Source organism: Arthrobacter russicus (assembly GCF_031454135.1).
Taxonomy (GTDB): domain Bacteria; phylum Actinomycetota; class Actinomycetes; order Actinomycetales; family Micrococcaceae; genus Renibacterium; species Renibacterium russicum.
On record NZ_JAVDQF010000001.1, the window covers coordinates 2,221,233 to 2,450,885 of the forward strand.

A 229,653-nucleotide genomic window follows, 5' to 3' on the forward strand; every position below is an offset into this window, starting at 1 on the left:
CTACCGATGAATCCGATTTTCGTCATACTGGCTGAGCAACGCGTTCGGGCGCAGTATTCCCGGCAGGCGGGCTCCGCGGGTGACGTCCCTGTGATCAGGCCGGGTTGAAGCCGGCAAATGCCAGGGCTTGCTTCACCAATTCGCCGCGACCGCCGTCGAATTCGGCCTGCACCATGGGGCTGAGCACCTCGTAGGGGCTCATCCAGGTGAGTTCCAAAGCATCTTGGCGCGGCGAGCATTCGCCGGTCACCGGGATCACGTAGGCCAGGGAGACCGCGTGCTGCCGTTCGTCGGTGAAGCCGGTCTGCGACGGTGCCGGGAAGTATTCGGCGACGGTGAACGGCACCGGGCTGAGCGGGAGTTGCGGCAGGGCCAGTGGGCCGAGGTCCTTTTCGATGTGCCGCATCAACGCGGCCCGGATGGTTTCCCGGTAGAGCACCCGGCCGGAAACCAAGGAGCGGATCATGCTGGCGTCGTCGTCGGCCTGGAGCAACAGGCCGACCTCGTTGACATAGCCCAAGGGATCCAGCCGGACCGGCACTGCCTCGACGTAGATCATCGGCAGTCGGCCGCGGGCCTCGTACAAGTCCTCTTCGGAGAGCCAGCCTGGATTGGGGTCGGGAGTGCGAACGCTCATGCTTCAGTTCTACCCGATCCGCGCGGGATCGGTGGCATCGCATCGCAGAAGCCCGCGATCTGGATCACTGGAATCCAGGACGGCGCTTCCAGGTGCTCCACAACGGCCGGTACCCTTGCCGGGCCCAGAACGGTGTCGCGTACGGATTGTTGCTGGCCTGGTGAAGCAGGGTGAGCGGCACTCCGGCGGCATCGAGGATCTGATGTGCCCGCGCGGCCAGGGCAGCGCCGGCCCCGCGGCTCCGCAGCCCAGGCTCGACGAACAGATAACCGAAATAGCCGGCACGGTCGCCGGCCGAGCTCATCCGGTGCACCCAGCCGGCCTGCTCGGGCGGATCCACTTGGGCGAAACCCTGCAACGATCCTCCGGCTGCCAAAACCAGTGTCCAGTCCGGATTCCGGTCGAACTTGCCGCGGAACGATCCGAGCAGGGTTTCCGCTGCCCCGGCCCGCTCGGTGGCGGACCCGAAGTGCTGGTCGAAGCCCTGCAGGCGGCCCAGCATGGCGCCGATCGCGTCAAGGTCCTCGGGTCGCGCGGTCCGGACGACGGCCGGACCCGGCCCGACGACGGCCGGGCCGCCGGCGGCGATGGTCCCGGCGGGCCGGGCCGCCAGGGTGGTCACCGGGGCGAAGCCGCGGGCCAGCAGCGGATTGACGAAGCGCAGATCGCGGCTCGGCACGATCAGGTTGCGCGCGGAATCATGATCTCCGGCGACCAGCGTTCCGGCTGCGCCGGCAATCCACTGATCGAGCAACCCGCCCAGCACGGGAACCGGATCCCGGCCGTCGAGCCGCACCTCCAGGGTCGATTGACGCAAGGGCTCCCACAGCGCGGATTCGTCGTGCGGGCCGTCCGCGGTGAATTCGACGCGGCCGACGGCGTTGCCGTCCGGGCCGTGCACCCGGAGCAGGTCCGGGCCGGAGAGCGGTTCGGCAGCCCAACTCGGCAGCCAATGGTCGATTGCGGTCATCCTCGGGGTTCCTCAGCGGTAGTGCTCCGGTGGTCGAGATATCCGTAGCCGTCGCCCTGGTTCTCTTCGTTGATCCAGATGGTCGGGCCGGTGGGGTTGTGCGGGACGTCGGCGAAATCCGGATTCGGTACGTGCAGCGTGCGTCCGTAGTTTTCGTCGATGATGTGCGCGCCGATGCCCGCGGCGAGGAACTTGTCCAGCAACTCTTCCAAATCGCCGTCGTAGCCGAAGCCCAGGCCGCCGTGTGCTGGTTCATCGGCGAAGTGCGCCAGGATCCGGCCGCCGTTCTTGGCGCTGAAGCCGCTGATCCGGCCGTCGACCGAGCTGGATTCCCACCGGGCGCCGATATTGCGCAAGTCCTGGCTGGCTCCGGCCACGTCCGGCGTCAGCCAGATCATGTTCACGGACAGCCTCGGGTCCGCGGCGAGATCCGTCTCCAGACGTTCGGCGCGGTCGACCACGAACTCCAGGCCGTCGCATCCGGTGACCCGGACCGCCCGGCCGTGGTCCAGATCCACGGTCTCGGCTTTGCTGCCGGCCTGCATGGTCTGTTCGGCGAACACGTCCAGATCGCGCGCTTCGAAGCCCAGGCAGGTGGTGCCATCGTGCGGGGTGCCCGGGCCCGCGAGGTGCAGCGCGATCCGCCCGGAACCGGCGTCGAACTCGTACCAATCCTCGTCCGGATAGCCGGAGGCCAAGCCCAGGAGGTCGAAGATCGGCAGGAAGGCCTCCACTCGGGAGGTGAAATGGATGGGACGGGCCCGCAGCATCAAGAAACTCCTTCGGCTGACTCGAGGTAACGGCGGAGGGCTTTCTCCACCAGAGCGGACAAGCTGATTCCCTCGTCGATGCCGCGGCGCTTGACCTCGCGGACCAACTCCGGCGGCAAATAGACATTGAACTGGGTCTTGGCATCGGGCATGTCTAGAATGCTAGCAAGTTAGCTTTCTGGAATTCAGCGGACCACTCGTTGCCAGGAATTCTGCTCAATCATGACCCGTTGCGGGGTAATCTGGCGGAATGCCTGTGGATCTGCCCGAACTCTTGCTCAAAGATGCAGTCGAATGGCGTGCCTGGCTGGCCGAGCACCACGCGGACCGCCCCGGGGTCTGGCTGGCGTTGCACAAAAAGGGCGGTTCGGCCACCGAGCTGGACTATGCCACGGCTTTGGAACACGCCTTGTGCTTCGGTTGGATCGACGGCCAGGTCAAACGGCGCGATGCGGAGAGCTTCTTCCAACGCTGGACGCCGCGCACCAAGAAGAGCATCTGGTCGATCAAGAACACCGAGCACATCGCGGATTTGGAAGCCCGGGGGCTGATGCAACCGGCCGGGCGGCTCGCGGTCCAGGCCGCGAAGGACGACGGGCGCTGGGCACAGGCCTACCAGCGGCAGTCCGATGCCGAACTGCCGCAGGATCTGCTGGCTGCGGTGGCCTTGGTGCCCGAAGCCCAGCAAATGCTCGACGTGCTCAATACGCAGAACCGTTTCGCACTGTATTTCCGGCTCAGCCAGCTCAAAACCGACCTCGGTCGGAAGCGCAGAATCGAGGCCTTCGTGCAGATGCTGGCCCGGCACGAAGCGCCCTACCCGCAAAAGCAGAAGCCGGAAGCATAGCAACTGCTCAGCGGCATCGGGCAAAATAGGCGGATGCCTTCCAATGCCAGCCGCCGGACCTTGCTGATCTGGGCGACCCTACTCTTCATCGTCGGCCTCTGCGGTTTCTTCCTGCTCTGGAACATGGTCGATCGCGGCACTGGCCTGGTTGCCGTTGACCAACCCTTGCTCTCCTGGTTGCTCGGCGAGCGGATTCCGCTGCTGACCGGTGTGCTCGGCGTGATCACCACGCTTGCCAACCCTTTGTGGTTCACCGTGATCGTGATCGGGCTCGCGCTGAGTTGGGGACTGCTGAAAAAGGAAGTCTGGCGGCCGATGCTTTTGGCGCTTTCGATGGGGCTGGTGGCCTTGACCAGCACCTTCGTGAAACTGGCGATCGGCCGGCCGCGGCCGCCGGCCCGGGACATGCTGTTCGGCATCAGCACTTCGTTTTCGTTCCCTTCGGGGCATGCGCTCGCCGCCGGGGTTTTTTTCATCGGCTTGGCCTACTTGCTGATCAGCCGGCGCTCCGGTGCCCGGGTCTGGGTGTTGTGGTGCTCAGTGGCCGTGCTGGGCGCCTTCTCGGTGTCCTACAGCCGGCTCTACCTGGGCCATCATTGGTTGACCGATGTGCTGGCCGGACTGTCCTTGTCGTTGTCGATCGTGGCCCTGCTGCTGGCCGCCGATGCGTTCAAGCCGAGGCGAGCTGGTGTGCCGTCTCCAGGATCATCCACGCCTGAAGCTGCGTCGACAGCCCGACTGCAGCCCCCGGGGGATACGCCTGCTCCGCGCTGAGGCCGAGCTCTTTGCTGAACACGCCGTCTGCCGACCGGGTGGCCCAGACCGCCTCGGCGGTTCCGAAGACCATCCGGCGGGCTGCTTCCCGGGTTTCGTCGGGCAGCTGCGCATTCCGGGCCGCAACGCCCAAATACCGGATCAGGATCCCGGTGAACAGTCCACTGTCGCCTTCGCCGTGCAGCAGGACCGCGCCGCCGTGCTCGCCGCGGCTCAGCTCGCGCTCGACGCCGTCGATCAGCTGGACGGCGCGGGCGAGGTTGAGTGCGCTCGGCAGCGCGCAGAATGCGCCGAGCACCGGGCCCTGGTTGTAGGTCCAGACGGTTTCCTCGCGCTCGGGCCCGGTGGGCCGCAAGTGGATTCCGTCGATGTACAACTGCTTTTCGGCATCCCAGAGGTTGCCGTCCAACCAATCCAGAATGTGTTGCGCCTGCTCGGCTTCCCCGTCGCGGGCGAAGTACAGTGCCGCGGGGCCGTTGACCGGGGTGTTTTTGAAATCGCGTTTTTTGGACCAGAACAGGCCGCCGCCCAAGTCGTCGGTGAAGGCTTTGCGCAGTTGCCGGCCCAGTACCCGGCGCGCCGACCGGGCACCGGGAAAGGCCCGGCCCAAGGCTTGTTCGGAGAGGGTCTGCCCCCGGCCGACAGCCAGTGCGAGCCAGGCCATGTCGTCGTAGAAGCTGTTCACCAGGATCAGGAAATTGCGCAACCGGATGCCGCGGAGCAGCGCGCGGGCCAGGCCCAGATCCACCGGTTCGCGGTGCTGGTTCCGGCGCCAGGCGGCGTCGACCAGGCAGTCCAGGTAGTGCGCCTGCCACCAATAGTGCCACTCGGTCTTCTTCGCCGGGGCGGTGGAGATCTTGGCCAGCCAGGTGCCGGGAAGGCCGAACGGCCGGCGGCCGAACCGGGTGTTGACCGCGGTCTCAGCCACCGTCGCCCGTTGTGCCCATGCATCAGCCGTGGTTTCCGCGCTCATACGGACACTCTAAGCCCCGGCAGGGTCGATTTCAGTTAGGATGCATTAACGGAACTCGACGAGGAGAAGAACGTGGAACTGAAGAACGCCACTGCATTGATCACCGGCGGCGCGTCCGGGCTGGGTGCCGCTACCGCTCGCCGTCTGCACGCCCGTGGCGCGGCGGTCGTGATCGTCGACCTGCCCGGTTCGAACGGCGCGGATTTCGCCGCGGAACTCGATGCCGCCCGCCCCGGGAGCGCCGTTTTCGCAGCTGCCGACGTCACCGATGAAACCCAAGTCCAAGCCGCCGTCGATGCGGCCGTGGCGATCGCTCCGTTGCGTGTCGTGGTCAACTGCGCCGGGATCGGCACACCTGGAAAAGTCCTGGGCAAAGAAGGCGTATTGCCGCTGGCGGCGTTCAACCGGGTGATCCAGGTGAACCTGGTCGGCACCTTCAATGTGCTGCGCTTGGCCGCCGCTGCGATGGCGGAGAGCGAGCCGGTGCTGGGCGAGTTCGATACCGCCGAACGCGGCGTGATCGTCAACACTGCCTCGGTGGCAGCCTTCGACGGGCAGATCGGGCAGCCGGCGTATTCGGCCTCGAAGGGTGCGGTTGCCGCGATGACCCTGCCGCTGGCCCGGGAATTCGCCCGTTCGCTGATCCGGGTGATGACTATCGCCCCCGGGATTTTCGGCACTCCGATGGTGGCCGGGCTGCCGCAGGCCGCGCAGGATTCGCTCGCGCAGCAGATTCCGCACCCCTCGCGTTTGGGCCAGCCGGACGAGTACGCGGCACTCGTGGAGCACATCGTGGCCAATGCGATGCTCAACGGCGAGACCATCCGGCTCGACGGTGCGATCCGGATGCAGCCCAAATGATCCCAGGCCATGCCGAGCCCGTGCTCGGCTTGCCCGAGGTGGACTTCTACCAGTTCGAATCCGGACTGACCGGCTTCGAGAAGCAGAAGCTGGTGCAACTGCGGAACTTCCTCGCCGAACATGTCACCCCGTATTGCGTCCAATGGTGGAACGACGCCGAATTCCCGGCGCATATCCTGCCGGAACTGGCCAAGCTGGGGCTTTCCACCGCGATCCAGCAGGGCTACAGCCCGCTGTTCGCCGGATTGGTCATCGCCGAGATCACCAAGGTGGACACTTCGTTGGCCACGTTCTTCCTGGTGCACCACGACTTGTTCGTGGAGTCGCTGTATTTGTTCGGCAATGACGAGCAGCGTTCGCGTTATCTGGCCGATGCCCTGGCGCTGCGCAGCACTGGAGCCTTTGCGCTCACCGAGCCGGAGCACGGCTCCGACGTGGCCGGCGGGATGACGACGACAGCCCGCCGGGACGGCGAGGAGTGGGTGCTCAACGGCACCAAGCGTTGGATCGGCAATGGGACATTTTGCGATCACATGCTGATCTGGGCTCGGGACACCGAAGACGGTGCCATGCGCGGGTTCATCCTGAATGCGGAATTGCCGGGGGTCAGCCGGCAGAAAATCGAACACAAAACCGCGCTGCGCACGGTACAGAACGCGGATATCCGGCTCGACGGCGTCCGGGTTTCCGAAGCGGACCGGTTCCAGGGCATCGATTCGTTCAAAGACACCAATGTGCTGTTGCAAGGCTCCCGGGTGATGGTGTCCTGGCAGGCCGTCGGCCAGCAACTCGGCGCCTTCGAGATCGCCCGGCAGTATGCGGTGGAACGGATGCAGTTCGGCCGCCCGATCGCATCCTTCCAACTGGTCCAGGCGCAGCTGGTGAAGATGCTCGGCAACGCCATGGCCTCATTGGCCATGATGGCGCAGCTGACCTCCTTGCCGCAGATGGGCATGGACCAGGTGGCGTTGGCGAAGGCCTTCACCACCGAGCGGATGCGCGAAACCGTTGCCGCCGGACGCTCGATCCTGGGCGGCAACGGAATCGTCACCGACTACCGGATGGCCAAGTGCTTCGCGGACGCCGAGGCGATTTACACCTATGAAGGTTCGCACGAAATCAATACGCTCATTGTGGGGCGGTCGATCACCGGGGTCTCGGCGATCGTTTGAGCGATCCCCGTAGCTGGAATCGCGGCCGCCATTGCACTGCGCAGTTGAGATTCTTGGGCAGCCCAGATTCTTGGGCGGCTCAGAGCAGCTTTTCGCCCGCCGCGATCCGGACCGGAAGGGTGTTTTCCGGAACCGGTTGCGGGCAGGTTCCGAACGCACTGAAGCCGCTGGGCCAGTTGAGCGAAAAGTTGAAGTCGAGCAGCACTTCGCTGTCGGCGTCGGGGGCCTCGGTGCTCAAGAACCGCCAACCGGCGGTTTCGGCGCCGTTGCTGGCGTCCCGGAAATTCAGCAGCAGGCCGCTGCCGTTCTTTTGCGCCAGCAAGGTCTGCCGTTGCCCGTCGAGTTCGAAGACCACCTCGCCGATGAACGACGCCCTGCCGGGCACCCGAGGATTCGCGGTGGCGATGTCGCGTTCTTGGGCCTCCGGGAACCGGTGGAATTGGCCGGTCAGCGCGAATTCCGAGCCGTAATCGAAAACCGGGACTCCGTTGAATCCCTGCAGGGCCGGAGCCTGGGCATCCCGGGTGCGGATCGCATAGGCCCCGCCGCGCATCGCCAGTTCCAGCAATACGGTTCCGGAACGGAGCCAGTTGAGTGATTCGTCTTCGGCCAGCCGGGCTTCGATGGTTCCGTCCACGGCCTGGTTCTGATTGGCACTGCCGCCCCGGACCAGAAGCAGCCCGTCGGCGGCTGCCGCGCTCACCCGGGCCACGCCGTCGGCCGCGCTCCACCGGCCGGGAAGCCCGTCGAGCGGCCCCGGTTCGCCGGGCAGCCATTGCAACGAGGTGAGGCTGAGCCAGCCGTGCGGCGTAGGCAAGCTACGGTTGCGTTCGGCACGGAAATCTTCCCAGGACTGAGCGGTCATGTTCAGCGCAACCGCGATGCGCCGGGAGCTATTCCTATATATTATTGACGCTTATATAAGCTCCAAGTAAATTTAAGTGATGCAAGATGCTTTCGATGTTTTGGCCGATCCGCAGCGACGGCGGATCGTCGATCTGCTCCGGGCCTCGCCGCGAACCGCGGGCGAGCTCGGGGCCAAACTGGAGTTGAGCCAGCCGGGCACCTCGCGCCACCTCCGGATCCTGCGTGAAGCGGGGTTCGTCGAATCGAGGCCCCGGGCGCAACAGCGGATCTATTCGCTCAAACCCGAGCGGTTCGACGAGCTGGCCGACTGGCTCTCCGGCATCCGGGCGCTATGGAGCGGGCAGCTGGATGCGTTGGGCGAATTCCTGGAGGCAACAGCCGGGCCGGCGGCCACCGACACCAAGGCGAAGCGGCGATGATGGACGAGAAATTGGGCACTTTGGAAATCGCCGACGACGGAACCGCGGTGCTGCGCTACCTGCGGCACTATCCGCATCCGGTGGCTGCCGTGTGGCGGGCGCTGACTGATCCGGAGCAGACCAAGCTCTGGTGGGCGCAAGCCAGGGGCGAGCTGGTCCCCGGCGGGCGATGGGACCTGCGCTGGCTCAATACCCCGCCGGGCGAAGCGCCGATGGATTGGTGGACCGGCTCGGTGGTCGAGCTGCAGCCGGAGCAATTGTTCGTGGTGCAGAACAGCGCGCACGGGCTATTGCGCTGGGAATTGCGACCGGTGCCAGGCGCCGGGCGCGACGGCGGCGAAGGCACCGAATTGCGGTTCAGTTGCAGCTTGGCGGTTCCGGAGCTGGCGAGGGTCGATCTGTCCAGCAATCTGGCTGGCTGGCACGTCCACCTGGACCACCTGGCCTCGGTGCTCGACGGCGGCAGCATCGATTGGGCGAATTGGTACCGGCTGCATTTGCCGGCTTGGGCCGCGCTCAAGCCGCGGTACGACGATGCGGGCGCTGTCTAGGTCCTCCAGGAGCGGATGGAGATCAGCATCTTTGCCGGATTGCACAGCGGATTCGGTCTTCGAGATCGACGCCATGCCCCTTGAGTGCTTGCCGAAGGATTCGGCCCTGAGTTCGGCCGGTCGAATCCAGTACGGCGTGGACCAAGGGTTGGCACCAAACTCCAGATTTGGCGCATGATGCGTCCAGTTTTCGAGTGCCTAGCTTGTGGTCAAGTACCAGGAGGCAGTTATTCCTACCAATAATGAAAGCGAAAGAGCGGCGATCGCGACGGAGGCGATGAGTAATCCACGTGCGGATCCTGGATTCGATTTTCGGATCAGAAGTGCGGCGGCTATACCGAGTGCGCCGGTAGCGAGAGAAGCGATCGGGGCGATGAGTCCCGCGACGGAGGCGATTATGGTTCCGACGAGGAGCCAGAGAGCATTTTTCGCTTGAACTGGTTTCAATAGATCGTTTGTAGAGGTCGCCATTTTCTCATCCCCTTAGATATTGTTTAGCCATGTTCTCACAATACCGGGACCATTGACAGTCATTCCCATTTCTTTGTTCAAGGAGATCGAAGATCCCTTGTAGATCAAGCTTCCGTAAAACTTCGTGATGCAGTTGCCAAGACCATTCGCGATCCACTTCGAGCTTTGCCAGGATCTGACGCTGCGATTCAAAAGACAGATCATCGAACTTTCCAACGACTTGTTGCTGGATATCCGAGTTGAGCCCGAACGGCGTCATTTGCTGGTTGAACTCGGCTACGAGGTCGACCGTTGGTGCGGTGGCCGATGCCGGGTTGACTCCTGCGCCAAGAAGGAGCCCAAAGGCGGTGATAAGAATTGGGATGTTTGTCAGGAATTTCACGGATTCACTTCTCAAATCTAGTAGAAGACCATCAGAAAAAGATTCGAAGAATCTCGATAGCGACTTGTGAGTCACAATTATTCAATATTAAATTCAGGATTTTCAATCGAGGGAGCGTTTTTCTTGGCCCGGCTTAAAGCGATTGAGAATCAATAAGCTTTACATAAATGATGATCTTGGATAGGTTACTCAACTACATCGATCTGTTGCCGGGATAGGCAGTTTCTGGCTTTGAATACTTTGAATGTCGATGATCGGCCTTTGGGTTTCGGCCCGCCGGTCCTCGAGAACGACGTCGTTCCTTGACCGTTGCCCGGCGGTCGTCGCCACCGGCTAGGCTGTTCGGGTGCCTTCTTTCCGCGCGGTCTTGAAGATCACCGGGCTCCGCCCGGGGAACAAACCCGAAGCCGTGATGGCCACTGCGCTTGCGGCAATGGGTTCCATTCACCTGGTCGAGGCGAATTCACTCGATGTGGTAGCCGGCGTTCCGGTGATCACGTTGCGCTTCCTGGTGGAGGCGAGCAGCACCGATGACGAAAACCAACGCGCTGCGGCGGCTGCGGCGGCCATGCAGTCCGCGGTCGACGAGGTGGCGGTGACCGGTCGGCTGACCACGCTGCGCCGGGAGCGCGGGAAGTGGTTGTTCGTTTCCTGAGCTTCCGGTTCCCGGAACACCACGCCTGGGGCGTCCGGCGCCGAAATCAGTGCGATTCGGCCAGGCTGAGCCGGCTGGTATAGGCCACCTCGCGGCCGCTCAGCGGATCGGTGAATTCGAGTTGCCGGGCCAGCAATTGGAGCGGTTTCGCATAGTCGTCCGGAGCTTCCTCCTGCAACACCGGGTAGAACGGATCGTTCACGATGCCCAGGCCCAGGGCGGCCATGTGCACCCGCAGCTGATGGGTTTTCCCGCTGTGCGGCTCCAGCCGGTACAGCCCGCGCTCCCCGGCCGGAGCGGACCAGGAACGCTGCAGCACCACCCGGGTCTCGGCATTCGGGGCCCCGGGGATTTCCTGGCTCAACAGGTAGCTGCGGGATTTGAACATCCGGCTGCGCATGGTCAGCGGCAGGGACAGGTCGGGGCGTACCGGGGCCACAGCCTGATAACTTTTGCGCACTTCGCGGCGCTCGAAGAGCAGCTGGTACCTGCCCCGGGTTTTGGGGTTCACGGCGAAGAGCAGTACGCCGGCGGTCATCCGGTCCAGCCGGTGGATCGGGACCAAATCCGGCAACTCCAAGAGGATCCGCAGCCGGACCAGAGCCGATTCGGCCACGTACCTGCCGCCCGGTGTGGTGGGCAGGAAATGCGGTTTGTCGACGACCAGCAGATCGTCGTCCTGGTGCAGCACCGACAATTCCACCGGAAGCCGGGTTTCCACCGGCAGTTCCCGGTAGTACCAGAGGAAGGTGTGCTCGCCCAACGGCGTCCGGGGAGTGATCGGGACGCCGCCGAGGCCTTGCACCTCGCCGCGCTCGAACCGTTCGATGATCCCTTGCGGGTCTACGTGGTCGAAGCGGTCCAGTACGTAGTCCATGGCGGTGGCCCACGGACCCGCATCGGGCAGCCGCAATCTGGTGGCGTTCACGCCATTGCGCACCGGTAGCGGGGATTCCATCACCAAGCGAGTTTACCGGCTCGGTCCCTGCGGCTCGGTCCCTGCGGCCCGGTCACCAATCCCGGGGCTGGCAGCGCGGGCAGCTGAAGATGGTCCTGCCGTCGAGCTGCTCCTGCCGGATCCGGGTGCCGCAACGCCGGCAGGGCAGGTGCTCCCGGCGGTAAACCCAACTGGCGGCATCGGCGCGGGCTGCGCTGCCGGTGGTGCTGCGTTGGCTGCGTGCTTTATTGGCTTCCAGCAGTCTTTTGGCCAGGCCCAGAATGCGCGGCAGGTCAACCGAGGCGGTGGGGCGTTCCGGGTGTGCACCGACCAGGAAGCAGAGTTCGTTCCGGTAGATATTGCCGATTCCGGCGAGGTTCCGTTGATCCAGCAGGGCGGCCCCAATGGGCCGTTGCGGATCGGCCTCGAGCCGGCGCTGCGCTTCCGCGGCATCCCAATCCGGGCCGAGCAGGTCGGGGCCGAGGAAATCCAGATCCAGCTCACCGGCCGGGAGCACCTCGAGCAATCCCAGGGAAAAGCCGACCGCGACGGCGTCGGCGACCTCCAGCACGGCCCTTGCGGTGTGTGCCGGTCGGCGCCAGGGCTCGCCGGGCCGGTAGAGCTGCCAGCTGCCTTCCATTTTCAAATGCGAATGGATCACCGTGGTCCGCCCCTCCGCGGACGCGGTTTCGATGAGCAGATGCTTCCCCCGCGGATACGCCCGGGAGACGGTGAAGCCGCGGAGATCAACAGTTGCGAAGGCCGGTACCCGGAAATCGCTGCGCAGGATTTCCTTGCCGCGCAGCGCCGCATCCAGGGCCCGCGTCTGCCGCCAGACGGTGTCGCCCTCAGGCACGGATCCGGATTCCGCGCGGGCTGGTTGCGGCACCGCCAGCCAGCAAGGCCTTGGCCAACGACGTGTCCAGAATGTCCGTGCCGTTCACCTTCTCCATCGCCAGCCGGTCGGCCGCGCCGCGTTTGACCAGTGCCACCAAGGCCGCCGCGGCGGACTCCAGGACGGGCAGCTCTTCGCTGAAACAGAGCACGGTCTTCCCGCCCCGTTCCACATAGAGCACCAGGCTGCCGTCCACCAAGACCACCAGGGCACCGGCTTTGCGGCCCGGCCGGTGCCCGGAGGCGGCAGCCTCCAGCCCGGGCCAGGCCAAAGCCGCGCCATACGGCTGCGCCGGATCGGTGGCGGCCAGCGCAACCGCTGAATACGGCGGTTTGTCTTCGGTGAAATCGGTACTGAAACTGCGCAGCCGGTCCACCGTGGCCGGGACCGCGAATTGGGCGGCGCCGAGTTTTTCGATGAAGTAGCCGCGCCGGCAACGGCCCTGCTCTTCGAGCCGGGAGAGCACCTTGTACATCAAGGCGAAGCCGCCGGGCTCGCCTTCGAGCGCTACCGGCCCCCGGGTCAGCACGCCGTAGCGGTCCAACAGCAGCTCGGCGGTGGCGTGCGCCCGGATGGTCGGATCAAGTTCCGGTCCGGTGGAGCCCAATGCGCTCCACCGCCCGCCGACCATCGGCTGGAGCGCCGGCTGCGCAGGTTTGGCCAGGCCGGCGTACCGGCCCCCCAGTCGGGCCGGGCGAAGCCTGGCCGGTCGGGCCTTTTGCTGGTGCGCGGTGTGCCCGCCGTCGAGCATTGCCCGGACCGGGGCGAAAGTGTCGTTGCCCAGGCGGCCTGCCCACACCAACTCCCAGATGGCAGCGGTCAGCGCCTGGTCCGAGGGCAGTTCGGCGCTTTCCAGGCCGATCCGTAATTGCTGGAAGAAATACGCGCCGCCTGGAGCGAGAAATGCCAATAAGTCCGCGGCCAGCCCGGCCGGTTCGTAGTCGGCGGCGGGCCGGAGGGTGAGCGGCAGCGATTCGGCCGCATGCAGCGCAATCCAGCCGTCGTTGCCGGGCAGCGAACCCATTCCGGACCAGAGCACTTCACCGGCCGCCATGAGCTCGTCGAGCATGCCCGGCGCATAGTCCCGGACTCGGGAAGCCAACACCAAGGGTTCGATCGCGGATGCCGGGATCGGCACTCCGGCGAGCTGGTCGATCACGGTGAGTACGCCGTCGTGGCCGCGGAGTCCGGAACCGACGTGTTGCCAGGACGGCAGGAATCGGCCGAACGCCGCGCGGTCCACGGGTTCCACCTCGGCGCGGAGCGCGGCCAGCGAGCGTTGCCGGATTCGACGCAGGACTTGTGCGTCGCACCATTCCAGCCCACCGGCTTCGCCGGGCGAAGCAACCGGCCGGAATTCGCCTTGCACCACCTTGCCGTCACTGGCCAAGCGTTCCAACGCGGCGCTGAGCACGGCGACGCCCAAACCCAGCGCGGCGGCGGCTTCGCTCGCCAGGAACGGGCCGTGGCTGCGGGCATAGCGGGAGACCAGATCGCCCAGCGGGTCCGCTACCGGTTCGATGAAGGCCAACGGGATGCCCATCGGCAGTGGCACGCCGAGCGCATCCCGGAGCCGGGCAGCATCTTCGACCGCGGCGAACACCGGTTCGCCGGCGACTTTGCTGCGGAATGCGCGGTTGGACCGGACCAAGTCCGCCAGCCAGCCAGTGGCATCAGCTAAGCCCGGATCGACAGTGCCGGGCCCGGACTCCGGCCGCTGATCAACCGCCAACCGTTGCGCGACCTGCTCCGCGGACAGCGGGCCGAGTTGCCGCAGCAGATCGGCCACGCCTTCCAGCCCCCGGGCTTTGCGCCCGACGGCGGTGCGTTGCAGTTCCGCGGACACCTCGTCGATGACGGTTTGGTCCAAGAGCTCGCGCAGTTCCGCCCGGCCGAGCAATTCATTGAGCAGGGCGGGATCCAGCGACAGCGCAGCTGCCCGGCGTTCCGCGAGCGGCGAATCGCCTTCGTACAAGAAGCTGGCCACGTAGCCGAACAGCAGCGAGCGGGCGAACGGAGAGGGTTGTTGCGTGGTGGTCTCGGTCAATCGGAGCTCGCGCCGTTCCAAGGCGCTGGCGATCCCCTTCAACGCGGGCAGATCGTAGACGTCCTGCAGGCACTCCCGCACGGTCTCCAAGATGATCGGGAAGCTCGGGTATTTCTTGGCCACGTCGAGCAGTTGCGCCGAGCGTTGCCGTTGCTGCCACAGCGGGGAGCGCTTGGCCGGGTTCTGCCGGGGCAGCAGGAGGGCACGGGCGGCGCACTCCCGGAACCGGGAAGCAAACAGCGCCGATCCGCCGACTTGGTCGGTCACGATGGATTCCAGCTCGTCGGGCTCGAAAATGAACAGATCGGCCCCGGGCGGCTCGTCATCCATCATCGGCACCCGCAGCACGATGCCGTCGTCGGCGGCCATCGCGGAACCGTCCAATCCGTAACGTTCCTGCAGGCGCGCGCCGACTGCCAGGGCCCACGGTGCATGCACCGGCATCCCGAACGGGCTGTGCAGCACCACCCGCCAGTCGCCGAGTTCGTCTTGGAACCGTTCCACTAGGAGCGTCCGGTCATCGGGCACGCTGCCGGTGGCTTCGGCCTGTTCGGCGAGATAGCCGAGCAAGTTGTTCGCGGCGTAGTCGTCCAAGCCGGTTTTGCGGCACCGCGCCAAAGCCTCGGCTTTCGGGGCGGCACTGACTTGCCGCATGAAGGCGCCGATCGCCCGGCCCAATTCGACCGGCCGGCCGAGCGAGTCGCCTTTCCAGAACGGCAGCCGGCCCGGTTGCCCGAAGGCCGGCGAAACCAGCACCCGGTCATGCGTGATGTCCTCGATCCGCCAGCTGGTGGCACCCAGGGCGAAAACGTCGCCCACCCGGGATTCGTAGACCATCTCTTCGTCCAGTTCGCCGACCCGGCGGGAGTTCTTTCCTTCTTCCGCGCCGACCAAGTACACCCCGAACAGCCCGCGGTCCGGAATCGTGCCGCCCGAGGTCACCGCGAGCCGTTGCGCTCCGGGGCGGCCGGTGATGGTTCCGGCGTTGCGGTCCCAAATGATCCGCGGGCGCAGTTCGGCGAAATCGTCCGAAGGGTAGCGGCCCGCCAGCAGGTCCAAGGTGGCGTCGAAAGCGGATCTCGGCAGTGCGCTGAACGGGGCGCTGCGCCGTACGGTGTCGAACCATTCCTCGACGTCGAGGCTGCCCAAAGCGGTGGCCGCAACGGTCTGCTGCGCCAGGATGTCCAGGGGGTTCGCCGGAATGTACAACGGTTCGATCTGGCCGGCGAGCATCCGTTCCACGGTGACCGTGGCGTGCACCAGGTCCGCGCGGTGCTTCGGGAACAGCACGCCCTGCGAGACTTCGCCGACCTGGTGCCCGGCCCGGCCCACCCGTTGCAGTCCGCTGGCCACGCTGGGCGGAGACTCGACTTGGATCACCAGATCCACCAGGCCCATGTCGATGCCCAGCTCCAGACTGGAAGTGGCCACCACGCAACGCAGCCGCCCGGACTTGAGGTCGTCTTCGATCAGCGCGCGTTGTTCTTTGGACACCGAGCCGTGGTGGGCCTTGGCCAGCACCGGATCGGCCCCGGCGCTGAGCCCGGCTTGGCCGATCAGCTGGGCCGGGGGTTGCCCCGCGGGCAGCTGGGCCGCGGATTCCGCCTCGGCTTCGGGTTCCGGAAGTTGCCGGGCCAAGTAGATCTCGTTCAACCGGCCGGTCAGCCGTTCTGCGAGGCGCCGGGAATTGGCGAACACGATGGTGGACCGGTTTGCGGTGACCAAGTCCACGATCTTTTCCTCCACGTGAGGCCAGATCGAAGCGTTCGGTTGCAGGCCGGAGCCGGGCCCCAGATCGTGCGCCGCTGCTGCTGACGCGAGGTCGGACATGTCCTCCACTGGCACGGTGACTTGCAGGTCCCAGGTCTTGCTGGCCGGCGGAGCCACGATCCGGCAGGGCGCCGAGCCAGTCAGGAACCGGGCCACGGTTTCCAGCGGCTCCACCGTGGCGGACAAGCCGACCCGCTGGGCCGGGCTGCCGGTGCCGTCCGGCCCGGTGAGCAGGGCGTCCAGGCGCTCGAGGGAGACAGCCAGATGTGCGCCCCGTTTGGTGCCTGCCACCGCATGCACTTCGTCGATGATCACGGTGCGTACCGACTGCAAGCTCTTGCGCGCCTGCGAGGTCAGCATCAGGAACAACGATTCCGGAGTGGTGATCAGGATTTCCGGCGGGTGGCTGAGCAGTTTCCGCCGCTCATTGGCCGGAGTGTCGCCGCTGCGCACACCCACGCTGACCTCGGGGACCGGCAGGCCGAGCTGCTCGGCTTGCTGCCGGAGCCCGATCAACGGCGCCCTGAGGTTGCGCTCCACATCCACCCCGAGCGCCTTGAGCGGCGAGATGTAGAGCACTTTGGTGCCCGGCCCCCCGGGGTTTTCCGGGTCCCGGATCAAGGAATCCAGTGACCAGAGGAACGCGGCCAGCGTTTTGCCGGAGCCGGTGGGTGCCACCACCAAAGCGTGCGAGCCGGCCGCAATCGCTTCCCAAGCGCCGGTCTGCGCCGGGGTAGGCCCGGCGAAAGCGCCCTGGAACCAAGCACGGGTGGGTGCGCTGAACAGGTCGAGGGCGGTAGTGCTCATGGATACCATCATGGACTACACGATGCCAGCTCCGTTCTCACCCCTGGAAGTTGAGCAGAAACGCCGCTGCCCAACTTCCAGGGGTGGAAGTTGGGCAGCGGCGGTGGAATCTACTTGCGCAGGTTCGCCAGGGTGTTGAAGAGCTCTCCGGTGATCCGGGTGGCGCCGTTGCCCTTGGCGTCGTTGCCGCCGGTGCCCCAGATGTGGATGCCGTTGGCCACGTTGCTGTCGCTCGTGGTCACCGCGGAACCGCTCTGCCCGCCAGCGGTATCGGTCTGGTAGAAGAAGTTGCGGTCCGTGACCGAGCCGATCTTGTCGCTGTGCTGCCACATCGTGCCGCGCGGCTTGTCGCCCGGGTAGCCGATGACCTTGGCGGTCTGCCCGCGCAAGTCGGCTGCACCGGCCGGAGCGAGGCCGTACCAACCCACGGTGTCGCCCACCGGCTTGTCCAGCTGGATGACGCCCCAGTCGCCGCCGGCGGCATTGACGCCGCGGCCATCGACCCAGACTTCGGTGGCTTTGAACGTGCCGTACGGATCGGTGGAGCCGTTGCGGGCCGGGGTGAAGGTGATGTCCGTGGATGCGCCGCCGTTGAGGCAATGCCCTGCGGTCACCACGGTGCTGGCGGAAATCAGCCAACCGGTGCAGATGTAGCTGGTGCTGTCTTCTTTGAAAACGATCTGACCGGTGCGGCGGAACGGGCTTTCCGTAGTCTTCTTGACCTGGGTGCGGCCGTCGGTGCCGATCACCGACTCGGAGACTGGCTGGCTGCCGTCGGAGTACGACGTCGAGTTGTAGCCGGTGTCGCTGGTGATGCCCGAGCGGGTGATCGGGTTCGCGGTATCCGGGACGCCATTGACCACGGAATAGCCCACCGGGCTGATCGGAAGATTTTCGGTGGGGGCCGCGTTGGCGGCGCCACCGGCGAGCAGGGCTCCCGCGAAAAGAATGGATGCGGTGCCGAGCGAGGACAGGGAACGCGTCATGGTTTTCATAAGTAGAGCTTGGTGTTCACCCAAGTTATGTTCAAGGGATTGTCATGAATTGGCAGGGTATTCCCAGGATATTAACCGTGAATTATCTGGATGAAGCCTTGCTATTTGCTGATGTTGAGCAATGTGTAGCTGCTGAGTACGCCTTTGTGGTCGGTGGGCCAGGCCGCATCGCTGAGCAGGAAGGTTTCGTTGCTGCTCTCATCGACTCGCTGGTTGCGGACGATCGAGCCGCGGGGGCCGACCAACTGGGTGTCTTGCCAGCCCAGTCTGGGATCGGCGAAGTGGAACAGGTAATCGATCCGGTCGCGTTCATCGGCCTCCGGGGCCCAGGTCAGTGAGCTGACTGCAGCGTTCGGATTGCTCGCCGGCCAGGTGAAGCCGGGATTGCGTACCGGATCCGGGTATTTCCTGCGGAAGTCGTCGGTGAAGCCGGCATCCTTGAGCGCCTGGGTCGACTGCCAGGGCATTACGACGCCGTTGTGGTCGAAGCGGTTCGCGGTCGCCTCGGTCCAGTCGAGCGTGGACGGTTCGTTGAAATCGCCGCCCAGGAGCACCACCCGGCCCAGCAAGCGTTCGCTGCGGGCGTCCGCGATGAAACGATTCACCGCGTCGGGCCGTCCGGAAGCGATATTGACCCGCTTCAAGGCGGCCGGATCAGTGATCGGGCCGCTGGGAATCTTTTTCCAGCCGTACTCGGAGAACTCTCCGGACGGCACGCCGGCGCCGTAGCCGCGGGGCAGATACGTCGCATACCACTGATACTGCAGATGCGCGGCGTAGGCTGCGATCTGGACCGTGCCGACGGTGAGCACCGCCTTCGTCATGAACGGCAGGGTGGCGGTTTCCGCAATCGGATAAGCCGAGATCACCGCGGTGCTGCCGCTCATTCGGAAGTCGAAAGTCGCCCCGGAGGCATTGAGCTTCTGCACGATGTCGGAAGTTGTGGATTTCGCTTCCGGCAGGAACACGATGGTGGCGCCGGTTTGCTTGATGATCTCGACGATCATGTCGACGCCGCCGGGGACCGCGGTTCCGCCGAACCAGGCATTCAAAACCAGGGTTTTCACGGTGCTGCCGGTGCCGATCAGCGCATTCGCCGGGTTGGTAGCTGCCCAGGACATCGTTCCGACGGCTGCTGCTCCGGTCAATCCGCGGAGTACATTCCTCCGTGATAGCTGTGCCATGGTCCCCATTCCATCGTGGCCCGGAACTCCAGTGTCTTCGGGTGATAGCCAACAGATTAGCCGAAAAAGATGAAATCTGCGCCAACCGAATATTAAACAATCATCTTTAGTCTTCGGGTCAGGCTCGGTGACAATTCCGGGGCTTGCCTCATGTCCCGCCTTTTGCATCGGTGTGCCGCCGTCGTCCTGTCGTACCTCGGCGGTAGCCTGGCGCTATCGGCAATTGCCGCGGAGCCGTGACGACAGCCGGCCGCGGCAGGGGGTTGCCGATGTGCCATCACTCGTGGGGAACTTGTGCCGAATGGAGGGGCCGTGCAGTCACGGCAGGTAGGGAACAATTGGCTGCCCTTGACCGGCTTGGCCTTGCTGTTCCTCAGTGGTGCTGCAGCAGATCTGAGCACCGGATCGGACGGCGGATCGGTCGCCCTGCACTACGTCTTCGGGTCGATGCTGCTCGCCGCAGTGACTTGGATCTGGTTCTTGCGCCGGAAGCCGGCGCTGTTGGCCAGTTTCAAGGCATATCTGTACCTGGCCTGCGCGGTCGAGTTCGGGATCTTCCTGGCCGGAGCCATCGAACCGCTGCGCGGCTGGGGGCCATGGCTGGTGCTGGGCCTGGGATTGCTCGGCTACGGAGTCCTCGAACGTGCCAGGATTTTGGTCAGCGCCGGGGTGGTGACCGTGATCTGCGCAATCCTGGCCGTGCTGATCCAAGCCCCGGTGCTGCCGGGATTGCTGCAAGGCGTGTGCGCCATCGCCTGCGCGGCGGCTGCATTGCGGCTGCACGCCATGGCGTATGGCCGTCGGAAACCGCGTCGTGCCATCGATGTGGCGAAATTGTTCGACTGAGCGCCCCGGGCGGCACTCGGGAAGCCGTGGCTCAAGCCGCGGAGAATGCGCCGATCTGCAGGAGCACGACGGAGTCCTCGGTGCACGCCGTGAGCGGTTGCGGAATGTAGAGCGCATCAGTGGCTCCGGGCGGGTACACCCGCAGGCCGTCCGCGGCAGTCTGGCTGCAGGCGCTCTGGTAGTTCCCGGCCTGGGTGTAGCGCAAAGCCGCTTGGGCGGAGGCCCCCGGGGCCAGCGTCACTTGGCCGGCGGAAGGTTGTGCCGGATTGCGTTCCGCGGCGGCGCCGAGCTGCGTGCCGTTGCCCTTCCCGACCAGGGACACCCCGGGATATCCGTCCATGAAACAGGGCTGGTTCGAGGTGTTCTTGACCAGGAGCCTCATTTCCAGGTGCCCGGCGGCGCCGCCTCCGGCACTGTCCGTGGAGCCGCTGAGCATGCCCGCAGTGCACTGCACCGCAACCGCCCCGGTGCTGCCCGGAGTCTGCCCGGTGCCGGTCTGGCTGGTCTGCGGGCTGCCTGAAGGACTTCCTGAAGCGCTGGATGCCGGAGAGCCGGACGGACTGGCCTCGGACGCCGGCTGGCTGCACGCGGCCAGTGCCAGGACCGCGGTCACGGACAGGGCGCTGATGCTGGTCAGGACCCGGATGCGGGGCGAAATCATGAATGCCATAACAACACACTCTCGCCAGTCATTGCTGCAGTCAACCACCTTCCCGGGCGAGTGGCCGATTGGCGCCGGATTGTGATCCGACGCCAATCGGCGAACGGGTTGCCGCCTAGTCGGTGGAACCGCTTCGGCCGCGGCCGAAGGTGCGGAACAAGGCGAATGCCCCCAAGACCAGCCCGGCCAGGCCTGCTGCCAAGCCGATCCACCCCGGCGCCTGCGACGGTTGGCTTTGTGCTCCCGATTCCGAGCTTGCCGCATGACCGCCGTGATCTCCGGCTGCCGCGGCACTGAGCGTGATCGCGGGAGCCGGATCTTTCACCGCGTCATGGTCCTGGCCCGGCTGCACCTTCTGCGCCCAGTCCACTTCGCCGGTTTCGCAGCTCTGCAGCACGGGGAAGTCCAACTGGTCGCCTGCTGCGTCGGGCAGTTTTAGGGAAAGCACCAGGGCGTCTCGTTGCGCCGGGTCAAGCGGAGTTTTCGCGGTGTAGACCACTTGGCTGGTCCGTTCGGTGACTTGGCTGCCGTTCGCCAAGGTCTTGGGCTGGGCCAGCTTCGCGGTGACTTTGCTGGCGGTCCAGTTGGGATTCACGGTCGGAGTGGCATCATCGATGCCCTCCGGCAGCGAAATCGTGATTTTGGTGGTGGCTGAGCCGCTGCAGCCATGCGGAATACTGAAGCTGAGCAAGGTGTAGGAATTCGCCGCGGTGCTCGAGGCGTCGACAGTCACGTGGGCGGCCGCGGAAGCCAACCCCACACTCATCAGTGCGGCGGTGGCAACTGCAGTCAGTACCGTGCGGCGGACGGTTTTCTGGTGCGCGGAAGCGCTGGATTTGCTAGTCATGAGGATGCTTTCTGGAGGTTGCGCAGCTGCGCGGAGTGGGGGACCGTTGCAGAAGCCGCGATCAAGGGGACGCTGTTGCCGGGGCCGGTGGCGGCCCGCGCCAACGGTTTGCGCTCAGAATCCATCGCACCGCGGCGGCTTCGGCAACCTGCCGGATGCTCGCGGGCCTGGTCGCTGCCGGCAGCGGCACCGGACGGGCCGGTTGCAGCAGGGGCCGCAACCAATCGGAGAGGGTCCAGAGCGCAGCTTCACCCCGGGCCAGCAGCACGGCGGTCACCGCAGTGGCCAGAACGTGCATCATGAGCATCGCCGTGCTGCTGGCATGTTCCGGCGTCGCGGCCGACGCGCTGAAATCCAGGTCAGGCAGATTCATGGCCGTTCCATGCGGATGGCCCGCCGGTATGGTGCCGCCGATCGGATCGCCGGACATGGCGAACCACTCGAATCCCTGGTGCAAGGCCACCTGGCTTCCGGCCAGCAGGACTGCCATTGCCGGAACTGAAAGTCGCCATCGGGAAACCAACATGCAACCGAGCCAGGTCAACGCGGTCATGCCGAGCAACAGCGGCGCGGCCGGAAAGCCGCCGCCGGCGGCAGCGTGCGCGGTACCGGCCAAGCTCACTGTGGTCAGTGTGATGAGTAGGCTTCGTAAAAGCCGGAAGGGGACCATGTTCGCCATGTCCATCCTTCCGGCTCTGACCGCTGAACTGGTTTTCCAGTCGATATGGGTCGACAGTGATTCGTAGCCGATCGCCTTCTGGATTTTAGCCGATTCAGCCGGCTTTCGCGGTCGTACCGACGGCGAAGGAAGCGGCAGCCCGGCCTCCCGCGATGGTCGCCACGGCAACCGTGAGCAAGGCTCCGAGGATGAGGGCGCTGGCTTCACCCGGCAGCAACAGCCCGGCTTGGCCGCCAATGGTCGCGGCCGCGATCGGGACGCCGAGTTGGGCGGCGGACAAGGCGCCCAAGCTCAAGGGCATGCCCAGCGGACGGATCGCGAGATGCGTGAGCACCGCACCGAGTCCGAGGGCAAGTCCGAGCAGAACCATCATCGGGTTCGCCGCCAATTCCCGCAGGTTCAACGAGGCGCCCAACCAGACGAAGAAAAGCGGCCCGAAGAATCCTTCCGTGATGCCGAAAAGCTGGCGTGCGACGTGCCGCGGCTGGCCCACCGCGGAGACTGCGAGTCCGAAGGCGAATCCGGCGAGCATGATCGAGACCTGGCTGAAGCTGGCCAGCGCGGCCAGGGCGAAGAGGATCGCGAGCTGTCCGCGCAGCTCGAGGGCGAACTTCCGATGTTCCGACAAGGCGCGGAGGCGTTTCCGGCTGCCGTTCCGGTCAGTCGTGCGCATCAGGAAGAAGAGCAGCACCGCGCAGGCCGCCACGGCAAGGGCGCCCAGCACGGCCCGGACGGCATTCGGTGGGTCGATGGCCAGGGGCAGTGCGACGATCGCGGCGGTATCGGCAATCGCCACCTGAGCGGTCATGGCCAAGACCTTGGGCCCGCCCAGCCGCAATGAATCGACGATGGGCAAAACCAGCGCGGCAGAAGAGGACGCCAGAAGCACCGCGTAGAGCGGGGCATGCATGGTGCCGAAAAGCACCGCGATGCCGACGCCAAGCGCGGCCGAAAGCACGGCGACCACGACGACCCGGAGCAGGCCCTTGCCCAGTGCCGCCCGGATGCTGGCATCCCGGACCGGAACATGGGTTCCGGCGATGAACATGATCAAGGCGAAGCCGATGCTGGCCATGAAGCTAAAGGTCTGATCCGCTGAATCCACCAGGGAGAATCCGGTGCGGCCGATCAGCAGACCGGCCAGCAGCTCGCCCAGGACCACCGGAATCCGCCAGCGCGGCGGCGTTGCCAGGAGCGGTCCGAGCAAGCCCAGAACCATGATCAGGGCCAGTAGTGCGAAACTCATCGGACCCCGATTCTCGTGACGTTCCCAGACTGGGACCGGAATTTGACTGGAAGATGGAGTAGCTGGAATTTCTGCCGGCTACTCCAGTAAACTCTCGCTCGGGTCGATGGAGTCTACCGCCGACTCGGTCATTGTTTGCATATTTGGGGGATGCATGTCTTTTTCGAACAGTTTAACGCTGCCCGGTCGACGACGATTGATTCGGTTGGTCGCCATGATTGCCGCAGTTTTTCTCGCTGTGGCAGGGGCCGTGAGCCTGGCCTTGCCGGCGCGGGCCGCAGAGATTCCCGGCGCGGTGAAGACGGTGACGGTGACGCCGGACAATCCAGGGAGGTACGACGAAATCACCGTGGATGCGACCTGGGCGGTGCCCGACACGGCGCAACCGGGCGATACCTTCAGCCTGACGCTGCCGGCTGAGCTGGATTCATTGGTCAGCGGGTTCGAGATCCGGAACAGCGCGGGCGAGTTGGTCGCCAACGCCGTCGTGCAGAACGGTGTAGTGACGTTCACTTTGACGGATTTCGTCAGTACGCACAAAAACGTCTCCGGAACCGCGAAACTCACCACCAAGCTCAACCGCGAGCTGGAACCCGGCAAGCCCTATGCGTTGACCTTCGGGAACGAGGCCGAGGTGACGATCACACCGGGAGAAGGCAGGCCGGTCGACCGCACCTCCTCGCAGAAGTACGGGTTCTGGATCGATGCGAACGGCGATCCGTCGAGTACCCCGACGGATCGGATTCGCTGGACCGTCGAGTCGCCCAAGGGGGCCTTCGACCGGATCTCATTCGAGGACACTGTCGGGACCGGGATGGAGCTCGAGTGCGGCAGCGTGGGGATGAACCTTTCCGAAACCTTCCGGGCCAATGACGAAGTCCAGACCTGGGGCCCGGCGCTGGCCCGGGACGTCGAGTTCACCGCTTCCTGCGCCGGTCAGACCTTGACTGCGAGCCGGCCGGTCGAATCTTCGGCCGACGCTCCGGCGGTGCCGGAGGGCCAAGTGCTGCGGTTGGTTTACGACACCAAGGTCATCGATGCCTCGGCGTCGAGCTACAAGAACACCGCATTGGTCACGGTTGACGGGACCACGAAGAGCGTGGTGACCGATTTCCGGCGCAGTACTGCCAGCGGAGACGGGCAGGGCGACGAAGACAGCCACACCACGCCGCCCGTGGTCCCGCCGACCACTGAGCCGCCGGTGACCACCGCGGCACCACTGACCACGAGTGTCCCGGTGGAGCCGAGCACGTCGGCTGCTACGACCCAGGAGGAACTGGCGAATACCGGGGCCAATGGCTTGCTGGTCCCGGCAGTGGCGGGCGGCTTGGCCGTGCTGGCCGGTGCCGGGATGCTGCTCATGCGGCGCCGTTCGCACTGACGGCCGGAACCTCGCCGAACCGGGGTGCGCGGCTAGTGGAAATCGACGAGCTTGACCGGAATATCGGTGTTCTCGTCAGTCCAGTAGCTCGCGCACACCCGGTGGTAGCCGTCGGCGATCTGGGCGGGGACGCCTCGGACCAGGTCGCCGCGGACCACGAGCACGGGCGAGAGCGCCTTGCCGTGCCGGATTTTGGCCAGGTCCGAAGCCACATGCGGATTGTCTTCGGGCAATAGGGGCAGACCGCTGGCCCGCAAGAGGTCCTTGGCTTTCTGCTGGCTGATCGAGGCCGCCCGCAGACCTGCGATCAGCCCGGCTGCCAGGTCCTGGTCAGCCAGCAGATTGAGGTAGTTGGCGGCGGCCGGATAATCCTGTGCCTCGGGCTCGGCCAGCCATTTGACCTGGTTCACGATCCTGCTCCCGATCGGCGCAACGACTCGGCAATGAAACCAGTCGCCGTCAGTTCGTGGACCGCTTGGTCGAGGAAGTGCACGGAGTCCGGGTGCCGGTCCCTGGTGGTGGCCACGGCTTGCCGGATTTCCATGAACCGTTCGTCGATCAGCCGGAACCCGGGGTTGTCGCGGACGAAGGCGCCGGCCGGTTGCCGAATTCCGGCACCGGCTGCCAAGCCCAGCTCGCGCAAGACGTCAACCCCTTCGGCCCCGGGGACCACTTCGGCGTGCTGCAGTGTGCGGCCCAGGAAGAGGTCGTAGGCCGAACCCTGCTTCACGCCGATGCGCACTCCGGGCTGATCGACGTCGGCCACGGACTGCAGCGGCGAGTCCTGTGGCACCACGAACACGCCTTCAATCAGCAGGTACGGTGCGCTGAATGCCAGTTGTGCCGCACGCGCCGGTTCGATCGCCACAAAGCCGATGTCGGCCTGGCCGGAAGCCAAGGCATCGACCGATTTGCGGGCTGCGTCGAAACAGAGCAGATCCAGTTCGAGGCCCAAGCGGCGGGCGAGTTCGCGGGCGATATCCACTGTGACGCCGCCGGGCGAACCGGCAGTGCCTTGCGCCAAGACCGGATTGCCCAGGTTGATCGAAGCGCGCAATCGGCCGGTCGGAGCCAAGTCCCTGCTGACCTCGACCGCTGCGCCGTCGCTTGTCATGGTGTCCTTGTTCGCAGTGCCCATACCGGCCATTATAGGGATTCGGGCCGGACTGAGATCCGGGATCTGCCGGGCTCAGTTTTCGACCCGGATGCCCAAGTTCCTGGCGAGCGAGGTGGCGAGGAACAGCACCTGCTGCTCGGAGAGGGTGCTGCCGGCCAAGGCTTCCACGCTGATCAGTTCCGCGATCTCCGCCGCGCGCAAATCGAAATCCTGGAACACCGCGTGGGTGATGTCCAGTTTCCCGATCCGGGTGTCCGGAAAGGCGACCCGGGTGGCTTTCGCGTTGCCCAAGTCGAGTTCGTCGATGCTGCAGTTGTCGAACACCACGTCCAAGAGGTTGGCGCCGCGCAAATTGATGTAGCCGAGTTTGCAGTTCGCGAAACGCACCGAGCTGAAGCCGGTCTCGTACAGTTCCACCGAGCCCAGCCGGGAATCCGCCAACAGCACGTTGCTCCAGCGTCCCCGGGGTGCGCTGAATACTGGAGCGTTGATCCGGGAAAGCACGCTCTCCTTGAAGGTGGCGGATTTCAGCTTCGCCTCGTGCAGGGTGACTCCGTCCAACTTCGATTCGAGGAACTGAATGCCGGTCAAATCCCGGTCGGTCAGATCCAGCCGGTCCAGCAGCTTCGCTTCCAGAAAGCCGTGCGCCTGGGGTTCCAGCTCCGTGGCGGTTTCGAGCTCGGGCAGCTCGACCTCGTCGATTCTGGGGGCTTTGGTTTTCTGTTCAGCGCTCCGTTGTCCAGCCACGAACTCGGTTCCCCTCCACTGGTCGATTGATCCGGTCCCATCATAGGAGCGATCCGCCGACGGCGATATCTGCTACCGCCCTCGAGCGGCCAGATCTGCACCTCAAAATCGTCGTTTCAGGTGCAGATCTGGCCACTCGATGACGGGTTGGCGGCCATGGTGCGCACTTGCCGAGTTTGCACAAAAATATACCGGGTAATTATTGTCCAGAATATTATTCTGGCCGGAATTCCCTTTATCCGCCATATGCATTCTGCTATCCTGGCGGTATTAGAAGATCCTTCAATACCGGAATTTAGGGAGCTAATAACATGGGGATTATTGCACCGAACAAGCGCAAGTTCCGTCCCTTGGCCGCCGCTGCGCTCGCCGGGATCATCGGCTTGACCGGGGTGAGTCTGGCTCCGGCCGCCGTCGCCAATGGATACCCGGTGCAGGTGATCAAAATCGGCCCGGTGTCCAAGGATTACTGGGACGTCCTCACCTATAAAAACACCCCGTTCGCCACTTCCCAGGATTGCGTTGTTTATGCCGAATCCAAACTGCGGCCCAAAACCTGGGCGCAGTGCGTATACGCGGAATACCAAGGGCAGAGCGGCTGGTACGTGGCCTTCTCCGGCACCAACCAGTAATCTCCTCACGAGTGGCCAGATCTGCCCCCAAATGCTTCGACTGGGGTGCAGATCTGGCCACTCGATGCTGGTTAACGCCAGAACTCGCTGAGCTGCTCGGCGAGGAGGCTGCCTTGGTGGTGGCCGGCTCGGGCCGCGGCGGGGCGCAGGGACAGATCCATCGCATTGGCTCCGAACAGATGCTCGGAGCTGCCGTCCGGGAAGACCGTCGCCACCTCGCTGCCGCCCGCCCGCAACTCGGCCACTTGGGCCTCGAGCTGTAGGCCCCGGTCCAGAGGATGCAGGGTTCTGCCGCCGAAAGGCGCGAGCACCAGCACCCGGGCGAACCCGGTAGCCAAATCGGCATTTTCATTGCGCCGGTAGCCGCCGTCCAGATACTGCTCGCTGCCGATCCGGTAGGGCAGCGCGCTGGAGCAGCTGGCCGCGACGGCGTCTGCCAGCTCGACCCCGCTATGCCTGTCGAAGACCGCCGGCTCGCCGTTCCCGGCGTTGATCGCGGTAATCAATATCCGGCGTTCCGGCCAGTTCTGGTTGGGCAGCCGCGAAGCCACCGTGTTGCGCCACTGGGCTTGCCAAGAACCATCCGAGGCCGTGGCCAGTTCCAGTGCTGCGGCACCGATCCTGCGGCGCATGTCTGCGGCGTCCTGGGCGACGGCGATGATCTTGCCGATCCGTGCCAAGTGCCCGGAGGCGGATCGGTTCGGCGCCGATGGGTTCCGCGCGGGTCCCTGGTCCGGCGTGGGCGTTGCCAGGGTGGCAGCGAGCAGTTCGTCCAGCGGGGTACCGGCGATCTGGATTGCCGCCGTCGAACCGGCTGAGGTGCCGATGGTCAGATCGGCACCGGTGACGTCCAGCCCGGCGTCGAAGAGTCCGGCGAGGACGCCGATCAGCCAGGCATTGCCGCCGGACCCGCCACCGCCGAGGACCAGTGCCCGCCCGGTCGCGGATTTCGGTGTGGCGGGCAGGGGAGTATGCAGAGGTGAAGAGGATGTTGGATTCATGGGAGTCGCCTTTCGCGAGTTGCCGGTTCGGCGCTCCCAGTGGCGACTGCTTGGTTAGCCCAGCCGCGAGATCGTGGACTGCAGGGGAGCGCCCACTGTGGGTACTGCGTTCATGGGTCTCACCTCCTGCCGATGCGTCACGATCGCGGCAACGCTAGCACGGCGGCGTCGAAGGGGGGCAATGGGCGAAGGAGCCGGAAGGTCAGCCTTCGGGTGTCTGCCGCAGCTGTGCTGCTGCCCGATTGTTGAGGTAAACCATGGAGTTTTCGCCGTGTAACACGGCTGCAATAAGGGCCAGGTCCAGGTTGACCTCGTGCGCAATGTCGACTGGCTGGATGCCGTCGACTGCGAGGTTCCGTAGCAGCCCGTCCAATCCCTGGGAGGTGGCGTAGGCGGCGAGCAATTGTTCTTGGAGCTTCTTGCCGACGGTATTGCAGTGATGCGCGACTGCCCGGTCAACGGGTATTGGTTGCCGGCTCGTGGCATCGGTAGCAGATTCGAAGACCGGTGGTTCAGCCATTTGCGTTTCCTTTTCGCCGGGCCGGGCATGGGTGCATCGGCAGAGGGGAAAGGCCGGCTCGGGTCCGTGTGCGCGCATCGAACTGAGCCCCAATCCTGGTACTTGATCCGCTGAATACCTTGGCTATGAATATACCGATTCAAAGCTTAAGGCGCGGTTGTGAGGCTACCTCTAAGGACCCCGTAGCGGCTCGGGGCTGGCGCTATTCATCCGTTCATCGGTCCAGTAGCTTTCGAGATCGCTGGGATTAGGTATTGAACTCGGTGGCGGAGCGACCGGAGATGCCGGGCTGTCTTCGGATGGCGACGACGTCGCGCGTTGCACCAGCGCCCCACCCGCCAGTATTACTGCCAGGACACCCAAGCCCGCAGTCAGGAGCCAGATTTTGCTGCGTGACATTGCGTGATTTGTTGGCATAGTGGCTTCTATTTCTAGTCGGCGCGACGCTTTGGTATCACAATACGGAGACGATATGTACCTTGCAAGGGGTCAGTTGCCGTTTCCATAGATGAACCGAAATCCGCTTGATCAAGCCTTGGCTCGCTACTGGAAACGGTGCCAGCTCAGAGCAGGGGTGGCATGCCTGGGTAGGTGTCGAGGCTGGCGCTTTGCAGATCTTCTGTGGTCGGATCACGGCGAGGGCCGCGTGGCATGTCGCTAGGAATCCGAATGTTGGTTGACCCCACCCCTGTGGCAACTTCAGACGTTCAACGAGCGCAGCAGCGTTTCGAGATTCCGCTCGCCCTCGAGGGTTTGGGCGCCACGGGCGAGCGCTGCGTTCATCAATGGAAGCGCACACGGTCCAGCTATCAGCGCCGACCATTCAGTCTCTTCACGTGCGTAGCCGGTGCTCAGATCCTTAGGCGAGAGCACCGACTTCGCGGCTTCGGCCACGCCGTCGGGCAGCTGGGCAATCACGCTTGCGACCCGGTCGACAAACCCATCAAGCTCCGCGGCCGGTACGGAGCGGTTGATCCAGCCGTAGGCGGCTGCGGTGTCGGCGTCGAAAAGATCTCCGGTCAGGATCACCTCGAGTGCCCGATTGCGCCCAACGCGCTCCAATAGATACTGCATCCCGCCGCCACTGGGGACGATGCCCATGAGCGACTCAATCTGGCCGATGCCCGCAGTCTCCCGGGCAGCAAAGGCCATATCCGCCGCGGCCACGAACTCCGCTCCGCCGCCGCGGGCCTTCCCGGCAAGCTTGACGATCGAGACGAGGCGATGGGTCCGGAGCAGCTCGCCGAGAGCTTGGAAGGCATTGAGCCCTTTGGGTGCCGCCTTGTCCGTCAGCTCGCGCAACACGTCCGCTTCGTCGAGGATGTGCATGTCCACGTGGGCGAGGAAGAACTCCGGGTTCTCCGAGGAGAAGACGACGACCCGCACCCGGCTGTCGTCGTCCAGGATTTTCATGAGATCGGCGAGTTCGCGCATCATTACGGCGCTGATGACGTTCACCGGGGGATTGTCGAAGACGACTTCGGCGACTCGATCCGCCACCGTCACCCCGAACGTCGAGTACTGATCCAAGTTCACTGATGCTCCATCCGGATGCGCAAGGCAAGTAGGTATTCTTTGTATACCAACCCTCGTTCACGTTGCGGGGCCCGTCAATAACGCACTCTGGAGGTACTAAGGCACATGAGTGAAACCGGCTCGTACGAGGCGCACGCACGATCTCCGATCGTCTTCGCGGCCAACTGCCCAAGTCGGCCCATCCTCGACCAGATCGCGGACAAGTGGTCCATGATGGTCATGGCGGTTCTGGAGAAGCCGACCCGCTTCAATGAGATCAAGCGGCGCCTCGACGGGGTCACCCAGCGCGTCCTCACGCAGACCCTGCGTCGCCTGGAGCGAAACGGCATGATCGAGCGCCGGGTCCTGCCTACTTCGCCAGTCGGCGTCGAGTACTCACTGACTTCGTTGGGAAAGTCCCTGCAGGCCCCCTTCGGTCAGCTCTATGACTGGACGGTAGATCATTCAGCCGAGATTCGCGCCGCCCAGGCCAACTATGACGACGGCGCGAATGCGGCCAGTCTCGAAGGCGGAAGCGGCAAAGCAAAAACCCCCACCGCGCATACACGCAACAGGGGTTTCGCCGTCTAACATCGTGGCGGTGACGGTGGGATTTGAACCCACGTTAGGCTCTCACCTAAACAACATTTCGAGTGTTGCACCTTCGGCCGCTCGGACACGTCACCAACCCGAATACTCTACGGCACGTCACCCCATCCACCCAAAACAGTGGAACAATACCGCCATGAGCACCCTAAACTCCGCGCTTGGTCCTGGGCCAAACAAGGCCTCGACGGTTCGCTGGCCGGTGCTCTGGCTGCCGAGGTCTTGGGCAAAACCGGCTGGGCCCGGTCGATCGGCGGGGCCAACCCGTATCTTGGCCTGTTTGCCCGGGCCGGACTCCGGCGGGAACAGGTCGACGCGGACCTCAAGGAACTCCGGATCCACGAACTGCCGGTAGTGCGCGGCTGTACCTATGTTCTCGGCGCCGAAGACTTCGCCTGGGGCCTCCAGCTCGGCCGGCCCGCCGCCGAGGCGACGGTCAAGATCCTGGACAAGCTCGGCGTCGAACGTTCCGAACTGGACGCGCTCATCGCGGCCACGCTGCAGGTCTTGCAGGCGCAAAGTGCGCTCGACCCGAGGCAGCTCAAGGAACAGCTGGGCGACGCCGTCCGGAACCTCGGCGAAGCGGGCAAGCGCAAAGGCGCCTCGACCACGCTGCCGACCGCCCTGGGCCTGTTGCAATCCGATGGCCGCATCCGCCGGGTGCCGCCCAGCGGCCGGCTGGACGAGCAACGTTACGCCTACACGGCCTGGGGTTTGGACTTCAGCGGGCTCAGCGACGAGCAGGCACGCCGCAATATGCTGGGCAAATTCCTCGCCTGGACCGGTGGTGCCACGCTGAAGCAGAGCCAGTGGTTCACCTCGTTCACGGTGGCACAGACCAAGGCCGCGCTCCTGGAGCTGGGCGCCGTCGAGCAGGACGGCTTCTGGCAGCTGCCCCAAGACCGCGATGCCTTCGAAGACTTCCGCGCGCCCGACGACGAACAAATCCAATTGCTGGCCGGCACCGACGGCCTGACCTTGCTCAAGCGGAACGCCCCCGAGTTGTTGGCGGACGAGGATTCCGACCGCTCAGTGCTCGGCGAAAAGCCGCTGGGGCTCTCTGCGGACCTGTCGGACCACCCGATCTTCGACCGCGGGCAGATTATCGGGATGTGGCAATTCGATCCGGGCAGGGAAGAGTTGGTGGCCTGGACGTTCCGCAAGCCCACCGCCGCGGTCAAAAAGGGGATCGCCGAGGTTGAAGCCTATATTCGCGAGGATCTGGGCGACTTCCGCTCCTTCAGCCTGGATTCGCCAAAGTCCCGGCAGAAGCGCATCGATGCCCTGCGCGCGGCAAGTTCACGCTAGGCACCGGTTTCACGCTAAGCGTCAGCACGCGCCGGGAACACCCACAACCGCATCAGGGTAAAAGTGCATAACGCCACTGCGCCGACCGCGAAGAACTGCACCACGATCTGCGGCATGCCCCAGAGCTGGACGAACAGCCAGAGGATGCCGAAGTTGAAGCAATAGGCGAAAGCGGCGACCGCAAGGAATTTCAGCCCGGACTTCCGCCAGCTGCCGCGGTGTGCGAAGGTGAATCCGCGATTGCCGAAGTAGCTGATCACCATGCTCAGCAGGAAGCTCGCGGTGAGTGCGGCGAATGCCGAGGCTCCGAGCAGCGACAGGCCCACGAACAGCAGGTAGCCGAGCAGATTGCTGGAAAGCCCGACGACGGCGAACCGCCAGGATGAGCGGAAGAGCTGCCGCACTGCGGGGCCGCCCGGCGTGCTCAATCGGCACGCTGACCGGCGAAGAAGTCGCGCAGCAATTGCGCGCACTCGGCCTCGCGGACGCCGGGAAGAACCTCGACCCAGTGGTTGAGCCGCGGCTCGCGGAGAACATCGAAAACCGAACCCGAAGCCCCGGCCTTCTCATCCCAGGCGCCGAAGACCACCCGGGGCAGCCGGGCGAGCACCGTGGCGCCGGCACACATGGCACAAGGCTCCAGAGTGACCACCAGGGTGCAGCCGGTCAGCCGCCAAGAACCCAACGTAGCTGCAGCCTCCCGGATTGCCAGCAGCTCGGCATGCGCGGTGGGGTCGCCGTCGGCTTCGCGCCGGTTCCGTCCGCGGCCGATCACCGCACCCGAGGGATCCAGCACGACGGCACCGATCGGCACGTCTGCGGTGCTCAAGGCAGCGCTGGCCTCCGCCAAGGCAAGGCCCATCCAGGAATCGAGATCACCGCGCACTGCTTGCCGGGCGGCAACCGTGGAATCGGGGGGAGTGGGATCAGAGGGCACACTCAATCGTATCCACTTGCCAATGGTAGTTTTTAGCTATGCGCGTTCTGGTAGTAGACCACCCCCTTGTTGCCCACAAACTCACCGTCCTGAGGGAAAAAGATACCCCTTCGCCGGTCTTCCGGCTGTTGACCGAAGAGCTCGTGACACTGCTCGCTTATGAGGCAACCCGGGAGGTGCGCGTCGAGCCGGTGCAGATCGAAACCCCGGTCACCAGTACCGTAGGCACCGGCTTGGTCAAGCCCACGCCACTCGTGGTGCCGATTCTGCGCGCCGGCTTGGGCATGCTCGAGGGCATGACTCGATTGCTGCCGACGGCGGAAGTCGGCTTCCTGGGCATGGCGCGGAACGAAGAAACTCTGGAAGCGATCACCTACGCCGAGCGGCTGCCGGACGACCTGACTGGACGCCAGGTGTACGTATTGGATCCGATGTTGGCCACCGGGGCGACGTTGCGCGAAGCGATCAAGTTCCTCTTCGACCGCGGTGCGATGGACATCACCTGCATTTGCCTGCTTGCCGCACCGGAAGGCATCGAGGCACTCCGCGAGCAGCACGAAGATTCGAACGTGACCGTGGTGCTGGCTTCGATCGACGAAGGGCTCAACGACAAGGCTTATATCGTCCCGGGCCTGGGTGACGCCGGCGACCGGCTTTACGGCGTCGTCGGCTGAATGCGCGCTGGCACCGCGGCCGACGTCGGGCGTGCCCGCAAACCTGAGCGGGGATCGGCGAAGCCGGGCCTTGGCAAACCTGGTTGGGCCTCGCATGTCCGCCCTTGGTAGGCCCGTCCAAATCACAAGTTCAGTGGGCTCAGACGTCCCTGCCCACTGAACGTCGCGATTGGACGGGCAGCGGGGCTGTTTTGCCGCTGTGTGTTGCAGAAAGTCCGAGCCGGCTGCGCGGTTCGGGGATATGCTCTGAATATGGACCAATTCCAGCCCCCCAGTGTGCCACCCGGACCCGCGAATCAGCCGCAGCACGGCGAACCGGAGCAGCCGAATCAAGCAGCCCCGAGCCAGCCGCAGCAAAGTCAGCCACCGTACGGTGCTCCACAGCCGCCTTATGGCCAGCAGCCCGCTGGTCAACCGGCCATTGGCCAACCGCAGCCGCCGGCCTATGGCCAGCCGGTGAACCAGGCGCAACCACCGTACCCGGGCCCGCAAGGCGAACCGCAACAGCAACCGCCTTATGCTGCGCCGCAACCGCAAGCTCCGTACGGCGCCCCACAAAGCCAAGCGCCCTACGGCCAGCCGCAGTTCCCGGCGTACCCGGGGAACTACGCGGCGCCGCAGCTGGCCGAGGTGGAGCGGCCGCAGAGCATCAAGATCGCGGTGCTGTTGATGTATGTCGGTGCCGCTTTGGCCCTGATCGGCGGAATCTTCGGCCTGTTCACCGTGGAGCTGGGAATTCAGCTGGGCCTGAACAGCACGGACGTGCAGCTGAGTGCCCGCGAGTACGAGGCTGCGGCGACGATCGCGCGGGTTGTCGCCTATGTCGGCGTGATCTTCGGCATCGTGGTGGGCACCGGCTTGTGGATCTGGATGGCCATGGCGAACAACGCCGGACGGAAATGGGCTCGGATCCTGGCCACGGTTTTCGCGGCAATCGGCATCATCGGCGGGTTGGTCTCGTTGATTTCGAATTCTGCCAACCACACCCTGGTCCTGGCAAACATGATTTTCGGGATTCTGACCCTGATCGTTTCGGTGGCTGCACTGGTGTACCTGTGGCTCAAGCCGTCAACGGAGTACTACAACTTCAAGAGCCAGAAGATCACCTATTAAATCAACAGCGGTTGGCGCCGTGTGGCGCCAACCGCTGTTGATTTAAGCATCGGCTGCTCAGTACCAGCCGACCGCCTGCGATTTGCCCCAGGCTCCGCAGGGGCTGCCGTAACGCTGCTTGATGTAGCCCAGGCCCCAGGTGATCTGGGTTTTGTAATTGGTCCGGTAATCGGCGCCAGTAGTTGCCATCTTTTCGGCCGGCAGCGACTGGGCGATGCCATAAGCCAAGGACGACGGGTTCTCCGCAGTGGTCCGCCAACCCGATTCGCGGGTCCACAGTGACACCAAGCAGGACATCTGGCTTTGATCCCAGCCGAAGCTGCCCAGCTGCGAGGCGGCGAAAGCCTGGGCCGCTTTGGGGTCGTTGACCGCCTGGATTTCCGAGGACGCGGCATCGGTGGTGCTGCCCGCCTTCTTTTCCGCCGGGATCGACTTGGAGGCCACTCGGGCGAAGTCGAGGTTTGCTGCGGCGTTCGCGGTGATCGCGGTGGCAGCGGCGTTCTCTGAAACCACTTGCGGTTCGGGGGTGTTGGCTTGGCCGGTGGTCGCGATGCCGGCGACCATGACGCCGGCCACGGCTACCGCGGCGACGCGCTGGGCGGGAGCTTTCGGCGTGGCGTCCCAGAGCTGGCCCAAGGTGCCTTTTTGCGGCGTGGCACGACGGCGTCCCCTGCTGGAACCGGAAGAATTCCGCGGCGCCGGTCCGGAGTTGCTTTCACCGGGCAAAGCGGCGTGCCGCGCGAGCGTGCGGCGTGACGAAGTGGTCACGTAGTGGTGCCTCTCTCTTTGCCTGCGAGGTGAGCTGTCGGATTCGGATGGAGAGCATCCGGCCTTGAATTTCAAGGCTTCACCCCAAGGCCGCCCAGGATCGGCAGCCGAAATTGGTTTCCCCGTCTCTGCCGGTATTGCTGGATCCATCCGGTAGCGGCAGAGCTCGGCGAACTCCCGGAGGCCGTGCCTGCTGTTGCCGGCACTCAATACACGATACGTGAGGTTGCCGGAGAAGTCACATTTCGGTAACAGGCGGAAGACTCCCATATTTACTTAGCAAAGCTAATGACCTATGCTAAGTAAATATGGAAGCCAGGAAGAAAAGCGCCTCGCTCGCGGTGGAACTGCGGATGGCGATCATGCGCACGTCACGCAGGCTCCGGGTGGAAGCCACGACGGAATCGATCACCGCGGGCCAGTTCACCGTGCTCGCCCTGCTGGGCCACGGTCCGTTGACTTTGCGCGAACTGGCGGATGCCGAACACGTCCAGGCGCCGTCGATGACCCGCACGGTCAACGGACTCGAAGCGGCCGGGCTGGTCAACCGTTTGCCGCACCCCAGCGACGGACGGCAAGTGCTCGCGGAGCTGACCGCGGCCGGCCGCGAAGTGCTGACCGACACCCGGCAACGCCGGAACGAGTGGCTGGAAAAGCGGTTGGCCAAACTGAGCAATGAGGAGCGCAAGACGTTACGGGAAGCAGCGGAGATATTGCAGAAAATGGCCGCCAAATGACCGGAGTTGCCGGATGACCCGCATGTTCAGCGCGATGAAGGTCTTCAACTACCGGTTATGGGTCACCGGCGCCCTGGTGTCCAATATCGGCACGTGGATGCAGCGGGTCGCCCAGGACTGGCTCGTGCTCACGGTGCTGACCGACCATTCGGGAACCGCGGTCGGCATCACCACCGGTCTGCAGTTCCTGCCAATCCTGATCCTCGGACCCTGGGCCGGCTTGCTGGGCGATCGTTACTCGAAGCGGAAAATCCTCCTGATCACCCAAACCGCGATGGGTTCCTGCGCTTTGATTTTGGGTCTCCTGGTGGTCACCAATACCGTGCAGCTGTGGCACGTCTACTTGCTCGCACTGCTGCTCGGCGTCGGCAGCGCGATCGACGCCCCGTCGCGCCAGGCCTTCGTCTCCGAAGTGGTCGAGGCCCCGGACGTGCCCAATGCCGTCGCGCTCAATGCGACTTCGTTCAATCTGGCCCGTTTGGCCGGCCCCGGTCTGGCCGGCCTGCTGATCGCCTGGTTGGGCACCGGCCCGGCCTTCCTGATCAATGCGGCGAGCTTCGGCGCGGTGATCATCTCGCTGGCCAAGATGCGCCCGGCAGAACTGCACCCCTCGGCCAAAGCACCACGCGGCAAAGGGCAGATCCGCGAAGGCCTGCGTTACATCAAACAGCGCCCGGACCTGCTGATGATCATGATTCTGGTCAGCCTGGTGGCTACGCTGACCATGAACTTCCAGATCACCAATGCCTTGATGGCCACCGCCGTCTTCAACCAGGGGCCAGGCGAATACGGCCTGCTCGGTACCGTGATGGCGGTGGGCACGCTGGCCGCGACGTTGATCGCCGCGCGGCGCAAAAGCGTCCGCATGGCGTACATCGTCGCAGCTGCTCTGGCCACCGGCAGCTTCACCATCGTGGCTGCTTTCGCACCGAGTTTCTGGCTCTTCGCGCTCGCCTTGATTCCGATCGGCCTCGCTGCGATGACCTTTCTGAACCTCTGCAACACCACGGTGCAGCTGACCACCGATCCGGCATTCCGCGGCCGGGTTTTGGCGGTGTACATGGCGGTGATGCAGGGCGGCACGCCGATCGGAGCGCCGCTGGTCGGCTGGGTGGGCACCGCGCTCGGCCCCCGGTTTTCGCTCATCGTCGGCGGCGTCGCCGCCCTGCTGGCCGGCATCGCGGCCTTGCTGATCCTGCGGCACCGGAACCACACCTCGTTGCGGGCGCAGTTCGCCGCCGTGCTGCCCAGCCTGAAGTTGGGCCGGGCAGCCAAAGGGTGAGGTTCGCGGATCGGATCCGGGCAAACTCAACGCTTGCGCGGCAGGTCCACCATGAACTCGGTCTTTCCGGGCACCGACCGCAGTGAAATCCGCCCCCCGTGCGCCTGGACGATGGCCTGCACGATCGACAGGCCCAGTCCGGTGGTGCCGTCATGGCCGGAACGGGCGGCATCGACCCGGGAGAACCGGTCGAAGATCGCCGCCTGGAATTCCTCCGGGATGCCTGGACCGTTGTCCGCCACGGTGAGCCGGAGCAGATCCCCTTCCACCAGCTTCAAGCTCGTGGTCACGGTGGTTCCGGCGTCCGTGTGTTTGGCCGCATTGGAAAGCAGATTGAGCAGCACTTGGCGGATCGCGCCGGCGTCGGCCTTGATGATGAACGGATCGCTGGGCAGGTCGAGCCGCCAATTGTGGTCCGTGATCGCGACCTTCATGTCGTTCACGGTCTCGACCACCAACTGGGTCATCTCGGTGTCTTTCAACTCCAGCGGCTTGCCTTCGTCGAGCCGGGCCAGGGTGAGCAGATCCTCCACCATGGCACCCATGCGTTTGGACTGGGATTCCACTCGGGACAATGACTTCTCACCGGACGGGCTCAGATCCTCGGTCATCTTGAGCATCTCGGTGTAGCCGCGGATCGCGGTCAGCGGGGTCCGGAGTTCATGGCTGGCATCGGCGACGAACTGGCGCACCTTGGTTTCGCTGCGCTGGCGCGATTGCAGCGCGAAAGCGACGTTGTCCAGCATCCGGTTGAGCGCCAGGCCCACGGTGCCGATTTCGGTGAAGTTGTTGGCGGCCGACGGCGGCACCCGCTCGGCGAGTTTGACCTCGCCTTCGTCGAGCGGGAGCTGGGAGACCCTGGTCGCCACGGCGGCGAGTTTGTCCAGCGGCGCCATGGCGCGGCGGATGATCACCGCGCCGACCAGCCCCATGGCGATCAGACCGGAGGCGGAAACCAGCACGATGGTCAGCAGCAGTGCCGCTTGGGTTTCGTGCAGATCCCCGGTTGGCAGGCCGGTGATCACCAGGTTGCCGTCCGGCATGGTCCGCGCGATCACCCGGAATTCGCCGAAGTCGAATTTGCGGTCGACCGCGTCCTTCGACGGGGTGATCGTGAGCAGGGCGTTCTGGTCCCGGGTGGACAGCGTAAACGAGCCGGTCTGCTCCGGCTGGTTCGTGAGGTATTGCAGGTTGCCGCGCAGCGCCCCGTCCTGGACCACGGCGAACATCGTACCCGGCCGGATCCCGGGGATCTTGTCGATGGAAGTGCCGAATTTGTAGGTGGCGGTGACCCGTGCCGAAGCATCGGTGAGCGAGGCGTTCAACTGCGCATTCAAAGTGATGCTGATGGTCAGGTAGCAGACCAGCCCGACGATGAAGCAGATCGCGGTCAGCAAGGACAACGTGGCCAGAACCATTTTGGTCCGCAGGTTCCAGTGCGACGGCCTGGCCCAGTCCGGAAGCTCGCGCCGCCACTTGGCGGCCCAGCCGGCAGAGTCGCCGCCCTTCGCCGGGCTGCCGGGGCCTCCGGAAGCACTGCCCGCCAGGTGGTCGGAATCGGCCGGTGTGGAGTTTTGCGGTTCCGGAACCGGCCCGCCGGGTGAAATCTGCTCGGGGGCCGGTTCCGGGCCGACAGCTTTGGGGTCCTGCTCAGAACTCACTGATCAGCCGGTTTGAGGATGTAACCTGCACCGCGGACCGTGTGGATCATCGGCGGGTGATTCGCTTCGATCTTCTTGCGGAGGTAGGAGATGTACAACTCGACGATGTTGACTTGTCCGCCGAAGTCGTAATTCCAGACCCGGTCCAGGATCTGGGTTTTGCTGATGACGCGCTTGGGGTTCTCCATCAGGTAGCGCAACAGTTCGAACTCGGTCGCGGTGAGCGTGACGTCGTCATTGCCCCGGGTGACCTGCCGGGTGTCGTGGTTGAGCACCAGATCGCCCACCCGTACTTCAGCGGAGTCTTCGGCGGTGACGCCGGCGCGCTGCACGATGCGGTGCAGCCGGAGCAAGACTTCCTCCATGCTGAACGGTTTGGTGACGTAGTCGTCGCCGCCCGCGGTGAGTCCGGCCACCCGGTCCTGCACCGCGTCTTTCGCGGTCAGGAAAAGCGCCGGGATATTCGGCGCGAAGACCCGGATTTTGCCGAGCAGTTCGACGCCGTCGAACCCGGGAAGCATGATGTCGAGCACCAAAACATCGGGCCGGTATTCCCGGGCGATCTTCAGTGCCTCATTGCCGTCGTGGGCGACTTGCACGTCCCAGCCGGCCATTTGCAGGCCCATTGACATCAATTCGGCCAAGCTGGGCTCGTCGTCGACCACCAGAGCGCGGATCGGTGAACCATCCGGGTGGTTGAGCCGGGGCAGATTTTCGGTGAATGATCGAGTGGTAGCCATAATTCAACTTTCTGACAGTTTCACATGATTGGTCTTGGAGATGACTGGAGATCTACTGTGCAAGCTGTGAAACAAGTTTAGGCTCGAGCAGACTGGATCCCCTGCCAGCCGGTGCTATGAGCACTCCAACGATTTCATGGCCGGTTGAGTGCCCGAGCCGGCCGCAATCGGATTGACCGGCGCTGACGCCCCGGGAAAGCCCCGGTGCTCAAAGAGTGATACGTTGACTGCCCGATCGGGCTTGACGGTTGGTGCCGGAAACGGCGACTTGGCAACCAACAACGTCTGGAGCCAAACTTAATTCACGAAATAAGCCAGCGTGGCTCGCTAACGCATGTGGCTATAGCCAAATGACACGAACAATCGAATAAAGTTCAGAACACCGATCGGCTGTGACTTGCCTCACAAATCGCTGAAATGTCTCAGAATGTGGACGAAATGGGTCATTGTTACTTGCAAGTTCGGATTATTACGTTGCACACTTCATATGTGAAGATCCACTCAAGCGCATCTGCAGCCGCAGCGACTCTGTCTGACGTACCCGTCGATGGAACCATGTGCTGTTGTCGAATGCATGCCTAGCCTCACCATCTGAAGAGTTCCAGGCACACGGCCAATCCGGCCAGCCCAATGACGGGCACCCTTCGCGGTAAACCAAGCGAAGTCAGGCATTCGAGCCGATCACTGAACATCGGCATTTCACAACGAGGTCAGATCATGTCAATTGCACCCGGATACGTGCACATCTCCGTTCGCAACGCCAATAAAGTTTCCCGCACCGGAATTTCGCCCTTCGGACAGAGCGGCCCCGCCGGTCACGGCTATCAGCCGGCCGGGACCCTGCGCTCGGTGCCGCAGACGCAGCCGATGACTGCGCCGACGCCGCTCGTGGCGGGTGCGGATCAGGCTGTTCGCGGGGTTGGCCAAGACAATGTCGCGCACGGTTTCGTGCTCTACCTTGGCATCGACGAGGAAGCGGCCGCGGCCAACGGGACTTCGTTGGCGAAGCTCGCCCAAGACATCCGTGCCTACGCCCAGTCGCTGGTGCCGCAAGCGCAGAGCTACGCGGCGGTGGCGATCGCCCCGGCCGACGCGCCCGGTTCTGCCTTGGACGTGGTGCGGTCCACGTTCGGTGATCCGACCGTCGCCCCCCGGCAGCGCAGCGAGCCGCGCCCGCTGCCGACCCAGGAATCCCGCCCGGCAGGTGTGCTGATCGATCTGGCCCGGCGTGAAGTCCATTTGGACGGCGACACCTTGAATCTGACCTTCAAAGAATTCGAACTGCTCAACTACCTGGTGGAAAACGGCACCCGGACGGTTGGCCGCGACGAATTGCTCGACGGGTTGTGGCGCAATGCCGAAGAGGTGCCGAACGAACGGACCATCGACGTGCACATCCGTAGGCTCCGTTCCAAGCTGGGGCGATTGGCGAATACCGTCCGCACGGTTCGCGGCGAGGGCTACCGCTTCTACGAGCACCCCGAAGTGATTGTCTGGGCCGCGCCGGAGTACTCGATCTAGCCATAGACTGGCTGGATGGTTTCCGGCGCTCATCAGCTCAAACGGTTGGTCTTGATGCGCCATGCCAAAGCGGATTATCCGCGGGGCGTGGCCGATCATGAAAGGCCGTTGGCCGCCCGCGGCCACCGCGAGGCGCCCTTGGCCGGCCGCTGGTTGCTGCAGCACGGGGTGGTCCCGGATTTCATCCTCTGTTCTTCGGCATTGCGCACCCGGCAGACCTGCACCTGGGTCTGCCAGGAACTCGGCGACTTGGCTCCCACGCCGAAGCTCGAAGACGATTTGTACGACGGCGGTGCGGCACGGATGCTCGCGATGATCAACCACGTCCCGGAAACCGTGACTTCGCTGCTGCTGATTTCGCATTTCCCGACGGTGCAGGATGTGGCATTGCGCCTGGCCTCCCGGGATTCGGACCAGGATGCCTACCTGGACTTGGCGGAGCGGTTCCCGACGGCGGCCTTCGCGGTCCTGGAGCATTCGTCGACCTGGGCGGAGCTGGACGGCCAAGACGCCAGGTTGGCCGACTTCGTCGTTCCGCGCTAGCCCCTCCCAGGCCCGTCCAATTGCGTGTTTCAGTGGGCAGGGACGTCCTAGCCCACCGAAGCTTCGGATTGGACGGGCCTGGGGGCGGGGCTGCGGCGTGTGCCTAGATCTGCTCGGCGGCGTGGTGCAGCAGTTCCACCACGTGCCGGATCGCCGGGCTGGCGGCCATGGTCTTGCGGTAGACGATTTGCACTTGGCGCTGGTTGCACATGTCCGAGATTGAAATCGGGATCACGTTCTCCGGCAGTGGCGGCCGGCCGAGCTGCGGCACCAGGGCTATCGCCACGCCGAGCGAGACGTATTCAAGATGGGTGGAGAAATCCGGGTCGTAGGCCCGGACGTTGGGCACCCGCCCCAGGTCTGCGAAAACCTGCATCAATGCTTCGCTGCAGATGGCGCCGGCAGGTGTGCTGATCCAGGCTTCCTCGAGCAGATCGCGCCGGAAGACCTCGGCGGCGCCGGCCAGCCGATGCCCCGAGTTGACCAGGACGTCGGCGTCGTCCAGGCAGAGATTTTCGACTTCCAGGTGGTCCGGAATGGCCAGCGGCACGGATTGCCAGTCGTGCACGACGGCAAGATCAGCCTGCCCGGTGGCAACCCGGTCCACGGCTTCGCGGGGATCTTCGCCGATGATCGAGAGCCGTACGCCGCTGCCGTCCAATTTTTTCAGGATCGGCGCCACCAGGCCGCGGCTGGCGGTGGAAAACGTGGCGACCCGTAAAGTGCCCTCCGGCTTCTCCGGATCGGCCAAGAGCGTGGATTCGAGGAGTTCGACGTCGTCGAGGATCTGCCGGCCGCGTTCGGCCAAGGTCTTGCCGCGTTCGGTCAGCAGCACTCCGCGACCGTAACGTTCCAGGAGTGCGACGCCGGACTGCTTTTCCAACTTTTTGATCTGCTGCGAAATCGCAGAAGGGCTGTAACCCATGGATTCGGCCGCTTTGACCACCGAGCCGCTTTGTTCGACGGCCACCAGGGCGCGGACTGCCATGACATCAATCATGAAGCAATGGTACATCGTCAAGCGCCGAAAGATTTTCTTTTACTTAAACGACTTTGCTGCCACAGTGGAATCATGAAGCCGAAGCATGCCCTCCTCGCCGTACTTGTCGCCCTGATCTGGGGCGTCAATTTCCTGGCGATCAATGCCACCTTGCAGTCCATCCCGCCGATGCTTTCCGTGGCCTTGCGCTTCCTCCTGGTGATTTTCCCGTTGATCTTCTTCGTCAAACCGCCCAAAGTGGGTTGGCGGGTGGTCGTGGCCTTGGGGGTGGCGGTCAACGCCGGGCAATTCGGCCTGATGTATTTGGCCATGCATTTGGGCCTGCCCACGGGATTGGCGCCCTTGGTGCTGCAAGCCCAAGTACTGCTGACCGTGCTCATCGCGATGCTCTTCGTGAAGGAGCGGCCCAATCTGGGCCAATCGATCGGCATCGGTCTGGGCATCGTCGGCCTGGTGGTGGTCGGCGTCGGCAGGGCCCAGGTGGCCCCGATCCTGCCGTTCATCCTGGGCCTGGCTGCGGCGTTGTCCTGGTCGATCGGCAATGTCATCTCTCGGCAGGTGCTGAGAGATTCCAAGGTCGGGGCCTCGGGGTTGAGCTTGGTGGTCTGGACTGCGGCGGTGGTGCCGGTGCCGATGTTCGCGCTCTCGTTCTTCCTCGAAGGTCCCGAACGGATCGGCTTCGCCTTGAGCCACATCGCACTGCCGGCGGTGCTCGGGGCGCTCTACACCGCATTCATTTCCACGATTGTCGGTTATGGCATCTGGAACTACCTGCTCGGCAAGTACTCGTCCGCGGTGGTCGGACCGTTCACCCTGCTCATTCCGGTGATCGGCATCGCTTCGGCCTGGCTGGTGCTCAATGAAGCACCGACCGTTCCGGAACTCGTCGGCGGCGGCCTGCTGCTCGCCGGAGTGGCGACGGCGGTGATCCGCTTCGGCCGCAAGCCCCGGGCGATCCCACCGACTGCAGCGGAGCCGGTTTCGGCCGAACCGGCAGTGCCCGTCGGCAGCCGTTAGCAGCCGGCCGGTGCGGTTGGCGTGCACGGGGCGCCGGACTTCAGGCCGAAGGCGCTTTGAGGTAACCGTGCATCACGGTCATCAGGGCGCGAACCCCATCCTCCCGGTGACGGTTCGGGTGGAAGACCTGGCGGTCCAAACCGATCACCAGGGCGGCGGCCAGGGTCATGCCGACGATGATTTCCGGGTCGACGTCGTCGCGCACCTCGTGTTCCGCGGTGACCCGAGCCAAGGTCAGGCCGGCCAGGCTGAACAGCCGTTCGCGCAACAAACTGAGCGTGTCCCGCCATTCGCTGGGCGTGCGCCACATCTCGGAGACCAGCAACTGGGTGAATGACGGGTACTCCGAGAAGAAGTCCAGGGTTTTGCCCAGTACCGATTCCAGCGCCTGCAGCGAGGGCAACGACTCGTCGGGAGCCAGCCGTTCCTCGAGCAACTGCACGCCGTATTCGAGCAGCTGGGCGATCAACTCCGACTTGGAGCCGAAGTTGTAGTACACGGTTCCTTTGGACACCCCGGCTGCGGCCGCGATTTCGTCGACGGTGACTTCGGCGGGGCCGCGCTCGCCGATCAGCTGCATCGAAGCCTCGAACAGCTTTTGCCGGGTGATCATGGTCCGTTCCGGGCGCTTCATGGTGTTGGCCTCCCCGCTCATACCGCGATCTCCGGCTGCAGGGTCTTCAGGGTCCAGAACTTGTGTTTCCGTGCCGCCAGGTAGGAGAGCAGCAAGCCGAACAGGGTGTAGCCCACCAGGCCCAGGATGATCGGCGCGATCCGGCTCAGATCCGCACCGTAGATCAGGATCCGCATGCCGTCGACGACGTGCCCCATGGGCAGGATCTGATGCAGCGCGTGCAGCGGTTCCGGCGTGGTCTGCCAGGGGAATGTGCCTCCTGAAGCGACCAGTTGCAGCACCAGCAGGATCAGCACCACGAACTTGCCGGAGGAGCCGAGCAGCGCCACGATGCCCTGGATCAGGGCGGTGAATGCCATCGATGCCAGCAGCAACAGCACCAGGGTCCAGCCCGGGTAGCTGGGTTCCAGGCCCAGGCCGAAGTGGACGACCGAATAGAGCACGACCGCTTGCACCACCGAGACGGTCAGGAACGGCAACCAGCCGCCGATCGCGATCTTCCAGGCCGGCGCGTTCGAGGCCAGCGCCCGCTGGGTCAATGGCCGCATGGTCTGCATCAAGATGAAGGCGCCCACCCACAGTGCCAGGACCAGGAAGAACGGGGCCAGGCCGGCGCCGTAGTTGGCCGCCTTGGTCTGCGCGAGCGAATCGATCGCGATCGGATCGCCGATCACCTTCGAGGCATTGGCTTTTGCGGCCTCGTCCGGATTCGGAATCTGGTTGACCCCAGCGGACAGCTGGGTGGACAGGGTGTTCGCGCCGTCGGCCAGGGCATTCGCGCCGTCGGCGAGTTTCGCGGAGCCGTCGTCGAGCTTGGCGGCGCCATCGTCCAGGGACCTGGCCCCTGCAGCGAGCTTGTTGGCGCCGGCCACCGCTTGCTGCTGCGAACTGGCCAGGGTGCCGGCTCCCGCACCCAGCCGGGCTGCGCCGTCGTTCGCCTGGCCGATCGCGCCGGACAGCGCCGGAGTTGCCGCGGCCAGGGTGGCCGCGCCGTTGGCTACCGCTTGCGAGCCGTCCGCAAGCCGCTGCACGTCCGCGGCATCGGTGGTGATTTTGGTTTTGGCGTCCTTGATCGCGGTGTTCAGCGCGGAGCTCTGCAGGGCGTCGGTGATCTGCTGGCGTTGGTCGGCGTTGATGACGCCATTCTTTTCCAGGATGCCGAGTTGGTCCTGGATTGCTTGTGCCGCGCCCTGGTCCAGCTGCGCGAGACTGCCGACGGCGGCCTGCACTTTGCTGTTGAGCTGGGCATTGCCGGCGGCTACTTGGGCCGCGCCGTCGGAGAGTTGTTGCGTGGCGGCGGGCAGCCCGGAGGTTTTGTTTTTGAGTTCGGCCAGTCCGCTGGTGAGCTGGTTGGCGCCGCCGCTGAGTTGCTCGGCTCCGGCCGCGAGCTTGCCCTGCCCCTCGGCGAGCTGACCGGCTCCGTTGGCGAGCTCGGTGCTCCCGGCATGCAGTTGGACGACGCCGTCGCGCAGCTGCGCAATGCCGTCGCGCAGGGAGTTGGCGCCGCCGGAGAGCTGTTGCGCGCCGTCGGCCGCTTTGCTGATCTGCGCATGAATCGTGCCATAGCCGGTGAGCAGCTGGTTGGCAGTGGTTTCGCCGACCTGTTTGGCCACCGAGGCGTGCACCTGGGTGGTCACTTTGTCCACGATGGTGGAGAGCAGGTAGTTGTTGGCGTCGTTCGTGGTGACCTTGAGGATGGCCTGCTTGGCCGAATCGAAGTTCGACGGCGAGGCCAGGTTCGCGGAGAAGTCCTGCGGGATTTTCAGCGCGAAGGAATAGCTGCCGTCGGCCACGCCGGCATCGGCATTCTGATCCGAATCGACGACCACCCAATTGAACTTCTTGCCGTCGACCAAGTTCTGCGCGACCTGCTCGCCGACCTTGAGCTCCTTGCCGTCCGAGGTGGTGGTGCCGCGGTCGTCGACCACGATCGCCGCGGTGACCTGGTTCAGGTTTCCGTAGGGATCCCAGTTCGCATACAGGTAGACCGCGCCGTAGAGCAGCGGGACCAGGGTCATCGCCAGGATGGTGAGTTTCGGCAGCCGCCCGCCGGTCATCCTTTTGAGCTCGGAGAGGGCCAAGCGGAAAACGGTCATGAGTTGTCCTGCGATTCTTCGACTTCTAAGGCTCGGGTTTCTGGCTCCGCGGCGGCGTCCGGCCCGGTTGCCGGCTCCGCAGCGGGCAGCGTCGGATTGGCCAAGCGGACGACTGCTCCGGTCCACTGTTCCGGGACTGCGGTGACCGTTGCCACGATGCACAACGGCCGGCCCGGATCTTGGGCGAGCGCTTCCAGCTGCGGCAACCAGTCGGCGGGGTCGGAACAGTGCCGGTCCGGCGAATCGACCAGCAGCAGATCGACTTCCGGATTGGCCAGGGCCAAAGCGCAGAGCAGTCCGAGCCGGCGCGCCGCCGGGACTTCATCCACCCAGACGTCGGCGATGTCTTCAAAGGCGTTCACCTTGATCCAGTCGGCACCGCGCCGGATCCCGCGGTAGCGTCGCGGCAGCAGGGCCAGGTCTTCGGTGACCAGGTCTTTGACGCTCAGATGCTGCTCCGGCTCATTGACGCCGGGGGAGTCGATCAACGCGCTGCGCCTGCGCAAATGGCCCAGATTGGAGCTCCGGTCCCAGCTGATCTTGCCATCGCTGGGTTTCATCCGGGCGCTGAGTGTCAGGGCGAGTGCGGTGCGCTGCGGCTGCAATTCCCCGGCGACGAGGAGCAAGGAGCCGCTCGACGCCTGCAGCGAGGTCGGCGGCACGAGGTCGTAATGCCGGCCTTTGACTCTGAGTTGCTGCGCTATCAGCACGGTGGGGGCCTTCCAGTGGAACAATGTCTTGCTCAACTCTAACTGAACTGACCAGTCAGTTCAAATAGAAATATGCAGACATCCGCGACGGACTCGGGCGCCGCTTCGGCGGTTCAGGCCGGCAATCCGGCAGCCGAGTCCGCCCGGGATGCCCGTGCCAACCGCCACCGGCGCATCGTACTATGGCAATATGCCCGTGATCAGACCAGCAAAGCATGCCGATTTCGCCGAGTTGACGGCGATCTGGCGGGCTGCCGTGGAGCGCACCCACGATTTCGTCAGCGCTGAGCAGATCGATGCCTGGGAGCCGAAGGTCCGCAACGAATACCTGCCGGGCTTGCAGGTCTGGGCAGTTGAATCGGACGGCGGCGCCCTGATCGGCTTCGCCGGCCTGGACGGAACGAAAATGGAAATGCTGTTCGTCAGCCCGCAAGCCCACGGACAGGGGATCGGCCGTTCCCTGGTCGAGTTCCTGGCGGAACGGCTTGGCCCGCTGGCGGTCGACGTCAACGAGCAGAACCCTGGCGCATGCACCTTTTACCGCAGGGTGGGCTTCCGGCAGACCGGCCGTTCGGAGACTGATCCGGACGGCAATCCGTTCCCGATCCTGCATTTGGCGCAGGAGGGATTTTCCGCCTAGAGGCCCAGCTTCTCCAGCAGCCGCAACCAGACTTCGCTGATCGTCGGATAGGCCGGCACAGCATGCCAAAGCCGATGCAGCGGCACCTCGCCGACGATCGCGACGGTCGCCGAATGGAGCAATTCGGCGACGTCCGGGCCGACGAACGTCGCCCCCACGAGGACCTGCTGGTCGCGGTCGATCAGCAGCTGCGCCCAGCCCCGGTAACCGTCCGCGTAAAGGCTGGACCCGGCTACCGCAATCGGCAACGAGACTTCATCGACCACGACGCCGTCGGCTTCGGCCTGAACCGCGCTCCGGCCGACGGTGGCCACCTCGGGATCGGTGAAGATCACGCTGGGCACGGCGTATTGGTCGGCGGTCTGGGCGAACTTGCTCCACGGTTCGGCGGCTCCGCCGAAGCCGCCCTTGGCTGCCGCGGCAATCGCATCGCCGGTGATCCGGGCTTCATACTTTCCCTGATGGGTCAGCAGGACTTTGCCCGCAGCGTCGCCGACCGCGTACAGCCAATCGGTACCGGCAACCCGGCCGCTCTGGTCGGTGATCAGCTTGCCCCGGTCCGAGAACAGGCCGTCCGCGCCGAGCTCGGCCAGTCCCACATCCCCGGTCGCCGGGGTCCGGCCGGTGGCGACCAGCAGCTGGTCCGCCACGACGGTCTCGCCGTCGAGCTCGAGGTGGAATCCGGCGGAGTCCCGGCGGATGCGTTGCGGGCTGGTGTGCTCCCGCAGTTGGACGCCGTCCGCGCGCAGTGCATCGCGGACCAATTCGCGGGCCGGAGCGGGAAGGTTCGAAAGCAACTCGCCGCGCACCAACTGGCTGACTCGGGCGCCCAACCGGCTGTAGATCTGGGCCAACTCGGTGCCGGCGACGCCGCCGCCGAGTACCGCGAGGCTTTTCGGGATCGACGCAGCGCTGGTGGCCTCCCGGGTGCCCCAGAAGTCCAGGCCGGCCAAACCGTCGATGGGCGGCAGATTCGGCACCGAGCCGGTGGCCAGCACGACCGCGTGCCGGGCTTGGGCCAGATGGGTGCCGGAATCCGGTGCGGAGATTTCGACGCTGAGCCGTCCGGTCAGCCAGGCTCTTCCGCGCATCAAGGCAATGCCCGCGGCGCTGACCCAGTCGGCTTGGCCCTGGTCTTCCCAGTTCGCGGCGAAGGAATTCCGCCGCTGCAGCACTGCGGCAACATCCAGCTCGCCGCTGATCGCCTCGCGGGAGCCCGCGAGGTCACGGGCGGCCCGCAACGCCGTCGCCGGGCGGATCAACGCCTTCGACGGCATGCAGGCCCAGTAGGAGCATTCGCCGCCCACCAACTCGGACTCGATCAGCAATGCGGACAATCCGCCTTTGACCATCCGGTCGGCCACATTTTCACCGACCGGACCGGCGCCGATCACGATCACGTCGAAGGTTTCTGCGGAACGAACTTCAGTCATGCATCGAGCCTAGTCCACGGCCGAATCGGCATTCCGGGAGAACGGACGGAAAGGAAAAGTTCCGACAAAGCTTGCTTAAGGCATCTTGATCACTCATGATCTTAATCACACATAATGAATCATTTTGTATCATATTCTGTTGAGTACTGTTCGGCGTTGTGTGGTTTGCCGCCGCGAGAGGGGATTCAATGAAGATCCACAAAGCACGCTCGGTGTTGGCCGGCATAGCGGCGGCGTGCCTGGGCGTGGCGCTGTTGCCAGCGCAAGCCCAAGCTGCCGACAGCTACACGATCACCAGTGGGCCGACCAAGTCCTATGCTTATCCGACCGACACCCCGGCCAATCCGTTCATCGACAAGGACGGGACGTTCTACTTCCAGCAGTCGGCGGCGCTCTACGGGGCCGACCTCAGCTCGAACCCGCGCCAATGGGAGTTCTACACCGGGACCAATTTCGACAATGCGAAGAAATCGCCGATCAGCAACGCGGTCAATCCGGCGAACGTGCAGGACAAGAACAACGACACCACCTGGCGCTGCAACAACAGCCCGACCGGACTCACCTCGACCTATGCCCCGAACAATGCAAGTTACTCGCAGCGCAACTACTGCGACCTCTCCAGCGTCTGGGTGGATCCGGATTCCGGCGATTGGTACGGCCTGGTGCACAACGAATTCACGCCTTCGCCCTTCGGCGACGGCTTGCATTACGACGCCATCGATTACGCGGTTTCTTCGGATCAGGGCAAGACCTGGACGATCAAGGACAAAGTGATCACGTCGCCGTACAGCACCACTCGGGGCGACACCGCGGCATTCCCGAACCAGACCTACTACTACGGCGATGGCGACCAGCGCCTGCTGGTGGATACCGCCTCGGGCTATTTCTACGTCTACTACGGCTCGCGCGTGGTGAACAAGACCGGAGGCTGGGGCGGCTTCATGGAGCATGTGGCCCGGGCGCCGATTTCGCAGAAGATGGCACCGGGCTCCTGGCAGAAGTACTTCGAGGGCCAGTGGCAGACCCCCGGTCTGGGTGGAAAAGAAAGCAACATCGTCTCGGTGTCCAGCAGTTATCCGGACGGCTACGTGCCGACCGCGCAGGACTACGATCCGGCCAACACCGGGACCATCAACCAGCAGGTGGCCGCGGGCAAACTCTTGAAGAGCACGGATCTGTTCGTGATGAACGTTTCCTACAATGCCTACTTGGGCATGTACATCGGCACGCCGGAGACCGACGGCATCAAGCCGTTGCGCTTCTACGGCACCAAAGACCTGGCCACCCAGCAATGGGTTGATCTGGGCAGCACGCCCAACTATTCGACGTCGTCCTGGTACCGCTGGATGGTCGATTCGGCCACTGGTACCACCGGGAACATCCTCGGCAAGACCTTCCGTTCGTACTGCTCGATCAGCTGTTCCAAGAACGCCAACGGAAATCAGGCCGGTGGCGAATACCTCGATGTGACGATCGGCTCGAACGCACCGGCGGCCCCGGTGGTGGATCCGGCCAAGGCGTACCTGATCAGCTCGGCTTCCGGGAAGCTGCTCAGCCAAAGCGGCACGGGTTCGACGGCGGTCGTCCCGACAGCCAGCGGGGCGGCGTCGGAGGCATGGAAGTTCAAAGGCAATGGCGACGGCTCCTATACGATCACGAACGCCGGCTCCGGCCTGGCGCTCGGCGTACCGGCGACGCCGGCCAATCGGGCCTGGGGCAGCACTCCGGTGGTCAGCACCGTCACCGCAGGGAACGTCGGCCAGCAGTGGTTCGTCCAAGCCGGAACCGGGCAGAGCAACAGCTACCGGATCATCAACCGCTACAGCGGCTTGGTGATCAGCCTCGGCGAGGTCAAAGCGCAGACCAGCCCCTACCGGAACTGGACCAAGACCGCAGGCATTACGCCGGATACCAGCACCCCGCAGAGCCAGACGATCAGTCTCCAGGAAACCAGTGTCGCGAACTCTGGTTCCAGCTTGACCGGAGTCGCCTCGGGCCGCTGCCTCGATGTCGCCGGGCAGAGCGCGAAAAACGGGGCGGCGGCGAACATCGGTGACTGCATCGGAGCGGCCAGCCAGTTGTGGAATCCCTCCAGCGCCGGCGAGTTAACGGATTTCAACGGCGGAAAGTGCCTGGATCTCTTCGACAACAAGACGGCACCGGGTTCCCCGGTGGGCATCTGGAGTTGCAACGGCGGTGCGAACCAGAAATGGACGCTCAAGAGCGACGGCACAATCGTCTCGGTCTCCTCCGGGCTCTGCTTGGACGTGATGGACAACGCGACCGTAGTCGGTTCCGCGGTGAAAGTCTGGACCTGTTCCGGCGCCGCCAACCAGCAATGGCGCTAATCCGCGGAGGAGAGGTACCGCCGCCGAGCCGGATTGCGCGCTATTGCGGCGTGTTCACGCAGAGCGTGATCTGTTCAGTTATGCCGGAATAGCGGGTAGGGTCAGAGACCACGGCCCGAACGGCCGGAGGGCCCATCAGGGCCACGTTCTAATGCGAGAGGAAAGACACCATGGGTATTTTCGACAAGGCAGAGAACAAGGCACAAGACCTCGCTGGCCAGGCCAAGGAAAAAATCGGCGAGGCCACGGACAACAAGGATTTGCAGGCCGAGGGCGTCGCCGATCAGGGCGAGGCCGGGCTGAAGGACGTCGGCGAGAAGATCAAGGACGTCGCTTCGGACGTCGGAGACAAAATCAAGGACGTCTTCAAAAAAGACTGAGCCTGCTCGAAAACAATGGCCCCCGCCGGAAGGCGGGGGCCATTGTTTTGCCGGTCAGCTCCACTGGCCCTGACCGGCCATTGCAATCAGACGGCCAGTGCGGTCTGACGGCCGGTCCAATCAGACCGACCAGCGCGGTCAGGCGGAATGCAACTCCAAGTCACGGCCCGGGATCGCGGCCAGCAACTTCTCGGTGTATTCGGTCTGCGGATTGTCGAACACGGAGTTCGTGGTTCCGGTTTCCACCAGCTTGCCGCTTTCCATCACGCAGACGTTGTCCGCGATCTGGCGCACCACCGCGAGGTCGTGCGTGATGAACAAGTAGGTCAGGCCGAGTTCCGATTGCAGATTCGCCAACAGGTTCAGCACCTGCGCCTGGACCAACACGTCCAGTGCGGACACCGCTTCGTCGCAGATCACCACTTCCGGGTCCAGGGCCAAGGCCCGGGCGATGGCTACGCGTTGCCGCTGCCCTCCGGAGAGTTCGTTCGGGAACCGGCGCATCATCGAAGCCGGCAGCGAGACTGCGTCGAGCAGCTCACGGACCTTCTTTTCCCGGCTCTTCTTGTCACCGATCCGGTGCACCCGGAGTGGCTCCTCGATGGTCCGGTAGATGTTGAACATCGGGTCGAGCGAACCGTAGGGATCTTGGAAGATCGGTTGCACGCGTCGCCGGAATTTGAACCAGTCCGAGCCCTTGAGCCCGGCCGAGTCGACATTGTCGAACAGGATCGAGCCGCTGGTCGGCTTCTCCAGGCCCAGGATCATCTTGGCCACCGTGGACTTGCCGGAACCGGATTCGCCCACGACCGCCGTCGTGGTGCCTTTGGCAATCGAGAAGCTGACCTGGTCCACCGCGGTGAAATCGACCGACCGGCCCAGCCCGCCGGAGCGGAGCTTGTACACCTTGGTGAGGTCGCGGACCTGCAACAAATCCGGCGCTTGGGGATCGACGTCGGCCGCCAGGACCTCTTTCGCTTCGATCCCGGCTTCGTGCGCCACCTGGATCCGTCGCGAAGCCAGAGACGGCGCCGATTCCACCAACCGTTTGGTGTACGGGTGCTGCGGATTCCGCAACAGCTCGAGGGCCGGCCCGGATTCCACGACTTGGCCGCGGTACATCACGACGACCTTCTCCGCACGCTCTGCGGCCAGGCCCAGGTCGTGCGTGATCAGGAGCACCGCGGTGTTGAGTTCCTGGGTCATCTTCTCCAGATGGTCCAGGATCTGCCGCTGCACCGTGACGTCGAGGGCCGACGTCGGCTCATCCGCGATCAGCAGCCGGGGCTGGCAGGACAGCCCGATCGCGATCAGCGCGCGCTGCCGCATGCCGCCGGAGAACTCGTGCGGATACTGCTTGGCGCGCCGTGCGGCGTCCGGCAGGCCGGCTTGGGTGAGCACCCGGGTGACGTCCGCGTCGGTGGCCGGAAGCCCATTGGCTTTCAAGGTCTCCTTGACCTGGAAACCGATCTTCCACACCGGGTTGAGGTTGGACATCGGATCCTGCGGGACCATGCCGATCGAGTTGCCACGGAGCTGGGTGATCCGCTTCTCGTTCGCCTCGGTGATGTCCTCGCCATCAAAAATGATCTTTCCGCCGGTGACCGAGCCGTTGTTGGCCAGCAGTCCGATCGCCGCCAAAGCGGTGGTGGACTTGCCGGAACCCGATTCGCCGACGATCGCCACGGTCTGGCCCGGCATCACGGTGAGGCTGGCATTCCGGACGCCTTTGGACTTGCCGGTGGCGGTGTTGAAGGTGATCTCCAAGTCCCGGATCTCCAGCAAGGGCTTGTCCTCGGCTCCGGGCTCGGTGATCTGTACGTCATCGAGCCGGGGATTGCTGATGTTCTCTGAGCTTTCTGGGTTGCTGCTCATCGTTTCCTCGCCTTCGGGTCCAGTGCATCGCGGACCGCGTCGCCGAGCATGATGAAGCTCAGCACGGTGATCGAGAGCGCGACGGCCGGGTAGATCAGGATTTCCGGATTGGTCCGGATCGATGCTTGGGCCGTGGAGATGTCATTGCCCCAGGACATGACCGAGGTCGGCAGCCCGATGCCCAGGAAGGACAGCGTCGCCTCGGCCACGATGAACGTGCCCAGGGAGACCGTGGCGATCACGATCACCGGGGCGATCGCATTCGGCACCACGTGCCGGATCAAGGCGCCGAACGGCGAAACCCCGAGCGAGCGGGCCGCTACCACGAAGTCCGCATTCCGGATTTCCAGGGTTGCCGCCCGGGTGATCCGGGCTATCGACGGCCAGCCGAAGACCGCCAGGATCATGGCCACGGTCCAGACCGTCCGGTTATCCCGGAACAGCGGCGACTGCATCACCACGAGCGCGCCGAGCACCAGCGGCAAGGCGAAGACGATGTCGACCAGACGGGCGATCACCGAGTCCAGGAACCCGCCGTAGTAGCCGGCCAGGGCACCGAGCGTGCCGCCGATCAAGACCACGCCCAAGGTGGCCAGGATGCCGACCGAGACCGAGGCTTGGGCTCCGTAGATCATCCGCGAGTAGATATCGCAGCCCTGGAAGTTGTAGCCCAGGGGATGCCCGTCACCCGGGCCGACGAGCGAATTGCTCAGTGAGCAGGAAGCCGGATCCACCTGGGAAAACCATTGCGGGAAGAGCGAGACTGCCAAAACCAGCAGGATCAGGAGTGCCGAGACGATGAAGAGCGGACGCCGGCGCAGATTCCGCCAGGCATCGGCCCAGAGGCTGGCCGGAGCAGCGTCGGAAACCGCGGAGTCGGTGGCGACGAGCGGGGTTTCCTCCACGTCGGCCACGAAGTGTTCAATGCGGCGATTACTTTTCATAACGAATCCTCGGGTCAAGCCAAGCGTAGAGCAGATCGACTAGCAAGTTCGCCAGCACGAAGACCAGCACCAGGGCACTGACGATGGCCACGATCGTGGGCCCCTCGCCGCGCAAGATCGAATCGAAAAGTTTCTTGCCGACGCCTGGGATGTTGAAAATCGCTTCGGTGACAATCGCACCGCCCATCAGGTTGCCCAAGTCGGCGCCCAGGAAGGTGACCACCGGGATCATCGAATTGCGCAGGATGTGCACGTTGATCACCCGGCGCCGGCTCAGACCCTTGGCCGTGGCGGTGCGGACGTAGTCGGCATTGGCGTTCTCCGCGACCGTGGTCCGGGTGAGCCGGACGATGTAGGCGAAGGAGATCAAGCCGAGCACGATGGCCGGCAAGAGCAGCGAGAAGAAGGTCGGGTTGGGTCCGACGGTCGGCGGCACCCAGGCCAGTCGGAGTCCGAAGACCAGCTGCAGCACGAAGCCGGTGACAAAGGTCGGGATCGCGATGACCACCAGGGAAGTCAGGAGCACCGTCGCGTCGAAGAGCTTACCCTTGCGCAGGCCGGCGACCAAGCCGAAGACAATTCCGAAAACCGCTTCGAAGACCAGCGCCATAACCGCCAGCATCGCGGTGACCGGGAAGACCCGGGCCAGGATCTCGGAGATTGCCTGGCCGGTGAAATCGGTGCCGAGATTGAAGGAGACCAGGTTCTTCAGGAACAGGAAGTACTGGACGAAGAACGGCTGGTCCAGATTGTATTGGGCGCGCAAAGCATTGATGACGGCCTCACTGGGCTGCCGTTCGCCGAAGAGCGCGCGAATCGGATCGCCCGGTACTGCGAAGACCATCGCATAGACCAGGAGCGTCGCCCCGATGAAGACCGGGATGACTTGCAGGATGCGCCGGAGCAGGAAGCGGAGCATTACTGTTCCCTCCCGGCGGCGCAGCGGATGATATGAGTTTTCACGTGTTCGTTTCTGTTGGTCGTTTCCACGACCAAAGGGGTCCGGCGGTAGCCGGACCCCTTTGGAGGCGGATCAGAATCTCAAGAGTCCTAGAGATCTATTTTTTGACGATGTCGTAGTAACGGACCACGCCGCGCCAGTCAAGATCGACGTTGCTGACCTTGGTGCTCCAGGCGACCTGGGTTGCGGTGTTCCACAGCGGAACGTTCGGCATGTCCTTGAACAGTACGGTCTGCGCCTCGTTGTACTTCTTCGCGGCGTCATCCTGGTTGGCGGCGTTGAGGCCGTCGGCGAGCAGCTTGTCGAACTCCGGGTTGGAGTACTTCTCGTAGTTCGAGCTGCCGTTGGTGCCCAGGACCGGAGCCAGGAAGTTGTACATCGACGGGTAGTCGGCCTGCCAGCCGGCACGGACCAGGCCGGTCAGCGTGCGGTTCAGGCGGTCGTCCAGCATCGTGGCGAACTTCGGGTACGGCTTGCCTTCGGCTTTGATGCCAAGGTTGTTGACCAGCTGGTTGGAGACTGCGTCGACCCATTCCTTGTTCCCGCCGTCGGTGTTGTAACCGATGGTCAGTGCCTTGGAGTTGTCCCAAGCCTGGATCTTGTCGGCCTGGGCCCAGAGGTCCTTGGCCTTGGCGGCATCGAACTTGAGCACATCGGAACCTTCGACGTTCTCGCTGTAACCCGGCAGGCCGGAAGGCGTGAAGCCCTTGGCCGGGGTGCGGGTGCCGTTGAAGATCACCTTGATGATTTCGTCCCGGTTGATCGCCATCGAGATGGCTTCGCGGCGCAGCTGGCCGGCCTGGCCCTGGAACTCCGGCAGGTAGCCCGGGATGTTCAGGGTCGCGTTGGCCGCGGAGGCCTTGTTCAGCGCGCGGTCCGGCAGATCGGTCTGGTAGGTGCGCAGTGCGTTCGAGGGGATCACGTCGAGCACGTCGAGGGTATCGCCCTGGACGTTGGTGTACGCCGGGCCGGGATCGGTGAAGAAGGTGAAGTTGATGCCGCCGTTCTTGGCCTTGCGGGGTCCGTCGTAATCCGGGTTCTTGACCAGGTTGACGCCCTTGTCATGCTGCCAGGCATCTGCCGAAGCCAGCTTGTACGGGCCATTGCCGACCGGGCTGTTGCCGTAGGTCTTCGGATCCGCGATCGCCTTCGAAGGCATCGGGTAGTACGCCGAGTAACCCAAGCGCAGCGGCCACTCGGGGTCCGGGGAGGAGAGCTTGACGGTCAAGGTGCTGTCATCGGTCGCGGTCAGGCCGGACATGGTCTGCGCCTTCGGTGCGGGCTTGGCGTCCTTGCCAGTCCCTTCGGTGGCGCTGACGTCGTCGAAGCCTTCGATCGAGGAGAAGAAGTCCGCGTTGCTCATCGCGTTGGTGCTCAGCGAAGCGAAGTTCCAGGTGTCCACGAAGGTCTTGGCGGTGATTGCTTCACCATCGGTAAACTTGGTGCCGCTCTTGATCTTGATCGTGTAGGTCTGCTTGTCCGTGGTGTCGATGCTCTGCGCCAGTTCGTTGACCGGCTTGCCGTCTTTGTCGTAGCTGCGCAGGCCCTGAAACAGCATGTCCACGATGCGTCCGCCGAAGACTTCGTTGGTGTTGGCCGGGATCAGCGACTTCTGCGGCTCGTTGCCGTAGGCCGAGATGATCGCGTTGGCATCGCCGCTGGCATCGGAATTGGTGCTACCGCCACCGCTGCCGCCGCAAGCGGTCAAAGCGAGTGCTGCAACCGCAGCGATGCCAATTGCTTTGGATAGATGCGTAAACCGCATTCTGCCTCCTAAATTTTGGATACGAGGTTGGTCATCGGCACCCCCTCCAATGACCGCTCCTGGGCGCAGATGTGACCTGTGCTACAAGAACATATGGACCAAACTATAGCGCCAAGCGGCCGAGCAGGGTAATTAATGCGTCGATCGTTAGCGAAAAGTTAGCGAAGTCTGTGTTTTGGCTGTTGCGAAACTGGGTGAGCGTCCGGAGCCCACGTTCGCGGCCGAAAGCTGGGCCGGTGCGCTGTGGCCCAATTTCCAAAGGCGGAAGTGGAGCTGCTGTGCTTGTCACAGTGCCGGGCGACTTCACGCATAAGATGATGCATCAGTGCACCAACGGGACCCCTAGCTGAGATGGCGCGATGATGGAGCAAGAAAAGCCTCGACTGAAGCAGGCCGCAGTCGTGATCAACCCTAGTAAGAGTTCGGCGGAGTCATTTACCGCGGAGTTCAACGCTTTATGCGAATCGGAAGGCTGGGCGCCGCCGCTTTGGCTGGAGACCACGGTCGATGATCCAGGCGTGGGGCAGGCCCGTGACGCGCTTGCCTCAGGGGTTGACCTGGTGGTCGCCGCCGGTGGAGACGGCACTGCCCGTGCGGTGGCCGAGGTGCTCTCCGGAAGCGAAACCCCGTTGGGAATCGCCCCGCTTGGTACCGGTAACCTGCTGGCGCGCAACTTGGCGATCGACGTGAACAGTCCGACCTCCGCGGCTGGCTGGTTGCTCAACGGCGAGCTCAAAAAGATCGATATCGTCAAGGTGCGGTTGGACCACGCGGCAGATGAGAAGACCTTCCTGGTCATGGCCGGGGTCGGATACGACGCGATCATCATGTCGGATACCGACGACGAGCTCAAAGACCGGGTCGGCTGGCTCGCCTACGTTGAAGCCGGAATCCGTCATTTGCCCGGCCGACCGGTCAAGGCAACGCTGACCATTGACGGGAAAGTCGTCATGAAGCGCCGGGTCAGAAGCATCATGATCGGCAACTGCGGGAAAATCATGGGCGGGATAGAAATCTTCCCGGGTGCGAAGATCGACGACGGGGTTTTCGACGTGGTGGTCTTGGCCCCGACCGGCAGATTCGGTTGGTTGAATGTCCTCGGTGCAATATTCAGCCGGCGGAACGCCAATCAATCAGTGGGCCAGTTCACCGGAAAATCGGCGGAAATCCAGTTGGAGCGGGCGCAGGAATGCCAGCTCGACGGGGACGCTTGCGGTGAAACCCGGCAGCTAGAAGTGCGGATTGAACCACTGGCCTTGAACGTGAAAATTCCTGGCTGAAGTCCGGCCCCGCTTTCCCGGGTGGAAAGTGGGCTGCAGCATCGCAGCTCACTTTCCACCCTTGGAAGTGGAGCTGCGGCGAGAAGTATCGAAACGCAAGAAGCCCCTCACCGTGAAGTGAGAGGCTTCAAATCGTGCGGGCGAAGGGATTCGAACCCCCAACCTTCTGATCCGTAGTCAGATGCTCTATCCGTTGAGCTACGCCCGCAACTTACTGGCCAAAAGGCCGAAGACAACTGTAGCGCGAAAAGGCACCAGTCTTCAAATCCTCGGGTTCGGGCGGAACCGCGGCCAAGGAGGTGTTGCGGCTCAGCCGCCCGCGGTCACCACCTGCGCGCTGGTCCCGCCGCGGCGCTCCGTTTCCCCGACCGCGGTGATTTCGGCTGCAGCCCCGGCGCCCGGAGGGCTGAATTCCAGGGCTGCGACCACTCCGATGGTCGGCGGGGTCACGCTTGCCGGGTTCTGGTCGGGGGTCGGGGCCACCACGAATTTGTAGCCGGCGGCTTTGGCCTGGTCTGCTTCCGGCAGTTTCTCGAACGCCGGTTCGATCAAAGTGGTGGCGCCGTTGCGCTGGGATGCGCGTGGTGCGGCGACCGCATCTTGCAGCGACATGCCGAGGTCGATCCGGTTCATCAAGACCTGCAGCACCGTGGTGATGATGGTCGAGCCGCCGGGGGAGCCCAACGCGAGGTAGGGCTTCCCGGCTTGGAGCACGATCGTCGGGGACATCGAGGAGCGGGGCCGTTTGCCCGGTGCCGGCAGATTCGGATCGTCGGCACCCGGTGCCGAGGCGGCGAAATCGAAGTCCGTGAGTTCGTTGTTGAGCAGGAATCCGCGTCCTGGAACCAGAATTCCGCTGCCGCCGTAGAAGTTGATGGTGTTCGTGTAGGACGCGACATTCCCCTCGGCATCTGAGACCACGAAATGATTGGTCTGTTGGCCTTCGGCGGTTTCGACGCCGCTGGCCACCGGAACGGAACAATCCGTAGCGGTCAACGACCCGGCCGGCTGCGGTGCGGGCAGCGCTTTCGCCGGGTCGATCAAACAGGCCCGGGACTTCGCGAAGCCTTCGGAGAGCAGCACGTCGTCGGGAACTTTGACCGAAGCCCGGTCGCCCACGTAGGCGTTGCGGTCGGCGAAGGCCAGTTTGCTGGCTTCCAGGAAGCGCATCGTGGCGACCGCCTTGCTTTCGTCCTTGAGCGGGAACTGCTCCAGGATCTTCAGTGCCTCGCCCACGGTCACCCCGCCGGATGACGAGGAACCCATGCCATAGACGTCCAAGCCCCGGTAGCTGCTGCGAATCGGATCCGCGTCCAGTGCCTGGTACGAGGCGAGATCAGCCATGGTCATGTTCCCGATGGAAGCGGATTTGCCCTCGGCCACCGGTGGTTTGGTCACCGCATCGACCACTGCCTGGCCGATTTCGCCTTTGTAGAAGGCGTCGGTGCCCTGATCTGCAATGGTCTGGTAGGTCCGCGCGAGGTCGGGGTTCTTCAGCAGCTGCCCGGCGGCCAGGGGCTTGCCTCCGGGCAGGTAGGTGTCCGCGGTGTTTCGGAAGGTGCCGAAGGTTTTCTGCGAGTCCGCGATCTGGTTCTGCAATGCGGTGGTCACCGGGAAACCCTGGTCCGCTACCGCGATCGCCGGCTTCAGCGCGGAGCCGAGATCCTGCTTGCCCCAGCGCTCGATGGCCCGCTGCCACAAGGCGAGTTGGCCGGGAACGCCGACCGCGATGCCGCCGACGTTAGCCTGTTCCGTGCTGAGCGGTTTTCCGCTGCCGGGGTCCAGGAAAAGCGATGAAGTATCCGCTGCGCGGGCGGTTTCGCGTCCGTCGATGGTGCTGACTTGCCCGGTTTTGGCATCGTAGTAGACCAGGTACCCGCCACCGCCCAGCCCGGCCACGAACGGATCGGTGACGCCCAGCATCGCCGCTACCGCGACCGCGGCGTCGGCGGCATTTCCGCCGGATTTCAGTACGTCGATGCCGGCGCGGGTGGATTGCTGGGTATCTGAAACCACCGCGCCGCCGGTGCCCTGGGCGAAGGCCGAAAGCAGCTGCGCGGTCTCGATCGGCGCGGTCGCCGACGGGGCCGGGGCGGAACAGGCGACCAGGCCGGCGGCCAATGCGGCAGTCAGCACCGATGCTGAGGCGAGGGTCAGGGGTGAGCGTTTCATGGTCCTCCTCGACGAGTGTCCCGCAAGTAAAGCAGAGTGTGCCGACAGTTTGCCGAATGGGTCATCGCAAATTCTGAAAATGACCTTTGATCTAGACCGGTCTATGTGACCTTAATCACACAAGCTTGATCGAAAAGTGTCTCAATTCCTTGGAAACTCAAGGATCCGGCGCACTTTGGAAACGCCGAATCTGCAATCGCGGTGGGGGATCTGATCAATTTCCACGCCGCTGCGCCCTACTCTGAATGGCATTACCTGACCCAATGAAGGGAAGATCATGGGCCTCTCTGCAGAAACAGTTCTGGATACCGCACCCACGACCAATCGGCGTTTGCTCGATTGGGTGGCGGAGGTCGCCGAGCTCACCGAGCCCGATTCGATCTATTGGGTCGACGGCTCCGAGGCCGAAAACACCCGGTTGACCGAGGAACTGGTTGCCGCAGGGACGCTCACCAAGCTGAACCCGGAGCTCTTCCCGAATTCCTTCGCGGCGTTCTCCGACCCGAAGGACGTGGCCCGGGTCGAGGAGCAGACCTTCATCTGCTCGGTCAAGGAACATGACGCCGGCTTCACCAACAACTGGATGGAGCCCGCAGAAATGCGGACCAAGCTGAACAGCCTGTTCAAAGGTTCGATGCGCGGTCGCACGATGTACGTGATCCCGTTCGTCATGGGCCACTTGGACGCCAAGCGCCCCAAATTCGGCGTCGAAATCACGGATTCGGCCTATGTGGTCGCCTCGATGCGGATCATGGCGCGGATCGGCACCGAGGTGCTGCGCAAGATCGAAGAGCTGGATGCCTTCTTCGTGCCGGCAGTCCACTCGCTCGGTGCCCCGTTGGAACCCGGGCAGGCGGACGTGCCGTGGCCCTGCAACGATGAGAAATGGATTGTGCATTTCCCGGAAAGCCGGGAAATCTGGTCCTATGGCTCCGGCTACGGTGGCAACGCTTTGCTGGGCAAGAAATGCTACGCCCTGCGCATCGCCTCGGTAATGGCGCACGACGAGGGCTGGTTGGCCGAGCACATGCTCATTCTCAAGCTCACTTCGCCGGAACAGAAAACCTACTATTTGGCGGCGGCCTTCCCCTCCGCTTGCGGCAAGACCAACCTTGCGCTGCTCGATCCGACGATCAAGGGCTGGAAAGTCGAGACACTCGGTGACGACATCACCTGGATGAATTTCGACGACGAAGGCGCACTCCGCGCGGTCAACCCGGAAGCTGGCTTGTTCGGCGTCGCGCCGGGCACCGGTTGGGACACCAACCCGAACGCGATGCGCGCGATCGCCAAGGGCAACTCGATCTTCACCAACGTCGCTTTGACCGACGACGGCGGAGTCTGGTGGGAGGGCATGACCACCGAAACGCCGGCGCACTTGACCGACTGGCGGGGAAACTCCTGGACGCCGGACTCCAGCGAGCCCGCGGCGCACCCGAATTCGCGGTTCTGCACTCCGATCGATCAGATCGACATGCTGGCGCCGGAATACAACGAACCGGACGGCGTGCCGCTCTCCGCAATCTTGTTCGGCGGCCGTCGCAAGACCACGATCCCCTTGGTGACCCAGTCGCGGGATTGGACCAACGGCATCTTCATGGGCTCCACGCTCTCCTCGGAGACCACCGCCGCCGCGGCCGGTGCCGTAGGCGTGGTCCGGCGCGATCCGATGGCGATGCTGCCGTTCATCGGCTACGACGCCGGTGATTACCTCAAGCACTGGGTGGAACTGTCCAAGCAGGGCGATCCGGAGAAGCTGCCGAAAATCTTTTTGGTGAACTGGTTCCGTCGCACGGCCGACGGCGGCTTCGCCTGGCCCGGCTTCGGCGACAACTCGCGCGTGGTCAAGTGGGCGATCGAGCGGATCGAGGGCAAGGCCGACGCGGTGGAGACCCCGATCGGTTTCGTGCCGACGAAAGAATCGCTGGACCTGGAAGGGCTGGAGATCTCGGACGAGCAGCTTTCTGACGCGTTGCGTGTGGACGCGCTGGAGTGGGCCGCCGAGTCGGAGAGCATCGAGGAATGGTACCGGCGTTTCGGCGGCTCGCTGCCGGAAGAATTGCTCGGCGAACTCGAGGGTCTGAAGCAGCGCTTGGGTTAAGTGCACTCGGTTTCAGATAGCCGCCCGCCTTTCGGTGAGCCCTTTGCGCGTCAAAACGCTAACCGAAAGCCGGGCGGCTATCTGGTTTCGGCTGGAGAGTTACGCCGAGGCGAGCCAGAGGTCTGGTCCGAACACTTCGTAGTGGATGTGCTCCGGCTCGATGCCGAGATCGATGGCCTCCTGCCGAATCGCCCGCATGAAGCCCAGCGGACCGCAGAGGTGCAGGACGGCACGCGGCGGCAAGGCGACGTCCTTGAGCGACATCCGGCCGTGGTGGGCGCCCTCGGCGGGCTCTTCGAACCAAAGCTGCAGCTGACCATCGGGCAGCGCCGCGACATCCTGGCGCATCTGGTCCGCCAGGGCCCAGTGCTCCGCGCGCCGCTCCGTGTGCAGAGCCAGGACTTTCCGCGGGCTCTGCTGATCGGAAAGCGAGCGGAGCGTGGCGGCCATCGGAGTGCAGCCGATGCCCGCCGAGGCCAGGACCACGGGGCGGTCCGAATCGCCCAGGGCCACGTCCCCGGCCGGCGCGGAGAGTTCGATGACGTCCCCGACGTGGACGTCGTCGTGCAGGGCTCGGGAGACTTCCCCGTCGTATTTCACGGTGAAAGTCCGTTGCCGGCTGGATTCGGCGTCGGCGGAGAGCGAGTACTGGCGAGTCTGGTGAATGCCGTCGGCCATCCGGACTTTCACGCTGATGTATTGCCCGGGCCGGCCCGGTCGGGCGGCGGTGGCGTCGACCGGGTCGACGACGAAGCTCATCGCGTGCGTTCCGGCCGGGGTCTTGCGCACCACCCGCCAGGGCGACCAGACCGCGGCATTCCCATTGGCGGCATACAGCTGGGCTTCCCGGCCGGAGAGTTCTTCCGCCATGAGCCAGTACACCTCGGTCCAGGCTGCGGCGATCTCCGGGGTGAGCACATCGGCCAACTCAATCGCGATGGCGCCGAACAGGTAGTCGTACACCAGCTGGTACTGCTCCGGAGTGATGCCCAAGGAGACGTGCTTGTGCGCGATCCGCTCGACGAGTTGCTGCCCGCTGCGCTTCACAGGATCCATGGGCGCAGGATCCTTGAGCAGGTGCACGGCGTAGCCGGCGATCGCCCCGGCCAGCGCCTGGCGCTGCTCACCCGAACGCTGGTTGGCCCGGTTGAAGAGCCCGTCCAGGAGTTCGGGGTGTTCGCCGAGCATGGTGTCGTAGAAACGCGCGGTAATCGCGTCGAGCCGCGCGCCGACCAGGGGCAGCGTGGCTTGGATGATCGGACGTGAGGCCGGAGTCAGCATGGGGTTCTTTCCGTCGTGGTAGAAGACTAGCTTTAAATAAGCATTCAAAATACTTATTTAAAACTAGTCTTCTACCAGTCGTAGAATTAATCAAATCCGGCTATCGGATGCCGGGCAGACCCAGCAGCACCGGGCGCATCTGCGCCGGATGCGGCAGCTCGGCGATGACCACCTGGTCCAAGCTCCGATAAAACGCCTCTTTGGCCCGGTCGAGTGCCGATTGCAGGGTGCATTGGTGGTTCAACGGGCAATCGCCCTGGGCGCTCCGGCAGGCAGCGGGGAACTCGTCCTTGTCCAAGGAACGCAGCAGCCCGCCGACGCTGGCGGTCAAGCCGGAAGCGCTGATCCGGACCCCGCCGCCGCGGCCGCGGCTGGAATCCAACAAGCCGAGTTCGGCCAGTTTGAGCACGGCTTTGCTCACATGGTTGTAGGGCACGCCGACTGCTTCGGCGATACTCCGGGACGTCAGTTGGCGATCCGGGGTTGCGGCCAGAAGCATCAGGATCCGAAGGCTAGCGTCTTCGAAAACGCTGATCCGCATGGGCGGGCGAGCCTAGACGCGGACCAGCGTGAGCACCGCGTCGCGCAGTTCCTCCAGGGTCGGGCGGTCCTTGGCCTCGCCGTTGAAACGCAGGTAAGGCTCGGTGTTCGACGGCCGCAGGTTGAACCACCAGTCACCGGAATCCGCGGAGAAGGTCACGCCGTCCAATTCATCGACCGTGACGCCCTCGCGTTCGTACACTTCGCGGACTCTGCCGACCGCCGCCGATTTGTCGTCGATCTTGGAGTTGATCTCGCCGGAGGAAACGTAGGGTTCGTATTCGGCGCCGAGCTCGGAGAGCGGCAACGGCTGCTCGCCCAAAGCGGCCAGCACGTGCATCGCGGCGAGCATCCCGGTGTCCGCGTTGTAGAAATCGCGGAAATAGTAGTGCGCCGAGTGCTCGCCGCCGAATACCGCGCCTTCAGCTGCCATGACTGCTTTGATGAAGGAATGCCCCACCCGGGTGCGCACCGGCCGGCCGCCGTCGGCCAACACCAGCTCCGGCACCGCACGCGAGGTGATCAGGTTGTGGATGATCGTCGGAGTTTCTTCGCCGGCTGCACGGGCCCGGGCGATTTCCCGGCGGGCGACCAAGGCGGTGACCGCCGAGGGGGAGACCGGATCGCCCTTTTCGTCGATCACGAAGCAACGGTCCGCGTCGCCGTCGAAAGCCAGGCCGATATCTGCCCCGTGCGCGACGACGGCGGCCTGCAAATCGACCAGATTGGCCGGTTCCAGCGGATTGGCTTCGTGGTTCGGGAACGTGCCGTCCAATTCGAAGTACATCGGGATGATTTCCAGCGGCAATGCGGGCAGCAATTGGTTGCCCAGCACCGCGGGCGTGGTGAGCCCGGCCATCCCGTTGCCGGCGTCCACGACCACTTTGAGCGGACGGGAGCCGCTGAGGTCGACGAGCGAACGCAGGTAACGGGCGTAATCCTTGAGCACGTCGCGGACGCCCATCTGGCCCGGGTTTTCCACCGCGGGTATGCCGGACGCCAGGTATTGCGCGGTGAGATCCCGGATTTCGTTGAGCCCGGATTCCGAAGACAGCGGCACGGCGCCGGCCCGGGTCATTTTGATCCCGTTGTATTCGGCCGGGTTGTGGCTCGCGGTGAACATCGCCCCGGCCGCGTCGAAGTGCCCCGAGGCGAAGTAGAGTTCGTCGGTGGAAATCAGGTCGAGCAACTTGACGTCCGCACCGCGGAGATTCGCCCCGTGCGCGAAGGCCTTGCAGAATTCCGGTGACGACGGCCGCATGTCCCCGCCGACCAGGACGGTTTTCCCGGCGAGGTCCAAGGTGTCCACGAAGGCCGCTCCGATCGCCTCGACCATGGGCGCAGTGATGCTTTCGCCGACGATGCCGCGCACGTCGTAGGCCTTGAAAGACGCGGTCAGATCCAGGGTGTTCTCATTGCTCGTCACGGTACGAGCTTACCGGGTGGAGTTGTTGCTTTCATTCTTGTCGGCGTCGGCTGGAATACTTCAGAGCATGAATCCGCAGACCCGAACCGATGCCCGCGAACTCCTGGCGGCGCTGGTCGGCCGGCCGGATGCCGAATTCCACGACGGCCAGTTCGAAGCGATCGAGGCCCTGGTCGACGGCGGTCGGCGGGCCTTGGTGGTGCAGCGAACCGGCTGGGGGAAGTCCGCGGTCTATTTCGTGGCATCCCTTTTGCTGCGCCGCCGCGGCTCCGGGCCCACGCTGATCGTCTCGCCGCTCCTGGCCCTGATGCGGGACCAGGTCGCAGCGGCTGCCCGGGCCGGCGTGCGGGCGGTGGCGATCAACTCCGCGAACGCCACCGAATGGGATGCGGTGCGTGAAGCCTTGGCTGCGGATGAAGTCGATGTGCTGTTGGTGTCGCCGGAAAGGCTGAACAATCCGCGGTTCCGGGACGAACAGCTGCCGGATCTGATTCGCCGGACCGGTTTGCTGGTGATCGACGAGGCGCACTGCATTTCGGACTGGGGGCACGACTTCCGGCCGGACTACCGGCGGATTGCGGAACTGATCGGTCAATTGCCGAGCACGGTTCCGGTCCTGGCCACGACCGCGACGGCGAATTCCCGGGTGGTTGCGGACATCGAAGAGCAGTTGGCCGGAGGTCCGCGCGCAGACGGTGGCGTGCGCAGCGACGGCGGAGTGCTGACGATCCGCGGCCCCTTGGCGCGCAAGTCCTTGCGACTGGGCGTGCTCCGGATGCAGAACTCGCGGGACCGGCTGGGCTGGTTGTTGAGCCATTTGGCCGAGCTGCCGGGCAGCGGGATCATCTATACGCTGACCGTTTCGGCGGCCGAGGACACCGCCCGGTTGCTCGCCGAACGGGGCCACCAGGTTTTGGCCTACACCGGCCGCACGGACACCGCGGAGCGCGAATCGGCAGAGCAGCAGCTCAAGGACAACCAGATCAAGGCACTGGTGGCCACGAGTGCCTTGGGGATGGGCTTCGACAAACCCGATTTGGGTTTCGTGGTCCACCTGGGCGCGCCCGCTTCGCCGGTGGCCTACTACCAGCAGATCGGCCGCGCCGGCCGCAGCACCGAGAATGCCGACGTGGTGCTCTTGCCCGGCTCGGAAGACCAGGACATCTGGAAGTACTTCGCGACCGCGTCGATGCCGTCACAAGCCAACGCGGATGCGGTGCTGCAGGCCCTGGCCGAGGCGCCCGGGGCGATGTCCGTCGCCGCGCTCGAAGTACGGGTCGACGTGCGTCGGACTCCGTTGGAATTGCTGCTCAAGGTGTTGGCCGTGGACGGAGCCGTGGAGCGGGTTGCCGGCGGCTGGCGCTCGACTGGCCAGCCCTGGGTCTATGACGCCGAGCGTTACCGCAGGATCGCGCAGGCCCGTTTGGACGAACAAGACTCAATGCTGGTTTACGAGCAGACCGCGGGCTGCCGGATGGAATATTTGGCCGCGGCTTTGGACGATCCCACCGCTGCGCCATGCGGGCGCTGCGACAACTGCGCCGGGCGATGGTTTTCCGATGGGGTCGAACGCGAACAGCTCGACGCCGCCGCGCAGACCTTGCGCCGGGCCGGAGTGGTGGTCGAGCCGAGGGCGCAGTGGCCGTCTGGAATGGACCGGTTGGGAGTGCCGGTGAAGGGCAAGATCCCGGCCGAGCAGTCCTGCGCCGAGGGCCGGGCGTTGGCCCGGCTGACCGATTTGGGCTGGGGCGGTGCGCTGCGCGAGATCTTCGCGGAAGGTGCCGCTGATGCGCCGATTTCCGCGGAGCTGCTGCAGGCCTGCGTCGGGGTGCTGAAGGACTGGGCCGGGGAAGGGTGGTCCGGGCAGGATCTTTCCGCAGCCGGCGGCTCAGGCGGCAACCGGCCGGTTGCCGTGGTGTCGATTCCGGCCCGGGCCCGGCCGCTGCTGACCCGGTCCTTTGCGCAAGGTATCGCCGATATCGGCCGGTTGCCCTATTTGGGCGAGCTGAGCTTGGCACACGGCGGGCCGCGCGGCTCCCGGGGTGGCAACAGCGCCTATCGCCTCGCCGGAGTCTGGGACCGGCTGGTGGTCGGTCCCGAGCTGGCCGCATCCTTGGCCGAGCAGGGGGTCGTGGGCGGTACGGTATTGCTCGTCGACGATCTGGTGGACAGCCGCTGGACCATGACCCTGGCGGCCCGGGCGCTCCGCCAGGCCGGCGTCGGCGCCGTGCTCCCGTTGCTGTTGGCGCAGGCCGGCTGACGATTCCGACCCTTTGGAATTCAACCGGTGGATGCGCACTTGAGCACCCGTGCTTCGCGACGCGCCTCGGCTTGGAATGTCGGTTTGTCCGCGATCAGATAGACATCGACCGCAGAGATGGGTCCGCTGCGGAGCAGCACCAACGATTCGGGAAAGAAGCCTTGCAACGTGGCCGCAGTTTTCAGCGCATTCCCGGATATTGCGATGACCACCTGCGGAGCTTTGCCGCCACCGGTCTTCGTGAGCTGCTGCTGATCGATGCCGCTGGGCGCGGCCTTATCTCCGACCTTGAACACGGTCATCCCGGCGTTTTTCAACTGCTGCGAGGTGCTTGCGGCCAATCCGCTGACCGACGTCGAATTGTAAACCGTCAACTTGACCTCGGCCGGCGCCACCGGATCTTGGGCATCTGTGGGGCAACTCAGGGCCGTCGCTTTTGCTGCGGGAAGCATTTTTCCGAGTCCCAGCCCGAGGCCTGCCGACAGCAACGCGCCGATCAGGGCTGCCCCTGAGAGGAACAGGAGGAATTGCCGGGCTGCAACGGCGCCGTCATGTTTTTCCTCCAGCTCCGCAGTGCTTTCCGTCGGGCTCATCGCCGTACCGCCGGCCCGGTCTGAGCCATTCCCGGCTGGTCCGGGGCGGACCCATCGCGAATCGAGCCGAGCAGTTTCCGAGCCTGCTCGATGGCATCCCGGGCACGCTCGCCGGCTCCCTGGACCGCGCCGACCAAGACCGTCGGCCGGCCGTCCACGGTAGCCTTTGCGGCGAACAGGAACACCCCGCGGGCCTGATTGCTGGTTCCGGTCTTCAGCCCGATCACGCCGTTGCTGCCGAGCAACGAGTTGGTGTTCTGCACCGGTCCGTAGCCTTCGATGTCGAAACTGGTCCGGGCCACCAGATCCGCGATCACCGGAGAGTCCATGGCGGCGGATGCCAGCAGGGCCAAGTCGTGCGCGGTGCTGGTGGTCGAAGGATCGAAGCCGCTGGCGTCGAGGCCGACCGTGGTCGATCCAAGGTTCAACTCGGTGACTCTTTGCTGCGCCACAGCGCGGTATTTCGCCAGACTGCCGAAGGCCCAGACGGCCAGCGTGTCCGCGATGTTGTTGGCCGAAGGCAGGAGCATTGCCGCCAAAGCCTCGCGCAGCGTCAATCGCATGCCCGAGTAGACCGGAAGGACTGAACCGTCGATTTGCCGGTACGCCTCGTACCGTTTCACATCGGAGGAATCCAGGTCGATCGACGGACCGGGTTCCCCCGAGCCGATCGGATGCTCCGCCAGCAGGGTCAGCGCGGTGATGATTTTGGCGGCGCTGGCGATCGGTGCCGGCCTTTGGCCGCTCTGGTTGAGCAGCGGAGCGTCGCCGCCCTGTTGCATGATGCTTGCGGCGGCAGTCGGCCAGTCGAGCATGCGACCCCACGATTGGCCCGAAGCTGCCGGGCCTGCGCCGACCGCCGCAGCATTCGGGCCATCGCCGCTCGCGGCCGGGCCCGGAGCGCAGGCCGCGAGTGCGGCGATGAGTACGCCGGCCAGCAGGCTCTGGAGTGGAATCCGGATTTTCATGCTTCCACGCTATGGAGCGGATTTCCGAGTTGTGCTTCAGCCGGGTAACCGTTGTGAAACAGCTGGTGCCGGCTACTCTTCGGCGTCTCCGGCAAAAGGCAGTTCCACCGTGAAGACGGTCCGTCCCGGGCTGCTCTGCACCTGGACTGAACCGCCCAGGAGCGCGGTGTTCTCCGCGACCAGGGCCAGGCCCAGGCCGGTACCGCCGCGGCTGCGCGACTGATCGGATTTGAAGAACCGGTCGAAGAGCAAGGGAAGGTCATCGGCGGCGATGCCGGTGCCGTGGTCGATGACCTCGAGCCGCAACCGGCTTTCCGTGGCGTCGAGCACGACGTCGACCGGGGCGCCGCCATGGCTCAGCGCGTTGCCGATCAGGTTCGCCGCGATCACGTCGAAGCGCCGGGCATCCAGGCGGACCCGCAGTTCTTCGGCCGCCGAGATGGAAACCTGCGGCCAACCGCGTTCGGCGATCAACAGGCCGAGCCGTTCGACGGCGTCGAACCCAACCGGCTGCAAGGCGATCTGACCGGCGTCGAAGCGCGAAATCTCCAGCAGGTCCTCGGTGAGTTTCGCGAGCCGCCGGGCCGCCGAGGCGGTGACCCGGCCGGCTTGGGCCAGCTGCTCCGGGGCCGTTGCGGGATTGTCCAAGGTGTCCGCAGCGGCGACCATGGCGGCGGTCGGCGTGCGCAGTTCGTGCGATACGTCGGCGACGAAGCGGCGGGCCCGTTTTTCGGATTCGGTGAGCTCGGCGACGGTCCGGTGCAGCTGGCCGGAGGTGTGGTTGAAGCTGTCGATCAAGCCGCCGAGTTCGCGGACTCCGCTGGCCCTGAGCCGGACCGGGGTCGGCGACCGGCCGAACCGGTCCACGGCGCGGCGCAGCGCGGTGATCGGCCGGAGCACCTGCCGGCAGAGCAGCACGCCGACGAAGGCCGCTGCGACGCCGACCGAAAGCGTCAGCAGCGCGGTCTGCGTGGTGAGCCCGTTGATCTGTTGTTCTTGTTTGTTCAACGGGTAGCTCGCGTAGACCAGCACCGGATAGCTCGCCACGGTGCCGGCCCCGGTGTAGAACTGAATTTCTTTGGCCTGGGCGACGCTGAACGCGGCGGAACCGCCGTCCCGGGTCCGAAGGTACAGTGGTTGGTTGCCCGGAACCGACGCCGCACGGATGCTCTCCGGAACCGCGTCGGGGCTGAGATTGCCGACGAATTGGCTGGTTCCCGGGATTTCCGCGCCCATCGGCCCGCGGAGTTGGTTTCGAATCCCGTCCAAGATGAATTGGGCCCGGTTCGGCGTGTCGTTCAGGTAGGGGTCGCCGATTTCGTTCGGCAACTCGGCGAACATCCGGTTGAAATCACCAATCAGGCGGTTTTGTTCCGCCTCGAGGATGTTGTCGCGCGCGGACCAGGTGGTGACCGCGCCGGTGGCTCCGGCCGAGATCGCTGCGATCAGCGCGAAGCCCAGCGCCAGGCGGAAGCCCAGGCTGCTGAGCAATCTGCGCAGAAAAGTCATTTTTTCGTGTCGAAGCGGTATCCGAAACCGCGGACCGTGACGATGATTTCCGGGCGGGAAGGTTGGTCTTCGATCTTGCTGCGCAGGCGTTGCACCGAGGCGTCGACCATCCGGGATTCCAAAAGGTATTCCGTGCCCCAGACGCTGCGCAGCAATTGTTCCCGGCTCTGCACCTGGCCCGGGTGTTTGGAGAGCTCGAGCAACAGCCGGATTTCGGTCGGCGAGAGCTGCAGCGGTTCGCCGTTCTTGCTCACTTGCAGGGCGTCCCGATCGATCCGCAAGCTGCCGAATTTCTCGATCGCCGGCTGTTCCGGAACGGGTTCCACGGTTCCGCGCCGCAGCACTGCCCGGATCCGGGCGTCCAGGATCGCCGGTTCCACGGGCTTGACCACATAGTCGTCGGCTCCGGCCTCCAGGCCAAGCACCACATCCGTGTCATCGCCGCGCGCGGTCATCATGATGATCGGGACGGTGCTGTATTGCCGGATCATCCGGCAGATCTGCACGCCGTCCAAGTCCGGCAGCATCAAGTCGAGGATCAGCAGGTCCGGCGGGTTGTCGCTGCGTGCGGCAGCCTCGCCTTCGGCGCCCAGGAAGCAGCCGTCCACGCTGTGCCCGCGCTGGCTCAAGGCCAGCCGGAAGGCCGCATTGATGTCAGGATCGTCTTCCACGATCAGGATCTTGGCCACGGTGATGTCTCCTTGCCGGCGCGTCGGAGGGCAGCGAACCCCTTGGCATAAACGGTAACCCAAGGTGCGTCGTCGACTTATCGCGATTGCCGGAGATATCCGCCAAAAACCAGGCGAACCCGGCAACAGCCGGCGCAGACTGTGACCGGTTTAAAGCATTCGCAGCCGTGCGGACCGCAGCCATCGCCCGGAAACCGGCGGTTACTCCGCTGCGCCCGGCTCCCGCTTCGCCGATCTGATCTGTTCGACCTTTGCGGTCCGGGAACGGATCAATTCGCCGCGCGGACCACCTCCGGAACCGTAGTCAGGCGGACCGAAGAAGCCCAATGCGGTGTACTGCAATCGCCAGAAGAACCGGTAGCCGAAGCTCAGTCCGTCCTTCTGCTTGAGTAGTTCTTTGACGGTCTCGTCCATTGCGGTGGCCTTTCCCCCGGGGCGCGAACCTCCATTGTCCCAGGCGGCTCCGGGAAACGCCTACCGAAGCTGGGTCAGGAACCCGCCGGCCGTAAGCGCAGCCCCTGCATGCCGCCGTCGACGGCGAGTGAGGTTCCGCTGGTTGAGCCGGAGCGCGGGCTGGCCAGGTAAGCGACGGCTCCAGCGACCTCTTCCGCGGTGACCAGCCTGCCGGAGGGTTGCCGGGCGTTCAACGCGGCCCGCTCGGCCTCCGGGTCGTCGGCTTTGCTGAGCAGGTTCCCGATCCACGGCGTGTCCGCGGTGCCCGGATTGACGCAGTTGACTCGGATGCCTTCACGCAGATGGTCCGCGGCCATGGCCAGGGTCAGCGACAGCACGGCGCCCTTGGACGCGCTGTAGAGCGCCCGCTGCGGCAATCCAGCGGTGGCTGCGATGGAGCAGGTGTTCACGATCGCGGCCGACGGCGACTTCCGCAGCCAGGGCAGCGCGGCGCGGCTGAGCCGGACCATGCCGAGCACGTTGATGTCCCAGACCCGGTGCCATTCGTCGTCGGGGTTGTCTTCGACCGTGCCCTGGGCGCCGATGCCGGCATTGTTGGCCAGAATATCCAGCCGGCCGAAGCGTTCGGTGACTGCGGCGACCGCGGCCCGGACCGAAGCATCGTCGGAGACGTCGCAGCGCACGCCGAACTGGCCTTCCGGCAGGTCGGCGGCGCGCAAATCCAGCACTACGACCTGCGCACCCAGGGATTGCAGGCGGGCGGCAATCGCGGCGCCAATTCCGGAAGCGCCGCCGCTGACAGCGGCTACCAATCCCTGCATTTCGCCGGGTGCATTTCCAGCGCTGGCCGGATCGATGGTTACGGTACTCATTTCTGCTCCTTGCCTAGGCTTCCGACGACGTCCGTGGCGATCCGGCCCGGTAGAACTCCTGCCGCATCCGGCCGAGACCTTCGATTTCCATTTCCACCACATCGCCGGTTTGCAGGTACGGGAAACGCCCGGAGAGGGCCACGCCTTCCGGCGTGCCGGTCAAGACCACATCGCCGGGTTCCAGCGACATGTACTGGCTCGCGTGGTGCACCAGGGTGGGCACGTCGAAAATCATGTCCGCAGTGTTGGAATCCTGCCTCGGCTCGCCGTTGACCCAACTGCGCAGGCGCAGATTGCCGACGTCGAGCTCATCCGCCGGGACGAACCATGGGCCCAGCGGGGTCGAGGCCGGCAGGGATTTCCCTTTGGTCCACTGACCGGCTTCGCCGGGGATCTGGTACTCCCGTTCGGAAAGGTCATTGGCCACCAAGTACCCGGCGACGGCGGCCATCGCCTCGTCGGTCGAGGCGGCATAGCTGAGCGGCGAACCGATCACCACGCCCAGTTCCACCTCCCAGTCGTACTTCTGCGCCAGAGGCGGGATCGGTGCGGCATCGAAAGGACCGGCCGCAGTATTCGCCGGCTTGAGGAAAAGCACGGGGATCTGCGGCGGCCGGGCTCCGGATTCGGCAGCGTGCGCCACGTAGTTCATGCCGACGCAGACGATGCTGCCCGGCCGGGGGATCGGACTGCCGAGCCGGACCGCAGCGGGGTCCGAAGCCGATTGCGGCAGGGTTCCGTCGGCCAGGGCGGCCCGGATCCGGGCCAGGGCCGCAGGCGTGAAGGCTGGTTCGCCGTCGGCCAGAACCGTGCTCGCCGCCCAGAGCCGTTCGGCGCCGGAGCGGTCCGGGGCCAGCACCGCCCAAGACTCGTCGCCGGGGGGACCAATCCGCAGAAGTTTCATCGCTGCTTTCTTGACGTTTCGTAAGGTCGGAAGTTTTCCGTGCTTTTGAGCACGATACTACCCGTCTACCCATGATTGACAAGCTATACATCGGATGTTTAGTGTGAGTGGAATCACAACCACCCCGGGAGCCCAGTTTTGAGCCGAATCATTGCCCTCGACATATCCGACGTCCGATTTCCCACGTCCAGAGATCTGGACGGTTCCGATGCCATGAACGCCGACCCCGACTATTCGGCGGCCTATCTGCGGATCCGCACCGATGCCGCGGACGGGCTCGAGGGGCACGGCTTCGTGTTCACGATCGGCCGGGGCAACGAAGTCGAAGCGGCGGCCATCGCCGCGCTTTCACCGATGCTGCTGGAGCGCGAAGTCGAGCCGATGCTCGATGACATGGGCGCCGTCTGGCGCGAATTCGTGCATGATTCGCAGCTGCGTTGGCTGGGCCCGGAAAAGGGCGTGATGCACATGGCGATTGGTGCGGTGGTCAATGCCTTGTGGGACTTGAAGGCCAAGCGTGCCGGCCTGCCGTTGTGGCAGTTGCTGTCCAGGATGAGCCCCGAAGAACTCGTGGGGCTGGTCGATTTCCGCTATCTCAGCGATGCGCTCACCCCGGAAGAAGCGCTGCAGATCCTGCGGGCCGCCGAACCCGGGCGGGCGGAACGGGAGCAGCGGTTGGTCGCCGAGGGCTATCCGGGCTACACCACGACGCCGGGTTGGCTGGGCTACTCCGATGAGAAACTGGTCCGGCTGGCCCGCGAGGCAGTTGCCGACGGCTATGCGCAGATCAAGCTCAAGGTCGGCGCCGATGTCGACGACGACGTCCGCCGGCTCCGGCTCGCCCGGGAAACGGTCGGACCGGACATCCGGATCGCGGTGGACGCGAACCAGCGCTGGGACGTCGCCGAAGCGATCGAATGGGTGAAACGGCTGGCCCCCTTCGACATCGCCTGGGTCGAGGAGCCGACCAGCCCCGACGACATCTTGGGCCATGCCGCGATTGCGCGGGGGATCGCGCCGATCCCGGTGGCCACCGGAGAACACGTGCAGAACCGCATCGTGTTCAAGCAGATGCTGCAGGCGCAGTCGCTGCAGATCTTGCAAATCGATGCGACCCGGGTGGCCGGGGTCAACGAAAACATCGCGATTCTGCTGCTTGCCGCCAAGTTCCAGGTCCCGGTCTGCCCGCACGCCGGAGGCGTCGGCCTCTGCGAAGCGGTGCAGCACCTGTCGATGTTCGATTTCGTCGCGGTGTCCGGCAGCAAAACTGATCGGATGATCGAGGCGGTGACCCACCTGCACGAGCATTTCGTGACCCCGATCGAGCTCCGGGCCGGCAACTACTGGCCGCCGCAGGCACCCGGTGCCGGAACCGAGATGAAGCGCGACTCGCTCGAACAGTTCAGCTATCCGGATGGTCCAGTGTGGCGTGAGGCCGTGTTCCAGAACGTCTGGTCATGACTGAGAAGCTGCTGCGGATCAGCGGGGTCAGCAAGAGCTTCCCGGGCGTCCGGGCGTTGTCCAAGATGCATTTGGACCTCAACGGCGGCGAGGTATTGGCCCTGGTCGGCGAAAACGGCGCGGGCAAGTCGACCCTGATGAAGCTGCTCTCCGGAATCTACACTCCGGACGAAGGCGGCTTCGAGATCTCCGGCCGTGCCGAGCTGATTTCGGATACCAAACGGGCGAAGGAACTGGGCATCGGGATCATCCACCAGGAATTCAATCTGATGCCGGATCTGACCGTGGCACAGAACATCTTCATCGGAACCGAGCCCCGGCGGGCCGGCTTGTTCCTGAGCGAACGGGCCTTGAACCGACAGGCCCAGGAGCTGTTCGACCGGATCAAGATCGACCTGGATCCGCGCCAACCGGTGCGCGAGCTCACGGTTGCCAAGCAGCAGATGGTGGAAATCGCCAAGGCGCTGGCCGGGGAATCCAAAATCCTGATCATGGACGAGCCCACGGCGGCGCTCAACGATGCCGAGGTGGCAGTCCTGCACGGACTGATCCGCGACTTCGTGCAGCCGGGAACCGGAGTGATCTACATTTCGCACCGGATGGAGGAGCTCAAAGCGATTTCCGACCGGATCACGGTGATCCGGGACGGCGAATACATCGACACCCTGAACACCGCGCAGACCTCCGTGCCCGAGGTGATCGCCCTGATGGTCGGGCGGCAGATCGCGGTCGAGCAGCGGCCGCAGACGACGCCGGTCGCTGCGGAGACGGTGCTGAAAGTCTCCGGGCTGTGCACCCGGGCCCGGGGCAGCGCCGGCCAAGGCTCGAAGAACTTTCTGCAGGATGTGGACTTCGAACTGCACCGGGGCGAAATCCTGGGTTTCGCGGGCCTGATGGGGGCCGGGCGCACGGAGGTGGCCCGGGCCATCGTGGGCGCGGACAAAATGGCTGCCGGGACCATCGAGCTGCACGGCCGTCCGGTGAGCATCGCGAATCCGGCCGCCGCCGCCGCTCTGGGCATTGGGTACCTTTCCGAAGACCGCAAGCATTTGGGCCTGATGCTCGAGCGTGATGTCAAAGACAACATCGTGCTCAGCTCGCTCAAGAAATTCAGCCGTGCCGGCTTCCTGGGCAATGGGGGCATGAAGCAGGCGAGCGAGTCGTATGTGCAGAAGCTGCGGATCAAAACGCCGTCCATCGACCAGGCGGTGAAGAACCTCTCCGGCGGCAACCAGCAGAAGGTCGTGATCGCCAAATGGCTGGTCCGGGATTGCGAGATCCTGATCTTCGACGAACCCACCCGGGGCATCGACGTGGGCGCCAAAGAGGAGATCTATGCGCTGCTCAACCAACTCGCCGCGGACGGCAAGTCGATCATCATGATTTCGTCCGAACTGCCGGAGGTTTTGCGGCTGAGCCATCGGATCGCAGTCATGGCCGAGGGGCGGATCGCGGGATTTTTGGACAATGAACAGGCGAACCAGGAAAACATCATGGAGTTGGCCACACGGACACTCGAGCCGCAGGGTTCGGCGAAGGGAACACGATGACGCTTTTGCAACAGAACCGCGCGGCCGATGCGGTGCGCGAGGTCAAGCGCAGTGCCCGGGCGGCCAAGTTGCGGGCCAGCCTCCAGCAGCTTCTGGCGTTCGCCAGCCTGTTGGCCTTGGTGATCTTTTTCGCCGTGGCCAGCGACAAGTTCTACCAGTCGGCGAACTTGTCCAACATCCTGCTCTCCACCGTGGTGACCGGAATCCTGGCTTTGGGCACCACCTTCGTGATCATCACCGGCGGCATCGACTTGTCCATCGGCACCGGGATGACCTTGTGCGCCGTGATGACCGCGGTCTTCATGACGAACCTGGGCCTGCCGATGATCCTGGGCGTTCTGGGCGGGATCCTCTTCGGCGCCCTGATCGGCTGCGTGAACGGGTTGTTCGTCGCGCTGCTGAAGATCCCGCCGTTCATCGCCACGTTGGCGATGATGATGGTGGCCGCCGGCCTGGCTTTGGTGATTTCCGGGACCAAACCGATTTACACCAGCGGAGTCGAGGGGTTCCAAACGATCTTCGCGTTGGGCAAATCGATTCCGGGGCTGATCATCCCGAATGCGGTGTTCATCCTGTTCGCAGCCGCGATCGTGGCCGGCCTGCTGCTGGGCAAGACGGTCCTGGGCCGTTACACCTACTCGATCGGCAGCAACGAGGAAGCAACCCGGCTCTCCGGAGTGAACGTCACCAAATGGAAGATCATCATCTATACCGTGGCCGGTTGCTTCACCGGCCTGGCCGGGGTGGTTGCCGCCGCCCGGTTGAACTCGGCACAGCCCGCCGGAGGCATGGGCTTGGAACTGCAGGCGATTGCCGCCGTCGTGATCGGGGGCACGTCACTGCAAGGCGGCAAGGGCTCGATCCTGGGCACCGTGATCGGCGCGCTGATCATGTCGGTGCTCACCAACGGCTTGAGCATCATGTCGATTCCGCAGGAATGGCAGAACGTCGCGGTGGGGGTCGTGATTCTGCTTGCCGTCTACTTGGACATCCTGCGCCGGAAACAAACCGGCAGGGCCACTTGAGGCTGCTGCCCGCACTCGCACCGAATCCGCACCTTATGAGAACGCGTCATCTGAGAACAAGGGAGTTTTAACGATGGAAAGACGACAATTCATGGCCTTCGGTTTGGCCGCCGTCGCCGCAGTGTCCCTGGCCGCCTGCGATACCGCGCAGCCCAGTGGCGGCGCATCGTCCGGGGGCAAGGCCTATATCGCGATCGTCTCGAAGGGCTTCCAGCACCAATTCTGGCAGTCGGTCAAGCAGGGGGCGGAAAAGGCCGCCGCCGAGTTCGACGTGGACATCTCGTTCGAGGGTCCGGACAAAGAGACCAACGTCCAGCAACAGATGGACCAACTGGGCAATGCGATGGCGAAGAACCCGCAGGCGTTGGCACTGGCGGCGTTGGACAGCAAGGCCGCCGAGGGCGTGCTGCAGGATGCCAAAAACCGCAAGATTCCGGTGATCGCCTTCGACTCGGGCGTGGATTCGAGCATCCCGGTGGCCACCGCGTCCACGGACAACAAGGCAGCGGCCGCGGAGGCAGCCACGAACCTGGCCCGGCTGATCGGCAACTCGGGCAAGATCGCGATCATCGGGCACTCGCAGACCGCGACCTCGGGCACCGACCGGCGGGATGGATTCGTCGACTGGCTCAAGGCCAACGCGCCGGGGATCAGCATTGCGGACATCCAGTACGCCGACGGCGACCAGCTCAAATCCACGGATGCCGCGAAGAACATCCTGTCCGCGAATCCGGACCTCAAAGGGATGTACGGGACGAATGAAGGCGCCGCGATCGGGGTGGTCAACGCGGTGCAGGAACTCAGCCTTTCCGGAAAAATCACCGTGGTGGGCTTCGACTCCGGCAAAGCGCAGATCGACGCGATCAGGTCCGGATTGATGGCCGGCGCGGTGACCCAGAACCCGGTGGGCATCGGTTATGAGACGGTCAAGGCCGCGGTGGCGGCGATCAAGGGCGAAACCGTGCAAAAGGTGATCGACACCGGATTCTACTGGTACGACAAAACGAACATCGACGACCCCAAGATCGCCGCGAACCTTTACCAGTAGGCTCGGGAAAGCAGCCCGGACACCAGCAGAAGGAAGATCATGATCGAGCACGCCCCTTGGTTCACCGAAGCACGGTTCGGCATGTTCGTGCACTGGGGGCTGTACGCGCTGCCGGCCCGGCATGAATGGGTGATGACCCGGGAACAGACGTCAACCGAGGAGTACCAAAAGTACCAGCGCCACTTCGACCCGGACCTTTACGACCCGCGTGAATGGGCGCAGGCCGCCAAGCGGGCCGGAATGAAATACGTGGTGCTGACCACCAAGCACCACGAAGGGTTCTGCCTCTGGGACTCGGCCCTGACCGACTACCAGGCGGCCAAGACGCCGGCCGGCCGGGACCTGCTGGCCGAATACGTCGACGCGGTTCGGGCCGCCGGACTGAAGGTCGGTTTCTACCATTCGCTGATCGACTGGCATCACCTGGACTTCCCGATCGACGGGCATCACCCGTTGCGCAACCACCTGGATGCCGCTGCGCTCAACGCCTCCCGGGAAATCAGCCGCTACCGGGACTATTTGCACGGCCAAGTCCGGGAATTGCTGAGCAACTACGGTCGGATCGACTATCTGTTCTTCGACTTCTCCTACGGTTTGGCCTCCTACCCCGAGGGGCACCCGGACCATGTCTGGGGCGGCAAGGGCAGCGACGCTTGGGGATCGACGGAGCTCCTGGCTCTGGTCCGCGAGCTCCAGCCGGAGATCGTGGTCAATGACCGGCTGGAAATCCCGGGAGACTTCGTGACCCCGGAACAGTACCAGCCGGCTGGCCCGATGGTCGACGACGAGGGCCGGCCTCTGGTCTGGGAAGCCTGCCAGACGCTCAATGGGAGCTGGGGCTACGACCGGGACAACGACGACTACAAGAGCGTGCCGATGCTGATCCGGATGCTCGTCGACGGAGTGGCCAAAGGCGGGAACATGCTGCTCAATGTCGGTCCGACCGGGCGAGGCAATCTGGATCCTCGGGCGATCGGCTCGTTGCAGGGCATCGGGGACTGGATGGCTTTGCACGCCCGCTCGATCTACGGAGCGGGCCCGTCGGAATTCCGCCCGCCGGCAGACGCCCGGTACACCCAGCGCGGGGACCGGCTGTACCTGCACTTGTTCGCCTGGCCCTTCGAACATGTGCACCTTCCGGGGCTGGACGGCAAAGTCGACTATGCGCAACTGCTCCACGACGCCTCCGAGGTCGCGATGCACGGCGTGGTCGAAGGAATCGGTGCGCAGAACACCATGCCGGGTTCGCAACCGGCCGGCACCCTGACCCTTCGGTTGCCGGTGAAGCAGCCGGGCGTGGCGGTTCCGGTGATTGAGATTTTCCTCAAGGAGGGCCAGTGAGGCCGGGCGGAACCGTGGACCTCGCGGCTGCCCGCTGGGGCACCTTGGGTTTCGGCGCGGCCGGAATCGGGAATCTCTACCGGGCGATGGACGACGCCGTCGCCGCGGCGACGGTGGAGGCCGCCTGGCAGGGCGGAGTGCGGTATTTCGACACCGCGCCGCACTACGGACTCGGGCTTTCGGAACTGAGGCTGGGCGCAGCCTTGGCCGGGAAGCCGCGCGAGGCGTTCCTGCTGTCGAGCAAAGTGGGGCGGCTCCTGGTGCCCCATCCCGCACCGACCCCGGATGATCTGGCGGATGGGTTCGATGTCCCCGGAGATCTGGCCCGGCAGTGGGACCCGACCGAGTCCGGGGTGCGGCGAAGCATCGAGGGGTCATTGCAGCGATTGGGTGTGGACCGGATCGACATCGCCTACCTGCACGACCCGGACGAATACGACCTCGAAGCCGGGATCACCGAAGCTTTGCCGGCATTGGCCAGGCTCCGCGACGAGGGCGTGGTGCGGGCGATCGGGGTGGGCACCAACTCGGCCGAGGCCGCTGCCGAATGCGTCCGCCGCGGGGATCTGGACCTGGTCATGCTGGCCGGCCGCTACACCCTGTTGGAGCAGCCAGCGCTCACCGAGCTATTGCCGCTCTGCCTGGAGCGCGGCGTCGGAGTGGTCAACGTCGGAGTGTACAACTCGGGCCTGCTGGCCCGGAACACGGTACCCGATGATGCGCATTACAACTACGCCCAGGCACCGCCGGAAGTGGTCGCAAGGGCCCGGCAGATCGCCGCGGTCTGCAACGAGTTCGACGTCGCCCTGCCGGCGGCCGCGCTCGCCTTCAGCCTGCGGCACCCGGCGGTGCAGGCCGTCGTCGTCGGCGCTTCGAGTCCGGAGCAGATGCAGCAGAACCTGGACCGGGCCGCGGACGCGATCCCGGAGGAACTGTGGTCGGCTTTGGCCGAACGCGGGCTGATTCCCGGGTAGCGCCGAGTCCGTCGGTTCGGCCCGGGTTCAGGCTTGCGGTTCTTCGATGGCCTTGCGCAGCCAGGTCTCGACGCCGCTGATGTGCGCGGTGACCAGTGCTTTGGCGAGTTCGGCGTCGCCGCGCTCCAGAGCGTCGGCGATGGAGGCGTGTTCGCTGAGCGTGCGGGCGGCCGCACCTTCCTGGGTCAAGCCGCGCCAGATCCTGGCCCGGATGGTGCTGCTGGACATGCTCTCCAACAAGCTCATCAGATAGTTGTTGCCGCTGGCCCGGTTGACCAGCTGGTGGAATTTCAGATCGTGCTCCACCAGGTCTTCGACCGAGGTTTCGCCGGCCGTCACCGAGGCGATATTCGCCCGGAGCTCGGCAATGCCCTCCGCGGTCATGTTCCCGGCGGCCAGACCGGCGGCGGCCGGCTCGAGCATCCTGCGCACCGCGAAGATCTCCAAGACGGTGCTGTCCCGGTGCAGGTCGACCACGAAGGAAATCGCCTCGTTGAGCAGTTGCGGTTCCAAGCTGGTGACGTAAGTCCCGTCGCCTCTCCGCACGTCCAGAACCCGGACGATCTCCAGTGCCTTGACTGCTTCCCGGAGTGAGCTGCGGGAAAGGCCCAGTTTTTCGCTCAGCTCCTTCTCCGGCGGCAGGCGGTCCCCGGCGGAGAGCTCGCCGGCCAGGATCATGTCTTTGATTTTGTTCATCGCTTCATCGGTCAGGGCCATGTGCAAATTCTATTCATCAGATCAATCCACAGCTGACGCTGCGGGGCGCGTCTGCAAAATCTCCCCTGCGGTGGGGCAGAATGGCAAGGTCAGCGGTTTGGAAGAACGGAATCGGCATGAGCAGCGGCGAACAAGCAGCAGAGTCCCGCGACGGACGTCCCGAGGGTGGATCCGGGCCGGAGCCCGCGAAGCCGGGCAAAGGCAGATCGTGGCGCTGGTTGAAAGAGATCGCGATCGTCGTGGTGATCGCTGTGGCGCTTTCCTTCGTGGTCAAGACCTTCCTGTTCCGGCCGTTTTTCATCCCGTCCCCGTCCATGGAGCAAACCCTGCTGGTCGGGGATCGGATCTTTGCCAACCAGATCGGCCCGAACTTCACCGGTTATCAGCGCGGCGACATTGTGGTGTTCAAGGACACCCAAGGCTGGCTGCCGCAAGAAACGGAGCCGGCGCCGAACATCGTCGAAAGCGCGTTGGTGTTCATCGGCCTGGCGCCTGACCCGTCCAACGACTACTTGATCAAGCGGATCATCGGGGTGCCCGGTGACCGGGTGAGCTGCTGCGATGCGCAGGGCCGGATTTCGATCAATGGAAAAGCCGTGGACGAGAGCTATGCGGTGCCGACACCGCCCGAGGCTTTGGTGCCGTTCGACGTGCAGGTACCGGCCGACGAGTACTGGGTGATGGGCGACAACCGCCCGGATTCCGCGGATTCCCGATTCCACCCGGATGCGCCTTTGAAGGGATTCATCGCGCGCAAAGACATCGTGGGCACCGCTTCGGTGATCGCTTGGCCGCTCAATCGGATCCGGGTGCTGGGAACCGACAAAGCCGACTACTGAGTTCGGTCCCGGAACCGGCCGGTTCTTCGGCGAGTCCGTGCCCCGAGTCCGCCCACCGTGCTCGGCCAGAACCAGGCCGGCGAATGGAATCTCTCCACGATCTCGAAAGTGGGCTGGTACGAATACATCGCCCAGTACACCTTCGGTTCCGACGGCAGCATCAAACCGTTGCTCGGGGCTACCGGGGACCTCTCGCCGGTAGATTACACCGATGCGAAGCACGGTTCGGCGATCGGCAAAGGCGAGTCCGACCATGCTGCAAGCCATTCGCACAATGTGGTCTGGAGCGTGCATTGGGGCCTCGGCAACGGGACGCAGAAAGTGGAACAGTACGACGCTGCGCCCACCGGGCAGAACGGATCCAAATCTCCGATTGTGGAGGGTAAGTTCACGCCGATCGATACCGCGGCGACGGCGAAGAAGGCGGATCGGCGCTGGTGGGGCGTCATCGCACCGGATTCGCTCAACGACGACGGCCGGCCGATTTCCTATGAGATCAAACTGGCGGCGAGCGACTCCTTCACTTTTGTGCAGGACCAGCACGAACATGGCGGAGACACCGGCTACGACGTCGCTTTCACCAACTCGAAGGACTGCCAAGTCTTCGCCACCGGCAATCGCGGCAGCTGCGGTGACGGGGTCCTCGATTACGTGGCTCACGCGAAAGGCGAGGCTTTGAGCGATGTAGTCTCCTGGGTCGCCGTCGGATTCCACCATGTGCCGCGCGACGAAGACCAGTCGCCGATGGAACTGCATTGGCAGGGTTTCTACCTGGGGCCGCGCGGACTGCTGGCCCAGCGGCCCGATATCCCGGAGGAGCGAAAAGACCTCAACGGGAAGCCCACCCATTGGGAGGGCGAAGACGTCGGCTCCCTGGTGGAACCCGGAGGCCAGTAAGCCGAGAGGAGCAACGCGCCGTCGGCCTCGGCTGAGCCCAGGTCCGATGACGATGCTGCCACTCGGGTGCAGTTGAGCAGGGTGTTCGGGTTCGATACCCCGCTCAACTGCACCCGAGTGGCGACCAGTTGCGTTTATTGCAGGAACCCGCGCAGCAGGGCTTCGGTGCCGGCCAGGTGTTCCGCCATCGCGGCTTTGGCGCGAGCGGCGTCGCCGCCTAGGATCGCGGCAAGAATCACCCGGTGCTGTTCGTTCGAGTGGTTGAGGTTGGCCGGCAGGAACGGGATCCGTTCCAACAGTTTGTTGGTCTGTGCCCTGGACTCGGCGACGGCGGCCGCCAGGCTGGGGCTGCCGGAGAGTTCCGCGATGATCAGATGAAACCGTGAATCCAGCAGGCGGTACTCATCGGCGCCGGCTTGCAGCAACTTTTCATGCGCGGTCTGCAGGCTCTGCCGCTCCCGGGCGCTCAAATCCGCCCGGGCGGTCAGTTCGGCGGCTCCGGGTTCGACGACGGAGCGGAAGCGGACCGCGTCCAGGAGCTCCGCGTTGCTGGTGGGCTGTTCGCTGGCCGCTTTCGGTGGATTCCCGGTGACTACTGCGCCCCCGTAGCGTCCGCGCCGGATGACCAGGTGGCCGGATTCCTGCAGGGCAGAAAGTGCATCGCGCAGGGTCGATCGGGAGACGCCCAGGCGTTCGGCCAGGTCGCGTTCCGAAGGCAGCCGGGAGCCCGGTGGAAAGACGCCCAGGCGGATTGCGTGCAGCAGTGATGCCAGGGTTTCCTCGAAGGCATTCCCGGTTCGCGCCGGGCGCAGCAAGCTGATCCCGACGAGTTCGCCATTGGTATCAAAATGGCCCATGTCTTCCTGGTCCGCGCTCATCAGCCCAGTTTAGGCCAGTTCTCCCGAGCAGCCGCGGAATCTGGTTTTCCGGCGCGATTGGCTGCCCGAAAGGTCAAGGAAGGCCGAGTCTTTCCGGAATCGGATGGCCGGCATCCCTTGACGCTGCGGGAAAAATCAAACACACTAACGTATGGACTGATAACAGACCATTGGCTGATGCGGTTGGGGGAAACCGACGGGCCAGGCTCGCAAAATTCCGAAAAGCACGCGGCGTCGCCCGTGCCGAGGTGAGATGAGGGGCTCGATGGCCAAGCAGCACATCGCTTACAACCGGCTGGGCGAGGACTATCTGCAGCAACGGCAGCTCAAAAAGGGCGCGGCAGGCTGGCTGCTCCTGGTGGGCTTGGGGGTCGCCTATGTCATTTCCGGTGACTTCTCCGGCTGGAACTACGGCCTGGCCCAGGGCGGCTGGGGTGGCTTGCTGATCGCCTTCGTGCTGATGGGCATCATGTACACCTGCATGGTGCTGGGCCTGGCCGAAATGGCTTCGGCGATCCCGACCACGGGAGCCGGCTATGGCTTCGCGCGGCGCGCGCTCGGCCCGCTCGGCGGCTTTGCCACCGGGATGGCGGTGCTGATCGAATACGCGGTGGCGCCGGCGGCGATCGCCACCTTCATTGGGGGTTATATCGAGGCGCTCGGTCTGTTCGGCATCACCAATTCCTGGCCGGTGTATCTGGTGGCTTATCTGGTGTTCATCGGGATCCACCTGCGTGGCGTGGGCGAGGCGCTCAAGCTCATTTTCGGCATCACCGTCGTGGCGGTGATCGCGTTGCTGGCCACCGTCGTCGGGCTGTTCCCGTACTTCTCCTTCGACAAGCTCTTCGACCTCGTTCCGGACAGCGCCGTAGGCACTGCGAGCGCTTTTTTGCCGATGGGGATTTCCGGCGCCGTGGCGGCCCTGGTGTACGGAATCTGGTTCTTCCTGGCGGTCGAAGGCGTGCCGCTCGCCGCCGAAGAGTCGGCGAATCCCAAGCGGGATCTGCCCCGCGGCATCATCGGAGCCATGCTGTTGCTCCTGGTGTTCGGTGCGTTGATGCTGTTCCTGGTGCCCGGAGCCGCCGGATCCGCGGCGATCAGCACCTCGGACAATCCATTGCCGGAGGCGTTGCGGATCGCCGCGGGCGGAAACAGCTGGCTGGCCGACTTCGTCAACTACGCCGGCCTGGCGGGCCTGGTGGCCAGCTTTTTCTCCATCGTCTACGCCTACTCGCGGCAGTTGTTCGCTTTGTCGCGCGCCGGCTATCTGCCGCGATGGCTCTCGCTGACCGGGAAACGACGGACGCCCTGGGTCGCGTTGCTGGTGCCCGGGACCATCGGCTTCATTCTGGCCGCAACGACCCAGAACGGCGCCTTGTTGATCAATATCGCCGTATTCGGGGCCACGGTTTCCTATGTGCTGTTGAATCTGAGCCACATCGTGCTGCGACGCAGGGAGCCGGACCTGGAACGCGGTTACCGCACTCCGGGCGGGGTGCTGACCACCGGCGTCGCCTTGGTCCTGGCCTTCGTGGCGATGATCGCGACGTTCTTCGTCGACATCCTGGCCGCTTCGATCACCGCCGCGGTGTTCCTGGTGGCCATCGGCTACTTCTGGTTCTACTCCCGGCACCGCTTGGTGTCCAACGCGCCGGAGGAGGAATTCGCAGCAATCGAGCAGGCGGAATCGGAACTGAACTGAACCGGCGACGAAGCCGAATCCACGACCACAAGCCAGAACAGGGGAACCATGCCTAAAAATCCACGCATGCTCAGCATCGACCGGCTCCGCGAGCTGATCGCCGAAGGCAGCATCGACACCGTGGTGCTCGCCTTCACCGATATGCAGGGCCGGCTGCAGGGGAAATACATTCACGGCGAGTTCTTCGTCCAGGACGTGCTCAGCCATGGCGCCGAAGGATGTAATTACCTGCTCGCGGTGGACACCGAGATGAACACGGTGGACGGTTATGCGATGACTAGCTGGGAATCCGGCTACGGGGACATGGTTTTCGACCTCGACCTGGAGACCATCCGACGGCTCCCGCATGTGCCCGGCACCGCGATGATCCAATGCGACCTGAAACTGGTGGACGGCTCGCCGCTCCAGGTTTCGCCGCGGACCATTTTGAAACAGCAGGCGGATCGGGCCGCGCGGCTCGGCTGGCAGGCCCTGTCCGGAACCGAGCTGGAATTCGTGGTCTACAACAACAGCTACGAAGAAGCCTGGACCGCCCGCTACCTCGATTTGGTGCCGGCCAATCAATACAACGTCGACTATTCGATTCTCGGCTCGGCGCGGGTGGAGCCATTGTTGCGGGAGATCCGCAATGCCACCTACGCCGCAGGGCTCACCCCGGAGTCCGCCAAGGGCGAATGCAACCTGGGGCAACACGAGATCGCGTTCAAGTACGACGACGTGCTCAGCACCGCGGACAACCATTCGGTCTACAAGACCATAGCCAAGGAGATCGCGGCGCAGCAGCACAAAGCGATCACCTTCATGGCCAAGCCGAATGAGCGGGAGGGCAATTCCTGCCACATCCACCTTTCGCTGCGCGGGGCCGACGGCGAACTCGTGTTCTGGGATGAACAGACCGGTCAACGCACGGCGCTCTACGACCATTTCATCGCCGGGATCTTGACCACGATGCGCGAATTCACCCTGTTCTACGCGCCCAACATCAACTCCTACAAGCGGTTCCAAAAGGGTTCGTTCGCGCCCACTGCGGTGGCCTGGGGGATTGACAACCGGACCTGCTCGATCCGGCTGGTCGGCCAAGGGCAATCGGCCCGGTTGGAGAACCGGCTGCCGGGCGGGGACGCGAATCCCTACCTGGCGATTGCCGCGATGCTGGCCGGCGGGCTGTACGGCATCGAACACGAACTGGAATTGGAGCCGATGATGTTGGGCAATGCTTACGCCTCCGGGGCGCCGACGGTGCCGGGCACGTTGCAGGAAGCCCGGGACCTGTTCGCCGCTTCGGCGATCGCCCGCGAGGTGTTCGGCGACGACGTGGTGGCGCATTACACCAACTACGCGGACGTCGAACTGGCCGCGTTCAATGCCGCGATCACGGATTGGGAGTTGCGTCGTGGCTTCGAACGGCATTAGTTTCCAGCCGGACCAGCGATCCGGCTACCGGCCACGGATCGGGCTGACCACCTATTTGCAGCGTGGTGCTTGGGGCGTGTGGGACGAAGTCGCTGCGATCCTGCCGGCCGCCTACACCTCCTCGGTGCTTGCCGCCGGTGGCACGTCACTGCTGTTGCCGCCGGTTTTCGGCGACGATGGGCCGGATACCTCGGTCTTGGACGTGCTCGACGGTTTGATCGTCTCCGGCGGGGTGGATGTGGATCCGGCGCATTACGGGGCGCCACCGCATCCGAAGACGTCGTCGCAGACCGAACGCGACGTCTTCGACCTGGCGCTCACCGATGCGGCCTTGGCGGCCGGGCTGCCGCTATTGGCCATTTGCCGTGGCGCGCAGATCCTCAACGTCGCCCGCGGTGGAACCCTGCACCAGCACCTTCCGGACCTGCTGCCAGACGCCGATTACCAACCGGCGCCGGGGGTTTTCGGCAGCGTTGCTTTCGAGACCGAACCCGGCACGGTCAGCCGGCAGTTGCTCGGCGAGCGGGCCACGGCTCCGGTGTACCACCATCAGGCGATCGACGTCGTCGGGCGCGGTCTGAAGGTGACCGCCCGGGCGGCCGATGGAACCGTCGAGGCGATCGAAGCCGATGGCCGGGGTTGGAACCTCGGCGTGCAATTCCACCCGGAACAGAATTCCGCGGATTCCCGACTTTTCCTGGGGCTGGTCGACGAAGCGCGGAAATACGCGCAGGCCCGCCCCGGGGCCCGATACCAAGAAGAGGTGAGCGATTGAATACCACCGCGGTGCTGAACCCGGCGACTGAAGAAACCATCGCCCAGGTTTCCCTGGCTTCGCTGGAAGAGACCGATGCCGTGATCGAACGGGCCGCCCGGGCTTACCAAAGCTGGCGGCTGGTCAGTCCTGCGGACCGGGCGCGTCTGCTGCGCCGCTTCGCCGAGTGCGTCGACGCGCATTTGGAAGAGCTTGCCCAGTTGGAGGTCGACAACGCCGGGCACACGCTGGGCAACGCCCGTTGGGAAGCCGGCAACGTGCGCGATGTTTTGCACTATTACGCGGGCGCACCGGAACGCCATCTCGGCCAGCAGATCCCGGTGGCCGGCGGCGTCGCGCTGACCTTCCACGAACCGCTCGGTGTGGTCGGCATCATCGTGCCGTGGAATTTCCCGATGCCGATTGCCGGTTGGGGCTTCGCGCCTGCGCTCGCGGCCGGCAACACGGTAGTGCTCAAACCCGCGGAGCTGACCCCGTTGACCGCGATCCGGCTCGGTGAATTGGCGTTGCAAGCCGGGATCCCGGAAGGGGTGCTCACCGTGCTTCCGGGCAAAGGCTCGGTGGTCGGCGAACGCTTCGTCAGCCACCCGCTGGTGCGCAAGATCGTGTTCACCGGCTCCACTGCGGTGGGGAAACGGATCATGGCCGGTTGTGCCGACCAGGTCAAACGGCTCACCTTGGAGTTGGGTGGCAAAAGCGCCAATATCGTCTTCGCCGACGCGGATCTCGAGGCGGCTGCTGCGGCAGCGCCCGGCGGTGCATTCGACAATGCCGGCCAGGACTGTTGCGCGCGCTCGCGGATCCTGGTGGAAAGGTCGGTTTTCGACCGGTTCTTGGAATTGCTGGAACCAGCGGTTGCGGCGTTTTCGGTGGGGGATCCGCGGGCCGACGGCACCGCGATGGGGCCGTTGATCTCGGCCGCGCAGCGCGACGCGGTGGCCGGGTTCATTGCGCAGGACTCCTCGGTGGCGTTCCGGGGGAACGCTCCGGAAGGCAAGGGTTTCTGGTTCCCGCCGACCGTGCTGGCGCATCCGAGCCTGCCGAGTGCGGCGTCGTCGGACGGGCGGGCCTTCCGCGAGGAGATCTTCGGCCCGGTGCTCTCCGTGGTGGCGTTTTCCGATGAAGCCGAGGCGGTCCGGATCGCGAACGACGGCGAATACGGGCTGTCCGGATCGATCTTCACCCGCGACGTCGGCCGTGCGCTACGGGTGGCCCGCGGTGTGGAAACCGGGAATCTGAGCGTGAATTCGCATTCTTCGGTGCGCTATTCGACGCCGTTCGGCGGCTTCAAGCAGTCCGGTCTGGGCCGCGAGCTCGGCCCGGATGCGCTCAACGCTTTCAGCGAAGTCAAAACCGTCTTTCTGTCCCAGGATGCATAGGAGAAATCAGTGAACGTTGTTTCAAATCGGCTGGAAGGCCGTTCCGCCGTCATCACCGGTGGAGCCAGTGGAATCGGGCTGGCGACAGCACGACGCTTGGCCGCCGAAGGCGCCAAGGTGCTGATCGCGGACATTTGCAGTCCTGAAATCGGCGAGGCCGCAGCGGCCGAGGTGGGCGGCATCTTCGTGCGGACCGATGTGACCAGCGAAGAAGACGTGAAGGCGATGTTCGCGGCTTGTGTGGCGGCGTACGGGTCGCTGGACATCTCTTTCCACAATGCCGGGATTTCGCCGCCCGAAGACGCCTCGATTCTGGACACCGGCCTGGAGGCTTGGAAGCGGGTGCAGGAGGTGAACCTGACCAGTGTTTACCTGTGCTGCAAGTACGCGCTGCCGTACATGCTGGAGCAGGGCAAGGGCTCGATCATCAATACCGCTTCCTTCGTCGCGGTGATGGGCGCGGCCACATCGCAGATCTCCTATTCCGCTTCCAAGGGCGGAGTGCTGTCGATGTCGCGCGAACTCGGGGTGGAGTTCGCCCGGTCCGGAGTCCGGGTCAATGCGCTGTGCCCGGGGCCGGTGAACACGCCGCTGCTCAAGGAGCTCTTCGCCAAGGATCCGGAGAAGGCGCAGCGTCGGCTGGTGCACGTGCCGCTGGGCCGCTTCGCGGAGCCTGAGGAAATGGCGGCCGCGGTGGCGTTCCTTGCTTCGGACGATTCGTCGTTCATCACCGCGAGCGAATTCCTGGTCGACGGCGGGATTTCCGGGGCGTATGTGACGCCGGTGTGAGCTTGTGTCCCCGTACCTGTTTCCGTGGGCGGTTGGCAGGTCCAAACGGTGTAAACAGGTTCACATGTGAACCTGTTTAGCGATTTTGCACCTGCCAACGGGTATATCCGGCATGATGCTGGGCGTTTCTGGCGGAGTCTAGGGGATGGCTTTCGAACCCCTCAGCAGACCCGGCTGCCAGTCATTGCCAAAGGGCGCATTTCGATGCATTCTAAGCAATGACCAGCGGCCAAAGCACCTTGACGTCGCTAGGTTTTCATCACAATGCGTGTTCCGTCACTGATGCGTGTTGCGTACTCCGTCAATTCCGGGTCAGAGATGCTTCCGCCGAGTCGCCTCCAGTGTCCGCGAAGCACAGGTTTGATCACTGAAACAGGTTGACCGGCGTACTCACGACTCAAGGAGTCAAACATGCGTTGGTATTTCGTTGCGGTGTCGTTTATTGCGCCTTGCGCCAGCTTCATTAGATCTCGTTCGAAGTTGGGGTTCAGCTTGACCTTGACGCCTGCCACGTCACACCTCCTGACGGATCGTTGTGGCTGGACTCCGTTTAGCCGTCGATTCCTTGACGAAACGTCCAGTCCCCGCGGAACGAAAGACAGGTGTCCCGTTGCTCGTTCCGCTTCCAACTCGTTCAGTCGTTGTTGTTTTAGGACTACGGGCTGCTGTTGCCTTTGACACGAACTGGCCTGTACGGGCACTCCTACTTACAGAGCGAGGCATGCCGCACTCCTTTCTTGACTCGATAGCGAGTCGTTGTGGAGCACTCAGCCAGTTGGCTTAGACTGAAGGCCTACCTCCTACAGTAGACACTTCAGACCCCAGCAACCGGCCCCCGGCTTGTGCTGGGGTTTGGTGCTTCTGTGATCTATTTTACTTCCGGGGTATGACAACGATGTAATTCGGTTCACGGCGCGGCGCGTGACGTGCCCGAAGCACCATGGATAACCACACGCTGACACTCAAATGTGCGTGATTTGAAAAACATCTAGCGGCTCGTGAAGTATGTGTCGGCTCGAACACGATATTCGGGCCATCGCGCTCCGCCACCAAATAATTTTCGGCATGCCGAACAGTGCCAGCAATTATTTCAGCGTCGCCTATCCTGCCTTCCCACTTACTGAGCCGCCCCGGTACCATCCTGCTTCCACGTAAGCACCTGGGCGAACATGGGCAAGAGGGAAGTCAAATGCCAGATTCCGCAGCGCACGAACCGCCGCAGCAACTCGATGAAGACTCTGAGCAGCCTTCGTGGCAAATGCAGCCGTGCCCGAGCTGGTGCGTTCAACGGCATCAAGAAGACGATTTTCCCGAAGAGCGCAGGCACCAAAGCCCCAGCATTACAGTGCCTGCGCTCTGGCTAAGCCAGGAGGTTTCGGATAGTGCTGGAGATAAATTGGTAGCCGGAGATCTCAACCTGCTGTCCTCGCCGCACATCGATGGCCTTGAAATTATGGTGACTGTCGCAGACGACGACTACGGCCTTTGCCTCGAAGTCACTGTTGAGAGTATGCGTCGGCTGCACCACAGCCTCGGAAGGCTACTGGGCGCTCTTAGCTAAAATCTTTCAAGCCCCTTTAATCTTTCGTCTGTCATTGCCGAGATTTTGCTTGCCAACGTTCGCATGCCTATAGGTTCAGGTCTGGTCCACGGGTTAGGCTGATGTACTATCGACCGATCAGCAGCAACGACGCTACTACATTGGGGGAACCATGAGACTGAAAGTCCTGCAAATATTGCCACGGAAAAGCTTTCAACTTCTCAGTATTGGAATTGCTTCAACAGTACTCATACTCACGTCGACGGCTGGCCCGGTTACTGCAGTCTCAACACCGGCAATTCAAGACGGAATATTCGTCGTTACCTCCGGTGGGGAGCCCCTCGAGAACGGGATAGCGCGTCAAGCCGCAAAAGACCCTGCCTACAAGGAAGCCGCGCTCAAGCTGCTCGATGGTTGGAAATCTGGAACCGCCGCCAGTCGAGATGTCCCGTTGAACACTGTTCCTAGCGAGTCTGTCATTGACAATGCGCTGAGCATGATCGCCTCGCCCGAGACCGTGCCACAAACCTCCCAAAGCCCTTCCACGACAAGAACCGCCAGCACGCCTGGAAATACGGCAACCTATCCGGTACGAGGCGGCCCACTCGGCGACTTCTCCTATTGGGGAGGTAATCCGATGCTTCAGATCGACGGGCAGTTTTGTGGGTCCAGCGGATGTCGAGTTACCGACCGATATGTGGTACGAGCCACGGTTTCCCCAGGAGTACAGTCCTCACGAATCGAACTTCAATCAACTTACTTTCCCAATTCTGGAAATTTTTCCGCGCAGGCCGTGAGTTCGATTGCAATTACACGCGGACGCGACGTGGGGTATGGTCGATCCGTAACCGGCGGCGGCGGACCCAGCGGCCATTACCTAAATAGTTGGGAGAGACTGTCCGGAAAACGCCTCACGGTTGCCTTGGAACTGAACTTGCAAACTCCAAGGGGGCCATATTTTGACGCGGCAAAAACTGCTGACTGCATTGGCCGGACTGGCAGCGATACACGCTGCTTCTACCAGTAATAGCAATGAGTAAGCTGATCGTATGACTACTCACCGTGACCGGCTGCCCATTCCCTACCCGCTCGAGGTACCGGACAGTGTCGTAGCTGACCGGGCCGGATTCGCTCTTGCTATCCGGGGCATGGGTCTGAGCGACGATGGGTTGAGTTTCTCCGTCCACATCTTGACCACGCTGCTTGGTCATCCGCGAAAGGGCCAGGCGATGCTCGACACCGCTTGGCCCTTTTGCGGGGCGCATCGAGAATCTGATCCGGATGGTCTATCGGTGCGTTGCCAGTGGCGATACCCCAATACATCGGAGTGGGACAGCGACGCCATTCTCCTGAAGTCGGCTGAGACCCCCGTTCTTGGTGGCTTCTGGAATTGGAACAGCCCTGAGCTAGCCGAAGGCCACTACAACCTGCGCTACCCGCTGAATGCGGCAACGGCAGAAGAAATCAATATTTCTCTTTCCTGGACCGCGCTCGGATTCGACCCTGAAACCGTACGAATAGACCGAGAAGCTATCGACTCTGCGCTACAACAGAAGCCTCGCTAAAGTCGGTTGAGGGGACTCATCACCATCGGTTTCCCATCGACTGATCGCCCAAGGCATTTGAGGCCGAATAGAGCAGTTCACTCAGGGTGCCCAGCAAGCCGTCAGGTGTCTTGAGGGGCTTGGTGAGCCATCTGCGTGCCGCTGTCGAGACACTGCGCCCGACTGACCAGCAATTGGCATCGAAACTGGACGGCTAAGCCGAGTCACTACGCTAGTGGGAGAAGCCTGAGCATCCAGATGACCTCGACACTTCTCCGGGTCCGGGATTTGGCTATGAAGACGCTGTTGCTTCGATGTTTCGTGATCGTTAGGCTCTGGCCGTCCTAAGTTGGCAGTTGTTGCAGGAAAATCTTGACTTGGTCGCTTAGGACTCCCGCCAGGACCCCTACTCCCACGCTGAGAAGCAGCTCGTTGACCTTGTTGAACACCCGGCGCGCCCGGCTCGGGTCAGGTGTGCCCTCTAGGGCTTTCTCTGCTTCGTCTAGGGAGGACATGAGCGCTTCATTGGCATCCGGGGAAAGTTGAAGCCCTGGGAGCGCCTCTGCGATGGCCTGGGCCAGTTTCCTGCCGTCGTCCACCCATGTTTGGTGGATGGTCTGACTCTGCGAGAAGTGGTTACTGGCGTTTGCGACGTTGGCGTTGCCGTGAATCACGGTGTTGAAGGTGTTCAATGCGGCAGCTTCTTCATCGTTGACTGACCTGTTTTGCTCAACGATGGCCTCACCCCGGGGTGTCATCTGAGGTCTAATCGGTGCCGGGTGACCCCAAGCGCTTTGTCCAGAAATGTACCCGTTTTCCTTGAGCCAGGCGCCAGCCAACTGGATTTCTTGGAGAGAATATTCGTGGCCCAAGATCGAAGGTGCTGAAGCTAGGTAGGCTTCTGGGCCAACAGGGGTGCCAAGGTCTATCCCTGAATACATCCACCGTAGATAGGCATCTCTCAGCAGTCTTTTTCGTGCGACGACTGATGTGCGAGTGGATTCCGCCAAGTCGGCTCTGTCGAAACCTGGCTGCAGAACAATCACCTCGTCAAGATCGCCCAGCGTGTCAAAAAATTCCACTTCACCGCGGACCTTCATGTCGTCGAGGTCGGAGGAAAGCGCAGTGGTCGCGAGCCCTGATTTCTTCATTTCCTCCATGACTAGATCCATGGAGGCCTGCGTGCTAACTGATTTGCGAGCGAGCTCTCCAATAATGTGAATGAGTCGCAATTGGCGCTCTTCAGTGGCGCTCAGCGACAGAATATCAATAGTCATAGTTCGAGCGTAGCGAAGGGTGCCGACATTTTGTCGTGATGCAGAAATTTGATGTCATTTTGAGGATGTCAAAACACTTCACCGCGTCACGCGATGAATCCTGTCGGTGGGGTCAGATAGTCTCAGCGCATCCGAATTCAAGACGACATCGACGAATACATTGGGGTAATCGTGAACAATCTAACTTCTGGAATAAGCCCGCTAATCAGCATCGCTTTTTGGGCACTTGGCGTGGCAGTACTCATTTTTGTGACACTACTGGTGGGCAGCCGTCTCAACCGCAAACGGTTGTTATGCCGGGCCCAAGAGCAGGTGCCCACGGAGACCATCGCAGACCTTCAGGCCGCGCTTTTGGACGAGATCAAGGATGCAAGCGCGAATCGACGAACGCCGGTCGACGTCACACCGTTCTGGAGCAAAAGCAAAATCTCGTATCCGGTTCGGAGTGCGGTTATTCAACCCCTTATCGACGCGAGGATCATTCAGGCTATCACTCCGCCGGCAGAGAACTGGTTTACCGATTTTGCCTCAACCATATGGCGAGACTTCTTCTGCTTGCCACCAACCGTGCTTGTACTTAGCGACCGGGATTGGGAACTCATGGTCGCCAGCAGGATGAGCGGCAAAGGCATCGTTATCGAAAGGCTGACCGTGAAGTATCGGACCCAAGACACGGAAAATAACATCGCCTCTGGCGGGGGCAACGTCTCTGGTGTGGCGCAGGCTGGACGCGATGCAAAAGTCAAAGTTGGGGACGTCAAGCAGAACAATTCTGTCAATGATGAGGCCTTCGTACGGACGGTCGTACAGGCACTCCGCTTTGATGCTGATCTGACCAGTGAAGGCAGCCTGGCTGCCCGGCTTCGTACCAATGCGGATCTTCTGGAGCAAGAACTAGAAGAGCCAGAGTCGGAGGAAGCACGGCAAAGCATCCTGGACCGAATTAGCGGACTAATGACCAGGTACGGCGACGCAATGGCAACCACCATCCGGGTTCTCGGCGGAATGACGCAGAACTAGGACGGTAGCTCGCTGTTCCATTCAGCCGTTGTCGTTGTCATCACGGCAACCTCCCCGCTGGATTCTTCAACTCAGCGAATCAGGCCCGAAACACCGTTAAAGCCACACTCCCTCAACCGGCCAAAAACAAACCGGCTCGGACTCTCGTCCAGACCCGGTCCCAAAATGCTGGCGGAGGTCAGGGGATGGCTTTCGAACCCCGAGTGGGAAGTCGACAGGTTGCTGAAGCTGGAATCGAAGTAGGACTCCCGCTCCCGCAGTCCTGCGCCGCATATCCTGCTTCCACGAGCCTCCAAGCCTGTGCGGGAGAAGGGGAAACGGATATTAGCGAACCCAGAAAGCAAATTGTCACAACTGGGTGAGGCCTCGCCCCAACCTTCCTGGCAAGCCTTATCAGCCAATGTTGCCAGCTATATGGCAGCTTGTTTTTGTCTGCGATAACTGAGATAGCTCAGAATTGCGACGCCCAGTGGCACCAGTGTCACCACGGAGGCGATGATCTGCCCGATTGTTCCCCACAGGCCGCTTGGATCGTTGCCGTCGAGCAACCATTGGCCAATGAGCACGATGACGAACAGCATTACGCCGAGCGCGACGAGCATCCAGGCGAACATCTTTGAAGGAAATTCGGGGGAGCGTGAGGGGATCTGCGCAAGCTCAGCGTCGGAGAGCTGTCGTGCATGGTTTCCGTTTTTGGGCTTTTCCTGCAGTAGCTTGGCGGTCTTGTCGAGCCAACGGATGACGTCCTGGGCGTTGTCTTCGGGGATGGGTTTGGAACCGATGGTTCTTTTGGCATTCAGGTGTGGGGCTAGCTGGTTTAGCCAGTCCAAGCGTCTTTGCTTGGCGCTCCAGGACCCTTCGGGGGCCTGCGGGTATCGTGTGGTCAAGTGAGCTTCGCAGACGTCCAATAGTTCAGGCCGAATACGACCGTATTTGAGAGGTCTATCGTTTCTGAGGTTGGCTCGGAGAGTGAGCCCAACTATCCGTCCTGAGATGAGCATCTTCCAAGTCGTGGGGGCGCGCTTTGTCCACCTTTTGGCATATGTTGCACTGGTCGCCGGGATCGAAGCAGAGCTCAGGAAGAAGGTTCCGATCACCAAGTACGTTGCCAGAAGAATGTGCATACCTCCGTAGGCTTGTAGGAGGCCGGCCACGCCGATGGTCATTCCGATGGTGCTGAGGGTCGCCAGAGTGATGCTGATGGTGTACAGACGGTTGTGCGCCTCGAATGCAGTGGTCAACAGTGGCATTTCAAAGGTTTCGAGTTTTTTCCAATGCCGGTGTGGGTGGAAGTTCCTGCCAGGCATTTTGATTTGCTTCAGGGTTGGCCACTTTTTGCGGCGGCTTAGGAACTTTTCGTACTGGGTGTTGCTCTCGTTCCCGGTTGAGCTGATGCTGCTGAGTATTCCGATGCTGAGAACCCAGAGGAAAATGAGGATGATGCTCATGAAAAGAATGGTGACGAAGTTTTCCCCCATGTGGTGACGATACCAAATTGGCTGTTTTGCCTGGTTTTCAGATCGATTGGGTCTGTAGTGGGGTTGTTTGACACACCCATCAAATCACTCAGCGGACCCTGGTAATAGCCGATGGGCATGCCAAACAAGACGAGCCCTGATTCTCAGGAGTTCGGTCGACTCCGCACTCCTTGACCAGACTTCACCTCGGAGTGGTTTCGAAAAAGAACTGAGCCTTCTGACCATGAACAGAAGCCAGAGGGTCAGCGGAGACGAGGGATGGCTTTCGAACCCCGAGTGGGAGGTCGAGCGGTTGTCGGCCCTGGAATCGAGGAAAGGCTCCTGCTTCGGTAAGTCAGCTTCGCCTGTCCTGCCTTCCCGGGCCGTGAAGCGCTCCGATAGCATCGTGCTTCCACGCAGCATCAAGGCAAGTGTTGGTGAGAGGGAAGATTCGAGATGTCAGAGGCTCCAGAGCACGAATCGTCGCAGCGATCGCGGATGGATTCGCACTGGCCTTCGTGGCAGACAGGGCCTTGTCCGAGTTGGTGCGTACAACAGCATCAAGAAGAGGATTTCCCCGATGACCGTAAACATCAAAGCCAGATCGTTGCCGTGCCTGCTGTTTGGTTGGATCAGAGCACCCTTGATGAACCCGCCGATGAGCTAGTCGCTGGCCATCTTCACCTGGTGGTCTGGCAGCGGATCGGTACTGCTGAGACCATGGTGAGCCTGGCCGATGAGGGCTACAACGGTTGTTTTGAAGTGAGCTTTGAAAGCGCGAATCGGTTGCACCATAAGCTCGGAGAGCTATTGGATCACATCGCGGGAGCATGAGGATTTAGCTCGGTGTAGATGGGGCTCGCAACGTTAGGGCTTCGACCGGGTCGCAGTAAAACCATCCTGTATGGCTATTCGGAATGTCATTGACATCGACATGGAGCGAGTGAAGAGTATGAAGATGGAAACGATCTTTGGCTATTTGGCCCCGGTGGCAGCGATTTTGCCGATTGTTGTGACGCTGTTCTTGCTTTATGCCATCGTTCGCTTGGCTGTCAAACATGCACTTCAAGCACACTTCGGCAAGGGGACAACAATGCCCCTGGTCGACACGCGTCCTGTCGAAAAATAGTCCAGCTTTAAAGCGGCGGCAGATCTCTCGAGGAAGCTGTTGGCAGGTGGAAACGGTATAAACAGGTTCACATGTGCACCTGTTTAGCGCACTTGGACCTGCCAAAGCGTCGCGGTGATGGACGTGGGCAATGAAAAAGCCCCGGAATCACGAGGATCCCGGGGCGCTTCCGGCGGAGACGGGGGGATTTGAACCCCCGGTGGAGTTTTGCCCCACACTTCATTAGCAGTGAAGCCCATTCGGCCGCTCTGGCACGTCTCCAAAGTGCTGGCCCCAGTAGAAGCCTGGAGCCAGCCTCACAAGGTTACCGAACTTGTGACCCAACACGCAAAGTGAACCTGGTGGAGTCTCCGGTTCAGCGGATCATCCGCAGCTCCACCAGGTTTCCCCAGTCCGTGACTACCTCCCGGGCGCCGTCCAGAGCGAAGCCAGCGTGTTCGTGGAAAGCGATCGCGTTGGCGTTCGCAGCCACCCACGACGCGGGCCGGTCGCCCAGCGCAGCGCCTTGCCCAGCCCCTGCTTCTGATGCGACTGCAAGACATACAAGCCCCAGAGCGCGTGCTTCCGGACCGCATCCGCGGCTATCGGCCACCCAGTGCCGGGCCATCGACACTGCGGATCTCGACGGTCACAACGCCGCACTCATAATTGCCCACCGTTCAAGGCCCGCCACATGAATTCCAAGGGCGCGGTCTGCAACCGGGCAGCCTGCTTGTTGTCGGCAGCACCGGAGTGGCCGCCCTCTAACGATTCGTAGTACCACAGCGGCGAAATCCCCATCTTTTCCATCCGGGCAGCCATCTTCCGAGCCTGCACCGGGCCCACCCGGTCATCCGAGGTCGCGGTCCAAATGAAGGTCGGCGGGTAGTCGACCCCCTCGCGGAGCAAGTGGTACGGCGAAAACGTCTTCAAGTACTCCCATTGCTCCGGCACCTCGGGGTCGCCGTATTCGGCGATCCAGGAGAAGCCGGCATTGAGCTTCGTGTACCGCTTCATGTCCAGCAGCGGCACACCGCAGGAGACCGCGCCGAACAACTCCGGATACTGGGTGAGCATATTGCCCACCAGCAAGCCCCCGTTGCTCCGCCCGTCGCAACCGAGCTTCGAGCGCTGGGTCACGCCGCGGGCCATCAGATCGCGGGCCACTGCAGCGAAGTCTTCGTAGGACTTGTGCCGATTCTCCTGCAACGCGGCCCGATGCCACGACGGCCCGTACTCGCCGCCGCCCCGGATGTTCGCCAGCACGTAGACGCCGCCGCGCTCCAGCCAGCCGCGGCCGATGACTCCGCTGTAGGCCGGAGTGCGGGAGACCTCGAATCCGCCGTAACCGGAAAGGTAGACGGAGTTTCCGCCGTCAAGGTGAAGGGATTTCGGCCCCACTTGGAAATACGGGACTTTGGTCCCGTCCGCGGAAACCGCGAAGTGCTGCTCCACGGTGTACTCGGATTCGTTGAAGAACGACGGCGTGGATTTGATCTCGAGGGCCGCGGCGGCCCCCGGCGCCACGGAACCGCGCAACAAGGTGCTGGGTGTGAGGAATCCGGTCACCACGAGCCAGACGTCGTCGCCGATCGCGCCTTCGGGGCCGTCGTCGTCGGCATCGTCGTCCACCGCGGACACGGTGGCCAGGTGCAGCGGCGGGCACGCGTCGAGTTCTTGGCCGATGAAGTTGCGTTCCGGATCGGTGACCATGATTTTGGTCGAAACGTCATGCAGCAGCTCGAGCACCAGATAGTTCTTCGTCCAGGTCCACGATTGCAGAGCGGTCGCGGCATCCGGTTCGAAGACCGTGCTGAAGTCCCGTGATCCGGCCAGGAAGGCTTCCAGATCGATCGCATGCAATGAGCCTGCAGCCATTGCCGCGCCGCCGATTTCGGTGTCCGACTGCGGCCGCAGCAGCATCCACTGCCGATGCAGATCCACGGACACATCGGTGGGCACGTCCAGGGCGAGCCATTCGCCGTCCCGGCGCAGGTAGCTCTGCGAGGCGAAGAAGTCGATCACGTCCACGGCGACGTCCCGTTCGAATCCCGGGGTGCTGTCGTGCTGGACGACCGCCATCATATGTTCGGCCGGGATCTCGAAATCCAGCTCGGCCCCGGCCAGGCTCTGGCCCCGCCGCAGGACCCGCGAAGTCCGCGGGTAAGAGGACGAGGTCAGGGAACCCGGGCCGAAGTCGGTGGCCACGAACAAGGTGTCCGCGTCCTGCCACGTGGCCTGGCCTTTCGCCACCGGGATCACGAAGCCGCCGGCGGCGGGGTCGACGAAAGCCTTGTCGACGACGTCGAACTCGCGGTGCACGTGGGCGTCGCCGCCATCGGGGGAGAGCAGCACCAGACAGCGACGGTGCGCTGCACCGTCCGCCGGACGCAGGAATGTGGCGCCGTGCCAGACCCATTGCGCACCTTCGGCGGCACCGAGCGCATCCACATCGAGCACGGTTTCCCAATCCGGCTCGGCGGTTTGGTACGAAGCCCAACTGGTCCGGCGCCAGAGCCCGCGCGGGTGCTGCTCATCGGTCCAATAGTTGTAATAGTGCTCGCCGCGCTTCAGCACGGCCGGAATGCGGTCCTTGGCATCCAGCACTTCCAGGATGCGGTTTTCCAAGGCGCGGTACTCGGCGTTGACTAGTGCGCCATCGGTGCGGGCATTTCGCTCGCGCACCCAGTCCAATTGTTCGCTGCCGTAGCTGTCTTCCAACCAGAGGTTGTCATCGGTCTGCTCGTCGGCCGACTGTGCTGTCGGCGCTGTGATCTGGCTCTCGTCTGGGGTCATGGTTCCATCCTAGTAAGCTCATTCCATGCCCGAGTCAGCCCTATTGCGTATTGCCGTCATCGGCGCTGGGCCCCGGGGCACCTCGGTAGTGGAGCGGCTCGTGGCACAGCTCCGGCAGCATCCCCGCCCGGTCCGGATCGATCTCGTCGATCCGTTCGAACCCGGTGCCGGCCGCGTCTGGCGGACCGACCAATCTGAGCTCTACCTGATGAACACGCCGTCGTTCTTCCCCACTGTGGTGCCCGACCATGGCGTCGTCGCGGCATCGCCGACCGGGCTCAGCTTCGACGCCTGGCGGCAACGGTTCCGGCCGGAACTGGGCCGCGCCGATTATCCGTCCCGGGCGGGTTACGGCCAGTACCTGCGCTGGACCTTCGATGAGTTGCGCCGCCAGCTGCCGGATGGCGTGGAATTGCGCTGGCATCCGAGCGAGGCGCTCGCGGTGCGTCGGCAACCGGGGGGCCAGGCTCATTCGGTTCATTTGGAATCCGGCGAGCGGCTCGAAGCCGATGCCGTGGTGCTCGCCCTGGGGCACGTGCCCGCGGAGCTGGGCAGCGAGCAATCCGTCTTCGCCGAGGCCGCGGCGCAATGGCGGCTCGAATACTTCCCGCCGGCAATCCCGGCCGACGTCGACTGGGCGGCGGTCGCCGCCGTTGAGCCGGTATTGGTGCGTGGCATGGGATTGAACTTCTTCGACCTGCTCAGCCAGTGGACTGAAGGCCGCGGTGGCCGGTTCGACCGGGTGGACGGCACCTTGGTCTACCGACCCAGTGGCCGGGAGCCGAAGATCTTGGCAGCCTCCCGGCGGGGTGGGCCATACCGGGCGAAAGCGACGCTGGAATCGTATTATCCGGAGCGTATTTCATTGGAATTTCTGCACGCGGCCTTGGATCAGCCGCGGGTAGGCCTGCCGGGTTTCGAACATGACATCTGGCCGGCGCTGAAGAGGGACGTTGTGCGGGCCTATTATTCGACCCGGTCGGCCGCAGATGCGGATCGGTTGACTGCGATTCTGCAATCGGATGACTGGGAGGCCAGGCTCCAGGCTTTCGAATTGCAGCTGCCGGAGCCGGATCGGCTGGACATCGCGGCTTTGGCGAAGCCGTTCCAGGGCCGTCATTTCGCCGATCGTGCAGACTTCGGCCGCGCCGTGCTCGAGTACTTGGACGCCGATGTGGCCGGCTCCGCCGCCGGCGAATCCGACCCGGTGAAAATGGCGATCGGTGCCTTGAACGAAGGCCGCGCGCTGATCAAGGACTTCGTGGCCGACGGCGGAATCACCGAAGAGTCCTGGCTGCGCGAACTGCGCGGCTGGTTCGAATCGCTGGTGGAAGGGCTGGCTTCCGGGCCGCCCGCCTTGCGGATCGAGCAACTGGCCGCCGCGGCTCGCGCCGGGGTGGTCCAGTTCATCGGACCGGATCCGGTGTTTGCGGTTGACCAGGACGGCTTCAGCGCGAGTTCGCCCTGGGTGGCCGGCGAACCGGTCCGCGCCCGGCAACTGGTCGAGGCGATGGCCCCGGCCAACCGGGTGCTGCAGAATGCCTCCGCGCTGCTCAACCAGCTCCTGGACGAAGGCCTGGTCCGGCCGAAAGTCATGCTCGCGGCCACGGACGTTCCGGAGGCGACCAGCGGGCTGGACGTCAGCGCTCCGCCATACCGAGCGGTGGACGCCGACGGCGCGGTTCAGCAAAGCATTTACGTGATCGGTTTGCAGTTGTCCTCGGTACAGTGGGGCAGTGCGATCGCCGCCGAGGCCGGCTCGAAGTACCGCAGCGGTTACCGGACTTTGCTCGACGCCGATGCCATCGCCCAGGACATTCTCAATCAGGACATCCGCACCCGCTGACGGCCCAAAAACCTACCTAGTCGCCCCCGAACGCACACTTGGTGCGGGTGTTTGACGAAAAACACCCGCACCAAGTGTGCGTTCGCGCGGGGAGAAGCGGGGCTAGATCAGCGGATCCACCAGAACAGGCCCTTGAGGATGCTGACGACCACCGGAACAACCACCTTGACGATTCCGACGACGGTCTTGATCACCCAATCGACGATGTTGCCCGGAGGCTCGCTCGTGGTGGGCACCGAAATCGGCAACCGGCTATTGGTCCCGGTATCCGTGGTCAGGGTGAATTTGCCGCCCTTCAGCGCGGCCGGTACTTTGAAGCTGATCTCGGCTTCGCCGGCCGTGACTTTGGCCGTGCCGAGATCACTGGCAGCGCCGCTTTCCGGCTCGTAACGGACCTTGACCGAGCTGCTCGCCGGCGTACCCAGCGAGGTCAGATCGGCCTTGCTGAGCTTCACCGTGACTTGCTGGCCCGCGGTCACCGAGGCCGGAGCCCCGGTGATCAGCACGCCGCGGCGGTTGAAGTCCGGGCTGAGCGGGGAGTTCTTCGTGATGTAGTCGAACCAGCCGTCGCGATCGATCAAACCGGAATCCTTGGTGCCCTTGCCTTCTTTGAAGACGCTGAAATTGTCTCCGCCGGTGGCCAGGAAGCTGAAGGTGCCGATCCGGTAATCCTTCGCTGGATCGATCAATCCGCCGTTGACCACGATCGAGGTGATCCGATCGCCCTTGGCCCGGGTGGGGTCATAGGTGAACGAAACGTTCTTCGAGACGCCGAGCGCGAGGAAGGTCCGGGAGGAACCGTCAGGCTGCCATTGCTGCTCCAGCAACGTCTTGAATTGCGCCCCGGTCAGGGTAGTAGTCCATAGATTGTTCACGAAGGGCAGCACCGCATTGGCGTTGGCCACGTTGACCACGCCGTCGTCGGCATTGGCATTCTTGAACAGCAGGTCGGCGCGCAGGCCGCCTGGATTCACAATGCCGATTTCGGCACCGCCCAGGTTCGCCGGAGCCAAGGTGGCCTTCAGCGAATCGGCGACCAAATTGCCCAACGTGGATTCGTTGGACCGGTCGTCGCGGACCTTGGCGCCGGTCTTCGGATCGGTGGTGTACGCCGTGGTGATGTCCGCTTTGATGCTGCCCAGCGGTTTGCTGCCTTCGGCTTTGGCGTAGGCCAGCGCCTTGTCGGTGATGTCTTTCACCTTCGCGACCGCCGGGTACTTGGCCACCAGGTCGGCGTCGGCCGCGGTGCTGCGCGGGTTGTTCTTGACCGTGTAGCTGGTCACCGACTTGTCGTTCGGGTTGACCATCAACTGCACTTGGCCGACGTTCTCGCCGTAGTTGCCGGTCTGCAGCACCGGACGGGTCTTCCCCGGCTTGCCGGGAATCGGCGCGTCCCAGGCGTATTCCTTGTGCGTGTGGCCGGTGAAGATCACGTTGACCGCTGCCGAGGTCTTGGTCACGATGTCGGCGAAGGCGCCGCCGGCGGCGATTTCCTGCTCGATCGTCGCGCCGTCTTTCGCACCGGATCCGGCACCTTCGTGGAAGTCCGCCACGATGAAGTCCGCGGCCTTGTCCGCCTGGAGCTTCGCGGCTACCCGGTTCACGGCCTCGACCGGGTCGCCGAAGTCCAAGTCCTTGACCCCTTCGGGGCTGACCAGAGTTCCGGTCTCCTGGGTGACGGCACCGATCACCGCGACCTTTTCACCATTCACGGTGAGCAGTTTGTACTCCGGCAGCGCCGGGGTCGTGGTGCCCTTTTTGTAGACGTTCGCACCCAAGTAGGACCATGCCGCGTTGGGGGTGCCGTCTTTTTGCTGGATCCGGTTCACCAGGTCGTTGTAGCCCTTGTCGAACTCATGGTTGCCGACGGCCGATGCCTGCAAGCCGAGCGCATTGAGCACATCGATGGTGGGCTGGTCGCCCTGCACCGAAGAGGCGTACAGCGAAGCGGAAACGTTGTCTCCGGCGGAGAGGAATGCCGTGGCCCCGGCCGGCGAAGCGGCTTTGAGCTGCTCCACGGTTCCGGCGAACTTGACCGTGTTCTGGTCGATCCGGCCATGGAAGTCATTGATGTTCAGGAAGTTCAGTTCCTTGTCCGGCGCCGGTGCGCCGGGGACATTGAGCCCGACGACGACCGGGTCGTGATCGCTGGCCCGGTACGGATCAGCGTTGTAGTAGTTGGTGACGTTGTAGTTCCACCGCGAGTAGTCCAAAGCCACGGACTCCACGGAGTTGATGTTCCAAACATCGGCTCCGGTGACCTGGGCCTTCATCGACGGCGAGGCGAAGACATGGTCCAGGGATCCGATCCGGCCACCGAAGAGGTAGGTCTGCTTGCCGCTGCCGGACTCCAAATCGATGTAGCCGGCATCGGTGAGCTTGTTGAGCGGGTCTTCCTTGCTGTACGAGTTGAAGTCACCGATCAGCAGTACTTTGTCGGTGTTCTTGTCGGTCTTCAGCTGGTCCGCGAAGCCCAGCAGGGCTTGGGCCTGCTTGACCCGGGCCAGGTTCGAGTTGCCCTGTCCCTTATCGGTGTCGTCCGGCGTCGCTGCGGAGCCTTTCGACTTGAAGTGGTTGACGATGGCCAGGAACTGGCTGGAATCGGCCGCGCCCTTGGCTTTGAAGGATTGCGCCAACGGCTGCCGCGCGATGCCGGTGAAGGCTGCATCGTCGAGGATCACCGAATCGCCGACCGGCTCTGCCGCGGCCTGCTTGAAGATGAACGCGGTGCGGATTACGTCTTCTTTGCTGGCGTCCGGCCGGGCCTGCGGGGAACGGACATAGTCCCAGACGGCCGAGCCCGCTGAAGCATTGAGCGCTTCGACCAGAGTGCGCAGGGCCTTGTCCCGGTCATTTGCGGTATCGGCGAACTTCGCTGAATTCTCGATCTCTTCGAGCGAGACGATGTCCGCTCCGGTGCCGGTGATCCCGGCGACGATCTTGTCCTGCTGACGCTGCAGATTCGCTTGATCCCAAGCGCCGCGCTGATTGCAGCCCTTCTGCACCGTGATCGGATTGCCGTCGCGGTCCGTGTAGGCGACGCACTTGGGATCCTGGTCCCCGGTGTGGATGAAGTAGTTCTCCACATTGAAGGAGGAGATCTTCAGATTTCCACCGACCTGGTTCGGAGCGGTGGTCCGGGTGTTCGCGAACCCGGCCGGCTGCACCGTGGCGGCGTTGTCCGGGGTGAGCTGGCTCAGCGGCTGGAACTTGTAGGAGCCGTTGCGCTGGTCCATGATCACGTTGGTCTTGAAGCTGACCGCGGAGCCGACCCGGACCGGATCAGTCTTGGTCAGGTAGGGCAGCGGCAAGCCTTGATTGGCCTTGCTCAGGAAGTTGGTGCTCGCGCCGTCGTCGAGCCCGATCGACTTCGCGGCGTTGTCCGCTGCCAGCTGGGTGTTCTCGGCGGATCCGTAGGGGTACACCGAGTTCGGTTGGGTCAGCGGCGCGGTTCCGGCAGCCAAGCCGACTTCGCCGTAGCTGTTGAGCGAGTAGTTGTCGGCAACCGTGAAGTCGCCGGTCGGCGCCAGCAGCATGCCTTCGAGCGATTCGCGCTGCGCGTCGCTTCCGGGGAGCCCGACGGCGGCCGCCTTGACCGCCGGGGCGGCATCGGTGAGTTTCGCCAGTTTGCCCGCCGGGACCGTGATTTCGGTCAGCGAGGGTCCGGTGGCCGGGAACTCGCTGACGGTTCCGGTGACCTCGACGTAATCGCCGATCCGGACTTGGCCGACGGTGTCCGGGGAATAGACGAAGACCGCGTCCGAGGCCTTGTGCGTGCTGAAGTCGATGTCGCCGCCGGTGCCCGGAGTCTGGATGAAGTAACCGTTGAAGCCGCCGGTCGGGTAGGCGGCGGTGACCAATCCGCGGGTCGTGACGTTTTTGCCGACCAGCGGGCTGCTGTCCGATTCGCCCTGGATCTCCTTGATCGTGGAAATCGTCGGGTTGCCCGGGCCCGGATCGACCGGACCGGTCCCGCCGGAGCCCTGCGGAGTGGGCGCGGCGAGGCTGAAGTCTTTGGAGTTGTCGTCCGAATCCGCGAATCCGGTGCGGTTGAGCGACTTGGAAACGCTCGGCGCGCTCGCCGCTGCGGTTTCGAAGGTATTGGAGCTGCCGTAGCCGAGCAGATCGGCGACGTCGGGGTTGCCGGTGACCGAGCCGGTGGCCAGCGGGTTCAGCGCGCTGGACTTCTTGGCCAGGATCAAGGTCCCGGCGCTGCCGCTGAAACTGAAGTTGGAGGCGTCCGCATCCGCCGCGGGCAGCTCGGCCCCGTTGGCGGCGTTCGAGTTGCCTTTGACCAGGTAATAGCCGCGGGCCGCGATGGAGCCCTTGAGCGGGGCCACCCCGGTCGGTGCTGCGGAACCGGTGGCGCTGCGGTACTGCAGCGACCAGCCGTCCAAGGACACTGCGGCGTCGGAAGCGTTGTACAGCTCCACGAACTTGTTCTTGTAGCTGGCTCCGGAGCTCCCACCGTTGAGGTAGGCCTCATTGATCACTACCGGGGACGCGGAAATCGCGCTTTCTGCCGGAGTGGGGTTTTCGTTGGCGGCCAGAGCTGGCGAGGCAGCTATCGGTGCGGCGATGAGACCCGCAGCCAAGAGCGTGCCCAGCGCGGCGCGCATGGACTTCACTGTCATTTTTCCCCGATTCTTCATACTCTTCGTTGAGCCACAACCCGGCGCAGGAGGCCGCAGTGGCGAGCGTCATCGGTCCCTGAACCGAAACAGGGGGTGCGAGTGAACGATGACGGGACTCTGCGTGCCAGCCAACCAGAAAGTGGTTAACTCCAGGTTGCGCAATGGAGATAAGTTACCAAACATAGGCTGCGACAGTCGCGCACCTGGGAGGCATCCGGTCGCAATTGCCGTGGTCCGAACCGGGAAAGCTATTTGTTCGAAGCTTTGAGCGTGCCGGTGGTCTTGGTTTTTTCCTGCCCGACCAGGCAGACGATTTCCCGGTCGCCGCCGCTCCAGCTTTCCGAAGTGGGCGTGAACGGGACGCTGCTCAGGCTCGAGTCGTTGTAGGCGATGCCCACGAATTCCAGGAATTTCGGATCGCAGAATTCATCCACTTTGTCGCCGATCGCGGACCTGCCGGGAAAATCGCCGTCGGGCAGTTTCGTCGATGCATAGGCTTCGAGGTCATGGGGCTGGTCGCAGGGGATCGCCACGATTTCGCTGAAGGTGGTGCCTTCGGGTTCATTCACGCAATCGCCGACCTTGATCGTGAATGCGTCGGCGGTGGACGAAGCGGTAACCGTGCCGGAAGGGTCGCGCTGGGCGTCGTTGCCGCCGATCAGGCCGCATCCGCTGAGCAGGAGTCCGAGCAGCAACGCGCCGGCTGCGGGTACTGAAGTCCGGAAGGTGGCGGGCGTCGATCGGTATGACATCGTGAACTCCTCAGCATGGTCTGGCAGTCCGGGCAGCGCCCGAGAGGTACGGCGAGAGCCCGCCCCAAATCAGGACACTACAGCAGAAACACAGCAAATATACAGGCTTTTTGCTGATTCCGACCGGAATTGCGATCATGAGTCGCAATTTCAGCCCGAGCTGCGGATGGGTTATCGCCTTTAGGCGACTTAGTTGCCCAAAATAACGGAATTCTACTTTTAACGGACAACTTTCAGCAAACTTATGTCGTTTTTCGACAGTTCTAATGCTAAACATTGGTCATGGATATTTCCGACTGTCCTGGAATAGACCAGGGCGGACGGGTCCAATGCACCTTTTCTGCTCATCGCCTGGGGTCTCGGCCGACGGTTTTCCATCGATAGCCGAGCTCCTTCCTGACCCAGCAAGGAAGCATCATGACATCAATTTCACGGCGGGCAATTCTGCTCGCTTTGCCCGTAGCGACGATCGCCGCAGCGATTGGCCCCAATGCAGTAGCCAACGCCGCCGCCCCGGCAAAGCTGACCTTCACGATCAGCAACAATTCCGGATTGGACCAGCAGCTCTTTTTGTATGTCCTCGGAACCGACCTGACTACCGGCAGGCTCGGCTACGTCAATCAGTCCGGCAACTTCACGCCCTGGCCGCGTGGCGCCAATCCGCCCACTCCGGCACCGGATGTTTCGATGGCCGGTGCCGGCAAGGGCGGCTCGTCTTCGCTCCAGGTCCCCAAGGGCTTTTCCGGGCGGATCTACCTGGCTTTCGGCAGCAAGCTCGACTTCCGACTGACTCCGGACGGGTTGGTCCAACCAGCCGAATCCAACCCCAGCGACCCGAACTACAACATCCTGTTCGACTTCAGTGAGTTCACCTACAACGATGCCGGAATCTGGCTGAATTCCTCGCAAGTGGACATGTTCGCGGTGCCGCATACGGTATCGGTCACCGGGCAGAACGGAGTGACCAAAAAGGCCGGCGCGCTGGTGCCGCAAGGGCGGAAGAACATCATTTCGCAGATCCGGGCGCTGCCGGATTGGCAGCGTTCGGTGATCCAGCGCAGCGACGGCACCGTGGTCCGGATCCTTTCCGCCGGAAAAGCCACCGGCGTCGGTTTGCTGGACAGCAAATACCTCGACGCGGAAATCGCCCGGGCCTGGAGCACTTATGCCAACAAACCGCTCACCGTGGTGCCGTTCGGCGATCGCCCTGCGGTCAAGTTCATCGGCCGGACGCAAGGCGACACCATGGTTTTCACGGACACCTCGGGCAATCGGGTCGCCAGCTTCAACAAGCCCAGCAGTGCGAATGTCTGGAACTGCGACGGCAATCTGCAGGCCCCCAACGACCAAGTGGTCGGCCCGATCGCGCGCACCCTCGGGGCGGCGCTGAACCGGTCCACGCTGGCGGATTACGACCAGCAGCCCACACTGAATCCTTCGACCTTCTACACCAAAGACCGCACCAATCACTACGCCCGGGTGGTGCACGCGAACATGGCGGACAAAAAGGCCTACGCCTTCCCGTTCGATGACGTCGGAGCCCAGGAATCGCTGGTCCAGGACGGCAACCCGCAGTCCGCAGGCATCGAGATCACCTCGTTCAACTGAGTTGGACACCACTGAAACACCACTGAAACATCACTGAAAGGAGCTTGACTATGGCAAAGTACCGAACAATGACAGCGTTGACGTTGGCGATGCTGCTGACCGCGGCCGGAATGGGCATGGCGGAGGCGGCGCCGTCCGGACCGCTTGCGCTGGAAGGCAACGCAAGCACGACGTCGGCAATTCCCACTTCGGATCCGATTCCGGCCGCACAATCGAAGGCGATGCAGCGCGACCTCGGGCTCAGTGCCGATGGGGTGCAATCGCAACTCGCTGCGGATGCCGACGCCGGACGGGTCGAGAGTAAACTCAGCGTTTCGCTCGGCAAGGCTTACGCAGGCACCTGGTTGTCGAAGGGTTCGATGACGCCTTCCGTGGGCACCACGGATCCGGCGCAGTCCGCGCTGATTTCCGCCAGCGGCGCGAATCCGGTGCTGGTCAGCCGGAGTCTCGATGAGTTGGACCAGGTGAAGGCGACGCTCGATGCCAAGACTGCGGAAGCTGCGAGCTCAGTACGTTCTTGGTATGTGGATCCGACCAGCAATACTGTGGTGGTGGAGTCCCAGGACGCGGCAGCAGCGGATGCCTTGATCCAAAAGTCCGGCGCCGACGTTTCGGCGGTTAGGACTCTTTCGGTCAACGCCGGCTACGAACCCAAAGACGTCACCCGCGGTGGCGATGAGTTCCGCCGGAATGTCTCGGGCGGGTACATCCTGTGTTCCATTGGTTTCGCGGTCGATGGTGGATTCGTCACCGCCGGCCACTGCGGCGCCAACGGCCAGAATGTCCAGGGCTTCAACGGCGGGGAGATGGGCACCTACCGTGGTTCCAGTTTCCCGGGCAACGATTACGCCTGGGTCCAGACCAACGGCAATTGGGACGTCCAGGCCAACGTGAACAACTACAACGGCGGGGCGGTTGCCGTCAACGGTTCGGATGAGGCTGCAGTGGGCGCCTCGATCTGCCGTTCCGGACGCACCACTGGCTGGCGCTGCGGCAACATCCGCGCCAAGAACGTCACGGTCAACTATTCCGAGGGTGCGGTGTACGGAATGACCACGACGAGCGCTTGCGTCGAAGGCGGGGACTCCGGTGGATCCTTCATCTCCGGCAACCAGGCACAGGGCGTCACCTCGGGCGGTTCCGGCAACTGCTCCAGCGGGGGAGATTCGATCTTCCAGCCGCTGCAGCCGATCCTGCAGAAATACGGGCTGCGGCTCAAGCTGCAGGGCGGCGGAGGCGGTGGCCGGTCGATCATCGGCCTGGCCAACAAATGCATCGACGTGCCGAACTCGGACTTCGCCGACGGCAAGCGGCTGCAGCTTTGGGATTGCAACGGCAGCGGCGCGCAGAAATGGGACTTCGCCGGCGACGGCACGGTTCGCGCTGGTGGCAAGTGCATGGACGTTGCGTGGGCCAATACGGCGAACGGCACCGCGATCCAGTTGGCGAATTGCAGTGGGAACAAGGCGCAGCAGTTCACGCTGAGCGGGGCCGGGGATTTGGTCTCGATTCTGGCGAACAAGTGCGTGGACGTGACCGGCAACAACAGCGCCAGCGGAACGCCTCTGCAGTTGTGGGAGTGTTCCGGAAACCCGAACCAGAAGTGGCGGCTGGGTTGAGCCGCTGAAGGACTATGACGCGGTGTTGGCCCGGGCGATCGCCCGGGCCAACACCGCGTTTCTGGAGTTTTCCGCGGCCGCTCAGCGCTTCAAGACGAGCTCGACGACCTGGTAGGCCGGGTGCTCCGGCATCAGGTTGTGCATCGTGATCCGCGGCCCGTCACCGGTTCCCGGATCGATGCGGATCTGCCAGCCCCAATCCGGCCCGGGCGGTGCCGGGTAGCTGGCTTCGAGGACCAGCTGGCCGTCTGCGAGGCCGCCGCGGAACTCCATCCAGCTCTCGGACGAGTGCCAGGAATCCGCCCAAACCGCCTTCGCTGCTGCAGGTTCCGGGGCGTCGCTGATCAGCAGTAGGCCGTCTTGGGCCTGGCCCTCGGTGGACCAGGTGTAGTCGATCGCAATGAAGTTCCGGGCGGCGATCTGCACTTCGGCGCTCGCCTCGGAGCGTTCGTAGTCGTCGGTGGGGCGCAGCCGCATGCCGTTGCTGCCCTGCCAGCTGCCCAGGGCCGGGGTCAGGTAGTCGATGATCGTCATGCTGAGAGTCTAAGTCCGGGATGACCGCCCAGTCCCGGAGCGGCTGTTTTCAGACCGCGACGACCGGCAGATCATGCGTGGCGCAGTGGATGCCGCCGCCACCGGAGGCGATGGTGTCGATGTCCAGCGCGATCACCTTGCGTCCCGGGAAGTGGTCCTGCAGGATTCCCTGCGCTCGCTGGTCGGCCTTCTTATCGCCGAATTGCGGCAGGAGGACGGCTCCGTTGGCTACGTAGAAGTTCACATAGGAGGCCAGGAAGTCGTCGTCCTGGCCGCGGATCTTACTGAAATCGGGTTGCGGCAGGTCGATGATCTCGAAGGCCCGGCCGTTCGCGTCCCGGGAGTCCTGGAGCAGGGATCGGGCTTGCTCCGAGGACCTCGACCAGTCGTCGACCGGGGCGCCCTCACCGGGGACATCGAGCAGCACTTTGCCCGGCGCGGTGAAGCGGGCCAGCGAGTCGACGTGCGCGTCGGTGATGTCCTGGCCGTAGACGCCGTCGAACCAGATGACCTTGCTGACGCCGAGCAGGTCCTTGAGCCCGGCGTCCAGTTGTTCCAGGGACATGCCGGGGTTCCGGTTGTCATTGAGCATGGAGCTTTTGGTGACCAGCAGGGTGCCCTGTCCGTCGGTTTCCAGCGAGCCGGCTTCGGCTACGATCGGCGTTTGGATCCGTGGCATGCCGAGTGCTGCCAGCAGCGCCTTGGCGACGCCGCCGTCGTTTCCGTGCTGTTGCTTGTTGCCCCAGCCGTTGAAGTTGAAATCGACGCCGCGCAGGCCGCCGGCGCCATTGACGAACACCGGAACCGTGTCCCGGGACCACAGGTCGTCCACGCCGAGGGTCAGCACGGTCACGCCGGAACCGCATTGGTAGCGGGCTTCGGCCTCTTCGCCGGGGCTGGCCAGCATCACGACTTCTTCGAACTGTGTGATCGCCCGGGCGACTTTGGCGATGTCATCCCTGACGTAGGCCAGGTCTTTGCCCCAGATCTGCCGATTGGGCCAGGACATGAACGTCTTCTGGTGGGTTTCCCATTCTGCGTTGAAAATCCGGTCCGGGTTCAATTTCACGGGCTTGTCCGTCTCGTTGGTGGAGCCGGCCGGGCCGGCTTGGCCGGTGGCGGGAGTGCTGCCGGTCGGGGCGCAGCCGAGCAGGCCGAGGCCGAGCAGTGGCGCCGCGGCGGTCAACATGCGTCGGCGGGAGATCATGGCCGGTCCTCGATGTCTGTGTCGTCTGGCGGGATAAAACTTTGGTTGTCATCCAATTTTGGATGACAACCAAAGTTTATGCAAATCCGTGGCTTACCCGGTGCCCGGTGCCAGCAGTGCCGAGCAAAGCGTTGTGGCCAGTCGGCGCAGTTCGGCCGGGCTGAAACCCGGTGTGCCGACGGTCAGCTGGGTGGAGAGCCCGTCGAGCGAGGTGGAAATCAACATCGCGGCATCGGCGACCGGCGATCGCCGGAAGGCGCCGTCCGCCATGCCCGCTTCCAGGACCTGGCTGAGCAGCTCGCGCCAGCGGCCGTCGAGCTCATGATGGATCGCGGCGATCTCCGGGTGGTCCAGGGATTCGGCCCAGATCTCCAGCCACAGGGCCCAGTCCGGGTCGTGCACTTCGCGTGCGACTGAAAGCTCGATCAGGCGTTCCAGGCGTTGCCATGAATCCGTCATTCCGGCAATCGAGGTGGCCGCCTCGTCGATCAGTTCCGCTTCGGTGGCACGGATCGCCAGCATCAGGAGTTCGGACTTGACCGGAAAGTAGTAGCTGATGTGGCCGGCGGTCATTCCGGCGCGTTCTGCGATGTCGGTGACCCGGACCGCGGAAAAGCCCATCTCGGCGATGGCTGCCGAAGTCGCCTGGATGATGAGTGCTTCGCGTTCGGCGCGGTTTTGGTCCCTGGTTCCCATTGCAGAGAGTCTATCGAGTCAGCGCGGGCGCTTCCGGAGCAAAGGGCGAGCTGCGGAGCGGGCGTGAAGCGGGCGTGAAAATGCCCCGGGATCGCCAGGATTCCGGGGCATTCCCTCGTGCACGCGGAAGGTATGGGATTTGAACCCATGAGACGGGGTTACCGCCCACTGGTTTTCAAGACCAGCTCCATCGGCCGCTCGGACAACCTTCCAGGTTCCCTAGTGTTTCACGTACCGGGGGCAACTATCAAAGCGTTTGGCCGGTGCCGGGCCGCGGCTGTATCCCACCCAGCCGGCGAACTCCTTGGGACCGAATGGTTTATCCCAACGAGTTGGTTGACCCGATGGGACAAACTCGCCCCGACAAAACGCGGATCAAGGCTGCGTTGGGAATTTTTGCCCGATCGGGCGTGGTTCACTGCTAAAGACGGAGCCCGTTGTGCGGCTGCGCCCGGGATGTCTGAATCCGCAAACGGCAGAATGAGGAACCATGAAAGCCATCACGATCACCGAGCCCGGCGGCCCCGAAGCGTTGGAGCTGTCCGAGGTGCCGGAACCGGTGCCCGCGGAAGGCGAAGTCCTCGTCGACGTCGCTGCTGCTGGGCTCAACCGGGCCGATGTGATGCAGCGTCGTGGCTTCTATCCGCCGCCGCCCGGCGCGTCGGAGTATCTCGGCCTGGAGGTCTCGGGGCGGATCGCCGAGGCGGGGCACGGTTTTCGCAAGGGCCAAGAAGTGGTGGCGCTGCTGGCCGGTGGGGGCTATGCCGAGCGCGTGGCGGTGCCTGCCGGGCAAGTGATCCCGGTGCCCGAGGGAGTTGACCTGGTTTCGGCCGCCGGCTTGCCCGAAGTGGCGGCCACGGTCTATTCGAATGTCTTCATGATCGCCGGCCTCAAAGCGGGTGAGACATTGTTGGTGCATGGCGGGGCCGGTGGCATCGGGGCGATGGCGATCCAGCTGGCCAAGGCCTTGGGCGCACGGGTCATCGCCACGGCGGGCAGCGCCGCGAAGTGCGAAAAGATCCTCGAGCTCGGCGCCGATGAAGCGGTCAACTACCGGGAACAGGATTTTGTCGGCGCAGCCCAACGGTTCGGCGGCGCAGACGTGATCCTCGACGTCATGGGCGGATCCTATCTGGCGCGGAACCTCGAAGCGCTGGCTCTGGGCGGGCGTCTGGTCGTGATCGGTTTGCAGGGCGGCAGCTCCGCGGAATTGGATCTGGCGGCGCTGATGGGCAAGCGTGCCTCGGTGATCGGGACCACGCTGCGTTCCCGGCCGGTCGACGAGAAGGCCGCGGTAATGGAGCAGGTGCGCCGGGTGGTTTGGCCGCTGATTGCACAAGGCACGATCAAGCCGAGCATCGGTGCGACGTTCCCGCTCGACCAGGCCCGCCAGGCGCATGACTATTTCGACTCCGGGGAGCACCAGGGCAAGGTCCTGCTGACTATCTGAGCCGCGGTGCTTGCCATTGCAGCGCGGGATGGCTAGATTGGCCATACGCAGTATGCAATCGAAGGAGACCAGATGTCGATCCGACACTCGCTGCTCGCACTGCTCCAAGAACGGCCCCGTTACGGCTACGAATTGCGGCTCGAGTTCGAGGAGCGCACGGGTGCCACCTGGCCGTTGAACATCGGTCAGGTCTACACCACCCTGGACCGTCTGGAACGGGATTCGCTGATCGTCAAGGACGGCGACGACGGCGAAGGCCACGTGATCTACAGCATCAGCGACACCGGCCGCGCCGAGGTCCAGGACTGGTTCAGCCAACCTGTGGAGCGCAGCAATCCACCGCGCAATGAACTCGCGATCAAGTTGGCCCTAGCGGTGACTCTTCCCGGGGTCGACGTAGCCGGGATCATCCAAGGGCAACGGACGGCGTCCATGCGGGCGCTCCAGGATTACACCAAAGCGCGCCGGGATTCGGCCGCGGATGCCGCCGAGACGGATGTCGCCTGGCTGCTGGTCCTGGACTCGTTGATCTTTTCCACTGAAGCCGAGGTCCGCTGGTTGGACCATTGCGAATCCCGAGTCGTGCGCAGCGCGTCGGCCCGGAAATCGGCTCCGGAACGGCGGAAAGCCGCCATGCCGGAGGAGCTGCAACGAGAGGCGATCCGTTGAGCAACCAAGTCCTGCAGTTGACCGGAGTCAGCAAGACCTTCGGCAGCGGAGCAACCGCGATCGCCGCCCTGCGGAACCTCAGTCTGACCGTGCACGCCACCGAATTCGTCGCGGTGATGGGCCCTTCCGGCTCCGGAAAATCGTCGCTGCTCACCGTGGCCGGAGGCCTGGACCAACCCACATCCGGTGAGGTTTTCGTGGAGAACACTCCGTTGAACGGATTGGGCCTGAACGAATTGGCCCGGCTGCGCCGGCGCGCCGTGGGCTATGTCTTCCAGGACTTCAACCTGGTGCCCACCTTGACCGGATTGGAAAACGTGGCTTTGCCCCGGGAACTCGATGGCGTGGCCTCGGCCAAGGCGCAGGATGAGGCGATGGACGCCCTGCGCCAGGTCGGCATCCCGGAAGTCGCGCACCGCTTCATGGATGAGATGTCCGGTGGCCAGCAGCAACGGGTTGCCATTGCTCGGGCGATTGTGGGCGAGCGCCGGCTGATCCTCGCCGATGAACCGACTGGAGCCTTGGATTCGGCCACCGGGGACGGCATCCTCGAAGTCTTGCGTGCCCGGGCCGATTCCGGAGCCGCGGTGGTTCTGGTGACCCATGAAGCCAGGCATGCGGCCTGGGCGGACCGAGTAGTCTTTCTGCGTGATGGCAGGGTCGTGGACGAATCGGTGTCGCAGAACGACCCGTCGATGCTGCTCGCCGCTGCCTTTCACGGTGACTGAGCCGAGCTGCGCGGAGGGTGGCCGCGGTGCCTGCTGATTCCGCGCCGCTCGAGTTGTCGCCGTTGCCCGGTGGGCGTTGGCGGCGCTATCGGCTGGCACTGAAAATGGCTTGGCGGGACATCCGCAAACACCGCGGGCGATCGATCCTGATCATGCTGCTGATCATGCTGCCGGTATTCGGACTGAGCGCCGCCGCGACCTTCGGCGAATCAGCCGTGCCCACCCAAGCCGAGGCGGTCTCGATGCTGCTCGGTAAGGCGCAGGCCAAATTCACGAAAACCTCGATGAAGCCCCCGTACCAGCAACAGAGCCCGTTGGACGACCGAGAGTTCAGCATGCCGAGTTCCATCCGAAATAATGCCAACCCGGTAGACGTACGCGGCGCGATCCCCTCCGGTTACCGCGCGGTCAGCTGGCGCGAAAGGTTCCTGGATGTCGCCGGACTCGCGCCGGACAAGCAAACCAGGGTGATCGAGTCCGAGGTGCTCGACCCGGTGTTCGAGGGGAAATACACGCTCGGCTCAGGACGACCGCCCGAAGCGCCGGCGGAGGTCTTGGCTTCGCCCGGGCTGCTGCAGGCGGCCAAGGTGCAATTGGGCGGGGTGATTTCCACTGAAATCGGGCAGTTCATCGTGGTGGGAACGATACTGGACAGCAATGTCGAGACCCGGGAGTTCGCCCTGTACCTGCGTCCGGGTGAATTACCGCCGTTGTTGCCCGGGGTGTCCGCAGCGGACGAAGCCGCCTACTTCGTGGACGGCGACCAGCCGGTCACCTGGGCGCAGATCAAAGAACTCAACCGCAGCGGTGTCGTGGTGCTCTCCAGAGCGGTTCTGGAAAACCCGCCGGACGGCGAGCGCTGGAGCTACTTCGGCGGCTCGAACCAGGAGGGCGCCTATTATCTCGGTGGCCTGATCGGCACGCTGGCCCTGCTCGAAGTCGGTTTACTGGCGGGTGCCGCGTTTGCCGTGGGCGCGAAGGGGCGCCAGCGCGAGTTGGCGCTCCTGGCCGCCACCGGCGCCGAAATCCAGACGCTCCGCTCCATGGTCACCGCGGGCGCGGTGTGGTTGGGCCTGGCCGCCGGGGTCCTCGGCGCCGGCGGCGGGATGGCGGCGGCGCTCCTGGCGGTCGGTTATTTCCGCAGCATCGGCCGCGGAAGTTTTGCCGGCTTGCATCCCAATTACTGGGTCGCCGGAACGGTGATCGTGGTCGCGGTCCTGGCCGCCTATGCGGCGGCATTGCTGCCTGCCCGGGCGGTGGCCCGGCAAGCGACGATGGCCGCGCTGCGCGGTGGCCGGAGCGTCACCGAGCCCCGGCGCTGGCCGGCCCGGGCCGGCCTGGCGCTTCTGGGCTGCGGCGCCGTCGCCATGCTCACCGGAGTTCCGGTCGGGCTGGCCGAGCGGTCGGGAAGCCCAGGCGAGCCGCCGGTGTACCCGATCCTGCTGATCGGCGGCGCGGTGTTCGCGGTACTGGGCGTGGTGCTCCTTCTGGGCCGGCTGGTTGCCGGAGCCACCCGGAGCGCCGGACGGCTCCCCTTGGTCTGGCGCCTGGCGGCCCGTGATTCGGCCCGGAACCGCGGACGCACGGTTCCGGCGATTGCTGCGGTGCTGGCGGCTGCCACGCTCGCCGCTGCCGCCGTCGTCGTGGTGGCCAGCGTCATGCAGAGCGGCAAGGAGAGCTATTCCTGGTCCGCGAACTTCAACCAGGCAGCACTGAACCTGGCGAATACCGTCTACTCCGGCTCGGGCGACCAGGGTTCCGCCCGGATTGACAGCTTGGCACCGGAAGACCTGGCGCGGGAGATCGCCCGGGGCACTCCGGTCCCATTCCGGTCCTGGACGCTGCGTGGTGAACAGAACGCCTTGTGCTGGCTCGGCAATCCGGACCAAGAGCCGAAGGGAATGGATTCTGCAGGCTGCCTCAAGCACACCTTGGTGGTTCCGCAAAGCAGCAGGTGCCCACTGGACCAATATTCGCGTCCGACGGACCGGCTCGATCCGCGGTGCCGAACCGGCTGGCGCAGCTCATATCCCAGCATCCTGATCGGCGGTCCCGCGGAGCTCGAAGCCTTGTTGGGGCACCAGCCCAGCCCGGATGCGTTGCAGACGCTGGCGGGCGGCGGCGTGGTGGTTTCCGACGAATTGCTTCAGGCCAGCGGTCAGGCGGAAATCGGGGTCGGTGATGTCCGGCAGCAGCCGGCCATGGGGTACGGCGGTTTGCAACGCGATCAGTTCCGCATCAACAGCAGCGTCCGCTTGCCGGCTGTGGTCGGAGCGCCCGATCACGCACTGATGTACAGCGCTTTCATCTCCGAGCAGACGGCTGCCCGGCTGGGTTTGAAGGTCGCGGACAACACGCTCCTGGTGCAATTCGAACGTTCACTCAGCCAGGCGGAGACCGCCGCAGTGCAAGCCCAGATCACCCGGGCCGGGCCGCCCGTGCCCTACTTCGCCGTGGAGACCGGCTTCAAAGATGATTCCGCCCTGCAGCTGTGGCTGGTCCTCGCGCTGGCCGCACTGATCATCCTGAGTGCCGCCGGCATCACTGCCGGACTGGCGCTCGCGGACGGCCGCGCCGACCAGGCCACGCTGGCCGGGATCGGGGCCTCGCCGCGGATCCGGAAATCCTTGGCCGCGGTGCAGATCGCCATGACCGCCTTGATCGGCAGCGTCTTGGGAATCCTGCTCGGGGTGCTGCCCGCCGTCCTGATGATCCTGATGGTCGACCGGTTGACCATTGTGGTGCCGTGGCTGCATTTGCTGGCGCTGGCGGTGCTGGTGCCGATTCTGGGCGCCGGAATCGCCTGGCTGATCACCCGGAGCGCACTCCCCGGGGAACGCCGGCAAACCCTGGTATGAGCTAGCTCGCCCTTGCCGAACCCGGGCCGCCCATTGCCGCCAAGCCCAGGCCCGTCCAATCATGGGTTTCAGTGGGCAGGGACGTCTGAGCCCACTGAAACATCGAATTGGACGGGCCTGGTGAGGGTGTTTAGCTCATCTGGATTGCGGCTAGCGCCTTGTGGATCAGCGCTACGAACTCGTGGGGTCGATGTACGACCTGCGCATAGCCGACTCGGAGTACTGGGAAACTTTCCACGGTGTATCCATTCAACCTTCGCATATCCTCGTTGAACGCGGATTCCGGGAGGTGGAATTCTTTGCCCATCAACTCAAGGGCGAGGCAGCCGTCGACGCATTGGTCCATTCGTCCCACGCCTTTGAGATAAACCTGCGAAGACACGGCAAATCCGGCATTTTCCAGATGGAATCTGGAGGCAACCTCCAAAGCCGACTCGGCATGCGGATCGACCCGATTGAGGATTCCCCGGATTCGACTATCCCGTTTGCGGTGAAACCGCCGTCGAAGACGGGTGATGGAGGTCCTTTTCTGCCGAACGGCTGAGGTGAGTACCACTAGAGCGTCCAATTCATCGGCACAGCGGAGGACCTGCGAGACAACATCCTCATCGCTGAGTGGAAGCACAGCTCGATGTTTCACGACGCCGGGAATGTGCCGACCGTGATTCGCCGCGACATGGGGGAGTGAAGGTCGGCGGAGAACCCAGAATCCGCGCTCCTCGGCGGCGGTAAGACATGCAGAGTCGGCGCCGGCCCGTCGTGCAACAACCCTGTGGGCATTGGTTGTTGGCAGGCAATAGAGTCCACGGGAAACCCTTGTGAGAAGCCGCCTTTCGAGCGCCTTTTTCAGCTGTGTCTGGGAGACCCCGGCCAATGCCAGTGTTTTCCACCTGGCCGTCCCGTTCTGTGCCTTGACGACGTCGACAGGATTCACCATCGCCTCAGTTTGGCGCAGCGAGCTGCGTTCGTCCGATGAAACGAGGAAATGATCGGTTCGTTGTGAGGAGATGTTCCGCCGACCGATGCTGTGGAGGGAAACAACATACCCCCGTACGAACCCAGGCCCGTCTAATCAAGGGTTTCAGTGGGCAGGGACGTCTGAGCCCACTGAAACATCGAATTGGACGGGCCTGGGGTAGCTATGGCGGGGTTGGCGTAACGGAGGGGCACCGCCGGCTAGTCCTGCAGGTGATCCACCAACTCGGCGGCGATGCCGGTGTAGCCGCCCGGGGTGAGCGCCTGCAAACGGGCCTCCGCTTCCGCGGAAAGCCCGAGCCCGGAGATGAACTCCTGCATCCGCCCGGCGTCGACCCGTTGGCCGCGGGTGAGCTCTTTGAGCCGTTCATACGGGTCGTCCATGCCCGGGACGCCGGCGATCGCCTCAGCACGCATCACGGTTTGCACGGCTTCGCCGAGGATTTCCCAGTTGTGGTCCAGGTCGTCCGCGAGCACTGCCTCGGCGGTGTCGAGCCGGCCCAGCCCGCCGAGTACATTGTTGATCGCGAGCACTGAATGCCCGAAGGCCACGCCGATGTTGCGCTGGCCGGAGGAATCGGTCAGATCCCGCTGCCAGCGCGACGTGACCAGGGTCGAGGCGAGGGTGTCCAACAGGGCCGAGGAGATCTCCAGATTGGCCTCGGCGTTCTCGAACCGGATGGGATTCACCTTGTGCGGCATGGTGGAGGAACCAGTGGCTCCGGCCACCGGAATCTGCGCGAAGTAGCCGATCGAAATATAGCTCCAGACATCGGTGCACAGATTGTGCAGGATCCGGTTGAACCGGGCGATGTCCGCGTAGAGCTCGGCCTGCCAGTCGTGCGATTCGATCTGCGTGGTGAGCGGGTTCCAGTCCAGCCCCAAGCCCTCGACGAAGCTGCGCGAAATGGCCTGCCAATCAGCGCCGGGCGCCGCCGCGTAGTGTGCCGCATAAGTCCCGGTCGCACCGTTGATTTTGCCCAGGTATTCGGCCTCCGAGATCCGGCGCAGCTGCCGGTCAAGCCGGTAGGCGAGCACCGCCAGCTCCTTGCCGAGGGTGGTCGGCGTCGCCGGTTGTCCGTGGGTGCGGGAGAGCATCGGGATGGTGCGGTTGGCCGTGGCCATGGCATGCAGTTTCGCGCTGAGTTCGCGGGCGGCGGGCAACCAGACGTTTTCCACTGCGCCCTTGATGCCCAGAGCGTAGGAAAGATTGTTGATGTCTTCACTGGTGCAGGCGAAGTGCACCAGTGGTTTGAGCGACTCGATGCCGATCCCGGCCAGCCGCCGGCCGATGTAGTATTCGACGGCCTTCACGTCGTGCACCGTGGTTTTTTCGATCTCGGCGAGTTCGGCGACCGAGTCGACGTCGAACTCGCCGACGATTGCGCGCAGCTGGTCTTTTTGCGTCTGGCTCAACTCGGCGGTGCCGGGGAGCACGCCCTGATCGGTCAAGTGGATCAGCCATTCGACCTCCACCGCGATCCGGTCCCGGTTCAGTGCCGCTTCGGACAGATAATCGACCAAGGGTGCGACGGCGGCACGGTAGCGGCCATCGAGCGGTCCGAGTGCGATCTGGGTTTCGGCGAGGCGGTAGCGCGGAGAAGAGGCAGCAGGCATGCCCCCATTCTAGCGATCCGTCCGGCAGGCCCGGTTCGGCGGGCCTGGCCGGGCCGGAGGTCGGGACAGGTTCAGCGGGCTGCGGCGCTGTCTTGGCGATTGACACCGGTGACGCCGCTGCCGATCATGGACAGCACGCTGATGATGACCGCAGCCCAGATCGCCGTCCAGAAAAAGGCGTCGATGGTGAAGTGAACCGGTGTGAAGCTGCTCAGCCAAGCGGTCAACCACAGCATCGCGGCATTGATCACCACGGTGAACAGGCCCAAGGTGAGCAAGGTCACCGGCAGCGAAATCAGCTTCACCAAGGGTTTGATCAGGGCATTGACAATGCCGAAGATCAGGCCGATGAAGAGGAAAGCCAAGACTGAGGCGAAGGTGTCATTGCCCTGCGCCACGTTCATGGTGCCTTCGGTGCTGATCCGGACTCCGGGCAGGACCCAACTGGTGACCCAGAGCGCAACGGTGCTGATCACTACTCGGACGAGGAATCTTCCCATCCGACTATGCTGGCACATTCGGCCCCGATTGGGCAGTGCCGGGACGGTTTCCGGGTCGCCGGAGAGCAGTTAGAGTGTGATGGTGAGCACTGAAGCCCCCGATTCCAGCCCTGCAATTCCGCGTCCGGCGCTCCGCCGACTGCCCCGCTACGCCGCGGGAAAACCGCCGGTTCCAGTGGCCGGCGTGGCGAGTTTCAAACTTTCCTCGAATGAGAATCCGCTGCCTCCGTTGCCCGAGGTCCTCGCGGCGATCTCCGATCTCGAGTCGATCAACCGCTATCCGGATCCGACCGCGGCGCCGCTGCGCGCGGTACTGGGCGAATTCCTGGGCGTTCCAGCCGACGACATCGTCACCGGGACCGGTGGCCTGGGGGCGTTCAACCAGATTCTGGCGGCTTTCGCGGGCGCCAATGACGAGGCTGCGCCGGATGAAGTCATTTATCCGTGGCGCTCGTTCGAGGCCTATCCGATTTCGGTCGGCTTGACCGGTGCCGTGAGTGTCCAAGTGCCGCTGGCGGCGGACGGACGGCATGATTTGCCCGCGATGGCCGCAGCGATCACTGAACGGACCAAAGTCATCGTGCTCTGCACGCCGAACAATCCCACCGGCCCGGTGCTGCATACCGCTGAAGTAGTGGAATTCCTGGACCAGGTGCCGCCGCGGATCGTCGTGGTGATCGACGAGGCCTACACCGAGTTCAGCACCGACCCGGAGATGGTCCGAGGCCTGGACATGTATCGGAAGTATCCGAACGTGGTTCTGCTGCGTACATTCTCCAAGGCGTATGGATTGGCCGGCCTGCGGATCGGCTACTCGATCTCGCACCCTGGGATCACCGAGTCGCTGCGGATCGCCGCATCGCCGTTCACTGCTTCAGCAGTGGCGCAGGAAGCGGCCATCGCCTCAATCGAACTGAACGAGAAAATTATCGAAAGGGTACAAAGCCTGATCTTCGAACGGGAGCGGGTGCTGGACGGCCTGCGCGCTCTCGGTTGGCCGGTCCCGGATGCCCAGGGAAATTTCTTCTGGCTCAATTTCGGTGAGGATTCCGCCGACTTTGCGGCCGTGGCGGAAGCCGCGGGGCTTTCCGTCCGGACATTTGCCGGGGAGGGCGTCCGGGTCAGCATCGGGGAAGCAGCCGCCAACACCAGTCTCTTGGAAATCTGTGCGGGTTATACAAAGACGCCGCTTGCTTCCTAACGCTTCACACAGCGCGGCCCGGCTTTCCGGAACGGATAGAGTAGAGGCTGGGTTGGGGAAATATTCCGCGCTAGTTATGTATTCCGCGGAAGGAATATTTCCATCGCGAAGCATGGAATTGAGGTGACGCTGTGGCGGTTGTTGAGATGCCCGGCAATGGAGTGGACGACGCAAGCATGGTGCAATTGCTCGCGCCGGACGGCAGCCGTGGCCAGGATCCCAGATTCGACGCATATGCCCAGGCGCTGAGTCCGGAAACCCTGCGCGGTTTCTACCGGGACATGGCATTGGCCCGCAGATTCGACCAGGAAGCCACCGCCCTGCAGCGGCAAGGCGAGTTGGCCCTCTGGGTGCCGGCGATCGGCCAGGAGGCAGCCCAAGTGGGTTCGGCCCGCGCCGGTGCCAGCCAAGACTACTTCTTCCCGACCTACCGGGAGCACGCGATCGCGATGATCCGCGGGATCGGCCCGGAGAAGCTGCTGAAGCTCTTCCGCGGCGTCTCGCACGGCGGCTGGAACCCGAAGGAACACGGATTCCACCTCTATACCCTGGTGCTCGCGGCGCAGACCCTGCACGCCGTCGGCTATGCGATGGGCATCCAACGCGATCAGGCCAAATCGGCGCAGGCCGGTGCTGATTCCGGCAGCCAGCAGGAGCCGGCCGCGGTGATCGCCTATTTCGGCGACGGGGCGAGCTCCGAAGGCGACGTGCACGAGTCCATGGTGTTCGCGGCCTCGTTCAAAGCGCCGGTGGTGTTCTTCTGCCAGAACAACCAATGGGCGATTTCGGTGCCGTTCGAAGTCCAGTCCAAAGTCCCGCTGGCCAACCGGGCAGCCGGGTACGGGTTCCCCGGGATCCGGGTCGACGGCAATGACGTGCTGGCGGTGCATGCGGTCACCAGTTGGGCGCTCGAACAGGCTCGCGCCGATGCCGGCCCAGTGCTGATCGAAGCCGTGACCTATCGCTTGGGTGCGCACACCACGGCGGATGATCCGACCAAATACCGGGGTAGCGCCGAAGAGCAGCTCTGGGCCGGTCGGGATCCTTTGCCCAGGCTGGAAAAGCTGCTGCGCGCCGAAGGCAGCGCCGATGACGAGTTCTTCGCGCAACTCACGGCCGACGGCGAGGCGTTGGCGACCAGCGTCCGTGCCGCGGTGCTGGCCATGGAAATGCCGGACATCCGCAGCTCGTTCGCGCATGTGTACGCGGAACAGCACCCGCTGGTGGCCGAGGAGCTGGCCTGGTGGGAACAGTACGAGGCCGGATTCGAATCCGAAGGGGTGCAGAAGTGAGCACGCTGACCATCGCGAAGGCAATCAATGAAGGGTTGCGCCGGGTGCTCGAGGACGATCCGGACACCTTGCTCATGGGCGAGGACATCGGCGACCTCGGCGGGGTCTACCGGGTCACCGAGGGGCTCAAAGCCGAGTTCGGCGCAGACCGGGTGGTAGACACCCCCTTGGCCGAGTCCGGCATCGTGGGCACCGCGGTCGGCCTGGCCCTGCGCGGCTACAAACCGGTGTGCGAGATCCAATTCGACGGTTTCGTCTTCCCCGGGTTCAATCAGATCACCACGCAACTGGCCAAAATCCATGCCCGCAGCGAAGGCCAGCTGAGCGCCGGAGTGGTGATCCGGATTCCCTACGGCGGTGGAATCGGGTCGATCGAACACCACTCAGAGTCGCCGGAAGCGTTGTTCGCGCACACCGCCGGTCTGCGCATCATCACGCCGTCGAACCCGCACGACGCGTACTGGATGATCCAGGAAGCGGTCGCCTGCCCGGATCCGGTGATCGTCTTCGAGCCGAAACGCCGCTATTGGCTCAAAGGCGAGGTGGACACCGGAAGCCCGGGGCGCGGCGCTTTCGAAGCCCAGGTATTGCGGGAGGGCAACGATGCCACGCTGGTCGCCTACGGGCCGCTGGTGCCGGTCGCGCTGGCCGCGGCCGAGGCGGCGGCGCAGGACGGCGGCAGCATCGAAGTGATCGACTTGCGATCGCTTTCACCGGTCGATTTCGACACCGTGAATGCATCGGTGCAGAAAACCGGCCGGTTGTTGATCGCCCATGAAGCGCCCACGTTCGGCGGCCTGGGCGGTGAAATCGCGGCCCGGATCAGTGAACGGTCGTTTTATTCGCTGCAATCGCCGGTGATCCGGGTGGGTGGATTCCACCTGCCGTATCCGGTGGCCCGGGTCGAAGAGCATTATCTGCCGGACATCGATCGGGTGTTGGAAGCCTTCGACCGGGCGATGGCCTACTGATGGGGGAACAGGTGCAGACTTTCAATTTGCCGGACGTCGGGGAAGGCCTGACCGAGGCCGAGGTCGTCTCGTGGAAGGTCAAAGTGGGCGACCAGGTTTCGATCAACGACGTCCTGGTCGAGATCGAAACCGCGAAATCGCTGGTTGAGCTGCCCTCGCCCTTCGCCGGCACAGTCAGTGCGCTGCTGGTGGCCGAAGGCCAGACGGTCGACGTCGGCACTCCGATCATCGCGATCGGCGGCGGTGCCGGTGTCCTGCTCAGCCATCCGGAACTGGACATCGCGCCGGAGCTGATGGTTCCGGAGTCCGGGAAAATCACCTTTCCGCATACCGCTTCGGCCAGTCCGACAGCTTCGGCCGAGCCGATCGGCGGCGCGGTCGAAGCCGCACTGCCCGGGCCCCTGGTCGGCACCGGACCCAAAGCCGATGCAGTGCACCGCCGGGCCCGCCGGGGTGCCGATCCGGCCACGCCGACACCCGCTGCGACGGCCGCGCCGGAAGTGGCGGCACGAGTCGGGGCGCTGCCCCCAGCCCGACCGTTGGCAGCGCCGCCGGTGCGGAAAGCCGCGAAGGATTGGGGTCTCGATTTGGCCCTGGTGCCGGCTACCGGGAAAAGCGGCGAAGTCACCCGGAAGGACTTGGTGGATTACCGGGACCGGACCACGGTGTCGAGTGAACCGGTGGGCGCCTGGACCGGAGAAGTGGTCCGGACTCCGGTGAAAGGCGTGCGCAAGGCCACTGCGGAGGCCATGGTGCGCAGTGCCTTCAGCGCGCCGCATGTCAGCATCTTCATCGACGTGGATGCCAGCCGCACCATGGAGTTCGTCAAGCGGCTCAAAACCAGCCGCGACTTCGAGGGGGTCAAAGTATCCCCGCTGCTGATCGTGGCGAAGGCCGTGATCTGGGCTGCCGGGCGCAATCCGAGCGTCAATGCGGCGTGGACGGATCAGGAGATCCTGCTTAAGGGATTCGTGAATCTCGGCATCGCTGCAGCCACGCCGCGTGGTTTGGTGGTGCCGAACATCAAGGATGCACAGCGGCTTTCGCTCAAAGAGCTGGCGGTCGCCCTGAGTTCCTTGGCGGAAACCGCACGGGCGGGCAAGACCCAGCCGGCGCAGATGCAAGACGGAACCATCACGATCACCAATATCGGGGCACTGGGGCTGGATACCGGTACCCCGATCATCAATCCGGGCGAAGTCGGGATCGTGGCTTTCGGCACGGTCAAGCAGAAGCCCTGGGTGGTCGACGGCCAGGTGGTGCCACGTTGGATCACCACCCTCGGCGGGTCTTTCGACCACCGGGTGGTCGACGGCGATGTGGCAGCGAGGTTCTTGGGCGACGTGGCGGCGATCCTGGAGGAGCCGGCGCTGCTGCTGGACTGAATTCGCCGGCCCTGAAATCCGCAACTAGCCGGCTCAGGGCCAAGGCTCCTGGCCGGCCAGGAATTCCACGGTTTCCAGCCAAAAGGTGGTGGCGAACTTGTCATTGAACAAGCTGAAGTGTCCGATTTCGGTTTGCCGGTAACGGGCCGGGGGCAGGAAGCTGCTGGTTTTCACGGCGTTCGGGTAGTAGCCGAGCATTCTTTCGGTGGCCCGCGGGGTGGCGAACGGGTCGTCGGTGGCGGCTACCGCGGCGATTCGTGCCTCCACTGCGGCCAAGTTCCGGCGTAATTCCGGATCGCGCCGGGTGAAGTCGCGCGGACTGTGAGCCCAGTCCAGGGCGACGCCGCGCGGCAGGTCTTCGGCAAGCCCCAGCCGCTTCCCCGGGAAATATCCGTACCGGCGGGTCAGCAGGGGCATCTTCAGGTGCCATCGGTACCAGAACCGGGCCCGGCTGCCATGACGGTAGTCGAGCCAGAAGGCGTGTTGGGCGCCGACCATCAGGATTCGGTGCAGCCCGGCTCCGTGCGGTGCCAGGCCTGCCGCGAAACCACCGAAGCTGTGCCCGACCAGGGAAGCCTTCCCGCGATCGAGGGCGTAGCCCAATGCCGCGTCCAGATCGTAGCGACCCCAATCGCTCCACGGCCCGCGCAGCATCGAAAGGTCTGCCGTCCGGGATTCGCCGATCCCGCGGTAGTCGAAGGTGATCGCCCGGTAGCCGTGCTGGCGGAGGAACTCCGCATAGCGCCGGTAATACCTGGCCAGCACGCCGGTGGCGCAGGCGATCACCACGGTTTCGGTGGCAGCAGCGCTGGGCTCGAAGACTGTGGCGGCCAGGGTTTGACCGTCGTCGGTCCGAAGTCGGAGTGGTTCGCCGGGCATGCGCCTAGCTGATCACGTGTGCCCGGCCAAGACAAGCTTCGATAATCGGACTGCGTGCCGCCGACTCGGGCGCAGTTGGGCCGGGTCGTACCATCTGATACCCGGCTCAACTGCGCCCAAGACCGGATGGCGCCGACGGAGTCGTGGTTGGGGCAGACCATCGGGCCGGCCCGGCCACGCCAGGGCGGCAGCGTGGCCGGACCGGCCCGATGGGATCTGAGTGCTCAGAGCCAGCGCGGCGGATCGCCTGCTCCGGCCAAAGCGCCGGCCCGGCCGCTCATCCATTGCACCTGGTCGGCCAGAGCGCCGTCCGGAATCGCGAAGACCTCGCCCCGGCTTTCCCATAGTGCCGGGATCTCGGCATGCAGGCGGCGCAGGACGGGTTCCGGAAGATCCGCGAACCGACCGCCATTGCCGAGGTCGACCGCGTGGATCCAGACCTCCCGGCAGCGCAGCCAGACGGTTTCCGAGACCGGCAAGGTCCGGCCTTGGATGGTACGGACTTCCTCGCGCCAGCGGTCGTCCGGAAGGTCGCGCCACTCCACGTTCAAGTGGATCGCGGCATGGTCGAAGAGATTGCGCAGCGCGATCGGGCTGAGCGTGGCGCCCAAGGCGATTTCCTCGTTCCGGGCGGAGGCCGAGGGGTACATCGGGTTTTCGACGCCGCTGGCCGCCCACTCCACCAACCGGGCGAGTGCCCGGGCGTTGTAGCCCACGTGGGCCACCAGGTGCTTCCGGGTCCAGCCGGCCAACAGCGAGTCCCTGGCCAGCTCTGCATCGGTGAGTTCATTGAGTTTCCGGGCGAAGTAGGCGGTGCCGCGCCTGGCCTGGAGCAGCCAGGCCAGAACCTCCGGATCGGTGCTCCGGTCAGTTCGCGCCGGCATGGTCCACGACTTTTACCGCACGGTTTTGCAGCTTGCCCAAACCGTCGATCGAGGTGCTGAGTAGATTCCCGTGGGAAAGGTACTCGGCCGGCTTCCGGGCGTGGCCCACGCCGCCCGGAGTGCCGGTGGCGATCACGTCGCCGGGCTGCAAGGTGAAGATCGTCGAGATATAGGCAACCAGCTGGGCCGGCGAGAAGACCAAATCCGACGTCGGGACCTCTTGAACCGTTCGGCCGTCCACCTGGCCACGCAGGATGGCCCCCAACGCAAATTCATCCGGTGTGACCAGGTAGGGGCCGAACGGGGTGGAATTTTCCCAGGTTTTGCCCTGGAACCATTGCGGAGTGCGGTATTGGTAGTCGCGCATGGTGACATCGTTGAGCACCGCGTACCCGGCGATGTGATCGGCGGCTGCGGCTTCGCTGACCCGGCGGGCCGGTTTGCCGATCACCACGGCGAGCTCGGCCTCCCAATCGACCTGATCGGATTCGGCGGGCAGCTCGATGTCGTCCCGCGGGCCGATCAGGGCTTCCGGATATTTCGCGAAGAGGGTGGGGAATTCCGGCAGCTCGCGGCCCATTTCCTTGATGTGGTTCCGGTAATTCAAGCCGACGCAGACGATTTTTCCGGGGTGCGGGACCACCGGGGCCAAATCGGCTGCCGCAGCCTGATGCCGGGCGCCGTCCGCTGCCGTGGCAACCGACTGCCAGTCTGGTGCCGCGAGCAAGGCGCCGACGTCGGGCACTCCGGCGATCTCGATCAGTTCGTCGCCGCGGACGACCGCGGCCGAGGTTCCTGAGACGGTGCGGATGGTGGCCAGTTTCACGGCTGTTCCCCTTCGATGAAAGTCCGGTTGAAATGAAGTTTTTCGATGATCGGCGCGTCGGAGAAGCGGAACAGATCGAGTCCGCTGCGGGCCTGGATCGACCAGGGGACCCAAGAGGGGACCACGAACAGATCTCCGGTGGCGAGTTCCTGTTCCCGGCCGTCCAGGGTGACCGTTCCGCTGCCGTCGAAGACTTGCCAGACTGACGAACCGACCTCGCGCCGGGTCCGTGAATGGGCGCCTTCGCGGAACCGGTGGAATTCCGCGCGGAGCGTGGGCATCACATCGCCACCGGTGGTCGGGTTGCTGTACCGGATGGCAGCGTGCCCGGGCTCGATGGTCGCAGGTTGGCCTTCGTCTTCCAGCAGCAGCTGTTCGGCCAGTGCCCGGTTCGTGTACTCCCAACGGTAGGCCGCGATCGGCGAGTTGGTGCGCTCGCCCAAACCGCTCAGCGGACGCAGCCCGGGGTAGGCCCAGAGCCGTTCGGCCCGGGACGTGGGCGGCGTGGCCTCGTCGGTGACCCGCTCCGAGCCGAACTCGAAGAAGCTGGTGTCCGAGTAGTGCACGAACGGGATGTCCAGGCCATCGATCCAGGCCATCGGGGCGTCGGATTCGTTGTAGTGGCCGTGGAAATTCCAACCCGGAGTGAGCAGGAAATCGCCGCGGCGCATCGCCACCGGATCCCCATTGACCACGGTCCAGACGCCTTCGCCCTCGATGATGAAGCGGAAGGCATTTTGCGAATGCCGGTGTTCCGGCGCGGTTTCGCGTGGCCCCAGATACTGGATCGCAGCCCACAGGGTTGCCGAAACATAGGGTGCGCCGCCCAGCCCGGGATTGGCCAACGCGATCGCGCGCCGTTCCCCGCCGCGGCCCACCGGAACCAGATCTCCGGAACGTTGCGCCAGCGGGTAGAGCGTATTCCAGCGCCACACGTGCGGCACGGCCTTCGGTGCCGGCGACTCCGGCATCAAGTCGGAAAGCTGGGTCCAGAGCGGGTTCAGGTTTTCGGTGGCGAAGTCACGGTAGAGCTGCTCGAGCTCCGGTTCCGGAGGGCCATCGGTGATATCGCTGTGCATGCTCGCTCCTGTCGGATCAGATCAGGTTGCGAGCCTAACCAGGTGGCGCGAGCCGGCACGAGAAAATTCTTCAGAGAAGAATCTAGCTGGTCGGTTGGGCGATGTCCCGATCGATGTCCTGCCGGCAGAGCCGGATCAACTCCAGGCTGCGCTTGTCCAGGAGCGCTGCGAACCGGGTGGTCGGGCTGGCCACCGCGAATGCGGCGACGGCTTCGCCCGAGCAGTTGTGCAGTGCCGTGCCGACGGCGGAGACCCCGGCTTCGGTGCTGTCCCGGTTCAAGGCATAACCGGTGGTCCGGACGGTCGCCAATTCGGCGCGCAGCGAGTTGAAGGATTTCTCATCGAGCAGGTCCCCGGACAGGGCGGCGCTTTTGGAGCGGTAGAGCTGGATCAACGAGACGTCCGGGAGTTCGGCCAGGAGTGCTTTGCCCCCGGAGGTGTCCCGGGCTTCGAAGGCGGTGCCCTGCCGGTCGCCGACCCGCAGGAAAGTATCGGATTCCACGGTCGAAAGGAACCGGACTTTGCTGCCTACTCGGATCATCAGATTCACGGTTTCGCCGAGTCGGCTGGACAGCAGTTCCAGATGCGGTTGGGCCAGGGCTCGCAGGTCTTTGGCCCACTGCATCCCGGCGGGGGCGAGTCCGATGGCGGGCCCGGGCTGGTAGTGGCGGGATTCGTCCTGCACGGCGAATCCGCGATAGACCAGCATGGCCATCAGGCGGTGTGCCGTGGAGGGTGCGATGCCGAGCTCCACCGCGGCGTCCTTGAGCCGGATCTGCCCCACGTCCCGGAGCAATTGCATCAGCCGCAGCGCATTGTCCACGGACTCCAGCGCGTAGCTCGGTTTTCGGGGCAGATTTCCCGGCTGTTTATTCTGCATAGAAGAATTATATTGATCGAAGTCAAGCGGAACAGGAAGTGTCATGGGATTACCCGGACTATGCCGGGTCCCGGTCAGTACGGTCAATGAGGACACGATATGAGCACATCCCAACCCCCATCGAATCCAGCGGCCCCGAAGTCCGAGCCCGCAACGCGGGTCGAACCAACGGACCCGGGACGCCCCGTCCTGGGGAAACGCGCCACGGTGATCGCCGTCGTGGTCTGCTGGCTGCTCGTGGTCTTCGACGGCTACGACCTGATCGTCTACGGCACCGTGCAGACCTCGCTGATCCAGGACACCGACTGGGGGTTGACCCGCAGTACCGCCGGGACGCTCGGCAGCGTGGCCTTCGCCGGAATGCTGGTGGGCGCATTGCTGGCCGGCCGGACCGCGGACCGCTTGGGCCGGCGCAATACGATCCTGGCCTGCACCCTGGTCTTCTCGGTTTTCACGGTGCTGTGCGCGGTGGCTCCGGGGCCGGTGCTGTTCGGGGTGTTCCGCTTCATCGCAGGAGTGGGGCTGGGCGGCCTGATGCCGTCGGTGGCCGCGCTCGCGGCAGAGTTGGTGCCAGTGAAGTTCCGGGCCATGATCGCGACCTTGATGCTCTCCGGGGTGCCGATCGGCGGGACCATGGCGGCGCTGCTCGGTATCGGTCTGATCCCGGCATTCGGCTGGCAGTCGATGTTCCTGGTCGCGGCGTTGGCGATCGTGGTGCTGCTGCCGCTGGCCTGGCGGTACTTGCCGGAGACCTTGAGCAAGCAGTCCCGGTTGTCGGCGAAAACGGACCGGGTCGGCTTCGGCAATATTCTGAAGACGCCTCATTTGGCGCCGAGCCTGCTTTTCGCACTGGCCGTGCTCGCCACCTTGTTCGCCTGGTACGGCTTGGGCATTTGGCTGCCGAATCTGATGCAGACCGCCGGGCACAACCTCGGCTCCGCGCTGACCTTCGCAATCGCACTCAACCTCGGCGCCGTCGCCGGTTCATTGCTCGCTGCGCCCTTGGCCGACCGCTTCGGGCCATTGCGGGTGGCCTCGGTGACTGCGGCCTTCGCGACGGCGAGCCTGCTCTTGCTTCTGGTCAATCCGCCGACCGCAATGGTCTACGTGCTGCTGGTGGTCGCCGGGGTGGGCACGCACGGTACGCAATGCCTGATTCTGGCCGCAATCGCCAACCATTACCCGGACCGCCTGCGCGGCACCGCACTCGGCTGGGCGCTCGGCGTCGGGCGGATCGGCGCGGTTGCCGCTCCGCAGGTCGGCGGCTTGCTGCTTGCCGCGAATCTCGGGGTGAACTCGAACTACATCGCCTTCGCCTTCGGCGCCGGAGTGGCCGCGATCGCGTTGGGCTATCTGTTCGTCCGGTTGCGCCGTTCGGCGCAGTCGGCTGGAGCGGTCAGCGCGCGCTGATCGCTTTGGCTAGAACCGGCGCGAGCCGGCGGACGCCTTCCCGGATGCTTTCGGAGTTGACCGCGCTGAACGCGAGCCGCAGCGAGTTGCTGTGCTCCGCGCCGGTGAAGGCCGCACCGGGCACGAAGACCACGCCGGCTTCGATCCCTTCGTGCAGCAAGGGGTAGGTGTCGATGCCCTCCGGCAAAGTCAGCCAGATGAAAAAGCCGCCGGACGGCCGATTCCAGCTGACTCCGGCAGGCATGTGCTCGTCGAGTGCTTCCAACATGGTTTCGCAGCGCTCGCGGTACAGCGAGCGGTAGTGCGCCACTTGGCCGAGCCAGTCGTAATCGCGCAGGTAGGCGGAAACCAGCATTTGGTTGAACGACGGTGGGCACAGGGTCACCGCCTCGCTGGCCAGGTAGAAGCGCTGTTTCAGTGCGGTCGGGACCAGGGCCCAGCCGATCCGCAGGCCCGGGGCGAAGATTTTGGAGAACGAGCCGAGGTAGAGCACCTGCTCGCTGTCCCGGGCCCGCAACGGCGCCAACGGCTCGCCGTCGAACTTGAGCAATCCGTAAGGATTGTCTTCCAGGATCAGGACGTGTTCTTCGCGGCAGATGTCGATCACCACCTGGCGGCGGTCTTCGGCCAGCATGGCGCCTGAGGGGTTGTTGAAGTTGGGGATCGTGTAGAGCAGTTTCACCCGTTTGCCGGCGGCGCGGAGCCGGGCCAATTGGGCGCGGAGTGCTTCCGGGACCAAGCCGTCGCCGTCGACCGCCACCGGGATGACCTCCACCTGGTAGGCCTCGAAGGTATTCAGTGCCCCGACATAGGTGGGATCTTCCACGAGCACCACGTCGCCCGGATCGCAGAAGACCTTCGCCGCGACGTCCTGTGCCGATTGCGAACCCGCGGTGATCACCACATTGTCCGGGTCGGCGTCGAGGATGCCTTCGGCCGCCATCACCTGGCAGATCTGCTCGCGCAGCTCGAGAGTGCCTTGGCCGCCGCCGTACTGGAGCGCTTCCAAGCCTTGTTCGGCGATGATCGCGGCGGCCGTGGCGCCGAGCTTTTCCAGCGGCAGCGACTGCAGGTAGGGGTTTCCGCCGGCCAGCGAAATCAGCCCCGGGCGCATCGAGATTTCGAAAACGTCGCGCACTGCGGATTGCTTGATGTTTGCGGCGCGGGCTGAGAACAGGTCGGTCAGCGGGCCGTCCATGAGGGAAGTCACGTTTTCCAGCATAAACCCCTAGGTTGCCTCCTGATCAACAGAGGTTGCATGGCAGGTATTTCCGCTGTGAATGTTGGGTAACGTTTTTGTAACGAGTAAACGGTTTTAGTTAGTTGCTTTTGGACTCCAATGGCGTTCATCGCTGTATTTTTTGCACAGCAAGCAGAGTTTTGAGCGCTATTCGACGGGTTTTGCAGACAGGTTGTTGCTGAGCGCTGTCTGTTTCCGACAGATGTCGGCCGGTTACTGCTGTGGGTTCGCACGGTCAACCGGGTGAAATCCCTGTGCTAGATTCGGTCCAATGTGATGCGCGGCACATGGGTTGGGCTGTTTGTCGAATAGCCCGGCGCGGTGCTCACCAGAGCCAACGGGGGTTGTGGCGGAAAACGCGCATCGACGACGAACCAGTCGGGAGGACTGATACAGGTGTCATTGAAAAGCTGGGGGATGTTGGATGTCGGGTGCGTTGGATTGACCACGTCGGAGCCGCGCCAGTAACCGTCCCATGCTTGTATATCTGCTCAAACGAGCCGCCACCTATCTAGTCATGATTTTCCTGACGACGTCCGCCACCTATTTTTTGGCCGTATCTACCATGCGGCCGACTTTGCTGGAACAGGAACGGACTCCCCGGCCGAGCCCGGAACAAGTGCAGGCGAACTTCGCCAGTCTGGGGTTGGACCCGACCAAGAATCCGATTGAACGCTACGGCGATTGGCTGCTCGGCGTGGTCACCCGCTGGGACTGGGGGCGTAGCCCCAATGGCTCATATGTGAATGCCGAGTTCGGCGACCGGGTCTGGGTCTCCACCCGGTTGTACATCACCGCCATGGTGCTCACGATCCTGATCGGAGTGGCCCTGGGCGTGTATTCCGCCGCCCGGCAGTACAAATTTTCCGACCGGATCATCACCGGTTACAGCTACCTGGTCTACATCCTGCCGGCGCCGATCGGCTACTTCCTGGTCCAGCTCGGCGCGATCAAGATCAACGAAATGGCCGGCTCGCAGATCTTCTTCGTGACCGGGATATCCACCGTGGGCATAGCTCCGGGCTTCCCCGCCTTCCTGGATCTGCTGGCGCACTACGTGGTGCCGACCTTCGCGCTCACCATCTTCGGTTGGCAGACCTTCCAAATCGCGCAGCGGCAGTATTTGCTGGACAACGTCAATGCCGATTTCGTGCGCACTGCACGGGCCAAAGGACTGACGAGGAATCAAGCGATCCGGCGGCACGGCCTCCGAGTGTCCTTCATCCCAGTGGCGCAGTCGATCGCGTTCCACATCCCGGCCGTGTTCACCGGAGCATTTTTCGCGGAGATGATCTTCGCCTGGCCGGGCATCGGTTTGTGGTCGATCCAAGCGATTACGACGGCGGACGTCAATGGCACCGTGATGACGGTCGCCTTCGGTTCCCTGGTCTTCGCGGTCGGCGCGATCCTGGCTGATCTGGCGACTAGCATCGTCGACCCGAGAGTGAGGGTTTCATGAGCGTCGTCAACAGCGCGCCGGGGCCGAGCGAGGAGCATCTCGAGGAGGCCCTCGAATCGGGCGACGAGCAGGTGATGGGCAAAGCCCAGATCATCTTCCGCAGGTTCCTGCGCAATAAGACCGCGGTGGCCGGTCTGGTCATCTTCTTACTGCTGTGCTTGTTCTCCACGGCCGGGGTTTTCCTGCAGCAGTGGGACAAGACCACGATCGATCCGCTCAATATCGGCACCGGCCCGTCCGCCACGCATTGGTTCGGCACCAGCCAGGGCGGCCGCGATTTGTTCGCCCAGATGGTGGAGGGCATCCGCACCTCGATCGTGATCGGCCTCGTGGTCGGCATCGGCAGTGCGTTGTTCGCGGCGATTTACGGCTGCACCATGGCCTACTTCGGCGGCCGGCTGGAGCGGATCATGTTGTTCATCCTGGAAGCGCTGATCATGGTGCCCTCAATCCTGATCGTGGCCATCGTGACCAGCGGTGGCGGCGGATTGCAGAGCAGCCTGCCCGGCTGGATCCTGCTGACCATCGTGATCCTGATTTTCGGCTGGATGGGCGCAGCCCGGCTGATCCGTTCGCTGGGCAAGTCGTTGATGAGCCGGGACTTCGTGAAAGCCGCGCAATTCATGGGGGTGCATCCGTTCAAAATTGTCTGGCGGCACCTGGTGCCGAACATCGGCTCGCTGCTGGTCCTGGACATCACCCGCGGCGTGACTGCCGCGATCCTCGCGGAAATCGCCTTCTCCTTCATCGGCATCGGGATCAAGGACCCGGACATCAGCCTGGGCGTCCTGATCGGCCAAGCCAGCTCCCAGGTGAGCTCCTATCCCTGGATGTTCTGGTATCCCTTGCTGGCGATGTTCTTCCTGACCGGTTCGCTGTCCATGCTCAACGACGGCCTGCGTGATGCGTTCGACCCCAGCTCCACTTCAGTAGGCAAGGCGAAGAAGAAATGACGATCAATCTGGGTCCGGAAGAAATCGGACTGCCGGCAGGTTCCGGCCTCGCGGTTCCCTCCGATGCCGTGCTGAGCGTGCGTGACCTCAACGTCAGATTCAACACCGAGAACGGCATCAACCATGCGGTCCGCGGGATCGACTTCGACCTGCGGCCAGGGCAGACCCTGGGCATCGTCGGCGAGTCGGGTTCCGGCAAGTCGGTGTCTTCGATGGCCGTAATGGGCCTGCTGCCGGAAACCGCGGACATCACCGGTTCGGTGCAGTATCGCGGTCAGGAGCTGCTGGGGCTGAGCGACAAAGCGATGTCCAAGTACCGTGGCAAGGACATCTCCATGGTCTTCCAGGACCCCTTGTCCTCGCTGACTCCGGTGCTGACCATCGGGCAGCAGATCATCGAGACGTTGACCATCCACAATCCGGGCATGAGCAAACAGGCCAAAGAAGCCCGGACCGTTGAACTCTTGGGGCTGGTGGGCATTCCCAGCCCCAAGGATCGTCTGCGGGCCTTCCCGCACGAATTCTCGGGCGGCATGCGGCAGCGGGTGATGATCGCGATCGCGATCGCGAACGACCCCGCAGTGCTGTTCGCGGATGAGTGCACCACCGCCCTGGACGTGACCATCCAGGCCCAGGTGCTCGAAGTCCTGAAGGCCGCGCAGCAGGAGACCGGTGCCGCGGTGGTGATGATCACGCACGATTTGGGCGTGGTGGCCGGCATGGCGGACGAAATCATGGTGATGTACGCCGGCCGCGCAGTGGAACGGGGACCGGTGGAGAGCATCTACGTCGGCCCGCGGATGCCGTACACCCTGGGGTTGCTCGGCGCGATCCCACGGGTGGACACCTCGTCGAAGAATTCGCTGGTCCCGATCAAGGGCACCCCGCCGAACTTGATTTCACCACCGCCGGGTTGCGCTTTCGCGCCGCGTTGCCCCTTGGCTTCGGAGGAATGCCGCACCGGGGAGATCCCGATGGTCACCATCGGTGCGGCCGGCCCGGAGCATGGATTCGCGCACCAGGCTGCGTGCATCAAAACCGGGCAGCTGGTCGGAGTCAATGCGCACGACGTCTTCGAAGCGCCGGAGTTGACCGGATCACCGCTGGAACGACTGCCCCGGCTGGAGCGCACCGCGGTGCTCCGGGTGGCGGATTTGACCAAGCACTTCCCGTTGCTCAAGGGCGCGTTGTTCAAGCGCCGGATCGGCACAGTCAAAGCCGTCGACGGGGTCAGCTTCGATATCCGGGAAGGCGAGTGCTTCTCGATCGTCGGGGAGTCCGGCTGCGGCAAGACCACGACTTTGCTGGAGATCATGGAGTTCGAGCGCGGCCAGCCCGGGCTGATCCAAATCGGCGAGGCGAAGAACTCCGAGGCGAAAAGCGTCGATGTGCGCAAGGTGGTCCGCAGGGATTTGCAAATGGTGTTCCAAGATCCCACCGGGGCCCTGGACCCGCGCTTCACGGTTTTCGAGGCGCTTTCCGAACCGCTGGAGAACCGCGGCATGTCCAAGGCGGAGATCAAGCAGCGGATCCTGGAATTGATGAGGCTGGTGGGACTGCAGCCGGATTTCGTCAACCGGTTCCCGAACCAGTTCTCCGGCGGCCAACGGCAACGCATCGGCATTGCCCGGGCGCTCGCGACGAACCCCAAATTGGTGGCGCTCGATGAGCCGGTTTCCGCGCTGGACGTCTCAGTGCAGGCCGGCGTGATCAACCTGCTGGAGCAACTCAAGGCCGAGCTCGGGTTGAGCTATCTCATGGTGTCCCATGATCTGTCCGTGGTCCGGCACATTTCCAATCGGGTCGCGGTGATGTACCTGGGCAAGATCGTGGAGATCGGTGACGTGGAGCAGGTCTTCGACGATCCGAAACACCCGTACACCAAGGCGCTGCTGTCCGCGATCCCGATTCCGGACCCGGCCATCGAGCGCAGCCGGGAACGGATCGTCTTGAAAGGCGATCTGCCGACGCCGTTGGATGCGCCACCGGGCTGCGTGTTCTCCAGCCGGTGTCCGATTTTCGCGGTACTTCCGGAGCCGAAGCGGGAAAAATGCCGCGGCGCAATGCCGGACTTGGTGCCCGCCGGCGCCGGCGACGACCACCAGCACGCTTGCCTGTTCCCGGACCACGAACTGGACCAGGCGGTGTTGGTGAATTGATTCCAACCCGAGCGGACTGCCGGCAATGAAGCCGCAAACCACTCGATCCATGGCAAGAACCCAGATGAAAGGAAGAGCATGAAAACGAAATTGACGGTAGGCGGAGCCGCTCTGGTGGCTGCCGCACTGGTCATCACCGGTTGCGGTGGCGGCGGAGGGCAGGGCCAAGGGCCGGCTTCCGGTGCGGCACAGACCGCCGGTGCCGATATCAGCAAGCTGGTCAGTATCAACGCGCAGCCACGGGAAAACCTCAAACAGGGTGGCAAAGTGACCATCCCACTGGGCAATATCGGCCCGGATTTCAATACCTCCGGCCAGAATGGCAACAGCGCTGATGGCGCCACGCTGATGAGCGCGATGAACTCTGCGGGTTGCTGGGTCTCACAGGCCGACGGGACGCCGAAGCTGGTGACCGATTTCTGCTCCGAGTTCAAGAGCGCCACCGAAAATGGCAAGCAGACGATCAAAATCAAGATCAATGACAAGGCCATTTGGAACGACGGGACCCCGATCGCAGCCGATGCCTTCATCAACACCTGGAAGATGCTCAATGGCGAGAACCCCGAGGTCAACATCGTAACCCCGGGCGCCTATGAGAACATCGAGTCCGTGGTCCAGGGCGCTACGCCCAAGGACGTCACGGTCACCATGAAGCAGCCGACCTATCCGTTGGACAACATTTTCGGCACGATCCTGAACCCGAAGGTGAACACGCCGGACGTGTTCAACAATGGCTTCGTGCAGAACATGCGCCCGGACTGGGCAGCCGGCCCGTTCAAGCTGGAGAACTACGATTCCGCCGCGAAGACCGTCTCCATGGTGCCGAATGACAAGTGGTGGGGCCAGAAGCCGGTTCTGGACCAGTTGGTCTTCCGCCAGATGGAAAGCGCGGCGACCATCGCGGCGTTCAAGAACCAGGAAATCGACGTCACCACGGGCAATACGCTCAACCGGTACAACCAACTCAAAGATTCGCCGAACACGGATATCCGGCGGGGCCAGCGGTTGTTCGCCGGTGGCATGAACATCAATGCCCAGGCGGCTCCGATGACCGATGTCGCGGTGCGCGACGCGGTCTTCACCGCGGTCGACCGCAAGGCGCTCGCTACGGTGCGCTACAACGGCCTGAACTGGGAAGAAACCACGCCTGGTTCGATGATGCTGCTGCCGTTCTCCAAGTACTACCAGGACAACTACCCGGCGAAGACCACCGGCCCGGATGCGGCCAAGAAGGTGCTGACCGATGCCGGTTACACCGCGGGCTCCGATGGCATCATGACAAAAGACGGCCAGAAGCTGGCTTTCAAGATCACCAACTTCGGCGACGATCCGACCACTTTGGCCCTGGTGCAGACCCTGCAGAAGCAGCTGCGCGATGGTGGGATGGATTTGACCATCGACCAGAAGGGTTCTTCCGAGTTCGGCAAGGTCGTCGGCGAGCGCAGCTTCCAGCTGACCATTTCCGGTTACACCGTCGGCGCGGACGCGACCACTGCGGTGAAGCAGTACTACGACTCGAAGACCAGCAACAACAAGGTCGGCGATGCCGCACTCGACGAGCGGATCGCCAAGGTCTCGACCATCGAGGACGACGCGGCACGGAACAAGGAGGCCATGGACATCGAGAAGGAGCACATGGCCAAGTACTTCTCCATGGGCGTCGCGTTCAACGGCCCGGACATCTACTTCGCCCGGACCGGCCTGGCCAACTACGGTGCTAATCTGTTCCAGTCGCTGAGCAGCACCAACTGGGTGGACGTCGGCTGGCAGAAGTAGTTCCAGCCCGGCTAGCCCTTAGCTGAGCCGCACCCGGCAGTGGCCCCGGAGGATCTTCCGGGGCCACTGCCGTTTTGCTGCAACACCCCTGCACAAATAAACAAATAACCAGTCAGCCGGGCCAAGAATCTGTCACATTGGTCGCGCAGGCCACACCAGCACCGCGAATTGTGCAGAAGCGAAATTCTAACTAGGCGGCGACCTTGCCGCTGCCGAGCAGGGTTTCCAGTGCCTCAGTCACCTGGCCGACCACCTCGGCGTCGTCCTTGGGATGCAATTCGGCAAAGCGCACCACGGAGCCCGGGATCGCGACCTTGACGTCCTCGAGCACGGTGGCGCCGGCGATCTTGAGCGACTTGCGGGCGTCGTCGTGCGCCCAGACTCCGCCGTACTGGCCGTAAGCCGTGCCCAGAACCGCCACTGCTTTGTCCTTGAGTGCGCCGGCGCCGAAAGGCCGGGACAGCCAGTCGATCGCGTTCTTCAGCACAGCGGTCATGGTGCCGTTGTATTCCGGGGTGAAGAAGAGGATTCCGGCAGCGCCGGCAGCGGCCTCGCGCAGCCGGAGCGCGGCCGCTGGGACCTGGCCCTCGACATCCAGGTCTTCGTTGTAGAACGGGATCTCGGCGAGGCCGTCGAAGATCACCACGGTGGTGCCTTCGGGGGAGACCTGGGCGGTCGCCTCGGCGAGCTGGCGGTTGGTGGAGCCGGCGCGCAGGCTGCCGACCAGAGCTAGTACTGTGTTCTCAGACATGGAGGAGCTTTCCTGTTATTGGACTGGGTAATCATTGGCTGTGCGGTCCGTGGGAGGCGAACAGTTCACCGGTAAAACGGACCATGGTCCGTTTAGTATTCCCGAGTCGAGGATATTTTGCAGAATTCTTTTCTCCCCGTGACATCGAACCCGCCGTCGCCGCAGACGGAGCGGGGAGATGCAGCGCGCAATCGGGAGAAACTGCTCAACATCGCCGGTCAGATCATTGCCGAGCAGGGCATCGACGGGCTCACCATGGATGAGCTCGCGCGCCGCGCGGCTACCGGCAAAGGCACCATTTTCCGGCGCTTCGGCAACCGGGCCGGGTTGCTCGATTCGCTCTTGAGCCACACGGAAGAGGATTTCCAGCGATCGTTGATTTTCGGTCCGCCTCCGCTCGGACCGGGTGCTACTGCGAAAGAGCGGCTGCTCGCCTACGGGGTCGCCGCGATCGACCGTTTCGAAGTCACCGGGGAACTGCAGCGGGCCGCCGATGAAGTCGGCGACCGGAGGTTCAACTCGCGGGTTGCCGAGTTCCACCGGATGCACGTGTCGATGCTGTTGCGCGCCGGAAAGGTCGCCGTTGACGCCAGTGCATTGGCCCTGGTGCTGTTGAGCGCATTGCACCCGAGCCTGCTCGAGTACCAAAGAAAAACGGCCGGCATGGATGCCGGCCGCCAAAAAGCGTTGTGGGAGTTCCTCGTGGAACGGGTAGTGGGTGACCCGGCTGCGTGACGGCGCAGTGCGCATTGGGGGATCGCACTGATCCGCCACGCAGCCGGGAGTCGAATCAGACCAGCGCGTGCCAGTCTTCGGAGAGCTCCAGGCCGTGGGCCAGGGCTACCGACTGATTGGTGACCTTGCCGCCGGCCACGTTCAGGCCGGCCGCGAGGGCCGGGATGCTTTCCAATGCCGCTTTGGCGCCGAGGTTGGCCAGCGCGGTCGCGTAGCGCAGCGTGACGTTGGTCAGGGCGTAGGTCGACGTGTTGGGCACCGCGCCCGGCATATTGGCGACGCAGTAGAACAGCGAATTGTGCACCATGAAGGTCGGGTTCTCGTGCGTGGTCGGGTGGCTGTCTTCGAAGCAGCCGCCCTGGTCCACCGCGATGTCCACGAGTACCGAGCCCGGCTTCATCCGGGCGACCAGTGCATTGGTGACCAACTTCGGTGCCTTGGCGCCGGGAATCAATACCGATCCGATAACCAGATCTGCATCGAGCAGCGACTTTTCGATTTCCAGGGCATTCGAAGCGATGGTCTTCAAGCGGCCTTGGTAGATCGCGTCGAGCTCGCGCAACCGGTTGATGTTGATGTCCAGAATGCTCACGTCGGCGCCGAGGCCCAGCGCCATTGCGGCGGCGTTGGTGCCCGCTACACCGGCACCCAGCACGATGACTTTGGCGGGGCGCACACCGGGGACGCCGCCGAGCAGCACGCCTTTTCCGCCCGCCGGGGCCATCAAGGACTGTGCGCCGACCTGTACCGAGAGCCGCCCGGCGACCTCGGACATGGGAGCCAGCAGCGGCAGGGCGCGGCCTTCTTGGACGGTTTCGTAGGCGATCGCCGTGACGCCGGATTTGATCAGCTCTGCGGTCAGTTCGGGCTCGGCGGCCAAGTGCAGGTAGGTGAACAGCACCAGGCCCTCGCGGAACCGGTGGTACTCGGCCGCGATCGGCTCTTTGACTTTCATCACCATGTCGGCCCGGGCCCAGAGCTCATCCGCGGAGTCGACCAACTCGGCGCCGGCCACAGCGTATTCGTCGTCGGAAATCGAGGAGCCGACGCCCGCGCCGCGCTCGATCAGGACGGTGTGACCGTGGCTGATGAACTCGTGCACGCCGGAAGCCGTAATGGCGACGCGGAATTCGTTGTTCTTGATTTCCTTGGGAACGCCGATGATCATCGAAAAACTCCGTCTTAGGGGCAACGTCTAACTCCATCAGCTTAAGACCGGATGTGAGGTGGCGGACAGCCGCCGAGTTCGGGCGCGCTGCCGAAATCCGCGTAATTTCAAGGATTTTCCGGAACCAGATTCGACATTTGTCGAACCTAGGCACGTCAAGTGTCGTATCCTGTCGATATGCAGAGTCACGACGTAGAGGGACTGGTGGAAGAGGTGGCGGCGGTGCTCGGCCGCGGGCTGTCGCTCGAAGACGTCGATGGCTTGCTGCTGGCTTACAGCTCCAACCAGCCGCACGCCGACAAGGTGCGGGTCAACTTCCTGCTGAGCAAACGGGTTCCGGCCGACGTCAGCGCCTGGCAGCTGGCGCATGGCATCGCCGTCGCGGTCCGGCCCGTGGCCCTGCCGGCGAACGAACAGCTGGGCATGCTCGGGCGGGTGTGCGTACCGCTGCTGGTCCGCGGGTACCGGGTCGGTTACTTGTGGGTGCAGCAGGAGGAGTCGGAGGAATCGGCGACCGCGATCTTGGCCCAACTGCCCCGGGTGCGCAACCAGTTGGACCTCTTGGCCTCCTTGCTGTTGGATTCCAACACCGCCGAATCCGAGTTCCGGCGCGGCCGAGAACAGGAGTTCCTGGCAGCATGTTCGGGCGAGGCCGGAGCGCTGGCCGCGGTGGCGGGCTGGAGCGAAGTGCACAACCGGGGGCCGTGGCAATTGGTGACCGCTTTCGAGATCGCCGAGGCCCATGCGGCTTCGGCCGATGACCCGATCGCGGCGACGCTGACCCACCGCAGTGCCGCTCTGCAGGCGACCATCGGACTCGATGCCGCGTTGTTCAGCGCCGGAACCGGAACCCATGCGGTGATGTTGTTCCGGGATTCGGTCGGCCGGGCCAACCACGCCGCGGTGCTGGTGCGTTACCAGATGGAATTGAGCAAGCGGTTGGGCCGGGCTTCGGACCGGATGGTCTTGGGGATCAGCGAGCCGTTCGGCAATCTCGGGCTCCTTCCCGAGGCTTACGCGCAATCCAAGGTCGCGGCGCAAGCCGGAGCGGTGGATCCGGAATTGGGCGAACTGGTCGACTGCCGGGCCACCGGGATCTACCAACTGCTGGCGGGCGGGCGCTGGGGCCGGATCAGCTCCGTGAACTACCGTCGGCTGGCCGAGGCGGACCGGAACGCGGAATTGCTGCCGATGTTGGAATTGATCTACGACAACGACGGCTCGGTCCAGGACGTGGCGGACAAATTGCATCTGCACCGCAGCTCGATCTACAACCGGCTGGCCAGGATTCGGTCGGTTTTGGCCGCGGAACCGCTCAACGGAATGGTCAGGCTGGAGTTGCACGCGGCGATCAAAGCCGAGCGATGGGCCGCCAGGCCGCGTCTGTAACCGAACCTGGTAGCAAACAATTGCCCTTTCGGGCAGGTCCGACGGCGGATTGTGGTTGCCGGATTGTGGTCATCGACGGCAACCGCCAGGCTCAACTATGGTGGGGTACTGGGGGAGATCCGCACCGGTCAATTTTTCGAATTGAGGTCCCTTCATGGCGAATTTCGGCGACTATCAAATGGGTATTTACCTGGCCGGAGCGGCGGGCCGGAAACCGGCATTGCCGATTGCCTTCGAGGGGCTCGAAGCCGCAGCCCACCAAGTGCTGGATCCGGAGCTGTTGGGTTATGTGGCCGGCGGCGCCGGCGATGAACGGACGCAACGGCTCAACGTCGAAGCCTTCGCGCAATGGGGGCTGATGCCCAGGATGCTCGTCGGCGCTGCGCAGCGCGACCTGTCCGTGGAGCTGTTCGGCCAACGGTTCCCGAGCCCGATCTTCATGAGTCCGGTGGGGGTGCTCGGCGCGTGCCGGGAAGACGGCGACCTGGCGGTGGCCCGGGCCTCGGCGGTCACCGGGGTTCCGATGTTCGCTTCCACGCTCTCCGCGGCGACCTTGGAGCAGGTCCGTTTGGCGCAAGGCGCGACGCCGGGCTTCTTCCAGTTGTATCCGCCCAACGACCCCGAGTTGTCGCAGAGCCTGGTCAGCCGGGCCGAAGCGGCCGGGTACGCCGGAATCGTGGTCACCGTGGACACCTGGGTCAATGGCTGGCGGCCGCGGGACCTGTCCAGCGGCTATATTCCGATGCTCCGCGGCCTGTGCTTGGAAAACTATCGCAGCGACCCCAGGTTCCAAGAGCTGGTGGCCGCGCAACCGGCCGGCCAGGCCGGTGCGGTCGAACTGACCTGGGCCGGGATATTCGGTCGGCCCACGCTTAACTGGTCGGATATCGACGCCTTGCGCGAAGCCACCTCGTTGCCGCTGATCATCAAGGGCATCTGCGCCCCGGAAGACGCCAAGAAAGCGCAAGACCATGGTGCCGACGGCATCATCTGCTCGAATCACGGCGGGCGGCAGGCCAATGGCGGGCTTTCCGCATTGCAGTGCTTGCCGGCGGTGGTCGGGGCCACCGGACTCCCGGTGCTCTTCGATTCCGGAGTGCGCAGCGGCACCGATGTGGTGAAAGCGCTGGCCCTGGGCGCGCGTGCGGTGGGCATCGGCCGGCCCTATGTCTACGGACTCACCGTGGCGGGGGCGGCCGGCGTCGAACAGGTATTGCGCGGGATCCTGGCCGAGGCCGACTTGCTGATGGCGGTGGACGGCTATGCCGCGATCGCCGATCTGGTCCCTGAAGCCCTGCACCGGGTGGCCGGGCCGGCCGCGTGATCCGGGTCGCCGTCGTCGGCTTCGGCTTGGCCGGAAGCGTCTTCCACGCCCCCGCGATCCAGGCCGATCCGGCGCTGTCGCTGGCTGCGATTGTCACCGCGGATCCGGCCCGCCGGGCGCACGCGGAGCAAAACTACCCAAGCACCCGGGTGGTCGGCGGGTTCGGGGAGCTGCCTTTCGGCGAACTCGACGCAGTAGTCGTAGCGACGCCGCCGGGCAGTCACGTGGCACTGGGCCACGCCGCATTGGACGCCGGGCTCGCAGTAGTGGTGGACAAACCGTTCGCGCCCAGCAGCGCCGAGGCGCTCGAATTGATCGCGCACGCGGAACAAGCTGGCAGATTGCTCACCGTCTATCAGAACCGGCGCTGGGACGGCGAGTTCCAGACCGTGCAGGAACTCTTGCGGCAGGGCGCGTTCGGTGAAGTGACCCGGTTCGAGTCCCGGATGGAGCGCTGGGCGCCGGAGATCAGCAAACCCTGGAAAGCCTCGGCCGGGCCGGGCCACGGGGTGCTGTTCGACTTGGGCGCGCACTTGATCGACCAGGCCCTGCAATTGTTCGGACCGGTGCAACGGGTGTACGGCGAGCTCGACGCCCGTCGGGCCCAAGAGCCGAGCGACGACGATGTTTTCCTTGCGTTGCAGCACGCCTCCGGAGTGCGCTCGCATTTGGCGATGAATCTGACTTCGGCGCAATTCGCGCCCCGGATCCGGGTGCTCGGTACCGCGGGCGGCTATCTGAAGCAGCACGGAGACCTGCAAGAAGCCCAGATCCAAGCCGGAATCCTGCCTGGTGATGACCGGTACGGAGTGGATCCGGAGCCGCATTGGGGGTGGTTCGGCCAAGGCGACCAGTTGCGGGCCGTGCCCACGGTGCGCGGTGATTATCCACGCTTCTACGCATTGCTGGCCGCCGCGCTCAACGGATCAGGGCCGCCGCCGGTCGATCCCCTCGACGCGGTGGCGGCCCTGCGGATCATTGAAGAAGTCCGGACGCAAAACGGCCTTTAGAGCGCTGCGACTGCTTCCTCTTTGGCTGCTGCGGCTTCCTTGGGGTCGGTGATTTTCTTCTTCGGCAGGAAGAAAGTCACCAGGAAGGCCACGGCCACCAGGGCCGCAGCACTGAGCATCACCACGTCGATCGACTGGGCGAAGCCATTGCGGATCGGCTCGGTCAGAGCTTTGTTCGCCTCACGCAGCCACGAAGTGTCGTTCAGGTTGCTGCTGCCGCCGTTCTGGGCATTCTGCAGGAAGTCCAGGAAGCCCTTGTTGTCCGGATTGCCGACGATCGCCGGGTCCTTGAACATCGCGGCATAACTGGGGTTCTTCATCGCGTCGGCCAAGAGCGTGGCGATCTTGTCCTGCGCGGTGGCGAAGAGCATCGAGATGAAGACCGCGGTGCCCACGGTGCCGCCCATGGAGCGGAAGAAGGTCGCCGAAGAGGTGGCGACGCCCATGTCCTTCGGCGGTACCGCGAACTGCATCGACAGGGTCAGCGGCTGCATGCAGAAGCCCAGGCCCAAGCCGAAGGCGATCGCAATGCCGCCCGGGACCAGGAGCGAGGTGTCCACGCCGAGCGACAAGCCCATGGCCAGTGCCGAAGCACCCAGGATGAAGGTTCCGACGATCGGGAAGATCCGGTAGGTCCCGGTCCGGGAAATCACCTGGCCGCTGGTGATCGAGCCGATCAGAATGCCCACCGTGAAGGTGATCATCAGCAGGCCGGCTTCGGTCGGCGTCAGCCCGGCGACCAGCTGCAAGTACATCGGCAGCATCGCGATGGCGCCGAACATGCCGATGCCGATGATGAAGTTCAACAGCGCGGAGACGCCGAAGGCCGGGATCTTGAAGAAGCGCAATGGGATCAAGGCGGCATCTCCGGCCATCCGCTCGGCCAGGATGAAGGCGATGATGCCGATCGCGCCCAAGGCGTAGCAGAGGAATGCGGCGCCGGACGTCCAGCCCCATTCCCGGCCCTGCTCGGCGACGATCAGCAGCGGCACCAGCGCCAAGGTGATGCTCGCGGCGCCCCAGTAGTCGACCTTTTGCCGGATGCCTTCTTTTTTGGGCAGGTGCAGGAACATCCAGACCACGATCAGCGCGCCGATCGCGATCGGCACATTGATCAGGAACACCCAGCGCCAACCGGTGATCCACAGGATCTGCGAGGAGCCGGCGAAGAAGCCGCCAACCACCGGGCCGAGCACCGAGGAAATGCCGAAGACCGACATGAAGTAACCCTGGTATTTGCCGCGGTCTTTCAGCGGGACGATGTCGCCGATGATGGCCAGGCCCAAGGACATCAGACCGCCGGCGCCGAGTCCCTGGATGCCGCGGGCCACTGCCAGCTCGCCCATCGACTGCACGAACCCGGAGTAGATCGAGCCGATGAGGAAAATCGAGATCGCGATCACGTAGAGCGGACGCCGGCCGAAGATGTCGGAGAGTTTCCCGTACAGCGGGGTGCTCACCGTGGAGGTGATCAGGTAGGCGGTGGTGGCCCAGGCCTGCAACGAGAGCCCGTTGAGGTCGTTGGAAATGGTGTAGATGGAACTTGAAACGATGGTTTGGTCGAGTGCGGCCAAGAACATGCCGAGCAGCAGGCCCACCAGGACCGTCATGATCTGACGGTGGGTGTAGGCCTGCCCGGGTTCTGGAATCCGGCGGTTCCGGTTGTTTGCTGTCATCGTGTGTGACACGTCGTGCTCCGATGTCTGAGCTCAGGGGTGCCCTGGGTACCCGTAAAAATAGTTGCTTTCGTGAAACAAGTATATCCCCGGACTGACGGATTGTCGTTAAAATCTTGGTGACCTGCGTCGCAGCAAGCCGGTTGCCTGGGCAGACCCGACGGACTCGTGGGCTGGCGTAGCCGGTTCCTGGCTGAAACCGGCGGCGAGTCCGTCACGGCTGCCCGGAGCTCCGGCTTGAATCTGCGGGTGCTCAGCCGGTTTTCGGTGCCGGGGCGGCGGGCGCCGGCAACGGCCAGAGCCAGCCCGGGCCGTCGGTGCTCTTCTGCGAGAGCACCAAGGATCCGGCGTCGATCGGCGAATCCAGGACTACCAGGCCGCGGATTTTCTGCCCCGGCAGGACCCGGGCCGGAAGCCCCAGTCCGTTGTCCAAACAGACATGCCCGGCCCGGGTATCCAAAGACTGGCTGACTTTGCGCCCGTCCGGGCCCTGGAGGTCGAAGTCTTTGGGGCTCACGCTGAAGAACGGGTCTTTCGAGGCGGCCAAACCGGGCAGCGCCTCGATCCACAGCTCGACTGCGATGAAATGGCCGTTCGTGGGTTTGATTGCGGTTCCGGTCTGGCAGCTGTAATCGACCGTGATCGAAGCCACGGTGAAGTTGACCAGCCGTTTGTTGCTTCCGTCGGCAGTCACCACGCCGGACAGTTCGCCGAGCCGCTTCTGCAGCAGCCCGCGTTGATCGGGTCGCGGCGTGCCGCCGGCGTCGGGCAGTTGGAAGTCGCTCCGCGGATCGACCGGTGAATTGTCCGTGCCCTGGCGGTCGCGTTGTTCGTGCCTCGGAGCGGGGCCGGACGACGGCGGCGCGGTCCGGTTGCCAGGACCTGGCGTTGCGGGGGCCGGAGCCGCGGGATTTTGCCCGACCGGGTTCTGGCCGCTTTGGCCACCCGCCGAGCAGCCGCTCAGAACCAGCATTGCGGCGCAGGCCAAAGCAAGCGGGGCCAGAGCGGGCTGGGTCAGCACGGCGCGGCGCGTAGCGCGCGGTCTCCCGGCAGGTGTCCCCGGGGGGCGGTTCCAAGGCTGCATTGAATATTCCGGAGGGTAGGCTGATCCAAGGTTACCGGGCATGAGCAATCTTTTGGAGGCACGCAGTGGCGCAGGAGCGAATCGGGGCGGCTGCTCCGGGTGTCCCGTCGGCGCTCGCCGAGCCCACTGAGCGGGTCAAGCCGCTCTGGGTGAGCTCGGTGGTGCTGGTCAACATCGGCATAAATGCGGCCTTCTTCGGTCCGATCCAGGTTTTGCTGGGCAACCAGGCGATCTCCTTCGACGAAGGCCAGAAGGAGGCAATCCTGGCTTTGGTCACCGGTTGCGGAGCCGCGGTCTCCTTGGTGGCGAACCCCCTGTTCGGCGCGTTCTCCGACCGGACCACTTCGCGTTTCGGCCGCCGGGTGCCCTGGGTGTTCATTGGCGCGGTATTGGGTACCATCGCCTTGCTGGGGCTCTCCGTCGCGCCGAGCGTTGCCGCGATGGCGGCCTTGTGGTGTTTGGTCCAGCTGGGCTGCAACGGCACGCTGGCAGCGATCACCGCGGCGATTCCGGACCGGGTGCCGGTGCAACAACGCGGTCTGGTGGGCGGTGTGGCCTCGATGGGCACCGTGATCGGGATCTTGATCGGGGCGGGCATCGGCGCAGTCGCCGCGAAGAATTTCGCCCTCGGCTACTGGCTCTGCGCTGCGGCGCTGCTGGCCGGCATCGTGCTCTACCTGTTTCGCGGCAACGACCAGCCGCTGACTGCCGCGGAACGACCGGCGCTTTCCTTCCGCGGATTCCTGCAAGGATTCTGGATCAGCCCGCGCAAACATCCGGATTTCGGCTGGGCTTGGTTGAGCCGCTTCCTGGTGCAATTCGGCGTGCAGATCTGCATCGTGTACTTGTTGTTCTTCCTGCGGGACAAAGTCGGTTACGAAGCACCGGAGTTCGGGGTGCTGATCCTGACCGGGATATACGCCCTGCTGACCATGGCGACTGCGGGCATCGGCGGAGTCTGGACCGACCGGGTGGGGCGGCGCAAGCCGTTCGTCATGGTGTCCTCGGCAATCATCGCGCTGGCGGCGTTGATTCTGGCGTTTTTCCCGACCTGGCCCGGTGCGCTGCTCGGCGCGGCGGTGCTGGGCATCGGCAACGGCACCTACTTGGCGGTCGATCTGGCGCTGCTCACCCAGGTCCTGCCGCAGGCGATGAACCGCGGCAAGGACCTGGGCGTGATCAATGTGGCCAACTCGCTTCCGCAGGTCCTCGCCGCGCCCACCGCATTCCTCTTCGTGACCATGCTGGGCGGCTATGTGAGCCTCTACGTCCTGGCTGCGGCGATCGGATTGCTGGGGGCCGCCGCCGTGCTCATGATCAAAGGCGTGCGCTGATCCGGTCAGGCCGCCTCGTAGGCCGCTGCGACATCGAGCACCCAGACCACGCCGTAGGCGTCTTTGAGCATCCCGTAGGCCGGTGAGAACTGGGCCGGAGCGAGGTCTTCGATGATCGTCGAATCTTCGGCCAACCGGCCCCAGAGCTCGGTGACCTCGGGGACCGAGTCGCCCCGCACCGAAACGAAGAACGATTTCTCGCCCTGCTCGTAGCTGTTGCTCGCCGGTACGTCGAAGGCCATGATCTGGAACCCGTTCCCGCCGATGACCTGGCCGAATTTGATCTGCTGGGCTTCTTCGGCGCGTTCCACGCTGAAGGCATCGGCGTTGCTGACCAAAATCAGTTGACCGCCGAAGACCGAATGGTAGAACTCGAGCGCGGCTCTGGCTTCGCCGCGGAAATTCAGATGCGGGGTGGTGAGGACTGTCATGTCTGCTCCTGGAAGTAGCTGAAAGTGGCCGGCTTTCCCGGTCGAAAACCACTTTCGCAGCAGTAGCGGACAGATTCGGTCCTACACTCGACGTACTCTGGGAAAATGATTTCGACCACTTCACGGCTCTTCCAGTTGTTGTCCTTGCTGCAACTGCGCCGGGACTGGCCCGGCCAGGTCCTCGCCGAGCGGCTCGGCATCAGCCACCGCACCGTGCGCCGGGATGTCGACCGGCTTCGGGACCTGGGCTATCGGATCCAGGCCGTGATGGGGCCCGACGGCGGGTACCGGCTGGACGCCGGAAGCGAACTCCCACCGCTGATCTTCGACGACGAGCAGGCGGTCGCTTTGGCGGTGGCGCTCCGGGCTGCGGCCAGCTCCGGGGCCGGCGTCGGGGAAGCCGCGGTGCGGGCGCTGGGCACGGTGCGCCAAGTGCTGCCCGCCCGGTTGCGGCACCGGCTCGATGCCCTTGACTTCACGGCAGTCCCCAGCCGGCGCGATGCCGGCAGCGTCGCGCCCGAAGTGCTCCTGGCGATATCCGGCGCGGTTCGGAACCGCGAGGTGTTGCGCTTCGATTACGACAGCAGCGAGGATCGGCCCCGCGCGGAGCCAGCCGGCGCGGTCGCCGAGTTGCCGCCGGTCCGCCGGGCGGAACCGCATCATCTGGCGCTCCGGGACGGGCGTTGGTATCTGATCGCTTGGGATCTCGGGCGCGCTGATTGGCGCATTTTCCGGGCCGACCGGATCACCCCGCGGATTCCTTCCGGTCCCCGGTTCACGCCGCGGGCGCTTCCCGGGGAAGGTGTCGGCGAGTTTCTATCGGCAAGGTTCAAGGGTTCCGCAGCGGGAACCGCCTGGCCCTGTTCCGGCAAGGTCATCATCGAGCTGCCGGCCCGGGAGGTCAGTCCGTTCGCCGGTGATGGCACGGTCGAAGACCTGGGTCCGGACCGGTGCAGTTTGGAAGCCGGGTCTTGGTCGTGGACCGCACTGGCTGCCTGGTTCGGCAGATTCGATGCCGGGATCGACGTGGTCGGCCCGCCGGAACTCGCCGCAGAGTTCGGCCGGCTTGCGGCACGTTACACGGCTGCGGCCGGTCGATTCCGGCCGCAGCCGGTGCACCACTGACGGCCGCGCTCCGGTTCCGGCATACTGGGAGCACGGTCACCAACCACCCTGCAGAAGGAACCCGATGCCTGCTGAATCAGACGTCCGAAACACTGTGCTCACCGCGGCCCGTGGCGGAATCATGACCGATGAGGTCGGGGTGATCACCGGCGATGTCGAAATCGAATCTTCTTGGGCGTCTCCGGGTCATGCGGCGGCCCGGTGCCGGTATGACGGGGCGGACGAGTGGTATGCGATCACCGACGCGGCGCGCGAACTGGCTGCCGGTACTGCCGAGGAGTTGACCCGTTTCCATGAGGCTCTCGTGCAACGGTACCGGCAATCAGACCCGGTGTGACGAGGCGCCGGAGGCCGCCCGGCGGTAGTCTTTCAGCCGGTATCCGTTGACCGTGGCTTCAAAGGCCGCTGCGTGCCCGGCCAGGGCAGCCGCGGCGGCCGGATCAGCGTCCGCGGCCGGCGCGGTGTGCGCTTCGGAGTTCCGGAAGGCCAGTTGCTGGTTCTGCGCCACCCATGCCCGCAGCTCGCCGTGGTAGGCCGCAAAAGCGGCCGGATCGCCGTCGTGCTCGGCCAGTTTCCCGGCCAGCACATAGGCTCCGACCAGGGCGATCGAAGTTCCCTGTCCGGAGAGCGGCGAGGGGCAGTACGCGGCATCGCCGACCAAGCCGACCCGGCCCCGGTGCCATTCGTCCAGGTGGATCTGCCCGACCGAATCGAAATAGAAATCCGGGGCGGCGTCCATCGCATCGAGCAGCTCGGGAATCCGCCAGCCGAGGTGGCTGAACGCCGCGCGGACCAGGGCCTTCTGCCGGGCAGTGTCCCGGTAGTCGAGGTCGTCCGGCAGCGGCCCGCCGAAGCCGAGCATGGCACGTACCGCGGTATTGCCGCGGGCGCTGTAGAAAATCCCCATGGTGCCCTGCTCCGGAGCCGCCGGGTCGAAGAGCTGCTGGATGACTTGCCAATGGTCCAAGCCGAGCAGATTGGGCGTGCTGAAGATGCCCAAGTGGGTGTGCATCGGGGTGAAACAGTCGGACTCGGGTCCGAACGCCAGGGCGCGGGTCCGGGAATGCAGGCCGTCGGCGCCGATCACCAGATCGAATTCCCTGGTGGTCCCGCTTTCGAAGCGCACCGTGACCCCGTCCGCGTGTTCGGCGAGTGCGGAGATCGAATCGCCGAAAATGTAGTCGACGCCGGCGGTCGCCTGGACGATGAGTCCGGCGAGTTCGTCGCGCAGGATTTCCACGTCCGGGCTGTCGATCGCGCCGCCGGTCATGGTGCGTTCCGAGGTGCGCATCAGTTCTGCGCCGGCTGCGTCCACCATGGTCATGCCGCGCATCGCGGTACGCCGCTCGTAGACCGCTCCGCGCAGGCCCATCCGGTCCAGCACATCCAGTGCCGGGCCGCGGACGTCGATCGGCTGGCCGCCGCGACGGGGTCCGCCGGGATTGCGTTCGACGACGGTGGGGGTGAACCCGAAGTGGCGCAACCACCAGGCGAGGGTAGGGCCGGCGACGCTGGCGCCGGAAATCAAAATGTCCATCGGTCCTCCAGAAAGTTTTGTGTACGCAGTAAACATAAACTTATATGTGTACTTTGTAAACAGTTACTTTCACCGGCCTGGGTGACTCGGGGAGGGCCGGTCGGATGCTATTTGCCGACGAAGGCCGCGAGTGCAGTCAACTGGTTGATTCGGCACTGCGGGTTCAGGTACATCATGTGTCCGGCCTCGTGATAGTGGTGGCTGAACCTGGACCGGGCTTCGTCGCTGATGTTCAAGTGCGCCCAGACGTATTCGGCGGCGAAATGCGGGGTAGCGCCGTCGTGGTACCCGTAGTCCACATGCACCCGCAGCGCCGGATTGTCATTGAGCAGCCGTTCCAGATCCGAGGCCACTTCGACCGGCTGGCCTTCGAAGGTCTTGTAGCTCCATGGCTGCACCCGTCCAGTGAGGATTTCATAGGGCAGGTCGTTCTCGTAGCCCAGTTCGGCGCGGAGGTAGTGGTTGACGGCGGCCGCATAGGGGCCGCTGATCGCCTTCATCGACGGGTCGTCCCAGTTGACCGAAGCCTGGCCGCGCAGGTTTTTCTGCGTGAACCGGCCATCGATCCGGCCCACAGTCAGACCCTCGGCGCGCAGCAGTTCAGCGGAGAATTCCGAATAATCCCAGCGCAGATTGCTCCGCCGGACGAAATCCTCGCCCAGGGTGGTGATCGCGGCGAGCCGGGCGACGACGACGTCGTACTCGTCGGAACTGAGCCGGGAGCCTTGGCTGAGCGCGTAGCCGAAGTCCTTGGCGGCGAAGGCCTCGGCCTCGGCGACCACGTCGGCCAGGCTGCGGCCGGGGTGCCTGCCGTGGAAGTGCGCGATCGCGGCATAGGTGGGCACGTGCAGCGGGTACGGGGTGTCGCTGCCGGGGAAGAACCGGAGCGTGGACATGTTCAGCACCGTGGAAATCAAGCCGAGGCCGTTGACCGCCATGCCGTAGGCGTCGAAGAGCCGGGCCGCGACGGCGACCGCACGCAGCGTGCCGTAGGACTCACCGATCAAATACTTCGGCGAGAGCCAGCGGTTGTTGCGGGTGGTCCAGAGCCGGATCACTTCAGCCACCAGGTCCCGGTCCTCGACGAAGGCGTGGAACTCGTCGGCTTTGCCGCCTTTGACCACCCGGGAGAAGCCGGTGCTGACCGGATCGATCATCACCAGATCCGCGTGTTCCAAGATGCTGTGCGGATTGTCCAGCAGGCCGTAGGGCGCCGGGGTGAGTGCGCCGACGTCGCCGCTGTCCACCAAGCGCGGGCCGAGCAGTCCCATATGCAGCCAGACCGAACTGGAACCGGGGCCGCCGTTGAACGCAAAGACCACCGGGCGGTCCGCAGCCTCGGCCTCCACGGTGTACGAGGTCAGGAAGATCTCCGCTTTGGCCTTGAAGCCCTGGTTCTTGCCGTCCTTGCGCTCCTCTTTCCGCAGGACCAGCCGGCCGGCCGTGGAGGTGTAACGCAAACCATTGCGTTCCTGGGCGCGGGTGACGAAGTCGTCGCTGACCTCGGGTTCTGACGATTCGGTCTCGGGGGAGGAGGTGTCGTCAGTCATGCTTCCGAGCCTATTGCAGAAAATGTATCCGGGACGAGGGAAAACGTTGCCGAACTCCCCAGTAACATGAAAAACATGCACCTGTTACTGCGGACCATCTGGCATTTTTTCGTTTCGTCGCGCCAAGCCGCGACCAGCCTGTGGGCGCACACTTCGGTGCGGATGCGGGCTTGGCCGACGGATATCGACATTGCCGGGCACATCAACAACGGCATGTACTTTTCGCTCATGGACCTGGGCCGGTTCGACCTGATGATGCGCTCCGGGATGTGGAAAGCGATCCGGGCCCGGAAATGGACGCCGGTGATGAGTGCGGAAACCATCTCCTTCCGCAAATCGATTGAGCTCTGGCAGAAGTACACGATGGAAACCCGGGTGATCGGCTTCGACGAGCGGGCGATGTATTTCGAGCAGTGCATGGTGGTCGACGGCGATGTCTACGTCCGGGCGTTCATGGCGATGCGGTTGGTGCACAAGGGCAAGCCGGTGAGCAACGCGGAGCTTTTCGCGCTGGTCGGCGAGCCTCCGGCGGATTTGGTGTTGCCGGACTGGATCCACACCTGGCGGGCCGACGTCGCCTTGCCGGGTGCCCGCAAACCTGCGCCGTTCAGCTGGAGCCGTTAGCGCGTAGCATGGCGCTGTGAATCCAGAGCCAGCGAGTTTCGATTTCAGTTCGCCCACAGCCCGGACGCTGCGCGCCCGGCAGGGGATCAAATGGAATCTCCACCCGGAGGACGTGCTGCCGCTCTGGGTCGCGGAGATGGATTTCGCCACCGCTCCGGTGATCGTCGACGAACTCCACCGGGCGGTACAGGAAGAATCCTTCGGCTACGCCTCGCCACGGCAGCCGGCGTTGGCGGCGGCCCTGGCCGAATTCAGTGCCGCCCGCTATGACTGGTCCTTCGAGCCCGAGGCGATGCGGATCCTGCCGGAAGTGCTCACCGGGGTCCGGTGGGGGATCGACGCGTTCAGCAAGCCCGGCAGTGCCGTGATCCTGCCGGTGCCCGCCTACATGCCCTTCTTCGAACTGGTCCGTTCGATGGGCCGGGAAATCATCGAGGTCCGGTTCATCGAAGCGGGCGGGCGTTGGGTCCTGGATTTGGCCGGCGTCGAACAGGCTCTGCGGGCCGGGGCGGGCACATTGCTGCTGACGAATCCGCACAATCCGCTCGGCAAGACCTTCAGCAGCGCCGAGTCCGCGGCCATTGCCGGGCTCGTGGACCGGTATGGCGCCCGGGTGGTTTCGGACGAGATCCACGGCCCGTTGACTTACGACCGGGTGCACGTGCCGTATGCCTCGGTCAATGACACTGCTTTTGCGCACACGCTGACCTTGGTATCGACCTCGAAAGCCTGGAATCTGCCCGGTTTGTGCGCGGCCCAGGCGATTGTGGGCAGCGCCGCGGACCGGACCGCCTGGGATGCCTGGACCCTTGGCGAGACCCACGGGGTATCCCCGCTCGGAGTGCGGGCTTCGACGGCGGCCTACCGGAATGGCGTGCCCTGGTTGGACGGCTTGCTCGGCCAACTGCGAACCAACCGGCAATTCCTGTTCGAGCGTCTGGCCGAGGTTCCGGGGCTGCAAGCGATCACCCCGGAAGCGACGTATCTGGCCTGGCTCGACTTCACCGAGGTGGAGCTCGGCGCGCGCTACCAGGCCGGTGAGGGGCCGGCGTCGTACTTTTTGCGCGAGGCGAAACTGGCCTTTGTGCCGGGAAGTTCCTGCGGCGCGGACAGCCTGAATTGCCTGCGGCTCAATTTCGGTACAACGCCGGGCATCCTGGAACAAGCCATGGACGCCATGCTGGCCGCGTTGCCCGCTTAGCCGCCCGGGGCCTGCCCGCAGGCCCGTCCCAAGGACGCGTGCCGTGGGCTGGGACGTCCCAGCCCACGGCAGTCCCGGATTGGACGGGCCTGCGGTGGATCAGCCGGTTACCCGGGCCACGAACTTCGCGGTGCGTTCGGTGAGCGCCTCGATCTGCAGCGCCCGGGTGGTATCCCAGTCGGCGTGCCGTCGACTGGCCGACACCTCGGCCCGGACATTGCGCGAACACCGGAAATCGGAACAGATCAGGGTTCCCACAGTGTTGCCATCCCGGCCGGCATGACCGGCGCGGCGGGCGACGTAGAGGTAGACGTCGGTTTCGGAACGGACATCGCGGCACAGATCGCAGATGATTTTGCGGATCTTGCCGCTGCCGCCTTCGGGTGCCCGCAAGGCGATGCCGACCAGGCCGGTGTCCGCAGGGAAGACCAAGTAGCCGCGCTGCGGCATCTTGGGGTCTCGCCAGCCCAGATAATCGAGTTGTTCCCAATCGAACTGGTCGAAATCGGCCGGGAAGTTGATGGCTTTGACTTCGCTGCGCGAGGCATTGACGAAGCTGCGACGGATGTCGTCGACGGAAAATTTTTGCATTGGAATGACCCTGTCTTCGGAAATTTCGGGTGCAAGCGGCGAACCAGGCGCGGGCATGGCAAAAGCGCCGACTTGCACTGAATTGCTCAAAGCGCCGAAGGCCGGGGGAGCTATGTCGGAAAGCTCAGCCGTGCCTCGACGCGGAGCCCGAAGCGATGCAGGCCGATGCGGCCGCCTCGCTTCCGATGGCTGCGAATCGCATACCGTTTCCTTAGAAAACTTCACGGGGTTACCGCTACAGAGTAGCATCCACCCCATGATGCAATCTGCGGTGCTGACCACCTCCGAGGCCGGGCGTCCCTATGCGCGCAGCCTGCCGTTGCAGCTCCTTGAGCTGGAGATTCCGCAGCCGCGGGCCGGTGAAGTCCTGGTCCGGATCGAACGGGCGAGCTTGTGCCATTCGGACCTTTCCGTGGTCAACGGATCCCGGCTGCGGCCGCTGCCGATGGCGTTGGGGCACGAAGCGGCGGGGGTGGTGGCCGGCCTCGGCGACGGGGTTTCTGATCTGCAGCTGGGGCAAGCCGTGGTGATGGTCTTCGTGCCGGCCTGCGGGAGTTGCCGGGCATGTTCGGCCGGCCGGCCGGCGCTCTGCTACCGGGGCGCCGAGGCCAACGGCAGCGGGGATTTGTTGCACGGGGAGGCGCTTTTGCGCACCCGGTCCGGCGAGCGGATCAATCACCATTTGGGCATCTCGGCCTTTGCGGAGTTCGCCGTTGTGGCGCGCGAGTCGTTGGTGCCGTTGGACGAGGACGTGCCGCTCGACGTCGCCGCGCTGTTCGGCTGCGCGGCGTTGACCGGGGTGGGTGCAGTGCTCAATACCGCAGAGGTGCAGCCGGGGCAGTCGGTGATCGTCTTCGGGTTGGGAGCGGTCGGGCTGATGGCGGTGATGGCGGCGGCGCAGATCGACGGGGTCGCGGTGATCGCGATCGATCCGCTGGAGTCCAAGCAAGAACTGGCGCTGCGCTGCGGGGCGAAACTCGCCGGCAGCCCCGAGGCTGCAGCCGGGTTGGCCGCCGACCACCTCGACGGCGGCGCCGACGTCGTGATCGAAGCCGTCGGCAGCGCGAACGTGATGGCGGCCGGTTTGGGCTTGTTGGCCCGCGGCGGTGCCTTGGTCTCGGTGGGGCTGTCGCACCCCGATCAGCAATTGACGGTTCAGGCGCTTCAGTTCGCGGGCACCGGTAAACGGTTGCTGGGGTCTTACATGGGCGACGCGGCGCCATCGCGGGACATTCCGCGATACCTGCAATTGTGGCAGGACGGCCGCTTGCCGGTGGAGCTGCTGCACACCGACACCAGGCCGCTCAGCGCCGTCAATGAAAGCTTGGACGCGCTCGCCGACGGCGCCGTGGTGCGCCGGTTGCTCGTGCCGGGGAGCTGAGTGAGGTCTGCTGCGGCGTTTCGAAATCCAGGGCCTGCGGTACGGGGTAAAAGTGTCGCAGGATAACCATTCTGCTGTGCGGAAATAAGGTGATTTTGAGCCCGGTGGGGTCAAGACTTTCGTAACGGAGATTTTCAGTTTCCGCCCGGGATGAATCCATGTTGGGAATTCATCCGAATTTAGTCTTCTGAGGATGTGCTCACTATGAAACCTACTCGTCGAAATCTCATACAATCGGTGCCTGCTGTCTCGTCATTTGGTCTGTTCGCAGCTTCAGCGCCGGGCCCGGCCGCTGCTTCGGTTCTGCGGGGGGCTGCCGGAGGGGATGGTCCATCCGGTTCCGCAAACACTACTGCTAGTCAGAGCAATGGATCGGCTGGGCGCACGAAGGCACTCGCTGCGAATTATGCTCAGGAAATGGTCGCGCTCCGACGGGAGCTGCACCAGAACCCGGAGGTGGGCCTGAATTTGCCGCAGACCAGACGTCGGGTGCTGGCGGCTCTGGAGCCGCTGGGTTTGGAAATCAGGACGAGCAATGAAACAAGTTCGTTTACCGCGGTGCTCCGGGGACGGGGGACTCCAGTGGGTGAACGTCAAGTCGTGTTGCTGCGTGCTGATATGGACGCCCTCCCGATCACTGAGTTGGTGGATGTCCCGTACAAGTCCACCAACGGTGCCATGCATGCCTGTGGCCACGATTTGCATACGGCCTGGCTGGTCGGGGTAGCGAAAATTCTCAGCGATCTTCGGGGCGAACTGGCCGGGGACGTTGTTTTCATGTTCCAAGCTGGTGAAGAAAGTCTCGGTGGTGCGCGGTTGATGGTCGAGGACGGTTTGCTCGATGTTGCGGGTTCGCGGGTGAACGCCGCCTTCGGTTTGCACGCCTTGACCACTGTGGCGCCGCGCGGAGTGGTTACCGGAAAACCGCAGACCATATTATCCGGATCAGCAATACTGCGGGCTAAGTTCACCGGTCTGGGCGGGCATGGGGCGACTCCTTATTTGAGTATCGATCCGATTCCGCCACTTTCGACCGGAATTTTGGCCTTGCAATCCATGGTTACTCGTCGGTTCAATATCTTTGACCCGGTGGTGGTTACGGTGGGGCAGGTTCGAGCCGGCAGTGCGCCGAACGTGATTCCGGACAGCGCCGAGTTCGCTGCGACGGTCCGAACCTTCAGTGCGGAAAATCGGCAGAAGATCGAAGAGCTCAGCGTTCCGTTGCTGCAGAAAATCGCCGAAGCCAATGGGCTCACTTCAGAGGTGACGTTCACCCCCGGCTATCCGGAGACTGTGAACAACGCGACCGAATTCGCCTTGGTGCAGACCGTAGCAGGCGAACTCTTCGGCTCGGACCGGTTCACTTTGCTGCAGAACCCGCTCGCCAACAGTGACGACATCGCGTATGTTCTGCAGCAAGTCCCGGGAGCGTTCGTTTTCATGGGAGCGTCGACCTCAGACGATCCGAGCACGGCTGAGCCGAATCATTCGCCCCGGGCCGAATTCGACGATTCCGTGCTGCCCGACGCCGCTGCACTCCTTGCCGAATTGGCCTTCCGCCGGGCTGCTTAGCGGCATCTCTCCTTCACTCGGCACGAATCGTCAGGCGAATAGCCCATTCGCCGCAGCGACCTCCAGGGTCAGTGCAGCTTCGCCGGTCGCCGTGACGCGAGCCTGATCTGCGCAGCGCGATAGCGTAGCTTCATGGAACAAAATCGGATTGCCCTGCGGATCCCCATGCGGTGGGGTGATATGGACGCCTACGGCCACATCAACAACGTTGAGATCGTACGAATCCTCGAAGAAGCCCGGGTGCATGCTTTCGGGCAGCCGGCCGGTACCGGATTGCCGGGCGACGAAGTGGCGATTCCGGTGTTCAATGATTTGCCGGCCGGGGTGCAGATTCTGGTGGTGGAACACCGGATCAAGTACCTTGCTCCGCTGAATTACCGGAACATCCCGGCGCGCGTAGAGCTCTGGGTCAGCTCGCTCAAGGGTGCCAGCATCACGTTGGCCTATGCGATCTACGACCCTGCCGCGGGCACCAAGTGCGTGATCGCCGAGACTGTGCTGGCATTCTTCGACGCGCCAGCAGCCAAACTCCTCCGGGTGGCGCCGCAGCACCGCGAACGGCTGGCCGCACTGGTCGGTGAGCCGGCCTTCCGCTAGGCCGCCTGGCCAGTCGTCATAGGGCACTCTCAGGCGGCGGTGAAAGGATCGAGCCATGGCTGAAATGATTACTTTGAGCAACGGTATTGAGGCGTATTTGGCGACCCCGGAGGGCGAGGCCAAGGGTGCGCTGATCGTGATCCACGAGATCTGGGGACTGGTCCCGCAGACCAAGGATGTGGCGGACCGCTTCGCTGCGGAAGGCTACCTGGTGCTGGCCCCGAGCCTCTTGGCGGAAACCGGGATCGCACCCGAACGGGTGGCCGAATTCGAGCGCTTGCTTTTCGATCCGGAGGCGGATCCTGAGGAGAGGCACAACCAGCAGACCGCGTTCCGGGCGTTGCTCGCCCCGATCCGTTCGCCGGAACACGCTGCCAAAACCTTGGCGCGGGTCAGGTTCTGCTTCGATTACTTGGCTGAGCGGGCGGCCGGCAAAGTGGCCATCACGGGATTCTGCTTCGGCGGGACCAGCGCCTTCTCGCTCGCGGTCCACGAACCGCGGTTGAAAGCCGCAGTCCCGTTCTACGGCCACGCGAACTTCAGCGTCGCGGAACTCGAAAAGATCCAGGCGCCGGTGCTCGCGTTCTACGGCGAAACAGACCAAGCCCTGATCGAAGGCCTGCCGGAACTCACCGAAAAGATGCGGGCGGCGGGTGTCGATTTCGATGCGGTGGTGTACCCGGGCGCCGGACATGCCTTTTTCAACGACGGCAACCCCTGGGCGTTCAACCAGGATGCGGCGAGCGATGCCTGGGCCAGGACACTGGACTTTCTGGCTGCCAGGCTCTGAACTGCCGGATCAACCGTCGATGACCTGTTGCAGCAGACTGCCGTAGCGCTGGACCAGGTCATCGGCGGGTTCCTGGGCGAACAGCCCCAAGCTCCGCATCCCGCTGCCGAATCCGATCAGCATGGCCATCAAAGTCTCCGCCCGTCCGTCCGGGCCCGCGCCGAGTTGTTCCTGCAGCCAGCCCAGGTACTTCTCCCGGATCTCCTCGCGGGCCGCGGCCTTGTCCGGGGCGTCATGGACCCGGACCAGCGCCATCGCCCAGGGCTCGGATTCCTGCCGCTCGCGGCGGTCGACCAGGCGGCGCGCCAGCTGGAAACCCAGTGGCTCGGCAGTGAACGCGGCGCCGTCGCCGGCAGGCGCCGTCGGCGTGGCCGCGGCGTACAGCTCGGCCTTGCTGCCCATCACTTTCATCACCATGGCTGGGGAGTACCCGGCATGACTGGCCACGTCCTTGATCGTCACCGCGGTATAGCCTTCGGCGCCGAACAGCTCGCGGGCCGCGGTGATGATCGCTTCCCGGGCGTTCACCGGCTCACCAGCTCGGGCAGCGGCAGATCTTCGAAATCCACCACCGAAGACTGCCCGGGGAGCAGGATCTGCCGGGCAATCGCCTGCAGCGCGCCGGCGGCCAGCACGGAGACGATGTACCGCCCGGTTTGCGGCAGCGGCATTTCATAATTGCCCGCCACGTCGGTGCGGGCCGAGCCCACGAATTCCCCGGTCGGCTTGGTCAGCGTGACCAAGGCGTTTTCCACCCGCCGGCCTCCGGAGCGAACCGTACCACTGAGCCCGAAGCGCTCCGACAAGCTGATCACCCGGCTCTTCTCGCCGGCGGCGAACTCGGCGACTTCCGAGCTGGGCGCCCAGCCTTCGGCGCTGGAAACCACCAGATAGCGTCCTTCGCCGGGCAGGGCCAGCGTGTACCGCCCTTCATTGTCGGCGCGCGACCAGTCGGCCGGCTCGCCGTCCAGGTCCAGCACGGTCACCACGGCGTTGCGTACTGGCTTCCCGGCCGGGCCGACGACGACGCCGCGCACCACGATCTCGTCGTCGTCGGACACCAGCGCCTGGCTTGCCGTCTTGGCGGCCGCCGGGTTCGGCACCCCTGGGACGACTCGGATGGCTCCGGTCGCCGTGGCGATTTCCTTGGCTCCCGGGATGAACACCGCGACCGCGATCGCGGCCAGGGCGGCGACCGCGGCAAGCCAGAAGATCGTGGTGAAGGCGCTCAGCGTGGGCAAGGTGATCGAGCCTTGCCGGCTGACGAAGGAGGTCAGGATCGCGGCGATGGCGGCACTCGCGGTCGAGGTGCCCACCGCACGGAGCAAGGAGTTGAGGCCATTGGCGGAAGCGGTTTCGGTGATCGGGACCGCGCGCATGATCAGGGTCGGCATGGCTGCGTAGGCGATCGCGGTGCCCACGCTGACCGCGGTGGCGCCCAGAATGATCATCCAGACTTCACCGGTGAGGAAAACCCTCGCGATGTAGGCGCCGGCCAGCACCGCGGCGCCGACGATCAGGGTGGTTTTCGCGCCGAATTTCTTGGTCAGGCTGGCTGAAATCGGAGCGAAAGCAACCATGGCCAGCCCGGAGGGCACCATGCACAAGCCGGCCACGGTGACCGCGAGGCCGAAGCCGAATCCGCTGATCTGCGGCAGTTGCAGCTGCTGCGTGGTGGCGAGCATGTTCGCATACATCGAAAAACCCACGAGCAGGGAAGCCAGGTTGGTCAGCAGCACCGGCCGCCGGCTGGAGGTGCGCAGATCCACCATCGGTTGGCTGACCCGGAGTTCGTAAGGCACCCAGGCGGCCAGGAAGACCGCCGCGGTAATGAAAAGCAAGATCACCGGTTCGGAGGACCAGCCCCAATTCCCGCCCTTGGAGATCGCCAGGAGCAATGCTGTCAAGGCGATCGAGAGCAGCACTGCGCCGAGGAAATCGAAGCGGCCCTTGGTGCGCAGCTCCGACTCGGGGACCGTCGAGAGCACCGCGACGATCAAAAGGACGCCGACCACGGTACTGAGCCAAAAGATGGCTTCCCAGCCGAGCGATTCGTAGATCAGGCCGGAAAGCGGCAAGCCCAGCGCGCTGCCGATGCCCAAAGTCGCGCTCATCAACGCCACCGCGGAGGCGACGCGCTCCTTCGGCAGCTCATCGCGCATGATCGAGATGCCCACCGGGATCAACGAAGCGGCGAAACCTTGGAACGCGCGGCCGATCACGAGCATGGTGAACGACTCGCCGACCGCGCAGATGACCGAGCCGATCACCATCATGACCATGGCCACGATCATCATCCGCCGTTTGCCGTACATGTCGGCCAGTTTCGACACGATCGGGGTCGCCACCGCAGCGGTGAGCAGCGTCGCGGTCACGAGCCAGGATACGTCGTCCGGCGAAGTGTGCAGGATCTTCGGGAAGTCCGGCAGCAGCGGTACCATCAGCGTCTGCTGGAGCGCGACCACGGTGCCGGCCAGGCAGAGGATCGTGACGATCAGCCAGGTCGGCCGTCGCGTGCTGGTTTTGAGCTTTTCCAAGTGCGCAGGCACGGGCGTTCCTTGCATGAGGCGGATGGTGAACGAACGTTCACCATCCAGTGAACCACCATTCACTTGCCCATGGCAACCAATTTGCCTGTTGCAATCGTCACACCACGGCTGCGGGCGGCGGCATTTCGGTCACGGTTTGCCGCGCAGTGCGGTGAGCACGCCGCCCAGCAGGACGATCGCACCGAAGCAGCCGAAAACCAGGCCGAAGATGTTGCCTCCGTTCCAGCCGGCATTTGCCTGCGCATCGAGCTGGCTCGCCAACTCGACGACGGGCGGATCGGCCGAATAGCGGACTTCCTGGCCCACGATCTGCGGCTTGGTGTCGAAGTCCGAGTACCAGCCGTCTTTGTCGTAGATGCTGAGATCGATTTTCGGGTAATGCAGGGTGATGCCGGTCCGGCTGCTGCCATCGGCTCCGCGGTAGGTCAGCTCCAGCTCGCGGGCGGTGGGCGGGGTCGCGGGCCCGTCCGAGAAGTCCAAGGCGATGAAGATCCGGGCGTCGGTCACGGTTCCGCTGAGCCCGGATTGCTGCAAACCCATCGCCTGGTTCTTCCCGCTGGAGCTGCTGTTGAACACGGTGATCCCGACCAGCAGTACGATCAGGCCGAACACCGCCACGATGATTCCGAGCACCCGGCCTCCTCGTTTCTTGCCGGTTCCGGTCTGCTCGGGCGGCAGCGGCGGGGGCGCCGGAAAGTTAGCCATGGACTTAGCCTAAAGGCAAGCCGCAGGCGGATGCACGGGGTTAGGCTGGAGCCATGGACGGCATCGACCAATTCAGCACCAGCGGCGCCTATGTGCACGCCGGTGAAGAGTTCACCCGGGACACCAACTACATCGAAGACCGGATCACCCGTGACGGCGTGCCAGGGGCCAAGGGCGAACCGGGCTGGCGGGTTGAACCCGACCGGTACCGGCTGGTGGTGGCCAGGGCTTGCCCCTGGGCGCACCGCGCTACGATCGTGCGCCGTTTGCTGGGTTTGGAGGATGTGATTTCGCTCGGCATCTGCGGGCCCACCCATGATGTGCGCAGCTGGACCTTCGACCTCGACGAGGGCGGCAAAGACCCGGTGTTGGGCATCGAGCGGCTGCAGCAGGCCTACTTCACCAGGTTTCCGGACTACCCGCGCGGCATCACGGTTCCGGCAATCGTCGACGTGCCCAGCGGCGCCGTAGTGACCAACAACTTCCCGCAGATCACCTTGGACTTCAGCACCGAGTGGACCGATTTTCACCGGGCTGGCGCCCCGGACCTCTACCCGGAGGCGCTCCGGGATGAGATCGACACGGTGAACAAGCGGGTCTTCACCGAGGTCAACAACGGGGTCTACCGTTGCGGATTCGCCGGTTCGCAGGCGGCCTACGATGCGGCTTACGAGCGGCTGTTCACGGCATTGGATTGGCTCAGCGAGCGGTTGGCGGTACAACGTTACTTGGTCGGTGACAGCATTACCGAGGCGGACATCCGCCTGTTCACCACCTTGGTCCGGTTCGACGCGGTGTACCACGGGCACTTCAAGTGCAACCGCGCCAAACTCACCGAGATGCCGGTGCTCTGGGCCTACGCCCGGGACTTGTTCCAGACGCCTGGATTCGGCGACACGGTCAATTTCGGGCAGATCAAGCAGCACTATTACATCGTGCACACGGATCTGAACCCGACGCAGATCGTGCCCGACGGACCCGATGAAAGCGGCTGGAGCACTGCGCACCACCGGGAAGGCCTGGGCGGCCGGCCTTTCGGGGCGGGCACCGCGCCGTCGCGTCCGGCGACCGAAGGCTGAATCCGGCCGGCCTTGACGGCCGTGGCCGGGTCGGCGCCTCCTGGGCTGGGGCGGGTATCGGTTGCCGGAGTCAAGGGTTCGGCAATCAGTAGTGTTCCGTTCACGTCCAATTGGGGTGCCGCTCATCGGCCCTCAATAGGCTGTTGCCGTGACTGAGGCTCAGTATCGGCCTGGACGACGGCCGCGGATATTCGTTGCTTTGGGTGATTCCTTCACCGAAGGAGTCGGCGATGAGGCGGCGGCGCTACCGAACGGCGTCCGCGGTTGGGCGGACCGGGTGGCCGAACAGTTGGAGTTGCACGATTCCAGTTGGCGCTACGCGAACCTGGCGATCCGGGGCAAGCGATTGGTCCACGTGCTCGAAGAGCAACTGGCAGTGGCGATTGCCATGAAGCCGGATCTGGTCAGCATCTACGCCGGCGGCAATGATCTTCTGGGGTTCCGGACCGATGTCCCGTCGCTCATGGCGATCTATGCGGAAATCGTTGCCGAGTTGCGTTCGCACGGCAGCCAGGTATTGCTCTTCACCGGCTACCCCGTGCCGATTTCGCCCTTGCTCGAGCCGTTGAAAATCCGCAATGCGGCGTACAACCAGGCAGTCCGGCGGATTGCCTCGGAACAGGACGCCTTGCTGGTGGACTATTGGTGTTTCGAAAAGTTCCAAGACCAGCGGATGTGGGCGGACGACCGGCTGCACATGTCCACCAGGGGTCACATTTACATGGCGAAGAAGGTGCTGGAAGTACTGCACGCACCGCACGTGATCGACCCGGCACCGCTGGGCATGCCGCCGCACTACAGCAGGAGCCAGCGCTTGCGCGGCAGCCTCGATTGGACGCAGCGGCATTTCGGACCCTGGCTGGGCCGGCGAATCCGCCGGGTCTCCAGTGGCGACGGTCTGAGCCCGCGGTATCCGGAGCCGGTCAGCATCCTGCAAAGCCAGGCGCTGAAGGCTAGTGCAATTCACAATCAACCCGAAGCCGCCGCAGCGCGGGGCTGAGCAGGCCAGATTACTCCGGATCTGCGGCCATCGGCAGGCATTCGCAGCACGCGAACCGTTCCAATTAGGTCATACCTATGTTTTCTAATTGAGTTTCCCTGCGCTAGCCTTAGTTAGGTTTGGTTTGCCTTACTCGCGGGCACCGGCCATCAGTACATCTGAGGTTGAAAGAATTTAGGGGAATCATTGTGAAGCTCACTCGTCGCCGTCGAATCATCGTCGGTTTCACGGCCACTGCGGCCGCCATCGGCCTTGCCTTGACCGGCTGCTCGACCGGATCCGTCGCCGGGAGCGACCAATCCGGATCGAGCAGCGCGGCAAGCGACGCCTTCCCGGTCACGGTCAAAAGCGTCTTCGGCGATACCGTGATCCAGAAGCAGCCGCAGCGCGTCGCGACGGTTTCCTGGGTGAACGACGACGTCGTAATGGGTCTCGGAATTGTTCCGGTGGGCATGCCGAAAGTCGAATGGGGTGGCGATGGCCAAGGGCTCACGCCGTGGAAACAGGAGGCCTTGAGCAAGCTGAATGCGGCACCGGGAACAGCGAACACACCGGTGCTTTATTCGGAGGCCGATGGCATCAACTTCACTGAAATCGCCAAAACGAGCCCGGACGTCATCATTGCCTCTTACTCCGGTTTGACCCGGGAGGATTTTGACAAGCTCGGCAAGATCGCTCCCGTGGTCGCCTACAACGACGCCGCTTACGGCACCCCGTGGCAGGACGTCACGCGGCAGATCGGCACCGCACTGGGCAAAAAAGACCAGGCGGACAAGCTGGTCGCGGACACTGAGCAAAACCTTGCCGACAAGGCGGCGCAGTACCCGCAGATCAAAGACAAGACCTTCATCGCCGGGTCGTACCAGGCCTCGCCTTCCGGGCTGAACCTCTTCACCGGTACGGACAACCGGCCGCGGTTGATGGCCGAATTGGGCATGAAAATGGCACCGGTGGCCGAAGCCGCCACCAAGGACTCCAAGGAATTCTTCGTTCCGTGGTCCGCGGAGCGGAGCAATGAGCTGGTTTCCGATATTTTCGTCGCCTGGGCGGATTCCCCCAGCGATGCCGAAGCAATGCGCACCGATCCGCTGCTCAGCCAGATTCCGGCCACCAAGGCCGGCGCCCTGGTGGTGGAGACGGATCGCACGGTGACGTTGTCCTTCTCGGCGATTTCGCCGTTGGGCCTGAGCTGGGGAATTGACAAAATCCTGCCGAAAATCGCCGCGGCAGCAGACGCCAGCGCCAAGAAGTAAGCGGAGAACCGTGCCGTCTGTGCGCCCTGTTCCGCAAGCCTCCGGGTTGGCCGTCATCGGCAACCCGGAGCCTGTGCGGAGCGCCTGGCACACCGGCTCGGCGGATCCGGACTGCAGAGCAACTCTGGGGCGATCTGGATGACGGCACTCTTGTCGCGCTCCGGGAGCCCGGCTGTCGATTCCGGGAAGAGCCGGTCCCGAAAGCTGGCCGTGTTGCTCATCCTGGCGGTTTCCCTCCTGCTGGTTGCGCTCGCCTCGGTGGCGATCGGCGCCCGGGGCATCACCTTGGGCACCGTTTTCGAAGCGTTGGGCCACCTGGACCAGATCGGCAAACCCGGAGTGGATCCGAGCGGTGATTGGGCCGTCGTGCAGACCCGGGTGCCACGCACCGTGGCCGGAATCCTGGTCGGCGCCTGCCTGGGCCTCGCCGGCACCGCGATGCAGGGCGTGGCCCGAAATCCGTTGGCCGATCCGGGCATCCTCGGCGTCAATGCCGGAGCGGCGCTGTCCGTGATCGTCGCCGTCGTGCTGTTCGGCGTGGGCGCCGCCTCCGGTTATGTTTGGTTCGCCTTCGTCGGCGCCGCGGCGGCCGCGGTGGTGGTTTACGCGGTGGCCAGCCTGGGCCGGGAGGGCGCGACGCCGGTCAAGCTCGCTCTGGCCGGCGCGGCCATCTCGGCTGGCTTGGCCTCGCTGCTGCAGGCATTGCTGATCACCAACCAGGGTGCGCTGAACGCTTTCCGCAACTGGCAGGTCGGTTCGGTGGCCGGCAAGAACTGGGACCAGGTGCTGGCCGTATTGCCCTTCATGCTCGTCGGCATCGGCATCGTGCTCTTCACCGGCCGCTGGCTGAACGGACTGGCGCTCGGCGACGATCTGGCCCGGGGCCTGGGGCAGAATCCCGCGTTGGCCCGCGGGGTCACCGCCGTCGGCATCGTGCTGCTGTGCGGCGCGGCCACCGCGCTGGCCGGCCCGGTCGGCTTCATCGGACTCGTGGTACCGCACCTGCTGCGGGCGCTGATCGGCACCGACTACCGTTGGTTGTTGCCCTATTCCGTGCTGACCGCGCCGATCATCCTGGTGTCCGCGGACGTGGTCGGCCGGGTGATCCTGCTGCCCGGCGAAGTGGCCGCCGGGGTCATTTCGGTATTCGTCGGCGCTCCGGTGTTCATCTGGTTGGTCCGCAAGCGCAAGGCGGTGTCCCTGTGAATCCGCACCGACCAGGCAGTGTGCTTCCGCCAGCCGCAGTGGGCGCTGCCGCGACCCGGCAAACCCCGAATCCGGGGGTGCGGCTGCTGCGCGGGCAGCGGCACCGGATTGCGCGCAAAACGGCTCTGGTCTGCGGAATCCTCGGATTGATCGTTTTCGGATTGTTCAGCGCGAACGTCCTGCTCGGCAGTTTCACGGTGACCGTCCCGGACTTCTTCGCGATGCTGTTCGGCAAGACCATCCCCGGCGCCAGCTTCATCGTGATGGAGAACAAACTGCCGCGCGCCGTGCTGGGCCTGCTGGTCGGCGGGGCCTTCGGAGTCGCCGGCGCGGTGTTCCAAACGCTGCTGCGGAACCCGTTGGCCAGCCCGGACATCATCGGGATCTCCGGCGGGGCCAGCGCCAGCGCGGTTGCCGCGATCATTTTCTTTTCCGCCGGTGGCATGACGGTTTCGGTCATCTCGATCGTCGGTGCGGTGCTGGTCGCCCTGTTGATCAGCGGACTTGCCGGTCGGGACGCCGGCGGCCGGCTGATCCTGATCGGCATCGGGGTCGCCGCGATGGCCAATGCATTCGTGGCCTTCGTGCTGCAGCGAGCTGAGATCAGCCGGGCCCAGGACGCGCTCATCTGGCTCACCGGCTCGCTCAACTCCGCCAACTGGGATCGGATTTCGGCCTTGGTGGTCGGTTTGCTGGTCGCGACGCCGTTCGTGCTGTACTTCGCTGCCCGGTTGGCCGGGCTGCAGCTCGGCGAAGACACCGCTGCCGGCCTGGGAATTTCGGTGGGCCGCAGCCGGACCGGCCTGATCGTGGTCGGTGTGGTGTTGGCAGCGCTGGCTACCGCGGCTGCCGGGCCGATCGCCTTCGTCTCCTTCCTGGCCGGGCCGATTGCCCGCAGGCTGCTCCGCGGCCGGGTATCGCTGCTCGCCGCCGCACTGGTCGGTGCGGCCATCGTGCTTGCCGCCGATTACATCGCGGCCTACCTGATCCCGGGTGCGGCGCTGCCGGTGGGCGTAGTGACCGGCGCCGCCGGCGCGCCATTTCTGATCTGGCTGCTGATCAGCCGCAACCGGCAAGGGAACGGTGGCTGATGGCGATCCCAGCACCGGAAAACACCGCACGCACCGAAGATCGAAAGCATCATATGGAGGAACACCGGATGAGCGCTGGGCCGAATCCCGGATCGAACCCGCCGTCGTTGGCTGCCGCCGGGATTTCACTGGCCTACGGCGAGCGGGTGGTCGTCGACGGGCTCAGTGTGGAGTTGCCGCTGGGCCAAGTCACCATGATCGTCGGCGCCAATGCCTGCGGCAAGTCGACCTTGCTCCGTGGGCTGGCCAGGCTGCTCAAGCCGAATTCCGGCTCAGTGCTCCTGGATGGTGCGGACATCCACAAACTGCCGGCGAAGCAGGTGGCGCGCCAGCTCGGCTTGTTGCCGCAATCGCCGATCGCCCCGGACGGCATCACGGTCTCCGAGTTGGTGGGCCGCGGGCGCTACCCGCACCAGGGCTGGTTCCGGAAGTGGAGCAAGGACGACGACGAGGCGGTTGCCGAGGCGCTCGAAGCCACAGACACCCTGGAACTCGCCGAACGGGATCTCGAAGAGCTGTCCGGCGGGCAGCGCCAACGGGTCTGGATCGCGATGGCGCTGGCCCAGCGAACGCCGTTGCTGCTGCTCGATGAACCGACCACCTTCCTGGATATGGCGCATCAGGTCGAGGTGCTGGATCTGGTCACCGAGCTGAACCGGAAACGTGGCACCACGGTGGCCATCGTGCTGCACGAACTCAATCTGGCCGCCCGTTACGGGGACCATTTGATCGCCATGAAGCGTGGCTCGATCGTGGCGCAGGGGACGCCTTCCCAGGTGGTCACCGCCGATCTGGTGCGCGAAGTCTTCGGCTTGGAATCCGTGGTCCTGCCGGATCCGGTGACCGGTGCGCCGATGGTGGTGCCGCAGGGCCGGCACCATTCCAAAACCCTCGGCGCCGTGCCGGACGATACGGCCGGGCTGAACCGGGGGCAAGCATCCGCAAGTGAATTCGAAGGAGCAGAAGCATGAGTGCCAGTGCCGTAACGGTCCGGCCGATCCGGTCGTTCGACGTCGAGGTGGTCGGGGTCCAAGCGCTCGGACCGAGCTTCAAACGGATTACCTTCGCCTCCGATGAGGTGCGCTCGATGGGTTGCGGTGCGGACGGCAAGACCTTGGACCTGCGGATCAAGGTGATGATTCCGTCGGCCGGGCGCAGCCTGCCGGACTTTTCCGCGTTGATGGAAATGCCGGCCATGACCTGGTACCAGGCGTGGCTCGATATGGACGAGGCGAGCCGCGGATTCATGCGGACCTATACGGTGCGCCAGCTGCGCGCCGAATCCGGCGAAGTCGACGTCGACTTCGTCCTGCACCCGCCGGCCGGCGGCGGCAAGGCCGGGCCGGCGTCCAGTTGGGCCGAGGGCGTGCGGCTAGGCGACCGGGTGGTGTTGATCGGGCCGAATGCGCAGGCCGGACCGTGCTCCGGGATCGAATTCACGCCGGGAACCTCCCGTCGGATTTTGCTGGTCGGCGATGAGACCGCAGTGCCGGCGATCGCTTCGATCCTGGAATCGCTCGATCCGGAGACCGTCGGCCATGCGATCATCGAGGTGCCCCGGGCGGCCGATTTCCAGGATCTGGTGGCGCCGGCCGGCGTCGATATCCAGTGGATCGCCCGCGGCGGGCGGCCACATGGCGCGCAGCTCGACGCCGCAGTTCGGCTGGCCTGCTTGCCCGGCTCGCATGTCGACCCGCAGGCCGAGGCGGTGGAGCTGGAAGACGTCGATGTGGACGAAGTGATCCTTTGGGAGACTCCGGCCCAGCAGGGCGTGCAGCCGAACGGGCAGTTGTACGCCTGGATCGCCGGCGAAGCCGCGGTGATCCGGGAATTGCGCCGCTACTTGGTCCGCGAGGTGGGCATGGACCGTCGGCAAGTGGCCTTCATGGGCTATTGGCGAATCGGCAAGTCCGAAGATGCCTGAGCCAGTCTTCTGATGGCCGGACCTGTTTCGTGCGCCGTGCGCCTCAGCGGTGTTCCGCGACGTTCCGGCCGTGGTCGCCGCGGCTTGGATGCTGGGCCGGCGGGGCGAACTGGAACGCTCCGCTGAGCTGGGCCTCAATCGCGGCTTTTGCATCGCTGAGCCTGGCGGCGGCAGTACCGCGGATTTCCACCCAGGGCGTGCTCTGGTTGTGCAGCACATCCCGGAAACGTTGTTGCATCCGGCGTCGCGCAGCTTCGTCGTGGCTGCCCTGATGCATCGAGGCATCCTCATCGGCCAAAAGGTAGATCAGCGGCGGGTGTTCCAACGCGCTCCGGAGGATCGACTGGGCCCGGTTTCCCGGACCCAGCAGGCGTTCGTTCCAGAGCGCCGCGGAGAGCATGTCCCCGGCGCAGACCACGACCGGTTTCGGCGTGCTGCGCAGTCCGCGTTCCTCAGCGTGAAGCTGTTCCCGGGTGATGAATTCGAATTCTGCGGCATGCCAAGGCGCCCACAGCCCGCCCGGACGGACCGACGTCCATTCCTCGCGGAAATCCGGTACGCAGGGCACGCCGAGCTGTTCCGCCAATCGTTTGGCGAGTTGCCCGGCCCCGGAAGACTCCGAGCCGACCACCACGGCACGCTGTGCGAGTTTCTCCCGGACCGAGGGCGCCAAAGCCCACCAGTATCCGGACAAGTCATTACGCACGGCGGAGCCGGAAACCGGGGTGTGCCGCCGATCCGGATCGACCTGGATCCAGCGGGCTTTCAGCCGTCGGGCCAGTTCGGCGCCGTGCGCATGCGAACTGAAAACGGCGTCCACGGAAGAATCCAGCAAGCCCTTGGCCGCGGCCATGTGCTGGTCCCAGGCGGCGGGGCTGGAAAAGTCGGTTCTGCCGTCGTCGGTCGCGGACCTGACGATGGCATTCGGGTGCTCACCGCGGATCCAATCGACTCTGGTTTCCAAAGGAATCGACTCGGTGGGGGAGGCGATGACCAGGACCGTGAGCCGTTCGCAGGAAGCCAGTGCGGTCCGGATCAGGTGGGAATGGCCGGCATGCAGCGGGTAGAACTTGCCGATGATCAGACCGTGCCGGAAGAACTTCTTCATACCGTGGCTCCGCGGAACGGCAGACCGGAGACGGGTTCCCCGGTCTGGCCTTCATCGATGAATGCCCGGACGCTGTCCATGTCTGGCACTTTACCGGGTCGCCGGTAGATCTCCAGCCAACCCCGGTACGCGCCGCGATTCAGGCGTCCGCTTCGCCCCGGTGCGGAAGCCGGTTGAGCACCTCGATGAAAGCAGGTCCTTGGGAGCCGAAGAATTTCGCATCGCAGCGTTCGACTGCCAGCACGGCCCGGTTGACCAGTTCCTTCGCCTGGGCGGTGGTCTGCAGGGCTTTGGCTCTGCCGTCTTCCGGATGCGGACGCCGAAGCAGTTGCCCCCGGGTTCCGAGCACCAGCGCTGCCCGGATTTCCGACTGCCAGGCATTGGTGGTCTGCCAGAGCAGCATCCCGGGCGACTCCGCGGGTCTGGAGAACTTCGTCTACCGGATCATTCAGCCATCATGGCACGTCGGATCAGGATGAAATCGTGTTCGCTCAGCGGCAGCACGCCGCGACGGAGTTGGTAGCCCTAATTGGGTGGTCGGGTGAGCTCGAGTTTCTGGTCCAAATCGCTCAACGGCACCGGGGCGCCGTCGTCGTAGTCGACTTTGCGACGCCAGGGTTTGAAGCCGGCTTCGTCGGCTTGCCAAGGCTCGCCGTCGGCGACCCGGCCTACCGCGGTGAACGCCTTCAGCGGTTCGCCATCCGGATAACTGGTCTTCGGCGAGTAAAAAAAGACCAGTCCGTCGCCCGGGCTCATCCGGCTGATGCCTTGCGGCTTGCCGCGGTTCGTCTGCGCGATGCCCAGACCGATGCCGTAGTTGACGTGCTCGGCGCTCGCCACGGCCAACCAGTATTTGCTCATGACCGAAGCCTCTCACGCTATCCGCGAGCGCACATTTGGTGCGGGTGTTTTCCGAAAACACCCGCACCAAATGTGCGCTCGCACGTGGTTGCTGTGGCTGGCGCGGTCGCTACGGGCGGAGCAGCACCTTGATTGCGCGACGCTCGTCCATGGCTCGGTAGGCCTCGGCGGCTTCGCTCAGGGGCAGCTCCAAATCGAAGACCTTGCCCGGCTTGAGCCGGCCGTCCAAGACCTCGGGCAGCAGTTCCGGGATGTAGGTGTGCGCCGGGGCGATTCCCCCGGCCACGTGGATGTTGGTCTCGAAGAGGTAGCGCAGGGGCAGTTCGGGTCCGCCCGCAGGGACGCCGACGTAGCCCAGGTGCCCGCCCGGCCGCAGCACATGCAGCGCCTGGTCCATGGATTCTTTGGTGCCCACGCATTCCAGGGCGCAGTCCGCCAGGCCGCCCAGCAGCTCCTTGATCTTGGCGATGCCCTCCTCGCCGCGTTCGGCGACCACATCCGTGGCGCCGAATTCGACCGCGAGCTTCTGCCGGTCCTCGTGCCGGGACATGATGATGATCCGTTCGGCGCCCAACCGTGCGGCGGCCAGGACTCCGGAAAGCCCGACGGCGCCGTCGCCCACGACGACCACGGACTTGCCTGGGCCGACCTCGGCGGAAACCGCAGCGTGGTGTCCGGTGCACATCACGTCGGCGAGGGTGAGCAGATGCGGTACCAAGTCGTCGGAAGGCATTTCCGGGGTGGCGATCAAGGTGCCATCGGCATACGGCATCCGGACGAATTGGCTCTGCGCACCGGTGACCGGCAGGCCGAAGCCGTCGTTTCCGCCGAATCCGGTGCCGTGTTCGCAGGCCTGGGTCCAGCCGTTGCGGCAGTTCACGCAGGTGCCGTCGCTGATCGAGAACGGTGAAATCACGAAGTCGCCCGGCTTCACGGTTTTCACATCTTCGCCGACCGCTTCGACGACGCCGACCAGTTCGTGGCCGATGCCGTGCGGGGTCTTGGTCGGCCGAACGCCGCGGTACGGCCAGAGATCGGATCCGCAGACGCAGGCGGCGACCACGCGGACGACGGCGTCGGTGGGGTTGAGGATCTCCGGATGCGGCAACTCCTCGACTCGGATGTCGCCGGGGGCGTGGATCATGGTGGCAAGCAAAGGGGACTCCTCGGAATGTTCAGTGAACTGCGTACGAATAGTTACTTCGGGCCACGATACTCCCCGCATCTGTACCTAGGATGAAGGTGTGGACTTCTCGAACCGGTACGTGGCCCTCGGCGATTCCTTCACCGAAGGAGTCGGCGACCATGCTCCTGAGCTGCCCAATGGGGTCCGCGGTTGGGCCGACCGCCTGGCCGCGCACTTGGCCTCCCAGGACGGTGATTGGGGATATGCAAACCTGGCGATCCGGGGCCGCAAGATGGCGCAGATCCTGGACGAACAACTGGAGCCGGCGCTGGCCATGCAGCCGACTCTGGTGACCATTTACTCCGGGGTCAACGACCTGATGCGGCCCGCGGTCGACATCGATGCCCTGTTGGTCAGCTATGACGAGGCGATCGGCCGGTTGGTCGGCTCCGGGGCGCAAGTGCTGATGTTCACCGGCTTCGATGCCAAGGTCTCCAAAATCTTCGCCCGGTTGCGGGGTCGGACTGCGATCTACAACGAATTGGTCCGCGAAATCTCGGACAAACACGGAACGGGCTTGGTCGACTTCTGGCGCTTCCGGGAATTCGACGACTGGCGGATGTGGGCCGAAGATCGGATCCACATGTCCGCGCCGGGCCATCAGCGGATGGCGCAACGGGTACTGGATGCGCTGGGCCGCCCGTCCAGCCTGCCGGAGCCGGAGCTGCCGGACCTCGAGGCCAAGTCCGTTGCGGAAAGACTGCGCGAACAAGCCGAATGGACCCGGGACCACGTGGGCCCCTGGATCGGCCGCCGGGTACGCGGCGCTTCGTCCGGCGACGATCTGGCGCCGCGCTGGCCGCAGTTGCGCCGCCCCTGACCGGGCGACGTCGGGCGGCCGGATGCCCGACGTCGGACTGGCTCAGTTCCCGCGCACCGTCAGCACCGGGCACTCGGCTTCGAGGATGATCTGCTGCGCCATGGAGCCCAGGAACAGCTTCATCACGGGGGAGCGCTTCCGGGTGGCAAGCACGATCAATTCTGCGGCGTAGCCTTCGGCCAGCTCCAGAACCTGGGCGGCTGCATTGTCCCGGGCCAGGACCAATTCGAACTCGACGCCGGCTTCCGCCATGGCTCGCGCAATGTCGCTGCGCGCTTCGGGCGAGGAGTAGACCGGCGTCGCGCTGGCATCCCCGGCCGCGCTGACCGCTACGACCCGGGCTTGGCGCCAGACAGCCTGCTGGACCGCCTCGGCGATCGCCGCAGTTCCTTCTTCGCCTTTCAAATGGGCCAAGATGATGGTTTTCATGGGTCCTCCTGTGCGTTGGTGGTCGAAGGTGCCGGGCGGCGGGTCAACGGCCGAACGGGATCACGCCGACCAATACGCCGACGCCGAGCATGGCGATGGAGACCACGGCGGCCCGCCAGAGCACCTTCTTGTGGTGATCGCCCAGATCCACATTGGCCAATGACACCAGCAGCAGGATGGCCGGCACCAAGGGGCTCTGCAGATGGACCGGTTGGCCGGTGATCGAGGCGCGGGCCATCTCGACCGGCTGGATTCCGTAGGTTTCCGCAGTTTTGCTCAGCACCGGCAGGATGCCGAAGTAGAACGCGTCGTTGCTCAGGAAGAACGTCGCCGGAATCGAGATCAGGCCGGTGAGCACCGCGGTGTAGGGGCCCATGGACGGCGGGATGATCTGCACGAGCCATTGCGACATCGCGTCGACCATGCCGGTTCCGCTGAGCACTCCGGTGAGCACTCCGGCGGCCATCACCATGGCGACGACGGCGACCACCGAAGGGGCGTGCGCGATGAGTTGTTTCGCCTGGTCGTGCACTTTCGGGAAGTTCACCAACAGGGCGATCGCGCTGCCGAGCATGAAGACGTAGGGCAACGGGATCACGTCGAGCACCAGCATCACCATCACGGCGATGGTCAGGCCCAGGTTGAACCAGATCAGTTTGGGGCGCAGGGTGCTCCGGTTCGGGTCCAGAACGGTGTCCGCCATGGCGGAATCTGCGGGGTCGGCCTTCACGCTGACCAATTGCCCCGCGTTGCCGAGGGCGTTGCCCAGGCCGCCGCCGAAGGTCTTCTTGTCGAAACCGGACTTGCCGGAGCGTCCGGGGGCGATGGTTTCGCCGGCGCCGGGCGCCCAGGCGATCGGATCGAGCGCTTGGAGCCGACGGCGCTCGCCGACGCCCAGAAACCAGGCGAAGCTCAGGGAAATTGCCAGGCCGGCGAAGAGCGAGGGGAGCATCGGTACGAAGATGTCCGTGGCGGAGACGTTCAGCGCGGTAGCGGCGCGGATCGTCGGCCCGCCCCAGGGCACGATGTTGAGCGTGCCGTTGGTCAACCCGGCGACGCAGGTGAGCACGACCGGGCTGATGCCCAGCCGGAGGTAGATGGGCAGCATCGCGGCGGTGGTGATGATGAAGGTGGTGGAGCCGTCGCCGTCCAGCGACACCGCGCCGGAAAGCAGCGCCGTGCCGAGCACGACCTTTGCGGGGTCGTTGCCCAGCGCCCGGAGGATGAAGCGGACCAGCGGGTCGAAAAGGCCGACGTCGATCATCAGGCCGAAGAAGATGATCGCGAACATCAGCAGCGCGGCGGTGGATGCCATGCTCCCGATCGAGGTCATCACCATGTTGCCGAGGTTGTTCTCTTTGGGGCCCCAGAGCAGCCCGCCGGCGAAGAGGCCGAACACGGTGGGCACGATGATCAGTGCCAAGACCGGGGTCATCCGTTTGGTCATGATCAACACCATGAAGACGGCGATCATCAAGAATCCGAGGATTACCAGCACGTTTTTGCTCCTGTTGCGTCCGACGTCGTTGTCAGGGCAGTGCTGATCCGATGATCTCCGATGCCCCCTCAAGGAGCGTAGGGGGTGTCCTGGCTCACACTGGGAGTTAACTGATATTGACTCTCAATATGCTTTTTATCGCGGGTTTTGCGCATTGTGCTCACGGAGTGGTTCGTTGTTGCCGTTCGTTGTTGCGCTGAGGGTGGACGGTAGCCTTGGCGTTGAAAGTGATGCTGATCTTGCGGTTGATCGGGTAAAACTGCAGGTCAGGATGGAGTTCCTGCAGGTGCGGGGATGAGTCCGCGATCATTCCAAGCGGTTGGGATCGAGGTGTGGCGTCGGCTCGTTTGGGCCGACGCCACACCTATACCGTAGGAATCAATCTGTAGACGTAGCGGCCAGCTCAGTGGATTTCTTCCGGCGTCGGAGCCAGCGAATCCAGAGCACCGTAGCAATCACTGCTGTTGCCACGATCAGAAAATCGTAAAGACTGGGCGCAAAGAGCATCACGAAAAGGCTGTATGCTCCGAACACCAAAGCAATGGCGACAAGAGCTCCGATGACAATCTTCATTCTTGGTCTCCCAACTGCTGGACGACGGCTCAGTTGACACCCTTACTGATCGAAGCAGTATTGTTTCCACGCAATGTGATGTCCATCCAAGGATAGAAGTTTGCCCCACATCCGACAACTGGCGGGCAGTTCTCAAAGCGCGCCTTCCGGTACGTCTTCAATTCCCAGCCGCCGGTACCATTCGATTGGGACGGATCTGCGCCGCGGTAGTACCACCACGGAGAAATGTATCCGGGCGCTTCAATATCTCGGTGAAAACTCGTAACGACAGAACCGTTGGCGCACCAATCCACTGTGCGCTTCCATCCGAATTTCTGCACTACGCCCCAGGATTGGACTTCGTCGTTGGTGATCCAGCACTGCGCTGCGGCGGCTGCTGCCGGGGAGGTGACCAGGCCGGCCTCGACCATCTTGGCATCCAATTCTGCTAAAGCTTTTGTTGTCACCGGAGCTGATGTGGTCACCGATTCGGTGGTTACCACCCGATTATCGGTTGGGTCGAAACTCTCCAATCCGTAATCCTTTAACGCAGCTCGGTCGGTTGGGGCCAAAGACTCCTTGTTTGCCACTTTGAGCAATGCCTGCTTCGTCTCAACCGGCAGTGCGGTACGTGCGGCGGCCTGTTCGGGGGAGGGCGGGGTCTCCTGGCTCCAAAAGGCCTGATTCAGCTGTACATCCAGCGCCGTCGACGCTTCGGTATCGGCGGAGTTTGTTTGATTCGCTGAGGCGGTACCGGCGGCACTCATCAAGGATGCAAAAAGCATCGTCGCCACAGCTCCAGAGGCCAACATTGGGCGAATAAAATTTGTCAAATCTAGCTCCTTTTGAAATGGAAGATCATCAGCGAATCTCTTGCCGAAAGATCAAAATGACTGATCGGTCGACAGCGGACATTCTCCCCAAAGAATGATTTTACGGAACAATCTGGGATGAAGCACAGAGGTCCGTTGCTCTCCATCTTCAGATGCAGAACTTGCATATGTCAAGCGTTGTTATTAAATTTATTTAATATTATCCATCCGAAAGTAGAACGATGATCTTCAGAGGTTAGAAGGGATGTCATGGTCTAAGCGCGCGGCGACGCCGTCGAGGGATCTACCGCCAGGCCCTCGGCAAGCACATTCCAGTCTCCCTTCGGGGAGTATGCGCGGACAGGCTACGGTGGGTGTCCACCGAACCGGGGCTATTGTTCGTGCAATGAGGGCGCCGAGTAACCTGCATACTTTGCCAGTTTGCTCGGCATAGGTGAATTCGGCTCTGGCCTGGCTGATCTCGGCTTTGAATCGGGTCGATCCGCAGATGCATACGATGCCATTCATCGCTTGACCTTCGATTCTGTCGCTGGGCGCCCTTGCTTGGTGTGCCCTGCCTCTGTTAAGCGTACTCATGCCGCCCTCCGAAGGCAGAAGAACGCGGGGGCGAAGTTGTCACCCAGATGGGGGCAGTGCACAGCGGGACCATGCGCCTGCGGTGTGCGCTTCAAAGAGGTTCCGCTTGTCGGTGCCTGATGCTTTGATATGAAGATGAGCAAAGCCGCGAACGCCCGGATTTGGCAGTTGGTCCATCAAGAGCGCTCGGCGCTAGTGGAGGATCTGCGCGGTCTCGGCAGTGAGCAGTGGAACGCGCCATCGTTGTGCCGGGGCTGGAGCGTGCACGACGTGCTGGCGCATTTGGTCGACGTGGCCAAAACCACGCGCCTGGGCTTCGCTCGTCGGATGATCGCGGCCCGGTTCGACTTCGACCGGGACAACCAAGCCGGCGTCGATCGCGAGCGGCGTACCGGTCCGGCGCAGACGCTGGCGGCATTCGAAGCGGTACTGGGCCGAACCTCCACCCCGCCGGCGGATCTTGCCACCCGGCTGATCGAAGAAATCGCGCACGGTGAGGATATTCGGCGTCCGCTGGGCATCCGTCGGAATTACCCGATCGAAGCTGCGACGCCGGCGCTGCCCTACCTGGTGAAAACTTCGAAAAACTTCGGCGGCGGAAAAGAGCGCTGCGCGGGCTTGCGCCTGGTCGCGACCGATGCTGATTTCAGCCATGGCGAGGGTCCCGAGGTCCGGGGTGGAGCAGTGACCTTGCTGTTGGCCTTGTCCGGCCGCAAAGTCGACGACGCCGAACTCGACGGACCGGGCTCAGTCGAGTTTCTGGGAAGACTGGACGGGTAGCGCCGAGGCTGAACCGGGTGGATTGGCTTTAATCCGCGAACTGCCGGTAAGCTAGTGGGGCGCTAAGTGGCGTGGAACCCGAGCAATTGCTCCGGTAGCTGTTTGAAGGTGGCTACCGGTAGTTAGGGGCTCAAGTTGCACGGACCCGACGTCGGCCTGATTCTGGACTCTTTCGAGAAATCTTTTGTATGGCTGGACGCTGCTTTGCGCTCAAACATACACATCAATGGAGGCAGATCATGGCAGCACATTGCCAAGTGACTGGAGCTGAGCCGGGCTTCGGGCATAGCATTTCGCACTCGCACCGCCGCAACAAGCGTCGGTTCGACCCGAACATTCAGAAGAAGCGCTACTGGGTTCCGTCCCTGCGCCGCAACGTCACGCTGCAGGTTTCTGCACGTGGCATCAAGACCATCGACGTCCGTGGCATCGACGCAGTCGTCGCCGAGATCCTTGCACGTGGGGTGAAGCTCTAATGGCCAAAGACAAGGACGTACGTCCGATCATCAAGCTGAAGAGCACGGCCGGCACCGGCTACACCTACGTGACTCGGAAGAACCGTCGTAACGATCCGGACCGTTTGGTTCTGAAGAAGTACGACCCCAGGATCCGTCAGCACGTCGAATTCCGAGAGGAGCGCTAAGCCATGGCTAAGAAGTCAATGATCGCTAAGAACGAGCAGCGCAAAGTCATCGTCGAGCGTTACGCCGAGAAGCGCCTTGCCTTGAAGAAGGCCTTGGTCAACCCGGAGTCGACCGACGAGCAGCGCGAAGAGGCCCGCTTGGGCCTGCAGAAACTGCCCCGCAACGCTTCACCGGTGCGCTTGCGCAACCGTGACGCCATCGACGGCCGCCCGCGCGGTACGTTCCAGAAGTTCGGCATCTCCCGTGTCCGCTTCCGCGACATGGCGCACCGTGGCGAACTGCCCGGCATCAAGAAGTCGAGCTGGTAAAACCTGCTTTCCGGAAGGGGTCGATCGCGCAAGCGGTCGGCCCCTTTCACTTTGCACCTGCCAAATTGCTAGGAATGGGCCTCCGTTCCGCAACACGTCGTCTCTTGTTCAGCGGGTGATCACTTCCGGCGGTTAGGTTTTGCTTGAGACAAATCCCGCAACGAAGCGAAATGGACGGCCATTGTGAAACGCCTTGCCTCAGCGATCTTGATCTTTTGCGCCCTGATGCTCTTCATCCCGATCGGCGCCGCGAATGCCGCGTTGCCGGCTTTGCCGTCGAAGTCGGCTTCGCAGACTTCGCTCAACGGATTGACGGTTGCCGCGAAGGGCCCGATGACCGGGTATTCGCGGGACCAGTTCCCCACCTGGGCCACGGTTTCCGGCACCTGCAACGCCCGTGAGACCGTGTTGAAGCGCGACGGCAGCAACGTCGTGGTCGGCTCGGACTGCAATCCCACCTCGGGCAGCTGGACCAGCGCGTACGACGGCGTGACCATCACCGATTCGTCGAAAGTGGACATCGACCATATGGTGCCGTTGGCGGAAGCCTGGAGGTCCGGTGCCGCGGATTGGACCAAGGACGACCGGACCAAGTTCGCCAATGACCTGACCCGGCCGCAGCTGCTGGCAGTGTCCGCATCGTCGAACCGGTCCAAGGGCGACCAGACGCCGGCGACCTGGATGCCCACGCAGACCTCGTTCCGGTGCGATTACACGAAGGCCTGGATCGCGGTGAAGTCGTACTGGAAGCTCTCCGTGGATACCGCGGAGAAGAAAGCACTGCAGAAGGAATTGAACGCCTGCGCCTAGCAGATGAGGAGCACGTCAAGGCCAGTAGTTAGCCGTGACGCGGCGGGATGGTGTCCCCCGCCTCCGCGAAGATGAACTCCCGAACCGGTCATCGGCGGGGCCACCGCACGCCTCACCACGCATAAGCCTCCGGCGCTGGACCACCCGGACCGGGGAAGATCTCGTCCAACCGCGCCAAGTCGGCCTTCTTGAGGCGCACCTTCAAAGCCTCCAGGGATCCCTCCAGCTGCGCGACGGTCCGCGGGCCCACGATCGGCCCGGTCACGCCGTCCTGCGCCAGCAGCCAGGCCAGCCCGACGTTCGCCGGGTGGTGCCCCAATTCCTTGCTGAACGCCTCGAATGCCTTGATCTTGTCCCGATTGGCGGCCAACAGGCCCTTCCGGTAATCGTCCGTGCCGCGCACCGCCGTCTTGCCCTTGGCCAGGACACCGCCCAAGAGGCCACCGGCCAGCGGTGACCACGGGATCACGCCCAGCCCGTAGTGCCGTGCCGCCGGAAGCACTTCCAGCTCAACGTTCCGATTCATCAGGTTGTAGATCGACTGCTCGCTCACCAGACCCAGGAAATGCCTGGACGCGGCGGCTTCACTGGCCTGGGCGATATGCCATCCGGCGAAGTTCGACGAGCCGACATAGAGCACTTTCCCCTGCTGGATCAACACATCCATCGCTTGCCAGATCTCGTCCCAGGGCGTGTTCCGCTGCACGTGGTGGAACTGGTAGAGGTCGATGTAGTCGGTCTGCAGCCGTTTCAGTGAAGCCTCTACCTGACGGCGGATGTGTTTTGCGGACAGCCCCTCCGAATTTGGCCCATCGCCCATGGACCCGTACACCTTGGTCGCCAGCACCACGTCTTCGCGCTTGCCGGATGCAGCGAACCAATTGCCGATGATGTTCTCCGTGCTGCCCTTTTTGTCCCAGCCGTAGACATTGGCAGTGTCGAAAAAATTGATTCCGACGCCGACTGCCCGGTCCATGATCTGGTGGCTGTCCGCTTCGGTGGTCACTGGGCCGAAGTTCATGGTGCCCAGAACCAACCGTGAGACCTGGAGGCCGCTTCGACCGAGGTAGGTGTACTCCATGATTTTCCCGATTCGCCGCTCTGAATGCTTGGTCCAGACCGACTCAACTCCGCTTGCCTGAGCCTGTCAAGACGCGCCGCGCCCGGTCGATTCGCTACTCTGAGAGCGAAATTTCACCCCAAATACGTCGAAAATCGGGGGAAAACCGCCAATTTCCGGGGAAATCCGGGCGTTTTCACTGGCCAATCCCGGCATAACTGGTATGTTTTCGAACAGTGGCTAGAACACACCCCGTGTTTTGGCTCGATCCGAGGTCCAGGAGGACATAAATGGCTAAGAACCGTAGTGAGCTCGTCGCTGAAGTTGCTGCCAAGGCTGAAACCAGCCAGGCTGCTGTGAACAACGTGCTGGACGCGCTGTTCTCGACCTTCGAGAGCTCCGTCGCCGCCGGCGAGAAGATCACCATCCCGGGCTGGCTCGCCGTTGAGCGTACCGACCGTGCAGCCCGTACCGGCCGCAACCCGCAGACCGGTGAGACCATCCAGATTGCAGCCGGCCACAGCGTCAAGCTGACCGCCGGCTCCAAGCTGAAGGCTGCTGTCGCGAAGAAGGCTCCCGCGAAGAAGGCTCCGGCCAAGAAGAAGTAATTTTTCTTCCCAGCACTTTGGCTGAGGGCGGTTCCCATCGGGGAGCCGCCCTCAACTGTTTCCCCGGCCCGGGGACAGGCCCGGGGCCCCGAAGCCTGGTCCCACTGAGTAAGCGGGCCCAGTGGGACAAAACGGCCTGGTCCCACTGAGTTGGCCAACTCAGTGGGACCAGACCGATGCGTTCAAAAGCATCCCTGGCCAATCGAAGCGCCAAGCCTCAAAGCCGCCAAGCCCCCGGGATTAGCCCAGAATCGGCCGGTACCCGACAATGGAGAAGTGCCAGTCGCAGTTGCCAGACCGAACAAGTCCCAAGATGCCGCCAAACCCGTACCGGGAATCCGCAATGCTTGGTTGCTGATCGCTGCTCTGGCCTTGGCGCTGGGCCTCACCGGCGCCTTGCTGTTCGGCGGTGCCGCAGCGGCCCGTGGTCTGCTGGATCCGGGCCCCTTGGTGCGCTGGGGTCTGCCCGGCGCCCTGGCGGTGCACAACGTCGCAGTAGCCGCCGTCGTCGGTGCTTTGATTTTCGCCGTGGTGATCCTGCCCAAAGACAAAATCGCCAAAGGCCGCAGCAGCAGTAGCAGCAATACCGAGGAGCATCCGGCCTTCGCCAGGGCGATGACGCTCGCCGCCGTCGCCGCAGTGGTCTGGACCTTCGCCGCGATCTCGGTGTTGATCCTGACCTACCTGGACCAATCGGGTCTGCCGGTCTCGGCGAGTTCGGACTTCACCAAAGGCCTGGTCTACTTCATGACCGACATCGACTCCGGGCGGGCCTGGCTGGCGATCTGCATTTTCGCCGCGGTGGTGAGCACGCTCTGCTTCGGCGTGCGGGCTTTGACCGGCCTCGGACTCACCTTGGTGCTCGCCCTGATCGGCATGGTGCCGCAGGCTTTGATCGGCCATTCGGCCTCCGCCGCGGACCACGAAGGAGCGGTCAATTCGCTCCTCCTGCACATCGTCGGAGTGGCGCTCTGGTTCGGCGGGATCACCGCCCTGACCTTCGTTTCGCCCAAGCTTTCGGTTCCGGAAGCGCTCACCGGCAAGGTGCTGAAACGGTTCTCCGCGCTCGCCCTGTTCGGTTTCACAGTGGTCTTCGCCTCCGGAGTGGTGAATGCTTCGATCCGGCTGACCAGCTGGGACGCCTTGTTCAATTCGGCTTACGGCCAGTTGATCCTGATTAAAACCGTGGCCACCGTGCTGCTCGGTGCGATCGGCTTCATGCACCGGCAATGGATCATCCCGCAGCTGGCCGGCGATCAACCGGCCGGCAGCACCAAGCGCCCGGGCCGCGGCACGATGAGCACCAAGCGGGTGCTCTGGCAGTTGGTCGCCGTGGAATTGGTGATCATGGCGGCGGTCAGCGGAATCGCCGTCGGCCTGAGCCGTTCCGCGCCACCGCAGCCGACGAGTTACGCACCCAGTACGCCGCCTGCGGAAATCCTCTCCGGCTACCCGCTGCCGCCCGAGCTGACGCCGATCCGCTGGATCAGCGAGTGGCGGATCGATTGGCTCTGGCTCAGCTTCGCCCTGGGCACCGCGGTGGCCTATTTCCTGGCCGTGCGCAAAATCCGCCGTCGCGGCGACAGCTGGCCTTGGCTGCGCACCGCGTCCTGGATGGTGGGCATGATTGCCCTGGTCTACATCACCTCCGGCGGCCCCAGCGTCTATGGCCGGGTCCTGTTCAGCGCGCACATGGTCGACCATATGGCGCTGACCATGGTGGCACCGATCTTCATGGTGCTCGGCGCCCCGGTGAGCCTGGCGCTGAAAGCGCTGCAGGCGCGTGGCGACGGCAGCCGGGGGATCCGGGAATGGATCCTGGTGATCGTGCACTCCAAATTCGCCGCGGTGGTCACGCACCCGCTTTTCGTCGCAGTGAACTTCGCCGGCAGCATCGTGTTGTTCTACTACTCGCCGCTGTTCGGCTATGCACTGCGCGACCACGTGGGCCACGAATTGATGATCCTGCACTTCACCATCACCGGCTACCTCTTCGTGCTCTCCATGATCGGCATCGATCCGGTGCCTCGGCGCTTCCCCTACCCGCTCCGGCTGATCGTGCTGCTGGCCACGATGGCGTTCCACGCCTTCTTCGGTATTGCCATCATGTCCTCCACAACGCTGTTGCAGGCCTCGTACTTCGGCAATCTCGGCCGTGATTGGGGACTGTCCGCCATTGCGGACCAGCAAATGGGCGGTGCGATCGCCTGGGGCATCGGCGAAGTGCCCACGGTACTGATCGCAATCGCGGTCGCGGTCATGTGGTCACGCACGGATGCCCGGGAGAGCAAACGGACCGACCGGGCGGCAGACCGGAATAACAACGCCGATCTGAATGCTTACAACGACATGTTCGCCCGGCTGGCGAAACGGGATTCCGGTAGCCCGGAAGCCCGCAACGATGCGCCGCGGAAAAACACCGGCAATGCCGGCTCTGGCAAAAGCTCTGGCAAAACAGGAGAAGAATAATGGCACAGGACGCCCTCGCCGCACACCACAGCGCCCCGCGGATCCGGGCTTCGGAGCTGGTGGGCCGCGCCTGGCTCAATACCGGCGGCGAACCGTTGGACCTGGCCAAGCTGCGCGGCAAGATCGTGCTGCTGGACTTCTGGACTTTCTGCTGCATCAACTGCCTGCACGTGATCGACGAACTGCGGCCGCTCGAGCAGAAGTATGCCGACGTCCTGGTGACCGTTGGCGTGCACTCGCCGAAGTTCGAACACGAGGCGGACCCGGTGGCGCTCGCCGCCGCGATCGAACGCTACGAAATCCACCATCCGGTGCTCGACGACCCGGAGCTGGTCACCTGGCAGGCGTATTCGGCGCGGGCCTGGCCGACTTTAGTGGTCATCGACCCCGAGGGCTACATCGTGGCCAACCTCTCCGGTGAAGGCCACGCCGCCGGCCTGGAGTCGTTCATTCCGGAACTGATTGCGGTGCACGAGGAAAAGGGCACGCTGCACCGCGGTTCGGGACCTTATGTGGCCCCCGAGCCGCAGGCCGGCACGCTGCGCTTCCCGGGCAAGGTGCTGCCGCTGCCCGGACAAGCCGGCAGCGAGGGCAGCTTCCTGGTTTCCGACACCGGGCACCACCGCCTGGTGGAATTGGCTCCGGATCTGGAGACCGTGCTCCGCAGCTTCGGTTCGGGTACGAAGGGCTTTGCGGACGGTCCGGCGGAAACCGCCCAGTTCAACGAGCCGCAAGGCATGGCCCTGCTGCCCGCGGAACTCGCCGAGCAGCTCGGTTACGACGTCGTGGTCGCGGATTCGGTGAACCACCGGTTGCGCGGGCTTTCGACCGCGACCGGCCAGGTCCGCAGCTTGGCCGGGAGCGGCGTGCAGCGGCTTCTGGATGCCGGCCCGAACACCGTCGACGACGCCGGCGAAGGCGCCCTGGGCGAGTTGCCAGGGGATCCGCTCGGCATCGCATTGTCCTCGCCGTGGGATCTGATCTACTCGAAAGCGCTCGGCCAGGTCGTGATCGCGATGGCCGGAGTACATCAGATCTTCGGCTACGACCCGGTGGCGGGGCGCCTCGGCATCCTGGCCGGAACCGGGTTGGAAGGCCTGCTCGACGGCGCTGCGGAGCAGGCTTGGTTCGCGCAGCCCTCGGGCCTCGCCGAGGACGCCGCCGGTGACATTTGGGTCGCCGACTCGGAAACCTCGGCCGTCCGGGTGCTGCGCATCGCCGAAGGCCGGGTGGCCCGGGTCGAGACCGCGATCGGCGAAGGGCTTTTCGATTTCGGCTTCCGGGACGGCGCCGCGGAGCAGGCCAGACTGCAACACCCGCTCGGCGTGGCAGCCTTGCCGGATGGTTCGGTCGCGATTGCGGATACCTACAACGGCGCGGTGCGTCGCTACGATCCCGTGGCGGGAACCGTGAGCACTTTGGCACGAGGCCTGCTGGAGCCCTCCGACGTGCTGCTGGACGGCGAGCTGCTGATCGTGGTGGAAGCGAACAAACACCAGCTGATCAGGGTGCCGTTGCCCAAGGAGGCGTTGCAGGTCGATGAAGGGGCGGCGCAGACTCAGCGGCCGGCGACCGAAGTGGCAGCCGGCGAGTTCACGCTCAAGGTCAGGTTCAGTGCGCCCACCGGCCAGAAGCTCGACGACCGATGGGGCGATCCGACGCAGCTGAAAATCTCATCGACGCCGCCGGAGCTGTTGCTCGGCGGCGATGGCACCTCGACCGGCTTGAACCGGATCCTGACTCTGAACGGCGAGATTCCGGAAGGGATTCTGCACATCACCGCCCGGGCTGCCGCCTGCGACGGGCCGGAAACCGCAGACGGGGAGATCCCGGATCATGCCGCCTGCCATCTGTACCAGCAAGACTGGGGCATCCCAGTCCGCTTGAACAGTGCCGGAGACACCGGGCTGGCCCTGGATCTGCGCGGGATGAACTGAGTTTTCCGCAGTCACAATGCAATCGAGTGGTCAGGTCTGCACGCTAAACATCGTGTTTGACGTGCAGACCTGACCACTCGATGTGGGTTTAGCCGGCGCTGATCACCATGGACTGGATCTTGTCGTCGGCCACCGTGAAGACGAACGGGCTGACTCCGTTGTAGCCGTTGCCTCCGGTCCGAATGCTCACCAAATATTTTCCATGACCCTGGTCTTCGATCGACAACGCTTCCCAGGTCGCTTGTTTTCCGATGTTGTCGGTTGAGTTCCAACTCGCGACGCCGTCGGACCCGTTGAGTTGTCGCCCCCAGTCGTTGATGAAGCCGTCACTGGCGAACGCCGCTACGAACCCGTCGTCGTCCGCCGAGTTGGTGGCGTCGAAGGCCCTCTGGATGGCTGCTGGAAGTTCTACGGTCATGGTTCCCCCTTGTGTTGACGGACTGACGGACTGACGGAAGCGGCGGGTGCGGGCGCAGCGGCCGCGCTGGAATTGCCGCTTCCCTCAATGCTCGGCACCGGAAAAAGCGATGGCACCGACAGGAGAAGGCTATTGGGCTTCTTCATTTTGTCACTATACCCAGCATGAATTCGCTGGGAACCATCTGAACATACGAAGAACGGGCAGTTCGGCAGACCAGACATCGTGTCTGGCCTGCCGAACTGCCCGTTCGGTGATGCGTGGGGCGGTTTTTAGAGCGCTCCGCCGGCGGCTTCCGGGGCGGAGGAGTCCTCGCCGCCGTCGCCGATGGTTTCCCGGGCGATGAAGTTCTCGATGTCGAACAGGCTGTCCGCCCGCTCGGCGATGTTCACCAAGGTGCTCATCGAGGCGACTTCCTCGACTTGCTCCTTGAGGAACCAGAGCATGAACTGCTCGCCGAGCGCATCGTTCTCATCGCGTGCCGTGGCGAAGAGCTTCTCGATCTGCGAGGTGACCTGTTTTTCCTGCTCCAAGGCGAGTTTGAGCGGCTCAGTGACATCCTTGAAGTCGTTGACGATATCGCCGATTCCGGGGATCTTCACGTCCTGGTCCCGGTCCAGCATGTACTGCACCATCATCATGGCGTGGTTGCGCTCTTCGAGCGATTGCTTGTAGAAGTGGGCGGCCAGCTGCGGCAGGTCCTGGGAATCGAACCAGACAGACACCGCGATGTACTGCTGGGAAGCAGCGAACTCGTGGCCGATTTGCTCTTGCAGGAGTGTGTTGAATTGGCTCATGCCACTAGCCTAGTTATTCTGAGTGATTCGCGATAGCTAGCCTAGGCAATCCTCAGCGAGGCAAAGCAAACCTAAACCGTGCGGGCCGGCAATGCAGGCGGTCGGCCCAGGGCAGCAACCACCGGCCGCAACCATCGGCTCAGTACTTCACCACCGGGGTCACGGTAACCTGCTCGCCGTTGATCGCCAAGCGCGCGGTGAAGTAGTGGTCCTGGACTTTCTCGACCGTCGAAATCGCGCCGGTGGCGTAGCTTTTCTCCTGGAACTGCACTTTCGCCTTGAAGGTCAGCGGTGCGATGACCCAGCTGCCGTTGTACGCCGTGATCGACGCCTTCGGGTACTCCACGATCGACCAGTTGATCTCACTGGTCAGTTGGTTGTTGGTGTCGAAGGTCAGTGGACAGCCGCTGGGCTTGAGGACTTTCTGCTGGGCGCATTTGTCCACGAACTGCTTTAACGCGTCGTCGACCTGGCCGATCAGCGCCGGAGTGGGCGCGGTGGCGAGCGTGATCGGGGTGGGTTTCGACGCCGGGGAATCAACTACCGCAGCACTCGGCTTCGCGGTGAACAACTGGTTTTCGAAACCGGCCTCGTAGCGTCCGGGGTAGAGCAGCGAGAAGGTGTTTTTGCCCGCCGGCATCGGCACCGCGACGCCGTTCACCGTGGCTTCGGTCTGGTTCACCACCGAGACGTCCATGACCGGCAGCGATGTCGGCAGGAATTTCCATTTGTGGAAGAACATCCATTGCACCCCGGCCGGTTCCAGGGTGAAGTCGCTGCTGTGCCCTTCGCCGTCCAGCTGGTAGCTGACCGTGATCCGGACCCGGCCGTCGTCGAGCGTCGTGGGATTGCCCAGGCTGACATCGCTGACGCCCTCCGCGGCAGCCTTCAAGGCCTGCCCGTCCAGCAAGGCCGGCGAGGCATTGGGCACATTCGCGCCGAGCAGCCCCAAGGCGCGGGCGCCGTCGCCGTTCTGCAGGGCTTGGATGTAGTCGCGCACCGGTTGTTGCGGGCCGTAGAGGTTGGCGTTCACCCATTGGATCGTGACCACGGTTGCGGCAATGCTCAGCAAAAGGCCGAAAAGCCATAGCGCAGCTACCCGGATCATGGTGGATCCAGGAGCATCCGGGGCAGTTGCTTCTGCTGCGCTCGAGTGGGTCAAGGGCAAAATCTAACGGCGACGGCGACTGGTCGTGCCGAAGATGTCGCGCATGATGTTTCGCCCCAGATTGGTGCCCATCGACCGGACCATGGACTGCAGGCCGCCGCCGAGGATCCCGCCGAGCGCACCGGCCACGTCCGCGCCGAGGCTGCCGCCTTGCTGTTGCGGAATGGGTGCCGGAGGCGGCGGAATCGGCACCGGCGGTGCGGGCATCGGCGGCACCGGATCGCCGACCGAATCCCCGGTGGGCGGCGCGGCCTTGTTCTGCAGCTTCTCGTAGGCGGAAATCGGATCGACCTCGGTGCCGTATTTGGTCAGCAACGGCGATGCGGCGACGGTGGATTTGACCACGTCTTCCGCGCTGGCGCCCATCACTGATTCCGGCGCCCGCAGCCGGGTCAGCGCGACCGGCGTCGGCGCGCCCTTTTCATTCATCACGGTGACCACGGCCTCGCCGATTCCGGCGCTGGTGAGCGTCTTCTCCAAGTCGTAGTCGCTCACCGGGAAGGTGGAGACGGTGGCTTTGAGCGCTTTGGCGTCATCCGGGGTGAAGGCGCGCAAGGCGTGCTGCACCCGGTTGGCCAGCTGGGCCAGAACATCCGAGGGCACGTCTTTCGGAGTCTGGGTCACGAAGAAGATTCCGACGCCTTTGGACCGGATCAGCCGCACCGTCTGGGTGATCGCGGCGAGGAACGCCTTGGTGGCGTCCTTGAAGAGCAAGTGGGCTTCGTCGAGGAAGAACACCAGCTTCGGCTTGTCCTGGTCGCCGACCTCGGGCAGGTCCCGGAAGAGGTCGGCGAGCAGCCACATCAGGAAGGTGGAGAAGAGCATCGGCTTGTCCTGCACATTCGGCAGTTCCAAACAGGTGATCACGCCCCGGCCGTCCGGCGCGGTCCGGATCAGCTCTGCGGTGTCGAACTCCGGCATGCCGAAGAACTTGGTCATGCCTTGCGCTTCCAAAGTGATCAGCTCGCGCAGGATCACGCCGGCCGTGGCCTTGGACAGTCCGCCGAGCTCGGCGAGGGCGGCTTTGCCGTCGTCCGAGGTGAGGAACTGGATCACGGCCCGGAGGTCTTTGAGGTCGTACAATTCCAAACCCTGGGTGTCCGCATAGTGGAAGATCAGCTGCAGACTGGATTCCTGGGTTTCATTCAACTGCAGCACGCGGGAGAGCAGGATCGGGCCGAACGAGGTGATCGAAGCGCGCACCGGAACGCCGTTGCCGTCGCCGCCGAGGGCCAGGAACTCCACCGGGAAGGCTTTGGCGGCCCATTCCTGGCCCAGGCTCTGGGTCCGCGCGGTGAGCTTGTCGTTGGCCGTTCCGGGCGTCGCCAGGCCGGACAGATCGCCCTTGATGTCGGCCATGAAGACCGGCACCCCGGCGGTGGAGAGCTGCTCGGCGATCATGTGCAAGGTGACCGTCTTGCCGGTGCCGGTAGCGCCGGCCACCAGGCCGTGCCGGTTCATCATGGCAAGCGGCAAGCGGACCTGGGCGTCTTTGTAGACCTGGTCTTCGACGAGTGCCGCGCCCAGCGCGATCGCCGGAGTGTCGAAGGTGTAGCCCTGAGTGATGTTTGCGACGATCTCCGCCGCGCTCTTGGAAGCCATGAGGTTAGAGTACCTGTTCGACTGCCCGATTCGCTGGCGTCACGCCAAAAGGGCCGCGACTACGAGCATCGCCGGCACCGCGATCGCGGTGGTCAGCAACACCGTGTCCTTGGCTTGGGCCACGCCGGATTGATACCGTGCCGCGATCACGAAGACGTTTTGCGCGGTGGGCAGCCCGGCGAGCACGACGGCGGCGAACAGCGCGGCGCCGTCGAGCTGGAACAGCGTGGTCGCGAGCAGGTAGCCGGCAGCCGGTTGCACGACCAGCTTCACGACGGTCGCGGCAATCACCGAAACCCGGCTGGCGGGTTCCTGGAGCGGTTTGGAACCGAACAGCGAGATCCCGAAAGCGATCAGTGCGCCGGGCACCGCGGCGCCGCCCACCAGCTCGAAGGGTTGCAGCAAAAGCTCGGGCGGCCGCCAGCTGGAGGCGGCGACCGCGGTTCCGGCGACCGAGGCGAGCAGCAGCGGATTGCTGATCACGCTCAACAGGATCTTGCCGAGCGAGGCACTGCGGCGTTGCCGGACCAGTTCGATCAGGATCACGAACAGCGGTTGGTAGACCGCCAGCTGGAAGATCACGATGGGAGCCGCGAGTGCCGCGTTCCCCAGCACGTAGACCGCGATCGGCAGGCCCAGATTGTTGGCGTTGACATAGGAAGCGCTCATCGTGCCCAGCACCGCCTCCGCCCCGAAGGGCTTGCGCCGCAGCACGGTGAACAGCACGAAGACCGCTGCGGCAATCGCCGCGGAGCCGGCGACGATCCAGAACGACGGCCCGAAGACGGTGTGCAGGTCTGCGCGGGAGATGGTTTCGAACAGCAGTGCGGGGCTGGCGACGAAAAAAGTGAACCGGCTCAGTACCCGCTGTGCACCGTCGCCGAGCACATTGAACCTGCCGAGCAAGTACCCCAGCGCGATCACCGCCCAGACCAGGGAGAAGCCGATCAGCACGCCGCCCATCGGGTCAGTCCTGGACGGCGAACGGCGGGCGTTGGGTGCCCGCTGCGGCTGCCGCCGCCGGGTCGTGGCCGAGTTCCACGATCCGGTTCTGCCCGTCCACGTGCACGATCGCCGGCCGGTAGGCCTGTGCCTCTTCGGTGGACATCTGCGCGTAGCTGATCAGGATCACGGTGTCCCCGATCGCCACCAGATGCGCCGCTGCGCCGTTGATCCCGATCACGCCCGAGCCGCGCTCGCCCAGGATCGTATAGGTCTCCAAGCGCGCGCCATTGCTGACGTCGACGATCGCGACCAGTTCCCCGGGCAGGATGTCCGCGGCTTCGAGCAAGTCCTGGTCAACGGTGACCGAACCGACGTAATGCAGGTTGGCATGGGTCACCGTGGCGCGGTGGATCTTGGATTTGAACATGGTGCGGATCATGATTGCCAACTCTAGTCCGATGTAGTGGTGCCGGGCACCCGCGACGGACTCGGCCTGGTACTTCGACCGCTGGGTCGGTTCGGCCGCCTTGAGTCCGCCAGCCGCGCCCACTGCGGCCGGCTCAACTTCTGGCCGGGTTGAGTTTGCGGCCCATGATCGCCTGCTCCAAGGCATCGACGACGTCGGTCCTGGCCAGCGGATTGCGCACCAGGGTGAAATCGACCTCGCCCACCGGCGGCAGGTCGAAACGCCGGGTGATCGAGACCAGGTCGTCCGGGATCAGGGTCGAAGGCATCACCGTGATCCCGATGCCGGCCCGGACCGCCGCGATCACTCCGTTGATCTCCTTGGTGTTGCAGGTGACGCGCCAGGTGCGCCCATTTTTCTCCAGCGCATCGATCGCGAGTTTCCGGCTCAGGCTCGGTGCCGGATAGCTGATCAGCGGCACCGGAACACCGGGTTCAAGTTGGGTCTGCTCCAGGCCGACCCAGGAGAAGTGGTCATGCCGCACCACGGTGCCTTCTTGGGCGCCGGAGACCCATTTGACGAAAACCAGGTCCAGCTGGCCCGCTTTGACCCGGCGGTAAAGCTGGTCGCTTTGGCTCACCGTGAGTTCCAAATTGATCTGCGGGTAGAGCTGGCGGAAATCACGCAGGATCGTCGGCAGTCTGGTGTAAGCCAGATCGTCGGCGGTGCCGAAGCGCAGTCGGCCGCGCATCGCGGCACCGGAGAAATAGCGCCCAGCATCGTCTTGGGCGGCGAGGATGTTGCGGGCGAAGCCGGCCATCGCGTCGCCGTTGTCGGTCAACCGGACCGCCCGGGTGTCCCGGAGCACGAGTTGCCGCCCGGTGGCCTCCTCGAGTTTCTTGATGTGCTGGCTGACTGTCGGTTGGCTCAAACCCAGCCGCTCAGCCGCCCGGGTGAAGTTCAAAGTCTCCGCGACTGCGAGGAAGCTGCGCAGCTGATCGTTGTCGTACACCAGGCCCTCCCATTGCGTTTTGTAATCACAGTTAGAGGGATTATATGACTTCAGAATGGGGTTGCACCCGGATAGCGTTGAACTACGCCCCTTTCCTCACCCTGCGAAGCACTAGTCAAGGATCTACTGTGGCATCCCCTGCAACCGCGCAGCTTCCCCTCGTCCACCCGCAACCGGCAAGCAGAATCCCGAACTCGGCGGTGACTGCGCCGATCAGCATCGTGGCGGCATCGCCGAGCGTCAAAAGCACCTTCGCAGCATTCTCGATCCGCAACTACCGTTACTTCACCATCGCGCATTTCATCGCGGTGATCGCCCTGTGGATGCAGCGGATCGCCCAGGACTGGATTGTGCTCCAGCTCTCCGGTTCGGTGACCGCGGTCGGCATCACGGTGGCCCTGCAGTTCGCACCGACGTTGCTTTTGGGCCCCTGGGGCGGCGTGCTGGCCGACCGGTTCTCGAAACGGGCGTTGTTGATGATCGCCCAATCCGCGGCGGCCCTGCTCGCGGCATTGATGGCGGTTTTGGCGCTCACCGGAACGCTGCAGGTGTGGCATGTCTACCTGGTCGCACTGGTCCTCGGCCTGGTCACCGTGGTGGACCAGCCGGCGCGGCAGGTTTTCGTGAACGAGCTGGTCGGGCCGGTGCACCTGCGCAATGCGATCAGCATCAACTCCTCGATCTTCCAACTCGGCGGAATGATCGGCCCGGCCGTGGCCGGCGTAATGCTGGTGGCAGTGGGCGGCGGCTGGGCGTTCGCCGCGAACGCCGTGGCCTGCGTTTTCACCGTGACCATGCTCGCCGTGATGCGCAGCTCCGAACTCATCCGTTCGACGCCGGCGCCCCGCAGCAAAGGCATGCTCGCTGAGGGCGCCAGATACCTGATGCGCAAACCCGCGATCCTGTTTTCCACCATCATGGCTGGGTTCGTGGCGGTTTTCGCAATGAGCCTTCCGGTGGTGATGGCAGCCTTCGCGGATCACGTGTTCGACGCCGGAGCCGGGGGATACGGGTTGTTGAACACCTTGGTCGCAGTCGGCGCGCTGATCGGCGCACTGGCCTCGACCAGGCGCAAGGAATTGCGTTTGCGCTCAGTGGTGATCAGTGCCGGGTGTTACGGTCTCTCGCTTGCGGTGGCGGCGTTCATGCCGTCGATGTGGAGTTTCGGTGCGGTGATGGTGGTCGCCGGATTCGCCTGCCTGCTGTTTCTGACCGGGGCGAACCAGCTGGTGCAGATTTCCACCAACATGCAGATCCGCGGCCGGGTGATGAGCCTGTACATCATGGTGCTCATCGGCGGCCAAGCAGTGGGCGGGCTGCTCACCGGGTGGCTGGCCGAGGCGATCGGGCCGCATGCGGCCTTGCTGATTGCCGGCGGCGTTCCGGTCCTGGCTGCGGTCGCGGTAGGGCTGATCCTGGCCCGGCGGGGCGAGTTGTTGCTCAAAGTCAATCTGCGCCGGCCCGGCAGATTACTGGAGATCAGGCATCGCTGAGCCAGCCGCAGGATTCAACGGCCACGGGCAATCCAGTCGGCCAGCTGCGGAATTTCCCCGCCGATGGTGGTGGAATCTCCGTGTCCGGGATACACCACGGTGTCCGGGGGCAGGCTGAACAGCGTGTCTCGGATCGATTCGATGATCGTCGGAAAATCGCTGTAGGACCGGCCGGTCGCGCCGGGGCCATGCTGGAATAGCGTGTCCCCAGTGAAAACCGCCCCCAGCTCCGCGGAATAGAAACAGCAGGAACCGGGCGAATGCCCTGGCGTGTGCAGGACGGCCAGCTGACTTGAGCCGGTGCCCAACGCGAAGACATCGCCGTCGGCCAAGGCCAGTGGCAATGCGGCCGCGGGGTAGACGGTTTGCCAGAGCATCTGATCCCGAGGATGCAGATGCACCGGTGCACCGGTGAGTTCTTGGAACTCGGCTACGGCACGGATGTGGTCGTCGTGGCCGTGGCTGAGCAGAATCGCGGAAACTCTTCGACCGGATACGGCAGCGAACACGGCCGAAGCGTCATGCGCGGGGTCTACCACCACGACTTCTGCACCGTCTCCCACGATCCAAACGTTGTTGTCCACTTCCCAGCTGCCACCGTCCAGTGAAAATGTGCCGTGGGTGACGAGGTGATCCACACGTACCTCGCCCGTGGCTTCGGCACTCACAGCTCTACTACCGAGCGCAGCACGGAACCGGTCGCCAACTTCGCGAATGCTGCCTCGACTTGGTCCAAACCGATCCGCTCCGAGACGAAGGCATCCAGATCCAACCGGCCCAGGCGGTACAGGTCGATCAGCGCCGGGAAGTCCCGACTGGGCAAGCAGTCTCCGTACCAGGAGGATTTAAGCGATCCGCCCCGGCCGAAGACATCGAGCAGCGGCAACTCCAGGGTGGCCCCGGGCGCGGGCACCCCGACCAGAACTACGGTTCCAGCCAGATCGCGGGCATAAAAGGCTTGTCGATAAGTGTCAGGCCGACCGACGGCGTCGATCACCACGTCTGCGCCGAAGCCGCCGGTGTGTGCCCGAATTTCCTGAATCGGGTCCTGCACCGACGAGTCGACGACGTGGGTGGCCCCCATGGTGCGGGCGGCAATAAGTTTCTGCGGATCGATATCCACCGCGATGATCGTGGTCGCGCCGGCCAGCTGGGCCCCGGCGATCGCCGCGCAACCAACACCGCCGCAGCCAATTACGGCGACTGATTGCCCTCGTTTCACGGCTCCGGTGTTGATCGCGGCTCCCAAACCTGCCATGATTCCGCAGCCGAGCAAGCCGATGGCCGCCGGATCGACGTCGTCCCGGACTTTGCTGCATTGGCCGGCGGCCACCAGGGTTTTTTCCGCGAAAGCTCCGATGCCCAGCGCCGGTGCGAGCTCGGTACCGTCTTCCAACGTCATTTTCTGGGTCGCATTGTGCGTAGCGAAACAATATTCCGGCTCTCCCCGGTCGCAGGCCCGGCATTCTCCGCAGACTGCCCGCCAGTTCAAAACCACCCGGTCGCCGGGGGCCACCTCGGTAACGTCCTGGCCTACCGCGGAAACGGTGCCGGATGCTTCGTGCCCCAACAGGAAGGGGAAATCATCGTTGATCTGACCTTGTTGGTAATGCTGATCGGTGTGGCAGACTCCGCAACTGATGATGTCGATGAGGGCTTCGCCGGGGCCGGGGTCAGGCACCAGAATGGTTTCGACGGTGACAGGGGAGTTTTTGCTCCGTACGACGGCGCCTCGGACTCGATGGGTCAACGTATTTCTCCTGCCGTCGGAATGCCCGGGTAGCTGTTTTTCCATCATAAGGCGCGTCGAATCGACTGGACGTTTCGATGCACCCGTGATGGATAATATTCCCATGCCCAACCCCGGATTTCGCTTGACGCCGTCCTTGGCGCAGCAATACGGGGTGCCGCCCGCCGGGCCGGTGGTGTTCGACAGCCGGCTGAGCTTCGAGCAGGCCTACGGGACGTCGACCGATCCGCAACGGGCCAGAGACTTGGCGCTCATGAAGCCGCATATGGCGCTCGTCAATGTGCTCTACTGCGGCTTCGACAATGCGCTGCATTTTGGCCAGATAGTGGTCAACAAAGCCATCGAAAACGAGACCAAGATCCTTTTCGTCAAGATGTTCCAACTCGGATTCCCGATCAAGTCGGTGATTCCGCAATCGCAGTTCGGCTACGACGACGAAACGTCGATGCAGGCCAACAACACCAGCAACTTCCGGCCGGACCGGCTGGGCAGCGGCAATCTCAGTGAGCACTTCAAGGGCGCGTCCTTCGACATCAACCCGTTCGTCAACCCGTTCGACGTGCTCAATGACGATGGCAGCCGGACCATCCAACCAGCGGGTGCCAGCTACGCCCCGCGGGCCAAGGGCGCGATCGTGAAGGACAGCGATCTGCGCCGGATGTGGTCCGCCGAGGATTACGAATGGGGTGGCAACTGGGGCGATCCGCAGGCGGACCCGCCGATCGATTTCTATCAAGTCGGCTACTTCGACTACCAGCACATGCAGTTCAACCAGAAGAAAATGGACACCGTCAAACTGTCCCTGCCGGACGGCTTGGCCTGAGCTTTCCGACCACGTCGGGCCGCCCGGCGCGCGGAACCGGTTGAACCACCCGACACCTTGAGCCCGGCAGGCTGAGCCTGCGGAAAACAGTTCCGGGCCCCGTAGCGGGGCCCGGAACTGTTTTCCGGTTCAGGACTTGGTGACCGAAACCTGGTCCAGTGCCCAGAACCAGTTGTTGGTCCCCGCGTAGCGGAAGCCGAACTGGACCGAACGCGCCCCGGCAGGCACCTTGACGGAAAGCTTCTCCGGGCCCGCCGTCGTCGTCGAATAGCTCTTCACGATGCTGCTGCTGCCATTGTCCCAACGGGCCACTACCTGGGCGACCTGCCCGGACTCGTGCTGGTACTGCGTCTGGTAGTCCAGGGTCACCGAGGCCGAGCCGGCGGCGTCGTAAGTGGGGGTGTACAGGGTGGAATCGAAGGCCCGGCTGCTCTTGGGCAGATTCAAGTCGTCCCAGGCATCGGAATCGGCGACCGCGATCACGTCCCGGCCGCGGACGAAGTTCTCCCGGCCCTGATTCTTGTCGTCGGCGGGCGAGCTCCAGAATTCATTCGTGGTGAACGTCCAGCCGTACCATTCCGGGACGCCTCCGGTGGGCATCTTGCTATTGTCGATGCTCCAGCCGCTGGGCGCCGTCTGGGTGTATCCCTTCAGATCCGCCGGGATCTCCGGCTCGGTCTTTTTGTTCTGCAGGACGCTGCGCAGCGAATCGAAGGCATCCGGCTGCAACTCGTCCACCGGCTTGCCGTCGAAACCCCAGGCCGGATCGATCGCCACGCCGGCCCGCTTGAGCACGGTCGGCGCAATGTCCACCGGCTTGAGGTCGTAGCGGACCTGCCCGGTGTTTTTGCCCGGCGTGTAGACCGCGGTGTAGACCGCCCGCTCGTTCAAGGTGGTCCCGTTCCCGTGGCTGCCGCCGTCGGTCAAGCCGTGGTCATTGGTGAGGATGACCCGCCAGTCTTCCGAACCGAAGCTGGGGCTCGATTCGATGGCGCGCAACATCGCGCCGACGTTTTTGTCCGTGGCTTCGAGGGCGTTTTTGTACGCCGAGCCGAAAACTCCGCCGGAGACGTTCTCGTCCGGGGCGCCCATGTAGATGAAGCTGATATCGGTGCGCTTTTCGTAAATCGTCCGTGCGGTGAGATCGGCCTCCCTGGCGTCTTCGCTCAGATACCCGGTGCCCGAGGCCGCACTGCCATAGCGGTAATCGATGTCCTTGTTGATGATCGGGCCGCCGCCCGCCTCCGTCGCGATCGGCTGCCAATCGGCGGCCGCGAAGGTGCTCAACGCCGGCCTGGCCTGCTCTGCGCGGATCAGGAAATCCGGGTATTGGTCGAACTTCTTGCCCTTGAAGGAGTTGTCTTTGACCCCGTGTTTGTCCGGCCAGACCCCGGTCAGGATGCTGCTCCAGCTGGGACCGGACACCGTGGGCGCCAGATTGACGGTGCCGGCGCCATTCGCCGGCGCGAAGGTGTAGCTCAGCGCTGAGGCGCCTTCGTTCAGGATTTTCTTGATGTTCGGCGTGTTTGCGGCCTGTACCCGGTCCCAACGGATCCCGTCCAGTCCGATGACCAGGGTCTTCTGCTGCGAAGCGGCTGGTTTGAAATCCGGGACCGGAAGCGGATTGCTGACGTTGAGGCCGGAGTCGAAGGAGTTCGCGGCCGGTGCGGCTTGGGCGGGTGCCGCCGCGGCCGTCATGGCGAGGACGACGGCGGCCGTCCCGATTCGAGTGCGCAAGGTTGTTTTCACGGTTGCCTTTGCTGCTTGGAGGATAGGCTGCCGGAGCGTGAAGCCCCAATGATTCATCAGGCCAGCGGACAGCTTGTAAATACAAATACCAGCACTTGGCGGGGGAGCCGTGAATGCCGAGTGAACGCCGGGTGAAGTGTCGCCGAGGCGGTTCCGCTGGGTCGCCCGGTGGGGCCGCGAAGCGGCAAAACGAGTCTGGCCCGCCGAATCGTGCGATTCGGCGGGCCAGACGCCCGGCCGTGGCCGGTGCGGAGCGGGCGACGGGAATCGAACCCGCGTATCGAGCTTGGGAAGCTAGCGCTCTACCATTGAGCTACGCCCGCATGCTGCGTTTCCGAAACTCGGAAGGCAGCGGCACTCAGCTTACAGGACGAAGCGATCGCATCGGTATTCTGCGCCGCAACCCGGGCTCGCGGCGTACCCTGTTCAGGTGAGCGTTGAGAAGAACACCCGGAGCATCGAGGCCGGGATCGAAACCGATTTCCGCGACAAAATGAGTTACGGCGGCTATCTGGCCCTGGACGAGCTGCTCAGTGCACAGCATCCGGTGAGCGCGCCGGAGCACCACGACGAATTGCTCTTCATCATCCAGCACCAGACCTCTGAGCTCTGGCTCAAGCTGGTGTTGCACGAATTGCGGATGGTGCGCAGCTCGCTGCAGCGGGACGATCTGCGGATGGCGATGAAGGGCGTCGCCCGGATCAAGCACATCCAGCGCTCGCTGACCGAGCAATGGAGCGTACTTGCTACCCTGACCCCCACCGAATATGCGCAGTTCCGCGGCGACTTGGGCTCGTCGTCGGGCTTTCAGTCCTATCAATACCGGGCCGTGGAGTTCCTGCTCGGCAATAAGAACGCGGGCATGATCAAGGTTTTCGCGGCCGACCCGGTGGCCCAGGAGTTGCTGGGCGGGCTGCTGGCCGAGACCAGCATCTACGATGAGTTCATCCGGTTGCTGGCCCGGAGGGGGTTTGCGGTTCCGGTGGATTTGCTGAGTCGGGACGTCAGCCAGGCGCACGTCTTCTCGCCGGGCTTGGTGCAGGTCTATCGCGAGGTGTACGAGGATACCGGGGCCCATTGGGATCTCTATGAAGCCTGCGAAGAGCTGGTGGATCTGGAAGACAATTTCCAGCTCTGGCGGTTCCGGCATATGAAAACCGTGATGCGCACCATCGGGATGAAGACCGGTACCGGCGGCTCCTCCGGGGTCGGATTCTTGCAGCGTGCCCTCGAGCTGACCTTTTTCCCCGAGTTGCTCGCGGTGCGGACCGAAATCGGCGCAGCGCAGTAAGCCCGGTCAGTCGGTGCCGGCCAAATAGGCTAATTTGTAATTGTGCTGATCTCTGACCGCGACATCCGAGCCCAAATCGACGCCGGGCGAATCGTCCTTGACCCTTTCGAGCCCGCGATGGTGCAGCCGTCGAGCGTCGATGTGCGGATCGACAAGCTGTTCCGGCTCTTCGACAACCACAAGTACGCGCATATCGATCCGGCCGAAGAGCAGCCCGAGCTGACCCGGTTGGTGGAAGTGGCCGACGACGAACCCTTCATCTTGCACCCGGGCGAGTTCGTGCTCGGCTCGACCTACGAAACGGTCACCTTGCCGGACGACGTCGCCGCGCGCTTGGAAGGGAAGTCCTCGTTGGGCCGGTTGGGCCTGCTGACCCACTCCACCGCCGGTTTCATCGATCCGGGATTTTCCGGCCATGTGACGCTGGAACTGTCCAATATGGCAACCTTGCCGATCAAGCTCTGGCCCGGGTCCAAAATCGGACAGCTGTGCTTCTTCCAACTGTCCTCACCCGCGGAGCACCCTTACGGATCCGGCGAGTACGGCAACCGGTACCAGGGGCAACGCGGACCGACGGCGTCCCGGAGCCACCTCAATTTCCACCGCACCAAGATCTAGCCCCTCCGCTGAGCGGCCACATCTGCAGGCTAAAAGCCGCTCCAAACGTGTAGATGTGGCCACTCGGCGGAGCACTAGCCCGGATTCCACCCGCGTTGGCGGAGGACGTTTCGAATTTGCCGGGCGACACCGGCGTAACCGAGTTCTTGGATCTGCGCCTTGGTGATTCGCAGGCTGGTCCAGCCGGCCAAGGCGCATTCATTGTCTCGTCTGGCATCCGAACCCTGCTGTTCGGCACTGAGGTGATGGGCGCCGTCGTACTGGATGGACACCTGGTACTCGCGGTAAGCCAGATCCGGCCAGGCGACGTCGCGACCGGAGCCGGAGACGATCACCACGTTCAACTCCGGTTCGGGCAGGCCGGCCTCTAGCAGGGCCAGGCGCAAAAGCGTCTCAGGAACCGAATCGGAGCCGATCCGGATCAGTTCCAACGCTGCTCGGGCGGATCGGATGCCCCGGGCGCCGGAATGCTGATCGAGTACCTGCCGCAGATCGGAAACTGAACCCAGCGCCGGCGCGTTCGGCCCGAAACTACGTTGATGGCTGCAGACGATCGCGTCGCCTACGGCTACCAGATCCGGGGTGGCGAGGCGGCCGGCCAGATCCAACCAGGTGCGGGCCGGAGAAGTCACGGCCAGGCCGCGGAGCAAGTGGACATCCTGCGCTTGGAGGTCCAAGCGGTGACCGGTCACGCCGAACCTTCGCGGCCGGTTAGCTCCTTTTGGTGTCGCGAGGTGAATGTTCAGCCCGGACTGGACGTGGCTTGGCAAGGGCAGATTCCAGAGTCTTGCGGCAGTGCCCCAACAGGCCACGGCACCGGGGGTGCAGGCCAGAATCGGTGCGATGATGGCATCGAATTCTTGTGCCACGCCCCAGGGGACCCTGATTCCTCTGCTCGGCGTGAGCAACCCGGGATGTTGCAGTCTGCTACGAGTCACCTCGTTTCCGGCTTCCAGCAGCGTGAACGAGCGGTTGCGAAGATCGATTGGCAGTTCGCGGGGGCGCTTCATGGAGTCCATGGTTGCGGAGTTGGCAAGACCGCAAGAGGTTATCCACAGGGTAGAGCTCCCCATTCGCCGTTCGCTTCAATCGAGTGGCCAGATCTGCAGGCCAAATGGCGCTCAAAACGTGTAGATGTGGCCACTCGGGAGGGAAGGAAGTGGCGGGGCGAGCGGTTAGGTGCGGGCGGGGGATCGGACCGGGAGCAGCAATGCGAGGCCGGCCAGCAGCACGATCATGATGCCCAGGATGCCCCAGCGTTGCGAGCCGAACCAGGCGATGAAACCGGCGAAGAGCATCGGGGCAATGAACGACGCCGCCCGGCCGGTGGTCGCGTACAAGCCGTAGAGTTCGCCTTCGCCGCCCACCGGCGCCAACCGGCCTACGAAGGTCCGCGCGGAAGATTGCGCCGGTCCCACGAAAAGGCACAGCAGCAGGCCGAAAACCCAGAACACGGTCTTCCCGGAACCGAAGAAAAGCACCGCGCCGGAAATCAGCAATCCGGCCAAAGATGCCACGATCACTGCCTTGGGGCCCCATTTGTCGTCGAAATACCCGGCTGAAAACGCACCGATCGCGGCCACGACATTGCCGGCGATCGCGAAAATCAGCACATCGCCCTTGGCGAAGCCGAAGGTGCCGACCGCGATCACCGCGCCGAAGGTGAAGATCGCGGCGAGCCCGTCCCGGAAAACCGCGCTGGAGATCAAGAAGTACAAGGTGTGCCGCTGCGTGCGCCACAGCCGGGCAATCGTGCGGAACAGGTGCAGGTAGGAGCCGAAAAAGCCGATTTTCGGCTCCGCCGGGTCCCGGGGGTTCTCCGGCACGGCGAACAACACCGGGATCGAGAAGACCGCAATCCAAGCCGCGGAGATCAAAGCCACGACGCGGTATTTGGTGTTCTCGTCCAAACCGAAGAAGTCCACCCCGGGGGCGAGCATGCCGAAGTACAGGGCGACCAGCAGCACGATGCCGCCCAGGTAACCCGAAGCCCAACCCACGCCGGAAATTTTCCCGATGGTCTTCGGCGTCGAAATCTGCAGCAGCATCGCGTTGTAGTTGACCGAGGCCAATTCGGAAAAGACATGCCCCGCGGCCAACAGGGCGCAGCCCAGAATCAGGTAGCCCGGTTCCGGCAGGACGAAGAAGCAGCTCGCGGTCAGCAGCACCACGAGCAACGTGTTCACCCCGAGCCAGAGCCGACGCCGGCCGCTGTGGTCGGTGCGCTGGCCGGCCACCGGCGCCAACAGCGCGATCAGCAGGCCGGCGATGCCCAAGGCCAGGCCAAGCACCTGCGAGGTGTAGTCCGCGCCGCCGAAAATATCCGTGGTGAGATAGAACGCGGTGAAGATGAAGGTGGTCATCACGGCATTGAAAGCCGCCGAACCCCAATCCCAGGCCGCCCAGGCGACAATCTGTCGCTTGGTGGCCGGACTGGTCGCGGTCGGCTCCGGTGTCGCCGTGATTTCGGTCATAGCTGAATGCTACCGGGCGGTGCGGTTGGCAGGAGTGCGGCTCAGCAATTGATAGACTGGATCACCGAACCCGACCGAATCCAAAAGACGGAGCCGATCGTGCTGACTATCCTCGCCGTCCACTTTGTGGTGGCGTTGATAGCGCCATTTTTCTTCCGCTTCCTGGGCCGCAACGCGTTCTATGTGCTCGCAGCGGTGCCCGCGGGGTCCTTCATTTGGCTGATCGCCCAGGAAGCCGCGATCGATGCCGGCAATCCACCCGTCGAAGTCCTGCCATGGATTCCGGATTTCGGCCTGCAGCTTTCCTTCCAGCTCGACGACTTGGCCTGGCTGCTGTCCCTGTTGATCCTCGGCGTGGGTGCCCTGGTGCTGGCCTATTGTGCGCGCTACTTCAAAGCGAACGACGGCGCCTTCCAGGCGCACGGGGCCGGTTTCGGCGCCCAGTTGCTGGCCTTCGCCGGCGTGATGTTCGGCCTGGTCACCGCCGACGATCTGATCCTGCTTTTCATTTTCTGGGAGCTGACCACAGTCCTCTCCTACTTGCTGATCGGGTATTCGCGGACCCGGCTGGCGGCTCGTCGGGCCGCCTTGCAGGCGCTCATTGTGACCACCTTCGGCGGGCTGACCATGCTCGTGGGCATCATCATGGTCAGCCAGGTGGCCGGCACGTTCCAGATTTCCGAGATCCTCGACAATGTGCCCAGCGGGACCCAGGTGGACATCGGAGTCCTGCTGATCCTGATCGGAGCATTCAGCAAGTCCGCGCTGATCCCGTTCCATTTCTGGCTTCCCGGCGCGATGGCCGCGCCCACCCCGGTCAGCGCCTACTTGCATGCGGCGGCCATGGTCAAGGCCGGAATTTTCCTGGTCGCGATGTTGGCGCCGGCGTTCGCGGACACCCCGTTCTGGAAACCCACGGTGATCGTGCTCGGCCTGGGCACCATGCTGGTGGGCGGATGGCGGGCCCTTCGCCAATACGACCTGAAGCTGATCCTGGCCTACGGAACGGTGAGCCAGCTGGGCTTCCTCACCCTGGTGGTCGGCCTGGGCACGCCGGCCGGGGCCTTGGCCGGAATGGCCTTGCTGCTGGCCCACGGATTGTTCAAGGCTACGCTGTTCCTGGTGGTCGGCATCATCGACCACCAGACCGGAACCCGGGACATCCGGAAGCTTTCCGGCGTGTTCCGGTCCTCGCCTGCGCTGGGCGTGATCGCGGCGATCGGCGCGGCCTCGATGGCCGGGGTCCCGCTGATGGCCGGTTTCGTGGCCAAGGAAGCGGTCTACGAGGCGCTGATCGACTTCGAAAACCCCTGGGTGCTGGCCGGCGGCGTGCTCGGGTCGATGCTCACGGTGGCCTACAGCGCCCGATTCTGGTGGGGCGGCTTCGCGCGGAAAGCGAAAGGCATGCCGATCGCCTTCGGCCAGGTTTCCGGCGAATTCCTGGCCGCGCCGGCGATCCTGGCCGCACTGACGGTGCTGACCGGGGTCTGGTTCGTGCCGTTGCAGAGCTGGATCGAACCGTACAGCAACAAATTCCTGCAGTCCGGGGACAAGGCCCCTTACCTGTCGCTGTTCTCCGGCTTCAATCTGGCGCTCGGCTTGAGCGCCCTGACCTTGGCCGTCGGCTTCTTGCTGTTCTACTTCCGGGACCGGGTGGAACGGGCGCAGGACAAGCTCTACCCGTTGCTCGACGCCGAAAAGAGCTACAAAAAGGTCATCGACGCCTTGGACCACACTGCGGTCTGGGTGACCGGCCGCACCCAGCGTGGTTCGCTCTACTTCTACCTCGCGGTGATCCTGTCCACCACCATCGTGGTCAACATCGTCGCCGTCGTGATGAGCGGCCGCCCGCTGCCGGAAATGTATTTGATCGATCCCGGATCGCCGGCGCAGACCGTGGCCGCGGCCGCGATCATCATTGGCGCGATCGCTGCGGCCCGGGCCAACAAACGTTTCCTCGCGGTACTCATGGTTTCGGTCACCGGTTACGGCATCGCCTTGATCTTCGCGTTCCAGGGTGCACCCGATCTGGCGCTGACCCAGATGTTCGTGGAGTCGATCATCCTGGTGGCCTTCGTGCTGGCGATGCGCTCGCTGCCCCAGGAATTGCGCGACCGGACCACGGGTTCGCACCGCTTGATGCGGATGCTGATCGGCATCGCCTTCGGCGCCACGATGGTCGTGGTGGCCTTGATCGCGCTCGGTTCCCGGGTCGATTCGCCGGTTTCCCTGGACTTCCCGGCGCTGGCCTATGACATCGGCGGCGGTTTGAACACGGTCAATGTGACCTTGGTGGACATCCGGGCCTGGGACACCTTCGGCGAGGTCTCGGTGCTCGCAATCGCAGCGACCGGCGTCGCCAGCTTGATCTTCGTGCGCAACCGGGGCCAAGCCCTGCCCCGCGCGGTAACTATCGAAACCGGAAGCGTGGGCCGCCGCCACCAGAACTCCATGGACGGCGCGCGCGGAGCCGCAGTGCTGCGGTTAGCCAGGCAGTTCGCCACCGCCAGCCGGGACGCCTGGTTGGTGGCCGGCCGCACGCTGGCCCCGGAACGCCGTTCGATCATCTTCGAAGTGATCACCCGGCTGATCTTCCACTCGATGGTGATCTTCTCGGTCTACCTGCTGCTGGCCGGGCACAATTTCCCGGGCGGCGGCTTCGCCGGCGGGCTGATGGCCGGTTTGGCCTTGACTCTGCGCTATTTGGCCGGCGGCCGCGCGGAGCTCGCCGAGGCCACTCCGATCAGTGCCGGGACGCTGCTCGGGGTGGGCCTGGGCACTGCGTCGTTGTCCGGTTTGGCCCCGCTGTTCTTCGGCGGCCAGGTGTTCCAGACCGCGATCATCGAGTTCTTCCTGCCGGTGTTCGGCGACGTCAAGTTCGTCACCTCGACGGTCTTCGACATCGGCGTCTACCTCATCGTGGTCGGTCTGGTGCTGGACGTGCTGCGTAGCCTGGGCGCCGAAATCGACGAGCGTGAAGAAGAGCGCCGGGAGGATTTGGTGGTGGCCGAATGAGCGTCAACCTGACCTTGCTGATCGTGATGGGCGTGCTCTACGCGGTCGGCATCTACCTGTTGCTCGAACGCAGTCTGACCCGGGTGCTGATGGGCTTGATGCTTTTGGCCAACGGGACCAACATCCTGTTGCTGACCACCGGCGGCTATGCCGGCTTGGCTCCCTTGCTCGGCAAAGCAGTGCCGCCGGGGGAATACAACGACCCCTTGCCGCAGGCTCTGATCCTGACCTCGATCGTGATTTCGTTCGCGGTGACCGCGTTCATGCTGGGCATCATCTACCGGACCTGGGTGCTGGCCCGCCAGGATGAAGTCCAGGACGACGCCGAAGACCGCAGAGTGGCGACCCAGCCGATGTTCGACGCCGAAGAAGATGTGGAAATCCCCTTGGAAACCACCGAGTTCGACGACCCAGCCGCCGGCAAAAGCGCCAAAAAGGGAGGCAAGCCGTGAATCTCACCCTGGCTTCGCTCACCCCGCTGGCGATCATCCTGCCGTTCCTCGGCGCCGCGGTCGCGTTTTTGCTGATCCGGCATCCCAAGGCGCAGCAGGCGGTGAGCATTTCGGTGCTCAGCGTGACCCTGCTCCTGGAAGTCGGATTGCTCGCCCAAGTCTGGAACGGCGGCACGGTCGCGGTGAACCTGGGCGGCTGGTTGCCGCCCTGGGGCGTGGTGCTGGTGGTCGACCAGTTCTCCTCGCTGATGCTCGTGGTGTCCTCCGTGGTGGGGCTCGCGGTGCTCATTTATGCGACCGGGCAGGGTGCTGCGGACGGCGATGCCGAAGGCCCGGTGTCGATTTTCCACCCGACCTATTTGATCCTGATGGCCGGGGTATCCAACGCTTTCCTTTCCGGCGACCTGTTCAACCTGTATGTGGGATTCGAGATCCTGCTGACCGCCAGTTATGTGCTCATGACTTTGGGCGGCACCGGTCCGCGGATCCGGGCCGGGGTGACCTATGTGGTGGTCAGCGTGGTCTCTTCGATGCTGTTCCTGATCGCGATCGCGATGATCTACGGTGCCACCGGCACGATCAACATGGCAGATCTGGCGGTGAAGCTGGCCAATTTGGACCAAGGCACGCAGACCCTGCTGCACTTGATGCTGTTGATCGCCTTCGGGATCAAGGCGGCGGTCTTCCCGCTCAGTTTCTGGTTGCCGGACTCCTATCCGACCGCCCCGGCACCGGTCACCGCGGTGTTCGCCGGGTTGTTGACCAAAGTCGGCGTCTACGCGATCGTGCGGACCGAAACGCTGCTCTTCCCGGGGGACAGTCTCAATGACTTCTTAATGGTGGTGGCACTGCTGACCATGGTGGTGGGCATTCTGGGTGCAATAGCGCAGTCGGATATCAAACGTATGCTCTCTTTCACCCTGGTTAGCCATATCGGTTACATGGTCTTCGGCTTGGCCATGTCCTCGGTGCTCGGACTGGGAGCGGCAGTCTATTACGTGGTGCACCACATCACGATCCAGACCAGTTTGTTCCTGACCACCGGACTGATCGAACGCCGTGGCGGTTCGACGTCGATGCACCGCCTGGGCGGCTTGGCGAAGCTTTCGCCGATCCTCGGCATCCTGTTCTTCATCCCGGCGATGAATTTGGCCGGAATTCCGCCGTTCTCCGGTTTCCTGGGCAAGCTCGGCCTGCTGCAGGCCGGCGCGGCTTTGGACACCCCGCTGGCCTGGGTGCTGGTCGCCGGCAGCGTCGCGGTTTCGCTGCTGACCTTGTTGGCGATCGCCAGGGTCTGGAACCGGGTGTTCTGGCGCAGCCCGCAGGACACCGAAGAAGCGCCGGAGCCGGCATTGCTCGAAGGCTTGCCGGAGGCCGACCCGTCGGCCGGTGCCGGTACCGCCGCGGTGAAGGTCAAGGCCCGGCCGTTGCCGCGGATGATGGTCGGCCCGACCGCCGGACTGGTCGGCGTGGGTTTACTGCTCACCGTCTTCGCCGGACCGTTGGTGCAGCTCGCCGACAACGCGGCCCGGGAAATGCTGGACCGCCGGCCCTATGTGCAAGCAGTGCTCGGCGATGCCGGGGTCAAAGCCTTGGAAGCGAGCCGGCCTGAACTGGTGAAGAAACCGGAACCGAGCCAAGGGACGGTGAAGCCATGACCAAACAACGGATTTCGCTCAAACAGGAGTTGCCGCTGCTGATTTGGCTGGTCCTGGTCTGGGGTGCCCTGTGGCGTGATTTCAGTCCGGGCAATCTGGTCTTCGGCGCGATCATCGCCTTGCTGGTCACCCGGGTGTTCTACCTGCCTCCGGTGGAGCTCAGCGGCCGGTTCAATGTCTTCTACTTCCTGGAATACGCCGGGGTGTTCCTCTGGCACGTCGCAGTGGCCAGTGTGCAGGTCAGCTATCTGCTGCTGGCGCAGGGGCCGCGGATCAAAAACGCCGTGGTGGCAGTGCCGCTGCGCAGCCACTCGGATCTGATGGTGACCGCGACCGGGCACGTGATCTCGCTCATCCCGGGCTCCTTGGTGATCGAAGTGGACCGCTCCACTTCGACGCTGTATCTGCACACCATGGACGTGAAGAACGACGACGACGTGCGCAAGATCCGCGCCGACGTCCGCGACGTGGAAGCCTGGCTGATCCGGGTGATGGGCAGCAAAGCCGAACTCGCCGCTTTGCGAGCGGAACAGCCCGCGGCGGACGAGGTGAAGTCATGACTGTTTTCGGCGCCCCGTTGATGACCATGACCCTGATCGTGGTGGGGGTGATCCTCAGTGCTGCGGCGCTCGGTGCGATTTACCGCATCGCGGTTGGCCCGTCCTTGTTGGACCGGGTGCTGGCCGCCGATGTGCTGCTCGCGATCTTCTCCGCAGCCCTGGCCACCGATATGGCGGTCAACCGGCATTTGAACAACCTGCCGCTGCTGGTGGGGCTCACGATCATCGGCTTCATCGGCTCGGTCACGGTAGCCCGCTACGTCGCGGAACGGAGGCCGCAATGAACCTCGATTCCGTCATCGACCTGCTGACCGCGATCTGTCTGATCCTCGGTTCCGCACTGTCGCTCGCCGCAGCGGTGGGCTTGCTGCGCTTCCCGGATTTGATGAGCCGGATGCACGCGGCGACCAAACCGCAGGTGCTCGGCCTGTTTTTGCTGCTCCTGGCCATGGCCCTGCAACTGCGCAGTTGGGCGGTGCTGCCGATCCTGCTGATTGCCTGGATCTTCCAGTTGCTGACCGTCCCGGTGTCCGCCCATATGATCGGCCGGGCCGGCTACCGGACCAAGCACTTGCGCAAAGACACGCTCAGTCAGGACGACTTGAACGACGTCGTGGAGGCCGCCGCGAACCGGGAAGAGCCCCGCTGATCGCTTTTGGTTGACTCGGCGAACCCTTACGGGTTCCAGCTGAGATTCTGCTGTGGCTACTTTCCCGCCCGACAGGCCGGTAACATCAGGGATTACGGGTAATTATCCCTGGCAACGACGGCGGAATTCAGCGAAGCTGCTGAGCCGCCGTCATTGGTGAGGAATCGACGAGAACCGTCCGAGCAGCCGGACGGTGACGGGGGCACGATGTTCCGCAGTGTAAGCGTTCTGACCGGCCGGCACCTCAAAGGTGCTGCCTTGCGCCGTCGTCGGACGTTCCGAAAGGCAGCCCACGGTGCGGTGGCTGCCTCCGCTTCGCTGGCCCTGGTGGCCTCCGGCATGGTTGCCGGCTTGGTGGGCGGCACGGCTCCAGCGCAGGCCGATTACGCCACCGCTGGTTCCGGCCCCTACCAATCCCGGATCTACTGGTTCGACATGACGAACTTCCCGCTGAACACCGTGGGCGGCACCCAGACCTTCTCGCCTGCTCCGGGCGTGTCCGCAACCGTGACGATGACTGCGAAGAGCGCGTTGTCCGGCACGAATATCGGCCTAACCGCCCAATCGTTGAATTCCTACTCCCGCAGCCCCGCTGGTCAAGCTTATGCGCCCGCGGGAAACGTGGCGATCGCCAATAGCGTCGCGGGGGCCAAGATCGGCGCTACCTTCACGTTTTCGATGACCGTCAATGGCCGCTCGATCACGCCGCGGGTAGTTGCGACCGACGGCGAAGCTACTGCGGCAAATGGCTCGGAAGCCCTGCAGTACAACACCACCGGAACCGATTGGGTGGATTTTCAGGATTACCGCAGCGGCACTGCGATGTGGGCCGGCACGCTTTCCGGCAAGCAGCTACGGATTACAAATTCGGAGGGAACACAATCGACGCCCTTCGTGTTCAGCGACACCACCCAGGTCAGCACCCGGATCGAGGGCGGCGGCACCCAGGCGGCGGCGTTCGGCTTGATGCTTCCCTTCGATTACGGCGATGCGCCAGCCAGCTACGGCATCGCCCAGCACCTAGTGCCGCAGACCGCGTCCGGAACCGCGCAGAGCACCAGCAGCCCGCCGGCGCTGAACGAATCCGCGGGCGTGTACCTGGGCCGGGTGGCCCCGGATTCCGAAGCCCGGACCGGCGCGACCCTCACCACTGACGACACCACCGGCGCTGCTGATGAGGGCGTGTCGCAACTCCTCGCCAACGGCGCGGGCAGCTTCCCGCCGTACAGCCCCGGACAGCGGAATTACTCGGTCCAAGTGGTCTGTACTGGCCCGGGAGCCACGGTCAAAGCCTGGTTGGACACCAGCAAGAACGGTGCGTTCGAGGACAATGAGGCGGCGACCACCACCTGCCAGAACGGCTCCGCCACACTGAATTGGAGCAACCTGCCCGCCGCGAGCGGCTCGGCGCCGGACCTGGTCGCCCGGTTCCGGATCGCCAGCGCCGCCGCCGATGTGGCCACCCCCGCCGGCAGTGCTGCAGACGGCGAAGTGGAAGATTACGAGGTCGCAGCTCCGGTGCAGACCGCGTGCCCGGCTCCGGTGAACATCGTCAACGGCGGCTTCGAACAGCCGGTGATGACGGGTAACTTCCAGAACTACAACCAGAGCCAGGTCCCCGGCTGGCGCACCACGGCCAGCGACGGTCTGATCGAGTACTGGAAGAATGGTTTCAACGGGGTGCCCTCGGCCGAAGGCAATCAATTCGTCGAAATCAATGCGACCCAAGTCTCCGCGCTCTATCAGGACATCGCGACCACGCCGGGCCAGACCATCCGCTGGTCGCTGGCGCACCGCGGCCGGCAGGGAACCGACGTGATGAAGGTCGTCACCGGCCCGCCCGGCGGCACGATGGTGCAGCAAGGACCGAACATCAGCGATGGGAACACCGCCTGGGGCCGGTATAGCGGGACGTATACGATTCCGGCCGGGCAGACCACAACCCGCTTCCAATTCGAATCGGTGAGCTCCACCGGCGCGGCCAGCATCGGCAACTTCCTGGACGACGTCACGTTCAGCAACTCGCCCTGTCTGACCGCGCAGAAGTCGGTGACCAATGTCAGCGGCAACAACCCGGCCCGGATCGGCGATACCCTCGAGTACTCGGTGGACGTCACGAACGCCGGCGGTTCCGATTCACCGTTGAGCGTGCTCGCCGACCAGATCCCGACCGGCACCACCTATGTGCCGGGCTCGCTGAAAATCACCGCCGGGACCGGCGCCGGCAACCTCACCGACGCCGCCGGCGACGACCGCGGCGATTACAGCGCCGCGCAGGACCAAGTAACCGTGCGATTGGGCACCGGCGCCACGCCGACCGCCGGTGGCACCCTGGCTCCCGGGGCCAAAGCCACGGTGACCTTCCGGGTCACCGTGAACCCCGAATCCGCGGACAGTACGGTGCACAATGTCGCCACCGTCTCCTACCAGGATCCGATCCTGAACAATGCGGTCAAGACGTCGTATTCCAATACCGTGAGCACCCCGGTCGCTTCCGCCGCGGATCTGCAGATCACCAAGGAGCAGGTCACGCAATACCCCTTGGCCGGGCAACCGATCGAGTACCGGCTCACGGTCAAGAACAATGGCCCGCGCCCGGCCACCGGGGTCACCGCGCAGGACACGTTGCCCGCCGCGATCACCGGGGGCACCGGCCAGGTCGACGGCGGAAGCGCCTGCACGGTCAGCGGGCAGAACCTCAGCTGCGCGATCGGCAATCTCGCCGTAGGCGCCACCCGGACCATCACGGTCAAGGGCACCGTGGCGGCGAATGCGGTTCCGGGCAGCAGCTTCACCAACACCGCGACGGTCTCCGGCAACGAGTACGACCAGGTGCCGGGCAACAATTCCTCCAGCGTCACCACTACGTTGCTCAAGCCCGGGATCACGGTGACCAAGTCCGCCGGGGCCATCCAGGACACCAACAGCAACAGCCGGCTCGACGCCGGCGATACCGTTCCGTACAGCTTCGTGGTCAAGAACACTGGTGACACCACGCTCACATCGGTCAAGGTCACTGACGCCAAGGTGCCGAACATCAGCTGCCCGGCGACCACGCTCGCCCCGAATGCTTCCACCACGTGCACCGGCAGTTATGTGCTGACCCAGGCGGACATCGACGCCGGGAAAGTTGACAATTCGGCCACCGCGACCGGCACCCCGCCGGTCGGCGATCCGATCACCTCGCAGCCCAGCGCGGTCACCACGCCGGTGAACGCGCCGAATTCGATGACGATCACCAAATCCGCCGGTGCCGTCCAGGACAAGAACGGCAATGGCCGCACCGATGCCGGCGACACCATCGACTACAGCTTCGTGGTCAAGAACACCGGAACCACCACGCTGAACAGCCTGGCGCTCTCCGATCCGAAGATCGCCGGCGTCAGCTGCCCCACCGCCACCTTGGCGCCGGGGGCCTCGACCACTTGCGTCAAGACCTACCAGATCACGCAGGCCGATATGGATGCCGGCAAGATCGTCAACCAGGCCACTGGAACCGCCAAGGGCAGTGCCGGCAGCGACGTCAATGCGACCTCCAACGAAGTCACCACTCCGCTGACCCAGACCAATAGCTTCGACTTCACCAAGAGCGCAGCGGCGCCGGTGGATTCGAACAAGAACGGCCGGATCGACGCCGGGGACACCATCGGCTATTCGTTCAAGTTCACCAATACCGGCAGTACCACGCTGAAGAACCTCAGCGTGACCGACAGCCTGGTGCCCAATGTGGTCTGCTCGACCACTACGTTGGCCCCGGGCGAATCGGTAACCTGCACCGGCAGCTACACCATCACCCAGGCGGACATGAACGCCGGCAAGGTGGACAACAGCGCCACCGGTACGGTGACCCAGCCGGACGGCAGCACGGCGAACAAGACCTCCACGACGTCCACGCCGTTGACCGGCGTCGGCTCCTTGACCTTCGACAAGCAGCAGGGCACGCCGACCGACGCGGACGGCAACCCGATCACCGGGCGCGAAGTGGGCAAGGGTGACAAAATCCCCTACACCTTCCTGGTGACCAACACCGGTTCGGTCACGGTCAGCAGCGTCACCGTGGTGGATTCAAAGGTTTCCGGCATCAACTGCGGCGGCGTAACCAGTCTGGAACCGGGCAAGTCGGTGACTTGCTCCGGCGTGTACACGATCACCCAGGCCGACGTCGATGCCGGTGCGGTGACGAATACCGCGAATGCGAACGGCAAAGACCCCAAGGGCGGAAGCGTCGATTCGGCGAATGATTCCACCACGCTCCAACTGACCCAGACGCCCAAGATCAGCCTGAGCAAAGCGGCCGGCGAGATCACGGACACCAACAACAACGGCAAGAACGATCCCGATGACACCTTGGCCTACACCTTCACGGTGAAGAACGAAGGCAATGTCACGGTGAACACGATTTCGGTGAGCGATCCGAAGGTCGCTGAGATCTCCTGCCCCAGCAGCTCGCTGGCCCCCGGCGAGTCGGTGACCTGCACCGGAGCCTACCGGCTCACCCAGGCGGATTTCGACGCCGGCAAGGTGGACAACGAAGCCACCGCCAAGGCCAAGGCCGGAAACACCGAAGTGAGCTCGGAGAAAGCCACCGCCACGAAGCCGTTGCCCCTGGTGGACGCGGTCACCGTGAAAAAGACCGCGGGCACCCCGGTGGATGCGAACAACAACGGCCGCACCGACGCCGGGGACACGATCAGCTATACGTTCCTGGTGACCAACACCGGAAACACCACGCTGAGCAATGTCACGGTGAATGATCCGAAGGTCAGCGCGGTGAACTGCCCGGTGACCTCGTTGGCCGCCGGGAAGTCGGTCACCTGCACCGGCACGCACACGATCACCCAGGCCGAGGTGGACGCCGGCAAGGCGGACAACACGGCCACCGCGGTGGGCACGCCGCCGGGCCGCCCGCAGATCAGCTCCAATGAATCCAGCACCAGTACGCCGATCGCGCCGGTCGACGCTTTGACCGTGGTCAAGGATTCCACCGGGCCGGTCGACGGCAACCAGGACGGCCGGATCACCGCGGGGGAGAAGATCCCCTACACCTTCAAAGTGACCAACACCGGCAGCAGCACGCTGACCGGGGTGCGGATCGCCGACGCCAAAGTGGCCGCGACCTGCGATCCGACCACGCTGGCACCGGGCGCTTCGGTGACCTGCACCGGCGAATACACGATCAGCCAAGCCGATATCGACGCGGGCAAGGTGGACAACACCGCCACCGCCTTCGGCACCCCGCCGGGCGGCCGGGACGAAAAGGAATCCGGCCCGTCGTCCAAGACCGTCACGATCGCCCAGGTGAAGTCGCTGGAGCTGGTCAAGGACGTCGCGGGCATCGACGACAACAACAAGAACACCCGGACCGATTACGGCGACTACATCCGCTACACCTTCAAGGTGACGAACACCGGAACCGTGAGCCTGGACAACCTGGTGATCAACGATCCGAAGGTCGGCACGGTGAGCTGCCCCAGCGCGGCACTGGCACCCGGAGCCTCGGTCACCTGCACCGCGACCTACGAGATCAACCAGCCCGACGTCGATGCCGGCCAAGTGGTCAACAAGGCCACCGCCACGGCGAACGACAAGTCCGGGACCGCGGTGACCTCGAACGAGTCCACCAAGACCGTGCCGACCAGCAGCTTGGCGCAAATCGCCTTGAAGAAAACCGCAGCGGCGCCCAAAGACGTCAACAACAATGACACGATCGACGCCGGCGACACCGTCGACTACACCTTCGAGGTGCGGAACACCGGCGATGTGAGTATCGACGGGTCGACGGTCAAGGACCCGTTGATCCCGGGATTGACCTGCCCGGCGGGAGTAATCGCGCCAGGCCAGGTCAAGGTCTGCCGCGCCACCTACACGATCACCCAGGCCGACGTCGACGCCGGCAAGATCGTGAATACCGCCACCGCGAGCGGCACCGATCCCAAGGGCAATCAAGTGACCGCGACGGACTCGGTCACCGTGACCATCCCGGCGGACAGCAACTTGGACATCGTCAAGACTGCGAGCGAGCCCAGGCTGGCCGATGGCCAGACCCAGCTCGGCGCGGGGTCGCTCATCGACTACAGCTTCAAAGTCACCAACGATTCCAATGTGACGGTCAGCGACGTCGCAATCGTGGACGACAGGCTCAAGGGCCCGATCACGTGCGAGAAGACCACGCTGGCGCCGAATGAATCGACGACGTGCACGGGCACCTACACCATGACCACCGAAGACTACGACGCCGGATACGTGCTCAACACGGCGGAAGCCACCGCCAAGGACCCGTCTGGCGCAACCGTGGATTCCTGGGATGACTCGGCGCTCGTCGAGCTCAAGCAGATCTCCAATATGACCATGAAGAAGACTGCGGGTGCGATCCAGCACCAGCCTGGCAGCGACAAAACGCAAGCCGGAGACACGGTCGAGTACACCTTCGAGGTGAAGAACACCGGAAACACCACGCTCTACTTGGTGGGCGTCCGGGACAGCCTGGTCGGCACGGTCAAGTGCCCGGTCGCCACCTTGGCACCGGGGGCATCCACTACCTGTGAAGCCAGCTACAGCATCACCCAGGCCGATATCGACCGGGGCACCCTGGAGAACAAGGCCACCGGCGTGGCCACCCCGCCGTCGGGCGAGGAAATCACCTCGCCCGAAGACAAAGCGACCGTGGACACCAAGGGCGAGTCCGCCTTGTCCTTGCAGAAGCAGGCTGCTGCGCCCAAGGACGCGAACGGCAACGGCCGGATCGACCCCGGGGACACCGTGGACTACACCTTCACGCTGACCAACACCGGCCAAGTCACGCTCAAAGACCTCTCGGTCACGGACAACCAGGTCGCCACGGTGACCTGCCCCACCGGATCCTTGGCGCCGGGTGCTTCGGCGACCTGCACCGCAACCCGGGTCCTGACCCAAGCGGACATCGACGCGGGCAAGGTGGACAATACCGCGACCGGCTCGTCCACCGACGCCTACGGCACCACGGTGACCAGCAAAGAAGCCACCGCAACCATCGCGATCCCGCGGCAGGATGCGCTGACCATCAAGAAGTCGGCCGGCACCTGGAACGACGCCAATGGCAATGGAATGATGGATCCGGGCGAGACCATCCCGTACAGCTTCCTGGTGACCAACACCGGGACCACCACGCTGACCGGGATCAAGGTCAACGACGCGCTGGTCGCCCCGATCACCTGCGCCAAGACCACGCTTGCTCCGGGTGAATCCGTCACCTGCACCGGCAGCTACACGCTGACCCAAGAAGACGTGGACCGCGGTGATGTGCTGAATTCCGCCACTGCCACCGGGACCACGCCCGACGGCGGCACCACGACCTCGCCGGGTTCCGAAGTGGATACGCTGATCCCGCGCACCGCGAAGCTGAGTTTCGACAAGCAGGCCGGGCAGATCACGCACACTTCGGGGAATACCCGGACCCAGGCCGGGGACACCATCAGCTACACCTTCGTGGTGAAGAACGAGGGCAACGTCTCGATCGACTTCCTGCAGATCCGGGATCCCAAGGTCGGCATGATCGACTGCAGTAAAGACGTGCTCAAGGCCGCTGAATCGATGACCTGCACAAAGGTGTACACGATCACCGCGGCGGACATGGACTCCGGTTCGGTGAAGAACACCGCCTTCGCCGAAGGCGAAGACCCGGACGGCAACAAAGTCGACTCGAACACCGACGAGACCAGCACCACGCTCGACGCGACCACCGAATTGGCGATCAAGAAGAGCGCCGCCGCACCCAAGGACGTGAACGGCAACGGGCTGACCGACGCCGGGGACACGATCGACTACTCCTTCGCGGTGACCAACAACGGCACGGTGACCATGGACAACCTCAAGGTCAACGACGCGAAGCTGCCCGGTGGCGCGATCAGCTGCCCGGCGACGTCGCTCGCGGCCGGCCAAACGATGACCTGCACCGGGACCTACACGATCACCCAGGCGGACGTCGACGGCGGCAAGGCGGACAATACCGCGACGGTTTCCGGAACGCCGCCCGGCAGCACGGTGCCGGTGACCTCGGAACCGAGCGGAACCAGCACCCCGATCTCCGGCAGCAGCTCGTTGACCATCGCCAAAGACGGTGCCGCACCGAAGGACGTCAACGGCAACGGTCTGGTCGATGCCGACGACACCATCGATTACACCTTCACGGTGACCAACACTGGCACCACCACCCTGCGGAATCTGGTGATCAACGATCCGCTCATCCCGAGCGCGAACATCACCTGCACGGCCACCGAATTGGCGCCCAAAGCGGTCACCACGTGCCGGGGCAGCTACACGATCACGCAGAGCGACGCGGATGCCGGCAAGGTGCTGAACACCGCGACCGCGACCGGAAAGCCGGATCAGGGCGATCCGACCACCTCGCCCGGCGCGGAGAAGGAGACCGAGATCCCGGCCGTGGACCGGTTGGAGATCACCAAGTCGGTGGTGCCGAACAACGGCAAGGCCTACAACGATGCGAACGGCAACGGCCGCCCTGATGCCGGAGAGCGGATCGAATACCAGTTCGTGGTCAAGAACACCGGAAACACCACGCAGCACGACCTGAGGGTCGCCGATCCGAAGATCGCGAATGTCTCCTGCCCGGTCACCGAGTTGGCAGCCGGCGCCTCGACCACCTGCACCGCGAGCTACCCGATCAGCCAAGCGGATCTCGACGCCGGCACGGTGGACAACACCGCGACGGTGACCGGAACCCCGCCGGCCGGTCGGCCGGACACCGCAGTCGACAGCAACAAGGTCACCACGCCGCTGGAGCGCGGGAACAGCCTCACGGTGGCCAAAGCGGTCAGCAGCGTCGACGACGTGAACGGCAACCAACGCACCGACGTGCCGGACGTGGTCAACTACACCTTCACCGTGACCAACAACGGCAACACCACGGTCAAGGAGATCGCGGTCCAGGACGCCAAGATCCCCGCGGTGAGCTGCGCTCCGACCGAACTCGCACCGGGCGCGGTTGCCACTTGCACCGGGAGCTACACGATCACCCAGGCGGAAGTGGACAACGGCAAGGTCAGCAATACCGCCACCGCGGTAGGGACCGGGCCGGACGGCAAACAGACCACCTCGGAGCCGTCCACGGCGGAACAGCCGACCACTGCGGTGGCCGCGATGTCCTTGGTCAAAAAAGTCGACCCCGCGGCGCCGAAGGCCAGCAAGGCCGGTGACAAGATTGCCTACGTCTTCACCCTGGCGAACACCGGTACCTTGACCCTTTCGGACGTTTCGGTGGCCGAGCAGCTGCCCGGCGTCACGGTCAGCTGCCCCGCCGGACCGCTGCTGCCCGGCAAGAGCGTCGATTGCACTGGAAGCTACACCGTCACGCAGGCCGACATCGACAACGGCAAGGTCACCAACCGGGCCACCGGCAATGCCACCGCGCCGGTTCCGGGCAGCACCGGAACCCAGCCGGTGAGCACCGACCAGGCGAGTGTGGACGAGATCCTTACCCGTAACAACCAGTTGGACCTGAGCAAGACGGTCAAGCAGATCATCACCGAGCAGCCCTCCGGCCGGCCCGTGGCCGGGGACCAGATCGTGTACGCGCTCAAGGCGACGAACCGGGGCAACACCACGTTGACCGACGTCGTGATCACGGACAGCAAACTGCCCGGACTCAGCTGCACTGTGGCATCGTTGGCCCCGGGCACCGAGCTGAACTGTGAAGGCACCTACACCTTGACCCAGGCCGACGCCGATGCACCCACCGTGGACAACACCGCGACCGCCAAGGCCACCGGCCCGGGCGGTACCGCGGTGGACGGCGGCAAGCAGTCCACGTCGACGCCGACCTCGCAAGAAGCGGCATTGCAGATCAAGAAGTCCTACCAGCCGCTCACCGACACCAACGGCGACGGCGTGGTCGGCGCCGGCGACAAGGTCACCTTCACCTTCGTGGTGACCAACTCGGGTACGGTGACGCTGCGCGCGGTCGAGATCGATGACCAATTGGCGCTCGACGGGGAGCCGGTGTGCGAAGCGACCAGCCTGGCGCCCAAGGCTTCGACCAATTGCACAGCGACCTACACCTTGACTCAAGCCGATGTCGAAGCCGGCAGCGTGCGGAACTCGGCCACGGCGATCGCGGCCAAGCCGGACGGCGGCGATATCGAGTCGCCGGCGAGCGAAGTCACGGTCGCGATCGACCGGACGCCCGGTCTGGCCTTCGAGAAGAAGATCGCCGGGACCAAGGACCTGAACAACGACGGCCGACTCGCCGCCGGGGACGAGATCGATTACGTGTTCACGGTCAAGAACACCGGCAACGTGAAGTTGAGCGGGGTCGCGGTGGTGGACCGGAAGCTCGCCGACGCCGGGGTGTCGATCAGCTGCCCGAGCACGGATCTCGATCCGGGACAGAGCATCGATTGCACCGCGACGTACCGGATCAGCCAAAGCGACGCCAATGCCGGAAGCGTGAAGAACACCGCGCACGCCGAAGCGAAGCAAGGCGAAACTCCGGTAACCTCGGTGGAATCCTCGAAAGAGCAGCCGCTCACCGTGCTGGACGAACTTTCCGTGGACAAGAAAGTCACCAAGACCAATGACGTCAACGGCAACGGCAAGTTGGACGCCGGCGACACTATCGAGTACCAGTTCCTGGTGACCAATTCCGGCACCCGGGACGCGAGCGGGGTCAGCGTCAACGATCCGCGGGTCAAGGTCGAATGCCCGGCCAGCGTGGTCGGCGCCGGGACCAGTATGACCTGTACCGCGGTCTACACGGTGACCCAGGCCGATGTGGACGCCGGCAGTCTGCAGAACACCGCGACCGCTACCGGGAGCACCCCGGACGGCAAGCCGAACACCAGCGAGCCGGATTCGGTCACCACGCCGTTGGACGGGGCGCCCGGAGTGAAGCTGCTCAAGCAGGCCGGTCCGGTGACCGATGCCAACGGGAACGGCCGGAAAGACGCCGGGGACAGCATCGTCTACACGTTCACGGTGACCAATACCGGGAACACCACGCTGTTCGGCATCGTGGTCCAGGACGAGAAACTGGCTGCTGCCGGAATCTCGGTCGACTGCCCGGTCAGCCAGTTGGCTCCGGGACAGTCCACGACCTGTACTTCGGCGCCGTACCAGGTGACTGCGGCCGACGTCGACGCCGGTGCGGTGTCGAACGTCGCCACGGCCAGGGTGAGCAGCGGCAGCAGCGGCGGGCAGAAGCTCACGTCGGATCCGGCCTCGGTGAAAACCGGACTGGACCCGAAACCGACTCCGCCCACACCGCCGGTGGAACCATTGCCGAATACCGGCGTCAGCAACCTCTGGATCATCGGGTTGGGAGCGTTGATCATCGTGATCGGTGCGATCCTGCTGTTCCTGGGAGCGCGCCGGCGCCGTAGGAACTGAACCAAGGGGAATATGAACAAGCACCGCAAACCGTCTCTGCTCATCGCCGCCGTGGCTGCGGCCGGTCTGGCCTTGGCCGGCTGCACGCCGTCGTCGGACGGGTCTTCTGACGGGTCCTCCTCGGCGCTCGCCCCGGCGCCGAGCACGCAAGCCAGCCAAGGCGTGATCTCGCCGGTGCTGCCGCCGGTGCCGGAGCTGGACGGGGCGCAGGGCATCCGCTCCAGCATCACTTTGGACCAATGCGGGATGGCAGCGGGCCCGGTGACAGCCGCCGGCCAAGCGACCAATGGCGCCGGCTCGGCGACCGACATCGTGATCGCGGTGGATTGGGCCACGGCCAGTTCGGACGTGGTGGCGCGCGGCGTCGCCGTGCTCAAAGCGGTGGCTCCCGGGGCCACCGTGCCGTGGAGCGTCAAAGCCCAACTGGATTACCAGGGCGCCGTGAATTGCATCCCCAACGCGCAGGCCGGAAAGCTCAAGTAGGCTAGGGACATGAATCTGATCTTCAAGCTTCTGGCCGCCGGAATCAGCTTCGGCGCGGGGTTCGCCGCCAACAAGGTCGTGGACACGGTGTGGACCAAAACCACCGGAAACCCTCCGCCCAAAGACGGCGAGAACCTGGAGCACAGCCTCCGCTCGGCGTTGATTTTCGCGGTGGTTTCCGCGACCGTGGCCGCGATCATCCAAACCCTGACCGGGCGCGGGGCGCAGCGGGCCATCGCCAGATTCAACCAGTCCCGCGACCTGACCTGAACGCCTCCCACCGGGCGGCCAGATCTGCAGGCCAAATCGGCTTTATAAGCTGCAGAGCTGGCCACTCAACGTTGGGTGCGACGCGGGTGTAAACTTGCACAGCAATCAAACGACAGGGGAGCGCCGCCGCAAGGCGGGCGCTGAGAGTGCGGATAGCCGCAGACCCTCGAACCTGATCCGGTTAGTACCGGCGAAGGGAGTCGAGTGCTCTTCGGCGTGTCACCGTACACGCCGCCCCTCCTGAAAAGGAGGACAGTATGGCGAACGAGCAATCCGGGGCGGCCAATACCGCAAACAATTCCGCCGGTCCGCAGTCTTCTGCGCAGAAATCCCTTGCCCAGCGCAGCCGTTGGCGAGTGGTGGACATCGTGGTTGCGGCGGTGCTGGGCGTCGCCGTCGGAGTGGTCTTCTGGGCCTGGTCGGCGCTCTACGGCCCGGTTTCGATCGCCTTCGCGGCGTTCCCGCCGCTGGGCGGGCTCTACGGCGGCGGTTGGCTGATCGCGGGCGTGATCGGCGGGCTGGTGATTCGCAAACCGGGCGCCGCATTGTTCTGCGAACTGATCGCGGCCGCCGTCGAAGGCGTTCTGGGCACGCATTTCGGCATGACTGTGCTGCTTTCCGGACTGGTCCAAGGACTCGGCGCCGAGTTCGGCTTCGCGCTGTTTCGCTACCGCCGGTTCAATCTGCCGCCGGCTCTGCTCGCCGGGGCTCTGGCCGGCGCGGCGATGGGCCTCAACGACAACCTGATTTCCAATGTGGCGTGGGAGTTCAGCTGGAAAGTCCTCTACTTCGGCTTTGCCGTGGTCTCCGGCATGGTCATCGCCGGCCTGGTTTCCTGGCTGATCACCCGGGGGCTGGCCCGCACCGGCGCGTTGGCCAATCTGGCGTCGCGGCGGGCCGCCGGCGAACCAGCGTTCTGAGTATGCCGAAGCGCCCGTCCGCACGGACGGCTGCCTCGGTGGCCCCGCTGGGGCTCCGGGCCGAAGGGTGGGGCTGGCAGCACGCCGACCGGTCGCAGCCGGCGGTGCGCGGCCTTGACTTGCAGATCGACCCCGGCGAGCGGGTTTTGCTGCTCGGACCCTCCGGTGCCGGGAAGTCCACTTTCCTGCATGCTGCTGCGGGGCTGCTCGGCGACGAACTGGATGCCGAAGAGTTCGGATCCTTGCTGCTGGACGGCGCGGCGCCGGCCCGGCAGCGGGGTCGGGTGGGGCTCATGCAGCAGGACCCGGATGCCCAGGTGGTGCTGTCCCGGATCGGCGACGATGTGGCATTCGGGGCAGAAAACCTGGCGGTTCCCCGCGAGCTGATCTGGCCGCGGGTGCGGGCCGCGCTGGATGCGGTGGGCCTGGAACTGCCCTTGGACCAGGCCACGGGGAAGCTCTCCGGCGGTCAGAAGCAACGATTGGGCCTGGCCGGTCTGCTCGCGATGCAGCCCGGTCTGTTGCTGTTGGACGAGCCGACGGCGAATCTCGATCCGGCCGGTGTGCTCGACGTGCGCGATGCGGTGCTCCGCTCGGTGGAACGCAGCGGAGCCACTTTGGTCGTGGTCGAACACCGGGTCGCCGTGTGGTTGGAAGTCGTCGACCGCATCGTGGTGCTGGGCGGTCCGGGGCAAGGCGTGCTGTTCGACGGCGCGCCGGAAAAAATCCTGGACGACCGGTTCCAGGCGCGTGCCTCACTGCGTGCGGCGGGAGTCTGGTTGCCCGGCGAAGTGCCGGCCACCCGGCCGGTGCAGGATACCCAGTCCGGCCCTCCGGCCGAAGCCCTGATGCAAGCGGCCGGCCTCGCGGTGTCCCGGCAGGGTGCTACCGCATCGCGGCGCGGCCGACGCCGCGGGAAGGCCAGCCGGGCCGTCGCGCCGGCCGCGGCGCAGATCGACCTGGCGATCCACGCCGGTCAGTCCTTGACGATCACCGGCCGCAACGGATCTGGGAAATCCACCCTTGCCCTGACCCTGGGCGGACTGCTGTCCCCGGCCGCAGGGACGTTGCAGGCCGGGCCCGGTCTGGCCGCTGGCGCCGGGCCGGACCCGATCGACTGGAGCGGCGCCGAACTGATCGAACGGATCGGCACGGTCTTCCAAGAGCCGGAGCACCAATTCGTCACCGGGACGGTGGCCGAGGAACTGGCTTTCGGCCCGCGGCTGCTGGGCCGTGGCGCCGAGCGGGTGGATGAACTCCTGGAGCGGCTGCGCTTGACCGGGCTCCGCGATGCCAACCCCTATACCCTGTCCGGCGGCGAGAAGCGCCGGCTTTCGGTGGCGACCGTGCTCGCCGCGAGTCCGCAGCTGCTGATCCTGGACGAACCGACATTCGGCCAAGACGCGAATACCTGGACCGAGCTGGCGGATCTGCTGATCGAGTTACTCGAGCAGGGTACTGCGGTCGTTTCGGTAACCCACGACGCCGCCTTCAGCGCCGCGATCGGCGGCCACAGTTTGCGGTTGGACGGGGCTGATCGGTTGGACGGGGCTGACCGGTTGGCGGCAACCGAGCGGCTGGAGGGCACCGGATGAGCATCGCCGAAGCCGTTCCGACGTCGGCTCCGGATTCGTCCGGAGCGCCGGTCTTGGCCGGCGCGAACCCGCTCAGCAAGCTGCTGGCTGCCTTGGCGATCGCGATTGCCCTGATTCTGAGTTTGGACGTGGTTTCCGCCGGCACCGCATTGATTCTGGAGTTGGCCGTGCTGCCGCTCGCCGGTTTGTCCTTCCGGATGCTGCTCAGCAGGGGCTGGCCGTTGCTCTTGGCCGCAATCGGCGGCGGGTATGGAACTGCCCTTCTGGCGGCGAAAACCGGAACGGTGGTTTTGGACTGGGGACCGTTCCTGCTCACTACCGGGTCTTTGGATTCGGCCTTGGCCGTGGTTCTGCGGAGCATGGCGATCGCACTGCCCGGGATCTTGCTTCTGGTCTGCACCGATCCCACGGATCTGGCCGATTCTCTGGCCCAGCGGGCCAAGCTGCCGGCCAGGTTCGTGCTCGGCGCACTCGC

At 64.1% G+C, this 229,653-nt stretch carries 205 protein-coding genes, 5 tRNA genes and 2 riboswitches (2 of these 212 running past the window's edge); of the genes, 105 read left to right on the top strand and 105 right to left on the bottom strand.

Going from position 1 to position 229,653, the window contains the following annotated elements; all coding sequences use genetic code 11:
* The 5 genes from JOE69_RS10365 to JOE69_RS10385 form a co-directional block, all read right to left on the bottom strand.
* Window positions 1-26, bottom strand: partial view of an NADPH-dependent F420 reductase gene (locus JOE69_RS10365; protein WP_309798441.1) — the beginning only. Its footprint begins 664 nt before the window's first position; the window shows 26 of its 690 coding nt (coding positions 1-26); its start codon is at window positions 24-26; the stop codon falls past the left edge of the window.
* A gap of 68 nt (window positions 27-94) precedes the next feature.
* Window positions 95-637, bottom strand: a complete 543-nt coding sequence (locus tag JOE69_RS10370) for an NUDIX hydrolase family protein (protein ID WP_296364914.1) — start codon at window positions 635-637, stop codon at window positions 95-97.
* Between the two features lie 64 nt (window positions 638-701).
* Entirely contained in the window at window positions 702-1,607 is a 906-nt protein-coding gene (locus tag JOE69_RS10375) for a GNAT family N-acetyltransferase (RefSeq protein WP_309798442.1), read from the bottom strand.
* Window positions 1,604-2,377, bottom strand: coding sequence for a VOC family protein (locus tag JOE69_RS10380; protein WP_309798443.1), 774 nt, complete (start codon window positions 2,375-2,377; stop codon window positions 1,604-1,606). The genes JOE69_RS10375 and JOE69_RS10380 overlap by 4 nt, the downstream gene beginning before the upstream one ends.
* The gene (locus JOE69_RS10385; RefSeq protein ID WP_309798445.1) at window positions 2,377-2,529 is read right to left on the bottom strand and encodes a ribbon-helix-helix domain-containing protein; all 153 of its coding nucleotides are present in this window, start codon (window positions 2,527-2,529) and stop codon (window positions 2,377-2,379) included. Before JOE69_RS10385 ends, JOE69_RS10380 begins: the two co-directional genes overlap by 1 nt.
* 98 nt (window positions 2,530-2,627) lie before the next feature.
* Here JOE69_RS10385 and JOE69_RS10390 point away from each other — a divergent pair, with 98 nt between their 5' ends.
* Together JOE69_RS10390 and JOE69_RS10395 are read left to right on the top strand one after the other, a co-directional pair.
* On the top strand, window positions 2,628-3,224 hold the full coding sequence (locus JOE69_RS10390; RefSeq protein ID WP_309798447.1) for a YdeI/OmpD-associated family protein: 597 nt from the start codon (window positions 2,628-2,630) through the stop codon (window positions 3,222-3,224).
* A gap of 33 nt (window positions 3,225-3,257) precedes the next feature.
* A complete protein-coding gene (locus tag JOE69_RS10395) occupies window positions 3,258-3,998 on the top strand; it encodes a phosphatase PAP2 family protein (RefSeq protein WP_309798449.1) in 741 nt (246 codons plus the stop codon).
* On the opposite strand, the gene JOE69_RS10400 is transcribed toward JOE69_RS10395, so the two are convergent.
* Window positions 3,895-4,971, bottom strand: a complete 1,077-nt coding sequence (locus JOE69_RS10400) for a glycoside hydrolase family 76 protein (protein ID WP_309798451.1) — start codon at window positions 4,969-4,971, stop codon at window positions 3,895-3,897. The two genes, JOE69_RS10395 and JOE69_RS10400, sit on opposite strands and share 104 nt — an antisense overlap.
* 72 nt (window positions 4,972-5,043) lie before the next feature.
* On the opposite strand from JOE69_RS10400, the gene JOE69_RS10405 reads away from it, so the two are divergent.
* Together JOE69_RS10405 and JOE69_RS10410 are read left to right on the top strand one after the other, a co-directional pair.
* Complete coding sequence (locus JOE69_RS10405; RefSeq protein WP_309798454.1) at window positions 5,044-5,832, top strand: SDR family NAD(P)-dependent oxidoreductase; 789 nt, start codon at window positions 5,044-5,046, stop codon at window positions 5,830-5,832.
* Window positions 5,829-7,004, top strand: a complete 1,176-nt coding sequence (locus tag JOE69_RS10410; protein ID WP_309798457.1) for an acyl-CoA dehydrogenase family protein — start codon at window positions 5,829-5,831, stop codon at window positions 7,002-7,004. Before JOE69_RS10405 ends, JOE69_RS10410 begins: the two co-directional genes overlap by 4 nt.
* Window positions 7,005-7,083: 79 nt before the next feature.
* Here the strand turns inward: JOE69_RS10410 and JOE69_RS10415 are convergent, their stop codons facing one another.
* Window positions 7,084-7,869, bottom strand: coding sequence for a DUF1684 domain-containing protein (locus JOE69_RS10415; RefSeq protein WP_309798460.1), 786 nt, complete (start codon window positions 7,867-7,869; stop codon window positions 7,084-7,086).
* 79 nt (window positions 7,870-7,948) lie between these two features.
* On the opposite strand from JOE69_RS10415, the gene JOE69_RS10420 reads away from it, so the two are divergent.
* Together JOE69_RS10420 and JOE69_RS10425 are read left to right on the top strand one after the other, a co-directional pair.
* Window positions 7,949-8,290: an ArsR/SmtB family transcription factor gene (locus JOE69_RS10420; RefSeq protein ID WP_309798463.1), complete on the top strand. Its 342-nt coding sequence runs from the start codon at window positions 7,949-7,951 to the stop codon at window positions 8,288-8,290.
* Window positions 8,287-8,841 (top strand): SRPBCC domain-containing protein, encoded by a 555-nt coding sequence (locus tag JOE69_RS10425; protein WP_309798465.1) that lies wholly within the window; start codon window positions 8,287-8,289, stop codon window positions 8,839-8,841. Before JOE69_RS10420 ends, JOE69_RS10425 begins: the two co-directional genes overlap by 4 nt.
* Window positions 8,842-9,316: 475 nt before the next feature.
* Here JOE69_RS10425 and JOE69_RS10430 read toward each other — a convergent pair whose 3' ends face one another.
* Complete coding sequence (locus JOE69_RS10430; protein ID WP_309798467.1) at window positions 9,317-9,694, bottom strand: hypothetical protein; 378 nt, start codon at window positions 9,692-9,694, stop codon at window positions 9,317-9,319.
* A 346-nt stretch (window positions 9,695-10,040) separates the two neighbouring features.
* Between JOE69_RS10430 and JOE69_RS10435 the strand changes: the two genes are divergently transcribed.
* Window positions 10,041-10,349, top strand: a complete 309-nt coding sequence (locus JOE69_RS10435; RefSeq protein WP_309798470.1) for a hypothetical protein — start codon at window positions 10,041-10,043, stop codon at window positions 10,347-10,349.
* Between the two features lie 46 nt (window positions 10,350-10,395).
* Here JOE69_RS10435 and JOE69_RS10440 read toward each other — a convergent pair whose 3' ends face one another.
* From JOE69_RS10440 to JOE69_RS10460, 5 genes are all read right to left on the bottom strand, one after another.
* The gene (locus tag JOE69_RS10440; RefSeq protein ID WP_309801256.1) at window positions 10,396-11,307 is read right to left on the bottom strand and encodes a pseudouridine synthase; all 912 of its coding nucleotides are present in this window, start codon (window positions 11,305-11,307) and stop codon (window positions 10,396-10,398) included.
* 52 nt (window positions 11,308-11,359) lie between these two features.
* Entirely contained in the window at window positions 11,360-12,142 is a 783-nt protein-coding gene (locus tag JOE69_RS10445; RefSeq protein ID WP_309798472.1) for a DNA-formamidopyrimidine glycosylase family protein, read from the bottom strand.
* Window positions 12,135-16,814 (bottom strand): ATP-dependent helicase, encoded by a 4,680-nt coding sequence (locus JOE69_RS10450; protein WP_425545981.1) that lies wholly within the window; start codon window positions 16,812-16,814, stop codon window positions 12,135-12,137. Before JOE69_RS10450 ends, JOE69_RS10445 begins: the two co-directional genes overlap by 8 nt.
* Before the next feature lie 101 nt (window positions 16,815-16,915).
* Window positions 16,916-17,800 carry a trypsin-like serine peptidase gene (locus JOE69_RS10455; RefSeq protein ID WP_309798476.1) on the bottom strand — a complete coding sequence of 295 codons (885 nt, stop codon included), beginning with the start codon at window positions 17,798-17,800 and terminating at the stop codon, window positions 16,916-16,918.
* Window positions 17,801-17,901: 101 nt separating this feature from the next.
* Window positions 17,902-18,921: an endonuclease/exonuclease/phosphatase family protein gene (locus JOE69_RS10460; RefSeq protein WP_309798478.1), complete on the bottom strand. Its 1,020-nt coding sequence runs from the start codon at window positions 18,919-18,921 to the stop codon at window positions 17,902-17,904.
* Window positions 18,922-19,296: 375 nt separating this feature from the next.
* On the opposite strand from JOE69_RS10460, the gene JOE69_RS10465 reads away from it, so the two are divergent.
* Window positions 19,297-19,830, top strand: coding sequence for a hypothetical protein (locus JOE69_RS10465; RefSeq protein WP_309798480.1), 534 nt, complete (start codon window positions 19,297-19,299; stop codon window positions 19,828-19,830).
* Window positions 19,831-19,861: 31 nt separating this feature from the next.
* On the opposite strand, the gene JOE69_RS10470 is transcribed toward JOE69_RS10465, so the two are convergent.
* From JOE69_RS10470 to JOE69_RS10485, 4 genes are all read right to left on the bottom strand, one after another.
* Window positions 19,862-20,500: a DUF4232 domain-containing protein gene (locus tag JOE69_RS10470; protein WP_309798482.1), complete on the bottom strand. Its 639-nt coding sequence runs from the start codon at window positions 20,498-20,500 to the stop codon at window positions 19,862-19,864.
* Window positions 20,501-20,606: 106 nt separating this feature from the next.
* Window positions 20,607-21,338: a YcnI family copper-binding membrane protein gene (locus JOE69_RS10475; RefSeq protein WP_309798484.1), complete on the bottom strand. Its 732-nt coding sequence runs from the start codon at window positions 21,336-21,338 to the stop codon at window positions 20,607-20,609.
* Window positions 21,339-21,399: 61 nt separating this feature from the next.
* The gene (locus JOE69_RS10480) at window positions 21,400-22,017 is read right to left on the bottom strand and encodes a hypothetical protein (RefSeq protein WP_309798486.1); all 618 of its coding nucleotides are present in this window, start codon (window positions 22,015-22,017) and stop codon (window positions 21,400-21,402) included.
* A 94-nt stretch (window positions 22,018-22,111) separates the two neighbouring features.
* Window positions 22,112-23,263 carry a cation:proton antiporter gene (locus JOE69_RS10485; RefSeq protein ID WP_309798488.1) on the bottom strand — a complete coding sequence of 384 codons (1,152 nt, stop codon included), beginning with the start codon at window positions 23,261-23,263 and terminating at the stop codon, window positions 22,112-22,114.
* Between the two features lie 250 nt (window positions 23,264-23,513).
* Between JOE69_RS10485 and JOE69_RS10490 the strand changes: the two genes are divergently transcribed.
* Complete coding sequence (locus tag JOE69_RS10490) at window positions 23,514-24,644, top strand: Ig-like domain-containing protein (RefSeq protein ID WP_309798490.1); 1,131 nt, start codon at window positions 23,514-23,516, stop codon at window positions 24,642-24,644.
* A gap of 32 nt (window positions 24,645-24,676) precedes the next feature.
* On the opposite strand, the gene JOE69_RS10495 is transcribed toward JOE69_RS10490, so the two are convergent.
* From JOE69_RS10495 to JOE69_RS10505, 3 genes are read right to left on the bottom strand one after another with little or no spacing between them, the layout of a single operon-like run.
* The gene (locus tag JOE69_RS10495) at window positions 24,677-25,054 is read right to left on the bottom strand and encodes a hypothetical protein (protein WP_309798491.1); all 378 of its coding nucleotides are present in this window, start codon (window positions 25,052-25,054) and stop codon (window positions 24,677-24,679) included.
* Complete coding sequence (locus JOE69_RS10500; RefSeq protein WP_309798493.1) at window positions 25,051-25,782, bottom strand: transporter substrate-binding domain-containing protein; 732 nt, start codon at window positions 25,780-25,782, stop codon at window positions 25,051-25,053. Before JOE69_RS10500 ends, JOE69_RS10495 begins: the two co-directional genes overlap by 4 nt.
* 51 nt (window positions 25,783-25,833) lie before the next feature.
* Window positions 25,834-26,508 carry a pentapeptide repeat-containing protein gene (locus tag JOE69_RS10505; protein WP_309798495.1) on the bottom strand — a complete coding sequence of 225 codons (675 nt, stop codon included), beginning with the start codon at window positions 26,506-26,508 and terminating at the stop codon, window positions 25,834-25,836.
* Window positions 26,509-26,819: 311 nt separating this feature from the next.
* Here JOE69_RS10505 and JOE69_RS10510 point away from each other — a divergent pair, with 311 nt between their 5' ends.
* Complete coding sequence (locus JOE69_RS10510; protein ID WP_309798498.1) at window positions 26,820-27,140, top strand: hypothetical protein; 321 nt, start codon at window positions 26,820-26,822, stop codon at window positions 27,138-27,140.
* Between the two features lie 71 nt (window positions 27,141-27,211).
* On the opposite strand, the gene JOE69_RS10515 is transcribed toward JOE69_RS10510, so the two are convergent.
* From JOE69_RS10515 to JOE69_RS10525, 3 genes are all read right to left on the bottom strand, one after another.
* The gene (locus tag JOE69_RS10515; protein WP_309798501.1) at window positions 27,212-28,141 is read right to left on the bottom strand and encodes a patatin-like phospholipase family protein; all 930 of its coding nucleotides are present in this window, start codon (window positions 28,139-28,141) and stop codon (window positions 27,212-27,214) included.
* 202 nt (window positions 28,142-28,343) lie between these two features.
* The gene (locus tag JOE69_RS10520; protein WP_309798504.1) at window positions 28,344-28,661 is read right to left on the bottom strand and encodes a hypothetical protein; all 318 of its coding nucleotides are present in this window, start codon (window positions 28,659-28,661) and stop codon (window positions 28,344-28,346) included.
* A gap of 699 nt (window positions 28,662-29,360) precedes the next feature.
* Complete coding sequence (locus JOE69_RS10525) at window positions 29,361-30,197, bottom strand: enoyl-CoA hydratase/isomerase family protein (RefSeq protein ID WP_309798506.1); 837 nt, start codon at window positions 30,195-30,197, stop codon at window positions 29,361-29,363.
* 105 nt (window positions 30,198-30,302) lie between these two features.
* Here JOE69_RS10525 and JOE69_RS10530 point away from each other — a divergent pair, with 105 nt between their 5' ends.
* A complete protein-coding gene (locus JOE69_RS10530) occupies window positions 30,303-30,767 on the top strand; it encodes a winged helix-turn-helix transcriptional regulator (RefSeq protein WP_309798508.1) in 465 nt (154 codons plus the stop codon).
* Window positions 30,768-30,772: 5 nt separating this feature from the next.
* On the opposite strand, the gene JOE69_RS10535 is transcribed toward JOE69_RS10530, so the two are convergent.
* Window positions 30,773-30,862 (bottom strand) — tRNA-Ser (locus JOE69_RS10535).
* A gap of 43 nt (window positions 30,863-30,905) precedes the next feature.
* Between JOE69_RS10535 and JOE69_RS10540 the strand changes: the two genes are divergently transcribed.
* On the top strand, window positions 30,906-32,090 hold the full coding sequence (locus tag JOE69_RS10540; protein ID WP_309798510.1) for a DNA glycosylase AlkZ-like family protein: 1,185 nt from the start codon (window positions 30,906-30,908) through the stop codon (window positions 32,088-32,090).
* Between the two features lie 14 nt (window positions 32,091-32,104).
* Here JOE69_RS10540 and JOE69_RS10545 read toward each other — a convergent pair whose 3' ends face one another.
* Together JOE69_RS10545 and JOE69_RS10550 are read right to left on the bottom strand one after the other, a co-directional pair.
* Complete coding sequence (locus JOE69_RS10545) at window positions 32,105-32,518, bottom strand: GtrA family protein (RefSeq protein ID WP_309798512.1); 414 nt, start codon at window positions 32,516-32,518, stop codon at window positions 32,105-32,107.
* Window positions 32,515-32,952, bottom strand: a complete 438-nt coding sequence (locus JOE69_RS10550) for a nucleoside deaminase (protein WP_309801258.1) — start codon at window positions 32,950-32,952, stop codon at window positions 32,515-32,517. Before JOE69_RS10550 ends, JOE69_RS10545 begins: the two co-directional genes overlap by 4 nt.
* Before the next feature lie 113 nt (window positions 32,953-33,065).
* Between JOE69_RS10550 and upp the strand changes: the two genes are divergently transcribed.
* On the top strand, window positions 33,066-33,701 hold the full coding sequence (gene upp, locus JOE69_RS10555; protein ID WP_309798515.1) for a uracil phosphoribosyltransferase: 636 nt from the start codon (window positions 33,066-33,068) through the stop codon (window positions 33,699-33,701).
* 456 nt (window positions 33,702-34,157) lie between these two features.
* Entirely contained in the window at window positions 34,158-34,814 is a 657-nt protein-coding gene (locus JOE69_RS10560) for a hypothetical protein (RefSeq protein ID WP_309798517.1), read from the top strand.
* Window positions 34,815-34,871: 57 nt separating this feature from the next.
* On the opposite strand, the gene JOE69_RS10565 is transcribed toward JOE69_RS10560, so the two are convergent.
* Window positions 34,872-35,582, bottom strand: coding sequence for an aggregation-promoting factor C-terminal-like domain-containing protein (locus JOE69_RS10565; RefSeq protein WP_309798519.1), 711 nt, complete (start codon window positions 35,580-35,582; stop codon window positions 34,872-34,874).
* Window positions 35,583-35,587: 5 nt separating this feature from the next.
* A riboswitch (cyclic di-AMP (ydaO/yuaA leader) is annotated at window positions 35,588-35,729 on the bottom strand.
* 161 nt (window positions 35,730-35,890) lie between these two features.
* Between JOE69_RS10565 and JOE69_RS10570 the strand changes: the two genes are divergently transcribed.
* A complete protein-coding gene (locus tag JOE69_RS10570) occupies window positions 35,891-36,319 on the top strand; it encodes a MarR family winged helix-turn-helix transcriptional regulator (RefSeq protein WP_309798521.1) in 429 nt (142 codons plus the stop codon).
* Between the two features lie 13 nt (window positions 36,320-36,332).
* Window positions 36,333-37,601, top strand: a complete 1,269-nt coding sequence (locus tag JOE69_RS10575) for an MFS transporter (protein WP_309798523.1) — start codon at window positions 36,333-36,335, stop codon at window positions 37,599-37,601.
* A gap of 26 nt (window positions 37,602-37,627) precedes the next feature.
* On the opposite strand, the gene JOE69_RS10580 is transcribed toward JOE69_RS10575, so the two are convergent.
* Together JOE69_RS10580 and JOE69_RS10585 are read right to left on the bottom strand one after the other, a co-directional pair.
* Window positions 37,628-39,262 (bottom strand): sensor histidine kinase, encoded by a 1,635-nt coding sequence (locus JOE69_RS10580; RefSeq protein WP_309798525.1) that lies wholly within the window; start codon window positions 39,260-39,262, stop codon window positions 37,628-37,630.
* Window positions 39,259-40,002: a response regulator transcription factor gene (locus JOE69_RS10585; RefSeq protein WP_296364831.1), complete on the bottom strand. Its 744-nt coding sequence runs from the start codon at window positions 40,000-40,002 to the stop codon at window positions 39,259-39,261. Before JOE69_RS10585 ends, JOE69_RS10580 begins: the two co-directional genes overlap by 4 nt.
* Before the next feature lie 717 nt (window positions 40,003-40,719).
* On the opposite strand from JOE69_RS10585, the gene JOE69_RS10590 reads away from it, so the two are divergent.
* Together JOE69_RS10590 and JOE69_RS10595 are read left to right on the top strand one after the other, a co-directional pair.
* Window positions 40,720-41,523, top strand: a complete 804-nt coding sequence (locus tag JOE69_RS10590) for a winged helix-turn-helix domain-containing protein (protein ID WP_309798527.1) — start codon at window positions 40,720-40,722, stop codon at window positions 41,521-41,523.
* A gap of 15 nt (window positions 41,524-41,538) precedes the next feature.
* Window positions 41,539-42,066: a SixA phosphatase family protein gene (locus JOE69_RS10595; protein WP_309798529.1), complete on the top strand. Its 528-nt coding sequence runs from the start codon at window positions 41,539-41,541 to the stop codon at window positions 42,064-42,066.
* A gap of 103 nt (window positions 42,067-42,169) precedes the next feature.
* Here JOE69_RS10595 and JOE69_RS10600 read toward each other — a convergent pair whose 3' ends face one another.
* Window positions 42,170-43,066, bottom strand: coding sequence for a LysR family transcriptional regulator (locus tag JOE69_RS10600; protein ID WP_309798530.1), 897 nt, complete (start codon window positions 43,064-43,066; stop codon window positions 42,170-42,172).
* Between the two features lie 72 nt (window positions 43,067-43,138).
* On the opposite strand from JOE69_RS10600, the gene JOE69_RS10605 reads away from it, so the two are divergent.
* On the top strand, window positions 43,139-44,083 hold the full coding sequence (locus JOE69_RS10605; RefSeq protein ID WP_309798531.1) for an EamA family transporter: 945 nt from the start codon (window positions 43,139-43,141) through the stop codon (window positions 44,081-44,083).
* Between the two features lie 40 nt (window positions 44,084-44,123).
* On the opposite strand, the gene JOE69_RS10610 is transcribed toward JOE69_RS10605, so the two are convergent.
* Genes JOE69_RS10610 through JOE69_RS10620 form a run of 3 tightly spaced genes read right to left on the bottom strand, consistent with a single transcriptional unit; the run spans window position 44,124 to window position 47,523 of the window.
* On the bottom strand, window positions 44,124-44,738 hold the full coding sequence (locus JOE69_RS10610) for a TetR/AcrR family transcriptional regulator (RefSeq protein WP_309798533.1): 615 nt from the start codon (window positions 44,736-44,738) through the stop codon (window positions 44,124-44,126).
* A complete protein-coding gene (locus JOE69_RS10615) occupies window positions 44,735-46,813 on the bottom strand; it encodes a YhgE/Pip family protein (protein ID WP_309798535.1) in 2,079 nt (692 codons plus the stop codon). Before JOE69_RS10615 ends, JOE69_RS10610 begins: the two co-directional genes overlap by 4 nt.
* Window positions 46,810-47,523: an ABC transporter ATP-binding protein gene (locus JOE69_RS10620; protein ID WP_309798538.1), complete on the bottom strand. Its 714-nt coding sequence runs from the start codon at window positions 47,521-47,523 to the stop codon at window positions 46,810-46,812. Before JOE69_RS10620 ends, JOE69_RS10615 begins: the two co-directional genes overlap by 4 nt.
* A 190-nt stretch (window positions 47,524-47,713) precedes the next feature.
* Between JOE69_RS10620 and JOE69_RS10625 the strand changes: the two genes are divergently transcribed.
* Window positions 47,714-48,163 (top strand): GNAT family N-acetyltransferase, encoded by a 450-nt coding sequence (locus JOE69_RS10625; RefSeq protein WP_309798540.1) that lies wholly within the window; start codon window positions 47,714-47,716, stop codon window positions 48,161-48,163.
* Here the strand turns inward: JOE69_RS10625 and JOE69_RS10630 are convergent.
* Window positions 48,160-49,596, bottom strand: a complete 1,437-nt coding sequence (locus JOE69_RS10630) for a dihydrolipoyl dehydrogenase family protein (protein ID WP_309798542.1) — start codon at window positions 49,594-49,596, stop codon at window positions 48,160-48,162. The two genes, JOE69_RS10625 and JOE69_RS10630, sit on opposite strands and share 4 nt — an antisense overlap.
* 188 nt (window positions 49,597-49,784) lie before the next feature.
* Here JOE69_RS10630 and JOE69_RS10635 point away from each other — a divergent pair, with 188 nt between their 5' ends.
* Both JOE69_RS10635 and JOE69_RS10640 read left to right on the top strand, forming a co-directional pair.
* Window positions 49,785-51,944, top strand: coding sequence for an RICIN domain-containing protein (locus JOE69_RS10635; RefSeq protein ID WP_309798544.1), 2,160 nt, complete (start codon window positions 49,785-49,787; stop codon window positions 51,942-51,944).
* A gap of 170 nt (window positions 51,945-52,114) precedes the next feature.
* Window positions 52,115-52,324, top strand: a complete 210-nt coding sequence (locus JOE69_RS10640; protein ID WP_309798546.1) for a CsbD family protein — start codon at window positions 52,115-52,117, stop codon at window positions 52,322-52,324.
* Between the two features lie 138 nt (window positions 52,325-52,462).
* On the opposite strand, the gene JOE69_RS10645 is transcribed toward JOE69_RS10640, so the two are convergent.
* The 4 genes from JOE69_RS10645 to JOE69_RS10660 form a co-directional block, all read right to left on the bottom strand.
* Entirely contained in the window at window positions 52,463-54,199 is a 1,737-nt protein-coding gene (locus tag JOE69_RS10645; RefSeq protein WP_309798548.1) for a dipeptide ABC transporter ATP-binding protein, read from the bottom strand.
* Complete coding sequence (locus JOE69_RS10650; protein WP_309798551.1) at window positions 54,196-55,143, bottom strand: ABC transporter permease; 948 nt, start codon at window positions 55,141-55,143, stop codon at window positions 54,196-54,198. The genes JOE69_RS10645 and JOE69_RS10650 overlap by 4 nt, the downstream gene beginning before the upstream one ends.
* Window positions 55,133-56,062 carry an ABC transporter permease gene (locus tag JOE69_RS10655; protein WP_309798555.1) on the bottom strand — a complete coding sequence of 310 codons (930 nt, stop codon included), beginning with the start codon at window positions 56,060-56,062 and terminating at the stop codon, window positions 55,133-55,135. The genes JOE69_RS10650 and JOE69_RS10655 overlap by 11 nt, the downstream gene beginning before the upstream one ends.
* Window positions 56,063-56,201: 139 nt before the next feature.
* A complete protein-coding gene (locus tag JOE69_RS10660) occupies window positions 56,202-57,869 on the bottom strand; it encodes a peptide ABC transporter substrate-binding protein (RefSeq protein WP_309798557.1) in 1,668 nt (555 codons plus the stop codon).
* Between the two features lie 362 nt (window positions 57,870-58,231).
* Between JOE69_RS10660 and JOE69_RS10665 the strand changes: the two genes are divergently transcribed.
* Window positions 58,232-59,149 carry a diacylglycerol/lipid kinase family protein gene (locus JOE69_RS10665; RefSeq protein WP_374709695.1) on the top strand — a complete coding sequence of 306 codons (918 nt, stop codon included), beginning with the start codon at window positions 58,232-58,234 and terminating at the stop codon, window positions 59,147-59,149.
* A 135-nt stretch (window positions 59,150-59,284) separates the two neighbouring features.
* On the opposite strand, the gene JOE69_RS10670 is transcribed toward JOE69_RS10665, so the two are convergent.
* Window positions 59,285-59,357: transfer RNA gene (locus tag JOE69_RS10670), tRNA-Arg, on the bottom strand.
* A gap of 101 nt (window positions 59,358-59,458) precedes the next feature.
* Window positions 59,459-61,321, bottom strand: coding sequence for a gamma-glutamyltransferase (gene ggt, locus JOE69_RS10675; protein ID WP_309798563.1), 1,863 nt, complete (start codon window positions 61,319-61,321; stop codon window positions 59,459-59,461).
* Window positions 61,322-61,598: 277 nt separating this feature from the next.
* Between ggt and JOE69_RS10680 the strand changes: the two genes are divergently transcribed.
* Entirely contained in the window at window positions 61,599-63,422 is a 1,824-nt protein-coding gene (locus JOE69_RS10680) for a phosphoenolpyruvate carboxykinase (GTP) (RefSeq protein ID WP_309798566.1), read from the top strand.
* A gap of 99 nt (window positions 63,423-63,521) precedes the next feature.
* Here the strand turns inward: JOE69_RS10680 and JOE69_RS10685 are convergent, their stop codons facing one another.
* From JOE69_RS10685 to JOE69_RS10695, 3 genes are all read right to left on the bottom strand, one after another.
* On the bottom strand, window positions 63,522-64,703 hold the full coding sequence (locus tag JOE69_RS10685; RefSeq protein ID WP_309798568.1) for a globin domain-containing protein: 1,182 nt from the start codon (window positions 64,701-64,703) through the stop codon (window positions 63,522-63,524).
* A 100-nt stretch (window positions 64,704-64,803) separates the two neighbouring features.
* A complete protein-coding gene (locus JOE69_RS10690) occupies window positions 64,804-65,244 on the bottom strand; it encodes an RrF2 family transcriptional regulator (protein WP_309798570.1) in 441 nt (146 codons plus the stop codon).
* A gap of 12 nt (window positions 65,245-65,256) precedes the next feature.
* Entirely contained in the window at window positions 65,257-66,669 is a 1,413-nt protein-coding gene (locus JOE69_RS10695; protein ID WP_309798572.1) for a phosphomannomutase/phosphoglucomutase, read from the bottom strand.
* Window positions 66,670-66,736: 67 nt separating this feature from the next.
* Between JOE69_RS10695 and JOE69_RS10700 the strand changes: the two genes are divergently transcribed.
* A complete protein-coding gene (locus tag JOE69_RS10700; protein ID WP_309798575.1) occupies window positions 66,737-68,929 on the top strand; it encodes a RecQ family ATP-dependent DNA helicase in 2,193 nt (730 codons plus the stop codon).
* Between the two features lie 20 nt (window positions 68,930-68,949).
* On the opposite strand, the gene JOE69_RS10705 is transcribed toward JOE69_RS10700, so the two are convergent.
* The 7 genes from JOE69_RS10705 to JOE69_RS10735 form a co-directional block, all read right to left on the bottom strand.
* On the bottom strand, window positions 68,950-69,522 hold the full coding sequence (locus JOE69_RS10705) for a LytR C-terminal domain-containing protein (RefSeq protein WP_309798577.1): 573 nt from the start codon (window positions 69,520-69,522) through the stop codon (window positions 68,950-68,952).
* Window positions 69,519-70,490, bottom strand: coding sequence for a D-alanyl-D-alanine carboxypeptidase family protein (locus tag JOE69_RS10710; protein ID WP_309798579.1), 972 nt, complete (start codon window positions 70,488-70,490; stop codon window positions 69,519-69,521). The genes JOE69_RS10705 and JOE69_RS10710 overlap by 4 nt, the downstream gene beginning before the upstream one ends.
* A 72-nt stretch (window positions 70,491-70,562) precedes the next feature.
* Window positions 70,563-71,999, bottom strand: a complete 1,437-nt coding sequence (locus tag JOE69_RS10715; protein WP_309798581.1) for a sensor histidine kinase — start codon at window positions 71,997-71,999, stop codon at window positions 70,563-70,565.
* Window positions 71,996-72,688, bottom strand: a complete 693-nt coding sequence (locus JOE69_RS10720; protein ID WP_296364765.1) for a response regulator — start codon at window positions 72,686-72,688, stop codon at window positions 71,996-71,998. The genes JOE69_RS10715 and JOE69_RS10720 overlap by 4 nt, the downstream gene beginning before the upstream one ends.
* A 201-nt stretch (window positions 72,689-72,889) precedes the next feature.
* On the bottom strand, window positions 72,890-73,102 hold the full coding sequence (locus JOE69_RS10725) for a hypothetical protein (RefSeq protein ID WP_296364763.1): 213 nt from the start codon (window positions 73,100-73,102) through the stop codon (window positions 72,890-72,892).
* Window positions 73,103-73,176: 74 nt separating this feature from the next.
* Window positions 73,177-73,974, bottom strand: a complete 798-nt coding sequence (locus JOE69_RS10730; RefSeq protein ID WP_309798584.1) for an SDR family NAD(P)-dependent oxidoreductase — start codon at window positions 73,972-73,974, stop codon at window positions 73,177-73,179.
* 13 nt (window positions 73,975-73,987) lie between these two features.
* Window positions 73,988-74,878 (bottom strand): fumarylacetoacetate hydrolase family protein, encoded by an 891-nt coding sequence (locus JOE69_RS10735; protein ID WP_309798586.1) that lies wholly within the window; start codon window positions 74,876-74,878, stop codon window positions 73,988-73,990.
* Window positions 74,879-75,016: 138 nt separating this feature from the next.
* Here JOE69_RS10735 and JOE69_RS10740 point away from each other — a divergent pair, with 138 nt between their 5' ends.
* The 6 genes from JOE69_RS10740 (at window position 75,017) to JOE69_RS10765 (ending at window position 82,277) form a co-directional block, all read left to right on the top strand.
* Complete coding sequence (locus tag JOE69_RS10740; RefSeq protein ID WP_309798589.1) at window positions 75,017-76,339, top strand: enolase C-terminal domain-like protein; 1,323 nt, start codon at window positions 75,017-75,019, stop codon at window positions 76,337-76,339.
* Window positions 76,336-77,889 carry a sugar ABC transporter ATP-binding protein gene (locus JOE69_RS10745; protein ID WP_296364756.1) on the top strand — a complete coding sequence of 518 codons (1,554 nt, stop codon included), beginning with the start codon at window positions 76,336-76,338 and terminating at the stop codon, window positions 77,887-77,889. The genes JOE69_RS10740 and JOE69_RS10745 overlap by 4 nt, the downstream gene beginning before the upstream one ends.
* Window positions 77,886-78,914: an ABC transporter permease gene (locus JOE69_RS10750; protein ID WP_296364754.1), complete on the top strand. Its 1,029-nt coding sequence runs from the start codon at window positions 77,886-77,888 to the stop codon at window positions 78,912-78,914. Before JOE69_RS10745 ends, JOE69_RS10750 begins: the two co-directional genes overlap by 4 nt.
* Before the next feature lie 73 nt (window positions 78,915-78,987).
* Window positions 78,988-79,962, top strand: coding sequence for an ABC transporter substrate-binding protein (locus tag JOE69_RS10755; RefSeq protein ID WP_309798591.1), 975 nt, complete (start codon window positions 78,988-78,990; stop codon window positions 79,960-79,962).
* A 39-nt stretch (window positions 79,963-80,001) separates the two neighbouring features.
* The gene (locus tag JOE69_RS10760; protein ID WP_309798593.1) at window positions 80,002-81,303 is read left to right on the top strand and encodes an alpha-L-fucosidase; all 1,302 of its coding nucleotides are present in this window, start codon (window positions 80,002-80,004) and stop codon (window positions 81,301-81,303) included.
* The gene (locus JOE69_RS10765; protein WP_309798595.1) at window positions 81,300-82,277 is read left to right on the top strand and encodes an aldo/keto reductase; all 978 of its coding nucleotides are present in this window, start codon (window positions 81,300-81,302) and stop codon (window positions 82,275-82,277) included. The genes JOE69_RS10760 and JOE69_RS10765 overlap by 4 nt, the downstream gene beginning before the upstream one ends.
* Window positions 82,278-82,304: 27 nt before the next feature.
* Here the strand turns inward: JOE69_RS10765 and JOE69_RS10770 are convergent, their stop codons facing one another.
* Complete coding sequence (locus JOE69_RS10770) at window positions 82,305-82,994, bottom strand: FadR/GntR family transcriptional regulator (protein ID WP_296364747.1); 690 nt, start codon at window positions 82,992-82,994, stop codon at window positions 82,305-82,307.
* A 116-nt stretch (window positions 82,995-83,110) separates the two neighbouring features.
* Between JOE69_RS10770 and lepB the strand changes: the two genes are divergently transcribed.
* Together lepB and JOE69_RS10780 are read left to right on the top strand one after the other, a co-directional pair.
* A complete protein-coding gene (lepB, locus tag JOE69_RS10775; RefSeq protein WP_309798599.1) occupies window positions 83,111-83,833 on the top strand; it encodes a signal peptidase I in 723 nt (240 codons plus the stop codon).
* A gap of 57 nt (window positions 83,834-83,890) precedes the next feature.
* Window positions 83,891-84,730, top strand: a complete 840-nt coding sequence (locus JOE69_RS10780) for a copper amine oxidase (RefSeq protein WP_309798601.1) — start codon at window positions 83,891-83,893, stop codon at window positions 84,728-84,730.
* 134 nt (window positions 84,731-84,864) lie between these two features.
* On the opposite strand, the gene JOE69_RS10785 is transcribed toward JOE69_RS10780, so the two are convergent.
* Window positions 84,865-85,608 (bottom strand): FadR/GntR family transcriptional regulator, encoded by a 744-nt coding sequence (locus JOE69_RS10785; protein WP_309798603.1) that lies wholly within the window; start codon window positions 85,606-85,608, stop codon window positions 84,865-84,867.
* Between the two features lie 265 nt (window positions 85,609-85,873).
* Between JOE69_RS10785 and eat the strand changes: the two genes are divergently transcribed.
* From eat to JOE69_RS10810, 5 genes are all read left to right on the top strand, one after another.
* Complete coding sequence (gene eat, locus JOE69_RS10790; protein WP_309798606.1) at window positions 85,874-87,310, top strand: ethanolamine permease; 1,437 nt, start codon at window positions 85,874-85,876, stop codon at window positions 87,308-87,310.
* Between the two features lie 66 nt (window positions 87,311-87,376).
* A complete protein-coding gene (locus JOE69_RS10795) occupies window positions 87,377-88,723 on the top strand; it encodes a glutamine synthetase family protein (protein ID WP_374709696.1) in 1,347 nt (448 codons plus the stop codon).
* Window positions 88,704-89,498 (top strand): gamma-glutamyl-gamma-aminobutyrate hydrolase family protein, encoded by a 795-nt coding sequence (locus tag JOE69_RS10800; RefSeq protein ID WP_309798610.1) that lies wholly within the window; start codon window positions 88,704-88,706, stop codon window positions 89,496-89,498. The genes JOE69_RS10795 and JOE69_RS10800 overlap by 20 nt, the downstream gene beginning before the upstream one ends.
* Window positions 89,495-90,877 carry an aldehyde dehydrogenase family protein gene (locus tag JOE69_RS10805; RefSeq protein ID WP_309798613.1) on the top strand — a complete coding sequence of 461 codons (1,383 nt, stop codon included), beginning with the start codon at window positions 89,495-89,497 and terminating at the stop codon, window positions 90,875-90,877. The genes JOE69_RS10800 and JOE69_RS10805 overlap by 4 nt, the downstream gene beginning before the upstream one ends.
* Window positions 90,878-90,886: 9 nt before the next feature.
* A complete protein-coding gene (locus JOE69_RS10810) occupies window positions 90,887-91,666 on the top strand; it encodes a 3-oxoacyl-ACP reductase (protein WP_296364727.1) in 780 nt (259 codons plus the stop codon).
* A gap of 248 nt (window positions 91,667-91,914) precedes the next feature.
* Here JOE69_RS10810 and JOE69_RS10815 read toward each other — a convergent pair whose 3' ends face one another.
* Complete coding sequence (locus JOE69_RS10815; protein ID WP_309798615.1) at window positions 91,915-92,178, bottom strand: hypothetical protein; 264 nt, start codon at window positions 92,176-92,178, stop codon at window positions 91,915-91,917.
* Between the two features lie 677 nt (window positions 92,179-92,855).
* Between JOE69_RS10815 and JOE69_RS10820 the strand changes: the two genes are divergently transcribed.
* Window positions 92,856-93,227, top strand: a complete 372-nt coding sequence (locus tag JOE69_RS10820) for a DUF6907 domain-containing protein (protein WP_309798616.1) — start codon at window positions 92,856-92,858, stop codon at window positions 93,225-93,227.
* Window positions 93,228-94,255: 1,028 nt separating this feature from the next.
* Window positions 94,256-94,771 (top strand): hypothetical protein, encoded by a 516-nt coding sequence (locus JOE69_RS10825; RefSeq protein WP_309798617.1) that lies wholly within the window; start codon window positions 94,256-94,258, stop codon window positions 94,769-94,771.
* Between the two features lie 323 nt (window positions 94,772-95,094).
* Here JOE69_RS10825 and JOE69_RS10830 read toward each other — a convergent pair whose 3' ends face one another.
* Complete coding sequence (locus JOE69_RS10830; protein ID WP_309798619.1) at window positions 95,095-96,027, bottom strand: hypothetical protein; 933 nt, start codon at window positions 96,025-96,027, stop codon at window positions 95,095-95,097.
* A 171-nt stretch (window positions 96,028-96,198) separates the two neighbouring features.
* Between JOE69_RS10830 and JOE69_RS10835 the strand changes: the two genes are divergently transcribed.
* Window positions 96,199-97,047, top strand: coding sequence for a hypothetical protein (locus JOE69_RS10835; RefSeq protein WP_309798621.1), 849 nt, complete (start codon window positions 96,199-96,201; stop codon window positions 97,045-97,047).
* Window positions 97,048-97,457: 410 nt separating this feature from the next.
* On the opposite strand, the gene JOE69_RS10840 is transcribed toward JOE69_RS10835, so the two are convergent.
* Window positions 97,458-98,525: a hypothetical protein gene (locus JOE69_RS10840; RefSeq protein ID WP_309798623.1), complete on the bottom strand. Its 1,068-nt coding sequence runs from the start codon at window positions 98,523-98,525 to the stop codon at window positions 97,458-97,460.
* Between the two features lie 435 nt (window positions 98,526-98,960).
* Here JOE69_RS10840 and JOE69_RS10845 point away from each other — a divergent pair, with 435 nt between their 5' ends.
* Both JOE69_RS10845 and JOE69_RS10850 read left to right on the top strand, forming a co-directional pair.
* On the top strand, window positions 98,961-99,338 hold the full coding sequence (locus tag JOE69_RS10845) for a DUF6907 domain-containing protein (RefSeq protein ID WP_309798625.1): 378 nt from the start codon (window positions 98,961-98,963) through the stop codon (window positions 99,336-99,338).
* Between the two features lie 124 nt (window positions 99,339-99,462).
* Entirely contained in the window at window positions 99,463-99,633 is a 171-nt protein-coding gene (locus tag JOE69_RS10850) for a hypothetical protein (protein WP_309798627.1), read from the top strand.
* Window positions 99,634-99,806: 173 nt separating this feature from the next.
* Here the strand turns inward: JOE69_RS10850 and JOE69_RS10855 are convergent.
* Both JOE69_RS10855 and JOE69_RS10860 read right to left on the bottom strand, forming a co-directional pair.
* A tRNA-Ser gene (locus JOE69_RS10855) sits at window positions 99,807-99,894 on the bottom strand.
* A 381-nt stretch (window positions 99,895-100,275) separates the two neighbouring features.
* The gene (locus JOE69_RS10860; RefSeq protein WP_309798629.1) at window positions 100,276-102,408 is read right to left on the bottom strand and encodes a prolyl oligopeptidase family serine peptidase; all 2,133 of its coding nucleotides are present in this window, start codon (window positions 102,406-102,408) and stop codon (window positions 100,276-100,278) included.
* A gap of 25 nt (window positions 102,409-102,433) precedes the next feature.
* Between JOE69_RS10860 and JOE69_RS10865 the strand changes: the two genes are divergently transcribed.
* Entirely contained in the window at window positions 102,434-104,254 is a 1,821-nt protein-coding gene (locus JOE69_RS10865; protein ID WP_309798631.1) for an FAD/NAD(P)-binding protein, read from the top strand.
* Between the two features lie 107 nt (window positions 104,255-104,361).
* On the opposite strand, the gene JOE69_RS10870 is transcribed toward JOE69_RS10865, so the two are convergent.
* Together JOE69_RS10870 and JOE69_RS10875 are read right to left on the bottom strand one after the other, a co-directional pair.
* Entirely contained in the window at window positions 104,362-108,888 is a 4,527-nt protein-coding gene (locus tag JOE69_RS10870; RefSeq protein WP_309798633.1) for an ExeM/NucH family extracellular endonuclease, read from the bottom strand.
* A 248-nt stretch (window positions 108,889-109,136) separates the two neighbouring features.
* On the bottom strand, window positions 109,137-109,640 hold the full coding sequence (locus JOE69_RS10875) for a septum formation family protein (protein ID WP_309798635.1): 504 nt from the start codon (window positions 109,638-109,640) through the stop codon (window positions 109,137-109,139).
* A 417-nt stretch (window positions 109,641-110,057) separates the two neighbouring features.
* On the opposite strand from JOE69_RS10875, the gene JOE69_RS10880 reads away from it, so the two are divergent.
* On the top strand, window positions 110,058-111,248 hold the full coding sequence (locus JOE69_RS10880; RefSeq protein WP_309798637.1) for a beta-1,3-glucanase family protein: 1,191 nt from the start codon (window positions 110,058-110,060) through the stop codon (window positions 111,246-111,248).
* Between the two features lie 68 nt (window positions 111,249-111,316).
* Window positions 111,317-112,867, top strand: a complete 1,551-nt coding sequence (locus JOE69_RS10885; protein WP_309798639.1) for a ricin-type beta-trefoil lectin domain protein — start codon at window positions 111,317-111,319, stop codon at window positions 112,865-112,867.
* 81 nt (window positions 112,868-112,948) lie between these two features.
* Here JOE69_RS10885 and JOE69_RS10890 read toward each other — a convergent pair whose 3' ends face one another.
* From JOE69_RS10890 to JOE69_RS10905, 4 genes are all read right to left on the bottom strand, one after another.
* Window positions 112,949-113,401, bottom strand: coding sequence for a DUF1579 family protein (locus JOE69_RS10890; RefSeq protein WP_309798641.1), 453 nt, complete (start codon window positions 113,399-113,401; stop codon window positions 112,949-112,951).
* 49 nt (window positions 113,402-113,450) lie between these two features.
* Window positions 113,451-114,608, bottom strand: a complete 1,158-nt coding sequence (locus JOE69_RS10895) for an agmatine deiminase family protein (RefSeq protein ID WP_309798642.1) — start codon at window positions 114,606-114,608, stop codon at window positions 113,451-113,453.
* A 93-nt stretch (window positions 114,609-114,701) separates the two neighbouring features.
* Complete coding sequence (locus tag JOE69_RS10900; protein ID WP_309798643.1) at window positions 114,702-115,304, bottom strand: TetR/AcrR family transcriptional regulator; 603 nt, start codon at window positions 115,302-115,304, stop codon at window positions 114,702-114,704.
* Between the two features lie 124 nt (window positions 115,305-115,428).
* A tRNA-Ser gene (locus JOE69_RS10905) sits at window positions 115,429-115,516 on the bottom strand.
* Between the two features lie 278 nt (window positions 115,517-115,794).
* On the opposite strand from JOE69_RS10905, the gene JOE69_RS10910 reads away from it, so the two are divergent.
* The 5 genes from JOE69_RS10910 to JOE69_RS10930 all read left to right on the top strand — a co-directional run bounded on the left by JOE69_RS10910 (window position 115,795) and on the right by JOE69_RS10930 (window position 121,553).
* The gene (locus JOE69_RS10910) at window positions 115,795-116,754 is read left to right on the top strand and encodes an NAD(P)H-quinone oxidoreductase (RefSeq protein ID WP_309798645.1); all 960 of its coding nucleotides are present in this window, start codon (window positions 115,795-115,797) and stop codon (window positions 116,752-116,754) included.
* Window positions 116,755-116,826: 72 nt separating this feature from the next.
* Complete coding sequence (locus JOE69_RS10915; protein WP_309798647.1) at window positions 116,827-117,423, top strand: PadR family transcriptional regulator; 597 nt, start codon at window positions 116,827-116,829, stop codon at window positions 117,421-117,423.
* Window positions 117,420-118,151: an ABC transporter ATP-binding protein gene (locus tag JOE69_RS10920; protein ID WP_309798649.1), complete on the top strand. Its 732-nt coding sequence runs from the start codon at window positions 117,420-117,422 to the stop codon at window positions 118,149-118,151. Before JOE69_RS10915 ends, JOE69_RS10920 begins: the two co-directional genes overlap by 4 nt.
* A 26-nt stretch (window positions 118,152-118,177) precedes the next feature.
* Entirely contained in the window at window positions 118,178-121,009 is a 2,832-nt protein-coding gene (locus JOE69_RS10925) for an FtsX-like permease family protein (protein ID WP_309798651.1), read from the top strand.
* Window positions 121,010-121,169: 160 nt separating this feature from the next.
* Window positions 121,170-121,553, top strand: a complete 384-nt coding sequence (locus JOE69_RS10930) for a hypothetical protein (RefSeq protein WP_309798652.1) — start codon at window positions 121,170-121,172, stop codon at window positions 121,551-121,553.
* A gap of 632 nt (window positions 121,554-122,185) precedes the next feature.
* Here the strand turns inward: JOE69_RS10930 and purB are convergent.
* Together purB and JOE69_RS10940 are read right to left on the bottom strand one after the other, a co-directional pair.
* On the bottom strand, window positions 122,186-123,601 hold the full coding sequence (purB, locus tag JOE69_RS10935) for an adenylosuccinate lyase (protein ID WP_309798654.1): 1,416 nt from the start codon (window positions 123,599-123,601) through the stop codon (window positions 122,186-122,188).
* 71 nt (window positions 123,602-123,672) lie between these two features.
* Entirely contained in the window at window positions 123,673-124,101 is a 429-nt protein-coding gene (locus JOE69_RS10940; RefSeq protein ID WP_296364690.1) for a phage holin family protein, read from the bottom strand.
* Window positions 124,102-124,180: 79 nt separating this feature from the next.
* Here JOE69_RS10940 and JOE69_RS10945 point away from each other — a divergent pair, with 79 nt between their 5' ends.
* The 4 genes from JOE69_RS10945 to JOE69_RS10960 all read left to right on the top strand — a co-directional run bounded on the left by JOE69_RS10945 (window position 124,181) and on the right by JOE69_RS10960 (window position 128,950).
* Window positions 124,181-125,302 carry a histidinol-phosphate transaminase gene (locus JOE69_RS10945; RefSeq protein ID WP_309798656.1) on the top strand — a complete coding sequence of 374 codons (1,122 nt, stop codon included), beginning with the start codon at window positions 124,181-124,183 and terminating at the stop codon, window positions 125,300-125,302.
* A 176-nt stretch (window positions 125,303-125,478) separates the two neighbouring features.
* Window positions 125,479-126,594, top strand: a complete 1,116-nt coding sequence (pdhA, locus tag JOE69_RS10950; RefSeq protein WP_374709748.1) for a pyruvate dehydrogenase (acetyl-transferring) E1 component subunit alpha — start codon at window positions 125,479-125,481, stop codon at window positions 126,592-126,594.
* Window positions 126,591-127,565, top strand: a complete 975-nt coding sequence (locus JOE69_RS10955) for an alpha-ketoacid dehydrogenase subunit beta (RefSeq protein WP_309798658.1) — start codon at window positions 126,591-126,593, stop codon at window positions 127,563-127,565. The genes pdhA and JOE69_RS10955 overlap by 4 nt, the downstream gene beginning before the upstream one ends.
* Entirely contained in the window at window positions 127,565-128,950 is a 1,386-nt protein-coding gene (locus JOE69_RS10960; RefSeq protein ID WP_309798660.1) for a dihydrolipoamide acetyltransferase family protein, read from the top strand. The genes JOE69_RS10955 and JOE69_RS10960 overlap by 1 nt, the downstream gene beginning before the upstream one ends.
* A 33-nt stretch (window positions 128,951-128,983) precedes the next feature.
* Here JOE69_RS10960 and JOE69_RS10965 read toward each other — a convergent pair whose 3' ends face one another.
* The 5 genes from JOE69_RS10965 to JOE69_RS10985 form a co-directional block, all read right to left on the bottom strand.
* Complete coding sequence (locus tag JOE69_RS10965; protein WP_309798662.1) at window positions 128,984-129,829, bottom strand: alpha/beta hydrolase family protein; 846 nt, start codon at window positions 129,827-129,829, stop codon at window positions 128,984-128,986.
* A 224-nt stretch (window positions 129,830-130,053) separates the two neighbouring features.
* Window positions 130,054-130,713 (bottom strand): maleylpyruvate isomerase family mycothiol-dependent enzyme, encoded by a 660-nt coding sequence (locus JOE69_RS10970; RefSeq protein ID WP_309798664.1) that lies wholly within the window; start codon window positions 130,711-130,713, stop codon window positions 130,054-130,056.
* Window positions 130,697-131,539 (bottom strand): fumarylacetoacetate hydrolase family protein, encoded by an 843-nt coding sequence (locus JOE69_RS10975; RefSeq protein WP_309798666.1) that lies wholly within the window; start codon window positions 131,537-131,539, stop codon window positions 130,697-130,699. Before JOE69_RS10975 ends, JOE69_RS10970 begins: the two co-directional genes overlap by 17 nt.
* Window positions 131,536-132,618 (bottom strand): cupin domain-containing protein, encoded by a 1,083-nt coding sequence (locus JOE69_RS10980; RefSeq protein WP_309798668.1) that lies wholly within the window; start codon window positions 132,616-132,618, stop codon window positions 131,536-131,538. Before JOE69_RS10980 ends, JOE69_RS10975 begins: the two co-directional genes overlap by 4 nt.
* Before the next feature lie 82 nt (window positions 132,619-132,700).
* Complete coding sequence (locus tag JOE69_RS10985; protein WP_296364675.1) at window positions 132,701-133,498, bottom strand: IclR family transcriptional regulator; 798 nt, start codon at window positions 133,496-133,498, stop codon at window positions 132,701-132,703.
* 99 nt (window positions 133,499-133,597) lie between these two features.
* Here JOE69_RS10985 and JOE69_RS10990 point away from each other — a divergent pair, with 99 nt between their 5' ends.
* A complete protein-coding gene (locus JOE69_RS10990) occupies window positions 133,598-134,908 on the top strand; it encodes an MFS transporter (RefSeq protein ID WP_309798670.1) in 1,311 nt (436 codons plus the stop codon).
* Here JOE69_RS10990 and JOE69_RS10995 read toward each other — a convergent pair.
* A complete protein-coding gene (locus JOE69_RS10995) occupies window positions 134,895-136,130 on the bottom strand; it encodes an aminotransferase-like domain-containing protein (RefSeq protein ID WP_309798672.1) in 1,236 nt (411 codons plus the stop codon). The two genes, JOE69_RS10990 and JOE69_RS10995, sit on opposite strands and share 14 nt — an antisense overlap.
* 493 nt (window positions 136,131-136,623) lie before the next feature.
* Here JOE69_RS10995 and JOE69_RS11000 point away from each other — a divergent pair, with 493 nt between their 5' ends.
* From JOE69_RS11000 to JOE69_RS11015, 4 genes are all read left to right on the top strand, one after another.
* The gene (locus tag JOE69_RS11000; protein WP_296364670.1) at window positions 136,624-137,607 is read left to right on the top strand and encodes an ABC transporter permease; all 984 of its coding nucleotides are present in this window, start codon (window positions 136,624-136,626) and stop codon (window positions 137,605-137,607) included.
* On the top strand, window positions 137,604-138,560 hold the full coding sequence (locus JOE69_RS11005) for an ABC transporter permease (protein WP_296364668.1): 957 nt from the start codon (window positions 137,604-137,606) through the stop codon (window positions 138,558-138,560). The genes JOE69_RS11000 and JOE69_RS11005 overlap by 4 nt, the downstream gene beginning before the upstream one ends.
* On the top strand, window positions 138,557-140,719 hold the full coding sequence (locus JOE69_RS11010; protein WP_309798675.1) for a dipeptide ABC transporter ATP-binding protein: 2,163 nt from the start codon (window positions 138,557-138,559) through the stop codon (window positions 140,717-140,719). Before JOE69_RS11005 ends, JOE69_RS11010 begins: the two co-directional genes overlap by 4 nt.
* A 78-nt stretch (window positions 140,720-140,797) precedes the next feature.
* The gene (locus JOE69_RS11015) at window positions 140,798-142,495 is read left to right on the top strand and encodes an ABC transporter family substrate-binding protein (protein ID WP_309798677.1); all 1,698 of its coding nucleotides are present in this window, start codon (window positions 140,798-140,800) and stop codon (window positions 142,493-142,495) included.
* 190 nt (window positions 142,496-142,685) lie between these two features.
* Here JOE69_RS11015 and JOE69_RS11020 read toward each other — a convergent pair whose 3' ends face one another.
* Entirely contained in the window at window positions 142,686-143,246 is a 561-nt protein-coding gene (locus JOE69_RS11020; RefSeq protein WP_309798679.1) for an NAD(P)H-dependent oxidoreductase, read from the bottom strand.
* Window positions 143,247-143,384: 138 nt separating this feature from the next.
* Between JOE69_RS11020 and JOE69_RS11025 the strand changes: the two genes are divergently transcribed.
* Entirely contained in the window at window positions 143,385-143,981 is a 597-nt protein-coding gene (locus tag JOE69_RS11025) for a TetR/AcrR family transcriptional regulator (protein WP_309798681.1), read from the top strand.
* Between the two features lie 55 nt (window positions 143,982-144,036).
* Here JOE69_RS11025 and ald read toward each other — a convergent pair whose 3' ends face one another.
* Window positions 144,037-145,149, bottom strand: a complete 1,113-nt coding sequence (gene ald, locus JOE69_RS11030) for an alanine dehydrogenase (RefSeq protein WP_309798683.1) — start codon at window positions 145,147-145,149, stop codon at window positions 144,037-144,039.
* A 177-nt stretch (window positions 145,150-145,326) separates the two neighbouring features.
* Between ald and JOE69_RS11035 the strand changes: the two genes are divergently transcribed.
* The 3 genes from JOE69_RS11035 (at window position 145,327) to JOE69_RS11045 (ending at window position 148,872) form a co-directional block, all read left to right on the top strand.
* The gene (locus JOE69_RS11035) at window positions 145,327-146,538 is read left to right on the top strand and encodes a PucR family transcriptional regulator (protein ID WP_309798685.1); all 1,212 of its coding nucleotides are present in this window, start codon (window positions 145,327-145,329) and stop codon (window positions 146,536-146,538) included.
* Between the two features lie 154 nt (window positions 146,539-146,692).
* Entirely contained in the window at window positions 146,693-147,862 is a 1,170-nt protein-coding gene (locus JOE69_RS11040) for an alpha-hydroxy-acid oxidizing protein (RefSeq protein ID WP_309798687.1), read from the top strand.
* Window positions 147,859-148,872: a Gfo/Idh/MocA family protein gene (locus tag JOE69_RS11045; protein ID WP_309798689.1), complete on the top strand. Its 1,014-nt coding sequence runs from the start codon at window positions 147,859-147,861 to the stop codon at window positions 148,870-148,872. Before JOE69_RS11040 ends, JOE69_RS11045 begins: the two co-directional genes overlap by 4 nt.
* On the opposite strand, the gene JOE69_RS11050 is transcribed toward JOE69_RS11045, so the two are convergent.
* Window positions 148,869-150,548 carry an MDR family MFS transporter gene (locus tag JOE69_RS11050; RefSeq protein ID WP_309801261.1) on the bottom strand — a complete coding sequence of 560 codons (1,680 nt, stop codon included), beginning with the start codon at window positions 150,546-150,548 and terminating at the stop codon, window positions 148,869-148,871. The two genes, JOE69_RS11045 and JOE69_RS11050, sit on opposite strands and share 4 nt — an antisense overlap.
* A 253-nt stretch (window positions 150,549-150,801) precedes the next feature.
* Window positions 150,802-151,569, bottom strand: a complete 768-nt coding sequence (locus JOE69_RS11055; RefSeq protein ID WP_309798691.1) for a hypothetical protein — start codon at window positions 151,567-151,569, stop codon at window positions 150,802-150,804.
* 128 nt (window positions 151,570-151,697) lie between these two features.
* Here JOE69_RS11055 and JOE69_RS11060 point away from each other — a divergent pair, with 128 nt between their 5' ends.
* Window positions 151,698-152,966, top strand: coding sequence for an MFS transporter (locus JOE69_RS11060; RefSeq protein WP_309798693.1), 1,269 nt, complete (start codon window positions 151,698-151,700; stop codon window positions 152,964-152,966).
* Window positions 152,967-152,971: 5 nt separating this feature from the next.
* On the opposite strand, the gene JOE69_RS11065 is transcribed toward JOE69_RS11060, so the two are convergent.
* The gene (locus tag JOE69_RS11065) at window positions 152,972-153,397 is read right to left on the bottom strand and encodes a VOC family protein (protein ID WP_309798695.1); all 426 of its coding nucleotides are present in this window, start codon (window positions 153,395-153,397) and stop codon (window positions 152,972-152,974) included.
* 105 nt (window positions 153,398-153,502) lie between these two features.
* On the opposite strand from JOE69_RS11065, the gene JOE69_RS11070 reads away from it, so the two are divergent.
* Complete coding sequence (locus JOE69_RS11070) at window positions 153,503-154,522, top strand: helix-turn-helix transcriptional regulator (protein ID WP_309798697.1); 1,020 nt, start codon at window positions 153,503-153,505, stop codon at window positions 154,520-154,522.
* Window positions 154,523-154,586: 64 nt separating this feature from the next.
* Window positions 154,587-154,859, top strand: a complete 273-nt coding sequence (locus JOE69_RS11075; protein ID WP_296364645.1) for a hypothetical protein — start codon at window positions 154,587-154,589, stop codon at window positions 154,857-154,859.
* On the opposite strand, the gene JOE69_RS11080 is transcribed toward JOE69_RS11075, so the two are convergent.
* Window positions 154,845-156,059, bottom strand: coding sequence for an FAD-dependent monooxygenase (locus tag JOE69_RS11080; RefSeq protein ID WP_309798700.1), 1,215 nt, complete (start codon window positions 156,057-156,059; stop codon window positions 154,845-154,847). The two genes, JOE69_RS11075 and JOE69_RS11080, sit on opposite strands and share 15 nt — an antisense overlap.
* 107 nt (window positions 156,060-156,166) lie before the next feature.
* Complete coding sequence (locus tag JOE69_RS11085; RefSeq protein ID WP_309798702.1) at window positions 156,167-157,609, bottom strand: S10 family peptidase; 1,443 nt, start codon at window positions 157,607-157,609, stop codon at window positions 156,167-156,169.
* A gap of 75 nt (window positions 157,610-157,684) precedes the next feature.
* Here JOE69_RS11085 and JOE69_RS11090 point away from each other — a divergent pair, with 75 nt between their 5' ends.
* Window positions 157,685-158,233, top strand: coding sequence for a thioesterase family protein (locus tag JOE69_RS11090; RefSeq protein WP_296364639.1), 549 nt, complete (start codon window positions 157,685-157,687; stop codon window positions 158,231-158,233).
* 16 nt (window positions 158,234-158,249) lie between these two features.
* Window positions 158,250-159,434 carry a MalY/PatB family protein gene (locus tag JOE69_RS11095; RefSeq protein ID WP_309798704.1) on the top strand — a complete coding sequence of 395 codons (1,185 nt, stop codon included), beginning with the start codon at window positions 158,250-158,252 and terminating at the stop codon, window positions 159,432-159,434.
* Window positions 159,435-159,533: 99 nt separating this feature from the next.
* Here JOE69_RS11095 and JOE69_RS11100 read toward each other — a convergent pair whose 3' ends face one another.
* On the bottom strand, window positions 159,534-160,025 hold the full coding sequence (locus JOE69_RS11100; protein WP_296364635.1) for an FBP domain-containing protein: 492 nt from the start codon (window positions 160,023-160,025) through the stop codon (window positions 159,534-159,536).
* Window positions 160,026-160,284: 259 nt separating this feature from the next.
* Here JOE69_RS11100 and JOE69_RS11105 point away from each other — a divergent pair, with 259 nt between their 5' ends.
* The 4 genes from JOE69_RS11105 to JOE69_RS11120 all read left to right on the top strand — a co-directional run bounded on the left by JOE69_RS11105 (window position 160,285) and on the right by JOE69_RS11120 (window position 164,365).
* Window positions 160,285-161,406, top strand: coding sequence for an alcohol dehydrogenase catalytic domain-containing protein (locus JOE69_RS11105; RefSeq protein ID WP_309801263.1), 1,122 nt, complete (start codon window positions 160,285-160,287; stop codon window positions 161,404-161,406).
* Between the two features lie 417 nt (window positions 161,407-161,823).
* Window positions 161,824-162,978, top strand: a complete 1,155-nt coding sequence (locus tag JOE69_RS11110; RefSeq protein ID WP_309798706.1) for a M20 metallopeptidase family protein — start codon at window positions 161,824-161,826, stop codon at window positions 162,976-162,978.
* Between the two features lie 132 nt (window positions 162,979-163,110).
* On the top strand, window positions 163,111-163,575 hold the full coding sequence (locus tag JOE69_RS11115; protein WP_309798708.1) for an acyl-CoA thioesterase: 465 nt from the start codon (window positions 163,111-163,113) through the stop codon (window positions 163,573-163,575).
* Between the two features lie 55 nt (window positions 163,576-163,630).
* On the top strand, window positions 163,631-164,365 hold the full coding sequence (locus tag JOE69_RS11120; RefSeq protein WP_309798710.1) for a dienelactone hydrolase family protein: 735 nt from the start codon (window positions 163,631-163,633) through the stop codon (window positions 164,363-164,365).
* Window positions 164,366-164,374: 9 nt separating this feature from the next.
* Here JOE69_RS11120 and JOE69_RS11125 read toward each other — a convergent pair whose 3' ends face one another.
* From JOE69_RS11125 to JOE69_RS11135, 3 genes are all read right to left on the bottom strand, one after another.
* Window positions 164,375-164,893 (bottom strand): TetR/AcrR family transcriptional regulator, encoded by a 519-nt coding sequence (locus tag JOE69_RS11125; RefSeq protein WP_309798712.1) that lies wholly within the window; start codon window positions 164,891-164,893, stop codon window positions 164,375-164,377.
* A complete protein-coding gene (locus JOE69_RS11130) occupies window positions 164,890-166,914 on the bottom strand; it encodes an MFS transporter (RefSeq protein ID WP_309798714.1) in 2,025 nt (674 codons plus the stop codon). Before JOE69_RS11130 ends, JOE69_RS11125 begins: the two co-directional genes overlap by 4 nt.
* Window positions 166,915-167,043: 129 nt before the next feature.
* A complete protein-coding gene (locus JOE69_RS11135) occupies window positions 167,044-167,619 on the bottom strand; it encodes a hypothetical protein (RefSeq protein WP_309798716.1) in 576 nt (191 codons plus the stop codon).
* 53 nt (window positions 167,620-167,672) lie between these two features.
* On the opposite strand from JOE69_RS11135, the gene JOE69_RS11140 reads away from it, so the two are divergent.
* The 7 genes from JOE69_RS11140 (at window position 167,673) to JOE69_RS11170 (ending at window position 175,172) form a co-directional block, all read left to right on the top strand.
* Window positions 167,673-168,698 (top strand): glutathione S-transferase family protein, encoded by a 1,026-nt coding sequence (locus JOE69_RS11140; protein WP_309798719.1) that lies wholly within the window; start codon window positions 167,673-167,675, stop codon window positions 168,696-168,698.
* Between the two features lie 148 nt (window positions 168,699-168,846).
* On the top strand, window positions 168,847-169,698 hold the full coding sequence (locus tag JOE69_RS11145) for an SGNH/GDSL hydrolase family protein (RefSeq protein WP_309798721.1): 852 nt from the start codon (window positions 168,847-168,849) through the stop codon (window positions 169,696-169,698).
* 188 nt (window positions 169,699-169,886) lie between these two features.
* Window positions 169,887-170,951 (top strand): ABC transporter substrate-binding protein, encoded by a 1,065-nt coding sequence (locus JOE69_RS11150; RefSeq protein ID WP_309798723.1) that lies wholly within the window; start codon window positions 169,887-169,889, stop codon window positions 170,949-170,951.
* A 138-nt stretch (window positions 170,952-171,089) separates the two neighbouring features.
* On the top strand, window positions 171,090-172,157 hold the full coding sequence (locus tag JOE69_RS11155; protein ID WP_309798725.1) for a FecCD family ABC transporter permease: 1,068 nt from the start codon (window positions 171,090-171,092) through the stop codon (window positions 172,155-172,157).
* Window positions 172,154-173,248 carry a FecCD family ABC transporter permease gene (locus tag JOE69_RS11160; protein ID WP_374709697.1) on the top strand — a complete coding sequence of 365 codons (1,095 nt, stop codon included), beginning with the start codon at window positions 172,154-172,156 and terminating at the stop codon, window positions 173,246-173,248. The genes JOE69_RS11155 and JOE69_RS11160 overlap by 4 nt, the downstream gene beginning before the upstream one ends.
* 68 nt (window positions 173,249-173,316) lie before the next feature.
* Window positions 173,317-174,219, top strand: a complete 903-nt coding sequence (locus tag JOE69_RS11165; protein WP_296364610.1) for an ABC transporter ATP-binding protein — start codon at window positions 173,317-173,319, stop codon at window positions 174,217-174,219.
* Window positions 174,216-175,172, top strand: a complete 957-nt coding sequence (locus tag JOE69_RS11170) for a siderophore-interacting protein (RefSeq protein ID WP_309798727.1) — start codon at window positions 174,216-174,218, stop codon at window positions 175,170-175,172. The genes JOE69_RS11165 and JOE69_RS11170 overlap by 4 nt, the downstream gene beginning before the upstream one ends.
* Before the next feature lie 43 nt (window positions 175,173-175,215).
* On the opposite strand, the gene JOE69_RS11175 is transcribed toward JOE69_RS11170, so the two are convergent.
* The 4 genes from JOE69_RS11175 to JOE69_RS11190 all read right to left on the bottom strand — a co-directional run bounded on the left by JOE69_RS11175 (window position 175,216) and on the right by JOE69_RS11190 (window position 178,297).
* The gene (locus JOE69_RS11175; RefSeq protein ID WP_309798729.1) at window positions 175,216-176,280 is read right to left on the bottom strand and encodes an AAA family ATPase; all 1,065 of its coding nucleotides are present in this window, start codon (window positions 176,278-176,280) and stop codon (window positions 175,216-175,218) included.
* A 139-nt stretch (window positions 176,281-176,419) separates the two neighbouring features.
* Window positions 176,420-176,683, bottom strand: a complete 264-nt coding sequence (locus JOE69_RS11180) for a winged helix DNA-binding protein (RefSeq protein WP_309798731.1) — start codon at window positions 176,681-176,683, stop codon at window positions 176,420-176,422.
* Between the two features lie 122 nt (window positions 176,684-176,805).
* Entirely contained in the window at window positions 176,806-177,141 is a 336-nt protein-coding gene (locus JOE69_RS11185; protein WP_309798733.1) for an EVE domain-containing protein, read from the bottom strand.
* 109 nt (window positions 177,142-177,250) lie between these two features.
* Window positions 177,251-178,297, bottom strand: a complete 1,047-nt coding sequence (locus tag JOE69_RS11190; RefSeq protein WP_309798734.1) for a zinc-dependent alcohol dehydrogenase family protein — start codon at window positions 178,295-178,297, stop codon at window positions 177,251-177,253.
* Between the two features lie 88 nt (window positions 178,298-178,385).
* On the opposite strand from JOE69_RS11190, the gene JOE69_RS11195 reads away from it, so the two are divergent.
* Window positions 178,386-179,147: an SGNH/GDSL hydrolase family protein gene (locus tag JOE69_RS11195; protein WP_309798738.1), complete on the top strand. Its 762-nt coding sequence runs from the start codon at window positions 178,386-178,388 to the stop codon at window positions 179,145-179,147.
* Window positions 179,148-179,189: 42 nt separating this feature from the next.
* On the opposite strand, the gene JOE69_RS11200 is transcribed toward JOE69_RS11195, so the two are convergent.
* From JOE69_RS11200 to JOE69_RS11220, 5 genes are all read right to left on the bottom strand, one after another.
* Window positions 179,190-179,576, bottom strand: coding sequence for a universal stress protein (locus JOE69_RS11200; RefSeq protein ID WP_296364595.1), 387 nt, complete (start codon window positions 179,574-179,576; stop codon window positions 179,190-179,192).
* A gap of 43 nt (window positions 179,577-179,619) precedes the next feature.
* A complete protein-coding gene (locus JOE69_RS11205; protein WP_309798740.1) occupies window positions 179,620-181,074 on the bottom strand; it encodes a CitMHS family transporter in 1,455 nt (484 codons plus the stop codon).
* A gap of 160 nt (window positions 181,075-181,234) precedes the next feature.
* A complete protein-coding gene (locus tag JOE69_RS11210) occupies window positions 181,235-181,384 on the bottom strand; it encodes a hypothetical protein (protein ID WP_309798742.1) in 150 nt (49 codons plus the stop codon).
* Between the two features lie 68 nt (window positions 181,385-181,452).
* On the bottom strand, window positions 181,453-181,647 hold the full coding sequence (locus JOE69_RS11215) for a hypothetical protein (RefSeq protein ID WP_309798744.1): 195 nt from the start codon (window positions 181,645-181,647) through the stop codon (window positions 181,453-181,455).
* Between the two features lie 29 nt (window positions 181,648-181,676).
* Window positions 181,677-182,459: a hypothetical protein gene (locus tag JOE69_RS11220; protein WP_309798746.1), complete on the bottom strand. Its 783-nt coding sequence runs from the start codon at window positions 182,457-182,459 to the stop codon at window positions 181,677-181,679.
* 711 nt (window positions 182,460-183,170) lie between these two features.
* Between JOE69_RS11220 and JOE69_RS11225 the strand changes: the two genes are divergently transcribed.
* The 5 genes from JOE69_RS11225 to JOE69_RS11245 all read left to right on the top strand — a co-directional run bounded on the left by JOE69_RS11225 (window position 183,171) and on the right by JOE69_RS11245 (window position 185,577).
* Window positions 183,171-183,815, top strand: coding sequence for a maleylpyruvate isomerase family mycothiol-dependent enzyme (locus tag JOE69_RS11225; protein WP_309798749.1), 645 nt, complete (start codon window positions 183,171-183,173; stop codon window positions 183,813-183,815).
* Window positions 183,816-184,054: 239 nt separating this feature from the next.
* Window positions 184,055-184,291: a 50S ribosomal protein L28 gene (rpmB, locus tag JOE69_RS11230; RefSeq protein WP_009358852.1), complete on the top strand. Its 237-nt coding sequence runs from the start codon at window positions 184,055-184,057 to the stop codon at window positions 184,289-184,291.
* On the top strand, window positions 184,291-184,458 hold the full coding sequence (gene rpmG, locus JOE69_RS11235) for a 50S ribosomal protein L33 (protein WP_296364581.1): 168 nt from the start codon (window positions 184,291-184,293) through the stop codon (window positions 184,456-184,458). The genes rpmB and rpmG overlap by 1 nt, the downstream gene beginning before the upstream one ends.
* A gap of 3 nt (window positions 184,459-184,461) precedes the next feature.
* Entirely contained in the window at window positions 184,462-184,767 is a 306-nt protein-coding gene (gene rpsN / locus JOE69_RS11240) for a 30S ribosomal protein S14 (RefSeq protein ID WP_296364579.1), read from the top strand.
* 183 nt (window positions 184,768-184,950) lie between these two features.
* Window positions 184,951-185,577 carry an HNH endonuclease family protein gene (locus tag JOE69_RS11245; RefSeq protein ID WP_309798753.1) on the top strand — a complete coding sequence of 209 codons (627 nt, stop codon included), beginning with the start codon at window positions 184,951-184,953 and terminating at the stop codon, window positions 185,575-185,577.
* Between the two features lie 112 nt (window positions 185,578-185,689).
* Here JOE69_RS11245 and JOE69_RS11250 read toward each other — a convergent pair whose 3' ends face one another.
* Window positions 185,690-186,658 (bottom strand): aldo/keto reductase, encoded by a 969-nt coding sequence (locus tag JOE69_RS11250; protein WP_309798755.1) that lies wholly within the window; start codon window positions 186,656-186,658, stop codon window positions 185,690-185,692.
* Between the two features lie 269 nt (window positions 186,659-186,927).
* On the opposite strand from JOE69_RS11250, the gene JOE69_RS11255 reads away from it, so the two are divergent.
* From JOE69_RS11255 to JOE69_RS11265, 3 genes are all read left to right on the top strand, one after another.
* On the top strand, window positions 186,928-187,245 hold the full coding sequence (locus tag JOE69_RS11255) for an HU family DNA-binding protein (RefSeq protein WP_296364570.1): 318 nt from the start codon (window positions 186,928-186,930) through the stop codon (window positions 187,243-187,245).
* A gap of 276 nt (window positions 187,246-187,521) precedes the next feature.
* The gene (locus JOE69_RS11260; protein WP_309798758.1) at window positions 187,522-189,714 is read left to right on the top strand and encodes a bifunctional copper resistance protein CopD/cytochrome c oxidase assembly protein; all 2,193 of its coding nucleotides are present in this window, start codon (window positions 187,522-187,524) and stop codon (window positions 189,712-189,714) included.
* Window positions 189,714-191,651 (top strand): NHL domain-containing thioredoxin family protein, encoded by a 1,938-nt coding sequence (locus JOE69_RS11265; RefSeq protein WP_309798761.1) that lies wholly within the window; start codon window positions 189,714-189,716, stop codon window positions 191,649-191,651. The genes JOE69_RS11260 and JOE69_RS11265 overlap by 1 nt, the downstream gene beginning before the upstream one ends.
* An 88-nt stretch (window positions 191,652-191,739) precedes the next feature.
* On the opposite strand, the gene JOE69_RS11270 is transcribed toward JOE69_RS11265, so the two are convergent.
* From JOE69_RS11270 to JOE69_RS11300, 7 genes are all read right to left on the bottom strand, one after another.
* Window positions 191,740-192,069, bottom strand: coding sequence for a nuclear transport factor 2 family protein (locus tag JOE69_RS11270; RefSeq protein ID WP_296364565.1), 330 nt, complete (start codon window positions 192,067-192,069; stop codon window positions 191,740-191,742).
* 272 nt (window positions 192,070-192,341) lie between these two features.
* Complete coding sequence (locus JOE69_RS11275; RefSeq protein ID WP_309798763.1) at window positions 192,342-192,866, bottom strand: ferritin; 525 nt, start codon at window positions 192,864-192,866, stop codon at window positions 192,342-192,344.
* A gap of 139 nt (window positions 192,867-193,005) precedes the next feature.
* The gene (locus JOE69_RS11280; protein WP_309798765.1) at window positions 193,006-193,974 is read right to left on the bottom strand and encodes a hypothetical protein; all 969 of its coding nucleotides are present in this window, start codon (window positions 193,972-193,974) and stop codon (window positions 193,006-193,008) included.
* A gap of 63 nt (window positions 193,975-194,037) precedes the next feature.
* Window positions 194,038-195,636 carry a helicase HerA-like domain-containing protein gene (locus JOE69_RS11285; RefSeq protein ID WP_309798767.1) on the bottom strand — a complete coding sequence of 533 codons (1,599 nt, stop codon included), beginning with the start codon at window positions 195,634-195,636 and terminating at the stop codon, window positions 194,038-194,040.
* Between the two features lie 39 nt (window positions 195,637-195,675).
* On the bottom strand, window positions 195,676-196,599 hold the full coding sequence (locus tag JOE69_RS11290) for an AEC family transporter (protein WP_309798769.1): 924 nt from the start codon (window positions 196,597-196,599) through the stop codon (window positions 195,676-195,678).
* 4 nt (window positions 196,600-196,603) lie between these two features.
* The gene (panD, locus tag JOE69_RS11295; RefSeq protein ID WP_309801268.1) at window positions 196,604-197,020 is read right to left on the bottom strand and encodes an aspartate 1-decarboxylase; all 417 of its coding nucleotides are present in this window, start codon (window positions 197,018-197,020) and stop codon (window positions 196,604-196,606) included.
* A 121-nt stretch (window positions 197,021-197,141) separates the two neighbouring features.
* Window positions 197,142-197,999, bottom strand: a complete 858-nt coding sequence (locus JOE69_RS11300) for a LysR family transcriptional regulator (RefSeq protein WP_296364553.1) — start codon at window positions 197,997-197,999, stop codon at window positions 197,142-197,144.
* Window positions 198,000-198,127: 128 nt separating this feature from the next.
* Between JOE69_RS11300 and JOE69_RS11305 the strand changes: the two genes are divergently transcribed.
* Window positions 198,128-199,492, top strand: coding sequence for an MFS transporter (locus tag JOE69_RS11305; protein WP_309798772.1), 1,365 nt, complete (start codon window positions 198,128-198,130; stop codon window positions 199,490-199,492).
* Between the two features lie 14 nt (window positions 199,493-199,506).
* Here the strand turns inward: JOE69_RS11305 and JOE69_RS11310 are convergent, their stop codons facing one another.
* A complete protein-coding gene (locus JOE69_RS11310; RefSeq protein ID WP_309798774.1) occupies window positions 199,507-200,130 on the bottom strand; it encodes an MBL fold metallo-hydrolase in 624 nt (207 codons plus the stop codon).
* Window positions 200,131-200,156: 26 nt separating this feature from the next.
* A complete protein-coding gene (locus tag JOE69_RS11315) occupies window positions 200,157-201,242 on the bottom strand; it encodes an S-(hydroxymethyl)mycothiol dehydrogenase (RefSeq protein ID WP_309798776.1) in 1,086 nt (361 codons plus the stop codon).
* A gap of 103 nt (window positions 201,243-201,345) precedes the next feature.
* On the opposite strand from JOE69_RS11315, the gene JOE69_RS11320 reads away from it, so the two are divergent.
* Complete coding sequence (locus JOE69_RS11320; protein WP_309798778.1) at window positions 201,346-202,065, top strand: M15 family metallopeptidase; 720 nt, start codon at window positions 201,346-201,348, stop codon at window positions 202,063-202,065.
* Window positions 202,066-202,194: 129 nt separating this feature from the next.
* Here the strand turns inward: JOE69_RS11320 and JOE69_RS11325 are convergent, their stop codons facing one another.
* Window positions 202,195-203,814 (bottom strand): alkaline phosphatase family protein, encoded by a 1,620-nt coding sequence (locus JOE69_RS11325; protein ID WP_309798780.1) that lies wholly within the window; start codon window positions 203,812-203,814, stop codon window positions 202,195-202,197.
* 252 nt (window positions 203,815-204,066) lie between these two features.
* Window positions 204,067-204,137, bottom strand: a tRNA-Gly gene (locus tag JOE69_RS11330).
* Between the two features lie 107 nt (window positions 204,138-204,244).
* On the opposite strand from JOE69_RS11330, the gene JOE69_RS11335 reads away from it, so the two are divergent.
* Both JOE69_RS11335 and dcd read left to right on the top strand, forming a co-directional pair.
* Window positions 204,245-205,105, top strand: coding sequence for a tryptophan 2,3-dioxygenase (locus JOE69_RS11335; RefSeq protein WP_309798781.1), 861 nt, complete (start codon window positions 204,245-204,247; stop codon window positions 205,103-205,105).
* 42 nt (window positions 205,106-205,147) lie between these two features.
* The gene (gene dcd / locus JOE69_RS11340; RefSeq protein WP_296364544.1) at window positions 205,148-205,723 is read left to right on the top strand and encodes a dCTP deaminase; all 576 of its coding nucleotides are present in this window, start codon (window positions 205,148-205,150) and stop codon (window positions 205,721-205,723) included.
* A 74-nt stretch (window positions 205,724-205,797) separates the two neighbouring features.
* On the opposite strand, the gene JOE69_RS11345 is transcribed toward dcd, so the two are convergent.
* Both JOE69_RS11345 and JOE69_RS11350 read right to left on the bottom strand, forming a co-directional pair.
* Window positions 205,798-206,733, bottom strand: coding sequence for an endonuclease domain-containing protein (locus JOE69_RS11345; protein ID WP_309798784.1), 936 nt, complete (start codon window positions 206,731-206,733; stop codon window positions 205,798-205,800).
* 165 nt (window positions 206,734-206,898) lie between these two features.
* Window positions 206,899-208,197: an MFS transporter gene (locus JOE69_RS11350; RefSeq protein WP_309798786.1), complete on the bottom strand. Its 1,299-nt coding sequence runs from the start codon at window positions 208,195-208,197 to the stop codon at window positions 206,899-206,901.
* Between the two features lie 99 nt (window positions 208,198-208,296).
* On the opposite strand from JOE69_RS11350, the gene JOE69_RS11355 reads away from it, so the two are divergent.
* The 12 genes from JOE69_RS11355 to JOE69_RS11410 all read left to right on the top strand — a co-directional run.
* A complete protein-coding gene (locus JOE69_RS11355; RefSeq protein WP_309798788.1) occupies window positions 208,297-211,212 on the top strand; it encodes a Na+/H+ antiporter subunit A in 2,916 nt (971 codons plus the stop codon).
* Window positions 211,209-211,664, top strand: a complete 456-nt coding sequence (locus JOE69_RS11360) for a Na(+)/H(+) antiporter subunit C (protein WP_296364535.1) — start codon at window positions 211,209-211,211, stop codon at window positions 211,662-211,664. The genes JOE69_RS11355 and JOE69_RS11360 overlap by 4 nt, the downstream gene beginning before the upstream one ends.
* On the top strand, window positions 211,661-213,322 hold the full coding sequence (locus JOE69_RS11365) for a Na+/H+ antiporter subunit D (protein WP_309798790.1): 1,662 nt from the start codon (window positions 211,661-211,663) through the stop codon (window positions 213,320-213,322). Before JOE69_RS11360 ends, JOE69_RS11365 begins: the two co-directional genes overlap by 4 nt.
* Entirely contained in the window at window positions 213,319-213,882 is a 564-nt protein-coding gene (locus JOE69_RS11370) for a Na+/H+ antiporter subunit E (RefSeq protein WP_296364532.1), read from the top strand. The genes JOE69_RS11365 and JOE69_RS11370 overlap by 4 nt, the downstream gene beginning before the upstream one ends.
* Entirely contained in the window at window positions 213,879-214,166 is a 288-nt protein-coding gene (locus tag JOE69_RS11375) for a monovalent cation/H+ antiporter complex subunit F (protein WP_309798792.1), read from the top strand. The genes JOE69_RS11370 and JOE69_RS11375 overlap by 4 nt, the downstream gene beginning before the upstream one ends.
* Complete coding sequence (mnhG, locus tag JOE69_RS11380) at window positions 214,163-214,531, top strand: monovalent cation/H(+) antiporter subunit G (protein WP_296364528.1); 369 nt, start codon at window positions 214,163-214,165, stop codon at window positions 214,529-214,531. Before JOE69_RS11375 ends, mnhG begins: the two co-directional genes overlap by 4 nt.
* Window positions 214,532-214,738: 207 nt before the next feature.
* Entirely contained in the window at window positions 214,739-225,910 is an 11,172-nt protein-coding gene (locus JOE69_RS11385) for a CshA/CshB family fibrillar adhesin-related protein (RefSeq protein ID WP_309798794.1), read from the top strand.
* 12 nt (window positions 225,911-225,922) lie between these two features.
* Entirely contained in the window at window positions 225,923-226,393 is a 471-nt protein-coding gene (locus JOE69_RS11390) for a hypothetical protein (protein ID WP_296364525.1), read from the top strand.
* 9 nt (window positions 226,394-226,402) lie between these two features.
* Window positions 226,403-226,663 carry a DUF4235 domain-containing protein gene (locus JOE69_RS11395; RefSeq protein WP_309798796.1) on the top strand — a complete coding sequence of 87 codons (261 nt, stop codon included), beginning with the start codon at window positions 226,403-226,405 and terminating at the stop codon, window positions 226,661-226,663.
* 104 nt (window positions 226,664-226,767) lie between these two features.
* Window positions 226,768-226,879, top strand: a riboswitch (TPP riboswitch).
* 41 nt (window positions 226,880-226,920) lie between these two features.
* Window positions 226,921-227,583: an ECF transporter S component gene (locus tag JOE69_RS11400; protein WP_309798799.1), complete on the top strand. Its 663-nt coding sequence runs from the start codon at window positions 226,921-226,923 to the stop codon at window positions 227,581-227,583.
* A gap of 2 nt (window positions 227,584-227,585) precedes the next feature.
* The gene (locus JOE69_RS11405; protein ID WP_309798802.1) at window positions 227,586-229,178 is read left to right on the top strand and encodes an ABC transporter ATP-binding protein; all 1,593 of its coding nucleotides are present in this window, start codon (window positions 227,586-227,588) and stop codon (window positions 229,176-229,178) included.
* On the top strand, window positions 229,175-229,653 hold the 5' portion of the coding sequence (locus JOE69_RS11410) for an energy-coupling factor transporter transmembrane component T family protein (protein ID WP_309798805.1). Its footprint extends 334 nt past the window's final position; the window shows 479 of its 813 coding nt (coding positions 1-479); the start codon lies at window positions 229,175-229,177; its stop codon lies beyond the right edge, outside the window. The genes JOE69_RS11405 and JOE69_RS11410 overlap by 4 nt, the downstream gene beginning before the upstream one ends.

Bases quoted from the DNA above. Each gene is read 5' to 3' on its own strand.
- JOE69_RS10370 (WP_296364914.1), bottom strand. From the start codon at position 637: ATGAGCGTTCGCACTCCCGACCCCAATCCAGGCTGGCTCTCCGAAGAG.
- JOE69_RS10375 (WP_309798442.1), bottom strand. From the start codon at position 1,607: ATGACCGCAATCGACCATTGGCTGCCGAGTTGGGCTGCCGAACCGCTC.
- JOE69_RS10380 (WP_309798443.1), bottom strand. From the start codon at position 2,377: ATGCTGCGGGCCCGTCCCATCCATTTCACCTCCCGAGTGGAGGCCTTC.
- JOE69_RS10385 (WP_309798445.1), bottom strand. From the start codon at position 2,529: ATGCCCGATGCCAAGACCCAGTTCAATGTCTATTTGCCGCCGGAGTTG.
- JOE69_RS10390 (WP_309798447.1), top strand. From the start codon at position 2,628: ATGCCTGTGGATCTGCCCGAACTCTTGCTCAAAGATGCAGTCGAATGG.
- JOE69_RS10395 (WP_309798449.1), top strand. From the start codon at position 3,258: ATGCCTTCCAATGCCAGCCGCCGGACCTTGCTGATCTGGGCGACCCTA.
- JOE69_RS10400 (WP_309798451.1), bottom strand. From the start codon at position 4,971: ATGAGCGCGGAAACCACGGCTGATGCATGGGCACAACGGGCGACGGTG.
- JOE69_RS10410 (WP_309798457.1), top strand. From the start codon at position 5,829: ATGATCCCAGGCCATGCCGAGCCCGTGCTCGGCTTGCCCGAGGTGGAC.
- JOE69_RS10415 (WP_309798460.1), bottom strand. From the start codon at position 7,869: ATGACCGCTCAGTCCTGGGAAGATTTCCGTGCCGAACGCAACCGTAGC.
- JOE69_RS10420 (WP_309798463.1), top strand. From the start codon at position 7,949: ATGCAAGATGCTTTCGATGTTTTGGCCGATCCGCAGCGACGGCGGATC.
- JOE69_RS10425 (WP_309798465.1), top strand. From the start codon at position 8,287: ATGATGGACGAGAAATTGGGCACTTTGGAAATCGCCGACGACGGAACC.
- JOE69_RS10440 (WP_309801256.1), bottom strand. From the start codon at position 11,307: ATGGAATCCCCGCTACCGGTGCGCAATGGCGTGAACGCCACCAGATTG.
- JOE69_RS10450 (WP_425545981.1), bottom strand. From the start codon at position 16,814: ATGGTATCCATGAGCACTACCGCCCTCGACCTGTTCAGCGCACCCACC.
- JOE69_RS10455 (WP_309798476.1), bottom strand. From the start codon at position 17,800: ATGAAAACCATGACGCGTTCCCTGTCCTCGCTCGGCACCGCATCCATT.
- JOE69_RS10460 (WP_309798478.1), bottom strand. From the start codon at position 18,921: ATGTCCTGGGCAGCTACCAACCCGGCGAATGCGCTGATCGGCACCGGC.
- JOE69_RS10470 (WP_309798482.1), bottom strand. From the start codon at position 20,500: ATGGCATTCATGATTTCGCCCCGCATCCGGGTCCTGACCAGCATCAGC.
- JOE69_RS10475 (WP_309798484.1), bottom strand. From the start codon at position 21,338: ATGACTAGCAAATCCAGCGCTTCCGCGCACCAGAAAACCGTCCGCCGC.
- JOE69_RS10480 (WP_309798486.1), bottom strand. From the start codon at position 22,017: ATGGCGAACATGGTCCCCTTCCGGCTTTTACGAAGCCTACTCATCACA.
- JOE69_RS10485 (WP_309798488.1), bottom strand. From the start codon at position 23,263: ATGAGTTTCGCACTACTGGCCCTGATCATGGTTCTGGGCTTGCTCGGA.
- JOE69_RS10500 (WP_309798493.1), bottom strand. From the start codon at position 25,782: ATGGGCACTGCGAACAAGGACACCATGACAAGCGACGGCGCAGCGGTC.
- JOE69_RS10510 (WP_309798498.1), top strand. From the start codon at position 26,820: ATGGGGATTATTGCACCGAACAAGCGCAAGTTCCGTCCCTTGGCCGCC.
- JOE69_RS10515 (WP_309798501.1), bottom strand. From the start codon at position 28,141: ATGAATCCAACATCCTCTTCACCTCTGCATACTCCCCTGCCCGCCACA.
- JOE69_RS10520 (WP_309798504.1), bottom strand. From the start codon at position 28,661: ATGGCTGAACCACCGGTCTTCGAATCTGCTACCGATGCCACGAGCCGG.
- JOE69_RS10530 (WP_309798508.1), top strand. From the start codon at position 30,303: ATGAGTGAAACCGGCTCGTACGAGGCGCACGCACGATCTCCGATCGTC.
- JOE69_RS10550 (WP_309801258.1), bottom strand. From the start codon at position 32,952: ATGGGCCTTGCCTTGGCGGAGGCCAGCGCTGCCTTGAGCACCGCAGAC.
- upp (WP_309798515.1), top strand. From the start codon at position 33,066: ATGCGCGTTCTGGTAGTAGACCACCCCCTTGTTGCCCACAAACTCACC.
- JOE69_RS10570 (WP_309798521.1), top strand. From the start codon at position 35,891: ATGGAAGCCAGGAAGAAAAGCGCCTCGCTCGCGGTGGAACTGCGGATG.
- JOE69_RS10575 (WP_309798523.1), top strand. From the start codon at position 36,333: ATGACCCGCATGTTCAGCGCGATGAAGGTCTTCAACTACCGGTTATGG.
- JOE69_RS10585 (WP_296364831.1), bottom strand. From the start codon at position 40,002: ATGGCTACCACTCGATCATTCACCGAAAATCTGCCCCGGCTCAACCAC.
- JOE69_RS10590 (WP_309798527.1), top strand. From the start codon at position 40,720: ATGTCAATTGCACCCGGATACGTGCACATCTCCGTTCGCAACGCCAAT.
- JOE69_RS10595 (WP_309798529.1), top strand. From the start codon at position 41,539: ATGGTTTCCGGCGCTCATCAGCTCAAACGGTTGGTCTTGATGCGCCAT.
- JOE69_RS10600 (WP_309798530.1), bottom strand. From the start codon at position 43,066: ATGATTGATGTCATGGCAGTCCGCGCCCTGGTGGCCGTCGAACAAAGC.
- JOE69_RS10605 (WP_309798531.1), top strand. From the start codon at position 43,139: ATGAAGCCGAAGCATGCCCTCCTCGCCGTACTTGTCGCCCTGATCTGG.
- JOE69_RS10610 (WP_309798533.1), bottom strand. From the start codon at position 44,738: ATGAGCGGGGAGGCCAACACCATGAAGCGCCCGGAACGGACCATGATC.
- JOE69_RS10615 (WP_309798535.1), bottom strand. From the start codon at position 46,813: ATGACCGTTTTCCGCTTGGCCCTCTCCGAGCTCAAAAGGATGACCGGC.
- JOE69_RS10625 (WP_309798540.1), top strand. From the start codon at position 47,714: ATGCCCGTGATCAGACCAGCAAAGCATGCCGATTTCGCCGAGTTGACG.
- JOE69_RS10630 (WP_309798542.1), bottom strand. From the start codon at position 49,596: ATGACTGAAGTTCGTTCCGCAGAAACCTTCGACGTGATCGTGATCGGC.
- JOE69_RS10635 (WP_309798544.1), top strand. From the start codon at position 49,785: ATGAAGATCCACAAAGCACGCTCGGTGTTGGCCGGCATAGCGGCGGCG.
- JOE69_RS10640 (WP_309798546.1), top strand. From the start codon at position 52,115: ATGGGTATTTTCGACAAGGCAGAGAACAAGGCACAAGACCTCGCTGGC.
- JOE69_RS10645 (WP_309798548.1), bottom strand. From the start codon at position 54,199: ATGAGCAGCAACCCAGAAAGCTCAGAGAACATCAGCAATCCCCGGCTC.
- JOE69_RS10650 (WP_309798551.1), bottom strand. From the start codon at position 55,143: ATGAAAAGTAATCGCCGCATTGAACACTTCGTGGCCGACGTGGAGGAA.
- JOE69_RS10655 (WP_309798555.1), bottom strand. From the start codon at position 56,062: ATGCTCCGCTTCCTGCTCCGGCGCATCCTGCAAGTCATCCCGGTCTTC.
- JOE69_RS10660 (WP_309798557.1), bottom strand. From the start codon at position 57,869: ATGCGGTTTACGCATCTATCCAAAGCAATTGGCATCGCTGCGGTTGCA.
- JOE69_RS10665 (WP_374709695.1), top strand. From the start codon at position 58,232: ATGGAGCAAGAAAAGCCTCGACTGAAGCAGGCCGCAGTCGTGATCAAC.
- ggt (WP_309798563.1), bottom strand. From the start codon at position 61,321: ATGAAACGCTCACCCCTGACCCTCGCCTCAGCATCGGTGCTGACTGCC.
- JOE69_RS10680 (WP_309798566.1), top strand. From the start codon at position 61,599: ATGGGCCTCTCTGCAGAAACAGTTCTGGATACCGCACCCACGACCAAT.
- JOE69_RS10685 (WP_309798568.1), bottom strand. From the start codon at position 64,703: ATGCTGACTCCGGCCTCACGTCCGATCATCCAAGCCACGCTGCCCCTG.
- JOE69_RS10690 (WP_309798570.1), bottom strand. From the start codon at position 65,244: ATGCGGATCAGCGTTTTCGAAGACGCTAGCCTTCGGATCCTGATGCTT.
- JOE69_RS10700 (WP_309798575.1), top strand. From the start codon at position 66,737: ATGAATCCGCAGACCCGAACCGATGCCCGCGAACTCCTGGCGGCGCTG.
- JOE69_RS10705 (WP_309798577.1), bottom strand. From the start codon at position 69,522: ATGAGCCCGACGGAAAGCACTGCGGAGCTGGAGGAAAAACATGACGGC.
- JOE69_RS10710 (WP_309798579.1), bottom strand. From the start codon at position 70,490: ATGAAAATCCGGATTCCACTCCAGAGCCTGCTGGCCGGCGTACTCATC.
- JOE69_RS10715 (WP_309798581.1), bottom strand. From the start codon at position 71,999: ATGACTTTTCTGCGCAGATTGCTCAGCAGCCTGGGCTTCCGCCTGGCG.
- JOE69_RS10725 (WP_296364763.1), bottom strand. From the start codon at position 73,102: ATGGACGAGACCGTCAAAGAACTACTCAAGCAGAAGGACGGACTGAGC.
- JOE69_RS10730 (WP_309798584.1), bottom strand. From the start codon at position 73,974: ATGAGTACCGTAACCATCGATCCGGCCAGCGCTGGAAATGCACCCGGC.
- JOE69_RS10735 (WP_309798586.1), bottom strand. From the start codon at position 74,878: ATGAAACTTCTGCGGATTGGTCCCCCCGGCGACGAGTCTTGGGCGGTG.
- JOE69_RS10745 (WP_296364756.1), top strand. From the start codon at position 76,336: ATGACTGAGAAGCTGCTGCGGATCAGCGGGGTCAGCAAGAGCTTCCCG.
- JOE69_RS10750 (WP_296364754.1), top strand. From the start codon at position 77,886: ATGACGCTTTTGCAACAGAACCGCGCGGCCGATGCGGTGCGCGAGGTC.
- JOE69_RS10755 (WP_309798591.1), top strand. From the start codon at position 78,988: ATGGAAAGACGACAATTCATGGCCTTCGGTTTGGCCGCCGTCGCCGCA.
- JOE69_RS10760 (WP_309798593.1), top strand. From the start codon at position 80,002: ATGATCGAGCACGCCCCTTGGTTCACCGAAGCACGGTTCGGCATGTTC.
- JOE69_RS10770 (WP_296364747.1), bottom strand. From the start codon at position 82,994: ATGGCCCTGACCGATGAAGCGATGAACAAAATCAAAGACATGATCCTG.
- lepB (WP_309798599.1), top strand. From the start codon at position 83,111: ATGAGCAGCGGCGAACAAGCAGCAGAGTCCCGCGACGGACGTCCCGAG.
- JOE69_RS10785 (WP_309798603.1), bottom strand. From the start codon at position 85,608: ATGAGCGCGGACCAGGAAGACATGGGCCATTTTGATACCAATGGCGAA.
- eat (WP_309798606.1), top strand. From the start codon at position 85,874: ATGGCCAAGCAGCACATCGCTTACAACCGGCTGGGCGAGGACTATCTG.
- JOE69_RS10795 (WP_374709696.1), top strand. From the start codon at position 87,377: ATGCTCAGCATCGACCGGCTCCGCGAGCTGATCGCCGAAGGCAGCATC.
- JOE69_RS10820 (WP_309798616.1), top strand. From the start codon at position 92,856: ATGCCAGATTCCGCAGCGCACGAACCGCCGCAGCAACTCGATGAAGAC.
- JOE69_RS10825 (WP_309798617.1), top strand. From the start codon at position 94,256: ATGACTACTCACCGTGACCGGCTGCCCATTCCCTACCCGCTCGAGGTA.
- JOE69_RS10830 (WP_309798619.1), bottom strand. From the start codon at position 96,027: ATGACTATTGATATTCTGTCGCTGAGCGCCACTGAAGAGCGCCAATTG.
- JOE69_RS10840 (WP_309798623.1), bottom strand. From the start codon at position 98,525: ATGGGGGAAAACTTCGTCACCATTCTTTTCATGAGCATCATCCTCATT.
- JOE69_RS10845 (WP_309798625.1), top strand. From the start codon at position 98,961: ATGTCAGAGGCTCCAGAGCACGAATCGTCGCAGCGATCGCGGATGGAT.
- JOE69_RS10850 (WP_309798627.1), top strand. From the start codon at position 99,463: ATGGAAACGATCTTTGGCTATTTGGCCCCGGTGGCAGCGATTTTGCCG.
- JOE69_RS10860 (WP_309798629.1), bottom strand. From the start codon at position 102,408: ATGACCCCAGACGAGAGCCAGATCACAGCGCCGACAGCACAGTCGGCC.
- JOE69_RS10865 (WP_309798631.1), top strand. From the start codon at position 102,434: ATGCCCGAGTCAGCCCTATTGCGTATTGCCGTCATCGGCGCTGGGCCC.
- JOE69_RS10870 (WP_309798633.1), bottom strand. From the start codon at position 108,888: ATGACAGTGAAGTCCATGCGCGCCGCGCTGGGCACGCTCTTGGCTGCG.
- JOE69_RS10875 (WP_309798635.1), bottom strand. From the start codon at position 109,640: ATGTCATACCGATCGACGCCCGCCACCTTCCGGACTTCAGTACCCGCA.
- JOE69_RS10880 (WP_309798637.1), top strand. From the start codon at position 110,058: ATGACATCAATTTCACGGCGGGCAATTCTGCTCGCTTTGCCCGTAGCG.
- JOE69_RS10885 (WP_309798639.1), top strand. From the start codon at position 111,317: ATGACAGCGTTGACGTTGGCGATGCTGCTGACCGCGGCCGGAATGGGC.
- JOE69_RS10890 (WP_309798641.1), bottom strand. From the start codon at position 113,401: ATGACGATCATCGACTACCTGACCCCGGCCCTGGGCAGCTGGCAGGGC.
- JOE69_RS10895 (WP_309798642.1), bottom strand. From the start codon at position 114,608: ATGATCTCCCGCCGACGCATGTTGACCGCCGCGGCGCCACTGCTCGGC.
- JOE69_RS10900 (WP_309798643.1), bottom strand. From the start codon at position 115,304: ATGGGAACCAGGGACCAAAACCGCGCCGAACGCGAAGCACTCATCATC.
- JOE69_RS10910 (WP_309798645.1), top strand. From the start codon at position 115,795: ATGAAAGCCATCACGATCACCGAGCCCGGCGGCCCCGAAGCGTTGGAG.
- JOE69_RS10915 (WP_309798647.1), top strand. From the start codon at position 116,827: ATGTCGATCCGACACTCGCTGCTCGCACTGCTCCAAGAACGGCCCCGT.
- purB (WP_309798654.1), bottom strand. From the start codon at position 123,601: ATGCCTGCTGCCTCTTCTCCGCGCTACCGCCTCGCCGAAACCCAGATC.
- JOE69_RS10940 (WP_296364690.1), bottom strand. From the start codon at position 124,101: ATGGGAAGATTCCTCGTCCGAGTAGTGATCAGCACCGTTGCGCTCTGG.
- JOE69_RS10945 (WP_309798656.1), top strand. From the start codon at position 124,181: ATGGTGAGCACTGAAGCCCCCGATTCCAGCCCTGCAATTCCGCGTCCG.
- pdhA (WP_374709748.1), top strand. From the start codon at position 125,479: ATGGTGCAATTGCTCGCGCCGGACGGCAGCCGTGGCCAGGATCCCAGA.
- JOE69_RS10960 (WP_309798660.1), top strand. From the start codon at position 127,565: ATGGGGGAACAGGTGCAGACTTTCAATTTGCCGGACGTCGGGGAAGGC.
- JOE69_RS10965 (WP_309798662.1), bottom strand. From the start codon at position 129,829: ATGCCCGGCGAACCACTCCGACTTCGGACCGACGACGGTCAAACCCTG.
- JOE69_RS10970 (WP_309798664.1), bottom strand. From the start codon at position 130,713: ATGCCGGCGCGAACTGACCGGAGCACCGATCCGGAGGTTCTGGCCTGG.
- JOE69_RS10980 (WP_309798668.1), bottom strand. From the start codon at position 132,618: ATGCACAGCGATATCACCGATGGCCCTCCGGAACCGGAGCTCGAGCAG.
- JOE69_RS10985 (WP_296364675.1), bottom strand. From the start codon at position 133,498: ATGCAGAATAAACAGCCGGGAAATCTGCCCCGAAAACCGAGCTACGCG.
- JOE69_RS10990 (WP_309798670.1), top strand. From the start codon at position 133,598: ATGAGCACATCCCAACCCCCATCGAATCCAGCGGCCCCGAAGTCCGAG.
- JOE69_RS10995 (WP_309798672.1), bottom strand. From the start codon at position 136,130: ATGCTGGAAAACGTGACTTCCCTCATGGACGGCCCGCTGACCGACCTG.
- JOE69_RS11000 (WP_296364670.1), top strand. From the start codon at position 136,624: ATGCTTGTATATCTGCTCAAACGAGCCGCCACCTATCTAGTCATGATT.
- JOE69_RS11005 (WP_296364668.1), top strand. From the start codon at position 137,604: ATGAGCGTCGTCAACAGCGCGCCGGGGCCGAGCGAGGAGCATCTCGAG.
- JOE69_RS11010 (WP_309798675.1), top strand. From the start codon at position 138,557: ATGACGATCAATCTGGGTCCGGAAGAAATCGGACTGCCGGCAGGTTCC.
- JOE69_RS11015 (WP_309798677.1), top strand. From the start codon at position 140,798: ATGAAAACGAAATTGACGGTAGGCGGAGCCGCTCTGGTGGCTGCCGCA.
- JOE69_RS11020 (WP_309798679.1), bottom strand. From the start codon at position 143,246: ATGTCTGAGAACACAGTACTAGCTCTGGTCGGCAGCCTGCGCGCCGGC.
- ald (WP_309798683.1), bottom strand. From the start codon at position 145,149: ATGATCATCGGCGTTCCCAAGGAAATCAAGAACAACGAATTCCGCGTC.
- JOE69_RS11035 (WP_309798685.1), top strand. From the start codon at position 145,327: ATGCAGAGTCACGACGTAGAGGGACTGGTGGAAGAGGTGGCGGCGGTG.
- JOE69_RS11040 (WP_309798687.1), top strand. From the start codon at position 146,693: ATGGCGAATTTCGGCGACTATCAAATGGGTATTTACCTGGCCGGAGCG.
- JOE69_RS11050 (WP_309801261.1), bottom strand. From the start codon at position 150,548: ATGACAGCAAACAACCGGAACCGCCGGATTCCAGAACCCGGGCAGGCC.
- JOE69_RS11065 (WP_309798695.1), bottom strand. From the start codon at position 153,397: ATGACAGTCCTCACCACCCCGCATCTGAATTTCCGCGGCGAAGCCAGA.
- JOE69_RS11070 (WP_309798697.1), top strand. From the start codon at position 153,503: ATGATTTCGACCACTTCACGGCTCTTCCAGTTGTTGTCCTTGCTGCAA.
- JOE69_RS11075 (WP_296364645.1), top strand. From the start codon at position 154,587: ATGCCTGCTGAATCAGACGTCCGAAACACTGTGCTCACCGCGGCCCGT.
- JOE69_RS11080 (WP_309798700.1), bottom strand. From the start codon at position 156,059: ATGGACATTTTGATTTCCGGCGCCAGCGTCGCCGGCCCTACCCTCGCC.
- JOE69_RS11085 (WP_309798702.1), bottom strand. From the start codon at position 157,609: ATGACTGACGACACCTCCTCCCCCGAGACCGAATCGTCAGAACCCGAG.
- JOE69_RS11090 (WP_296364639.1), top strand. From the start codon at position 157,685: ATGCACCTGTTACTGCGGACCATCTGGCATTTTTTCGTTTCGTCGCGC.
- JOE69_RS11100 (WP_296364635.1), bottom strand. From the start codon at position 160,025: ATGCAAAAATTTTCCGTCGACGACATCCGTCGCAGCTTCGTCAATGCC.
- JOE69_RS11105 (WP_309801263.1), top strand. From the start codon at position 160,285: ATGCAATCTGCGGTGCTGACCACCTCCGAGGCCGGGCGTCCCTATGCG.
- JOE69_RS11110 (WP_309798706.1), top strand. From the start codon at position 161,824: ATGGTCGCGCTCCGACGGGAGCTGCACCAGAACCCGGAGGTGGGCCTG.
- JOE69_RS11115 (WP_309798708.1), top strand. From the start codon at position 163,111: ATGGAACAAAATCGGATTGCCCTGCGGATCCCCATGCGGTGGGGTGAT.
- JOE69_RS11120 (WP_309798710.1), top strand. From the start codon at position 163,631: ATGGCTGAAATGATTACTTTGAGCAACGGTATTGAGGCGTATTTGGCG.
- JOE69_RS11135 (WP_309798716.1), bottom strand. From the start codon at position 167,619: ATGGCTAACTTTCCGGCGCCCCCGCCGCTGCCGCCCGAGCAGACCGGA.
- JOE69_RS11140 (WP_309798719.1), top strand. From the start codon at position 167,673: ATGGACGGCATCGACCAATTCAGCACCAGCGGCGCCTATGTGCACGCC.
- JOE69_RS11155 (WP_309798725.1), top strand. From the start codon at position 171,090: ATGACGGCACTCTTGTCGCGCTCCGGGAGCCCGGCTGTCGATTCCGGG.
- JOE69_RS11165 (WP_296364610.1), top strand. From the start codon at position 173,317: ATGAGCGCTGGGCCGAATCCCGGATCGAACCCGCCGTCGTTGGCTGCC.
- JOE69_RS11170 (WP_309798727.1), top strand. From the start codon at position 174,216: ATGAGTGCCAGTGCCGTAACGGTCCGGCCGATCCGGTCGTTCGACGTC.
- JOE69_RS11175 (WP_309798729.1), bottom strand. From the start codon at position 176,280: ATGAAGAAGTTCTTCCGGCACGGTCTGATCATCGGCAAGTTCTACCCG.
- JOE69_RS11180 (WP_309798731.1), bottom strand. From the start codon at position 176,683: ATGCTGCTCTGGCAGACCACCAATGCCTGGCAGTCGGAAATCCGGGCA.
- JOE69_RS11185 (WP_309798733.1), bottom strand. From the start codon at position 177,141: ATGAGCAAATACTGGTTGGCCGTGGCGAGCGCCGAGCACGTCAACTAC.
- JOE69_RS11200 (WP_296364595.1), bottom strand. From the start codon at position 179,576: ATGAAAACCATCATCTTGGCCCATTTGAAAGGCGAAGAAGGAACTGCG.
- JOE69_RS11210 (WP_309798742.1), bottom strand. From the start codon at position 181,384: ATGATCGCGGACTCATCCCCGCACCTGCAGGAACTCCATCCTGACCTG.
- JOE69_RS11215 (WP_309798744.1), bottom strand. From the start codon at position 181,647: ATGAAGATTGTCATCGGAGCTCTTGTCGCCATTGCTTTGGTGTTCGGA.
- JOE69_RS11225 (WP_309798749.1), top strand. From the start codon at position 183,171: ATGAGCAAAGCCGCGAACGCCCGGATTTGGCAGTTGGTCCATCAAGAG.
- rpmB (WP_009358852.1), top strand. From the start codon at position 184,055: ATGGCAGCACATTGCCAAGTGACTGGAGCTGAGCCGGGCTTCGGGCAT.
- rpmG (WP_296364581.1), top strand. From the start codon at position 184,291: ATGGCCAAAGACAAGGACGTACGTCCGATCATCAAGCTGAAGAGCACG.
- rpsN (WP_296364579.1), top strand. From the start codon at position 184,462: ATGGCTAAGAAGTCAATGATCGCTAAGAACGAGCAGCGCAAAGTCATC.
- JOE69_RS11250 (WP_309798755.1), bottom strand. From the start codon at position 186,658: ATGGAGTACACCTACCTCGGTCGAAGCGGCCTCCAGGTCTCACGGTTG.
- JOE69_RS11255 (WP_296364570.1), top strand. From the start codon at position 186,928: ATGGCTAAGAACCGTAGTGAGCTCGTCGCTGAAGTTGCTGCCAAGGCT.
- JOE69_RS11265 (WP_309798761.1), top strand. From the start codon at position 189,714: ATGGCACAGGACGCCCTCGCCGCACACCACAGCGCCCCGCGGATCCGG.
- JOE69_RS11270 (WP_296364565.1), bottom strand. From the start codon at position 192,069: ATGACCGTAGAACTTCCAGCAGCCATCCAGAGGGCCTTCGACGCCACC.
- JOE69_RS11275 (WP_309798763.1), bottom strand. From the start codon at position 192,866: ATGAGCCAATTCAACACACTCCTGCAAGAGCAAATCGGCCACGAGTTC.
- JOE69_RS11280 (WP_309798765.1), bottom strand. From the start codon at position 193,974: ATGATCCGGGTAGCTGCGCTATGGCTTTTCGGCCTTTTGCTGAGCATT.
- JOE69_RS11285 (WP_309798767.1), bottom strand. From the start codon at position 195,636: ATGGCTTCCAAGAGCGCGGCGGAGATCGTCGCAAACATCACTCAGGGC.
- JOE69_RS11290 (WP_309798769.1), bottom strand. From the start codon at position 196,599: ATGGGCGGCGTGCTGATCGGCTTCTCCCTGGTCTGGGCGGTGATCGCG.
- panD (WP_309801268.1), bottom strand. From the start codon at position 197,020: ATGATCCGCACCATGTTCAAATCCAAGATCCACCGCGCCACGGTGACC.
- JOE69_RS11320 (WP_309798778.1), top strand. From the start codon at position 201,346: ATGCCCAACCCCGGATTTCGCTTGACGCCGTCCTTGGCGCAGCAATAC.
- JOE69_RS11345 (WP_309798784.1), bottom strand. From the start codon at position 206,733: ATGAAGCGCCCCCGCGAACTGCCAATCGATCTTCGCAACCGCTCGTTC.
- JOE69_RS11350 (WP_309798786.1), bottom strand. From the start codon at position 208,197: ATGACCGAAATCACGGCGACACCGGAGCCGACCGCGACCAGTCCGGCC.
- JOE69_RS11360 (WP_296364535.1), top strand. From the start codon at position 211,209: ATGAGCGTCAACCTGACCTTGCTGATCGTGATGGGCGTGCTCTACGCG.
- JOE69_RS11370 (WP_296364532.1), top strand. From the start codon at position 213,319: ATGACCAAACAACGGATTTCGCTCAAACAGGAGTTGCCGCTGCTGATT.
- JOE69_RS11375 (WP_309798792.1), top strand. From the start codon at position 213,879: ATGACTGTTTTCGGCGCCCCGTTGATGACCATGACCCTGATCGTGGTG.
- mnhG (WP_296364528.1), top strand. From the start codon at position 214,163: ATGAACCTCGATTCCGTCATCGACCTGCTGACCGCGATCTGTCTGATC.
- JOE69_RS11385 (WP_309798794.1), top strand. From the start codon at position 214,739: ATGTTCCGCAGTGTAAGCGTTCTGACCGGCCGGCACCTCAAAGGTGCT.
- JOE69_RS11390 (WP_296364525.1), top strand. From the start codon at position 225,923: ATGAACAAGCACCGCAAACCGTCTCTGCTCATCGCCGCCGTGGCTGCG.
- JOE69_RS11395 (WP_309798796.1), top strand. From the start codon at position 226,403: ATGAATCTGATCTTCAAGCTTCTGGCCGCCGGAATCAGCTTCGGCGCG.
- JOE69_RS11400 (WP_309798799.1), top strand. From the start codon at position 226,921: ATGGCGAACGAGCAATCCGGGGCGGCCAATACCGCAAACAATTCCGCC.
- JOE69_RS11405 (WP_309798802.1), top strand. From the start codon at position 227,586: ATGCCGAAGCGCCCGTCCGCACGGACGGCTGCCTCGGTGGCCCCGCTG.